Genomic DNA, 212,057 nt, shown 5'->3' with positions numbered 1-212,057 from the left:
GCTTGCAGCACTCCCCCTTTTGACTGCCGCTGTCTTTGTACTTTGGGATATGAACAAGAACATCTCCCAACTAAATATCCAAGTAGGGATCATCATTTCGGAAAGAGACTCAACAAAGGAAACCTTGAGGGATCTTGAGTTGAGAGTTAGGGAACTCGAAAAAACAATCTTTAAATCCAAGGAGGATAAATGAAAAAGATTATGTGTTTGATTGCGGTGTTCATGTTGGCGTTCACAATTGTAGTGCCAGTATTTTCAATGGCGCAAGATGCTCCTGTTGTTTCGGCGCCGGTAGTAGATGTACCAGCCCCCGAGATTCCTCAAATCTCAAACAATGACTTCTTTGAGTACCTGGTCAAGTCACTAGGTGGGGCGGCAGGTGCAACAACTATTGTGATCATTTCCATTTTGCTTCAGGTGTTTTTGAAGTTCCTTTCAACTCCTATGTTCGGCGAAGTCTTTAAAAAGGCGACTGGCAAAGTGAAGGTTTCAACGTTCTTGGTTCTGTCTGTTCTTGCGAACGTGGTTGGTCTAGTTGCAAATGCAGGACTCACTTGGCAAACAGCACTCCTTCATTCCACAACAATTTCATTGGTCATCGCGGCCGTTGTTGGCGTGTGGAAACAGTATCAAAAGGCTGAATAGTGGAAGTTTTCAAGGCATTGATTTGGAATAACCTTGTGAATCTTGCGCTGGCCCGATTGGTCGGCGCAATGCCTTTTTTGGCATGGGGACCATTAAATGCCTTTGTTCGTTGGTTAGCTTTTAAGGTTTCCGATGCGATCTTTGAGGAGCTTCACTTGCGGGTGGATCTTCATCAGATCGTTGTCAAAAATGAAAAACTCAAAAAGGAATATGATCGGGCATCGATCAAGCTTGGTTTGATTTCTAGAACCGAGGGGAGGGATTCAGATGAATTCAAAAAGGCAGAATCAGAATTTAAAAATTCTCTTGCTGATCTTGTTCGCTACAGCACTCCCTAGTTGTTCGAACATTTCAAAGCGTATAACTGTTCCTTCGACGGAAATGTGCGCTGTCAAAGGACGCATGCAAAATGGGGCCACTTGTGCGATGACTATTGGAACTCAACAAAGAGATATGTCATTCGATGAGTTTATTGATTTCTTAGAGCCTAATAGGGATCGCGGTGGGGCGATATGCCAATCTGCAAGCGATATGATCAAAATAAAAAATGCCCTTGAGCAATTGTGCCGACTTGCTGGGAAGTATTGCACCTATGAACAAAGGCAGATGATTTCTAATTTCAATAAATCTTTAGATATCTTGAACCATTAAGCCGCTTTTACTTTCTTTGGCTCGACGTTTTTAAAAGCTTTCATGATTTTGCATAGCGAGTCCAAACTAGGATTCTTTGATTTATCCATTGCCTCATAGATAACAGTTCTGGGGATCTTTACCTTCGCAGCTGTTCTGGTGATTGATCGAGCTTTAAGAAAGCCTTCGAGGATCTCTTGAAATGCCTCTTTGTCACCTTCCAAAAATGCTTCGGCTAAAGCAGCAGCAAAATCCTTGTTTGATGTTTTGGCTAGTTCTTCTGTTGCTGAAAAAGGAACAAAAGTTGTCCCGCCGATTTTAATCGGCGTGGATTTTTTGAGCGATTTTTTTTGCTTTGTTGATGTCTTTTTGTTGCCCATTTTTATTTCCTCCCAGAATCAGAAACATATCATTTTTTATAGTATAGTAAATTCTTCGACCATCGTTAAATTTGAGTTCCCAAAGTTGATCACCGAGGTTCTTGCAGTTTCCAAAGTACCCATCAGTTTCGATCTTTGAGATTCTTGAGTTAATCTGAGTTTTGCTCTTCAGAGTCTCTTTTTCGAACCACTCGATGTACTCTTTGGATTTTAACGTCTTCATATAGGCAATGTACGCTAAACCGCACTAGATTGCAAGCAAGGTTTAGCGTACATCTCAAAATAGGGCAGATTTTACATTTTTAATGGTGGGGTGCTGTTTATTTCGAATTGGCGGTCATTGATGGAGGGGTTTCAGAGTAGCCTTTGGAGATTAGGCAAAGTCTCATTGCTTCATTTCTTTTGGCCGCTATATTCGCGCCCTCCATGAATGTTCCAATGTATGCATAATCGGCGCGATCAATACTCATAGCTTTTAGTTGGCAATCGGCGTTGTCGCGCTGTATTTCATCGCTAGAGACATTTTTATAGAGCATCTTAGGTTTATTGGCACATCCGAAAATAAAGGAGCAAATAGTGATTAGAACAAAGTATTTCATTTTTACCTCCGGTTGGATTATCGGAGTAATTATTTATTTGTTTAGCATATTGAAAATTTCTTGAAACTATTTGAAGAGGTCTTTTTGAGGGATACCTAAAGCCGAAGAAATATCACGGATTGTCTCGGGGGATGGCCACTTGTCGCCTCGCTCGAGTGACTGCAAATATCTAGGTGAAATATTGGATTTATTCGCCAAATCCTCTTGTGTAAGGCCTTTGACAATCCTAAATGATTTTAGATTCTTACTGAATATTCGTTGAATTTGAATCACACCTGATTTTCATTTAGTTAAATTTACGATGCCACGATCTGATAGATCGTCTAGTTTTAGTTATTAGACGGATTCTTGTTTAATTTTTGATTACAAATATCGGAATAAATGAGTTACGCTTTAGTAATATGAACCAAAAAAGTAAGACTGATCTTGTCGAAAAGCTGATTGTTGGAATCGAAGAGACTTTGACTTGCGAGGAATTGGAACGTTGGGTTGCCTTTTTATCCGATCGAGTTTCTGACGCCGTTTGGGAATCAAAAAAAAGAGATACTAAAAAGGTGGAGTCATTTCCTTCGGGGCCGGCTAACAATTCGCCTAATCGTGCCGTGAAATAAAGCAAGTTCGGGGTCCGACATCATGTCCAACAAGTCAGGAGGGATGTTCCTTATTTTTGAAAGTAGAGGAACATATTGATTGAACTCAGACTCGTTCATTTTCAAAGACTCCCTCAATTTTGTTAGGACTATCGTCCAAGCCTCGATATCGTTTTTTCTATCGTAGAGCATTTGAAACTGAGCATTGAGTTCGTTCTTAATTGTATGGGAAATCATCTCGCTATTAAGCTCATAGCTCGAGGAGAGGTTTTCAATTTCTTCAATTGATAAGTTCTTGATGAGGTCTAAGTAGATCTCTTTGGTGACTTGCTGAGATCCAATTTCGATTTCAAACAATAGATCCTTAGATATCCCAAGCTTTTCTGCAAACTCTGAGTGGTTTAAATTTTGGCTTTTTCGAAGAACTTTCAGACGATTTGAGATCATACTCAAATTATAGCACACAAATTCTTATGCGCGTTTCTTAGTCTTAATTTGGGACAGGTCTTGTTCGGCTTTTTCGAGTTCCTTAATTGAGACTCCGACGATGCGAGGGATTGATCTTTTCAGAATCTTCCAGTCCTTGGCCATAGCCTCTAAAACTTCGACGGGAATCACATCGCCAACTGCGAGGATTCTTTTTTCACGATCAGTTAGGACGTGAGAATTCTCCGCAATCACTTCTTTAAGAGCATTTTTGATAGTGGATATTGATTCCGATTCATCTTGAATACCAAGCTCAGAGAAGTAGTTCTCATTGGTGTTCGTAAGGGCATAGATTTTTTGCCAGAATTCTGCCGAGGGCTTGTGGACTCCGGATTCCCAGCGACCGACCGTTGATGTGTCAGTATTTAACGCGATGGCAAAGTCGGCCTGTGTTTTAAAACCAGCCAACTTTCTAGCCTGTAAAATTTTTTTGCCAACGGCTTTCTTAATTAGTTTCAACGCTTTAGCCCTTTGCAATATTATAGCGTAATAAGGCGCGTAATAAAATTACGTGTTTGGCGCATTATTGTTGCATTTTATTACGCAATAACGTAATTTATTGCGTATGAGCTTTAAAAGATCGGCAAATACTGAGGTATTAGAAAAGGCACTAAAGAGCTTTCCAGGCAAAAGCATGGTTGAGAAAGCAGAAGCAATTGGAGTGAGTGACGGTTTACTCCGAGGGCTTTTAAAAAATAAATATCCTTTTCAAGTCAAAGATGAGTCTCGCAGAAAGATCTGCGCGAGCCTTGGACTTGATGAGGATGAAGTGTTTCCTTTGATTGCAGTCAAAGACAACGCTTCTTAAGTTTGACAGAGGGCTCTTTGCAGAGAGCTTTCGATCAAACTTGAGAGACATATATCAAACAAACACGAGTTTTCCGATGGGAAACCGTAGGCATTGTATTGTCTTCAGGGGGTGTCGAGAAGATCGACAGCTTGAATGAAGTAATCCATCCAATTTGGCAGGGCACGGACTGAAGCGCGCCATTCACCTAAGGTTGATCGCTTAGCTGAGTCTCATGTCCGACGGATTACTTCCTTGAGGTTTTACTGCCGCGATCTGACGTTTATAGCCTAAAGGTCCATTGGTTTTTTAAACGTCGGGGACAATAAGTAAACGACACACAAGTCGCGGGTAGGAAGGTCGGGTGCCAGGAGTGGCCCGTAATAATACTCAAGAGACGGCGTGGGTGGGGTCTCTTTAAACAACCTAGGCTCAAACCTCATTCAGGTTCGACAGAATGTGAGCTAGTGCATAGCTCAAAAATATAAGGCCCAGTGTCCCCGAGGTAACGGGGAGTTTGAATGAAGTGATCTGCGAACAGTTCCATCATTAGATATCCCAAGCTTTTCTGCAAACTCTGAGTGGTTTAAATTTTGGCTTTTTCGCAAAACTTTTAGACGATTTGAGATCATACTCAAATTATAGCACACAAATTCTTATGCGCGTTTCTTAGTCTTAATTTGGGACAGGTCTTGTTCGGCTTTTTCGAGTTCCTTAATTGAGACTCCGACGATTCGGGGAATTGACTTCTTAAGGATCTTCCAATCCTTAGCCATGGCCTCTAAAACTTCGACGGGAATCACATCGCCAACTGCGAGGATTCTTTTTTCACGATCAGTTAGGACGTGAGAATTCTCCGCAATCACTTCTTTTAGTGCGTTCTTGATTGTTGCTATTGAGTCTGTTTCTTTTTCAGATGGCTCAAAAAAATTAGGAATATCCAAAGATGCCGGTTCTATACCGAGGGCCGCTGCTACTTTTTTCCTGGTGGTGCTACTGCCAAAGGATGCGCCTGATTCAATATCCCGAAGGGTGGGATACGGAATATCCATCAATTCAGCAAAGGCAATACCTGACAAAGCCCTCATTTCCCGAGCAGCTTTGAGATTTTTACCGAAAACTGAAATTTTATTTTTCTTAGTCTTTTCCAACTCTTCCATTGTACTACACGTTTTGGCCGTATGGCGTTACGACTAATCCATATTTTTCTATTGCATTGATACGGTTAATCCGTATAATGGCCATAGATGAGTACAAAAATACGAAGTGTGAATTGTGACAAATTGAATGCCCTTGTTGATCAAGAACAAAAGGCAAAGAAACTATCAGTTGCTAAGTTAGCTAAAAAGATTGGCGTCTCTGAAGCTCTACTCGGGCAGCTGAAAAGCGGTAAGTATCATTCGGAAGTGAAGGAACGAAATCGTATGAAAATATGCTCTTATTTCGAACTTCCGGTGGATGATTTGTTTCCATTCATCAATGAAAGCATAGCATCCTAGTATTGACAGAATGGCTGTTGGCGCAGCCCTTCGATCAATCCTTGAATGCTTCAATATCAAATAAACACGAGTTTTCCGATGGGAAACCGTAGGCATTGTATTGTCTTCAGGGGGTGTCGAGAAGATCGACAGCTTGAATGAAGTAATCCATCCAATTTGGCAGGGCACGGACTGAAGAGCGCCATTCACCTAAGGTTGATCGCTTAGCTGAGTCTCATGTCCGACGGATTACTTCCTTGAGGTTTTACTGCCGCGATCTGACGTTTATAGCCTAAAGGTCCATTGGTTTTTTAAACGTCGGGGACAATAAGTAAACGACACACAAGTCGCGGGTAGGAAGGTCGGGTGCCAGGAGTGGCCCGTAATAATACTCAAGAGACGGCGTGGGTGGGGTCTCTTTAAACAACCTAGGCTCAAACCTCATTCAGGTTCGACAGAATGTGAGCTAGTGCATAGCTCAAAAATATAAGGCCCAGTGTCCCCGAGGTAACGGGGAGTTTGAATGAAGTGATCTGCGAACAGTTCCATCATTGCCGTGGGGTTCTGCTAAATGAGGATAAACTGGCATGAGCCCTCATAATAAGCACATAAATGTAAAAGCGCAGATATACAGATCACTTCCTTGAGGCGCTGAAACTAATATTTTTTTTGGTTTATTGAGAACACACAGCGTCTCAGCCTTCGGGGGGTGGTCCCCCGAGGGGTTTTGAAAGTTCCCCAGCCCCCTTCGGATAGGCCGTTGAGGGGCAAATTTGAGGATTCTATGAATAAAAAGAATGTCATTGCTGAGTATATTTCGACCGGAACTGCTGGAGCGGAGATCGGTTATACTGCCAAGACAATAGAAAGATGGATCAAGTCCGGCAAAGTCGAGGCAAAAAAAATTGGTCGGTACTACCGTATTCATCGGGCGTATTGGGAAAAATTCAAAGCCAAGCACTTGATAGATTTTGTAGCTTAAATTCGAAGGAGGGGCGAATGGGAGTTCAAAAGCTTAAGAAATGGAAGGATGCAAAAGGCAACTCGTACGTGGGTTTGTATCGCGATGAAGTGACTGAAGTATTCTACTACCGCAAAGAATCTCTCGGGAAAATCTCACTTGGAACAACGGATCCCAAAAAGGCGATTGCAAAACTAACGGAAGCTCATTTGACTTTGAAGCAGAGGGCTGAGAAGTCTTTGGTTAAGGATGGGCAAAACGTTCTTGTGTCAGACATCTATCAAAAGATGATCGAAATGAAGATTGAGGATGGAATTCGCCCCGCCACAAAGCGTCGGATTGAAACTATCTGGGAAAATCAAATCAAACCTTACTTCGAAAATAGAAAAATATCGAGCATCAATCAAGAAATGGTCGATGACTTCAAATCGTGGTTTGCAAAAAATCATAAGGGCAAGCAGCTTATCAATGTCTTTAAGTATCTCGGCAATATTTTGAGAATTGCTCAGGAGTATGGATATCTTTCTAAAGTTCCACGTTTGGAAATTCCCGAGCGGGAGCGTAAACATCACGCCACGAAAAAAGGTCGGGTTGTTTCTCGTGAGGAGTTTCAATCAATTATTAGTCAAATGTCTCCTCCATATTCGACGATCACAAAAATTGCTTATTATATGGGCATGAGAAAAATGGAAATTGGTTCATTGAAAACCTCACAGTTGTTGTCTGAAGGGGATCTATTATTTATAGATCTTTCAAGCGATGACACCAAAACAGGGATAGCTAGAACGATTCCGGTTCCAGCATTTTTGAAACAAGAAATCTTGGATTCCGTTACTGGTGCGCTTGTCTTTTCATCAAAGGGTAAAAAAGCACTTCCAGCACAATTGATTGATCGGGCTTGGCGTGTCGCGAAAGAGAAAGCCGGAATAGAGGGGCGTATTCGATTCCACGATTTACGAGGGACGTGTGCAACTAATATGGCACGAGCAAATATCAATCCTGTTCTTGCCGTGACTTACCTTGGAATGTCGCTTCGGACATATCAGACAACGTACTTAAAATTAGATCGCAACGATTTGTTGGACATCGCACGTCTTGCTGATAAGATACTTAAAGGCGAGGCGGCTTTATGATTGCCTTTCTTCGCACTCCTGTACTACTATCTGTACTACTCAATTTAGAGTTGGTATCTATCTTGTTGTTTTCCAAGGAGAAAAAAGAAAAATCCCAGTTGTCCAGTAGAGACCACCATCTTTCTAATATGTTAAGATTCAGCAAACTTTTCTTTGTTTTACGTAGATATGATCAAAATAAATTGATCATCAGAGTTCGATCTAAAAAATGTTCCGTTTGCTGCGTCATCGTCTGGATCAAGAAGACGAGTTCTTATAACATTCGCAATTGCCTGATAATTTGAAGATAGTCCAGACTCTGTCGAAACATAATGGAGTCTCAACTGTGAGTTATCGCGAAATTATTAGATCTGAATTTGAAAAAAGACGCAGTAAAAATCCTTCGTACTCGCTAAGAGCATTTGCTCGGGATCTTCATGTTCCGGTTTCTCGTTTAAGCGAAGTATTAAATGGGAAAGGTGGCGTATCTTTAAAGAGAGGCTGGGCACTTGCCGAGAAACTTAACTTGGATGAATCACAAAAAGATGTTTTCTTGAAGCAATTGAGCCAAGAGAAAAGTCTTCATCGACAGGGACGGCGAATAATTATCGATTCAGCCTACGAGAGCATACCAGTACCTAAAAATGCCGATGACGAGAGGGTAAAGGAACTAGATAGCTGGTTGCATTTCCTTGTGATGATTCTTTTGGATTCGAGTGAACAGGACTATTTAGGGAAAGACAATCTAATTGCGCTAACTGGAGCTTCAGAAGAGTTGATGGCTGAGTGTCTTACGAAGCTAGAGACTTTGAAGATGATTAAATCGGAAAACGGGCAATTTTGTCTTGAATCAAAGCTTGAATCCCGGTTGATATCAACTTCATCGAAGACTTATCAGGAGCTTTTAAAAAGCGGACTTCAATTTCAGCTAAAGAATTTTGACAAGATCACTGTTGAAAATTTAGGTCATATCCAGATACTCGGAGTCTCGACAGAGCAGTTGAGTTTCTTGAAGAAAGAATTAGCTTCGTTTAAAAGACGATTACGGTACTATTCTGAAAAAAGTGACAAAAAAGAGCATTATTTTTTGATAACTTCGGCGGCTCATTCTCTTGATTCAATCTCTCACCTTGATTTGTAAAGGGAGTGATATTAGTAAATTGGAATGGAAGCTCACTCATTTTTGATCGATATTTTTAAGTCTGAATATGCAAGACGCGAACGCAAAAATCCAAGGTATTCTTTAAGGGCATTTGCCAGGGATTTGGGTGTTCCGCCAAGTCGACTTAGTGAGTTTTTAAGTGGCAAGGCGGGAATTTCTAGCAGAAAATTAAACTCTATTTTTGAGTTATTAAATTTATCTCAATCCCAATTAGAGTTGGCTGAAATGGCTGCGGATGCAGCGTTTTCAAAGATATTAGATATTAAAGAAAGAGCCCAGGCAAGATTTGAAGCTAAACTTCGAATCGTACAGTCTATGGGATGGGACCAGTTTTTGTACATTTCGGATTGGCACCATACGCTGGTATTTCAGTCTTTGCTTATTGATAGATTTCAAAAAAAGCCGCATCTAATTCTGGAGACGATCCCTATTAGTGAAGATTTACTTTTTGAGTCCTTAAAACTCTTGGAAAGAGTCGGATTGATTGAAGTAAAAATTGTTGATGGTGAAGAAAATTTTTTGCCAATTCAAAAGACGCTGCTGGTTCATCATAGTGGTTATTCCGAAAGTATTCTGCGCTATCAAACGGCTTACTTTGATCTTTGGAAGTCCCGTACTTTGAATGAACACGGATTTAATTGGGCTGGAAGAACCCAGGTTGCTGCAACTTCTAAAATAGCGCTTAGTCATTTTTATAAAGAACTGAAGGCCTTTTTGGATGCGCAAATGATTAATATGGAAAAGGCCGAACCTAAAGAGGTGGTAATGGCATTTTCGGCCCAACTTAGCGAAGTGGTGAAAGCTTAAATGGCCCCTTCAGCCGGCGGCTTGGGGAGCTCTTTTAGAATTCAAGGCTTTCATGTGGGTTACGGTAAATCTGCCCGCTTTTAATCGCATCAATTCGGACTTGTTCCAGGCCTTTAAAGTTGAAATGAGTCTGGTCCATCATATGGCTTAGGTTAACATTCGATAGTGCTGTTTGTATTGAGGCAGCGATATCAGGAATTTCCTTTTCTAGTTCATTTAACATTTTTTTTATTTTTTGCCGTTTAAGTCCATCTTGGGAGCCGCAAAGGTTGCAAGGGATGATTGGAAATGCCCATATCCGAGCAAGTTCAATGAGGTCCTTTTCTGCGACATAACACATAGGCCGTAAAAGGATATTTCTTTTATCGTCTGATAAAAGTTTTGGAGGCATGCTCGCAGTTTTTCCTCCATAGAACAAATTCAGCATAGTCGTCGTTGTTAAGTCATCGCGGTGATGACCTAGGGCCATTTTTGAAAAACCATTATCAAAAGCAAAGTCATAAAGAATCGCGCGGCGTAGACGACTGCATAAAGAACAATAAGTTTTACCATCCTGAACTTTTTCGGTCACGATAGAGTACGTATCACGTTCGATAACGTGAAAAGGAACGTTCAACGAATGAACCCAATTTTTAAAAGCTTCAATTTGAAATCCTGGTTGTTTTTGATCTAAAATGGCAGCTTCAATTTTGAATTTTCTCTCAGAGCGCCGCTGGATTTCTGTCAGGAGTGCCAGTAGTATACTTGAGTCTTTACCGCCAGAAACGCAGACCATTATTTTGTCTCCGTCTTGAATCATATCAAAATCCACAAGGGCCTTGGTAATCTGTTTTCGAATCTTAACGGCCAATGGGTGATTAAAATCGATATTTAGGCTATTTAAAGAATCCATGCGCCCCCTCGGAACTTAGGGCACTATTTTTACCGCTATACATTTGTAAAAGTCGAGTCCTTTTTATCAATCTGTAGGATCTGTCGAGCTAGTGGAATTTGAGCGTCTTTCAGAGCGGAATAACCTCGTTTTAAGACTTTGTCTCCGATAGAGAACTGAGATCCAAAGTTATCTACAAAATATATTAATTTCATACCGACCCAGCTTTCCGTCACTTCATGCACATAGGCTAAGGGGGCAGGAATCCCCCGAATTTCGCCGATGCCCGCAGCCACTTGCTCTAGGATTTCTTTGGCATGTTCTACGTTTGCCCCATATTCTAAGCGAAAAAATTGACTACGAATGACTGGGTGGTCGGGGGGCGAATAGTTTGAGATCTGGGCTTGAGCCATCCATCTGTTGGGAAGAGTGATGACTTCATCGGAAAAACCCACCATTGTCGTGCATCGCCAGGTGATTTCTTTGACTTGGCCAGTGACTTTCTGAATTCCGCTTTGGCACTCAATCCAATCGCCAATTTCATAGGATTTATCAATTTGTAAGGAAATCCCCGCAAATAAATTTCCCAGGGTGTCTTGAAGAGCCAAACCCAGGATGATCGAGAAAGCCGCAGACGTTGCCAAAAGAGGTGCTAGATCGACGCCAAAGATGGTCGAGAGGCCCCAGAACATAAGCACAATACTTAGCAGTAAAGAGACCATATTGACGATCAATAAAGGAACGCCATGTTTCATGGAGCCTAGAAATAGATACTGCAAAACAATCAGACGAGTGACTTTTACTAAAACGATATTGCCCCAAATAAAGGCCAAAAGGGCCGCGTACGGAGAGAGTCTTTCGATGTTTGGAATTTGCCCCTCTGAGCTTTGGAAGAAGATAAACATCAAAAAAAGAAAACTAAGAAAGACATAGTGCTTAATTAAAACGCGATAGTGTTGGCGGATACTCTTATGTCTTTCAGAAGAAACTTCTTGCAGAAAAAATTTATAAAAGATCCAGGCAATAGATATTAGTGCACCCAACAGAATAAAGGGTTCCAATTCAATCAAACGATACAAGGCTTGTAGTTTTATAAATCTTTCCGACATAGGTCTAGAGTAGCCCGACTTAGGGGTGTGGTCGAGTCTAAATTTCGTCAAGGTCAATTTGGTTTTTCCCTTGATTGCCGAAAAGTGCAGCAAACTGGGGACACTATGCGAAACATAAAAATTCATTTTTTATTAAGTTCATTTCTATTTCTGGCCGGATGTGCGCAACAGGTCAACGAAAAGATTGCTCAAAGTTTAGAGCCAGTAACGGATGAGATCGCGTGTTCTCATTATCGTTATGATGTTTTTCAATCTTTGAAAGAGTATACAATTCAAGAACAGCGGATTCCGTCTTTCGAAGAGTTTTCAATCCAATTGAGTTTAAAAATCAAGCAGATGGAAGAAGATAGTAAGCTAAACTCTGAGCAGGCATCGCAGCTAGAGGCTGAAACCCAAGCATTACTTAAAGTGATTCTTGAGGAAAGTCAGACTCAAGTAAAAAGCAAAGATGAGTTTTTGGCTTTAATTTCTGCGATCGATGTTAAGGATAATAGTACAGCATTTCGAAAATATTTAAATTTAAAAGTAGATCATTATGTTTCACGTGTTCAGGCCTTGGCATCCGAGACTCAGTCGAAGTGCTCGACGCCGGCGCCGGCTGAACCTCCGCGTGATTCCTCAGATTTTTTACCGGTCGAAACGAAGTCGCCCCTAAATGCGGCTGTTATGGGAAGTCGACTGGCGATGGCTACGGCTTATCAAACTTGCAATACTTTGAAGCTTCCACCGATGTCGACTCAAAGCCCTGATGTAGATGGAATTGAAATTTTTGGAACTCATCCCGATGGTGTCGGTTCTAAAAGACGTATAGCGAGTTTGGCTAAGGTTCAGGCCTCACACTACTATATCAGGGATGAAAGAAGCTACCCGCAGAGTTGTTTCAATGTGCGGAATAATCCGTTGATTTACGATTATGGTGGAAAGCCTTATGCTACCACCGCAGCCAGTTCCCCTTTGGATTTCTTTAAAAATAATGGAGATGGCACGAGCGTTTTGGGCATCGACTGCTCTGGTTATGTATTTTCGGCATACGCTGCTGCAGGTTTAAAAATGTCTTCAAGCAGGCCGTTAAGGGCTTCGGATTCGTGGTCGTGGGGATCTAGTTCTTACGTTGAACCGCAGAATAACGGATTGTCTTGCTTGAAAAAAATCACGGTCATGCCATCGGAAAGTTTAAAGGCTGGCGATATTATAGCTGTCGTCGGGCATGTCTTTTTGGTTGATAGAGTCGGTGCTGATCCTTTTGGAATTTCTAAGGCAGCTACGGTCAACGATTGCTCCAAATTAGTGTCGGATAATTTTGACTTCGTTATTACGCAATCTTCAAACTCGAAAAATGGGATTGGTATCAACTCTTTTGAAGCCCGAGATTATTTAAAAACATCCACTAAGTTCAAATCAGGCTTAGAGAAATACGCCTATTACTCTTGTTTGGCTAAATTTAATCAAAAAACCTACACCCCTTCTTTAGGTAATCTGAGTGTGGTTAGACATAAGGGGACTTCGGAGTGTATGGCTCCTCGAGTAAAACTAGTTAAAGAAGAGTGTGTAGCGCAATGTCAGTTCGATGGAATTTAAAGAGTGTCTAAAAGATCGACATAAATTGAAATAAAACTTTAGGCGGGGTCTTTTCAGGACCCCGTTAAGTTTCTGTCTCAATTTCCGAAAAGGACCATATTGATATTAAAACCTTAGGGGTTCGCATGAAAAAATGGATTCAACAGTCAGCAGCAAGTTTAGCTTTGGCAACCATGGTTTTGTCTCCGGTAGCACAAGGTGCGGCGGCAAAAAGATCGCTTAACGATTATGTTAGCAATTATCTAAAGCAGACGGGATTAACTACGAAGCAAATGACCGTCGGGGAATTCTGGAAAATGGTGCGACATGTTTACCCGAAGGATCTTCAGGCAAAGATGGATATCTGGGTGAAAGCCAACGAGAAGATGCCGATGCCGAAAATTTCCGCGTCTTCATATAAAGATGGTGACAACAAACAATACGTTCGCATGCTTTTAACCCAAGGTAAAGAATCCCATACTTTGACCGTGAGTGAAAATGAGGCGAAAAAATTAAGCCTAGATGATGTTTCTTTTACAGAAAGTGAACTTCTGAAGCGGAAAAATATCTTAGAAAAAGCCGATTCAGTTATTTACAAGAAAAAGAGCTCTCAATTAGATAAACGTGTTCTTTCAACACGAGAGATTGCCCGTTTACCTTTGAAGAAACAGCTTGATTACATGCTTAAATTGCGACAGGCCTCTGAGGCGGCAGATGCCGTTTTAGCAAAGTCTGCCAATCGTAAAGGAGCCGCTATCGAGGCCGAGACTGGTGCTCTGTATGCTGGTGAGTTTTCGGGTTTGTTAAAAACTCTATTAGGAGAAGAAGCCTTCGCGAAAACTTGGGCGGATGGTAATTCTTGTATCGCAGCGGGTTGGGTTGCTACCTATAAAGATGGCTCGTGCGCAAGACCTCGAGAGGGACGTCAAAGCCTTATTTCTGCGATCGATGGATTGCCCTTTAACGATTCAATCAAGGGACAGGCGACAAAATGTGCGAGCGGTGGTGGCTTGCCTTGTAATCCTATCTTGTTTGGATTTGGTGAGGGCGCAAAGGTGCATTGCGTAGGCAAATCAAATGTGAAGTATGCGACTCGCGAATGTAATCAAAAGTTTCCTTTGAAAAACACTCAAGATAAAGAAAAAATCATCAATAGCATAGTGAAAGCCAACGGGGGTAAATCACTGTGTACTATTGAAAATGATGGGAAGACTGTTCCTCAAAACTGTATGAGTGATCTTGGCTCTTACATCACAGACTTGAAGGCGCACTACCGTAATGCCTCAGAATTCTGTACTGTAAAAGGATCGGCTTCAACAACAGCGGCCAGTTCTTGGGTAACACGTAGTGACCTGCGTGAGGATCAAATGGATGCCTGTGAAAACCTAAAAGATCGCTATTTTGATTTGATGGTTAAAGCTGGTGATATTCCAGGGCCGGTTCCAGGCGAGGGCGAATTGCCTGGTCCTAGTGTTGAAAACTGTGCAAAAGAAAATAAAAACTTCGACCCAGAAACGGAAACTTGTATCTGCCCAGACGGTCAAAAAGATCCGAAAGACCCGAACAAGTGTTTACCGACAAAAGACGATGATGGTGCCGCTGGAGTACCAGTGAAAAATGATGGTCCAAACTGGTGGGATCGTAATAAAGGCTGGGTCATTCCAGTGGGGATCGGCTTGATCGGTCTAGGTTTGTTCTGGTATCTATCGAAGAAAGAAAACGATGCGGTATCGACGACGTACACTCCTCCAACGCCGCCGCCATTGCCTCCAACGCCAGTATGCGATTCGGGTCAGGTTTTAAAAGACGGTGTTTGTACGAATCCAGTGGTGACACCTCCGGCGAACCCATGCCCAGCTCCAAACCAAATGGTTAATGGCGTGTGTGTACCTCCGGTTGTTGTCGATCCACCAGCCGTTCCAAGTGAAGGTGGATCGGGTACCACCAATGATGGTAGTGCGGGCGGAGTTCGCTAATCCTTGGTAGTCAGTCTAAAATTAGTCTAGTAATAAAAAAGGGGAGAGAGGTCTCCCCTTTTTTATTTTAAGATAAGATATGATCATCGAGCCAAATGACCGCAATCGGTCTTCAATAAATCCGCTGAATAAACCAATATCTGAAAATCCTCGGACGGAAATCCATCGTCGTAAGCCGTCAGTGGTTCCAGTAAAAAAAGAGTCTCGCGTTGATCAAATTTTTAAAAATAAACGTTCTTGGGATTTTGCTGAGTCGACAGGATTTCGAAGTGGCCCCTTGTCGAATAAGAAGAATTACAAATTAATCTTGTGGTCTTTTGTTGCGGCCTTTATTGATCTTTTAATTCTAACTAGTCTGAGTTCTTTTTTTATTTTAAGCTTTAAGTTAATTGTTAAGACCTCAGTTGCACCTCTTCTGCATGACCTATCCTTGGGTGGGCATATTCACATGGCTGGAATTGCATTTTTTTCTTTGGTTTTTCTGATGGCTTCTTGGTTCTATTTAACCTTAAGCAGAGTTTTCTTAGGAGCCACAATCGGTGAATGGAGCTGCGGTATTTGTCTTGGACATCCAGCTGCTCGGGGGAGTGCAGAGTATTTCTTTAAAGTCCTTGCGCGCTCGACAATTATTGTACTGACGGGACTTTTTGTTTTACCTATTGTGTCCCTTTTCTTCGGTAAAGATTTGGTCGGAGAGCTGGTAAATCTAAAATTAATGGAGCTCAAGTAAACAAAAGATTTCGTAATGTTTAGATTGTGGAAATTGATCTAATATAGATAGTTTTTTAACTGAAAAATTATGTTTCAATAGTTGAAGATCGGCAATCATTGTCTCTAAAAAACAGGACATGTAAATAATTCTATCAGGCTTCATTAGGTTTAAGGAGTGACTGAAATCTTTTAAACCAGAGCGTGGCGGATTGACGATGGCAAGATCTATATTCTCAAAAGTCTTTTCTTTGTTTTGAAAATCACCTTTTAAAAATTGAAAATCGTTTTCTATTTTTAGTTCCATGCATGTTTTTTTAAAGCAGTCCAATGCGGGGCCATCATATTCGCACGCTATCCAACGATGGTGCTCTTTTTTTGCAGCTAAGCTTAGATTGCCAATTCCTGCACCAAACTCTATGACTGTTTGTACATTTGGCAAGCTCGACCAATCTGCAATAAGTGTTGCCGTGCTTTTATTGGTTGTCATCGAGGGCTGAGTGAAACTTGAGATTAACGAATAGATTCCAACTTCCTGATTAAGATAGTTCGTAGAAAACCATTTTTGAGGGTTTGGATCAGTGAGTTTTAGAGTTTGGTTTAGCAGCGAAAGGCTTTTTCCTTTTTGACCTATTTCAATAAAAAAACCAGCGGTTAAAAGCTTTTTTAAGAAAACTCCCTCATCTAATAGTTTTTTTATATCGATATTGGCGGCATCGATCCAAAGACCTTTTATTCCTTCAAAACCTCGGCGAAGGCGAAATGAGGCCTTTTTCATTGGGAGTGATTCGGAGAGTAAAATACTGCGAAACTCGGTATAGATCTTTTGAAGATCGGGGTGAAGTTGCGCGCAGGCTGCGATATCAAGCAGTGACCGATTTTTGTCGGAGGTGTTTCTTTTTGAATAGAGACCGATCTTCCCTTCGGTGTAGGTAAAGTCTAGACGATCCCGGAGTGCGAAGTGGGTGTGGCTCTGAATAAAGTCAATTGGAGGGATTCGGGCCCCTAATACATCGAATGCCGCTTTTAGTTCGGCCATTTTCAATTCTTTTTGTTGCTGGTAAGGGATATGAAGATAATCACAACCTGAACAATTTTCTTGATATGGGCATAGGGCTGCGTTACTCATGGGGGCAGAATACCGATAAAAGGAGATCTTGTGAAATCATTCTTTTGTTTCGTCAGTCTTTTGGCCGCTATTTCTATTTCGTCAGTAGCGACGGCTCAGGTTCGAAATCCACTCATGAGAGTCTGTTTTCAACAACAGGGACAATTTTGGGTTTTCAATAATGGTGATGTTCGTTCAGAACTTGCGGTTTGTCGCTTTGATGCGACTTTTATCAGCGCTTTAGATCTTGTTCATATGAATCAAGGGAGTGCTCCGCTATCGGCTCAAGCTTTTTTAGGAAGCTATCGTGTCTTTGATGCTTGTTCAGAAATTCGGGCTCAGGACATCGTTTTGTCATCCGAGAACGTTCATATATGCCGCTTTAATGATGGCTCTTTTATCGATATCAAGGCTCTTCAGTGGGGACGCCTTTCGCCGCAGACACAAAAGCTAGAGCGAGCCCTTAAGAACCTTAAGGAGTCAGAGGCAACTGATAAACGCATTGACTAGCGTTTTTCACAATCCCATCAGAATCATGAAGGTCCCGCAGTGTAAATCCTAGGGTGATATGTGGATTCCAGCTAGACCTCGCAAAGGCCTCGCTTTGTATAGAGGCCTTTTTCTTTTTTAAAAGGTCATTGGCTGCCTGGCGATAATTTAACAACCCTTCTCCCTCTACGACGACAAACCAGGTACTTTCAATCTTACCATCGATTCTCTTTTCGGCTCTTCCGATACATAATTCTTTGAAGTTTTTCAGGCTCTCTTGTTGCGAGTCCCGGAGATTTTCTAGTTGTTGCAGATCAATAATTGGTTGAAATTGATTTTTAAACTCTGGGGGTGTGATTAGAGTGATATGAGCCTCGCCCCGATGCTTTAAAGTTAATCCCGTCTTTTGCTCGACAAAATGACGATATTTCTCGTATTGGCTGTAGTTTAAGTCTAAACCCACCCAATTACTCGCACTTCGCGCTGCGTGAGGCAGAGTTTGACATCCGATGACAATAAAAACCCCTAAAAGACTTAGCTGAAGCCCATTTTTTCGTTTCATACGCTTTAAATTTTTGTATATTTAGGCCTCTTTCGCAATAGGAAAACAAATGAAAAATATCAAATTCAAGTTTGCATTGCCTGTCTTTATCGTTTTAGTCACTTTTATAGGTGTAGGATGTCAGTCCGCCAAGTCGGACTCTTCCGTTGATTCATTAAGAAAAGAACACCAAGCGCTTTCCGACCAAGGCACTCAAGCTCGCTGGGAAACACCAACTCATTTAATCCAAGGTGAAAAGCAAATTACTTTTATTGGTAGTAAATCAGGAGAAGGCTATTTTTCACCTGACGGCTCGAAAATGATTTTTCAATCCGAACGTTACGATGGGAACCCATTCTATCAAATGTATGTCATGGATTTAAAAAGCGGTAAAACCCAGTTGGTTTCGCCGGGCCATGGGAAAACGACCTGCGGATGGATTCATCCTTCCTTAAAAAAAGTGATGTACTCTTCAACTCATTTGGATGCTGATTGGAAGAAAAAAGCTGCCGATGAAATTGAAAATCGCAAAAAGCCAGTCAAGGGACGCTATTCTTGGAGTTATGACGAAAATTACGAAATCTTTTCGTCGGATCTTAATGGAAAAAATTTAAAACGGCTCACTAATGCGAAAGGCTATGATGCTGAAGGAGCTTATTCTCCGGATGGTCAGTGGATTGTTTTTGCATCGAATCGAAATGGGTACACGCAGAATCTATCCGAGGAAGATCGAAAGTATTTTGAGCAAGATCCCTCTTACATGATGGATATTTTCATAATGAAAGAAGATGGTTCTGGCCTTCGGCAGTTAACGAACTCTAAAGGATACGACGGTGGACCTTTTTTCAGTGCTGATGGTAAAAAAATTACGTGGCGTCGATTTTCAGCCAATGGCTCGACAGCTGAAATTTACACGATGAATGTTGACGGCAGTGATCAAAAACAAATCACTCATCTGAAGTCAATGTCTTGGGCTCCCTTTTTTCATCCCTCTGGTGATTATATTATCTTCGGTAGTAGTGTCCTTGGTTATTCTAATTTTGAATTGTTTATCGTCGATGCTGAAGGAAAGAAAGATCCAGTTCGTGTGAGCTTTGCCGATGGCTTTGATGGTTTGCCGGTGTTTACTCCCGATGGTCATCAGTTATCGTGGACGCATCGCTCAGAAAAAGGAGACTCGCAGATTTTGATGGCGGCTTGGGACGATGTGATGGCTCGTAAATTACTAGATTTGCCTCCATGGAATCCATTAGATCAAAAAATGACCCCACAGATTGCAGCTGCTGATATAAAAACTTGGGTTGGCTATCTAGCCTCGGCGCAAATGAAGGGGCGGCGCACTGGCAGCGATGAGGAAAAGCTTTACACTGAAACTCTGGCGACTCAATTCAAGACCTGGGGCTTGAAACCTCTAAAAGGAGATAGTTTCTTTCATCAATTTGAGTACGTATCTGGTGTTGATTTAGGGGTTAAAAACTCTTTAGAGGCTGTCGGGTCCTTAGCAAAAAAATGGAAGGTTCAAGAAGACTATATCCCAATGTCTTACACGAAGGTAGGAGCCTTTAGTGCCTCGCCAGTAGTGTTTGCAGGATATGGTATCAAAGCTCCAGCAACAGATAAGTTGCCAGCTTATGACTCATATCGAGGCTTAGATGTTAAAGGGAAGTGGGTTTTGATATTGAATGATATTCCTCAGCAAGTAAGTACTGAGATGAGGCATCACTTAAATACATTTTCTCGCTTACAACACAAGGTAAGTTCGGCTAAAAACGAAGGTGCTCTTGGAGTGCTGGTTTTTTCCGGACCATTGAGTCCATGGCAAGAAAGTCTATCCAAATTAAAATTTGATGGCAGTCTTTCCGAGTCTAGTTTGGCGGTTTTACGAGTCAGTCCCTCGGCTGCGCAAGAACTTCTGATTAAAGCTAAGAAAGATGTTAAAATAATTCAAGCTGATTTGGATAAAGGTCTTTTCATAGAGGGCTTCGATATTCCTTCGGTTTATCTTAAATCAGAAATTGATTTGGTTTCAAAAAAGTCTGTGGGTCGAAACGTCCTGGCAATGTTACCTGCTTCAGGTGCTAGAAGCTCGATAATGATTGGAGCCCATGGCGATCATCTTGGGTTTGGCGAGGGAGGCTCGTCCCTTGCAAAAGTAAACGAGCGCGGAATGATTCACTACGGTGCTGACGATAATGCCTCTGGCGTTGCTGGGGTTATGGAACTTGCCCACTATTTTGCAAGCTTGAAAAAGCAAAGTCCCGGAGTGCTAAAGAAGAATATTATCTTTGCGGTTTGGTCTGGGGAAGAAACGGGAATTTTGGGATCTTCGGCTTTGGTCGCAGACTATGCAAAAATCACCGGAAAAAAATTAGAAACTGACGTGGAAGCATACTTGAATATGGATATGATCGGGCGATTGCGCGATAAATTGTTAATTCAAGGTGTGGGTTCAGCGAAATATTGGCATCAAATGATCGAAGAAACGGCCTTACAATCAGCGCTTCCAGTCAGTCTGCAAGAGGACCCATACTTGCCTACGGACTCGATGGCCTTTTATCTTGGAAAGGTTCCTGCGGTGACTTTTTTTACAGGGTCTCATGCTGAATATCACTCCCCCCGTGATACCTTTGAAACTTTAAATTACGAAGGAACAGAAAAAGTTGTTCAGCTTGTACAAAAGCTTACGCAAGTACTGGCTGATAACTCTCAACAATTCTTAAAGTATGAAAAAGTAGGGAGTGGTCAAAAAAACCTTGAGGGGAGAAGCTTTCGAATATTCTTAGGAACTATCCCGGATTATTCACAAGAAGGTGTTAAGGGGGTGCGCATCTCCGGCACTTCTAAAGAAAGTCCGGCCGAAATGGCAGGGCTTATTGAGAAAGATATTATCACTGAATTTGATGGGCGACGAATTGAAAATCTATACGATTATGTTTACGCTCTTCAATCTGTGAAGCCAAATCAAACAACAAAAATTAAGGTACTAAGAGCTGGTAAAGAAAAAGAATTTTCGATTACACCGAAATTAAAAGAATAAAAAAATCCCCACATAAGTGGGGATTTTTTTTTATAAGGCATTTATACTGAAGTCGTTCGATTGAATTGTTGGGTAGCTTGGAATCGTCACCCTAATAGTTCCAGTTCCCTGAGCCGGAATTTTAAATGGAATTTGTAAGAATGAAGAGCCTGCAGGAACCGAAGTTGAAAGACTTGCGGATGATGTTCCCGCGCAGCCAAAATCATTTGGCTGGTAAAAGTTGAAAGCGCTTCCTGATACGGTGTCAATTTGAACATTAAGCGCAGACATAACGGGAAATGCATTACCATTAGCATCTTCAAGTTCAATATTGATCAAACGAGTAGCACAAGTATTGTACTGAATTTGATTTCTATCACTCCAAACTCGGACTTTAGCTAAAGATCCAATACCAGATCCTTCTTGAAGATGAATGACTCCGTCGACGTTGCCGGACTCCCAAGCAGTAAAGCTTGGATTTGCTGCGGCAGAATCAATTGAAACCCAAACATCAGTGTATTTCGTAACGCCACCGTTCAGAGTTAAATGAGAGGGGATACCGTAAGAAACTTCACCAGTCGCTGACTGGCAAGCGCTAAGGCTTGGGTAAACCTTTGTTTGGGCGTTCGCATGATTTATACCTAGTGATGAAACCGTTGCACCAGCTCCGGCCCAATATCTTGAAATTAATTGGTAGCGATGACATGAGTTCGGTAAAATTCGACGAGGGCCTGCGATTTCAAAAGTAGTAGAACTTGGTAATTGAACATTGAAGCTCATATTTGATGTTGGATCAAAACCTGGGGGGCCACTGACGGGTGCCATATTAATAGCTAAGGGGCCAACCGTGGAATTGGTTGTGTAACTAAGACATTGTTCTCCAATTGTGCCTTGAGCGAAAAATACTTGTGACGTCAATCCGCCAGAGCAATCACAGCTATTGTGAATATTTAGAGGATTGGCCATTGAATCTTCAAATTGAATGGTTGCGGGCTCCGACAATTGTGCCCATTGGCCCTGGTTGTCTTGAAATTGAATGTAAAACTGATTGCATGAGTCCGTGTAAAAACCGTTTATTGGCCAGAAATTTTTAGCCAAGCGAGCTCGAGTTGCTATGGCCGGTCCGCCACCGCCGCTACCATTTCCATCGCCAAAATCAGGACCGACGCAGTCGTCGAACCAAGCTTGATTGTCCCAGGACATTGAGACCGGAACAGTCAGAGTTGCTCCTGGATTCATAACCAGGCCGCCGACTTCTCCAAGAATGTAGGGTTTTGAAAGATTTGAGTTGTCTTGATCGCTTTCAAGGCCGCTACAAGCTGATGCAGTTAGCGCGTGAAATCCAATGACCTTTATAGATCTATCCTTGCCGGATGGTACATCCATAGTGATCGACTGTCCTCCGGACACAGCTCCGGCTAATATACCAACTCCGAAGCGCGAGATAGATCCATCCTCGCGGCCACAAGAGTTGACATTAAATCCTGGTTCTGGGGCACTGACCATGACAGCATAGCAGTTTATAGGGTAGGCGCCTGAAAACCCAGTTGGTTCAATCGTGGAAAAATCTAACGGCGAGATTCCATCAACTTTTGATTCTTGAAGTAATGAAATATTTGTTTTAGGAAAGGAAATTTCAACCCGGGATTTTGTTGATTGAGCAATATTTCGCTCGCAACCTAAATGAAAAAGGGCAAAACTCAAGGATAAAGCATAAAAAATATTTTTATTCATATTCAGAGTTTGCCCGCGAATCAAAAACTTTTCTAGTCTGGAAAATAGGCTTTACTGGAAGTTCACCTTTTCGACGTTAGTCTAGAAGATGAATTTAAAGTAAGTAGCACTATTTAAGGGCTGGACATTTTTTATTTAAAAATTGGTAAAAGGCTTTATCGTCTGCAAACTTCCAAACGTTGTCGCCATCGGCTGTATAATTGTAAAGCTCTGTATTTCCAACAGTGCAGGATTGGTTTTTAGAGTTTCTGATAGTGCTTTTATTGTAGCGTTTTGAGGTTGGACTAGCGCCGACTTTAAAGCCCCCCTCGATCCATAAACCATTTTTAAAGGAATTAATTTCGATTCCGCCTTTTATGGTTGGATCAATAATTCTATTAAATGTGAATTGAGTGTTTGTGATTGAAATTGGCTCTAAAGTTTCAGCATCAAAGGTGAATTTATCGCCTGAAGTCTGCGTCACGATAACTTGATCATTAATGATCTCGAACTGAGGTCTTGGGAAAAGGTGAGGAATTTGAGTAAACTCTCTAGCAGCCGTTGTCTCATTTTCCGGACCTGGACCATAAGAGTCGAAAATCATAAAAAGCCCTTCATTTGAAAATAAGAAAGAGCGGTATATAAGTTTCGTATAGGCACTGATGGGCGATAGGGTTAAAAAGCAGCGGTTTGTGCCGGGATTTCCAATAACTTGAATTTGTGTATTTTTAAAGCGTACAACTTCATCTTCACATCCCGGCAGATCGCCTGGTGCTGATGATTGTTGGGCAAATGAGTTCAGTGAAAAGAGCAAAGAAGTAAGTACTAAAGCTGGGGTGATTTTTTTAAACATAGAAACCTCCTTTTTCATCACAACAAGACTGGCGTTTTGTGTCATCGATAAATTTCTTTTCTGGACTCGGTTTTATTGACCTTTTGTGGTGAACTGATTGTCACAGGGTATGAAAGTGGCTTGCACCGGGCCTTTCAGCTCTCCTTCAAGATCAGAGAAAAAAATAATGAATATTTTAAAAACGCAAAAACTTGAAAAATATTTATCCGCAGTTCAAGTCGCTGTCGCTGTGGCTGGCCCTGTTGTCATCACCTTTACCATGGATAAAGTACATTGGTTTTGGAAGTGTCATATGATTTTAGCTTTGATGGTTTTTGTGGTTTGGATAAACTACTTTAGAGGTAAACTTTCTCAAAAGCTTCGGTCTCATTTTAGCAATCTGCAAGCAGGGGCTGTTTTAGGCAGTCGCATCCCCAAAGAGACATCTCGATTTATAGTCACTCGCTGTAGTGGAACTCATTACCATTTAAAAGGGATTGAATCAGGAAAGCAGATATTGGTTCCGAAATCTCGTATTCAAGACGATTTTGAAATTTTGCTATAATATTGTTCTGCTCTGATGCGTAGGTGTATTGACCATCGTGGGCCTCTTTGCCAACATGAATGGATGAGATTTTTTGTTTGTAAGATAATTTTACTCGTATCTATCCTTACAGTTTTTTCTAATAAAACAAGAGCTAGCAGCAACCCATCATGTTGGACTTTTGAATCCGCCGCCTTCAGTAGCTGCTTTGAGGTCGGTGATAATTCAGAGGTATTGCTGTTCCTGCATGGTCTAGGAGGAAATGCTAGCTCGTTTTGGCAGTATCCCGGCGTTAAGACAGTGTCCTCCCACCTTCGTAAAGCGAAAAGACATCCATCAGTACTTTCGATTTCATTAGGTCCAGATTGGCTGTTGAATAACGTCGACATCAACGGTCGAAGCCTAGAAAAATTCAAAATAGATTATCTTCCTAAGGCGTTAAATCATTGGGGCCTTTCTGTAAATCAGGTCACCGCTTTAATGGGAGTATCAATGGGCGGATTTAACTCGACCCAAGTTTTGAGTGAGATCAATCTGCCGATTAAAAAATGGATTCTGCTTTGTCCTGCCATTTCAAGCATCAGTCCGCATTCACCAAAGTCTGAAGTTGATAGTTATATATTAAGAACTGGCGCAAATCGCAAACAAGTCCTTTTTATGCAGGATTGGGGGCGATTTGAATTTCCAAACGAGTCTGAGTGGTTAAAACACTCCCCTTTGACTTTAGCATCGGAAATAGCTCAAAAAAATCCTTACCTAAACGTGTTTATTTCTTGTGGGGATAAAGACGAATTTGGATTTTTTGAAGGATCTCGAATTTTAAGTACTAAGTTGTTAAAAGCGGGTCTTAAGAGTCAGATGGTCAATGTCAGTCAGGGAGGCCATTGTAGTTTCAGTTCTATGGAACTGGTTAAGTTTCTTGAAGCAAATAATTAGGGACAGTGTTCAAGTAACTCTCGGATCTCGCTTTCTTGCTTATTATTTGATTTGCGAACCCAAGACACTGCCAGCTGATTTTTTAATAAATCTGCAGGAATAAGACTGACAGTGACTTCCTCGGGGATTTTGGAAGTTTGGGGAGTCATCTGCAGTTCTTCGTTATATTTCGCAGCAAATTCGATGCGATAAATTGGATAACTAATACTGAGGGAAGTTTTTCGTAATTTAGCTTCGGACTTTTTTATCGAGTCCCGATTTATATTAATACAGAGGGGACGAAAACGAAGGATCCCTAAAATTCCTTGCGAAGTCTGTCTTTGTTGGTCGCTCGCAGATAGTTGTACTCGTTCTAAGGTCCAGCGATAAACTCGGCCCGATTTTAAATATAAATCTTCAAGTGTTTCTTTAAACGTTCGTTCAGCTTGCTGCTGCAATATTTTAATTGTCTGATCAACCGATGCATTTAGTTTTTCATTAAACTCTTTTTCCGAGACAGGCTTTCGACAGTCTGGTGACGGTTGTGTCGATAGACAGCTTACGTGAGTTCCGTAGGCAGCCTCATTGGGAACTGAAGGTAAGTAAGGAATCTTTGCTTTCAAATCGAGGTCTGTTCTTGCATTCAAAATTGCTACAACCTGATTTTGCTGATTTACAATCGGAGAACCTGAATTACCTGGCATCACTTGGCAAGGTAGGAAGCCTAAGGTAATCGATTCCGAGGTCTGAGCTAATGGATTGATATGACTATTTAAAACGTTTTTACACTCAATCACTTCAAGTTCGGCCTCTATTTTGGATGGACTCAAGGGATTCATTTTAAAAATCTTTACGGACTCTTGATGTTTAGGTCCAGTTGAGCTCAAGGTGAGGGGAGGGATGCCTTCTGTCTTTTCAATTTCCAGAAGTGCCCAGTCTGGAGTGATTTCATAATTTAGATCGGGTCCAATATCTTTTAAAGATTTACACGAGACTTTCAGTGGATCATTTTGTTTTGTTTTAGGGAAATAGATTTCTATTTCTTTGCAGTCAGCACCTACTGTCCATTTCTTTGATTGCTGGAGGCAATGCCTATTAGTTGCGATTATGGAATCAGATATTAAGAAACCAGTGCAAGCCTTTTTATTCGATACTAGATATGCGACACCGGCCGGGCAGTTTTCACTATCTTTGCAGCGGACAGAATCCGCAATGCCTGAAGCTGAAAAGAGAAAGGTTGAAAGGGCAAAAAAGAGTCTGTGCATATAAAAAAAGGTCGGAGGAATCCGACCTTTTCTTGATTAATTTTTTAAGGATTGTCTAAAAATCTAAAGCTTTGTAGGGGAGCAATTTCATAAATAGTTCCGTCTAGTCCAGTCTGTACCGGCGAAGATTGGGCTCCGTTAAGACTCACAAGAGATCCCTGTTCAGTCAAAGCAAAGGTCTGATTTTGAACCTTATAGCTCCTTACGATGTCATTTGGTACGGAGAGAGTGCTATTTTTAATAAATGGTGTCGTAGATCCCTCTGGGCAACCAAATTCAAATACCTGACCTGAAGATGTTCTTAGGAATTGAGACTTATCAACTCTAGAGTATCCCTTGAGGTAAAGAATATTTTCTGCATCGCCAGATGGAATTCGAACCTCGCTAGTCGAGCTAGATTTAGGATCGCAGGCAAATTTGATGCGATTTTTGTATACCTTTGCAGACCACTGCGCACCCAAATGTAAGTCTGAAAGATCTGCTTTTTGAGCCGGAGTCTGAGAGTTGTACTCAATAACAGCTTCTCCTGCGGATTGCACAATTTCCCCTTCATTATTCACAAACAAATATCGGGCATTTTTGTTTCTATCTGTCGGGAAAAGAATTCTATTTTGAGCACGCATAACGATTTTACCAAGTTCAGGCGTCTGCCCTAAAGCTTGAAGTTGTGCGTTCAAAGGATTGAAAGAATATAGATTTTTATCATTTGTCATCACTAAAAGCTTTTCTTCACGGTCTACTTTTACCGGTGTTTCAAATGCTTCATCTGCGTAAGTGACTGCCGAAGCCATCGCATAAGCCTTAAGTGCTGGGTGAAGGTCTGTTGCATACTTTGCCATTTGAGCATATGTCTCAACAGTTACTGCGTAAGAACCACCTGAGGAAATTCTTGTATCACAAGCTCCCTGCAATCCTTTTCGAGCTCCACGCGAACAAGTAGTATGAGGGAAACCATCGATATGCCGTGCCTCATGCATAAATACACTCGCACGATCCATTGCCGAGAAGGTTTCAGTCAACATCATCGGACAAACATACATTGTCGAGCCAAAACCATAAACATAGGCACCAACACCTTTAGGGCAGTTACTTTGAACCGAAATATCTGAAATACGACCGATAAAATAGTCATACCAGCTAGATGCAAATTTACCTGAAAACAACTCATCTTGGCTTTTCTTCATATCATTTGAAAATGCGGTCTTTCGCATAAACATGATTGCTTGAACAAGATTTGCTGTCTGAGAACCATCATAGCAGTAATCGGCTTTTGCTAAGCCCTTAAACTGTGAAAAATGAGAAGCGATTGTTTGCATTTCTGATTTTGAAACGCAGTCGGCGCCGAAAGAAAAAGCACCACTAAATAAAATAAACGCACTGATAATTATCTTCATGAAAGTCCCCTCTTTGAATGAAGCTAGTTAAAAGTCTAGCCATCGGTAGGGGAGTTTCATCAAAAAAATGCATATTTAATGCGATTGCTGCCTATTTTTTTCAGGAATCATTTAGAAACCTCCGCAAATCGAGAAAGGGCATAAGCACGAAGTCCCTGATCTGGAATTTTATTAAAGCTTTCTATCAATTCATTTTCAGAAATGCGGCCTATTTTAAAATCCTGAATCGAAGAATCAATTAACATGCGTCGAATTGCTTTCTCTTGCATCGAAAGAGTTTCCTCGGGGGAGTGAACGGGGCCTGATCTTATACTAAGCTCTTGAGATAAAACATAACTTATAGCTTCAAAATTATGTTCCGTTTCTAAACCAAGGATATAAGCCGATAAAATCTTCGAGTTTGCCGGCCCTTGAGAGCTTAAAATAGTCTTAACCAGATATATTTGTTCGCTTACCTCTAAAGAAGCGGATTTTTTTCGATAGGCGTCCTCATTGAAATCCTTGTTGGTTGAGATTTTATCAAAGCCAGATAATTGCTCGTTAAACCAATTCAAAAACTCTGTTGAGGGGAATCCTTTATCATCCACGGCCTGCGAATTTAAAATCCCAGAATTAAAATTCGAAGCAAGGGAGTTTATTGATGTAGGGTTTTTTTGATTGAAGGAGGAAGCTTTTGGTTGCAAGAATTCAGAATCGTTTATATCCAAACTTCTTTTATTAAGATAAATGGTCAAGCCGATGATAAAAATAGCAGTTAAAAGAAGTGTGATTTTGATCCTCATAAGAGCCTTTTAATTCTTCTGATAAGTTATATTATGTAACATATAGTGTTAGCCAGGAATCAATATATCGACCAAAGATCTGATTTCTGAGCCTCTTTGTATGATATTGAGCCATTCCTTAGGCCACACTTCAACACCATAGCGCGCACCTAATAAAGCCCCAGCAACCGCCGCACAAGTATCTGAATCATCTCCTCGATTTGCAACTTGAATTACAACTTCATGAGGTCTCAGTCGTCCATTTTCACATTGCTTTAAGGCCCAAAAACCGGCTCCTAACGTCCATACAGCATGACCCTCGGTCTTTAAATGATCCCAAGCAGCTTCCATATTTGTTTGTAGATCCTGGATGAATTCCGAAGAAATTTGATCAAATATAGAGCCTTTTTGAAGCTTATTTTTCATGGAAATTTGCATCCATAAATCGCTCTTATTTTCTTGCAAAAATTCCTTCAAAATATGTAGGTAAATACGATCAATTTCCACGCATATCTGATGTCCATGGGTCATTAAGCACTGAGTCTCTAAAACCGCATCAAAATCGGTTCCTAAATACATGGCCAAGGGAGCAGATCTCATAATGGATCCATTGCCATACATTGTAGGATGCTTGAATCCACATTGTTTTAAAGGCAAATTTAAACGCAAATTTTCGATGCCTTTTTTGGTGGTATTACCAATATCCAAGGGCTTTGAGTCCGCCCAAATGATAAGGTTCTGCTTTAGAAGTTCAAAGTCGAATTGATAGGATTTATTTCGTAAAGATTTAAGTACCAAAATCATTAAATCCGTATCATCGGTTGCGGCGCCGGCAGTCCAATTAAAGGGACCTTTACCAATTATAGAATTATGATACATAGGGTCAGGGCTAGGGGGGCCAAATTCTAACGTCGCACCTAATGAATCTCCGCAATGCAGGCCCAAAAGCATTCCTAGAACTTTATTTTTATATTGCAAAACATCGCTTGGATTCATACTTTCGCCCCATGATTTTAAACTTTCTATTAGCGACTTATCTTGTGACTCAATTACAAGGTCAAGAAGTGATTCAAAAGCAGATTTCAAAAGAAGGGGAGATTGTTCAAGTTTCCAGCACTCCCCTTTCTGACTCGTTAAAAAACAAAGCAACGTCGGGCTTTAAGGTCGCTATCGTTGGTGACACCGGCTGTCGCGTTCGCGGCAAAGAGGTTCAAAATTGTTTAGATGAAAAGTCGTGGCCACTAAAAAGAATTGCTGAATCCATTGCTAAAGAGTCTCCAGACCTCATTATTCATGTGGGGGATTATCATTATCGGGTTTCGTGTAAGGACTCGCCTCTTTGCCCGTCTTTGAATTCAACTTTAGGGTATACTTGGGAGTCCTGGGAGGCGGAATGGTTCGCTCCGACTCTGGCTATTTCACATATCCCCACTGTTTACGTCCGTGGTAATCATGAAAATTGTCGACGAGCATGGTTGCATTGGGAAAAGTATTTGGCTCCAGGTCCTGTAGATTTATCCGAGTGCGCCGTTATGGATGCTTTTCAGGTGACTGATTTAGGGGAAATTCTATTAGTCAATTTAGATGTCAATTGGGTTAGTGATGAGCCCCTGAACACTAAAGAGCCTTCAGCGGATAAAGAAAAGTTAAAAGCTTATTTGGAAAAAGTTAAATCCGAGATTATAGCCATCAAGAAGAACTCCTCGAAACAAGTCTGGGTTTTAATCCATAAGCCGCCTTACGGTGCCGTTCCTTACCTGAAAAAAACAGACAAAGAAGTTCCCGAAGAAAAATCTGAGAAAGTATCTAACAAAGAAATTTACTGGGATTTCGGTACGCCACGAATGACTAAAATTATTCAAGATATCAATTTTGATCAAGTTGTGGATTTGTATATTTCGGGACATATTCATAATGTTCAGATGGTCAGTGGAAATCATCCCTTGCAAATAGTTGCAGGAGAGTCTGGGACCTCATTAGACCCCGTTGGGGACTACGCGAAAGATCTCATTCCGATGATTAACGGAAGCACGGCCTTTATTCCGACGGCAGAAGATGATCGTTTTGGTTATTTAATAATGCAGAAAAAAGCAAAAGAGACCTCGATCTTCGTAAAAGATCCGGACGGTAAACTAGAGTTCCAGTGCACTACGGATTTGCAGACGTATGATTGTAAAGGAGCCCCTTTTTAGGGCTCCTATTTAGTTTTTAAAGAAATAACTTTTGGCAGACACGATTCTGATTTGACGTCGTTTCTGAAACATTTTTCATAAAGTCTAAGCCATCTTTGACGAATTTTTGATTTAGATTTAGATCTTCATCTTTCACGTTCATCCATGAGCTAAAGTCTTTACCTGTTTTTAGCTTCACAGTTTCGATTAGATTTTTGTAGCCATTGTTTTTTGGGGCCTGACCTTCTTCAAATGCAATTACTTCATCTGGAAAGATAATAAGAGGCGCTAGTAGCTCTATTTCAGATGTGTACGACGAAACAAGGTTCGGCACCATACGACGGCGATCGACCTGCACTGCAACAACACCACCTTTAATTTTCTCTACTGTCTTTCCGTCAACTGTTTCCATCACCCCACCACCAGAAAATCGATTTGCAACCGAGGGACTGTATGTAAACGATAAGAATGAAGAAGCTTTAGGGTCGCGGGAGTGAGCTTTAAACTGATCGTAAATTTTTGAGTGCACAATATTCAATGATGAAGCACCCTCTACCTTGGTTCCCGTCGCTTCAGTTGATTGAGAATCGCCGTTTTTAATACGGTTCGTGGATAAAGAGCGAAGACGACGAGTATAGCTTCCCTGATTTGCAGTGAGTACCGTTGAAAGCATACCAATTCGGCCATCTTGAGTTCTCTGCAGCTTATCAGTTTTGTAGTCAAGACCACGGAAAGCGATAACTGTGTCTTTGCTTGGATTTTCAATCGCATCTAACCAAGTTTTCCAAGCCTGGACCTCCATGGGTTCCATTACAGCCCACGGCAAGTAGGTCTCGATCATTTTTTTAACACCAGATCGATCATTCGCAAGAATTAGATCGTTCAATTTTGCATTCATAGCTTCATATTTTTCCAAGGCACCCGTTTCTTTTCTCCAACGAGCCAGCTCTTTTTCTTGATTACGTTGCATTTTTTGAGCGGCCGCAACTTGCTGAGGGAGTTGCTGCGATAGAGTCTCAATAGCTTGCTGACGGGCACTCTCTAGGCCGGATAAATTTCCAGACAGAGAGATTTCCTTTAATAATGTTATTTTGACTTCTGTCAGGCGAGCCTGAGCTGTCAAACTCCCCATTCTTGCGTTAGTTAGAAGCTCATTAAAGTTTGCAGGTCGGATGTTGCTTTCAACAAATCGACTAATCGTGTAGTTGTTAATCTTAACGTCGAAACTATTGTCGTACGTACCACGCACAATGGAATGCACTAGTAAAATATCGGTAATCGCCATCTCTGGATTTTTAGCAGCTGCTTCTGATAAAATTAAATTGATTTGAATATGAGTGGGCGTAAATTCAATTTGAATTCGTGATGCTTCCGCTTGAGTCTCAGAAATAGTAAGTGATGACTTTACATTTAGAATTTCACCACCAGGCGACGTTGGAGTTGTCTTTTCAACAATACTTCGAATACTTTTTAAAGTCTTACTTTCGCCTTCTTCCGCCGTCACTTTTGCAGAGGTATTAACATCTTCTGCAAGTGAATGATCGACCGTCATTGAAGAATATTGCTCATTGACGCTTTGCTTGGTTGTTTGAGTCTTAAATACTTTAGATTTTAACGACGTAAAGAAATCTGAAATAGAGGCAGCCTCGGCCGCTGAGGTCGATGTTGCAATAGAGAAGCAAAGAACTAAAGCAGGAAAATATTTTTTATTCATTGGATGTTTCATATCATTTACCTCATTTACTCTTATAAAAGGATCGCTTCACAGCGAAGCGCGGAACCCATACCCGGAATTTCTTTGGTACGGTACATCCCTTTGGCATCTAGCTCAAAAATAAAGCCATAACTTTTCATTACTTTTTCTTCGTATTTTTCGACGAAGCTTCCCTTGTTGCGGAAAAATTCACGATCAGCAATTAGCGCCTCAGGGGTTCCATCTGAAATCACCTGAATACTTAAATTCTTGGGAAGTTGCGCACTCAGGTTGTTCCATCGCTTTTCACCTATTTGTTTAATTGCTTGCTCGGCGGACATTCCCTCGATCACTAGTTTGATGCTTTCATTCATTTTGGGATTGAAAGTCCCGTCAAATAGAGTTTCCGAAACAAGACCAAGTCGCTTTGCTTGAGGAACTGATTTTTGCACCTCGTTCAAAATTGCATCTAAGGTATTCAAAGTTGTTGAAAGTTCATCACGTCCGAATGTTTTTTGCGACTTAAGTAAGACCTCTAAAGCTTCCTCGGTCACAATGCCCTTTTTAATAGCCAGATGCGCTACTTGCTTCTGCGAAAGAATATCTCGAGATGCTCTAAGCTTTTGCACCGCTTTAAAGGCTTTCGAGAAGGCTGCGTTATTCTTAATCATTTCAAAATTTGCTACGGGCGATACAATCCCACTTTCTTGAAATAGGCTTTCAAGAAGCTGAAGTTGTGCCTTTTTTCTTTTTCCAGAGTTCGTCGCTGCGTGAGCTAAAGTTTCTGTCTCTGAGCCAACCACATCCGAAATCAAAAAGTAAGCCTGGAGGTTGGCCTGAGGTCCTAAATGCTGACGCAGATAACCAGTTTCGACCTCGACGACATCAATGACATTTTTTTGTTTCTTCAGCCATGTGTCTGTTTCATCAAAGGGAGTATAAACTTGTCCAATTGTGAACTTATTCATTTTTGGATCAACTAGTTTTGCCGTGGAAAAATCAAGCATCTTTCCCTCGTGTGTCTGGACCTTTTGACCGCCTACAAGGTCCCCGACTTTCAGACCCTTATCAGCTAACGCTCCAGCGGTGCCGATATAAACTACATTGTGATCGTTTCCCGAACGTCGAAGAGCTTTAGCAATGGGAATGATTTCATCTCCCCATACGGCCGAAAAAACTCTCCAGCGTTGAATACGTCCTTCTTTGTCTTGTAAAAGATAATCTGAAAAATCATGACTAATTTGCTCAGAGTTAAACTGAGTATAGTTTCGCACAAAAGGATCATTCGTTAGTTTAACAGCCTCAGCTAAATCTACTGGACCTGGGGCAAAGACATCATCAAGGAAGGGGCCCATTTTTCCAATTTGTTCACTTAATTTTTTAAACTTGTTTTCTTTTGCTTGGGGAAGGTTCAGTTTTTCAAAAATTTTCGGCATTTCGGCCTGAACTACTTCCATCATACCCGCAGAACGAATGGCATCTTCAATAGCACCTTTTTGACCGATGATTATGCGATCTGCCTTCGGAAGTCGGCTAAAAACATCAACCAACTGCGCTTCAATTTTTGCGTGCAGCTGTTTAGAGCTTCCAAAAACTCTGACTTTATCGCTATTTGCAAAATATTTTTTACCATTAACTTGAATTAAGCGAAGCTGCGCTGCTAAGTGCTTAACTCGATCGTCTCCGGAAATTTGGTTGATCACATAAGTGTATTTTTGACGTTTAGAATCGAACGCCAAGTAGATTTTGTTATAATTTCTAGCCATTGGTAGAACTTCTTGCACTATCTGAAGTCCGGTCTTTTTGATACTTTCTTGGAAATCTTTTTCCGTGCCGATATGAAATTCAAAATCTCGATCGTTTAAGATGGCATCCCAAATGATAGCCCGACTGGTTTTCTCAGCAATATATCTTTCGTAATCTAACAGAATTTTTTGTCCCTTTATTTTAGGAACAGATCTTTGAGTTGGACTATCTTCGCCAACGAACTCTCCCCAGCTAAATCCACTGTCGGCGAAATCCCGAGTTTTATATCTTTCTAAGAGTTTATTTTTTAAGAAGTTATAATTCCAAATTAAAGAGTTCTGAATATTTTTATGATATTCACGCTGGGGATATTTTGCGATTAAAATCTCAGAAGTGATTTGGTTCCACTGCTCAATGCTGTTTAGTTTTTTGATATCAGGCTTAACTTTTAAATAGTCTTCTACAGTAAGACTGTAAAGATCGTTTACTAATTGTGGGTCCTGTTTACCCGACAGATTGTCAGCCAAAGCTTTATTGTAATAATCAAGGCGATCAATACTAAGAAGATAGCTAATGTTCCCTTGGGCCTCTGAGTGACCCCCTAAGGCATAAAGAGCTGACGGAGCCAAAAGGCTGGCCGTCAATGAGACCGAGATAATAAAGCGATGAATCTGTTTCTTCATAATTTCACCTCGCAAAAAGTAAGCAGAGATACTCAGGGATATGTAGAGCAAGTCTTTTGCCACACTCAAGATATTGATATTTCTATTTATTTCTGTATTTTTTTTCGTCTCATTTATAGAAAAGGCGCAAAAGTGGTACTTCCCGTAAATAAAGTAAACAATTTCTTCGCCTGCCCCTTTTAGGACTTAGCTCAGTGTGGCCTTTGCATTGCATATCGTTTTGAGACGATTTTACGGAGGCTAGATCAGTGAAAAATACACTCTTAGCAGGACTGCTTTGCATTTCTTTAGGCACCCTTTCAGCCTGTAGTGGATCTTATCTAGAGCTAAGAAAGCTTTCCGCCTCCGATTCGATTGTTGGCGGCACGACCTTAGAAAAAGCTGATGTTGACTCAAAAAAGGTCGTACTTGTTCGTGGTAGTAAAGAAAATTCGGAATATATTCAATACACCATTTGTACGGGTGCTTTTATAACTCCTGACATCGTACTTACAGCGGCACATTGTTTTGATGATGATTCTTTTACTTATGATATTGTCTACTCTACGAATCTATCTGGTATTAATGATAAATCAGATATTGCAAAGATCGACAAAGTTAAGATCCATCAAGACTATTTAAACAAAGAAAAGAAACCCCACCTGTTATCGGCAGACATCGCTCTGGTTAAAATTAAGGGGCAAATTCGTTATGATTATGTGGTTCAAAGTTTAGCAACTAGCGAAGAACTTAAATCATTACCTACGAAGCAAAATGCTTTAGCCATTGGTTATGGAATAACTCGAGGAGATCGCAATAATCGTGAAAATGATTCCGGCATCTTAAGAAAGACTTCAATTCGGCTAAACCTGAGCGACTCATCTGTCTATAACTATCACGTTGTAGATCAGTCAAACAGCCAGGGAATTTGCCAAGGAGACTCTGGAGGCCCCGGATTTGTGGTAGTTAACGGACAATTAAAGATATTTGGTATTGCAAAGGGTGTCTTTGTTCAAAATGGGAACGTAAAAAAGCTCGCCGAGTCCGACCCCAGTTTTGATATTTGCCGCCATCAGGCTTATTACCTGAGCACTTCTTTCTATCAGGACTGGATCCAGAAAACCATCGATGATCTTCGGCAATCTGATATTGTTATTCGTAAATCCATTCTTTAAAGCCCGCTTTTAAAGCCGAAGCCAACTGGGAACGATCAATTTCATAGACATTGCAGTTTCCAGTTGGTGCACCACAAACTTGAACTCTCATTTGGCCATCATTTTTGTTTGCAGATGAATGAACTTTTATACCAACAAGTTCTTTTTGCATTTCTATCAATGAAATGGCCTTTCCCATACCACACTGTAAGGAACCATCTGCTTTATAAACTTTAATCTTTTCAGGAGCGGGAGTGACCACTTTCACCTCAGAGTTTTCAGTCTTTTGATAATTTGCTTGAGTTCTGCAGTTACCAGCAGCGCAACCAGCCATTGAAAGTGCTGCCAGTGAAGATAAGAAAATTTTAAAAAGCATCTTGCCCCCTATCCCAAATTTACAAATTAAGAATCATTTTTAGACGTTTATTTTACGGCCAATCGGATTTTCTCTTCCAAGCCGCTTCTAGAGTCCACACATTAGATTCTCCGGAAATAAAATAGACCCGCGAACTTTGCTCATCGACCAAGGGGGGTGCTAGAACGCCTCTTCCAGGCGAGAACGAGCCGACCTCTTTACCCGTATTCATGTCTAAAAATCGTACAGAACCCTGAGATTCGCCAAAAACAACTAGGCCTTTATATAATTGCACCTGCGTGGGAATACCCGAGGCTAATTTGTAACTCCAGATACGCTGCCCGTCCGCTTTATTTAACGCCAACAGCTCTCCTTGAGATGTTGGGTAATAGATCATCTTATCACTCATCGTAACGCCGGAATACCCACCATAATCAAGTTTCCACAGCACAGCTCCAGTCGAAGGTGAAAGCACGTACAATTTATCATCAAAACCTGGCACATAGAGTTGGTCTTGATCAACAACTGGCTGAGCATCGATATCCCGGAAACGTTTATTTTTATTCAACCCCACTTGCCATTTAATAGCACCTGTTTTGGATTCAAAAGCTAGCAATGTGCCGTCAGCAAAACCTGCATACAGCATACCCTTATAGACCACGGGCTGACTCATACCTCGAATGGAAAAACTTGAAGCATCTTGATGCGAATAAACCCACAACTGGCGGCCTGTTGCCGCATCTAAAGCATATAAAACGCTGGCTCCACTGATAAAATACACGGTGCCCTCATTTAAAAATGGAGTCCCTAGATTTTCAGCCTTAGTATCAAAACTCCAAACCACATTTCCTGTACGCCCTTCAATGGAGTAAACTTTCCCATCGCTCGCTGCTACAAAAACACGATCGCGAATGCGCGCAAAAGACGGTTCAACTCCATTTTCGATTGGCATTTTCCAAATCTGACGTCCAGAGTTTTTATCATAGGCAACAATGCCATCGATTGAGTTGGCCTGAATTAGAAGATCATCGATTAAAATTGGTGAATTGCGATTGATCTTACGAAACTCTAAATTATCCTGACTGAGGCTACTACGAACCCAGACTTTATTTACCTGAAAGCTCTGAGGCATTTTAAAGGTGATATGAGAGCAGCCAGTAAGAGTTAAAAGGGCAAGAGCAAAAAATAACTTCATAGTATCAGCATCCAGCTTTAAAAAGGAAAAGAGACCCTAAGGTCTCTTATGTTCCCGAGCCAAAAAGATTCTTTTTGGCCTTTATCATGTTTAGGTATTTTTCAGCATCACGAGCAGCACCAAAATCCGCAGTCTCGTCTTGTTTTGTGCTTACTTCGGTAAACAGCTTTTCCGCTTTATCGTTTTGATTTAGAGATTCGTAACAAATACCCATTCTAAGTTTTGCTTCGTCATGCGCGAAAGCAAAGGCACTTTGAGTCGTGATTTTTTCCCAATATGAAATAGCCTTTTCACAATTTTTTTGATCCGCTAAAACTCCACCTAGCTTTAGGTATACTAATGCAGAAATAGTATCGGAATTGTTCAACCCAGCCGAAACTGATTCTAGAGTCATTAAGGCTTTATCCAATTGATTGTACTGAGCATAAATATCTGCAAGATTCAAAGCAGCCATTTGGGCGCCATGAGATTTAGGAGCCTGCTGTATATAGGCTTCAAATTTTGCTGGAATATCCGCATAATCCTTCGCCAGGTCTCCGGAAGACATTTTAGCTGTTTCTTTTTTCGCAGAGGCTTCATCAAAAGCCCGTTTTTTTTCTAGATATGTCTTCTCGATACTGTAGTAGTTTTCTTGCGCCGCCAGTTCTTTTTTTGTAGCGTAATGATTCGAGAATGCAATACCACCACCAACAACGGCAAATACCGCAATAGCTGCGATTACAGCTTTTGAATGATTTGTAGTCCAAACAAAACCTTTGCGTAGTTCTGCTTGAAGTTGATCAGGCTGCTTTAATTCTTCTTTAGTAAAATTCTTAGACAAGTTGATTCTCCAGGTTAGCTTCTCTGAATGTATAAAATGGACTTTAATATTCTTTAAAGAAGCCAGACATAAGTCAAGAGAGAGAATAAAAAAGGGGAGCTAACTCCCCTTTTTTTATCTGTTATTCACTTCTCGAAGAGTTGTGAACGAACGATTTGATTTTCCTGGGTGACGCTGTCTCAGCTTACCCACAGTCTTAATGCGTTCTTCAGCTAGACGATCCGCAGCAATATGCGTAGAAATATTATCGCGCTTCGCGATTTCAAATACTTTCAACATATTGTCGTAAATACGCTTCGTTTTATCAAAAGCACGCTCTGGAGTATAACCTTCAAGCTCTACGAATACGTTCATCAAGCCACCGGCATTGATCACGTAGTCTGGAGCATAAAGAATGCCCATTTCTTTCAATTGATCACCGTGGCGACCTTCTGCAAGCACATTATTAGCGCCACCAGCAATGACCTTGGTTTTAAACTTTGTAATTGTCTGATCGTTTACAATTGCACCCAAAGCACAAGGCGCAAGAATATCGCACTCGTGGAAAAGGATTTCGTCTGGGCTTACCATTTTAGAACCAAATTGATCTGCCACTTTTTTAGTACGAGCCTGGTCAATATCTGCAATGATAGTCTCGGCGCCTTCTTCTTTAAGATACTTTACTAGGTTAGACCCTACGTTCCCCATACCTTGAACTGCAACGCGAAGACCCTTCAACGAGTCTGTTCCAAATTTTTCTTTTGCAGAAGCCTTGATACCCATCAATACGCCGTGAGCGGTATAAGGAGAAGGATCACCGGATCCGCCGAAGTCTTTAGGAATACCAGTCACCCATGGTGTTTCCATGTAGATGTATTCCATGTCTTGTACTGAAGTACCAACGTCTTCAGCTGTGATGTATTTACCATTTAAAGAGTTTACAAATTGACCAAAGGCACGGAAAAGACCTTCTGATTTTTGAGTCTTAGGATCACCGATGATGACCGCTTTACCACCGCCCAAATTTAAACCTGCAGCTGAAGCTTTGTACGTCATACCTTTTGACAAACGAAGAACGTCAACAAGAGCCTCTTCTTCATTTTTATAATTCCACATACGCGTTCCACCAAGTGCTGGACCCAAAGCCGTATTGTGAATTGCGATAATCGCTTTTAATCCAACGTTTGCATCATGACAGAAGATAACTTCTTCGTGCTCTCCGTGTTTGGAGATGAGTTCAAAAGTAGCCACAGTAGAAACTCCTTAGTTAGTTAACAGGGGGATCATTGAGAGTTTTGAGTTAAAATACTAGTCATTATGCACAGCGTTCCTTAAAAGGCCTCGCCGACAATCACATAAACGCCCAACTTTTCAGCACCTAAACCAATATCAAAGCGAAATTTTGTTCGATTTTCAGGATCAATAATATAATGCACCCCGAAACCTCCAGAAGCAAATAAGCGAGAGTCAGAACCTTTGAAAATACTCTCAAACTTATCTGACAAGCGAGAGGCCCCTCCGAAGACGGCCGCCACCCAACGGTCTTTAAATTGCCAGCGCCCTTCTGTCTGATAAAGAAGCAAAGCCTTTTCGCGGTAACGCCCATTGTAGAAACCTCGCATACGATTAGCCCCACCAATGGAATTTAAATATTGAAAGGGCACGTATTGTTCCGAATGGACTTCTGAAGCCAAAAGTTGATGGGCCCAAACAAAATCATCCGCCAATGGTAAATACTCCCGTCCGTCAACTTCATACTTCTCAAACGAACTTAAGGAGGTATTTCCATTGTCCCTATCAAAAGGATTGATCCAAGAGGCCGAGAAACGATAAAGATGACCACGGGTTGGAGCCTGCGGAAGGTCACGTTTGTCATAATCGAGATTTAAAGTGTATATATAAGCCCCCAGATTTTTATATTGAACTTCCTGGTCGAGCTTCCCAGAGACTTCATATTTCTGAGAGCGGCGAGTTTCATAACTAAACGAGCCGCGAAGGTAGAAGTTTTCAATAAATTGGATTCCTCCGTTCAAATTTGAAATCAGAGTATTCTCAAGAAAACTTTCCGGCTCATCTAAGGTCCCGCGCAAGCCTTGGCCATAGTATTTTGATGGAAAATAAGAGTAAAAGAACAGTCCCCCTAATTCGTATTTGCCTTGTTCGAAATAAAAACGAGGAGCAATGTTGAAAATACTCTGTCCCAAGACTGTTAAACTGGCTGAACTCAGAACACTGGAAGTTTTGCCCGGGGCCTGAGTTCCGAAATTTTGAATAGCCAGAACACCAGCCGCAAGCTTAGTCTCGGGGGTGTAATACCCAAAAGGAATGATAATACGCTTCTTTGGGAGCTCACTCGAAACAGCTTCGTCTGCAACACCTTTGCTTGCACAACATAAAAATAGAGAAGCCACAAAATAGGAGATTCCCTTTTTAAATCTTTCAAAGTTCATGATCATTCCTTCTTTTTCCTATTTTTTAGATTCTAAGATTAAAGCCTAAAAGATTTTTGATTTTTACTAAATAAAAGATTCTAATGAGAATTATGCAACAAGACAAAAAAAACCTTCCTTTTTTATTTCATGTCCTTTTAAAAAAGCTATTGCAGTTCTTTGTTGTTGCATTGGTCGCATTTATCGCGGGCCGACTAGGTCTAGAGCTTGCTAGCATAAACAATAATGTCTCTCCAATATGGCCAGCCTCCGGTGTCGCATTTTTATCTTTTCTTTATTTTGGAAATATAAGTTTTATCCCCATTTTTATAGGTGCCTTTTTATACAACCTCGATGCTGGCTCGCCCACCGCTTTAGCGGCCTGTATCGCGATCGGCAATAGCCTTGAGGGCCTTTTATCGGCCATCGCCTATAAATTCATTCGGCGCCAATGGCTGCGAGTTGGTGAAAATCCCGAACTGATTTCAATTTTAAGTGCCATTTTTTTTGGCGTATGGATCAGCGCTTTGGTTGGCGTATACTCACTGATTAAATTTCAGGTCGTGAAAGAATCCGAGGCGGTTTACGAATCGCTTCTAACCTGGTGGATTGGCGACGCCCTGGGGATCCTCATTTTAGGACCTGTGTTTTATATTTTCAAAAAAGCTGATTTATTTCGCCGCCAAGGCTTTCTTCACAGAATTTTGTCATATTTATTGGTGATTATCGTAGCCCTAGGCGGAGCTGTTGCCCTTTTTAAATATCAGTCAGGCCCAAATATAATTTTTCTTATAAATGGGTTTTTATTAGTACTTCTTCTTTTGACCAATAATAAAAAATCTTACGTAGCGATGTTGACTATATATATCTATGCTATTTGGGTATTACACACCAAAGTAGACAATTTCTTTTTGCGTGGAGATGACAATTTTAATTTTTTAAATCTTCAACTAGTTTTCGCCGGAGTGTCAGTCACTTATATTTTACTTTCTAAAATGCCGACACGGATTTTAAGATCTTACGCGGCCTACGTGCTTGTAGCATCCTGGATTGCAAGCGGCTTTTTAGTTCAGTACACACACTATGTTGAAACAAAAAATAACTATGCTTCAATTCAGCAGACTATTGAAAAACTAGAGTATCGCTTTAATGAAAGAATTGAAGACAATACTTTTGCTTTAACTTTCGCATCGACCTTGCTTGCCGCAGAACGAGAAGTCAGTAACGAAAAATGGGCTGAAATGAGTTCTAAAATTAAAATTGAAGAACGATATCCTGGAATTCTGGGAATTGGCTTTATCTATTCAGTTTCTAGAAATTCAGTAGAGCGGTGGCTGCAAGGCTATAACCAAAGAAATAAAACTAATATATCCTACAAGTCTATAGCAGCAGATATTAATAAGGGCGCTATCAATCCGGACCAATCCTTTATTATTGCCGCTATCGAACCTTTAGCCACCAACTTTAGGGCCCTAGGACTAGATACTGCTACAGAGCAAAATCGCTATGCCGCCGCACTAAAATCAATATTTACTCAAAAACCCGCAATCACGAATCGAATACAAATCGTAAATAAGCCCAATCTTCCCTATGGCTTTCTATTCTACTACCCAACTTTTGATAAACTGACGAATGACTTTATTGGATGGTCGTACGCTGTATTTAGCTGGGATGATTTTTTGAGTTCGTTATTTAAAGAAAATACGAAGAACTCTGACGTTGTATATTCTATTTCTTTAAGCAACTTTAACGACGAAGAACAAATTGGTTCATCACCCAGCTATAATAAGAACGAAAAAAACATTCATCTGACTGAAATCCCATTTGCTGATAAAAAAATCAAGATTTCCTGGCAGCTAAGCTCGACCTACAAAAATCGTCTGCCGATTGTTGCTTGGATTAGTGCTTTTTTATCAATCATCTCGATTCTACTTTTTTCGCTTTTAAGCTCTTTGCTTAAAAACCAAGATAAAATTAAAAAATTAATAGACAAAAAGGAAGACGAACTCAAAGAAAGCCAATACCAACTTCTTCAGGCGTCGAAACTTTCCTCATTGGGGGAAATGGCAGGAGGGATCGCTCACGAGATTAACAACCCACTTGCTATTATCAGAGCCCGAACGGGACTCCTAAGAAAGCAACTAGACAAGGACCCATTTTCTAAAGAGAAAATATTAGAAAGTACCGATATCATCGATAAAACAATCCTGCGCATTTCAAGAATTATTGATGGGCTTCGCACTTTTTCTCGTGCACCAGCCGAACACGAACCATTACTTCCAATTACACTCACATCAGTCATAGAAGAGACTTTAATTTTTTGCGCGGAAAGATTCAAAAATCATGGCGTAGAACTAAAAACAAACATAGACCCTAAGCTTTTGATTTTGGGACGCGAAACCCAGTTAACTCAAGTTTTTCTGAACCTATTAAATAACTCTTTTGATGCCGTTCAAAGTCACGAAAATCCCTGGATAGAAATTCGAGCCTATGCTGAAGGAATTTTCGCTGTTATAGAGTTTTCGGATTCTGGAGATGGAATTCCTGATGGCGTTGCTGAAAAAATGATGCAGCCTTTTTTTACAACCAAAGAAGTTGGAAAAGGAACCGGTCTTGGGTTAAGCATCTCTAGCCGAATCATTAGCGAGCACGGCGGGAACTTGCTGTACCTAACCAAGGCCAAAAATACGACATTCTTAGTGAAATTACCCTTGCATTGATAACCACAAAAACAAACTTCCCAATGTTAGTGCTAAAAATATCGAAATAATTTTAAATAGCTTCAATTCAGCTTTTATCTTTTGAATCTCGTCTTGCATACCCAAGCGAAGATGTGAAATCTGCTCTTGATTTTTGAGTTCAAGACTTCTTGAACTTTCGCTTAAAAAATATTGGTTATTTAAACCTGGAATTTTCCCCTGCAGAGCCAAATACCACTGCAATGCCCTCCAAACTTGAGGAGGAGCTTCGTCTCCTTTTTTGGTCCAACGAGTCCAACTTGAAGGATCGACCATTAAAAGTTGAGCCATTTTTCTTTGAGATAGCCCTAAATTCCCACGAATTTGCTCTAAGTCGCCCAACTGTCTTTTAAGAACCTCAACTTGAGCTTCATAGGTCATTCGTAAGCTTGTCTTCGCCTTTACTTCTTCGTTTTTCGTATCAAAATCCAGGCTTTTTTCATCAAATTCCACATCTTTTAGTTGATCCATATTTGGACTCAATATGGGGGGATTTCCGTGTATTTCTTCGTTTAAAATGCTCTCGCGGATTGAGGCTTTAATTTTTTTTCGAATTTCTAATTCAATATCCTTACCCATATTCTTCCCGCTTCTTAATGTTGTTTTACGCAATATTGCGTTGCTATTAACAATGTCTATAGTTGTTATTTACCCCTTAATCCTATGTTAGTCATTTTAAAGGTCAAGCTAACTCTTTGATTCTCTTGGTTTTTATTAAAATGCATACCCCAACACCCCCTTTTTCAAATTAGACTAAAGCTTATGACTATTATCTTTAGTTGTAAACCATTGATATTACTCAGAAAAAACGCTCTGTAAAATATACCACAAATGGAGGGTTTTATAACGCGTTGTAGCTAAACAAGTATTTTTTACCCATCAGCAACTTAATCTTATTGCCTTTAACCCCCACCTTTGGCAAATAAAAAACACCACAGTAATTGAAATTTTGTTTTGTAAGAATTTTTAAGGACGAAAAATGAGCAAAAAAAAGGCACCAAAAAAGCGCCCAAATAAACCCGTTATTTTGGACGAAAATAAACCACAAGAATTTTTCCTTTTGCAAACCCACCAGCGCTTCGATGAGGTTGACTCGGTGCTTCTGGCGAAATGCTACCAAACAGAACAGGTAAAAAAAGCCAGGGAATTTTTAAGTCTCGCCCGGCATTACGCCGTTAAAGCTTTTTCGGAAGATGCTGTCCAAAAAAACTGGGTTCCGCAATAGTGGAAAATATAAACAAAAATGATGAATTTGACGTCGATAGCATGTTCGGCTCCATAGGATTTGCCGTTTATCTAAATTTTATAAATGAAATTGATCGGAAAAAATTGGTTTCCAATAAACGACGTTTAGCACTCCGCTCACTCTATAAAAAAATGAGGCATAATTATTCTTTTGTCTGTTTTAAGGTCATTTTGGAAAAAGTGATTTTTAATATTTTTAGAAATGAAGGAGAAAAATTTTGGGGTCAAATTTCATTTTATCATGATATTCAAGATCGAATTTTAGAAAATCATTTAATCTATTCTCGTCAAACTGCTTCTGAAAATTACATTAAAAAAGCAAAAAAAATAAATAGGATTTTAGGTCATCAACTTTTAAAAATTCAAAATAAATGCAAAAAATAACTTTTATTGAGAGGGGTCCAGGATGGAATCCAACAATGATTTTTCTACCGCCAATGGCGTGTCGGAAAATAGCGAAAATACGCAAAAAATCGAGTCTTTTAATGCGGCTTTGGCTGAAATTGAGATCGAAAAAAAACCAAATGACCAAAAAGTAGAATTTGGCGGGGGAAAAAGACCCCGCCCACTTACGCGAAAACCCGGCGAAAAAAGGGGCCGTCGCCCCAAAATTGAAGCCGAAAAACCTCAATTCGACCTACAAACTGGCGGCGTCGAGGGTCCCCCCTTAAATGCCTTCGCGCCGCCAAGTCCCCCAATGCCCGAAATGGATTTTAAGCCATTGATTAAAAATGGCTTAAAAATGCCGTTCAAAATGTGGTCTAAAAAAACCGGATGCCCTGATTTGGAATTAACGGATGCAGAGGCCGAGGCTCCGCTCGAATATGCAAATGTGATGATGAATTACTACGCCCCAAGGCTTGAATCAATGGACCCCGGTAAAACGGCACTCGTGATGTTCGGAATTTCAATGCTTATGATCTACGGCGAAAAACAGGCCGCGCTTGATAATTATTTAGAACAGAAAAGCAAAATTCACGGTACCACCTCTGTTGCGGTCAGTGAAAGTAAACCCATAGAGCCACAAAATCAAAATAGCTCCTCGGTTCCAGTAATTGACCGCAACATGATTTTACCAAGGGGAATAGCTTGAATTTGATTCAAAAAATCAAATTAGTGTTTTTATTTTTTATCACTTTTTTGGTTGTTTGGTTGATTCTAACCCTTCTTTTTTTGGCGGCGGTTGCATGAATTTTGGACCTACGGATTGTTTTACTGTTTTAGGAATGCGCGGCTCGGGAAAAAGCTACCTGGCCGCGCAAATTGCCGAAAAATTCCCTCGGCAAATTATTTTCGACCCTATGGCTGAATATTCCGGCGATGCCTACGCGCATGATTTAAAAGGTCTAGTTCAAATCTTTAAACAAATTATCGAAAAAAAAATGCGCTCTTATAAGGTTGTATTTCGACCATCGCCGCACATAAAGGCCACGGATGATTTGATAGATGGTTTTTTTCGACTTGTTTTTGAACTTGGCGACTGCACTCTTCTTTTAGAAGAGGCTCAATTAACATCGACGCCGCACAAATTGCCACATTATTTGAAAAATATATTAATGATCGGACGGCACCGAAAAATAAATGTGATTGCAATTACGCAGCGGCCAGGACAGCTAAATAAAGCCATTTTAGCACAATCGGCGCATATTTTTTGCGGGCAGCTTCACGAACGAAATGATATTGATTGCGTATCTGATTTTTTGCACGTCGATAAAAAGCTTTTGCAAAAATTAGGACGCCGTAAATTCATTTATTTTTCTCCTTTTGAGGACGAAATAAGACTTTTTTCGACCGAAAAATAGGATTTTTTCGTACAAAAAAACCGGGACAAAAAAGACAAAAATAAAAAAATATTCTGGACCTTGAGTTTTTAAATTATCACTCCGAGACTTTGTTAGACGGTAAATAAAAAACAATTTTCAGGAGGAAAATTCAAATGGATAAGAAAGCTCTTATGTATGGCGCAATTGCAGCGGTACTTGTATTGGTAGTTGTTGCTCGTGTTCCACAAGTTAAAAAATTGATCGAGGGTTAATCAATGCCAGTACCAAATTATATTGGCTCTAGAAGCTCTCGTATTCTTGCAACAGAACAGTTCTCAAACAACAAATTGATTACTGTTCCAATCCCAAAAGACTCATGTTATGTGGGCTTGATTATCCGCATATTCGGATCAGTCAGATCTACATGGGCATCAGGGACTCCACTAGGTCGCCCTGAAGGTCCGATGGACTCTTTGATTAACCGCCTTGATGTAACGGTAAATGGTGCCGATGCTATCAAATCGGTTCGTCCGGCGTTCCTTGCATTCCAGCAGTTCCTTGCTACCGGCGTTGAGAATGAGCGTTTTAGCTCTACAGGTGCAACAGCACTTTCGGATTTATATCCTACAACTCCAGGTATCTTTTCGTTCGGGACAACTACCCAAACGACAACATTCCGTGAAACGGTTTATTTGCCTTTTGAGCATTTATTTTGCGAGCCCGGTTTTGGCCGTGAGATGACTTGGTTCAATGCGAAAAACTATCAGTCAGCGGAGTTAAAAATCAACTGCGCGACACTTGCAAATCTTTTGCAAGAAGGAAACACAGCGCCGGTTGTATTTGATAACGCAGACATCAAGATTGAGGTTTCAACAATCGAAAATCCTGATGTTCCGGCGGGTCAGGCATTCCATATTTGGAAGCAGATTCAACAACCACGCGGCTTTAAAGCTGCGGGCCGCGATCAGGCAATTGAGATTCCAAAGGGTAACAATATTGGTGCCATCATGCTTTACACGCTAAATGGTGACACAAATACAAACCCAACAAACAACCTGATTGAAACTGTTGCTATTCGTAGAAATGGGATGACCGCAAAACAAAGAGCATCGTTCAAATCTCTTCAGGCGTTTAATCGCATGGAGTCCGGTGTAACGGCTCCAACCGTTGCCGGTGCTAACAGACTTGATGGAGTCTGCTATGTAAACTTGCTGAACGAGAGAAAAATCAATTCAGCGTTGCCAGCGGCGCAAACTGACGGCGTAAACTCGCTAGATTTGCTCGTGGATACTTCGAGCCTTGCGACTTACACCAAAGATGCAGTTGCACATATTATGTTTGACGAAATTATTTTCGCTATGGACGGCAAATAGTAGTTTCTTCGATCAAGTTTTTTCCGGCTTTCTTTAAAAAAGCCGGATCTTTTGAAAAACTAGGAAGGTTTTTAATGGGATTTGGTATCAAGCTACCAAAAATTAAAATTGGCGGCGATGTTGGCAAGGCGCTTGGCGCGGTAACCGCACCGATCAGGAACACGGTTAAAGCCGTTGAGTCCGTTGGTCGTGGTGATTTGCAAGGTGCTGCTGGTAATATAGCCTACGCAACAACTGGATCTAATTCCGTTGCTATCGCTTCAAACGCGAGTAGCACAGTGAACTCTGCACTCAGAACGGATGCCGCTAACACTCTTACTCTTGGTTTTTCAAAAGATATTACCGAATCGGCCTCGAAAGCAAATTCGGCCTCGTATGGCCGCAATATCGACGCCGCAGACTGGTCTTTGATGGGCCGAACGGCGGTTAGAAGCGCGGTTGTTGTTGGCGCTGTCGCGGCGGCTCCGATGATTGGAAGCTCCGTTGCTAGTATGTCAGCACCTAGCGCCACAACAGTAAGCAATACACTTGCAGGTGCGGGACTTTTGCAAAAAGCAGCAACAAATCCAAACGGTGCCCTCGCTGGTCTTGCTGAAAGCTACGCGCCAGGGAGCGGAGACATCGTTGCAGGGCTTTTGCCTGGCAATCAATCGCGGACTCCGGCCATGACCGGCGGATCTGCTATTGCGCCGACACAAACCAATTTTTCAAAAAGTAACACAGGCACTTATTTAGTAATCGGCTCGCTCTTATTCTTGGGTCTTGCCGTTGCATACAAGCTTAGAAAAGGAATTTAGACATGGGATGGGATGACGTTAAAAATCAACTTCAGGGAATGGTTCAAACTTCAGTAGTCGATTGGGCTAAAGCTTCAATCCCCCGCCCGCCTGGTGCCGCACAAGTTCCAGCTCAAGCAACAAACCAAACACCGGCGGTTGTTGAGATTGCTGGCACGTCGATTGAGCAAAAATATATTTATATTGGCGTCGCGGTTGTTGGATTGATCGGACTTTACTTAATCTTAGGCAAAAAAGGAAAGTAATAAAATGGACGGACTTTTCGACCTAAAAAAGCAGTCACAAAATTCAGAAATTCTATACTCTAAAGAAAAAAGACCGCGTGAATTTGTGCGCGTTGAATTTGACCTCGGCGAATCATACACAAAATACAATCCTTACGAGATTTCGCACCAGTTCAAGTCTTTACTCGTTGAAAGCGTTTCGGGATCAGATGCCCAGGTATTTTTTAAACCTAACTCAATGGACGAATCTCAAGATCACTTAATCCTGATGGAACGTGACTCTATTGTATTTGGTTCTATTGTCGGCGAAGGATTTTTTTACTGGCCGGTACAGCCTGGCAAAAAAATGACTATTGTATTTATGTTTTCGTCTGAATTTAGTTCTGGTTCATATACGCAGAGATCAAGCGGAGCTATTTCATTAACTAATGGAAATAGTTTTACAGTTAATAATTATACAATAGCCAACACGCCTGTAAAACTACTATCTGCCAGTTCCACGAGAAAAAATGCAATAATTAAAATTACAAAAGGAAGCAGACTGAATTTTGGCGACTCATTAGTTCAAAATTTCGGACCTTTTTTTAATCCTGATATTTTCGAATTTAAAAATTCTTCTGAGCTTTGGGTAAAAAATAATGACTATACAAACATAGACTCACAAGCACAAATAACAATATTCGAGGAATACTAAGATGGGCGCATTCTCAAGCAAAATAAAATCTCGCATCGTTTTTTCAAGCGTTGTAAACCTACCAAATCTCACATTGGTAAATGTTCCAATTGTGCCAAATGGCGCAAATGAGTTGTTTCGAGTTTACAAAATTGAGATTCACAACTTGGGTGGATCTGGAGTTATACCAAATTTAATACAGCTTGACCTCGGAAACGCGGTTTATGTGCTTTTAGAGCAATTTACAGTCCCTTCAAATGCTGGCGCTACTGCCCGCTTGTTGGAAAATATAAGTCAACTCTCGTACAATCATCAAAAAACTTTCTATTTTCCAAATGGATTAGTTTTTGATTCAGATATAAAACTTGCTTTAATTAGTAACGCAGCAACGAACAATTGCGGCATAAGGATTACTGGTCGTTATGAGTGATTTCGAAGCCGGCAATCAAGCGTTTAGATTTTTCTGGGAATACTCAAAAAACTTCGCGGGAGTACCTACGACGTTTGCAGATTTTAAAAAGTTCTACGGCATAAAGTACGACATTTATGCTGATGGATTAGGACTTGCAATCAATTCAAATAGACTAAGTCAAACGCAAGTAAGCGTTGCAATGAAGTCTTTAGCAGATCAAGCGCGTGGTCGCGTCCCAAAAGATCACAATTCGTATTTTGCGGCAATCCAGGGACAGGCATCAAAAATTAGTTATTTGGATTTAACTAAAACAGTTGTCGTTGATGTTGTTGAGGCGGGGCTCGACGGAGCTCAGTCGCTAGGAAATAATTTAATTGGAATTTTGAAAATCGCAAATTTTGTTTTGCCTTTCGCTGTAATTTATTTTGGTTATCTTTTTCTCAACCAAAAAGCGAAGGGATTTAAAAAATGAAAATTGCGATTGTTGCCATCGCTTTTTTAATTGTAATCACTATGGAGTCAGATTCAATCATGCCGAGTTTAAAAAATAAATTTACTTCAATCCCCGACTGGGATCACCTCTTTAAAAAAGAAGCTGTAAAGTTCGGTCTTGATTGGAAAATGCTAAAAGCAATTTGCATGGTCGAATCAAATTTAGGCCGCGCCCCAAGCGTTGCCAGGGGTTTAAAAAATCCAAAGGACTTAGAATCATCGAAGTCAACCGATGGTCTGTCATGGGGACTAATGCAAATCAGACCCACAACGGCAAAGCAATTTGATTTTCAGGCGACCGCTGAAAAATTAAATAACCCTGAATATGCCGTGAGAATCGCCGCGCAATATTTTGCATGGTCCTCAATTCAGTTAAAGAAGCTTGGAACGTCACAAGTTGAATACCTGGTGAAATCATACAACCAGGGTCTCCAGGGAACTATAAACGAGATTGCGAGCGGTAAAGGTTTCGCAGATGCCTATTTTGAAAAATTTAAAGCGGCGTATTCCGTAATAAAAAGTGAGGTCTAAATGAAAGAAGCATTCAAATCTTTTTTAAAATTGATCGTTGGTATTTTTATTTCGCAAAAAGCTGATGAGTTACAAAAAGGCGCTGAAAAAGAAATTGATAAAAGGATCGGTAATGACTGAAAATCAAGCGATTGCAGTTTTAATATTTCTTATTTCAAATTTTGGGGCCATTGTCGGTGCTTTTTGGAAACTCAACAATGAAGTTGTGGAACTAAAAACAATCGTAAAGCACAAGTTTGAAACTCAGGAAAAAGAGAATGTGCGGGTTGAGAAGGATCTTAATTCGCTCGGAAATTTGTATCGAAAAGCATTAAATAATAACAAAAATCAGGAGGATTTTATATGATGCTAGCTATCGCGGTTCACTATATGAACAAGTACCCAAACGGACAAGTTGACTACACAGAGGACAAGTTGGAAGTGAGATGTGCAAAAGGACTAAGACGCGTTTCATTGCGCTTAACCGGCGCAGGAACATTGAAAGATTTTTCTGCTGAAACTGGTTGCATTGACAAGCACGACATGAGCCCAATTCCAAAAACTGCACGTTTGTTCAAACTAAATTCTGCTGGAATTATTACCTTGGACGAAAAGCACGAGGAGCGAGCAGCAAGACTTGCAGACATCGTTGTAAACGATAAAGTTTTGGCGATCTCTGAATATGACAAGAGCAAATTTGAAGTTGATTTTCAAGCGCAAGATGTCGCTCTAAAAGCTGAATAGTTTTAAAACTATCAAAATGCAAAACGCCGGGGACATCCCCGGCGTTTCTATTTTAACCCCATCAACTCGCGCATGGTAAATTGCGAATAATAAAAATCTAAATAAACCATTGTGTTTGATACCTGGCGATGGCCAAGAATGGTCTGCAACAGTTTTAAGTCACGCGTCTTGGTGTACATATTCACCGCAAAGGTATGCCGTAGTGAGTGAATCTTTTTCTCTGGATTCGGGCTGTACTCTTGCCATATTGCGTAAAGTCGATCATAGGAGATCGGAAATATTTTTACCTCGGGCTGTACTTCGCGCAAATAGCGTGCATTATGGGTGTCCAGTATCCACCGGCGCACTTGTCTAGATAGATCGACCCGTAAAGGGATCTCGCGGGGCTTAGAGCCCTTTAAAGCGTAAATTGTTAATGAGTGGTTGTGTTCACTGTAATCAGCCCTACGAAGCCCTAAAAGCTCCGAAGCGCGAATGCCTGTTTCGAGTAGCAGCATGAACATGAGGCCGTCCCGAGGGGCCGTCCAGGCGTTAATAGCGCGAATGCAGACCCTTCTTAGGTGGTCCTCTTCCTCTTTGGTTAAAATCTTGGCGGTGGTAATGAGATACGGCTCTTTTTTTCTTTTGGGCTTCGTTTCCATGCGAGGACTATATCACACTTTGTTTACGCCTGGTGTTAATTTTTTTTTAATAGAATGGGGTTCCGGGTAGGGAGCCCCCCAGGTCGCAAGACGCGCCCTGTAATTCCTACACGGTACCCTCGATTTCACTCAAGGTCAGTTCTCAATCTCCCGGGCGTTTTCTGCAACCTACCACTCGAAAACATAAGCATTTAATGTGCCTAAAAGTTCAGCACTGCCTATGCGTTAGGCCCCCATCATCCTAACGCGACCGCATACAGTTTTTTGAGAATTTGAATCAATATCTTTCAGATTCAATGTTTAAGACCTAACCACGCGACAAAAAACCCTTTGGCTTTTTGGCCAAAAAGTCTTAAATCAATTTTCGGGGGCGTGGTCCTTTGATTTCGGTTGTCATCGCTCGGTTCCGGCTGAGTGATTGAACTCCATCCTAGAGTTCACTCAGGACATTAGATTTCGAGAATTCCTTATGAATTCGGGTCAGACAAATTTTGATTATTGTGGTAAATAGCGCAAAATTCGTCGTTTAAAAATCTACCAAAATTAAAGTGATCTCCCCCCTATTTGCTATTTTCTAGCACTCCGAACTAAGTTTTTTTTCGACTCTTTTTAGTCCAGATTCGAGTCGGCGTTTTCGTTAAAAATTCACTCGATTTCTGCAATTCCATCTCCGGTAACTTGCCCCAAACCAAATAAACAACCATTCCTTTAGAAAAATTACAGTGGTGCAATCTGACTATTTTCTTTAGTGCTAAATAGCTGTTTTATCTATATTTTTAGGTATTGTAAGTTGGGGTTGGATATCTTTTCGTACTGGTCTAGCTTGCGACGCGTTGAGTATAAACAAAAGAGCTTTACATATCACCATCTTAAATGCGCCGCATTAAACGGATGTCTTGTATTCGCCATTTTTTTGATCAAAATGGAATTAGATATGGCATCAAGTTTTAATCGCACTCAATTGAATAAAAATAAGTATCTTTTACCCCCGGAAAAGGAGCGTCTTTTAAAAATAATAAAAGATTATATCCTTTCAGACACGCGAGATTGTCTCATATTATGGATCGCCATTCGAACCGGCGCCCGTGCGACTGAAATTTTAAATCTTCAAAAGTCGGATCTTAACTCTTATGATGAAAGCATTTTTATTCGCGGAATTAAGAATTCAAATGACCGAGAAATTCCAGTTCCCAGTGAGTTGTTCAAATTATTATTACGTTACAGCGAGGGGGTTAAAGGTAGTCGCCTCTTTCCCATCACCTACGATCGCCTTTACCAGATTTGGGCCTTCTACCGGCCGGTAGAGAAGAAATTCCACTCTTTAAGACATACTTTCGCTATCGAACTTTATCAAAAAACCAAGGACTTAAGATTGGTGCAGGTTGCCCTTGGTCACCGCAATATCACAAACACCATGATTTACGCAGATTACGTTTACTCCCAAACAGAACTCCGAAAACTAATACTTTAGAGATTCTTAATCTCGCCGAAAATGTTCTCTATTTTGCTTAATTCTGGATGTTTATTTGGCAAAAGGCAGTGCGCATTTAAACATTTTTCTTTTCCAATTTTTCAGCAAGCAAATGCACATCTAACATCGATAAACCTAAAACTTTGGCAATATCGGAGAGTTCGTTCAAACCAAGATCGCCGTCCCCTAGCCATCTTTTTATGGTGGGAAGAGAAACATTAAGCTCATCAGCTAACATCTCGTATGTAAGTCCTTTTTTCTTTAGTTGAAGCTTTAAAACAGTTTTAATTTTTTGAACTACAGTATCCATTTAGAGCCTCCATGCCGAAAAACCGGCACCATATTCCTTTTCTAAAGCAAAATGTCCTTCACCTAGAGAGTAGCCCGTCGAGAATAACCTAATAAAAAGTGCTTTCATTTCAAACCTCCGCCTTTGCGTAAGATCGAACTTAATCAAAAGCCATTACCTTGAAAACGCCGAAACCCGAGGGATCAAAAAATGATACCATGTATGTATTTAAGGATAAAACACCCGCAAAAGGATCTGTAAAAGATACCAAAAAAAAGAAAAGACGCCTTCCTGGGGGGAGTGGAAAGCGTCTTAGGGGGCGTATTCAATTTTTGAGCTTCGATCTTAGAACTCTGATTCGTTAAACTCAGAGGCTAGACGATCCATTTGTTTTTTCTCGGAAGCTCTGTAGTAGGTCTTCTCTTTTTCGTGAACCAACATACCTTTTTTAGTAGGAACATTGATCTCTTTAGCGTCAGCTACGATTGTATTGTCTTCAGATTGAACGCGAGCAGCAATTCTGGCAGCCTCAACTTGAGTCTGAACAGTTTCATGTAACTGCTTCTGAGCTTTCATATTATCTTCGATCATATTGTGGAAATCGGAAACTTTCGCAAAGCTGAATGAAGGAGCTAGTACAAGTAAAAGAGCCATCATTTTAAAGATTTGTTTTTCCATATTTCCCTCCGGGTTACAGTTCGTTCTTGCCTTAGTACTAGAGCAAGCTCGATGCCAAAAAGTCCTGCCTCAAATAGGGAATTTTGAATCATTTCGACTCATTAACTGTCTCGATAGCATGCTTTTTACGCAAAAAGGCCGCTTCACGCGGACCCTGTCTAGAGCTTAGACAGACCTGAAGTTCCTGCTCTTTGTTTTACATCTGAATCTGAAACACTTAGCCTTTTAAGGTTTATCTGCTATAAAGGCGGTTCCGATCGAGGTAAAAGCTATGAAGTCTCAAATTTGGATATTAACTCTTGTTCTTGCGAGCTCTACACTTCTGTCCGCATGTAATTATGCTTTAGACGAGCTAGGCGCACTGCCTCGATCTGGAACTCAACGTCTTTTAGATGAGGTTGGGAAAAACCAAGAAAAGATTGTAGATCTAGATACAGCTCCGTTGAGTTTTACAGTTCTTCGCGCCGAGATCCTAGATAAGAAATGTATGAGTTGCCACTCGGTTGAAAAAGCAAAAGACACAGTCCTAGAAACTCTTGAAGACATGAAGCTTTCCGACCTTATCGCTGAAAAAGCAGAGGACTCGATTCTTTACCAAGTCTGCGTACCGGGAATGGCCAAGAGATTTATGCCTCCTAAAAAATCGAATATTCCTGCATTGGACGAAAAAGAATTATCTTATTTAAAACGTTGGATAGATGCCGGAACGCCAGAGTAAGGCTATAAATAAATATGATTAAAACCTTATTTCCGAGTCAAATATACTACGCAAAGAATATCTCGAAAAACGCCAAACAGTTGAATAAAGACCTTTTGAGCGAATGCGAAAAGTTCGCTCAGATTGATGACAAAGGGCTTGAATGGTCGAAAAAAAACTATATCGGAGGCTATACGTCCTATGGCTCTTTAGCCCAGATGTGGACTCTTTCAAGCACGTTTAACGACTTAAAAAAAGAGCTGGATAAACACACCAAAAAATATATTAAAGCGCTGTCCTGGGACGTCGACCCTAAAAGCATTCAAATGACAAGTCTATGGATCAATATTATGCCTACAACTGTCACACACTCCTGGCATATCCATCCGCATTCGGCAATATCTGGAACTTATTACGTCAAGACACCAAAAAACTGTTCAGCCATTAAATTTGAAGATCCAAGAATTCGCAACTTTATGAATACGCCCACTCGCTGCTCAGACGCCGCAAAAGAACACCAATGGCACTATCAAGTCAAACCTGAAGCGGGCCATATTGTTCTTTTTGAATCATGGATGAGCCACGAAGTCCCTCCGAATCAAGCCAAAGACGAGCGCGTTTCGATCAGTTTCAACTACGACTGGATTCGTAATTAAGCTTAAGAATTGAGTTTGTGTCAGACAGAGACAAATTCAAGAGTTGCCTTGTTTTTTCCGATAAATAAATCGGTATAAAACAGGAGGACATATGTATTGCAACATGGGAATGACGGACAGATATTTTAGAATTTTCATTGGCCTTGCGTTGTTTAGCCAAGCATTCATCGGTTTCCAACAGCCTATTTTCCTCTTTGGATTCTTTCCCTTATTAATGGGGTTGAGTGGGTGGTGCCCAGCCTTCAGTCTTATTAATTGGTCCACGATGACCGAAAAGGAAATGGAGGAGCAAATCCAGCAATTCAAAAAAGAAGAGCAAGAATTTGCTAGTGGATCCGAAAAATCCAAGGCAGCTTAAGACGCTCCAACTCGATAAAAAAAAGAGAGCCTAAGGCTCTCTCTTTTTTTTATTCTCCATAAAGAAGCTCGTAATGAACTAAATTGCATTTTTGGTCTAAAACAAAAGCTTCCCTAAACCAGCCGCTATAGTACGATCCTGTATTTGTATAAATAACCGTATCTTCAGGGTAAGGTCCTAATTTTTCCTCAAATTCAGCACCCGCTTTTAGCACGCCCTCGTACTCTGGGCTGGCCGGTTGATCGCTTGGATTACCGCGCTCTTCTATAATGCTACCGATGTCTGAAGAGCAAAGAGGTGTTTGTGCGTTTGAACTCGCTCCAATCAAAAGAGACATTGTTACCAAGAAAATACCGAAAGATCTCATATTAACTCCGATAGGTTGGGATGTTATTTGTGCGCAATATAGCTTAAACCGGATTTTTTTTAAATTCAGGATACTGTTAAGCCTCATTTCGGGCTGCCTTTGAGGTCTTTTTTCAAAGACCTCAGTCTGCCATGGAGGCTTCTTGACTCTTAGTTTAAAAAGTCTTAGAACCTGATTCTTTCGTTCGGACCCCTAAGTCTCCCAAGGAGAATGTTATGATCACTTCGCTTATTAAACTGACTGAAATTCCAGAAGAAGGCATGTCTTTTTCGTGGAATCGCCGTACGGGTGAGGCTACAAAAGCTTTGGTTGATCTTATCCAGGATTCTGATTTTAATGCTGAATTCTTTATTAAACCACTTAATCAGCATGACTATTCTTTAACTGGAAACATTAAAACAGAACTTGCTGATGTCTGCTCTCGTTGTGGTGTTGATTTTAAAGTTAAGATCAATACTCGATTCAATGAAGTCCTCATTCCGAAGCAGTCTGAAGATCGAACAGGGAAATACTCGAAGGTAAATCATATTTCAGAAAAGGAATTAGATGGGCCCGAGGTGTGCGAATACATTAATAACCTTTTTGATATGGGCGAATACCTTCATGAAGCGGTGGCACTTGCTGCACCTTTTAATCCCGTAGCCCCCATAGATGAAGAAGGAAATCACAAAACTTGTAATAATCCTGAAAAAGATCAGGTAGTTATCTACGATGAAGTGATGCCGCACGAAGACAAGAAGAATCCCTTTGCAGCATTGAAGAATTTAAAACTGAATTAAACGCTTGATTTTTAAAAGACTTTGGTTAGATTACCAGTCTTTGTTAATAGACTTTTGGATATTAAAAGAGGTTAGAAATGCCAACTCCTAAGAAAAAGACTTCTCGCTCTAGACGTGATATGCGCCGTTCTCATGACGGACTTGAAACTCCAGCTTTGGCTGTAGATAAGAAAACTGGTGACCTTGTACGTCCTCACCGTGCATCTAAAGGTGCAGACGGTGCTATGTACTACAAGGGCAAGCAGATCTCTGCGGCTAAGAACTAATCTAGGTTTCTAGGATATACTATCCATGGCAGGACAGTTTCGATCCCGGATAGCAGGGACAGGCTCATATTTACCTGAGAAGATTTTAAACAATCAGGATATCGAGAAACTGGTCGACACAACCGACCAGTGGATCCGTGAACGCACTGGGATCGAACGCCGCCATATTGCGGCCGAGAACGAGGCCACATCGGACTTGTCACTCAAAGCAAGCCTTCGCGCTCTTGAGGACGCTCAACTTTCTCCAGAAGACATTGATATGATTTTGGTCGCAACTGTTTCTGGCGATCAGGTCATGCCGTCGACCGCTTGTGTACTTCAGGCAAAGCTTGGATGCAAAGACGTCATGGCTTTTGATCTATCGGCAGCGTGTTCTGGATTCGTCTACGGCCTATCTGTAGCCGACCAATTCATTCGCTCGGGAATGTACAAAAACATTTTAGTTGTTGGAGCAGAAGTTCTTCATCGCTTTGTTAATTACAAAGATCGTGATACCTGCATATTATTTGGGGACGGTGCTGGCGCTTGGATTGTCCAGCGGGCTCCGGAACAATCAGAAAATATCATATTCTCATCACACCTTCATGCGGATGGAAGCCTAGGCGAGCTATTTCAATTGGCTGCCGGTGGATCTAAAATACCAATCACTCATACTGTTTTAGAAAATGATCAACAATACATGACAATGAAGGGACGCGAAATTTTTAAAAACGCTGTCCGTACTATGTCCCAATGCTGCTCTGAAGTTTTAGAGCACAACAAAGTTTCTGCAGATAAAGTTGATTGGGTTATTCCTCATCAAGCTAATAAACGCATCATCGAGGCTGTTGCAGATCACTTCAAAATTCCAATTGAAAAAGTCATTATTCGACTTGCAGAAACAGGAAACACCTCTGCTGCGTCGATTCCTATCGCCTTTGAAATGGCTAAAAAAGATGGTCACATTAAACGTGGTCAGACTATTTTATTAACCGCCTTTGGAGCCGGCCTGACATCAGGCAGTTTGCTCTTAAAATATTAAAATCTTAAACACCGAGGTCGATTCTATGATGAATTTGATTTTCCCAGGACAAGGCAGTCAGCAACCTGGAATGGGTCTGTATTTATTCGAAAACTTTAAAGCGGCGAAAGACGTTTTTGAAGAGGCTTCCGATGCGATTAATTTCGATGTAAAAAAGCTTTGCTTCCATGGTTCTGAATCGGAGTTAGCGCTTACAGAAAATACTCAGCCGGCGCTTCTAACTGTCTCCACGGCAACTCAAAAAGTTTTACGCTCTGAGTTCGGCGTTAAAGTAGATTCTGCAGCCGGACACTCTATCGGTGAATACGCAGCACTGGTTGCCGCAGACGCACTACGTTTTTCAGATGCCGTGAAAGCTGTTCGTATTCGCGGACAAGCGATGCAGTCCGCTGTGCCTGTCGGCCAGGGCGGCATGGTAGCCCTACTAGGACTTGAAGCCGAACAAGCTGCTGAACTTTGCGCTTATGCCGTTAAAGGAGCCGGATTAGGACCACTATCCCCTGCCAACTTCAATTGCCCCGGTCAAATCGTTATTTCGGGTAATCAAAAAACAATTGATTGGCTTAAAGACAACTTTAAACCCGAAAATATTTGGGGAGAGAACGCTCCTCGACGAGCTAAAATGATTCCTTTGACGGTTTCAGCCCCTTTCCACTGTGAAATGATGAGGCCGGCGGAAGAAAAGATGAGATCCGTCTTAAGCCAAATGGAATTTAAGAATGCCACATTCCCTATCTTACAAAACTTCAATGCTAGCTTTGTAACCGAAGCTGCTGATTTACGAGAAAATTTAATTCGTCAGGTCTCTGCTCCGGTGTTGTGGACTCAATCGATGATGTTAATGAAGACTCAAAATAAAAAGAACTTCATCGAGTGTGGCGTGGGAAAAGTTCTTAACGGCCTACTAAAAAAAATAGAGCCAGAGTTCAATGTTCTAAACACAAACTCAATGGAAGATCTTAAAATTATTGAAGATTTTCTGAAAGCATCTAGTCATTGATTTTTCTTGAGTTTCCCTCAGACCTCGGACACAGTGTGTACCAGAAAAAACGATGGAGCATTTGAATGAACAGCCTGGTTGGTAAAAAAATCGTTGTTACAGGTGGCAGCCGTGGTATTGGCGCTGCAATTGTTCGCCTTCTTGCTGAAGAAGGTGCTCAGGTTGCATTTACATATTCTTCTCGGGAAGAATCAGCTCAGCAAGTAGCACAGACTCTTAAAGGGGAAGGTCATTTTTATGTAAAAATGGACATCTCTTCTGAAGAGTCAGTTAATCAAGCTTCTGATCAGATTTTTGCAAAATGGCCAGAAGTTGACGGCCTGGTTAATAATGCTGGAATCACGAAAGATGCTCTGCTTATGAGAATGAAGACAGAAGACTTCGACAGCGTAATGAATACGAATTTACGCGGGACTTTCCTGACGACAAAGATATTCTCTAAAGTGATGATGAAGGCGCGTAAGGGCTCTATCGTTAATATCACTTCTGTTATTGGTCAAACTGGAAACCCAGGACAAGCTAACTATGCGGCTTCAAAAGCAGGAACTGTTGGTTTTACAAAATCGGTCGCGGCAGAACTTGCTTCGCGCAATCTTCGATTGAACTGCGTAGCTCCGGGCTTTATTGCAACTGAAATGACTGATATTTTAACTGAAGATCAAAAAAATAAGATTATGGAACAAATCCCACTAGGAAAAATCGGCGATGCTGTGGATGTTGCTCAAGCCGTTCGTTTCCTTCTGAGTGATGAGTCAAAATACATCACCGGACACACAATCAGTGTGAACGGTGGGATGTTCATGGAATAAATTAATAACGTTTATATAAATAAACAACTAAGGAGGACAAATGTCTCTTAATCCTAAAATCAAAGATATCATCGTTGAACAATTGGGCGTTGATCCTGAGAAAGTTAAATTGGAAGCTTCTTTCATTGACGATCTTGGCGCTGACTCATTGGATATCGTTGAGCTAGTTATGGCCATGGAAGAGGAATTCGATCTTGAAATTCCAGACGAAGATGCTGAAAAACTTAAAACAGTTCAAAACGTAGTTGATTACATTACCTCTAAAGGTAAAGCGTAATTTTTACGGCGGACAATTAGTATGAGCACCCAGTACATGCGCCCAGCAAAAACACAAAGAAGAGTTGTCGTCACTGGCGTTGGAGCCGTGACTCCCCTAGGAAATACAATCCAAGATTCTTGGAGTAATGCCCTTCAAGGGAAGTCTGGTATTGCAACGATCACAAGATTCGATCATACCAATTTCGATGTGCATTTTGCAGGCGAAGTAAAGGGCTTCAATCCTGATCTCTACATAGAGAAAAAGGAACAAAAGAAGATGGGAACCTTTATCCATTACTCGATAGCCTCTACCAAAATGGCTCTTGAGATGGCGGGGTACCCAATGATGCTTCCCGAAGCAATTCGTGCTCGTACTGGTGTTCTGATTGGAGTTGGCATGGGTGGCCTTGAGGATATCGAGGAACAACATGCCAAACTAAAAGATCGCGGTCCAGGCCGTATCAGTCCCTTCTTTATTCCAGGGGTAATCACCAACCTGGCTGCCGGACAAGTCAGTATTTACACTGGCGCCCAAGGACCTAACTATTCTGTCACTTCAGCTTGTGCCTCTGGTGCTCACGCAATCGGAGAAGCCGTTCGTTATATCCGTGATGGACTCATGGATATGATGATTGCTGGCGGATCTGAAAGTACAGTTTGTGGTCTTGGTATCGGTGGATTTGCTGCGATGAAGGCTTTATCGACCCGCAATGATGCTCCAGAATTAGCAAGTCGTCCGTGGGATAAAGATCGTGATGGCTTTGTTTTAGCTGAAGGTGCCGCCACTCTTATTCTTGAGGATCTTGAGACGGCTCTAAAGCGCGGAGCTAATATTCTTTGTGAAGTAACTGGTTACGGTGCTTCTGCGGACGCTTATCATATGACAACCCCAGCCCCTGAAGGTGCTGGTGGAGCTAAAGCTATGATTATGGCGCTTAACGACGCAAACCTTAAACCTTCAGATATCAACTACATCAATGCTCATGGCACCTCCACTCCTGTTGGTGATGGTCTTGAAACAGCCGGTGTTAAATCTGTATTTGGCGATCATGCGAAAAAACTTTGGGTTTCTTCGACAAAATCAATGACAGGACATGCTCTTGGAGCTGCTGGCGCTATTGAAGCTGCCTTCTGTGTCATGACGATTAAAGATCAGATCGTGGCTCCTACAATCAATCTAGTGAATCCAAGCGATGATTGCGATTTGGATTATGTTCCACTCAAAGCTCGAGATGGAAAAATCGAGCATGTTTTAAATAACAGCTTTGGTTTCGGTGGAACCAATGCGTGCTTAGCACTCTCGAAATTTAAACTTTAAAAAAAGGACTCTGCGGAGTCCTTTTTTTTGGTTTTCTTTCCCTGTCGACAGGAATAAACTCTGACGTATGAAAATTTTTATTGGATCAGACCATGCTGGCTTTACCAGAAAAGAAGAAATTAAAAATGAGTTCCCAACCATCGAATGGGTTGATTTAGGAACTCGGTCTTTGGATTCTGTCGACTATCCAGACTACGCCAAACTTGTTGGTTTGGAAATTCAAAGAATAGAGAAGATCAATAAAGAGCAGCAAATTGAAGATGCTCTTAACGGTCAGGCTTTAGGTCTTCTTATCTGCGGATCCGGACAGGGCATGGCAATTTCTGCTAACAAGTTATCAGGAGTTCGAGCAGCGCTATGCTACAATGTAGAGCTCAGTAAACTTTCGCGCGAACATAACAATGCTAATATTTTATGTCTTGGGTCTCGTTTCAATACCCCCCAAGAAAGCTTTCAAATCTTAAGAACATTTCTTGCCACTCCATTTGCTGGCGGCAGACACCAACTTAGAACCAACAAAATAGGATAATTTATGTTTTCTCATCTTTCTAAAATAGACCCAGAATTAACAGCCGCAATGAACCTAGAGGCAGATCGCCAAGAGTACGGTCTTGAAATGATCGCCTCAGAGAACTACACCTCAAAGGCTGTTATGGAAGCTCAAGGAAGCGTACTTACAAACAAGTATGCGGAAGGCTATCCAGGAAAACGTTATTATGGCGGCTGTGCCAACGTTGATACGGTGGAATCACTTGCCATCGAACGCGCTAAAAAACTATTTGGTATGAGCTATGCCAATGTTCAACCTCACTCGGGATCGCAGGCCAATATGGCGGTTTACCTTTCGGCCTGCAAAGCTGGCGATACCATCTTAGGGATGGATTTATCCCATGGTGGACACTTAACTCATGGCTCTCCGGTGAATTTTTCAGGAATTCTTTTTAAGGCGACTTCTTACAAATTGGATCCAGATTCTGGACTTTTGAATTATCAAACCATCCGCAATACTGCATTAGAGGTAAAGCCTAAATTAATTATCGCCGGTTATTCTGCCTATCCGCGAACTTTGGATTTTGCAAAATTTAAAGAAATTGCGGATGAAGTTGGCGCAGAACTATTAGTAGATATGGCGCACTTTGCAGGTCTGGTTGCAGGTGGCCAACATCCTTCACCCGCAGCTTTTGCGGACTACGTTACAACAACAACTCATAAAACTTTACGCGGCCCTAGAGGAGGCATGATTTTAACAAACTCGGAAGAGAAGGCTAAATTCATGAACTCAAAAATCTTTCCAGGAATTCAAGGCGGCCCCTTAGAACATGTCATCGCGGGCAAGGCAGTTGCATTTAAAGAAGCACTTGAACCTAGCTTCAGAATTTACACGCAGAAAGTTGTAGAAAATGCTAAAATTCTTGCGGAATCGATGCTCTCTGAAGGTTTTAATTTAGTTACAGGCGGAACAGATAACCATCTAATTTTGGTTGATTTATCGAACAAGGAAATCACTGGTAAACAGGCTGAAATTGCTCTTGATGAAGCAGGCATTACAGTAAACAAAAATACGGTTCCCAACGAAAAGCGCTCTCCATTTGTGACGAGTGGCATTCGAATTGGGACCCCTGCTTTAACAACTCGAGGCATGGGCCGCGACGAAATGAAGCAAATTGCTAAATGGATTTCCATCGTTCTTAAAAATGCTGATAATTCAGAATTAAAAAACGACATCCATCAAAAAGTTAAAGAACTTTGCAAACAATTCCCTATTTATAAGTAGTCCTTCTAGTGAGTGAAATTTAAGCAAAACCATAAACCCAGACTTTTCTCTGGTTTTATGGTTTTTTTTTGGTTTTTTTACTGGGCCCTTTTGCTTTTTTTAGCTATATTAAAAGCAATGATTCCTTATTCTTTACGACAACTTGCACTTATAGGATCTGCACTTACTTTAGGCTCTTGCGCGAGTTTTCACACTCCGACATCAAGAAGCCTCGATAAGGCCTATTCTGAATATAACAAGTTAACTCATCCGGATGAAAAAAGAATTCTGGCGTCTGCTGCAGGCATTGCAGAGCCCGACTCCAGCAAAGGAATGTTGTTTGATTGGCCAGTGGATGATGCGCGACTTACTCGCGGCTGGCTCCCGAATAAGCGCCGACCTCATCTTGGGTTAGATCTAGCTGCCCCAAGAGGTACACCGATTCTTGCCTCAAAATCTGGAACCGTCATCTACACTGGCCGTGAATTTCGTGGCTTTGGTAAAATGATTATGATTGAGTCCGGCGATGGCTGGGCCACCCTTTATGCTCATTTAGATAATATCTTTGTCTCAGAAGGACAGGTCGTCACAATGGGTGAAGTTCTTGGAGCTATGGGCCGCACTGGACGTGCGACAGGCGTTCACCTGCATTTTGAGATTAGAAAAGTCAGTGGTCCTGTGGACCCACTTCCACTTCTTCCTAACGGCGAGGAAATCGCACGCAAAATTTCCCAGAACCCCAAACAAGAACAACCCATCTCTCGCCTCTAAATGGGGTCAGGTGTTTTTTCCTAACTGGGGCGCAGCAACCACCTTATTAGTATGACTCTGACACATGCCGGTTAGAAAAAAACACCTGACCCCATTTGGGGGAAATAAAAAAAGCCTCTGCTTGTTCGGCAGAGGCTTTTTGCTTTTTGAGGCTTGCTCTAGATTAGAACAAGTTCAAGTTCGCTGACAAACCTACGTTTGTAAGTTCTGGGCGGATGTCCAAAGGCAAGAATTGTACGTTAGGGTACAAGTAGATATCACGAGTCAAAGCCATTCCGATGCCCATTGATTGGTACGGACGAGCAGCTGTTACCGCAGATCCATCACCTTTGTAGTGAATCATCTGGAAGTAACCGAACACTGTACGGAAAGAGTATTTATCATTGAAAGAGTACTCAGCAAAAGGGAAGATTCCGTAGCCGAAATCGTCTTGTACGTTACCGTCGTCTTTCATAGCTTGAGACAACTCACCTTTGTAAAGAGTTGTATCAAAAGACAAAGCAACCCCACCTGACCAGTTAGACTCGCCAAGGTCAGCAAGAATAGTTTGGTCAAAAGATACGTTACCGAACGCATTTGAACCAACTTCAGCATCAGTTGCATCCTGAGTTGTAAAGTGAGAGTAAGTAGCTCCAGAGATCATCTGCATGCCACCAACTTTGTAAGCACGGCTGTACTCAATATACGGAGTCGCAACTTCATAACGTTTTACATCGTTAGTTCTGTTTTTACGAGGATCTTTAAATTTAGCAGAAGTAACATCACCATGGAATGGGTTCATGATAGTGATACCAGTTCCTACAGAGATAGACTCACGCTCATTAAGACGGTAGTTCATACCAACTGAACCACCCATAGCAGTCAATGTATCGCTTGATTTACCTGAACGGTAGTTTGGACGAATTTTATCCATTGGCTTCTTAACAGATCCACCTGAGTAGCTCAAAGCAGATTTGAAAGAGAACTTAGACTTAGAACCCAACTGAGAACGCATACGAGCGTTTGTGATCTCTTCGTCGATGTCCTTTTTTGTTTCGTCTTTCTTTTGAACTTCTTCAGTTTTTACTGTTGAAGTCGTTGCGTTTTGTGTTGTTGCTTCAGCCGCAAATGCGTTTACTGAACCAGCAAGAATCAGTGACAAAAGGATATTTGCTTTCACTGTTTTCCCTTTCCGTTAATTGTTTAGTTAAATCTAAACTTTGTTACACACCCAATTTGCTTTGAAAGGAAAATGAGAATCCCCATATTTCATCCCCCAAAGTATTTCCCCTACTAACCATTTAAAGGCTTTTTAAACCCCTAAACCCTGGTCCCATTTTGGAGCCAAGTTCGGTAAGAGCAACAAAGGTGCCACGCCTTTAGTCCTATTTCAACACCAAATCTTGACATTAATTCATTTTAAAGGGGCTTTAAGAAACAGATTTTTTGTCCAATAGGGGCTTTTAAGTTCGATATAAGCTGATTAATCACAACATGCTGCGACAAAAATTTCGGGGTGGTGTAATTTGTACACCACCCCGCTTGTGAAACCTTAGAGTTGGAGGCTCTAGCTTTCTTACTTAGAATTTAAGTATCCGATCATACCTGAAGGATCAGAATAGCTACCCGACCAGAACTTCATGAAGGAACCTGGTTGGAACCATTGATAGCGGTCATATGAAGAATTATTAAAGGACTTCTTCACACCTTCTTGAATAACCTCACGAGAACCATTGAAAGCCGATACTGATAAATAGTAGGGCTCACAGTTTGAATCCGCACATGTTGCCTCGATCACTAAAGTTAACCCATTTAAAGTGATCTGACCTTTAACCACTTGCCCATTCGTTGAGTGAACGGTGTAAATGTTTTGAACCTGATCATTGACCATAATTTTTGAAGTGATTTTAAGTTTACCATCAGAGTATCTCTCTCCGGTAATACCCACGACATCTAATTGATAACCTTGAGCATCCGCCTGCTCAGCCGCTATTTGATTTCGAGCTGGATCAATTGCCTGAGCTCCGAAAGCATTTCTTGTATAGCGAGCTTTGAAGCTGCTGTCCTTTTTAGCACACGCTGCTAAAGAAAGTACCGCCACCATCATTGTTATTTTAAAAAAGTTATTCAATTTCATAAAAGCCTCCATGCCATTTGATTAAGCAAGAGACCTGCCAACTGAAATCACACCTAGACCTTCGTAATGATTCGCTATTCTCACTCTGAGAAAGCGTTTCACTCTGAGAAAGCGACAAAATGGGCTTTCTTTTCCACTGGCATGTACATGAAATACACACTTCCCGAAGTTGCAAAGATTGATATTTAGCTGGAATGAGTATTAAATTGAATCAACACATGAGGTGACCATGCAGACATTAGGTCTGGTACTTTCCGGCGGAGGCGCACGAGGCGCTTATCAAGTGGGTGTTCTTTCAGCAATTGCTCACGTCGCTCAGGAGTTAGAAATCGAACGCCCATTTAAAATCTACACAGGCGTCAGTGCCGGTGCAATTAATGCCGCTTATTTAGCTGCCGGACTTGATGACTTTGCAACGACAACAAAAAGCCTCGTAGAACTTTGGTCGAAACTCACAGCAGATCAAATTTTTTATACCAGCACTTTGAATATAGGTAAAATTGGCTTAGGCTGGATCGAAGAACTCTCTTTTGGCGCTCTACTAGGAACAACCCCAGGTCGTTCGTTACTCAATACAACCCCGCTAAAAGAACTTCTTCAAAAAAATGTTAATTTTCAAAATATTCAAACCAATATCGACCAAGGGCATCTGAATGCTTTAGCTCTTACCGCCATGGACTATCGAAGTTCTCGAGGTGTTGTTTTCGTTCAAGGAGCTCCAAATACACACTCATGGAATAAGGCCCGTCATAGCAGCGAAAAAACGATTATCTCGGCAGACCATGTTCTTGCATCTTCAGCAATTCCACTTTTATTTCCACCAGCGCTTGTTGAAAATAGATGGTTTGGAGACGGTTGTGTACGCAATCAGTCGCCTTGTGGGCCGGCTCTGTATTTAGGAGCTGAAAAAATCATGGTCATCGGCGTTCGCCGCAATTCTCAGGTATTATTAAACCAAACAGAGCAAATCGAAAAGAACGCTGCCCCCTCGGTGGCTCGCGTTCTTAACGTTTTATTAAACTCGGTCATGCTTGATGGAGTAGAAACAGATTTAGAGCGCATTCGTCAGATCAACGACTTTGTTGATCGCCTTCCAAAGGACCAAGCTAAATCATTTCGAAAAGTGAATTTTAGTTTCGTGTCCCCGTCTGGAGATATTGGACAGATGGCTTTTCAAAAAGCTTCAAAACTTCCCCGAATTATACGTTACCTACTTAAAGGTCTAGGTTCCATGGAAGATGCTTCCGAGATCATTAGTTACTTGTTATTTGAGCCTTCGTTTTGTACTCAATTGATCGAATTAGGCTTTGCCGATGGAATGAAAAAGCGGGATGATATTGAAAGATTCCTGACGGAATAATAAGAACGGAAATTAGAAAATGCTCGATAACTTAGTTGGACTTAGTAAAGACTTTGGCGAAGACACCATCACCAGCCCCGTGGTGTACATAACGATTATAGCCTGCATTCTAATATGGCTAGTCTATAAACTTATCGCTCCTTATATTTTTGGAACGAATAAAAAAAACCCACTTCATACAAAATCGCACAAATTCAATTTTAACTGCCCTGTTTGTTCTACAAACCTACGGCCAACCTTTGAACGTAATGTTGCTTCAAGGGGGGGCAAACCTGATATCGCAAATATTATTTGCCCCACCTGCGGGACTGCCTCTAGATGGGACGTACTTCAAGAGAATCACCCTGTACTTGAGACTTACAAAAAGAGAGGCTAAAACCTCTCTTTTTTTTAAATTTCAACTTGAATTCCAACTTCGATCACTTGGTTCGGAGGAATTCTAAAGAAGGCTGTTGGTCTGGCCGCATTTTTAGACATAATTGCAAAAAGCTTCTCACGCCACAGCGCCATACCAGGCTCATTACTTGGAAGAATCGTCTCTCGACCTAAAACGAAAGTGGTCTCATCAATCTTAAAATGTATTCCCTGGTTGCGGCACGCATCTAAGATGTGTTTCATCTTCGGAGTTTCCATATAACCATAATTACAAATGATGCGGTAAAAATTCGGAATGATTTCCTGAATCTGAACCCGCTCTCCTTTTGTGATAGTTGGAAATTCCTTCGTTTGAATCGTTAAAATCGCCACCCGAGAATGAAGAACTTTATTATGCTTTAAATTATGAAGCAATGGTACTGGAACACCCCATGGATCCCCGGCCATATATAAAGCCGTTCCCGGAACCCGGACCGGAGGCTCTCGTAAAAGTTTTTGGCAAAAATCCTCTACGCGCATCGAGCGTTCTTTCAATTTTGAGTACAGCAGTCGACGACCTAGCTGCCATGTTGTCATTAGCAAATAAATCACAGCACCAATAACCAAAGGCACCCAGCCTCCATGCGTGATCTTCAAGGCGTTGGCCGCAAAGAAAGCAATATCCATAATTAAAAATGCGCCGAATATGATACCCGCCCGAGCGACACTCCAACCCCATTGAATACGTGCCACTTCAAAAGCTAGAATCGTTGTTATAACCATCGTCCCAGTCACAGCAATACCGTAGGCTGCCGCAAGATTTGAAGACGTTTTAAAAGTTAACACAAGCCAAATTACCCCAGCAAATAAAGACCAGTTAATGAATGGAATGTAAATTTGTCCAATTTCCTGAGACGATGTATGGACAATGTTTAGGCGTGGACATAATCCCAATTGAATTGCCTGTCGTGTGATAGAGAAAACACCAGAAATAAGGGCCTGAGAGGCAATCACCGTCGCTAGAGTAGACAATATTACCAAAGGAACCAAGGCCCACTGCGGAGCCATCAAATAAAAAGGGTTACTAATAGCATCGGGATTCGTAATTAAAAGAGCCCCTTGTCCTAAGTAGTTTAAAATCAATGCCGGCATGGCAACAAAAAACCAAGCAAGGCGAATGGGCTCACGCCCAAAGTGTCCCATATCAGCGTAAAGAGCCTCGCCCCCGGTCACAACTAGAAACACGGAGCCCAAAACAAATCCGGCAATCAGACCGTTATCGAAGAAAAACTGCACTGCATATTTAGGATTGACCGCAATTAGAATGTCCGGATTTTTGGTGATTCCGTAAATACCTAGAGAGGCCAAGACTCCAAACCAAATCAATAGAACAGGACCAAATATAACGCCAATTCGGCCTGTTCCGTATCGCTGCATTAAGAATAAAGCATTCAGAATAAAAATTGTTACAGGTAAAACATAAGGAGATAGATGAGGTGTTGCATACTGAATCCCCTCAACTGCTGAAAGTACAGAAATCGCCGGAGTAATAACTCCGTCTCCATAAAGAAGAGCAGCTCCAAATACCCCCATTACCGTCAACCAAAACTTTAACTTTCCACCATCACCATCTCGCCCCTTGGAAGCTCGCACCGCCAGCGCCATGAGTGAAAGAATACCACCCTCACCTTTATTATCCGCGCGCATAACAAAGGCCATATACTTCACGCATATAACCAACAAGATAGTCCAAAGAATTAAAGATAAAATGCCAACGACATTCTGGGGAGTGAAAGGCAAACCATACTCGTGACCAAAACATTCGCGTAGGGCATAAAGTGGGCTCGTTCCAATATCCCCAAAGACAATTCCTAAGGCACCTAGAGCCAAGAACCAAATAGAGTTTTTTTGAGCATGAGAATGTTCGATAAGAACCTCCAACAATCGAAAACTTAAAGTATTTATTTAACGGGCTGGCGCTTTATGTGTGAGTTTGCATCTAATTCCGATTGCTTAAGAGCCGCACAGAACTTCGTGAAACCTTTAGCCTGCTTAACTAGAAGATCTTGCACAACCGAGTCGGAAATCTGATCGTCTTTTAAAATTTTCCACACATTCATCATAAAAACGCGCTCTGGAAAAATAAATGCATTCCGATAACCAAAAACCTGTTGTAAATGCTCGACGGGTCTTAATCCACCAAACATTCCTCCTAATCCAACAAAACATACAGGTCGATACTCGAAGGATTCAGGAAATTTTAAATGATCGATGAAATACTTCAAAACTCCAGGCATAGATCCATTATATTCAGGAGTCACAACGATCAAACCATCGCTAGATAATATTTTATTAGTAAAGTTGGCTAATACCTCGGGATGAGCAACTCCGTAGTGTGGCCCCGAAAACAAGCCTTCTTTCACTTCACACAGATCCAAGATTTCAACCTGCTCACCTAACTGACTGTAGATAGCTTGAATAATTTTAGAGATTTTTAGAGTATTAGAACCACTGCGATCAGTTCCAGAGATGATGTACTTCATTGAATATTCCTTGATGATGAGTCCCGTGGGCTCAGCTTAAACCCGATTCTGTTATTTTTCTACTAGACAATTAGATACCGCCGAAGCTCTAATAAGTAAAGAAGAGGATAACTCATGAAGATATGGTTTGTTCTACATAACGGGCAAGTGACAGGCCCCAATACTCCCGGGGAAATTGAATCTCTGCTTCCAAATTTAGCAGAGCCCTTGATTTGGGGTAAAGGAAGCTCTGAATGGTTGCCGCCCGACAAATGGCGCAAACAAGTCAAAGAAGTCGAATCCTCAAGACCGGGCACATCCGCCACCGCTCCTCAAGACTTGATCCAATGGAGATATCGAATTGAAGGGAAAGAATATGCCCCTTGCTCGTTCAGTGAACTTTTAAATGTTCTTCGAGGCATGAAGGACTATTCTATTATCGATGTCAGATCGGACAAGCATAGATCTTGGAGAGAAGTTTACACAGTGACATCCATCGTTGAAGCCCTAGGCATAAGCAGACGCAGTGCTCCTCGCGTTCCAATCATGGGAACACTCGATTGCGAAACTGAAAATGGACCTCGAAAACTCCGGGTATTATCCATCTCTGAAGGAGGTCTTGGCGTCGGCGACGCTCACAATCTTCAAATTGGAGAAAAACTTCGCATTCAACTTCAAAGTCCCAACCTCTATCAACCAATTTTAGCAACTTGTGAGGTTGTCTACGTTGGTAAAGAAGGCTATGCGGGTCTGAAATTCACGGTCTTACCGATGGAGTCACAAACTCTGATAATTGAATATGTGAAAAAATTCGATACCGAAGACTAAACCGAACTCTAAGTTCAATAGTTATACCCTCAAGCTAAATTCTTAAAGCCCGCGTAGAGCCTCGCTTGCTCTTAAAACCGTCTCTTTTTTGAAGTTCAAAACCAAGAAATTTAAGCGCTCTTTTAAGATTGCCCTTGGCCGAATAGGTCGCAAATAAGCATTTTTCCTCGGCCCCTTTATCTATAAACCTTACTAAAAATTCTTCTTCCCATAAATGGGGAGACGTCTTCGAACTAAAAGCATCGTACAAAATGCAATGGCTGCGCTTTAGCGGAAGAGTCTCTGATTTAATATCTTTCTGAATATCCTCAACGGTTTTAAAATAATTTTTTAAAACCGACTTAACATCTGAAAGACTTAATTCTAGCGGCAACTGCTTTTGGATGGACATCCAAACTTCATCGTAGGTCATTTGGATCTCGGCAGACAGGGGGCGGTCATAAAGCCAATCAATAAAAGCCTCGCGAAGCTCTGAAACGCTTTCGTAAGATAAAATATGGCCGATTTTTGCGCCTGAAATCAATGAATAGGCAGCTATATTCAGCTCGATATAACCCAAACCAAGACCCACCACGGTAAAACCAACGGGCCCTTTTATTTGCTGAAAAGCAAGATGAATCAACTCTCCGTAAATAAGCTGCGTCTCGCTGGCGGCCCCTCCAGAGTGGTGCATAGCCTCCCCGTGCTGGTAAGCCGGATTTAAAGAACTTAAAAGACGTAAGGACGGGCTCCCGTCTGCAGTCCATTCAATTGTAAAGCCGATATCCTGCCAGTTCTTCATTTGTTTTATTTGCCCCTTTGCGCTATACAAACAAGCCTATGAATCCATTGAGCCCTTCTTCTTCACAAAATATCTTGCAAGAGTCACCTAAAGACGTGCTGTTTCCTGAGTGGAACGGGGCTCCCTACTATCCGATTAAACAATATTACCGCAAGATATTCGGAGAAAAGGTTCATAAGATCCCCGTGTCGGTCGTTGATGACTGCCCAAACCGTCGCGGCCTCAAGGGTATGCAGACCTGTGTTTTTTGTGATGTTTGGGGATCTGCGGCCAATGCCGAGTCACTAACAATGCCGCTTCGAAATCAAATCGAAAAATACAAAGAAAATTTAGCAAAAAAGCACAAAGTAAGCTCTTTTTTAGTTTATTTTCAGGCCTATACCAATACTTTCACAAAAGTTTCGGCCTTAAGGGCGAACTTCGAAACGGCTCTTTCTTACGATTTTGTTAAAGGCTTGACGATTGGAACGCGCCCGGACTGTCTGAGTCCCGCCGTTATGGATCTTTGGCAAGAGATGCACGACCGATCTTTTGTCTTTGTTGAACTCGGCGTTCAATCCTTTAACGAAGATCAATTGCTTTTTATGAGACGAGGACACACTGCGGACGCCAGCATCAAAGCAATCCATAAAATCAGTCAAAATACCAAGGTGGATCTAGGTATTCATCTTATTTTTGGAAACCCCGGAGAAACTGATGAGCAGATTATTGAAACTGCCAAAATCTGCAACGATTTACCGATCACAAATGTAAAGCTTCACAACCTTCACGTTTTAAAACAAACTCCCCTGGAAGAAATGTATGCCAAAGGGGAGTTTACCCCGATCGAGTTTGATCAATACGCTCATCGTGTGGCTCTATTTCTTCAACATCTGGATCCGCGCCTAGCCGTGCATCGTTTAGCGGCCTACTCGTCTCGCCGAGACGAGCTGATTGCACCAGCATGGACGGGAAATAAGATGAAAACCCATCAAGAAATCATCGATCACATGATGAATCAGGGCTTCTTCCAAGGTCAGTTATTCAGATAGATCCCGTCACGGAAACTCCAGATAACAAGTTCGCAATTTTTTAAGGTTTGATGCTGGGGTGTCTTACGAAGAAAAGAGTCCATCGTTCGAATCCAGAAACCATGACCACACACAATACCGGTCTGTTCTGAGCTTGCTAGGAAATCATTTAAAAACAAGAGCCCGCGCTGCAAAAGTTCGTTTTTAGATTCTCCGTTAGGAACTTTAAAATCCCAGTGTTCAAAAGAGAAATCGTACCAGCGCCCCCAGTAGTCCTCCCCGTACTCGGCCAGAATTTCAGGGTGAGTTCTTCCCTCGAAATCACCTAAAAAGACTTCTCTGAGTCGAGAATCTATCTTCAGTGGTAACTTTTGACCTGTTGCTATCAATGCGGTCTCTTGAGAGCGCTTTAGATCGCTGACATAAATGTACTGACACTGTTTGATAGGAAGTATTTCTGCTTGATAAAGCTGTTCTGCTTGGAGCCTTCCAGAAGTATTTAAGTTAATGTCAGAATGACCTTGAAGACGTCGTTCGGCGTTCCATTCTGTCTCACCATGGCGAAAAACATAAAGAGTCTTGGTTTTGTTCATAGGGGCAATTTAAACATTATCCACAGCAATTCACAGCTCAAATGTGCATAAGTACAAATAGGCTTTTAAGTTTCTGTAAGAAGAAGACAGTTAAAAAGCCAAAAAGAACAAAAAAATCAGCCATTAACCGTCTAGACTTAGGTCTTTAGAGCGAAAAATAGGCAACCATGCCCCTTAAAAAGGCAATACACCCAAGTCAATGCTTTCTAATTTTGTGCTTAAATGTTGTGCAACGTCAGAAAAAAAAGATCTAATTTTTGCAAAAAGTTCTTGAATCATTTGAGAAATAAATTCAAAGTTGGAGTTGAGATCACAACCCGCTCTATTGATGGAGCACCCAAAGCGAACCACTAGATATAGTGGTTACCACCGGAGGACGCGATGAATTGCGCCAGGATTCTCAAGCGGCAGTTAAGGATTTAATTCCAACGACGGCCATCGTTTTTTCACTAAATTTTATAAATGCAGTTATGGATTACGATCCTAAGCTGAAGTCTAGGTTTACCGCGAGGGGCGGTAAGCTAAGGCATTTTTTTCGCCCGATGGAACGGGCCCGAGGGGACAACAATGATGCAACATGAGCAGTACGGCGGACATGTAATGAGAGTTAAAAAGAGAGATGGCACTCTTGAACCGGTTGACGTCACAAAAATCGTCGAACGAGTTACTCGATGCTGCCAAGGCCTTTCTACGGTAGACCCGCTTCGCGTGGCAACCAAGGCTATCTCTGGTCTCTATGATGGTGCTTCAACCAAAGAATTGGATAATCTTTGTATCCAAACAGCTTCTCTATTGATTGGTGAAGATCCCGAATATTCAAAGTTGGCGGCCCGCCTTCTTTCGACTTTTGTTGATGAAGAAGTGCGTTCACAAAAAATTCAATCTTTTGCAGACTCTGTTGCTTTTGGCTTTAACAACGGCCTTCTTGCTGAAGCGACCTATAAATTTGTTGAAGCAAACAAAGCAGCTCTTTGTGCTGCCATCGAACCTTATCGCACGGATCGTTTTGAATACTTCGGATTGCGTACAGTTTATGATCGCTATCTTTTGAAAAACCCTATCTCACGCCAAGTTTTCGAAACCCCTCAGTATTTCTTTATGCGTGTTGCCTGCGGTTTAGCTCAGACTGTTGATGAAGCTATTGAATTCTATAGACTCATTTCGTCTCATGATTACCTTGCTTCGACACCTACCCTATTCAATTCAGGAACTCTACGCCCTCAAATGAGCTCTTGTTACCTTTTGGACTCTCCAGATGATGACTTGAAATCAATTTATGAAAAGTACGCTGATGTAGCGATGCTTTCTAAATTTGCCGGTGGAATTGGGGTTTCTTACAGCCGCGTACGGGCTCGTGGTTCTTTAATTAAAGGAACTAATGGCCATTCAAATGGTATTATTCCTTGGCTTAAGACTTTGGACTCGTCTGTTGCTGCTGTTAACCAAGGCGGAAAACGTAAGGGCGCAGCCTGTGTTTATCTTGAAACATGGCACGCAGATATCGAAGAGTTCCTAGAGTTGCGTGACAACACAGGTGACGATCAGAAAAGAACGCACAACTTGAACCTGGCAAACTGGACTCCTGATCTATTCATGAAACGCGTTGAAGAAGACGGTATGTGGTCCCTGTTTGACCCTAAAGTTGTTCCGCACTTCGTGGATATTTACGGGCCCGAGTTCGAACAAGAGTACATCAAAGCAGAAGCCGAGAAAAAGTACACTAAACAGCTAAAGGCTCGTGATCTTTACACTCGTATGATGAAGACATTGGCACAAACTGGAAATGGCTGGATGACATTCAAAGATGCATCCAACATGAAAGCCAACCAAACTGGCGAAGCTGGCAATGTTATCCATCTTTCAAATCTATGCACAGAGATTTTGGAAGTCACAAGCAATAAAGAAACAGCGGTCTGCAACCTTGGTTCAGTCAACCTTGGTCGCCACGTTGTGAACGGAGCTTTTGACTACGATAAACTGGCTCGCACAGTAAAAACTGCAGTTAAATACTTGGACCGCGTTGTTGATATCAACTTCTATCCAATTGGAACGGCAATGGACTCTAACCACAAATGGCGTCCAGTGGGATTGGGAGTCATGGGTCTTCAGGATGTTTTCTTCCAATTGAAGCTTCCTTTTGATTCTGCACAAGCCCGAGAAATCTCTAAAAAAATCCAAGAGGTGATCTACTTTAACGCGTTGTCAACTTCTTGTGATCTTGCTGAAAAGCAAGGGCCTCACACTGCCTTTGAACAAACCAAAGCAGCTAAGGGTCTTCTACAATTCGATCTATGGGGAGTAAAACCTGAAGACACTCAAAAATGGAATGACCTAAAAGCTCGTATCCAGAAGCACGGTCTTCGCAACTCTCTTTTGATTGCAATTGCGCCGACAGCAACAATTGCATCTATCGTTGGTTGCTACGAGGCTATCGAACCTCAAGTTTCAAACTTGTTTAAACGCGAAACTCTTTCTGGAGAGTTCTTACAGATCAATCGTTACCTTGTGACAGAGCTTAAAGCATTGAACCTTTGGAACGATGATGTGCGCACTGAAATCAAGTTGAATGAAGGTTCCATCCAAGATATCGCGGCTATTCCAGCTCGTCTGAAAGAGATCTTCAGAACAGTATGGGAAATTCCAATGAAATCTTTGATTGATATGGCAGCTGATCGCGGCGCTTACATCGATCAAGCTCAAAGCTTGAATCTTTTCCAAGAAGCACCAACTATTGGAAAACTTTCTTCGATGTACATGTATGCGTGGAAGCAAGGTATTAAGACAACTTATTACCTACGCTCTAGACCGGCGACAAAAATCGCAAAAACAACTATCAAAACCAACTTGGGCGAGATCGCAAACGCAAACGGTAAAGCAGAATCAATGGATGCAGCACCAGCAGCTCCTAAAAAAGTTTACTCGGATGCTGAGGTTATCGCTTGCTCACTCGAAAACCCTGAGGCCTGCGAAGCTTGCCAATAAAGGTAGGCTCCCGCTAGTTAGTAACAAGCCGATATAGGCTAGAAATTTTGGAGATTAAAATGTTATTAGATCCTGGTTTTAATTTAACTCTTCGACCAATGAAGTACCCAGTTTTTTACGAAATGTATAAAAACGGTATCAAAAACACCTGGACCGTTGACGAAATCGACTGGTCAACAGACCTATCAGATCTTCACAGCAAGTTAAATACTTCCGAGAAGCATTTGATCAACCGTCTAGTTGCTTTTTTCGCAACAGGAGACAGCATCGTTGGAAACAACTTAGTTCTAAATCTTTACAAACATATCAATGCTCCAGAAGCACGTTTGTATTTGTCTCGTCAGTTGTTTGAAGAAGCTTTGCACGTTCAGTTCTACTTAACTCTTTTGGATAATTATATTCCTCACCCTGATGAAAGAGCGAAGGCCTTTGCAGCCGTTGATAATATTCCATCAGTTAAGAAAAAAGCAGACTTTGCTTTTAAATGGATGGACTCAATCAACGAACTTGAGACTCTTCACACGAAAGAAGATCGTCGTAAGTTTTTGATGAATATGATCTGCTTCGCGGCTTGCGTTGAAGGCCTCTTCTTCTTTGCATCTTTTGCATATGTTTACTTCTTGCGCTCAAAGGGACTTCTTCAAGGTCTTGCGTCGGGAACTAACTGGGTATTCCGTGACGAATCTATGCATATGGCTTTTGCCTTTGAAGTGATTAAAACTGTTCGCCAAGAAGAACCAGATCTTTTCAATGAACAAATGGAAGAAATGGTTGTTCAAATGTTGGAAGACGCTATTGAGTGCGAAATGATGTTTGCAAAAGACATCCTTCAATTTGGTGTTGCTGGACTTTCAGAAAAAGACATGCGTCAATACCTTGAGTATTGTGCGGATCAACGTCTTGAAACACTTCACATCGCACCTCGCTACAATGCGAAGAATCCATTCGATTTCATGGAACTGCAAGACGTTCAAGAACTTGCAAACTTCTTTGAAAGAAGAGTTTCAGCTTACCAAACTGGTATCTCTGGGTCTGTGGCATTTGACGAAAGCTTCTAATGCGCATTAAAGAGAACCTCTTTTGGGGCTTGATCTTAGTTTTGTTTTTCTTAGGAGGCTACCTGCACGGTAGCCTTCCTTTTTCTAAAATCAAACGTCTTCTGAATCCCGACAAGCAATTGAGGATCTTAATTCACTCTCCAAGTCTTTTACCTGAAGAGCTTTTACAGAAATTGCAAAAAAAATCCTACACTCTACGTATTGATCCAGTTCAGTACTATGACGACCTCAAAGTAGAGCTTCTGAAATCACCAGGCCCAGATTTGATCTTAATCCCGCATAGCTGGGTTGCTCCTCTTCAAAAGGAAAATCTATTACTAAGAACATCAAATAGTCTTTTTAATGAATTTGCCGTCGACTTTCAAAACCACAAAAATCTTTTCTATCCTTGGTTTTGGTTTGTAACTAAAAGCTTCAGTATCGCAGAAAAAAATAGTGATGTAATATCAGCTGATTCTGACTCTACCTACTGGATAGAGACCTTAATTAACGATGGACCGGCCTTAATAAAGCATGAATCCAAAAACGTTTTTCTTCCTCATGTTATGAAAATTGAAAACACCCATTCGTCTTTTGTTCCTGGAAAATCAAAGCTTTGGGTGTTTGGCTGGAGCCTCCCAAAAACAGCAGAGTCGGCGGAGGACTCATTAAATCTTTTAAAAGATCTTTACGAATATCCCATTTACGAAAGCGCCTTATTAACCGTTCCTGCCGCTTCAGTACTAAAGAGAACAGACAGTGAGCCATGGGAGCATTGGAAAAAGCCACAATCACTTCGAGATCTTCCCTTTGATCAAATAACGATAAAAGAATAAAAAAAGGCGGCCGAAGACCGCCTTTTTATTTAATTATTCATATCAATTATTGAGTCACCGTAAACTGAACATACGATGTTCCGCCCGAAGCTGGATTATCGATAGCCTGACCATTTTCAGAACCACGAATCATCGCAGTCAAATAATAGCCGGCAGGCGCAGTTAGGCTTCCTAAACGAACACTTGCCGAGAATCGACCATTCACACAAGAGACAACATTGGCCGTTCCCACATTTAAATCAAAATAATCTGTCGTTTTAATATTCCCCGTCGAAGCAGGAATTCCGGTACTAATTTGAAGATAAATTCCAGATGAAGCGTAGGGACTATAGCAAGTTCCCGTGATATCTAATCGATTGTCGGCTCCCACTTTTAGCGTATAAGCACCACTATCGATCTGCACCATCAATTGCTCTGGCTTCGCCGTGATAGTCGAAGCACACCCCGGAGGACACTCTGCCTTTTTTGCAGAGTCGGAAAGTAAATCATTTTGATTGAAAGAGCCGCAGGCCGAAAGACCTACCGCAATCATAGAGATAGAAAGAAGTCGGATTGACCTTAGAAACATAGCTTCCCCCTGCTATCTATCTTATCGGCAAAAGAAGCTAAAACCCGACCTTTTTCTTGAGTTGTTCCCAATTTGAGACGAAGTATTTTTGATATTCCAGATCGGACAGGAAAAGTAAATAGGTCGAGGTCATTACCAGAGAGAACACCATCAATCCCATTGTAATTCCAATCCCAAGGTGAAACAAAACTCCTAATCCTAGCCAAATATTTTTTGTTTTACGAGAGTTAACGGCTACCGGCCAAAATATCTCGTAGATCACCGTAAAAAACGTCATGAACGCTATAAAAAAAGGAAAGTGTTTTATAAAAGTAAAATCTGCCACCGTTTGTTGAGGGTTGGCTAAAACATTCCAAAGAGCCGTCCCTTCCCACCAACTAGAACCTTTTAATTTTTCAAGTCCCGTATAGCAATAAATCGTGCACATCTGAATTTGTAAAAGACGAACGCCCACGGAACCTAAAATATCCGTATGACTTTGAATTCGAAATTTAAAGAACCCAGGCCACTTCTTTACTAAAAAGCTTTTTACTGTCCAAGACTCAAAACAATTAGTTAAGGAAAGTAAAAACAACAGTATAGTTCCGATATGATCGGCGCCAAAAACAATCGAATAATTTCTTTGTATAAAGGCAATTTGTAAAATCCAGGCGATTAAAACCAGAAGCCTATTTCCTACTCCGATAAAAATCAATCCCAAGCAAAGAACTAAAAGATAATGGAAAAAAGGCCCCCACGAATCGCTCCAGAAAAACCACGAAAAAGGGGGGCGAAGCATTTCCGGCATAACAAAAAACCGTAAAGAACGGGGCATCCATGAAGCATCTGTATAATAATCCAAATGAAAGCTTCTCATCAATGCCATGTAAAACAGTGTGCCCGTTAATAGTAAACGAAAAAGCCCCAGCACTGATGTCGAACGCGGTCTAAACCACCAATGATCCCACTTGCCCCAAACGAAACTGAAGAGCCGATAAATAAGATTTTTCACTTCTGTTAACATCTTGTGATTCATAACCAAACTTTATCCTGCTCACCAGTGCAATTGTGATCGACCTTAATAAACTGAAGTTCTTGACTCAACTCCTGAACGTCACGATTCATTGATGTCTGAGCCGCATCAATTGGAGGTACAGTTTCCATTACGTATTCCATATAAACATTCTCGGCTCCGGGATATTGGCGACAAATCCACGGCCCCATAAGAACACCAAGTCGCTTATGATCTAACAGCATAAAGCGCATGACCGTCCAATCACGTTTTCCTCGAATATCCGTTGCTGAGTGATTTTTCTCTTTCGGAAAAAAACCTTCGACGGATTCTTTGTCTGAATCCTGAAAATAAACCACATAACGTAGATACAAAACATGAGCCGGGTCTGGAGAGAAAAAACTCCAACCAACATTCAACCCCATTGCATTGGCGTAGGGATATATCAAAGGCAGCTGCCGTCCTAAAAAACTAAAGGCATTTGGCATCACAATCATAGAAAGCACATGAACGACAATCCAAATTGAAAGTGAAATTTTAAAAACAAAAATCAGGAATCTTTTATTCATCATGTATATTTGAACATCACTTAATGGCCTATTCAAATGAAAAGCTCCCTCTCGGGAGCTTCTTTCTTTACTTTATTTGAATCAATCCTGTTTTATTATACACATCATCTAAAGTCTTCGCTGCAACAACACGTGCGCGTTCAGCACCTTTTCTCATTTCAGCCTCAAGATAATCTCGGTTTTTCATCAAGTCATCGTACTTTGCTTTAACCGGAGAAAGCGTATTCACAACGATCTCTGCCAAATCCACCTTTAAATGCCCGTACATCTTGCCTTCATAAATTTTCTCGATTTCGTCGTAAGACTTACCAGAAAGGACAGAATAAATAGTCATCAAATTAGCAAGGCCTGCTTTATTTTCTAAGTCAAACTTTACAACTGTGTCCGAATCCGTAACCGCGGATTTGATCTTCTTTTCAATTTTTTTCGCATCATCGATAATAGATACAAAGTTTTTTTCATTCTCGTCAGACTTAGACATCTTTTTGGACGCATCCTGAAGAGCCATAATGCGAGCCCCTGTTTTGCCAATATATGGTTCAGGCATTTTAAAAGTCCCTTGCCCGTATCTATTCTGCCAGAAACCGACAAGATCACGGCAAAGCTCTAAATGCTGTTTCTGATCTTCACCAACAGGTACAAGATCCGCTTGATAAAGCAAAATATCCGCAGCCATTAAGGTTGGATAAGTGAATAGACCTGCGTTGATGTTTTTCACATGCTTTTCGGCTTTTTCCTTAAACTGAGTCATCCGATTTAGATAACCCATCGGGGTTAAACAAGTCAGAATCCACATCAATTGGGTATGCTCTGGAACATGAGACTGTACAAAAATAGTATTTTCGGAGGGATCCAAACCCAAAGCTAAGTATTGAGCATAGAAACTAAACGTACGATCACGCAAAACAGCAGGGTCTTGTTCTACAGTTAAGGCATGCAAGTCAGCTAGGAAATAAAAGCAATTGTACTCTTCTTGTAGCTTGGTCCAATTATTAATCGCACCAATGTAGTTACCAAGAGTTAAATTACCCGTGACAGTGCTTGCACTTAAAATCGTTTTTTTCATTTATTGCTCGACCTCGTCTGCCTCATCAATAAAAGGTAACTCATCATCTTCGTTCTCTTCATTATCTTCAGAATCAAAAAGAGCTTCTTGCTCTTCTAGCTCATCGCTGCTGGCTTTATCTAGGTCTTTATCTGACTCAAAATCAGCAATCGCGGCCTGAAGTTCTTCAGAAAAATTTTCATCAGAAGCCTCAGTTACTGCCTGCTCACTTTCAGTGGAATCTGCCTGAACTGCTTCTAGAGAGTCTTCACTCTTTTTCTTTTTAGAGCCCAAAGAGGCCATTTTTTCTGCTTTTTGCTTCTCTTCAAACTCCACTAAAGTCATCCCGGAAGCTAAAGCTTCATCATATTTCTTAAGCCAATTTTGGTCTCGAGTAGATACTGGTTCACCCATAGTTAAGGCTTCACGAATATTTTGAGCTCGCTCTTGATTGCGCTTCTCGGCCTGGCGCTTTTTCTCTTCTTCAAAGAAGTTCGAACTCGTAGAAATCTCGCCTAATTGCTCTTCGATTTTCATTAATTCGTCTTCACCGGCAGAGTAACTCATAATAGTCACTTGCTCTGACAAAGAATCCGTGATCGATGAAAGGGTTGGCTTTTGTTCTGGTTCCTCGCCAATCCCCTCAGGAAGGATTTCATCGATTTGTGATAAAGTCGGCAATTCCTTAAGATTTCTAAGACCAAAAATCTCTAGGAACTTACGAGTAGTCCCATATTGCATTGGTCTTCCTGGCAACTCAGACTTTCCTTGAAAATTAACTAAGTTCTTTTCCATCAACGCGCGAAGCAAGTGACCAGACTCGACGCCGCGAATTTCATCAACCTCTGCTTTTACAATAGGCTGTTTGTAAGCAACAATTGCTAACGTCTCTAAAGCCGGGCCAGACAACTTAAACTGACGAGTCTTTAAAGAGCGACGCAACCACTCTAAATTATCTACTTTAGTGCGTAACTGATAGCCGCCTGGAACTTCTTCCAAAGTAACTCCGCGACGACCACCCGCGTACTCGACCATCAACTGATCTAAAGTGCGCTTGATCTTTCTGGTATCAATATTTGTACCTTTAAATACTTCTTTAATTTGCCCTAAAGAAACGGGACGATCACTTGCAAAAAGTATAGACTCCATGATCGACTCAAGGCGCTCTTCTTCTACGAATTCAACTTCTTCAATTTCCGCAGCCTCAAATGAATCTAGCTCGGTCCCTTCAAGATCTAGACTTTCCTCAGACTCTTCATTTCCATCTTCATCAGAAGCCTCAGGTAAAAAACCTTCCGTTTCCTCTTCTTCTTGAAGGAAGACAGACGCCTCGGTGGTCACATACTCATCACCAAACTCAGCCTTCATTGCTTCTTCAAGTTCATTTTCATTGAAATCTTTTACATCTGACATGGAACTATCCCCTCTTATACTTCTTGCTCAGAATCTTGATCATTTAAAGTCACTTGTTCAGAGCCCAACACATCTGTTGAATCTCCAAAAAGCTCTTTCTCGGCAGCGAAGATCTCGTCGTCGCTTGCTAAATCAGCAACTTCCATGTCATTTTCAATAATTGAATCAAGATCATCCCCATCCTTAAGGACAAAATCATTTCCTAAAATTTCATCAGCGCTTGCCACCTCACCAACATCCTCTAGACCAACCAGTGGCTCTAGAGAAAGCTGAGCTTGTGACTCGTTTTCTTTTAACAGAGATTGTAATTCTTCTTCTGCTGCGGCCTCTTTTTTAGCCTTGGTAATCATCGCTTCAGCCGAGGCTTCTGCGCCCATCGAATCGTATTCTTCAACCCGAGAGATAGCATCACCTTCGATAGGCTTCTTTGTATCAATCCAGATGTCTCCGTAAACTTCACTTTGATATAAGGAAACAAAACCCATTTTCCCAAGTTCAAGAGCTGACAGGAAAGTGATTAGCAACTGTTTACCCTTGTTTTCTGCCGCACCCACAAGATCCATTAAGATCACTCGCTGACCAGGAATAAGACGATCTTTGATCTCCAAAATTCGTCCAGCGATGGATTGTGTTTTTTGTGCAACTTGGTGAATCTTCTTTTTTGCAGCTTTAATGATACGGCGATAACTCCCGATCAAAGAAAACAGAGCGTTTTCTTCTAAGATGATTTCATCTTCCTTGGGCTGAAGCGTTTCGCGCATTCCACGAATCCATAAATCACGCCCTAAAAGGGGACGTTCATACAAGGCTTTAGCCGCTTCTTGATATTTTTGGTATTCAATCAGCTTCTGAACTAGTTCTTTACGTGGATCCTCAGTTTCTACGATTTCGCCATTTTCATCATACTGTGGAAGTAACATTCTAGACTTAATCTGAATTAAAGTGGCAGCCATAGCTACAAATTCGCCAGCTACTTCCAAATCCAATTCCTTCATTAGTTTGATGTACTCTAAATACTGATGAGTGATTTCATGGATTTTAATATCCATAATATCCATCTCTTCTTTACGGATAAGATAAAGAAGCAGTCCAAGAGGTCCTTCAAATTTAGGAAGTTGAACGTTAATACTCATTTACACACCTTTATTAAATAAAAAAATAAATCTAAAGAGCACCACTCAAGGCCCAGTTAATCAACAGACTATGAGTCCACATCACTGGAACTGCCAAAACTCGCAAAACGCCAGTTAAAACCAATGCCATCAAAATCAAGCTGGTCACATGCTCATTTTGCTCGAGCTTGTAATTCAAACTTGCTGGTAAAAAGCGCGCCAACACCTTACCCCCATCCAGCGGGTGCAAGGGTATTATGTTAAATATCGCAAGAAACAGATTTGTTCCGATAAAAACATTCAATAAATTGATCAAAGCCTTAGCAAAACTCAGAACTGCTCCATAACGAACGATCAACGCAATACCTAATGCGCCGACCAACGCCAGGAATACGTTCGATAAAGGACCCGCCAGAGCAATCCAAAACATATCGGTTCTGACATTTCTTAAATTACGTGAATTCACAGGGACCGGCTTCGCCCAACCAAAAAATATAGGAGAAGAAAAAGCAATGGCCATCAAAGGCAAAACAAAGGTTCCCAACACATCAGCATGAGCCATCGGATTCAATGTTAAGCGCCCCATCACTTCTGCGGTATTGTCACCTCGCAATTTCGCAACAAAGCCATGCGCAAACTCGTGAAAGCAAAGCGCAAACAAAAATGGAATGAAATAAATACCGATTTTCGCACCAATCTCTAATAAATCCATAACTTAACGCTAAACAACCCCTAGACTCTTGTCTAGCTTATGTCGGAGTTTGCTGAAACTTCATGCAGTAATTATGTTGCAGTGCTTAACGAGAAAAGCTGACGCACATCGATCAAGCTCGGGTAGCCTTTGACAAGACTTGAATTTATTCAGCTGAAACGCTAGCTTAACTAGGCTTTCAATACAACATTTTTAAGGAGTAGCTGATGTCTCACATGCCTGCATTAACAATGCTTTCCGAAGACGAAGTGGCATTTCGCGACGCCGTTCGTGCGTTCGCTGAATCTGAAATTAAACCTCTAGTAACTCATATGGACGAAAAAGCTGAAATGGACCCGGCTTTAGTTAAAAAGCTTTTTGAAATGGGTTTAATGGCGATCGAAACGCCCGAGCAGTATGGCGGCGCGGGCTCTTCATTTTTCATGGCCTGTCTAGCTGTTGAAGAGCTTGGCCGTGTTGATGGGTCGGTTTCTGTTCTTTGCGACGTCCAAAATACTCTGGTTACCAATGCGTTTTTACGCTGGGGAACTCCCGCTCAAAAAGAAAAATACCTAAAAAAGATGGCATCCGGCAGCGTTGGCGCCTATGCCTTGTCCGAGTCTGTCTCTGGATCAGATGCTTTCGCCTTGAAGCTTCGCGCCGAGCAAAAAGATGGAAAATACATCCTAAACGGCTCTAAGCTTTGGATCACTAATGGCAAAGAAGCTGAAGTTTTCATTTGCTTTGCAAACTTAGATCCATCTAAAGGCTATAAAGGTATTACAGCTTTCATCGTTGAAAAAGGATTTAAAGGATTCACCGTTGGTAAAAAAGAAGACAAGCTTGGTATCCGCGCTTCTTCAACTTGCGAGTTACTATTCGACAATTGTGAAGTTCCAATGGAAAACGTTCTTGGTGAGGTAGGAAAAGGCTACAAAATTGCTATTGAAACTTTAAATGAAGGCCGCATTGGTATTGGCGCTCAAATGGTTGGTATCGCTCAAGGTGCCTATGAGGCGACCTTGAATTATGTTAAAGGACGTGAACAATTTGGAAAACCGATTGCTCATTTCCAGGGCGTTCAGTTTCAACTAGCTCAAATGCGCACTGAACTAGAAGCTGCTAGATTGATGGTCTACAATGCCGCTCGCTTGAAGGATGCTGGCCAGGATTTCATCGAGTCAGCAGCTATGGCAAAACTTTACTCTTCAAAAGCTGCTGAAAAGATCACTTCATTGGCAGTCGATCTTTTCGGAGGCAATGGCTTCACTAAAGAGTATCCAGTGGAAAAATTCTGGAGGGATGCAAAAATTGGTCAAATCTACGAAGGAACGACCAATATGCAACTTCAAACGATTGCAAAAATTGAACTAGACAAATAAGACGCGAACCCCTCAGAATTCTCTGAGGGGTTTTTTGTAGGAGGTCTTTAGGATGTCTGTTTCGGTAATTTTATCCTTCTTCATTTTCGTTTTTTCGGCGACTTTTTTCACTTCAACCTCTTCGGCTCAAACCCAAGAAAGTTTTTTTAAACTAAGTCTTGCCACCGACCCCACCCAACTTGATCCACAACTACAAAAAAATCCAAACAGTTCCTTTCTTTTACAGCAGCTTCACCGAGGCTTATTTAGATATGACAACAATAAAGGACTCATTCCGGATCTGGCCAAGGAATGTAAAAGAAAATCTTTAAAACTTATCTGTGAAATTTCAAACAACGCGAAATGGAGTGATGGCTCTGCGATCGAATCTAAGCACTTTTTAAATACTCTTATTTTCTTGCTCAATCCGGAAAATAAAGCCGCAAAATCAGACCTGCTTTTTTCTATCAAAAACGCAAAGAAGATCTACCTTGGAAAAGAAGACACTAAAAACATAGGTTTTAAGATCCTATCGCCGGCAAAGTTTGAAATCGAATTCGAACGAAACGATTTTGATTTTGAGTACAAAACCACATCAATTATTTTAAGCCCTCGCTATGATCTGGATGCTGCAAAAAATAAAAGCAAATTTAGTGGCCCCTATATTCTTTCGAAAAGCCTCTCTGGTCAGTGGCTGGAATTGGTAAGCAATCCATTTTACCTTCGAGGTAAAGATACCAGACCGCCCCTACGATTTTATATCATTGAAGAAGACTCCGTAGCTTTGAAGCTTTATCAGAATAAAGAGTTGGATTTTTTACGTCGGCTTCCCACGTTATTTATTCCTCAGTACCTAAAAGCGAAGGACTTTCATTGGATACCTCTGGAAAGAATGGACTTCTTTGGCTTTGGAGCTTCTATTATAAATAAGCCTCTACTACGCAAGGAACTCACTGAATCCTTAAACTACACGGAACTTCAGAAATTATTCCACAGCGAAGGTGTTCCTGGATGCGTTGGCCTCTCTCAAGAACTCTACGACCAGAACTCTGAATTCAACGGCTGCCATCAATTCAAAATCGATTCACCGACAAAAAGCAAGATCGCTACGACGAAATCCGAAGCGAACTCGGTCTATGAATTACGTTATTCGGCCCTTGGCGGAGACGATCACAAAAGAGCCACTGATTGGATTCAAAGCCAGTGGAAAAAGAATCTGAATCTAAATATTAGAACAAAAGCCGTAGAAAACAAAGTTTTCGCAGAATCCTTACTGCAAAACGCCCCTGACATCTATCGAAAAGGCGTCCCCTTAGAGCGCCCCACTTGCCTAGCAGCTCTGGAAAGTTTTGAAGATGTTGTCGAGAACGAAAGTCCGTTAAAAATTAAAGACAAAGTTTTTAGCTCAATCATAAACGAACTTCGCAACACGTCGTCTTCTGAAAAACTAAAGAAATTCTGCACTCAGGGCCTATCCTATCTTATGAAAAATTCTTATCTCATTCCAACTGGGCCGATGCACTTTTCTATTCTGGTAAATCCTCAATATGAGGGTTGGTCTTACAATCGCATCAACCAGCTAGACCTTGCAGAACTAAAGAAAACTGTTTCAAAATAAGACATCAGCCCCCAAAAAAATTTAGGCATTGTTTTGGCATCTTTAAAGGTTATGAACAAGTCTTTACCACAGCACAATCGTAAGCAGCTTCCTCATTTGCGCCTAGGCATTTTAGCCATTGCATTGTTGGGACATTCTTGGGCTTCTGCAAATTCGCTTAACAGATGCGAAAGTATCTTCGAGAATCCTTCGGCTTACACTGAAAAGACAGCTTCCTTGGAGCAAATTTGGCTCTGGAGGGAAGAACTGCGCGTGCTTTTAAAGGCCGATGTCATGTCCGCTAAAGATTTTGATCAAATTGCTTCTCATGTTGAAAAGCTTAATTCAGTTGAAAAAGAAGCTCTTCTAAGGAAAGTGTCGGAAATATATCGAGATGTTACTTTTGCAAAATATAAAGACGTTAAAATTAAAAACTTTAAACGCGTGCTAGATCTTTTAGTATCCAGATCAATCAATCCCTATCAAATATTCTTAGAAGCAAAAAACCAAGGTAAAAACGCTTACGAAGCCTACGAAATCTATTTAGATAGAAGTTTTCAAGCAACTGGAATATTAACCAAGTATAGTGTCCATGATATTAAAAGCTTAGCTCAATTTGTACAATCAAGCTTGAAGGACGAAGCTAAAACAAACTTAGATGCCGAGCACTGGAATATCACAATCTACGGCAGCGTATTTAACGGTCGTGCGATTAAAAATATTTCGGATGTTGACAGCATCGGCGAGTATAAATCCCAGAATCGCTTTATCGAAAGATTAGGCGAAAAATATATCTTTAAAAAATACGAGTTAGATCATTTCTCTGCTAACTCAATGGATAAATTTAGCCAATTAAATGCGGCCCAGATAAATCCCGTACTTTTGATCGTCAACCGCGACAAAGTTGAGATCCGAGTCTATCCCGAAGTTACGGTAGAGGAAATTAAAGCTAAAAAACTTAATACCGGAAAATCCTATTTAAGTTTTACCCTCTAAAAACTGCCCCCCGAGCCTGCGGCCCGGGTTGGTCCTATCAAAGTTCTGATCGCAAATCAGTTCAGCGCAGTTTTGACATTGTCTCGATATGAGAATCTTTAAAGCATTTGTTATGTTTTTATATTTTTAGACAGACCTTCGTTAAGTTCTATTTATAGATCCCGATAAAGATTCTAGACATAGGAAGAGATAAAGTACGCTTTTCCATCTTTGGAGGTCATCAATGTCTGATAAAAAGAACTTCGAAAAACAAATTCCTAACAACGTCGTTGCAATCGGATCTGCAAAGTGCACAGCAGAAGGTTGCAAGAAGAAACCAGATAAAGCAGGCTTCTGCTCTGAGCACTTCGACTGGTTTAAAGCTGGCCTTATCACGAAAGAAGGGGTTAAAGCCCTGGATTTTGATAAGAAGTACTATCAGTACTACAAAAAAGTGGCTTAGGCAGGCTTAAAGAAAAACCCCGAATATTTCGGGGTTTTTTTATTTTGCGCCATTTGTAGATGTTCTTACGCCCGAAGTGTTTGAAGTATTTTCTTTCGCTGATGATATTTTTGAACTCCACCTCATCCCAGAGATTTGCTGGGTGACCGACTCGCCCCATTTACGTGAATCAGCAGGTCCATAATGAATTCCATCGGACTTTCCAGAAGGATATGACGTGATCTTTGAGGAATCGATATAACGACAGGAATACTTTTCAACTTGAGATTTTATTTTTTCAATACCGTATTTTAAATTATCCTTAAACGGCGATTTTGCTAAGTCCGGCGGCCCGATCCAAATGCAATCTGCCCCGGTCTTCTTAACCTGCTCCATCATAAGATCAATAGACTTCAACTCGCTTTCTACATTTGAACGACTGGCTAATATATTTGTGCCCAACGAAAGCACCACTAAATCGGGCTTTACCTGATCTAGGTGGGTTGAGAATGACTCCAACTTTTGACTCTTAACACGTACTTCACCTTCAGATCGCTCTTTGCGCCAATACCCACAATTTGTTGTTTTAAAATTCGCCTTCACCGAGGTCCAAGTCGAAGGTGATGATCCACAACTGGCAATGGAGACCACTTTAGAGGCCGTCTTTCTGAAATACCCATCGATGACGGTTCCATAGACCCCATAAGAGTGAGAGTCCCCTAAGAACAAAACTCGTTCATGCGCCCTGGCAAGCTCCAGTCCCTCGAGATTAATAAAAACGACTAAGGTAAATATCCATTTTTTCATATTTTTATCTTCGCATTGTTTATGTACAGACCAAAAGTGTTTTGCTAGTCTCTAAAAGCGAAACTAGACAGGGGGCAATTATGACTCAGATTAAAAAAGCCGCTATTATCACGGGAGCTGGATCGGGCATAGGTCGAGCTATCGCCATCGAATTTGCTAAGCACGGATATTTTGTTTTTTTGATGGGAAGAAATAAAGAAAATTTGGAAGAAACGGCCCTCCGCTGCCGAGCTGGCGCCAGCCTTTTAAGTTGTGACATAAACGATGAGTCGGCCGTCAAAAAGCGCATCCAAGAAGCCTTCAGCAATCCTTTAGTACAAACCGAAGTGTTGATCAATAATGCGGGTATTTATAGAAATGAAAGTTCCCAAAATTTTCAAACCGAAACCTGGATAGAGCAACTTCAAACGAACTTGATCGCTCCTGTTCGCCTGACCAGTCTAGTAATCCCCCATTTTATCAAAGCTAAAAAAGGCAGCATCGTAAACATTTCTTCGACTCTAGGGTTAAAGCCCGCCCCCATGACTGGAGCCTATTCTGCATCCAAAGCCGCACTTAATAATTGGACGCTTTGTCTAGCCCAAGAGCTCGGTTCTCATGGCATTAGAGCTAACGCCGTCTGCCCGGGTATCGTAGACACCCCTATCCACAGTTTTCACCATAAAGATGAGTCTACAAAAAAACAAATCGTCGATTCCATGGGCAAACTTCAACCACTTCAAAGAATTGGAACACCCGAGGAGATAGCCAAAGCAGCTTATTTTTTAGGTTCAGACGACTCGAGCTGGACGACAGGATCTTTGTTGTCGGTCGACGGTGGGATTAACATACAATGAGAATCACTCTAGAACGTCGGTTTTATGCAGCTCATCTTTACGAACAGAAGGCCTGGTCAACTCAGAAGAACCAAGAGGTCTTCGGGCTCTGTTATTCAAAATATGGACATGGTCATAACTACCGTTGGCAAGCGGAAGTCGAGTGCACTCAGGCGGATTTATGCCGATCTTCATTAGCAGAAGAAATGAATCGTATATGCGCCTTACTGGATCACAAACACCTGAACTTTGACTTACCGGAAGTTTTCACTGAAAGGATTCCAACGACGGAAAATATTGCTTTGTTTTTATTTGAATCTCTGGCAAAAGTAGGGGTTCCGTTCAAAGTAAAACGAATCCGGCTATATGAAGACAATGACTTATGGTCAGAAATTGTGAATTAAGAGGCTTTTATGAGTGAAGATGATAACAAAATTCGGCTTTCAAAGCTGATGGCTCAAAAAGGAATCTGTTCTCGTCGAGAAGCTGATGATTATATATCTCGTGGCCTTGTCATGGTGAATGGTGTTCGAGTCGATCAACTGGGCACCAAAGTCGATCCTAATTCTTCGGTCACACTTGAAGCCGCAGCTCTGAAGCAACAAAAAAAACTTGCGACTATAATTTTAAATAAACCCGTAGGTTATGTTTCAGCACAACCAGAGCCCCAATACACGCCAGCGATTCGTTTAATCACTCCAGAAAATCAGTGGAAAGAGCAAAAGCGCAGATTAAATCCTGATGTCTTTGAAGGTTTGGCGGTTGCAGGAAGATTGGATATCGACTCTCAGGGTTTGCTGTTATTCACTCAGGATGGACGAATTGCTAAAAAAATTATCGGTGAAGACACTCACCTTGAAAAAGAGTACATCGTGCGCGTCCAAGGCCACTTGTCAGAGTCTGACCTAAAACTTCTTAACTATGGCTTAGAACTTGATGGGAAGAAACTAAAGCCTGCTAAAGTTGAATGGTTAAATGAAGACCAGCTTAAGTTTGTTTTAAAAGAGGGAAAGAAAAGACAGATCAGACGAATGTGCGAACTTGTTGGACTTCGAGTTACTGGCTTAAAAAGAGTTCGAATTGGCAAGCTAAAACTAGGACACCTTCCCGAGGGCCAATGGCGATTTCTTGAGGATGATGAATCACTCGATTAATTTTTTCGAAAAAACTGTTCTAAATTTGGATGTGTCTCTGCCCGCTCGTGCTTCGGAATTAGAAACCAGCGGCGGAGTTCTTCCAAAGCTGCAATTTCATCTTCAGAGAACCCGGCTTTTTTTCGAAGCTCATGATTTAGATTCTCAACTCGCTTAGGAATCTTATCCAACAAACGAATCATGCGATGGTGAAATTCAAATCCAGGATCCAGTTTTTGATTTTTACAAATCTCGAAAAACCACCGACTCCCAAACTCCACATGCCCGACTTCATCCTGATTGATTGTTTTAACAGCCGACTTCACCAGGGGCGCCTGCACGCTTTCAAGACGTCTTAAAAACGTATCTCCCGCATCCAAGCCGGAACCTTCTAAGTATCGATGAACTATCAATATACGGTCTAATAACGAATCCTCGATTGAAGTCGCATTCCAAAGATGGGTGTGGACAGGAAAGTCTCCCCATTTAAATCCAAGGGCATCTATATTTTCTAAACACATCTGCAAATGCTCGGATTCATTAATCGTCACCGCAGCCAATTGCTCTCGAAATCCCGGAGGGGCTTCAGGAAACTCAGCAAGCGTTCGAACCCCAAGCTCCATCGCTTGCAATTCAATACTAGCCAAATCATGAAGCAAACGGGCTTGCCCTTCAGCGGATGCCAAACCTTTTTTAGGAGGATGAAGTTTTGCTTCCAATAAAACAATGTCTCGAGCTGGAAACTCAGGCCCGCGGTATACTGCCTGATTATTCAGCAAAACGCGGCAATCTTCATGGATATTATTAATTTTATCCCACACATTGGGCCGATCAAAGCAAAACATGGGGTGTAAATACCATTTCAATCATTGCCTATCAAGCCTCCGATGTGATTGAATATCTCCTATGGGAAAAGGTTGGAAAACAGCAGGCAAAATGGAGAAGTCGGCCCAAAAGGGTCTAATATTCACTAAACTCGCGCGGGAAATCGCCGTTGCAGCGAAAGCTGGAGGCCCTGACCCGGCAGCTAACTCTCGTTTACGAATGGCTATTGATGCTGCCAAAAAAGTCTCTTGCCCCAACGACACGATTGAGCGCGCGATCAAAAAAGGCGCCGGCTTGTTGGATGATGGTAAAATTATCGAAGAAGTGACTTATGAAGGTTACGGCCCCCATGGCGTGGGCGTCATTGTAGAATGCCAAACGGACAACCGTCACAGAACCGCCCCTGAAGTACGTAACTGCTTCAAAAAACACGATGGCAATATGGGCGAGTCTGGCTCTGTGCAATGGATGTTCTCGCATGTAGGACACATTGAAGGTACTAAAGCAGGAAGTTTCGATCCAGAAGAAGAAGCTATTGAAGCCGGAGCAAACGAAGTTCACGAAGGTGAAGATAAGCACTATGAGTTCTACTGCAACAAAGAAGATCTTGATGCTGTCAGAACGGCCCTGACCGGCAGAGGCTGGACGGTCACAAAGGCTGAGTTTGCATATGTTCCAAATACACCGGCAGATATTTCTGAAGAACAAAAGAAAGAAGTCTTAGAGTTTCTTGAAGCCTTAGATGATTTAGATGATTCACACCGTGTCTACGCAACGATTCAAAACTAATAAAAAAAGCCCACTTTAGGTGGGCTTTTTTTTTACCAAACTTTAGTTAATGTAAATTTAGCGGCACCTTTATTATTTGAGGATGCTGAAAAACTTCCTCTTGTTTCGAACCCTTTACCAAATTTTTTTACAAAGCTACCTTCGATATCAACTTCGTCAGTTTGCTGAAAAATCTTTTTACCAACTTCAAGGCGATACCGCCCAGTTTCGTTTAGTTCATTTTCAGCTAATTTAATACGAATTCGATCATCAACATGAAGATCCACTTTTGTTTCTTGTGTTCTTAAAACATCATTGTCTTTAGACGAGCCCATCGCCTGGGATGAGCTTTTGCTATTATCCACCGTACTAAATCCGATTCTTTTAATAAATTCTCCATTAGTTCCGAACTGATCTTTAGCAATTCCCGCCAACCAGGGATCCACGACGGCCTTAATATATCCAATCTCAGAACGATCATTATCAGCAAGTCGCCGAGCCACATTAAGCTTCATTTCTTCGACTTCTTTTTCAGATCTATTTAAATCAGTACCAAGTTCTGGAATATTGTTATCAAGATAAAAAGGTGATGAGTGTGAACTTTGACAAGTTATACAAATGCCCGCCTCTGTAGAAGTATTTCCAGAATTCGACCAACTATTTAAAGAATCCAAAGTCATTCCTGCAAAAACAACATTGGTTTTATCAAAGGCCAATTGTTTAACCCGCAATCGACCTTTCATATTCTTCGTTTTTATTTGTTCGCTACTATTTTTTGGATCGTGAAGACAGTTCTCACCCAACTCTGCAACAACCAACAGTTTGCCATCTCGATTAATTGATTTTAAATCAAGCTTTGAGCATGATTCTAAGACCTTCAATTCAACTTCAAATTCTAGTGGACCACTTTGATACACCTTCGGAATCTCTCCGTACTGTTTGGTATATTCACTAGCGGATAAGCTCAAATATGAGGAACTTTTTGGCAGTGACACTTGCCCATGGACAGTGATCGAGCTTAAAACACATAAAATCGAGATAAGTTGGTTTAATGTTTTCATACCAACTTAAAGAGCAAGAAAAGATCCACCTTGATTGACAAGATGGACCTAGGTAATTGTCTCAAAATGAATCTTTTATTTTAAAACTTGAATTCGATCTTAATGTTTAAATTTGCGCGACCACAAGCATCTCCGTACATTATTGGAGGCAAATTTTCACAGCTATTTTGTTTTAAATAGATCGTCGTTTTTGAAGTTCTAATAACCCGACCGCCTAAGAGTTCATTAATCTGGTTAGAAATAGCTCCTGCAGGATTTAGAACCACCATCAGCACAGATCCTAATTTTTTAGAACCCATCACTTCACCATTTTGCTGTTCAATATGCTGGCTCAACTGAAAGAAAACTTCACCTAAAATAGAACCCAATACTGGTGTACTCCAAAGATCTTGAATCGAAGGCTTTTCCATGATGGCTTCAACACCATACTCCCAGAAAAAGGTCGACATTAAAACAGAGTAACCGAAGGATTCCATTCTTGAGAAACCTAGATTTCTAGCCACCTGATAATAAGCAGCGCCGGAGATTGGGTGACCAATGTAATTGACCGCCCAGCCATCTTTGTCTCGCACTGGCGGAGAAGAAACATGGTCCTTATATTGTTGAACTAATCCTCCAGAGTTTTTGGACTTATCCCATTTTGAAAAACTTTCGGGAAGTACATAAAGCAAACCAGCAACGCCTGCAGCAACAAGACCTAGATTTCGTGTTTCATTAAATAGGTTATGATCCGTATTGGTTAGTTTCGACAGATTTAACTCATAACCAATTGCATTTGCGTCCACTTTTTCATATATCGTCACCGAATTATAGGGGCTGCCCCCTTGACTACGCTCGCAAAGACTCCCTTGCGATTGTCTTGCTTCTGAAATACCGGAATTTCTAATTTGCCTTTCAATCTCTGAACATCGCTCTTGATCACGGGTATCAACAACAATCAACTTTGCTTTGATGACTTCTGAGCCAACGGGTCCATATTGAGAAGTCTTTTTAAAAGGATGCAGATACTTATAGAGGGGATCCGCAGCTTCCATTGCTTGTTCAACATCCTTTTTCTGTCTCTGTTGCCGCTGCCATTCGGTCTCTTCTTCACGGTTTGTCTGTGCAAATCCCAATGAACTTGCCATAAGAACAAAAGATAAGAACCAATATGAAATGCGTTTTAAAGGAACTGCTTTAAGAAATGCACGGTTTTCCAAAACTCCTCCGAGTCCTCAAATTTAAATATAAATTTCAACAGGAATTCCTCTTTGCTATTTAGAGGCCAACAGGAAATGCATTAATAATGAATAGATCTCGAATATATAAATATTTCATCGACAAGATGACAAATTTTGGCAAAAAAGATGAGGGGGCTGGTGAGGCCCCCTCGGTGTCAGAACAACAACTCACAGCGAAGAACAGTCTTCCCTATTTGTTTAAATAATCCGTTACAAAGTTAATATTTGTTACATCTTCGCCTCGGCATCCAGTGTCCGGGCAATAGTTCGAACGATAACATTTGTTAGTGCGGTCGTAGGCAAAATCTTGAGCTCCTCGCACCAAAATCCCTACTACTTCATTCGTCTTTGCAGAGAAAACCGCCGAACCTGAGTTACCACCGTATGTATCTAAGTTAGCCACGAAATAGCCCTGCGCTTGAGAGCGGACTTGAGCACCGCCTGCAATTTTAGTTGGAAGACCTGATGGGTGACCAACGACAAAAACATCATCTCCAACTTCTGCGTTATTTTTAGCTAACACCAATGGACGATGCCCTCGCACTCGACGGTCTAGCTTCACAATCGCATAGTCTTGTTTGTTAGTAAGCTCTCGAGCAACAACCGACTGGCAAGAATACACATCATCTGCTGATAAGTTCACGTTAGCACTTGTTGCAGAATTCATTTTAAAATTAAAAGCGAAATAATAAGAACCGCAAGAAGATGAATCAACGCAATGACCTGCAGTCATCACTAAATCTTCACCAATTAAAGAGCCCGAACAATTTGCTGCCGCTGGCTGGTTAGCAAAAGGCTCGTCGCTACATAATCCCATTTGTTTAGCAAAGCTTTGACTATTAACTTTAAAGCCCGAACCCGAAGCCGTCATATCTTTTTTCGCGATTAATGCCACTGTTGAGTCTGCAACATCTAACAATCTTGAATCAGTAACCTGATAAACATCAGCACGATGATCATCTCCATAAATTACTTTAGGAGTCATTTGAGAGGCGAAGCCTACCGATACGGTAGCTGTTAATGCAATTGTCATTGCGGCCATCATTGAGTTATTCGACACGGTGGTTCTCCTTTTTAACTTGGTCCTTTTAAGCAGAATGCCAGCCGTTAAATATCTTTGTCTGCTAGGCCATCTAAGAATCAAGACTTGATCAGACCTAGGAAGGATAGGCGTCTGGGCAAATTTTCCCCAGACCAATCACCTCTGGCAAGACCTTTGCTAAGCAGAGCTCTGATAGCAATCAAGCAAGTGACTCTTTGATATCGAGCTGATAAATCGAATTTAAGAGTCGCTTGTAACAAATTTTGGCGTTTTTCCAGGAGAATGTATGAAAGTTGGACTATTTATATCCGCAATGTCTTTAAGTCTTTTAGCATTGACAGCAAAAGCGGCTGACCAAGTTATGATTTCGGACATAGACGACACTATTAAGCTTTCGCATATTCCATCAAAAGCAGGCTCATTTAATCGGATGTTCGATGAACAAAGTCGGTTCCTTGGGATGGCCGAGCTATACCAAACGCTAGCTTTAGATAACCCAGGACTACAGGTATACTATGTATCGAAGGCACCTAAGTTTTTAATGCAAGAGAGGCACATTCAATTTCTAGTAAATGGAAGTTTCCCCCGTGGCTTCTACGTGGGATATCAAGGAAAGACTTTACCTAGTAACCACAAAGTAGAATCCATTAAAGCCATCATTAAAGCTGAAAATCCAAAGCGTATTCTTTTGATTGGCGACAATGGAGAGCAAGACTCGGAAGTCTATGAAAAAATTCAAAAAGAGTTTCCGCAGATTAAAATGACAATTCTTATTCGTCAGCTCTACGCAACAAAAGCAAAGGATTCCGACCAGCAGGGCAATAAAATTGCAGCAAATCAGAACCCTTTCATAACGACAGCCGACGCGACTATGATTGCCGTAAAGAATGGGTTTCTAAAAAACAAATCCGCAGAAGAACTAGTGCAATTCCTCACCCCACTCATTGTGGACGAGGCTCCATTCCAAAAAGAGGGTATCCTTTCCTTTCCCGAATTTATTGACTGTTCAGAGTATCAATGGAAGATTTCGAATCAAAACTTAAACCTAGAAAAAGAGCTTTCGCAAATTCAAGCAAAGGTCGAGGAAACTTGTAAACTGAGTCATAAATGAAATTAAAACATCAACTTCCTAGTTTTTACGAAAACATCCTGCCACGATCCCTGCTGCAGTTTGAGCCCGTCGAAAAAAAGGCCACCTGTGACAACTGCGCGATGTCTACGGAAAATCACCGCGGCCCCAAGTTTTACAGGCCGGACCTTAAGTGCTGCACTTTTCAGCCTTTTATCCCAAACTTTCTTGTTGGAGGGGTTTTCAACGATCCAAGCTCGAGCAAAGCGCAAGAGACACTTCGCTATCAAATAGAAAATCGGCTTTACTCTTTACCTGTCGGAATGACGGCCTCTGTGCGCTACCAATTAGAATTTAAGAAAAATAAAGATGAGGGCTTCGGCCAAAACGAGAACTGGCTATGCAGTTACTATAATAAGGAAAATGGATTATGTAACATGTGGCGAAATCGCGGCGTTGTTTGCACCACCTTTTACTGTAAATCCAGCTATGGTAAGTCTGGAATGATTTTTTGGAACCAATTAAGTGACTATTTAGCTTTGATTGAAATGGCTTTAATGGAAGAGGCCTTAGTTATGCTGGATTTTTCTCCACGTCAGGTTTCCAAGTTAATCACTTACCTAGATCGCAATGAAGGCACAAAAGCAGAACAAAAGGCACATAGACTACCCGAACCCTTGGCAAAAGAGCTTTGGAATGGCTATTACCACGAACAAGAAGAGTTTTTTAAAAAATCCTACCAGATCGCTGCAAATTTAGATAAGAAGGCTTTAAAAGAAATTGTAGGCCAACATGGGGCCGAGCTCGAACAGAGACTGTTGCAACAAATGGATCTGCTGTTGAAAAAAAAGTAGGTTAGATATGACTCCAAAGGAACGCCAAGAAATACTCATCACCGAGTTCTCGAAACTTGCCGATTGGGAAGACCGTTATAAAAAAATTATCGAGCTTGGCAAAACCCTACCCGAAATGCCCGAGCATTTAAAAACAGAGCAAAACAAAGTGAAGGGCTGTCAAAGCCAAGTCTGGCTGCATGCAAGCCTCACTGCTGATAAAAAAGTGATCTTTACCGGAGATAGTGACGCGGTTCTGGTTAAAGGATTGGTCGCCCTTTTGTTGCGGGTTTATTCTGATTCAAACCCCAAAGACATTCTAATGACGCCACCAGAATTTCTAAAAAAACTGGGCTTTGACGGCAATCTTTCGCCAAGCAGGGCAAACGGCCTCAACTCGATGCTAAAGCAAATTCAGCTGATTGCGACGGCCTACTCGATGATTTAACTTAAGTCTTCCTAGCAAAGAAAGACTTATCTCACACCATCCTCTTTCCAGAAAATATAAAAATCACCTGGTTTTGCTGAAATTGCCAAGTTGGACTCGACCGATTCGAAGTAAAACTTCTTATTTCCATCCAAATGCAATTGGTTCGATATGAGATCAGCTTCAGCCCCAGTTAGACGATAGAGTATACGGTCTTTACGCAACGAACTGTTACGGCTTTTATTTATGAAAATACTGCATCTATGGCCTTCGTTAGGGCGATTTGCACAGATAAAATTTAAAGAATTGTCCGCCTGTTTAATCACTTTGCCTGGGCCAAATATAGCAGAATCTTGCTCTGGGACATTCATGCTTTCAAATAGAACCTGCGCATCCGTATCATAAGAGCCCGTCATATCCTTAGAGACGATATTGATCATTCCTGTACTTCCCGTAAGGTTTCCACGAGTGATAGCAAAGGCTTCTAAGAAAAGAAAATTCAATACAATGATAAAAAACAATAATTTTGGCGTGCTCATTTGACTCACTTCCTTGCTTATCAAACCTATACAATTATCAGAACGCGAACACCTTACCAATTCAAGTCTTTTTTGTTTCAAAGAAACTACAGAGTTGTGAATTTTTTGTTAATAACAAGTCTTTAAAGAAAAGTTGAAATCATTACGAGCATACTAAGTCTATGCAAACGATTCTGAACAAAAAAAACTCTGTAAAAGCTCCTCGCATTGCTGTTTACGTCATCGTCATTGCATTTATTTTTATCCCCCATAACACTCACGCTAACGATCTATCCGACACAGAGGCTCCCAATTCTCGCATCCACCTCGGATTCTTAGGACTAACAATTCACGGCGTGATACCCGACTCGACAGCCCGCCAATATATGCCCCGAAAAATCGACAGCGCAGGAATAATGGTTCAGCACCCAGAGTTATCATTAACTTACTTTGCTGAAAACTCACAGCAATTCAATGTAACGTATTTGCGAGATTGCATGGATAAACCCGCTGTCAACCTGGGGTGGGGGAAATATTCCCGTTATGAAAATTGGCGAGCAGGTTTCCTGTTATCTCTTTACGCCCGAGAACGCTTCCATAAAACAGCGGTCATCGAATACGAGGATGGAACACGAGTCCAAAAAGATGTTCGCGCGCAACAGTTTCTATTTTCAACAACCATCAACAACTGGGAATATATATTCCTTCCAATGCTAACACTCTCGTACGAAATCCCAGTCTACAAGGAAGTCTCTATGGTTGTTACCGGAGGAAGTAATTTTGCTCTGACTCACATTACCTTAGGTATTGGCTTTTAAGCCCTGTTCGCCGTAGATGGGCAACTGTCTAAAAAGCTTTCGTATTGTTTTGATTATCTCAATTTGAAATATTAATTCACCAAATATTTCAATATCTTACGACTCAATAGCAAACCCTTACCATACCGACACTTGGTCCCGCCCTTGCTCTTTGTATAGGGCATACAAGGAGTCGAAAATGAAAAGCTCTAAATCAATCTTGCGAATTTCTTTAGCCGCACTTACTTCTGCCTTCTTTTTAAGCAGCACATCTTTTGGATGGACGGCGACCTCCCCTTCAACCAAAGAATACACCTTTAAGTATCAGATGAAGGGTAAGAGTCTTGAGTTGAAGAAAGTTGCGAACTCCTACGAAGACGCCTTTGAATCTGCCGCACAGCAATGCTTTAACTTTTACAAGGGCTCTGAAAAAGTATCAGAGGATAAAGGACTTGATATTATCGACACTTGCGCGAATCCCCGCTCGTAATTGACAAGGCCTAAAAGCTTTGATTAGATCATTGTCTGAGGTGCAATTATGGGAATTCTAAAAGCTGTAGGAAATTTCCTTTTCGGGAAAGATCCAGATATTTTTGATGAAAAAGGCAATGTCAGCCACAAACTTCCAAAACGTAAATGGGATGCTTGGAATAACAGAATTAAAAATGATCCTCAGTACAACTGGCGCAATCACACAGGTGTCAGCCAAGCTAAAAAGAAGTAAAAAAAAGCCTCTCTAAGAGGCTTTTTTATTTAGCGTCCTTCATCTCGATTTTTTAACTGCAAGCTCGTCTGCAACTTCTCTAAGATCTCTTGAGGATCTTTTCCCGGCACCAACGTGAATACATCGTCTACCTGGCGCCCCCATGTATGTACATTCGCTCCCCTAATATTCAATCCCAAATCTGTCAAAGCACTCACTGTATGAGCTAAAAGTCCTGCCTGATCGACAGCTTTAAAGCTAATAATCCATTGTGAGTCATTCACCTCAACCCATTGGATCGATTGATAGGTGATCGAATCCAAGGCTGGCTTTTTATCTGATTTTGCATGGAAGAGCTGTTTACGAAGAGTCTCTTTATCCTTTTGTGTCGTGATCATAAACCAATCCCAGACGCCCAAAGAATCAAAAGTATGAATCGAGGCGTGCCTAATCGGTAAGCCCAATCCATAAAGCTTTAAAACAAACTCTTGCAACAAACCTTTGCGATCGTCCTCATCGAAAAAACGAATCCAATAATTACCATTATGATCTAAAAAAACATCAGCAGCGGTTTTAGTTGAAGATTTATGTTTCATTAAATCCTTTAATAAAAACCGCGCACCAAAAGCGGAAACCAACAAGGGATCAATTTGCTGTGACCACTGAGTTGGAAAATCCAAGCGCATTTTTTTTGCTATAAAATCCAGCTCGTAGAAAGCCTGTGCAGATTCAGATTCCAAATTCTTGACCAGATCCCTTAAAAGTCTGGACTTCCAATCATTCCAGGCTTCGGGGTTCGTTGCTCGAATATCGACAACAGTAAACAGAGCCAATCGATATAGACGAGCCCCAGATATCCCCAAATCCTTTAAATTTTTCCAAACATCAGGAGAATGAGGGTTGCGTCGAAATGCTGCCGATGACACCTCCAAATGATTTAACACCATCCATGAAACTTCTTTGATTGTTTCATCAGAAATCCCTAAAGATTTTAAATCTCGCTCGACCAAGGCAACACCCTTTTTAGAGTGATCCCCCTCTAAGCCCTTTGCGAGATCATGATATAGACAGGTCCAACCTAAAATTTCCCAGTCTTTCGCAGAAATCTTTTTATGTAAAAACTCTAGCACTCCTAATAAACGTGGTTTCTTCTGCACCCGCCTTAACTCGCGTCGAGCTTGCATAATATGCGTATCAGCAGGAAAACGGTGATACTGATCATGTTGAACCCACCCCACAAGTCTTTTGATTTCGGGCACTAGCTTATCGATCATTCTCGAATGAAAGACCGCTGTGATTATCTCATCAGATACTGCAGGGGAAACAAATTCTTTCAAAATGCGCGCACGCTCTGCCAGGGCTTTTTTAGAGTTTTCGGGTTTAGAAAAGCAATCTTCCAAGGAGTCTCGTACCAATTTTTGATTTAAGATATTCGGGTCCTTTTTTAAAGCACTCCAAAGATCTTTTTCATTTTTGAAAACTCGATTTTTATAGCCAAGCAATTTCTTATCTGACGAGGTAACCGTAGCAATAATCCATTCAGTATAAAAATGGGTTCGAGCCATTCCTCGCTGCAAAGATTTCATAAATTCTTTTTGCGACGAGAATCCACACCACTCTGCCAGTTCAAACTGAGCGGCCCCTACTAAAACATCGCCGTAGGATTCAAGATGCAATTTTTGTCTGATGGTTAAAAAATACTTTTTATAAAAATTAAGCACTCTTAGGGCGTAATCTGCTTTTTCAATACGACTACCAAAAAGTTCATACATCTGCAGCGCCTGATCAATATCGCGAAGTCCACCAGGCCCATACTTAAGATTGGGCTCTAAAAAGTTTGCGATTGAATCAAAACGGATAGATCTTTGCTTACGATCCTTAACCAGATCTTCCAGTAGCTTTTTCTGAAAGTTCTTTGCACGCTTAAAAATGGATTGTTGTTGTTCGAACAACAATCTCGCCGCCCGAGGAGTCCAAGGGCGGGCCCTAAGTAGCGCAAGTATATCAAAGCTTTGAACCCCTTCAGTCCAATCATTTAAGTTTTGCGGAACTCGATAGCGCAATTTAAAGGATTGAAGCTCTAGATCTTTCACTAATTGCGTTACGATCTGTTCAGAACCACAGAAGATAACATCAATATCGGACTTAGGACAAAGCTCACCGCGCGCCCAGCTTCCCAATAAAATAGGATCGGCTTGTTCCCATAATGGGTGACTCGTGATTTTTTCTTCCAGATTCTGAGACAACCAAAAAGAAAATCGAGACGAAGAAAAAAGAGTCTCCTGCAAGTCATTTCCCGTTGGTGCTAACAACGGAGGTTGAATCATAATGCGGGCTCGCTCTAAAAAATCGGTCGTCTCTAAACCCTTCACTCTATATTCCTACTGTAAGTTGATATTGCCAGCTTTTTCTTGAACTTTCGCAAGCTGGTTTAAAGCCTCTATCGGTGTCATTTGCATGACCGCAAGACGCTGGACCTCTTGAATAAAATCAACAACTTCGGGATTTAAAATGGGCTCTACTTTTTCCGGAACATCAAATTCTACTTCAGCCAGATCCATCAAGGACATTTGACTGCTCGCCTGAACCTTACGACTCTCAATCTCTCGGAGCAAGTTTTTAGCCCGTTTCGTGACCGAGCTTGGTAATCCAGCCAATTCTGCCACCTGGATACCATAAGACTTTAAAGCCGGCCCTTTTACCAGCGAGTGTAAAAACTTAATCTCTCCGTTTTTTTCTACCACTGACATATGCGAATTTTGAATTAATGGAAAACTTTGATCTAAAGTTGTCAGCTCATGATAATGGGTCGCAAAGAAGGTATGACACTTCACTTCACTTAGAAGATGTTCTAAGATCGACTGAGCCAAACACATACCATCAAAGGTCGAAGTACCGCGACCAACTTCGTCTAAAATAACTAAGCTTTGCGCGGTCGCATTTTTTAACATCGTCGAGGTTTCAGTCATCTCGACCATAAATGTCGACAAACCTTCAGACAGTTGATCGCTTGCTCCAATACGAGTGAATATTGCATCGTAAATTGGGATAATCGCCTCATCTGCCGGAACAAAAGAACCCATCTGAGCCATGATAGCCGTTAAAGCTACTTGCCTCATCAATGTCGACTTACCCGCCATGTTAGGGCCCGTCAAAAGCATACATCCTTGATTGCGCAGTTCTATATCATTAGCGACAAAATTATTTTTTACCGTTTGCTCAACCACGCCATGCCGAGAGGCTTTTAACTTTAATTGGCCAAACTCTGCAAATTGGGGACGCACGTATTTTTCTTCTAGCGAAAGCCAAGCAAGGCTGCTGACAACATCCAAGTGACTTGCGATATGCGCAAGGTTTAACAAATCCGATGAGGTACTTAAAATGTCTTTTCTCAAAGACTCGAAAAATTCGAATTCCAAATCTGCACGCTTGGTCTGAGCAGAAAGCACTTTTCTTTCAAGTTCCACTAACTCTTCTGTGCAGTATCGTTCAGCATTCGCTAAGGTTTGCTTTCTTTGATAGTGGGCCGGTGCCTTATCTTTATGGGTATTCGTTATTTCGATATAGTAACCAAAAACATTATTATAGCGAATCTTCAAACTTGAAATTCCAGTTGCTTCTTTTTCAGCCGCTTCCATCCTCGCTACTAGATTCTGAGAATGCGTAGAAAGTTCAATCAATTCATCAAGCTCGGGATTCACACCATTCCGAATCAGATAACCCTGCTTCGTTGATAAAGGTGGCTCTTCAACCAGCGTCTGCTCAATTTTATATGCTAAATTACGAAGTTTATCTTTGGCCAAACCTTGAACCTCGGCCAATTGGAACTGCTGAACGACATCTAAGGCACTTAACCCTGCGTGCACACTAGAGGCTAAAGCAAGCAAATCACGGCCATTACAAGTTGGCTGAGAGATTTTACCAAGACGTCTTTCGATATCACCCATTTGCCCCAAAATCTGCCGTAAACGCTTCAGCTCTAAAGCATGATCTCGCCAGAATTGGACCTGATCCAATCTTTGCTCAATCTTTGTTTTTTCACGTAAAGGAAAACTCAACCACTGTCTAAAAAGCCGGCTTCCCGCCGATGTTTGGGTTCTATTCATTGAATGAAACAATGAACCCAGTCCTTCACCGCGATAAGTTGCGAAAATTTCTAGATGGCGAAGGACCGTCCCTGAAAGCTCAAGGCGATGCTCCAAATCTTTTTCCGAAAATGGCGATAAGGTTTTAAGAGCTTCCTCGCTATTCATCTCCTGAACATATTTAACTAAGCGAGCCGCTGTTTGTGGAGCTTTGTTTTTTAACAACTCATGGCTTGAGTCGACAAACTCTTCAAACAAAGTCACAACAAATTGCGACTTTTTATCTTTGAGTAGACTTACATCTTTTTCAGAAACGACAACCTCAGCAACTGGCAATAGATCTAAAAAACGCAACAATTCTGTCCCAACGCCCTTGAAGAAGAACGCCTCTCCCGTCGTACTATCCAAGAAAGAGATACTTTCCGAGTCTATTGAAACCAAATAATGCGGAAGCGTTCCATCTAAAGTATCTGAGTCGTAAACCATCCCCGGTGTTAAAATTCGCGTAACGCCTCTTTTTACTAAACCTTTTGCAAATTTCGGATCTTCAAGTTGATCACAAATAGCAACCTTAAGTCCGGCCGAAAGAAGCTTATTAATTGGACCCGCAACCGAGTGATGAGGAACTCCACACATCGGAGTTTCATCTGCTGATTTTTTATTTCTTTGAGTTAAAGCTATACCAACGATCGGAGCCGCTTTGACGGCATCATCATGGAACATTTCGAAAAAATCACCCATTCGAAATAACAGAACTTTGTCTTGGTGAAGACTTTTAATATCCCAATATTGCTTCATTAACGGCGTTAAATTTGACATCCTAATGTCGTAACAAACACCTAGAAAAGTTTCATGAGTAAACTTAAATTACGCGCTGCATTTACCACAGAGATTCATGCTTTTCCGCGACTCCAAAAAGATGGCGAACGGCATACCTTTCGTTATCATCGGTCAGGACAAACCCATCAAAAAATCCCAATGGCTGTTCATAAAAAGTTTTAACCAAAAAAAGATTCTGATTTTGATAACGAGACGCCTCTGGTTTAAACACCAAGTCAAAGCGTTGTTCAGGTGAAGAAACTCGCCAAGAGCCTGAAGAATCTGTCGTCGTATCAAAAATAGCCGGTCCCAAAGAATGCCATCGTCCGTTAAACCAGAGCCTATTTTCCTTATCTCCAAAATAACCTTGCTGAAGATTAAATCCAGCATCCTTATTAAACGCTGAAGCCCAGAACCAATCAACCCTTCTTGGCAGAACACCATTAGAATAATCCATCGTAATCAAAGCACCCTTCAAAGGAATACGCCCTAGTGGACCAATCATTTCACCTTCGCTAGCAAGACAGGCCGAAGTCTTTACGGTTGAATGAAAATAATCTTGTTCTAGAAAGCTATACACCGGGCCTTCGGCATAAAAAGCTCCATTTTGCCAAACGTCAGCATTCCATAAGACTTTCAATAAAAGATCCCCTTGAATCAAAAGACTCATCTGCTGCCGATTTTGCCCATCAAAACGCCAGTATTTTTGCCCCGCCGAGTATAATGAAAACCCGTCTTCTCCAAAGGCTTGATCACCAACACTCATCGCCTCCCAAGGGCGCTTTAAAAAAGAACGATCCATGACAATTTTTTTAGATTTCTTATCGTAGAGATAATAAAATATTAAGCCACTGTACTGAACGTCCACCATGGCCGTCGCAAAAAATAAATCTGTCGTTTGCACGGTAAAGTACCGCCATCTTTTATGTCTAATAATCCGACGAAAAAATGGAAATTCAAGCTGCTTTTCAAACATAAAATCATTCTGCAGTATTTTGTTTAAATATTTTACATAATTTAAAAAACTATTTAAAAAAGCTTCGCCCGCAAGAGTTTTAAATCCAGATTCTTTACTTTATACTAAGAAACAAAGATGAAGGAGAACGGATGCTCTTACATAAACATTTCAATCAAGCATGGAAAATCGCTCTACTACTTTTTGTAATACACTTGGTCAGTTTTAAAGCGAACGCTGAATCGAGCGTGGGGTTCATCCTTGGAGATCCTACGGGGATATCAACTCGTTTCTTTCATGAAAAAGAATATTCGATCAGTTTAACCTTTGCCAATCATGGTGGCGACAACGAGGGACTCGATATTCAGGCTTCGATCCTCAAAAACAAAGCCCGGCTGTTTGCAATCGAAAAGCAGGCTGCAGAATTATATTATGGGGCAGGCATTCGTTTAATAGACATCAGCGAGGGAAAACATAAAAATGAACTAGCTCTGGCTTTACGAACTCCGATTGGAGTGAGCGTTGACATTTCCAACCCAGACTTACAATTCTTTGCAGAATTAGCACCCAATCTTAATCTGTCACCATTTAGTGAAATCGATTTTGATCTTGGAATTGGGTGCCGTTTTAGATTTTAACCTCTTAGCGATAATCCAGACAGAAGCTTTTGATAAATACCGTCAAAGCCTCCATTAGACATTATAAGAACTACATCACCTTTTTTCGCCTGAGAGGTGATGTAGCTCACGATAGAATCTGTCCCATCGAAGCAGTGGGCTTTTTTGCCTTCTCCAACAAGATCCTGCACCAACTCTTCCGAACTAAAGCGATTCGCCTCATCAATCTTGGTCTGATCAAAGGCTCGCGCAATGATGACCTCATCAGATCCTTTGAACGCTTCAACATAAGCTTTTTGAAAGACTTTACGACGAGACGTCGCACTTCGAGGTTCAAAAACTGAAAACACTTTTCTTTGCGGATATTTATTATGAATACCTTTGACGGTTTCTTTAACTGCCGTTGGATGGTGCGCAAAATCCTCGATAACCAAAACACCACCTGGTTCTCCAAGGATCTCTTGCCGACGCTTGACTCCGCCAAATTCTTTAAAGGCGACTCGCACTTGTTCCATATCCCAGCCTAACTGATGAGCCATCCCCACCACGGCAGTGGCATTTTGGATATTGTAATCTCCAGTCATGGTTACCCAGAAAGTCTGACTCCACTTTTGCTTGGCAGAAGTTACAGAAAATTCTATACCATGTTGATCCTGATTTAAAATCTGACAGCGATAATCTGCAGATTCTGAAAAACCATAGGTCTTTATATTTTGAGCTTTACACTGCGGAACCAAAGAGACGACATTTGCATCATCAGCGCAGGCTAACAAAGTTCCCTGAGCAGGGATCAAGGTCATCAATTTACTAAAAGACGCCTTAACATCATCCAGATCTTTATAAATATCCGCATGATCAAACTCAACAGAAGTCAAAACCACATGACGAGGTTTATAGTGAATAAACTTAGGAACTTTATCAAAAAACGCCGTATCGTACTCGTCACCTTCGATAACAAAATATTTACCAGTTGGATTCTTAAAAGACTGGCTAAAATTTTTAGGGATACCACCAACCATATAACCAGGCTTTTGACCGCATAATTCAGCCACCCAAGTCATCAATGAGGTCGTGGTTGTTTTTCCGTGAGTTCCACTAATAACGATAGACTCACAGTCACCGATCACCCACTCTCCCATTGCTTTAGGTAAAGAGGTATAAGGAATTTGAAGGCGCATTAACTCTTGAGCTTCTTCGTTACTTGCTGAAATCACGTTTCCAACAATTACAAAATCAGGACGAGGATCTAAATTTTTTGCCGAATAACCTTTATACAAGGGAATTCCTAACGATTCGATTTGAGTCGACATCGGAGGATAAGGATTGGCATCACTTCCTGTAACCTTAAATCCTTTGTCCTTTAGTAGTCCGGCCAAAGAGGCCATTGCCGTTCCACAAATGCCCATTAAATGAATATGACTTCCAGCTGCTATCATCCTTGATTCCTTTTTTTTTACTACAAAGCTTCTTACTAAACAGCGCTTCTTCTAAATCCTTCAATCACCCAGTTATGAATCTCTGGGCGAAGCTGCGCAAATCCCTTTAAATTTCGACCGTAAAGTACTCGATTGGATAAAATCAGAATACTTAAATCTGTTTGAGGATCATACCAACAAGACGTTCCCGTAAAGCCCGTATGACCAATAGATTCACTACTAAAATACTTACCGCTACTGGAGGCTCCTAGCGAAGGCATCATATACCCTAGAGCCCAATCACCGGCCTCATTCGGAATCGCCCGTTTAGCAAAAAGCTGCGCTGTTTTTTGTTTTACAAAATACCGAGCAATCCCTTGAAGTTGACTACGCAAATGCAATGCATACCAACCAAGATCATCGATACTGCCAAACAGACCTGCGTGAGTCGATACACCACCCAATGCCCAAGCGTTTTCATCGTGAACTTCACCTTGAACAAGTTTAGCTCTCCAAGGACACTCTTCAGTCGGAGCAAATAGCGATAATTTTAATTCAGTCTTGTTATGAGGATGAAAATCTAAAGTAGTACCTTGGTAGAATTTCTCCTTAATATCCATCCAAACCGAAAACAGATCCTTATCGAAAAAACTCTCTAACAAAAACCCTAAAGTTAAAAAACCTAGATCCGAGTAAACAGCTTTACCGGTTGGAGCACAAGGAGCTTTGATTAACATCTCTTGCAACTTCTTGCGACGATCTGCTTCGGAAAGATTAAGATCTAAATCCTTATAAAAAGGCATCCACCACTCAAGCCCGGCCATGTGAGTCAATAAGTCCCTCACTTTTGTTTGAGGATGAGGATACCAAGATAAAATACTTTGCACCGTGGTGTCTAAATTCCACTTTTTTAGTTCAAAGGCGTACATCATAGCCTGAACCGTGAAAATTATTTTCGTTAATGACGCAAAATCGTAGTACGGATAGGTCTGCCCCACCCCAACATCGCAAATGACTTTACCACCATGGTAAGCACGAACTAAAACCCCAGGCGCAACATCTTTCAATGCTGTCTCTAGATTTTGAATTAGATTTTTCTCTAAAACGCTATACTTTATCATTTCACACCTATGTTTTTGATCTCTAGATCGAAAGTCGGTCTACGCCCATTTTTTGATTTTGCAGACAACACAGCCTTGGTTCCAAAAGGAACGGGACGCTGAACAACTCCGTGTCCGGCTTCAAATCCTGTAAAGACAGGAATGCTTAAATCTTCAGCCCATCTTTTAAACACCAAATCAAAATTATTCTTGCCAGTTTTAGGCTCTTCACCGCCAAGAAAATCTCCCAATAAGATTCCGTGACACTTTTTAAAAACACCTGCTTGTCTAAACTGTTCAAATATACGATCGATCCGATATCCTCGTTCGCCGATATCTTCAACAAATAGCAGTTTTTTATCACAATTAAACTGATAAGGAGTCCCTAACGAACTCTGCACAACTGTCAGATTACCACCCACAACAGATGAAACCAAGCGATCTACTTGAGATGCAGCCTTGTTCAGCGGCTTAAGTTTATTAAAAAGGATGCTCTCCTGTTGTCCATAAAGCATCTGATGAAGCTCTTTTTCAATCTCGGCAGGAACTTGTTTTTTACCCAGACGATCCAATAAAGGAGCATGAAGCGTCTGCCAACCCCACTCTTGCAAAAAGAAATGATGCAAAGAAGTAATATCACTGATCCCGATTAACAGTTTTTGCTTTTTGGGCTTTTTCATTTTAGCCAAATAAGGAAGCAGTCGATTACTTCCGTAGCCACCGCGCAAACACCAAATGATATGTGAATCTTCTGATAAAAGTGCAGCTTCTAAAAAAGCAAAACGCTTTTCATCTTCATGAGAGTGAATAAAATGTTTTCCAATAATATTTTTGGGAATCCGCGGAATCAAGCCCCAGCTTTTCAAAAATTGAGCGGCCCCCTGCACTTCTTCAGGAAGACAAGGGTACCCAGGGGCAATAACATCAACAATTTGACCTTCAGACAAGTAGCGCATCCCAAAATTCTAGACTGAGATACCAAGCCTGTACAAGTGCCTTTTACGATAAGGCTTTGCTTCTTTTACGCTAAAGCTCTGTTGACCAAGGCTTTAATAACTCGCTTCTGCCGTCGTCCTGAAAAGATGTCTTCCAACTCACCAGGGGCCAATTCTTTACCAATCTCAGGATCTTTCTGAATCTGAGTTTTTAAATGATCTCCGCCCCCTAAAGAGTGGCATATCCGCTGAACATGAGCATAGGCCTCTTCTCGGGAGAATCCCTTTTTAACCAGCGCCAAAAGCACCTGACTACTGTAAAGCTGGCCTTGGCTCAACTCGATATTTTCTTCCATTTTCTTCTTATTAACTATCAAGCCATCCAATAAAACACCCATCCGGTGCAAAGCATAATCACAAACAATGAATGCATCGGGAAAAACAACTCTTTCAACAGAAGAGTGACTGATGTCTCGTTCGTGCCATAAAGCCACATTTTCCAGGGAACTTAAGGCATAACCCCTTAGAAGCCGAGCAAGTCCCGTGATGTTCTCGGCACTAATTGGGTTTTTCTTATGAGGCATCGCTGAAGAACCTTTTTGCCCTTTACTAAATCCTTCTACGACTTCTCCAACTTCACTCCGCTGCAAGTGACGCAGTTCGATTGCAAGACGCTCTAAAAAAGCCCCAACCATAGAAAGTGCCAAGATCACTTCAGCATGCCGATCTCTAGGAATAACTTGAGTTGCAACCGGTTCAGGTTTTAGTTTAAGTTTTTTAGCAACTAATTTCTCTAAATTAATAGATTGACTACTAAAAGTCCCGACCGCGCCGGAAAGTTTACAGATCTCCATTTGTTTAAGTGCTACTTTAAGTCTTTCTTTATTGCGTCGAAGCTCCATCAAAAAACCGGCCATTTTAAAACCAAAACTAGTAGGTTCCGCAAACATCCCATGGGTACGTCCCGCACATAAAGTATCCGCATGTTTTCTTGATAGACTTCGCAAAGACTTTTCAACTCGGCCGACGCTTTGTAGTAAAACCTCACCCGCTTCTTTCACTTGTAAGCTAAATGCAGTGTCCAAAACATCACTGGATGTTAAGCCATAATGAATGAACTTCCCCTGCTCTCCCACATTTTCAGCAAGGTTTGTCACAAAAGCGATCACATCGTGCTTAGTTACTTTTTCAATCTCGTGAATTCTTTTGGTTGAAAACTTAGCCTTAGCTTTGATCGCTTTAGCGGCAGCTTTAGGAATAACCCCCTGCTGAGCCTGAACTTCAGCCACAGCAATTTCAACTTTCATCATCCATCCAAATCTGTGTTCTAAATCCCAAACTAGACCCATTTCTGGACGAGTATAACGTTCAATCATGATTTCACATCACCTTCGATTTGATTTTTCTTTTTTTGCTCTGCCAATTGTTTTTGTTGCCACCACTTTGTAATACCTGACGAAAGCTCTTTTTCAGCCATACTCATAAAATGAGCCCCATAATGACGCCAAGTCTCGGGACTCAAAAAGTGCAAATTTGTCATCTTAACTCCGCCGCCAATAAACGAATCGAACAATGGAAAGCGAGGAGCTCCTAACTGCGCGTAGGTATAATAATATTCTTGAGGATAAGTCTGAATTTTGATTTCAGCGCTAGCTTCAGAACTAGTTAGACGCCCCCTCATTGTTCGTACTATTTCTCCGCCTCGTTGAGTTAAGTAATCTTTATTGAAGCGCTGAACTGTAGGAAGGCGCAGCCAGATATCAAACTGCTCCGGTAAAACGGTGCGCTGAAGAATCATCATATTTTCGTGTGTCCAAGGGGCCATTTCGTCTTCAAGTAAAACTGAACTTAAAGGCAAAAGGTCTCTTTCGATGCAGGGGCCAATATGAATACGGTAACGCAACCAACACCAGACGGACTCATTTTGTTGTGTAAATATCTGCTTAGCTACTTTTTCATTTAAAAAATATGTTTCTTCGCTTGTTAAACCCCAAACAAGTTGTTCAAAACGATAAACCCCTTGCTGCTCACCCCGAAGCTCTGCCCCCGCTAAGGATTTCTTGTTCAAGTGAGCCAAATCAACCAATTCAGACTGCGAAAGAACTCTCACCCCCATCGAGCTTAGCCAATGCAGACTTTTTTCGTGACCTTGCCGAGTCGAGTATCTAACGCTGTAGTTCGCTCCAACCCCGGGAATCTCTGAATTTTTACTTAAAGCCTGGATCGATGGTAAATAATACGTCGACGAAAGCTGCGTCAAAAGAGCCGGAAGCCATTGTTTTTGAAACTCCAAACTCTGCATCGCCTTAGAGGTTTGACCGGCTAGCAAAGCCTCTTGCATTTCCGAGCTCAAGCCCATTTTTTCGAGCTTAAAACGTATAAGCGGCCCCTTAAAATCAAAAACTTCTTTTTGAGTCCAAAGAGAAAAACCCTCGGGCAATTCCTGCCACAAATCACCGGAGTTTAGCGAAGCCAGCATCAACTCATCTAGTTGATCGGATTTCAAAAGACCAAACGGACCTTCGCAAATCTCGGCTGGCCACTGCCCCAACTGGGCACTGACATCCAACAAAGTCGTCTCAATACCCTGCTTTTGAAGATGCGCTGCCAACCAATGCCCACGCCCGAAAGCAGATACAATAAATGCTGTGCTTGATTGAGTCATATACACCTCGCCAACCTGTTTAATCTAATGGACAAGCTCGAAAAAATCATCAAGAATAGAAATGCAACCACAAGGAGATCTTATGTTTCGCAAAATCACTTTGGCAACAATCATCTCTTTATTTAGTTTGACTGTTTTTTCAGCAGACTCGCAAAGTTTTTTTGATCTTTCAGCTAAAGACATTCAGGGGAAAACTATTCACTTTTCTCAGTACAGAGGTAAAGTTGTCTTGGTAGTCAATACAGCCAGCCAATGCGGCTTCACGCCGCAATTGAAGGATTTAGAGGCTCTTCAGCAAAAATACAAAGATCAAGGATTTACTGTACTAGCTTTCCCTTCCAATGATTTCAAACAAGACCCCGAAGAGAACACAAAAGTTTTGGATTTCGCCAAAAAAGAATATGGAGTCTCTTTTCCATTCTTCGATAAAGCTCCGGTTCGAGGTCCAAATAAACAACCTGTCTACGATTTTCTTGTAAAGGCCAAACCAGGCATTTTACTTTCTGAAGTAAGCTGGAATTTTGAAAAATTCTTGGTTAACCGTAAAGGAGAGGTCGTAGAGCGCTGGACATCGATCACGTCGCCTTCAAACTCTTCTATCACCAAAAAAATCGAGAAAGCCCTAGCCGAGCCCATGTAACGGGTCAAATTGAGACGCTTTCTGGACCCTAATGAGATTCTCTTTTCAAGCCCCTGAATGCACGACATAATTGTTCTCAGGGGGATACCGTGAAACCAGTATTATCTATTTTACTGTTGGGCATGCTTTCGACATCGACAGCTCTTGCTCAATCAGACTTTCAGCCTTATCAATACAAGCCCCAATCCTCATACTTGGTCGCGCAAGTAGACCCTGACGAGGCTTACGATCCGTTTGCGGATTACTCTGAGTTCGACGAAGATTCTGAAGAAGAAGCCGATATTAATTTTTTTAGAAACGGCCGTTTCTTAACAGCAGCCCTCATGACCGGTTATCGAGGCTTCACTGGCGGCATGGCCACAAACCAATCGGCGGGTGCCACGTACGGACTTCAACTTTCTTACTTTTTCGATTTACGCCTAGCCATGTCTTTGGGATTCCAAACGGGAGATCACGCGGTTAGCTTTAAGACCAGCGGCGGAAATAAATTAGGAAATGTTTCGATCACCCATATTAATTTCTCGTTGAAATACTACATGAACACCCAAAATGTTACCAAGGGACTTGCCGACCTGAACCCTTACATTATTGGCGGTTTCGGGCAAAACTACCGAACTTTTACATTTGAAGAAACGGGCTCAGCTTTCAGCAAAGATTCCACCATGGGTTTTGATGGCGGCGTGGGGTTAGAAATTCCGATGATGAGACGAAAAGCTTACCTTGGAGTCCAAGGCACTTATCACTTTGTTAGCTTCAATGATGAAAATAAATCTTACTTCCAGGGAACAGATTTACTTTCAACAAAAAATGCCGGTGATTTTTTTGATTTAATGTTTTTACTGGGTATGAATTTTTAAATTAAGATCCACTCCAATAAAAAAAACCGCTCTGTGGCGGTTTTTTTATTTCAAAAGACTCAACAGCAAGCCTGCTGTCTGCAGCAACATACCAATAATAATCACTGAAGGCACCATCCACTTAAGGACAAATATCCAATAAGGATACATCGAGGTGCTAGCAATGTTATCTTTAGAAACAAAAGCTTCTTCTTTTTCCCTTTTTGTAAAACCCAACAAAAATACACGAGAAATCAACAAGGCAACAATCGGAAGAATCCAGTTAATCAACAACGAATCAACGGACTCCATTAACGATTTATGTCCGATGCGAACATCTCGAAAAACCGAGCTGGAAAGCGACGGAACAATAGCAAGCCCTAAACATAAAGCACCAGCTATCCATGTGGCCGTGGAACGCTCCATATTACCTTTCCCGTAGGAATCTTTCAAATTAGACAATACGGCCTCTAACAAACCAATACTGGCATTTAAGGCTGCCAAATAAAGACAAACGAAGAAAGCCAAACCAAACCATGTTCCACCTCGAATATCAGCTAAAAAGCGTGGAATAGCCTGAAACAATAAAACAGGATCCGTCAGTGGCACATCGGAAACCTGAAAAGCGATTGGAAAAATCATGACGGCTGCAACTAACGAAATCAAAGTATCCACCGTCGCAACCCGAAATCCTGCTGTAGGCACGTGATCTTGATCTCGCATATAGGAACCAAAAGTCACCATCGTCCCAAAACCAACACTGAGAGTGAAAAAGACGTGTCCCAAGGCATGCATCAACGAACTTAAGGTCAACTTAGAAAAATCAGGATAAAACAAAAATCGCAGCGCATCTGCGGAACTAGTCAAAGAAAATGACTTGTAAAGAAGCACACACACCAAGGCTGCAAAGAAGGGCATGATCAAGCCAATCCAGCGCTCCAACCCCTCTTGAACACCTTTCACAACAACCACCAAGACAATCAAGATATGAGCACTGGCTAGCATCAACTGCAACCAACCATTTTCCATCAAATAACTTAAAGTAGAATCGCCGCTAGAACCCTGCTGAAAAAGCGCTAAAAAAAACTGGGTCATAAAATGAAGAACCCAGCCACTAATCACAGAATAATATGCTAACACTACTAAGCTTACCAAAACTGGTAACTGACCTAACCAAGAGCCTCGCTGCCCGCTTTTAGCGCATAACTGCGCAACCGCGGAAATGACAGAGCGCTTGGTGGTCTTACCAATCAAAAGCTCTGCAATTAATAACGAAGCCCCTATCGTGAACGAAAGAAATACGTACAACAAAACAAAGGCACCGCCGCCGTTTTCACCAACAACGTAGGGAAAACGCCAAAGATTCCCCAGGCTGCAGGCAGAGCCAATTGCAACCATGTAGAAACCAAATTGTGTCCGCCACGAGCCTCGTTTAGCCGCCACGACTATCTCTCCTCAGCGTTCTTTGCCTTCATACAGAAGATACGAATAGGAATACCAAAAAGATCCCATCGCTCTTTAATATGCTTAGTCAAGAAACGACGATAAGCTGGCGTCACACCTTCTGGCTTATTTGCAAATGCAATAAAACTTGGCGGAGTCTGGAATGTCTGAGTTAAGTAGTAAAACTTAACGTTTGTATTACCTGCAACAGGCGCTGGAGCTTTACGAATAGTTTCAAAAAAGAAGTCGTTTAGCTCGCTGGTTGAAATTTTGATTTTCATTTTACTGCTAACTTCTTCGATCTCTTGAAAAAGTTCATCTATTCCATAACCTGTTTTAGCCGAGGTAAACACAACTCTGACATCAGTAAAAAAGTGAAATACTCGTTGCACTTGATCACGGAAAGTCTGACGGTATTCAGGCACTTCTTTACCTGCAACATCCGATTTATTTGCAACAAGAATAACACCTTTATGTCCTTCTAAAATTGCTTCCATAATCTTTGTGTCTTGATCAGTCGGTCCAATTAAACCGTCCACCATTAACAGAACAACATCGGCCTTTCGAATAGCCTCATGCGATTTAAAGGCAGCAATAATTTCGACATCTTCTTCACGCCGAGAACTTTTCCGTAAACCCGCCGTATCCACAATTGTGTACTGTTTGCCATTATAGTAAAATGGAGAATCAACAGCATCTACCGTCGTCCCAGCAATATCAGAAACAAGCATCCGATTGCTACCAAGCAGATGGTTGCAAATAGAACTTTTACCAACGTTCGGCTTACCGACGATTGCTATAGTCGTACCACGATCTACATTCATACGATTTTCAGGAAGATTTTTATGCAACCATTCCAAAAGATCTGCCAGACCTCGACGCTGCTCGAAGCTTGTCGTGACCATATCAATTCCAAACTCATAAAAATCAATTTTAGCACTTTCGTCATCCGCAACAGAGTCCACTTTATTGATGACCAATAGAAATGGCTTCCCCGTTTGCTTCGCAATACGAATAATATCTCTATCTTCCGGCATTAACCCTGCGCGCCCGTCCATAACGGCGATGATATAATCCACCGTATGTAGAAACTCTCCAACCTGCTCCCGAATCATCTTAGAGAAAATATCCGTGGCTTCAGTTATACCGCCGGTGTCCAAAAGATCAAATTCCTTACCCCATAATTCTACGGGTTCGATTTGAATATCTCGGGTCACACCTGGCTGATTTTTAACAACAGCTTTTCTAGACTCGGTAAGAATATTAAATAACGTGGATTTACCAACGTTAGGACGACCAATAATGGCTACTTTCGGAGCCCAACCGCTACTCATTGTTTCGTTTGTCTGTGACATAGCGAAGCTCCTTCATCATTCTGTTATTATCAAACCAATCTTCACGTACAACGACTTGCAGATCCAAGAATACTTTTTCTTGCACCAGTTTTTCTATTTCTTTGCGTGATTCCATGCCTAGCTTTTTGATCATCTTAGCTTCTTTACCCACAACAATAGGTTTGTGACCATCTTTAGCTACTATGATCTCGGCATAAATTTTAGGACACGGTTTAGCATTTTCTTCGTACTTCACAATACGCACCGCTGTTTCAAAAGGGATCTCGTGATGCAGGCTTTCGAATATTTTTTCACGAATGATCTCTGCAACCATGTCTCGTGTGTTTTCATTTGTAAACAAATCAACTTCAAACAAAGGCTCAGGAGACTCTGGCATAAGTTCAAGAAACTCGATCAACAGTGCTTCCCGTTCTTCAACATCATCTTTATACTTTTCCGCCGAAACAGAAAGGGCCTTCCCTTTCTTTTCTTCGATCATTTGTTTAAGAATCAAAATACGATGCGCTTTTTCTTCGATATCTGTCTTAGTAATCAAACCAATCCATGGTTTTCCTGATGCCGCCACCATATCGATAACTTTTTGCGCGTCCTCGGGTGATGATTCATCAACAGAAACCACAGCAATTAGTGCGTCAGACGACTTAATCACATCTTGCGCTTCTTTGGCTAAAAATCCATTTAATCCTTTTTCCGCATTAATAACACCAGGAGCATCCACAAATACAATTTGTCCAGCATCTGTAGACCAAATACCTAAAATACGACGACGAGTCGTCTGAGGCTTTGCCGTTACAATGGATACTTTTTCAGCCACGAGCCAATTCATTAAGGTGCTCTTCCCCGCATTTGGCTGGCCAATTAAACCTAAAAATCCTGCTTTAAATCCCATCTTCAATTCCTTTATATCTTAAATCCAAGGCTGCCTTCGCAGCCATTTGTTCGGCAATTTTTTTACTTTTACCCGAACCCTCTGCCACTTTTGTATCGCCGATAACAACGACACAATAGAATAGTCGATCGTGCGGCGGCCCTTCTTCTTTAATCAATTCGTACTTCGGAGTGGCTTTGTCCTTTTTCTGCACAATCTCTTGAAGCCTTGTTTTATAATCTCGCTCAAAGTCCCCTTGCTCACGTAGGCTATCCACTAGAACTTCGAACTCTCGACGGATAAAAACTCGTGCAACCTCGAATCCACCATCTAAGTAGACAGCCCCCACTAAAGCCTCAAAGGCCGAAGCCAGAAGCCGGGGTTTTTGTGCGCCCCCCGTTAGAAGTTCGCCCTTTCCAAGCTGCAAGTCCTCATTAAGTTTCATACGTTGAGCAATTTCCGAAAGAACCTCTTCGTTCACAATACTGGCACGTTTTTTTGACAAACCGCCCTCAGTATCCTTCGGAAATTTCTCAAACAATACTTCTCCGACAACAAGATCTAAAACCGCATCCCCTAGGAACTCTAATTTTTCGTTATGTTCATAGTTAGACTTGTTCTCGTTCGCGAAACTCTTGTGGGTCAAAGCTCGAACTAGGTTTTCGATTTTTTTAAATCGATAACCAATGCGCTTTTCCACATCATTCACTGATAACCTCCCCGACCAAATGGCCTTCCATATGTTGTTTATTTGAGTGATCATAGCCGGTGATTCGAACTGGGATTTCTTGCCCCGCCCAGGCTTCTAAGAATGACTCGGCACCCATAATATCCACAGGCCAATAGTCTTCCGATAATCCCTGACCACCTTTTGCCACGCCTTTTAATACTAGAACCTTTTTGGTCTTTCCAACTTGCTCCTGCGCTAAAAGACTATAGCGATTTAAACTGAGTTCGCGCAGCCGAGAGGCCCGTCGTGCACGCTCTTCTTTCGGAACACTCACATCCATCACAGCAGCCCGTGTTCCTTGACGTTCTGAATATGGAAAGACGTGAATTTTAGACCATGGCAGTTCAGCCAAAGTCAGATAAGTATCTTCAAACTGCTCGTGAGTCTCTGTTGGAAAACCCACAATAACATCCATTCCGATAAATGCGCCAGGGACTCTTTCCGCAATTCGATTAAGAGCGTGAATCACCTCGGCCTGACCGTATTGGCGCTTCATGTTTTTTAATACATCGGTGTTTGCAGATTGAATGCTCATATGAAAATGAGGACACATTCGAGGATCTTGATACAAATCCAGTAAACGTTCACTGACTTCTACCGGCTCCAAAGAGGCCAATCTAAATCGAGGCATCTTTGTTTTTAGCAACAACTGCTCGATTAAATCCTCCATCCCCATTTTTTTTCCTAAGTATTCGTCTTCGTAGTCGCCGATATGAACACCCGTTAAAACAACTTCCCGACTACCTTGAGCGTAAATCTCGTTTACTCGACGAATAAGCTCGACAATTGGAATAGAACGACTCTTTCCGCGAGCATAAGGAATTATACAATAAGTGCAAAACGAATTGCAGCCATCTTGAATTTTCAAAAAAGAGCGCGTGTGATTTTTTTCTTCTCCACCGCCCATTTCTAAATCATCTTTTCGGAATATATTCGACTTCCAAGTTTTTTGTTCAAGATCTCCACGATAAAATTTTGCCAAAAGTTCAGGAAGCATACCTTTATGGGAATTAGCTACAACGAGATCCGCTCCTGGAAGATTTTCAAACGAACCAGTATCAACCTGTGCTGCACACCCAGTAACGACTACCGTACAAAAAGGATCTTTTGCCTTAAGACGTCGAATATAACGAACAGCTTCTTTCGTCGCCTCGGCCGTCACAGCACAAGTATTCAAAACATGAATCTTTGTTTCAGGATCCATTTTAACAAATTCGTAACCAGCTCCCGTTAAATTTTTCTGAAGAAGTCCCGAATCGTAGGTATTTACTTTACAACCAAATGTATGAACTTGATATTTTAGACGACGATCCATCCGCCCCCCAAAAGTTGTTTATCCCGATAAAGTACGGCTGCTTGCCCTGGAGTAACCGCTCGCTGAGGAGTCTCGAATTGTAATTTAAAGCCTCGATCGGTTTTAAAGACCTTGGCTGGATTTCCTTTTGCCGAGTATCTAATCTTGGCGTTAACGATTTCACCATCCTGAATGTCATTCGTTAACCAGTGCGGTTCGATCACCTCGACCTCGCTATAAAACAAGTGCTCTTCATCACCAACCCAAACGGTATTAGTTTGCGCATCGATTTTTAAAACAAAAAGCTTTTCGTGATAGGTCATACCCAGACCTTTACTTTGCCCTATCGTATAAAGATGGATTCCATCGTGCGGAGACATTTTTTCTCCGGATGGATAACGTCGAATCCAGCCGGCCTTGGTGCTTAAGATCTCTTTAGAAACATGACTTTCCATAAAACTTTGGTAGCCCTGGTTTCCAACAAAACAAATTCCTTGCGAGTCTTTTTTCTTAGCCACGACTAAATTCAAACGCTCAGCATGAGCTCGAACCTCTGGTTTTTTCAAATGACCAATAGGAAATAGCAACTTTGGAATCAACTCGGGATCTATAGTAAAAAGGAAGTAAGTTTGATCCTTCCAATCATCCGTAGACGTATGAATCGACGAACGACCTTTTTCATCAGTCACGATCTGCGCATAGTGTCCAGTTGCTAAATAATCGCATTCTAGTTCTTTCATTTTTCTTACCAAGTGGTCGAACTTCAAATAGGTATTGCAGTTCACACATGGAAGTGGAGTTTGACCCTCTAAATAAGATTTTAAGAAGGGATCAATAACACTAGCTTTAAATTTTGCTTCACAGTTGATGACGTAAAATGGAATACCCAACCGGTCGGCAACCGAGCGGGCATCATCCACATCTAGACTCGAACAGCAGGTGCCATTCCCTTCTTCAATATCGCAGCTTGTATAGTCCCAAACTTGCATGGTAGCACCGATGACTTCATAACCTTGTTCAACTAATAAGGCCGCCGCGACCGAACTATCTACCCCGCCACTCATCGCCACTAAAACACGTCCCTTAGACATTCTGCACCTCTGTACCAATATTACGAAGACGTTCGACCACTGATTTCAATACATCCACAAAAGTATCCACTTCTTCTAATGTGGTTCCCCAACCAATACTGACTCTCAACGAGTTCTGAGCCTCGGCCCGAGTTAATCCCATATTTAACAACACCGGACTGGGCTCGGGATTTCCACTACTGCAAGCAGCTCCGGTGCTTACAGCGTAACCTTTAATATCAAGTCCCATTAAAAGAGTCTCGCCATCACAACCTTTAAGAACTAAGGAACTTGTATTTGGCAATCGTGGGCTTTCACCTGCAGTTACTGAAACATCACCGATTTCTTTTAGCACTCGAAGTTCAAAATGATCACGAATCGCGGCCATCTGTTCCGCTTTACTAGACACGTCTTTAAAACGATGAACCGCGATTCCTAAAGCTGCAATACCCAATACATTTTCGGTACCACCGCGACGATGTCGTTCCTGTCCCCCGCCCAATATCATTGGTAAGTAAGGAGCACCCTTTTTAACAAAACTGACACCGGTGCCCTTAAGAGCGTTTACTTTATGAGCCGAAAAGCTCGCGTAATCGACTTTTAGATCGTAAACTCGCACAGGTATTTTTCCAAAGGCCTGAACGCAATCTGAATGAAAAAGAGCACCAAATGAATGAACTAAATCTGCAATTTCAGAGATTGGAAAAAGAGTGCCAGTTTCATTATTCGCAGCCATCACAGAAACTAAAGCGGTCTTTTTGCTTAAATGGCTTTTTAGAAAATCAAGATCCAACTTTCCATCGCGACCGACTGGGATAATATCAACTTTGGCGCCCAGCTCAGATAAATGAAGCATTGTTTTCATCACCGCTGGATGCTCGACTGCTGAGCACATATAATGATCGCGAACTGAATCTTCAGTTAAAGATTCCTCTTTTGCTTTTGCATGCCAATAATCAAAAACGCCGCGGATAATAGTATTGTTTGATTCCGTGCCCCCAGAGGTGAATATCAACTCCAAAACAGAGGCTCCGATCGATTCTGCAATCATCTTTCGAGCATCTCGAAGAATATTTTTGGGAGCTCGACCTCCCCAATGAATCGAACTTGGATTACCCCAAATCTTAATCAGCTCGGGCAACTCGGATACGACCTCCGCACAAATCGGCGTTGTCGCATTGTTATCAAAATAGAACTGAGGGGCCCGTTGACTGGGCAACTGATATAGACTCATAAGGTGCCGCACCCTATCACATTCTTAAGTACCTGAAAAGACTGAATGCTTTTCATAGTGATTCCTTATTTGCCGGGTCGAACCCCTAGGGATTGTACCTCCCCCGGAAAGTCGCCCCAAAAGACATTATGTTACATCGGCGTGTTTTTTTACCACCCTAAGTCCATACAGTTTTACCAAGCCTGATCCGATAAGAAAAACATGGCAAAACCTCTTTGGATTCAACACTTTGAAGAACAATTACAGGGACTTGAAGCTTTCTACAACGAAGTTGAAAGATCCGAGTCACTCTTATCTTTTGCCCTGGCTAAGGAACTCCTAAAAGAAGAAGACTATCTTTTGTGGGCTCAAAAGCATTTTGAGATCGCTAAAATTAAAGGTTCCTACTTTGTCGATTTAGCTCCGTCAGAAAGCCTTTGGAACAAATATCGTGAAAATTTCACATGGTCGCAGGACTGTATTCCTGTCGGTATATGGGAACAACACCTTTTGATCGCTACGATTGATCCGGAAAAATTCAATTCATCCGTTGTTTCCATACCTGCAACGCCGACTATCTTTTTTTTAGCAGATACAAGCTCAATCAAAAGATGGTACGAAAAATACCAATCCTTTCAGACAAATTCGATCTCCTCGACCGTCGCGCCTGAAGCTGCAGTTGCAGACAATCCAAGTTCAGATCTTTTAGAACTTCAGGATGAAGTGGTTGATGTTGTTTCTGAAAATGAACTATTAGAAATTGAAGAAGGATCTCCAGAAGGTTTTGATGGGCATTTGAATCTTGAAGCTCTGAATGAGCCCGAAGGAATTGAAAACTCTGCAAGTAAAGCACCACCTTTGGATTTGGATTTTACCGCGCTTCGCTCGAATACCGTTACTAAAGCGGAGGTCGCAAGCGAACCCACAAATTCAGGAATACAAACAGAATTTACCAATACGGCGGTTGCAATTGCAAAAGCACCACCGCCTCCACCACCACCTCCAGTTGGAAGCACTGGCTCTATTCGCCCAATTCCTCATGTCTCGGCGGCAACTCTGGGTGCAAATCCGACCTCAGGATTTTCAATGGATCCCTGGAAAGCGGACTTTTTAAAAACAGAATCGCAAAAAGCTTTTTCTCAAATGAAAAGTCATTTTGAAAAGTCTTTGATCCTGGCAATCAGTGATGACGAATCAAAACTTAAAGTGCAATTTTGGGATGACGGATTTAAAAAACCTCAAAACGAAAAAGTTATTCCACTGAAGACGCCTAGCATTTTCAATATCGTTGCCCAAACTGTAAAGCCGTTTCACGGCCCCATCAGTCTGAATGAAATCAACGAACAGTTTTTCGAAATCTGGAATCAAGCACAGATCCCAAGTCACGTCACAATCACTCCGATAGTAGTACAAGACAAACTTGTCGGAATGCTGATGGGCATTGCGGGCAGTCAGGCCTTCAATAAAGCAACTTTGAATTTCGCCGAAAAACTATCTACTGAGATATCAAAAGATTTAACGTTAGCAACGGCCGCATAACCTCACCCGAGCTACAATAAGCTCGGGAGCTAGGTTTAGAATCCTAGATCCGTAACGTCAATGCGACGATCCGTCGGACCTAAAATTGAAATTTCAACCTGTACTTTGCGCCAATTCATCGGCAGCTCTTCAAAATTTAAGCGCTGCGGCCATTCGATAATAATCAAAGATTTTTTCTGAGCGAATAAATCCCAAAAACCAGTGGACTCTAGGTCATCCTCATTTTTTAAACGAAAAAGATCTAAATGGTCTAACACAAATCCATTCTGACCTTCGTAACGATGATGAATTGCAAACGACGGTGACGCGACATCTTTCAGTCCTTGCAACTGAGCAATCGCCAGAACAGAGTGAGTCTTCCCGGCGCCCACATCCCCTTTTAAAAGTAGGACACATCGATCGGGAAATGAAGGAAGCAGTTCTTTCCAAAACTGCTCCAACTCGATTAGACTATGGACTTCCACCGAACGATTCATGATTATCTACTTTACTTAAGAATTTGTCGCATTTTTCGAACAGATTTTTCCAAACCATCCTCAAGAGCGTAACAAACCAAAGAATGTCCGATATTAACTTCTTGAAGAAATGGAAGTTTATTGATGATTTTTGAATGAGCATAATCCAAGCCGTGTCCAGCATGAACATTCATATCTAAACTATGCGCAAGCTCGGCTGCTCGACAAAGTTTATTCCACTCGCGCTCTTTAGCGGCACCCTTTAATAGCACCCATTTTCCCGTGTGAAGTTCAATAGCATCAGCCCCAATTCTGTAGGCTGCATTTACTTGTTCTTCCGACGGCTCAATAAAAAGACTGATTTCAATTCCGATGCGCTGAAGTTTCTCGATCATTGGGGCTAATTTCGAGTATTGACCAATGACATCCAAACCGCCTTCGGTCGTTAATTCTTCCCTTTTTTCCGGCACCAAACAAACCCAATCAGGCTTGTATTTTTTTGCAAATGAAACCATCTGTGGCGTTGCACCCATCTCTAAATTCAGGGGAACGGGGCATTCTTTAGACAATAATTTAAGATCGGACAACTGAATATGTCGACGGTCTTCACGCAAGTGAATGGTGATCTGACCCGCCCCACCTTTGACTGCTAAGCGTACCATTTTTAAAATATCTGGATAGGAAGTTGTTCCACCTCGAACCTGCCGCAATGTCGCCACGTGATCAACGTTAACTCCAAGACGGATCATATTCTTTTTTCTCTTTTGGGCCATACTACGACAGCTCCTTCTCTAGAAAACCAGCAATTTCTTCAGCAATCACCTGAATTTTTGCTTTATCAGGCCCCTCAACTAAAATACGTATCAAAGGTTCTGTGCCTGAAAAACGAACAAAGACACGTCCACTATCACCAAGTTCCTGTTCCTTGGCTTTGATAAGAGCATCGTAACCCTTAATTTCAGAAGTTTCTTTTCTATTTTTAACTCGGCAGTTAATCAAAACTTGCGGCACGTCTTCAAAAACGCGGTTCAACTCGCTCATTTTTTTTCCAGATTCTTTCATGACGGCAAGTACACTCAATGCTGCAATACATGCATCACCAGTTGTTGTATGATCCAAGAAAATAATATGACCAGATTGTTCGCCACCCAAGTTGTAGCCATTTTTGCGCATTTCCTCGACGACATATTTATCACCGACGCCGGTTTTTACTAGTTTAATTCCTTGCTCGCGCATTTTCTTTTCCAACCCGAAATTAGACATCTGGGTGGCAACCAAAGTGTCTTTCTTTAAAAGACCTTTACTCTTCATATGTAATGCACAGATAGCTAAAATATGGTCTCCATTGATGATATGGCCTTTTTCATCAACCATAATGACCCGATCCGCATCCCCATCTAATGAAATACCAACGTCCGCACGGTACTGAATCACAGCATCCGCTAATCGTGCCGGATGTAATGCCCCCACCTTGTCATTAATGTTGATTCCATTAGGTTCATCACCAACAACGACGACTTCGGCACCTAACTCTTCAAAGATATTTGGCGCCACCTTATAAGCCGCACCGTTTGCCGTATCCAGCACAATACGCATCCCCTCTAAAGTTTCCTCTAAAGGAAATGTAGACTTCACATAGACAATATAACGCCCTTGAGAGTCTTCAATACGACGAGTGCGCCCCACTTCAGGCCCTGTCACCAAGTATTGGCTTAGATCTTCTTCTAGAACTAAACGTTCGATCTCTTTTTCAATATCATCAGCAATTTTAAAACCATCCGGTCCAAAAATTTTAATACCGTTATCTTGATAGGCATTATGAGACGCTGAAATTACAATTCCAGCGGCTGCTCTCATGGTTCTAGTTAAATACCCAATACCAGGAGTCGGCAAAGGTCCCACAAGCTGCACGAAAATGCCCATCGAATTTAAGCCCGATGCTAAGGCTTGCTCAATCATATAACCCGATAGTCGAGTATCCTTACCAATAACGACACGACGAACACCGTTCATGATATTGTCATCACGCTGCCTCAAGATATAACCCAAGGCTTGACCTACTTTGACAACCATTTCTGGTGTCATTGGCCACTGATTAGCTGTTCCGCGAATTCCATCAGTACCAAATAATCTTTTTTTCTTCTCTGCCATAAAATACCTACACTATTGTTTCACATCTGAGGCTGATTTAATTTCTGCTCGAATCACCATAGGCTTCACGCCAATAATTTTAACTCCTAAAGGAATATCAATTTTTTCTAAAGGAATTGTCACATCCACAACTCCTAATCCACGTTGAGAAACATCAATCGCTAACGAGTGACTAAGAGCTGAGTCCATAAACTTCTTTAAAGCTGTACGGGAGCCCGAGACCTTTACGCGTACCGAATCATTACTCTGAGCGATGACGACATGGCCAGGTGCTGTTAAAAGATCAATTTCTATTGTTTTACTCATCACAAAATCTCGTCGACCCAATATCGTTAACCACAAGATCGCGGTAATGAAAAAGGCTACAACCTTATATGTCCAATTTTCTGTGAAGAATTCGACCAAATCAAACTTCATACAAGTTCTCCTTGGTGAAAGGCTTTGTACTTTAAACCATAGAATTCATAGAGAGCTTTTCGCACATCACCCAATTCAACTTGGGGCTGCATATGCCCCCCTTTAACTATACTGATGCTACGATTTTCCTCACTGACCACCAACACCATTGCGTCCGTTTCTTCTGTTAAACCAATAGCTGCCCGGTGTCTCGTTCCTAAATTTTTATCTAAGGCGGGATTTTTACTTAAAGGTAAAAAACAACCGGCTGAGTGAATTTTGCCATTTCGAATTAACACTGCACCATCATGCATCGGAGCTGCCGGATGAAAGATCGAAGTCAAAAGTTCTGACGACACCTTTGATTCCATCTCAGTTCCCATCTCAACATGATAGTCCACCAGAATTTCACTCTCTAAAACAATCAAAGCGCCGTAACCTCTTTGAGAAGCGGCAATGACCCCTTTTGCGATTTCTTCCACCATTTGAGTTTCATAGGCCGCAGAAACATCAGTAAAGAAAGGATTCGATCCGATATGAGCAAGTGCTCGACGAATTTCCCCTTGGAATAAAACAACGACGATAACAAATAAATTTGAAAAGAATTTTTCAAGCAACCAGTTGAACGTGAAAAGTTCGAACCAAATGGAAAGAATATAAAGAATCGCCAAGACACCGAGACCAGATAACATTTGGATGGTGCCCGTTCGCCGTATCAAAATTAATACGCGATAAACTACCATCCAAACAAGGGCCATGTCTAAAAAATCCTGAGCACGCAAATTGGACAAAATAAATGATAAATTGTCTACAAACTGCTGCCAGATCAAGATGAAGCCCCTTTTAAAATACTCAGAACAATTAGATCGTCACTGGACCTGTATTTCCAACAGGATCAGATCCATCCTTCTTTTCGGAAAGAACTGAATCTACTGAACCAAATCCACCGCCATCAGCTTTATTTTTTCTGATTTTAGCAACTTCAGAGACCTCTGCACCATTGACTAGCATTGCGACTTCCGCCCCATCAATCGTCTCAAACTCCAAAAGCGCCTGCGTAATTCTTTCGAGAGCATCACGCTTCTCTTTCAAGATTTTCACTGCCACTTCATAGCCGGTATTGATAATACGAGAAACCTCTTTATCAATCTCTTCGGCTTTAGCTTCTGAATAATCCTTTTGAGTGTGACCATGCTGAAGACCCAAGAATACCGGACCTTCACGTTTTTCAAAGGCCAAAGGTCCAAGCGGACTCATGCCCCATTCACAGACCATTCGTCTAGCTAGACTTGTCGCACGTTCAATATCATTTGCCGCACCAGCTGTGTAATCATCATAAACAATCGCCTCGGCAGCTCGACCGCCAAAAGCAAAAGCAATCCAATTTTCCGCCTGTTTTTTCGAGAACGACAATTGATCTTTCTCTGGTAATGTCTGAGTAAGCCCTAATGCCATTCCTCGTGGAATAATCGTTACTTTGTGAATTGGATCCAATCCCGGAAGAACAAAACCCACCAAGGTGTGTCCCGCTTCGTGATAAGCTGTCATTTTCTTATCTTCTTCAGAAATGACCATCGACCGACGCTCTGAACCCATGATAACTTTGTCTTTAGCGTGTTCAAAGTCGACCATCTCTAGATATTTCTTATCCGTACGGGCCGCATTCAAAGCCGCTTCATTCACTAGATTCTCAAGGTCAGCACCACTGAATCCCGGAGTGCCTCGAGCGATTTTTTCAACATCGACATCTGGTCCTACTGGCGTTTTCTTAACATGCACGCCTAAGATTTGCTCTCGACCTTTAAGATCCGGCTTATTTACCACAACACGACGATCGAAACGACCTGGTCTTAACAAGGCAGGATCTAATACGTCAGGACGGTTCGTTGCTGCGATCAGAATAACACCTTCAGTAGACTCAAAACCGTCCATCTCTACAAGAAGCTGGTTCAGTGTCTGTTCACGCTCATCATGTCCACCACCCATGCCTGCGCCACGATGACGACCGACCGCATCGATCTCGTCGATAAAGATCAAGCAAGGAGCTGACTTTTTACCTTGTTCAAAAAGATCACGTACACGACTAGCCCCGACCCCGACAAACATTTCAACGAAGTCTGAACCCGAAATAGTAAAGAACGGAACACCCGCTTCTCCGGCGACAGCACGAGCCAGAAGAGTCTTTCCAGTACCTGGTGAACCAACAAGTAGAACACCTTTAGGAATACGACCACCCAATCGAGTGAATTTTTTCGGGTCCTTCAAGAATTGAACGATTTCTTGCAAATCTTCCTTCGCCTCGTCGACCCCTGCAACATCCTTGAATGTCACTTTGTTCTTATTTTCAACTAAGCGAGCACGCGATTTACCGAAACTCATCGCTTTACCGCCACCCGATTGAATTTGACGCATGATAAAGAAAATCATTCCGGCAATTAAAATAAGAGGCAGCCAGTTCATCAAAAAGCTTTGTAGGAAACCATCCCCTTCGCTCTTTTCGTAGTTAGGAGTAATACCGTTGGTAACAAGGAATTTATATCCTTCATCGCCCGTATTTCCAATAATCGAGAACTGAGTCCCGCTATATTTCTTCTCGAAATCTGGCTTTATTTTACCAAGAATTTCCCCAGAGTCTGCGCGGAAGGTGACGCTATCAACCTCGCCGTTTTTTACAGCCTCTGTAAATTTTGAATAACTAAAATCCGTGATCATTTTATGATTGCGATTTTCATAGGCTTGAAAAAGAAATACCGCCATAATGATCAGGAAGAACCACAACGCGAGGGTTTTCTGAGTAGATCTCATCAAAAAATTCCTTTCCTTTGAACGAGGCTAACTAGTGTAGGCTAACATGAATCAGTGGCAAAACACAGCCTCAATCCAAGACCTTGACCCGCCCTGCGTTAACACTCCAAACAAGACTGGCTACCTTAAATGTGTGTACTTTTTGGGAACTGTCCAGTCGTTTTAAAATTTCTTCTATTTGAGAAAGCGAAAAGTCTCGCTTTTTGAGATTTAACAAGTATCCAGCCAGCAATGCCTGCCGAGCTTTCGGATTTAGTGTCGCTAAAAAAATCAAACTGAGACCCTGCTCTGAAGCGCTCCCACAGGTCCTGTTGTGAATTTGCAATACATCATCACGCCCCTGAAGCTCTTCGGCTAGGTGATTCAAACTACGTCCTAAAACCTCGACCCCTTTGGGTAGCTTCGCTTCTAATGCAGGCAACCACTCATTTCTCAACCAATTGCGCAGAGGCTCAGAATCCTTATTCGTTGGATCCTCAAGATAAGAAATGCCTTCTTTTTCAGCATATTCCAAAATTTGAGCCTTGGATGTCTCAAGCAAAGGACGCCAGAACTCCAAACTCTTCTCTTGAAAAGAGACAAATCCTTGTTTTCCAGCGCCTCGCAATAATTTTAACAATCGCGTTTCAAGAAGATCATCAAGGTGGTGTCCTGTGACAATGACATCGGCTCCAACCAGAGTCTTCCACTTCTGTAAGTGCTGATGACGAGCCTCCCGAAGAGACTCTTCACTTTGATCAACTCCCTTTAGCTGCGTTTCGTACAGCTCAATTGAATATTTTTTTGCTGCTTCAATTGTTAACTCGCGAACTCGATCTCGATAATCCGCATTGGACTCCTGGCCATGGTGAACATGCCCTAAGACAATTTCGAACTGAGACCATTTACTTAAAATATGCAAAAGGACTGATGAATCCACTCCACCAGAAAACGCCAACAGCACCTTTCGAAATTGAAAAGGCTGGGCTTTGTATTTACTGTAAATCTGATGATCTAGATTCTGCACGGGGCAAGTATGCCCCACCTTCGATCATAATTTCAAGTAACGAACCCCCACGCTGCGAGTCGCAAGAAACTCTTGAAGGCCTTCTGGCCCCAACTCCCGGCCGTAACCCGAGTTTTTAACTCCACCAAAGGGAATTCCAGCTTCTGATTTGACAAAATCATTGATGACCACAAACCCTGCTTCTAACTTCAGCGCCAGCTCTTTGGCCTTATTCAAATCTCTTGAAAAAACGCCTCCGCCAAGACCATAAACCGACGCATTCGCAAAATGAACAGCTTCAGATTCGTGACTAAATTGAAACATCAAAGCCACTGGTCCAAATACTTCTTCATCAACCAGGGACTTCCATTGCTCTTTAGTATGCTTTAACAAATCTTGAAATTCGATCAAGGTCGGAGGATAAAAAGCAGAGTCCCCAACGGGAAGCTCCCCCCCGATTAAAAGTTTTCCGCCAGCTTGAACAAGATCTTGAACCTGTTCATGAATACAAACTTGGAATTTTCGATGAGCCAACGGAGCCAACTTAAGTTTTGAAATTTTATCTAAGACAATCTCTTTGAATTTCAAGGCGACAGACTCATGCACTAACCATCGTTTTGCAGCAACACAGCTTTGCCCACAGTTCACAAAGCGCCCACGCACCAATGCATCTGCACTTTGCTCGATATCGGCATCCTCCAGTACAATGTACGCATCCATTCCGCCCAGCTCTAAAACGCACTTTTTCAAATTCTGCCCAGCAACAGCAGCCACTTGACGTCCGCCTCGCTCACTTCCTGTAAAGGTCACTCCCCGTATAAATGGATTTGCTATTAAACTTGCAACATCAGCATGAGTTAAAAAGGCATTCCTAAAAACATTTTTTTCAAATTCAAAGTTTGCCGCACGCTGAAAACACTCCTCTAAAAGTAGGGCTACACCAGCGGTAATTTCCGAGTGTTTCAACAAAACCGAATTACCAGCCAAAAGCGCAGGAACTGCAAAACGCAGAACCTGCCAAACCGGAAAATTCCAAGGCATGATTGTTAAAATCACACCCATCGGCTCTTTAAGAACATAGGATTCATCGTAATTTGAGACAATTTGCCGGGAACCTAAAAACTCTTCGGCAATTCCAAAATAATAAGGAAAAACGGATAAAGCTTTATCAACCTCAGCATTGGCCTCGGGATGAGTTTTACCCATCTCTAAGTTCATCAACCGCGTCAGTTCCTCTTTATGGGTCCTTATTTGATAAGCGACTCGATCTAAAAATTGAATGCGCCCATGCAAAGCAATCTTCGACCATTCCTGAAAAGAAGAATTCAAAGAGCCCACCAAGGCCTCAGCTTCACAAAACGGCAAATAAGAATATTCTTTAATTAGCATTCCCGTTGCGGGATTGATTGTTTGAAACTTCATGCCGCATTATACGGCTGTTAGATCTGCGTGTAAACCTGATAAAAAGAAGCTAGAAGTCCCGCAAAAAAAACACCCGTCATCGTCCCCCACGAAGCCACTGTATAGATCTTTTTTAACTTCATTGCTGCAAGGGCGTAAGGACGTTCCATCCGTAAAACCGGAATTGGTGTCACTAAAGATTTAATAAACTGCGAACAGCAGATACAAAAAAATAGAACTGATAAAATGCTTAGTATTTCATTTACCATAGTTCCCTTTCTATCGGAGCTTTCTTGTCTCAACTTGAGACGACCTTAGTCGGGTTTTTCCGCAACCGCTGGCACAACTCGTGCTTTTCAAACATACAACACGATTGAGTGGCCTAAATCAAAGCTGAACTGCGCTGAGCGAACCTCTGAAGCATTTTAGCGACCAGATTTTCGACACGTCTGTGACAATAAAAGGAGCTACCTGTGAAAGCGAAGAGTCTATTAGTTCTTGGATTAACAGCCCCCTTCTTTATGCTCGGATGTAAACAAAGTAGCTCAAAAATGAGTTTAAAGCCTCGCGCCGTAGGCACTGCAAAATTGACTGGCAAACCTTCTGAAACACCATCCTCAAATCCCCTGACTCCAAAAATATCCCCCTCTGCCGACCCAGAGAGTACAAAGCCCGAAACTGGCACCCCCAATAGTTTAGCGCAGAATTGTTTCTACGAAATATGTGGATCCGAACATATGCTCGACATCCCAGCCCTTATGAAAAAGGCCGAACAGGGCTCATCCGAGCAAGTTCAATATTTTGAAAAAAACCTTAATGAAAACATCTCGGAAGCACTTCGTGAAAAATTAGAGGCCGAAAAAATACTTGCCGAAAAAAGAATTGAAAGCCGAAAGAATCTGAATTCCATCGAACTGACTACTTTTCAGCTAGATCTTATCAAATCGGTCGCCGTCGTACTAGGTAACGACAAACTAGTTCCACAAGAGGTCTTAATTCGAAGTGCTGTGATATTTTCATCAAACAAGACTCTTAAGCTTTTTAATAAATACAAAAATAAAAACTTAGAAAACTTTTTTAAAGAAGAATTTAATGAGATTGATTCGAATAAAGCCCTCGCCATGGCAGCAAAATGGATTAAAGAAAAATCTTCCGAAATCAACGAGCGGGCTAACGGAGACATGATCCACATCGGTAGTTCTGCAATAGAAAATATTGAATCTGGCCAAGCTCTAAATAGCGAGGAAATGAACAGCCTCGCTGGCGAAGTTATGCTTTTACGACTTATCGAAGATCTTCAAAACCCCAAAAATGCCGAAACAATGGCAAAGATTGATCTTAATAAAGAAAACATTGCAAAGTTTTTAAAAGAAAAAGAAATCCGCTCTGTTGATGGCGAATCGCTAGATAAAGCGATCCAACAATGTAAAACTTCGTATTTTGCCGGCTACAACCTATCTCCAACTAAAGAAGAACTTGAGAAAGTAAAAACTGTGATCAACGAGGTTAAGAAGTTGGCAATTGCTTCTTTGCCACAAATCACCTCAGAACAAAAATCAAAAATTGAAGACATCAATTTTGTTTTGCCAAAGTCAAATGTCGATATTCATAATGTTTTTACTAATAACATTAAACTAAACAAAAAACGAAATCTTGAATTCAAGCAAAGTCTAGACAAAATGAACTTAACAACGGCCCTTACCTATGACCTGATTTATTCAATCATCGAAACCAAGGACAGCTCTTTGTGTAAAAATTTTGTTGATTTAAATATTTCAGACCGGGCTTACTTGAACTCAAACGACATCGTTCTTAGCTGGTATAGCGCAAAATATCTAGATAAAGGCGTTAATATCATTGCTCATGAAATTGGACACATTATTGAAACGATGGGCCTCGTAGAACCTTCAGTGAAATCTTGCCTCATCAAGAAGCAGAGTCAAGACACTCGCTTCTTTAGCGAAGATTTCGCGGATCGATTTTCTGCTAAAATTATGAATGAACTTGAAAAACAGGGACAGATCAAACCTAAAAATGCCGGCTGTGATTTCCGCTCCTTGGAAAACAAAGAACTTGCTTTAAATCAAATTGACAACAAAGACCCGCATTCAAGCGCTTTCTACAGAGCCTTAAACATCCATATAGAAAGTGGTAAAAAGCTGGGAGAAGCCTGCGTTCAGGCATTACAACAAAGAACCGATCTTCAAAACTCTTGTCAGTGATTTAACATTAAATAAAAAAAACGGAGGCGCTGGCCTCCGTTTTTTTTATTCTGATTTATTCTTTTTCTTTATATCAATTTCCATCGATATCTTAAAGGTGTGATCCTCGGCAAATTTTGAAAGTTCCTTAGTCCAATCGATCTTTTGAATCATCGCTATCGCCTCTTTAGAAACCTTTTGCGTGATTTCATCTTTTGACTTCGAGGCACCTTGAATTAGCAAATTCAAAACATCCTTAGGCAACTTCAATTCGCCAAGATACGAGCGAATGCTCTCTTCGGTCATAAAGGCCGCCGAGACTCCTGCCGTAAGGACTTTCTTCAAAGCCTCCCCTAACGGTGGAACCTTCGCATCCGCAGTCTCATCTTTGCTTTTCTTTGATTCATCAGACGCCATAAACCTGCTTCACTCGCTTATGATAAGCACTCATCATATTCGGAAGATTAACACTCACTAAGGCGTTTGCAATTGGCCCGGGTACGAAAACACCAAACGTAGCCTCCACTGAATACGTCGCCTTGGTTTTACCCGCTTGATCTTCAAGCTTCCAAGAGCCCACCGAAGTTTTAAAAATATCGCCGGAAGCAAATTCCCACGAGATGGCGTTAGGCGCGGTCTCGGTCATCCAAAGTTGATATTTAAAATTCTTCACGACTTGAACGTTGTATTCAACGAGCTTGCGTGATCCTTCCTTTTTAACAACTGTGCATTTTTTTACTTCAGCCAAAAATTCATGATACTTTTCGTAATCCGAAATGAGGGCAAAAAATTGTTCGGTCGTGCAATTAAATACTTCTGTGTGTGTTGCTTTAGCCATGTAGATACTCTACCGGCTTCACTAAAAAAATCAACACTTCGTCGAAGTATTATGTTTCATCAATCTTTTTAATTTACAATTCCTGCCTTAAGTCCGCTTCAAAGGTAAGTGAATGAAAAGGCCCTTGCTGCTTCAAACGCCCCTCTTTTAGCTCTATAACCAAATCAGCATCTTCAATAGTCGATAAGCGATGGGCGACAATTAACATTGTAATACCACGGAAGGACTCCCGCACCACCTTCTGAATCAATTCATCGTTTACGACATCGACACTGGCTGTCGCTTCGTCCATGATTATGACCTTGGCCTTCATCAGTAAGGCACGAGCCATACAAATCAATTGCCGCTGTCCCTGACTTAAATTAGCCCCACCTTCGGCAATAGCATAAGCGAGCTGCCCGGAAAGACCCTGAACAGTCTCTTTAAGTCCCACATGCTCCAGGGCTTGCCAGACTTCTGCATCAGAGAACTCGTTGTAACGATCTAAATTACTTCGAACAGAACCGATAAATAAGGTTGGATCCTGCGGAATAATCGCCATCAACCGACGCAGTCGTTCTAACGGAATCGATGCTATATCGATACCATCAAGCAGTATCCAACCAGACTCAAGTTCGACAAATCGAAACAGTGCTTGCAACAAAGTGCTTTTGCCTGATCCCGTACGACCTATTAACCCCACCCTTTGCCCCGCACCGACTTCAAAACTAAGATCTTTCAAAATCAACGGGAATTGAGGAGCATAACGAAGATGAACATTTTCAAACTTAATATGACCTTTGAAATCAATCAGATCCAGTTCAGCTTGGATTGAGGGGCTAGATAAACGAACAGGTGCCTCTTGGGGAAGATTCATAAAGAAATGCAGACGTTCAATTGATGTCATTCTTGATTCAACATCCGAGAACATACGAATACCCCAATTCAAAAAGGTCCAAAATGTCATCGCATATGTCATCAATAGCCCTGCAGTAGCCTGATCTAAGCGGCCTTGCTTCACTGCAAAAACCACAAAAAAACCACTACACATCGCAACCATCCCACCCACGATAGGGACCCTCGCCGAGAACCAGCGATTAAGCATATAGTGATTAAATAAAGCCTTTTGACTGCGCGCCAATCTTTTGTAAAATTCTTCGAAATACCATTGTTGCCGGTGAAAAGCACGGATCACCGAAACCCCTTGAAGAGTCTCTTTAAAATGTGCATAACGAGGCGATCTAGCAATAGAGTCAAGCCGCTTCACTTCCCTGGCAGCCCCTCGATAGTCTTTTTGAATTCGATAATAAACCAGACCAATTGGAAAAATCACCAATAACATTACTGGCATCAAAGCCAAGATTAAAACTAGCGAAGTTACAATTTCGAAAAAACAATGAACATTAGACTCAAAACTTCTTTGTAAGTGAATATCAACAGTCTCGATATCTCTAGAGAAGCGTTGAAGAATACGTCCAACTGGCGTCGAATCAAAAAAAGAAATTGGAGCGTGCAATACCGATTTAAGCATTTCATCATGCATTCTTTTACCAGCAATCAAGCCCCGATTGAGCCAAAATAAATGAGACAAAGTGCCAAGTACAAGAACTAAGCCGCCTAACAGACCGTAAATACCAACGCCGGCAATCACTGACCAATCAAATGTTCGGCCATTATTTGATGTGAAATATCCCAACCACCATTTCTGAAGCAAAGGGGCCGCCGTCGTAGCAATGGCTATCAAAAATAAACTTAATACGATCCAATACTGCAATACACCAGAACCGCCTAAGGACTTTATATAATCCCAATAAAGACTGCCCTTAACTGTTCCGACCTCTCGGTCCTCATCAACAACAAGCTTTGCCGCCTTCACATCCGTCGGATTTTCAAGAGGCTCTGAGGATTCTTTGACCGCGACCGCCTTTTCACTATCAGAAGGCAATGAAGTTGCATGATCTTTAACAAAACTTCTAAAGGCTACAGATGATTGCAATTCATCGTAAGTCCCAACAAGCTCTATACGCCCTTGATTCAAGAAAATAATTCGATCAAACTGCTGAAGTGTCTTCAAACGATGAGTCACTACAATTCGTGTTCTATTTTTCCACTCACCAAAAATCAAGCGCTCGCAAAGCATGGCTTCTGTCTCAACGTCGACAGCCGACAATGGATCATCCAAAAGAATTAAATCGGCCTCATTAATTATGGCTCTAGCCAAGGCCACTCTCTGTTTTTGACCTCCAGAAAGATTAACGCCTTTTTCCCCAATTTCTGTCCGCAAACCAGATTCGAACATTCGAACATCTTTATCTAAACAACTTAAATGAAGAGCACGCCGAACAGCTTGATTGGTTGTTTTGGCTCCGAACAAAATGTTTTCCAATAAGGAACCACTCAAGATATAAGACTCCTGAGGAACAAATGAAATTTTTGGTAGTTTACCGGATTGATCATTAAACAAAGTCTCGCCTTGAAAACTTGGGATCTCGCCGAGAAGTCCAAGTAAAAAAGTACTTTTCCCGCTTCCCACCGGTCCAATGACGGCTATTGATTCCCCCGCTTTAATATCGAGATTCACACCTTGAAGTACCGGCGAATTGTAACCCCAAGACTGATTCACGATCTTCAAACTTTTAAATACTTCACTTTCAATAACTTGGTATTCCGGAACTTTTTGAGTTTGAAGATATTCAATGATACGACCAGCCCCCACTCGAGCTGCAGTCCATCTTGAAATCAGTCCCGAAAGACTGCCAAATGGTTCTTCCATCAAAGCAAATATCGAGAAACAAGTGAACACCAAGGGTACGTTGAGCTCCTGGCCACGCAACGAGTGAACCAGTAGGACCACAAATAACACCAAAGAAGAAACTAACATAAAGGACATGGTCGCTAATACTTCGGACCTCGCTAGCTTGGTGCGTGACTTAATTTCATGATTTCGCAGATTCTGAATCTCGGCCGAAACGGATTTTTCCCACACAAAATACTTCACAATTCGAATGGCATTCAAAGACTGCCCCAAAAGGGAAACACGTTTATCGCGCCAATTCATCATGTCTTCATCTAAATGAAAAAAATTAGAGGCTAGTGTTCGCGTTAAAGGAATGAGCAACAACATTAAGAAAAGAGCCACCCAAGCAGAAGACCCTAAAAAATAAAATAACATTCCCAGTCCCGCAACAACCGATATAATCGCCCAAACGATATCAGCAGCGATCAAAGGAAAATCCGCAACGCTCTCGGAGTCTGAGCTCATGTGATTCACAACATCACCGAGCTGTACTTTTTGACGGGCCCCCAGACTCAATTGCAAGCTGTGTTTAAAAATCTTTTTATTTAGCAAGTTTACCAGAATTTGATAACTAGCCAGCGTATTCCTAAAATACTGCTGATAAGAAAATCCAGTCACAAGTCCGCAAAACCCCAAACCAACCCCTAAGAGTAAGGCCCAGTTTAAATTTGCAGTCGACTCGGAGGCCACTTTGATTTGTTTCAAAAAAAGATTCATTATCAATGGCGAAATCAAACTGGCACTTAAACCCAAAGCATACCACGAATAGGCCGGTATTAAGCGCCTTTTCAGTAAAGGGAAAATACCGAATAAAAAATCATTTACGTTAGTCCATTTAATCGAACTTTCCACGAAAGGAAGCTGTTCGGGATTTAAATCAGATTCTAGCTTAATAAAATCAGATTCCTCTAAGGGCCGAGATCGACCAATCCGAATTAACGGGGAAACTTCAGAAAAAAATAAGCGTCTTAACACCGAGATGATCATTTCCACTCCTAGGAAATCAAAAAGGCTCCCCTTTAGGGGAGCCTTTGGCACCAGCCAGTCTGTAGGCTAGCACAAGTCACTCTGCATCTAGCAAGTGTTTTATATCCGCTAACTAAAAGCAAACACCCTCGTTAAGTGTTTCTTTATAGTCAAAGCGATTATTGTAGGAAAATACAGCCAGGACCTGAGTGCGACTAGGATTCATTATCTGAACTTGAACCTTTCGATATCCTTGCTTCACAAGTAAGGTCACTTTTCGACGCTGAAGAGGTTGATTTTCGACGGGCTCACAGTCTTCAACAACATTTTGAGTGAATGATGCAAAAGGCTCGAAACGACTTTCGCCTTTTAAAGAAACCATTTGGTTATGGATACCCGATTCAAAATCCCCCTCTAATGGAAATACTCTAAAGCCTTCGATATCAAATTTAGCGAGCCCCACGTGTTCTGCATTTGCGTGATTGTAAAATCGTGCATAGAAATCAGAACCAAAAATTGAGTAAGGAGTTACATAAACTTGATACTTATTTCCGGCTTGAAGCTTAATCTCGTCGCCTGAATCAGATTTCAGAGTGAAATCCTGATAAACTACCATTTCTCCATCGTCAGAATTACAGCCAGACAATAGAATCGTGCTCGTAAGCAAAAAAACGCCTAAAATAATATTTTTCATATTTTTCTCCGGACGAACTTCTTACGCCGGAATAGGCTCTCGGCCAAGTCCCGATAAAATAAATGTAAAAAGGAAATAGCCGGACTTGAGCAAGCCCTATTTCTTTTTGAATAGAGCTTCAGCAGCCGCCCTTAACTGAGCGGCCTTATCAACGCCACCACTTGCGCCTGTTCGCGGATTAAAATACTCGCACCGATTGGCTCGGTCCTTCTCTCGCACAACCTCCGCAGAGGTTTCTTTGCATTCGTTGTAAACTTTGGGGTCGTGGAACTGACAGTTTTTACAAACATGGGCATCAGCACGGCAGTGTGGGCACTCTTCCCGAATACCCAACACTCCCGTAAATCCAATCTCTTTACCACATTGAAAACAACTCAAAGTTCCCAAAATAAACGTCCTCTTACAACTTTGGGTTCATATTAAAATTATGGAAGGCCTCGACGTTACGGATTGTTCCAGTTTTACTTCTCATAACCACCGAGTGGGTCTTTCCTTTTTGACCAGGTAAAAACTTAACCCCTTTTAGTAAAGGCCCGTCGGTAACTCCGGTAGCCACAAACATGACCGACCCCGATGCCAGCTCATCAATTTTATACTTTTTATCCAGGTCTTTGATACCCATCTTAAGAGCTCTTTGCTTTTCCTCATCGTTGCGGAATTTTAGACGTCCCTGAAAATCGCCGCCTAGGCACTGCATCGCCGCCGCCGAGATTACGCCCTCAGGAGCGCCCCCGATTCCCATTAATAGGTCAATCCCTGTATCTGGCCACGCAGCCGCGATCGCCGCAGACACATCCCCGTCCCCAATCAAGTGAATACGAGCACCGGTCTTGCGAACTTCGGCAATAAGATCTTGATGACGAGGGCGATCTAAAATAACCACAGTCACTTCCGAAACATTTTTAGCTAAGGCTTTTGCAACATTATTAATATTTTCGGTAGGGGTCTTATCAAGATCAATAACTCCCTTAGCCTCTGGCCCGCAGGCGATCTTGTCCATATAGGTATCAGGCGCATGCAAAAAGTTGCCTTTTTCGGCCACGGCTATTACCGAAATACTGCCGACACCACCCGTAGCACAAATTGTAGTTCCTTCTAATGGATCAAGTGCGATATCAATTTTCGGAGCATCCTCAGAGCGATAACCCACTTTTTCACCGATATAAAGCATTGGAGCTTCATCGCGCTCACCCTCTCCAATGACGACTGTTCCATCAATACGAACCGTATCAAATGCTTTTCTCATGGCATCGACAGCGGCTGCATCCGCAGACTTTTCATCACCTCGTCCCATCCATTTTGCAGAGGCCAACGCCGCCGCCTCAGTGATTCTTACAAATTCTAAAGCCAGGTTTCTGTCCATAATTCACTCCCCCAAGCAGCTACGAAGTTTGCCGGCAACCGCTGTAATTTTAAATTAGAATCCAAAGCCACATGTTCAGTTTTAGCCACCGAACAAATTTGATCTTGCACCTTCATTCGATACTGAAAGATCACTCGCACTTTCTCGACACGTGCTTGAATTTCAATATCGACTTCGTCACCAAATTTCAAGGGTCTTAAGTGGCGTACCTGAGTCTCCCAAACAGCAAACTGCGCTGCGGACTCAGGGCGCTGATAGTCAATCAATCCCTTGTGATGCGCAAAGGCAACACGAGCCTCTTCGTAAAAACGAAGATAATTGGAATGATGAACAATTCCCATCAAATCCGTTTCGTAAAATTGCACTTTATGACGATAAATAAACATGATGCTCAGTCTTAACCACTTTAATGTTGCGAGTCCAGAGAAAGCCGCTTTAAACTAAATCCATGCAAGTCGCTGAGTGGCAAAAAAAATTACCGATGCAAATCACATTAACCCGAATTTGGCTGATGCCTATTATTGTGGCAGCTATGATTCCAAATACGCTTCCGTGGAACTTCCTTGCGGCGGTTCTATTTGGCCTCGCCTCAGCCACTGATTATTTTGATGGCCACTATGCTCGCAAATGGAACGTGGTTTCCAACGAGGGAAAGTTCATGGACCCCATTGCGGATAAGATCCTAGTGACGGGAATCTTAGTGATGCTTTTGGCGCTTCAGAAAATTGATGCCTACATGGTCATTCTAATACTTGTGCGGGATACCTATATTGGGGGCATTCGCTCGGTGGCGGCGGCTGATCAAATTATTATCGCGGCCAAACCTGCGGGCAAATGGAAAACGGCCCTCCAAATGTCGGCCATCCCTGCCGTCATTATTGGCTCCTTGGAACCATGGCTAAATTACACTTGGGCAGGCTATCTTGGCAAAATTGGCTACGTGGTCTTGTGGATGAGTGTTATTTTAAGTATAAGTAGCGGCATCGAATACTATTTGGGATACCAAAAGGAAAAAAGGAAGCCCTAATGCTTTTACACTTCACGCCCGGCAATTGGTTCTTTATCTTTTTAGCCCTTGCTGTAACGGCTTGGTTAAAAGTTGCCGGAGTGAAACACCAGAATCCCAATTTTATCATACCCACCTCAGCGGCTGCTTCGTTGAGTATACTCAAAAAGTGATTCTTTTTCCTGATATTGTGAATAAAAATAGCCTGTTAAATAGGCAAGACATCCTAACACCACTAAAATGGACCATTTGATCAGGGATTTTTTTAATTTTTTCTGCATTTTTTTATTTTAAGTATTGACTGTACGAACAAGCAACTATAAAACCATAGACCTCATCGACGCGGGAGTAGCTCAGTTGATAGAGCGATGCCTTGCCAAGGCATAGGTCGCGGGTTTGAGTCCCGTCTCCCGCTCCAAATTTCAAAATAAAAGTCGATAGACTTAAAACCCCGACAGACCTTCGGGGTTTTTTATTTTTTAAGTCCACCTAATTTTTAAATCTTTTACAAGAGTTTCCCTCCGTTAGAAAAAAATCTGAAACAGTGATATTTAAGAGCCGGTTAAAAATAAACAAACAAAGGATCGGACTCGATATGCGCAATATTTTTGTGACTCTAATTTGCCTTTTCGCCATTCAGGCAGGTGCTAACTGTTTAGGACAAGCTAGCTTCACCGCAAAAATCCATCAGACTGAAAAACAAGGAAATACTTGTGCACTTTTCATCAACGCAAGCACCTTGGAATATTTCTCTTCCGACTCCAATTGCCCACTTTCTGCCCGTGAAATTCTTGACACACCATTAACGGTTCAAACAGCGAAAGAATATTATTGCTCATTAGAGCAGAACGATGAGGTATCAGGACAAGTCTATCGCTTAAGCTCTGGGGAGTTAGTCATTCGTTAATAAATTTTCCTCTTGTATATAGTTAGTAGTAAAAGAAAAGGGATCGTCGAGATCTCTTTTCCTTTACTTACCTATAAGTTTATAACCTAGGCTCTGCGCGATCGAGAGATCTGAAAAATAGACCCTCTGACTCCATAAAATTTCTGGCTGCACCCCGGAAGGAAAAATGATTTTATTGGACAAGTCACCAACCCAATTTCGTCCATTTTGATTTTTAACTTGAAGACGAAAATTATAAGGTACTGTCAACATTCCCGAGTAGATTTCCTTATAAAAGCCCCGGCGCTCTTGCTCGGCCGTACCAGCGGCCTGTGAATATTCTGATAGAAGTCTTTTATCCGAGGGATCAATAAAATACAAAACACCGAGTCCTTCACTTAGCAGCACCTTGTTCACATCAATACCATCCGAGCTGATAATTCGCCCCAAAATCCGGCCGTGTTTATCCATACTCACAACATCTAAACGAACAAATTGACCGACGACTGCGAACTCTGAAAGCCGTAGCCGAGCCCTTTCTGACCAAACTCCTTGCGAATGCCCTTCAAAATCAACTTCCGGAGTATCGACGCCCAATAAACGAACCTTCGCCTTTTGCTTGGTTGAATCCAAGACCGTTATAGTGTCCCCGTCATGAACACCCAATACTCGGACCTGAATAATCTCGGCCAAAGACGTCCATGAAAATAGACTCAATGAAATGAATAGGACAAATTTAGATAAAGTTATAACTTTTTGCATTCAACAAACTTACCCGATTACATTTCAAAATTCATGAATTACAAAAGCCCGTGAATAAAAGAAAATAGAAATGAAAAATCGTCTGTTTTTTATACACCTTATTCAATTTTACAATGAAAAATCGGTCTCTTTCAAAATCTCGGACTATTTATCTTCTCTATGCTATACCCCTGAAAACCAAAACTCTTTACGAAGGGGATCCTGTGTTTTATAAAAAACAGCATTTCAAAAAATCAGTTCTTTCTATAGCCGTATTACTAACGACTAGCGCCGCTAATGCTACTGATATCGTTATTTTTGATGGAATGCTAAATCCCTTGGCAGGCGTCTCGGGACCCGGAGTTCGCGTACTAAATAACGGCAACAAAGTTGGAAGCGTTCTTAAAAGACTTTTCGTTTCTGATGATGCCTACGCAGCTGACCGAAATTTAAGAGCCACTCATGATTTCTATCTTAGAAACTTCAATCGAAATTCATTCGATGGATACGGCGCGAGAATAGAAGCTACGGTTAGAATCGGTAAACTTCCAATTGATCTTTTTGGATTTCAACAAAATGCCGCCTGGAATGGCAAAAGATTTTTATTCGGAGATGGTAGCTCTATGGGAATTAAAAATCTTACAGATGCCCTAGATGTTACAGCTCACGAGTACACTCACGCCGTAGTCCAATACACAAGCCGACTAGAATATCAGGGACAATCCGGCGCTCTTAACGAACACTTCGCTGATCTTTTCGGCGAAATGGCACAACAAGAAATTGCCCCATCTATAAACAAAGAAAAAGTCTTCCTTATTGGGGAAAGTATTTTATCAGAAACGCTAAAACAAAAGGCCTCTGAAAAACGCGGACAGCCTGTCGTAGCGCTGAGGGATATGATGGTACCATCTCGAGGACTCACGCCGCAGCCGGGCCATATGAGTCAAATTAAACCAGAATATGGCCCTGGCTGTTCGCCGTCGAATTCGAACGACCTTTGCGGAGTCCACGAGCTGAGTGGTATCCCAAATCGCGCATCTGCCTTGATAGTCCGTGAATTAGGTTGGGCACGCACTAAGGCGGTCTTTTACAACGTTATGACGTTAAGACTAAAGTCGAATTCGCAATTCCAAGACTATGCTCGTGAGCTTATGGGCGAATGCTACCGACAATTAAGCCCGAACGAATGTGCAGTCATGAACAATTCTTTAAAAGAAGTTGGTTTATAATTGAATAGATTTTGATAAGCTATCAAAGATCCAGGAGGGATCTTATGAAATTTAAATCAACGTTTATATTCAAGCGAACGCTAACTTGGTCCTTAGCTTTTTTACCAGTTGTCGCCTCGGCAGCAGACTTGTTCGATCCCGCCAAAGTTGGCTCTATTCACCAAGTTGCTTCTAATTTAATCCAGTGTAATGACGAAATGGGAAATGCATTTATTCATACGACTGAGGATGTTGCTGGTCTTCGATTGCTGGTCACTGCCAATAAAGTAAATTGCCAAAGCATTATGAAAAGCATTAAGGAACGCGGTTATCTTGAAGTAAAACTTGAGAAAATCGGCGAGGTCCAAAATTCTCCTTGCACAAAGCCTGCAAAAAAATTCCAAGAGATCAAAGCATCAACGACTCTCAATGGAAAAAACTATTCGTTCACTACAATTTCTGCCGAGTCAGGTTATACGACAAGCTGCTCAACCCCTTAAAAAAAACGTCCCTTCAAATAAAAAAAGCCTTCAGTCACCTGAAGGCTTTTTTATTAAATCGGCTTAGTAGCCCGCTTTGCTTGGAGCGTACCAACAACGAGGACGAAGCCCCACTGTGTCTCGGCCAGCATAACAAGCGCCTTGTCTAACATCAGTATCACTCATCGCTTCATCGATCGGTGTTGGACATAAAGCCCCTTGGAAGTATGTATCCAAACGACACTGAGTATCTGGGTGTTGATCATCTGTTCTAGATACAACTTTCGTGTCGGGAGTATTGTAGCGAGGACGAGTCGGCTGCTTTCTTAAAGCCTGGAAAAGCTCGGCGACCGATTGCCCTGCAATAGAATTGCGAAGACACAACAAACGGTCCTGCATATTCGGATGCTGACTTGTACAAGAATCTAAAGCCGTCTCATCTAGATCGACACTTTGAAGAATTGCAGCATTGTCATCTTCGGCAAAGAAACGACGCAAACACTTCAATGTAGCAAAATAATCAGAAGCTCCTTCATTCGAAGCCCAGTTATTACCCCAGCCTGAAACTTTCGGAGCGCCACCAATATGATGTCCCATCTCGTGACAGATAACCAAAGCAAAACCTTCGACATTAATCGCAGGGTGACGAGCTAAACCGCCATACATATTTAAAATAAAATCTTTACCCGAACGTTGAGCCGACGCATTCACCGTGGCATCTGTCCATAAACGATTCACCTTCAAACGATTGCCTTGCGCCGCAATCTCTGGGCCGTAAATTTTGATAAGACGATCAATAACTTGGTTGAACTGCTGTTCTGAAATGCCCCCAGCAGCGAATAGCCCTACCGGGATCTTCATATTGTTCTCGGGAACAAAACCCTTACAAAGAGTCACCTCGGAACTGTAGATTGTTGTGGATATAAGCGAAACAGACAATACAGCGGCCGCAGCCGCAATAAACTTGCGAGTCACAGAGAACCCCTCCTCTTCCTTGACGGGTAAGTCAGTCCTCATGACCGACTCTTAAAATGGTACCAAGCAAGTTTTTAAATAATCAAAGACTTTTTTCTAAAATCCCCAAAAATGAAGAGTTTGATAAACAACAACGGCCAAGAAATAGGCCAGTAAATTGAAGCTCACCAACTGAGCCACCGCAAATTTTAATGATGACATCTCTTTCATAGCAACAGCGACGGTCGACATACACTGCAAAGCAATCATAAAGAAGATAAGCAATGCCGAAACACTGGCCACGGTAAACAACGGAAGACCATCACTTCGTGTTGCCTGTTCCATTTTCTGCAATAAACCAGACTCTTGAGCCGCCTCATCATCACCTGTGATATTAAACACGATCGCTAAAGAAGAAACAAATACTTCACGGGCCGCAAAAGCTGAAACCAACCCGATGCCGACTCTCCAGTCACTTCCCATAGGCTTCATAATCGGTTCTAAAACTTGCCCGACTTGACCTAAGTAACTTTGCTCAAGACGAACTTGCGGGTTCTCTTCTTGGTAGTTAGGGAATGTCGAAGTTGCCCAAACTAATACGGCAAAGATAAAGATCGCAGGACCTGCCCGTTTCACATAAGACATTGTTCTATCAAAAGACTGTCGCAACAGAACATTCCAACGAGGTTTCCGGTACAGAGGCAATTCCATCATAAAAAAACTATTGTCTCTTTTAGGAAGAAATTTATTGAGAACACCCGCAACGACGCCGCCAATAAAAATAGCCAGAAGATACAAGGCCGCTAATGCCAAACCGGGTTTCCAACTCTGTTCACCACGAAATACAAAGGCTAATAGCAACGCATAAACTGGCAAACGAGCCGAACAAGTCATCAAAGGAACAATAAAAGTTGTTATCCAACGATCTCGAGACGACGAAATATTTCTAGTCGAAATCATAGCAGGAACTGCGCATGCAAATCCTGATAAAACTGGAACAAACGAACGTCCACTCATTCCGATCAAAGAAAATGGTTTATCGATCACCGTCGCCGCACGTGCCAGATATCCTGATCCTTCAAGTAGACCAATACCAAGAAACAAAATAAAAATCTGCGGAACGAAGACCAATGCAGCCCCAAAACTTGCAACAACACCGTTACCAAGAAAATCGGCCCACAAAGCACCGCCTCCCCACTGGGCTACACTTTCAGCTGAGCTTGCAAAGAATCCATCGACCAAATCCATAAATGGAGCGGCCACCCAGAAAATACTTGAAAAAAGACCGCCCATTATTAGCACAAAGAAAATAAAACCAAAAATTGGATGCAATAGCCAACGATCTAACTTCAAAGTCCAATCAGAAATATGTTCAAGCTTTTCGCTAACTGAAACTCCACTTTCATTCGAACTTCCCACTAGAGCCTGAGAAAACAATTCGATTTCTTTGATTTTCTCTTCGCGTTCTTCAAAACTCCAAATCATGGGTTTGCTTGGACAGTTCTGCATATCAAGTCCACGAATGGCCGAGCCAACCTCAAGAAGACCACCGCCTAATAGACCGTCGAAGGCCAATACCTGGCAGTTATATCGTTTCTGCAAAAGATCAAAATTTAAATGCAATCCTTGCTTTCGTAGCAGGTCGACCATTGTAACAACAAGAATCATAGGGAAGCCTGTTTCTTTGACCTGTTCAGCAAGTAAAAGATGACGACTCAATTGAGTGCCATCAACGACCACCACGATTCCGCCAACTGTTCCCAATTGGGGATTTTGATAAAGAGCCTTTAAAGTTACAATCTCATCAGCACTTTTGGGATGAAGAGAATAGGTTCCTGGAGTGTCCATCACCAAGGGACCAGACCCTAGATGCTCGGCAAGGCTCCCTAAAGAATACTCAACAGTGGCTCCGGGATAATTGACTGTTTTAAATTTAGAGCCAGTCAGCCAGTTATAAAGAGTCGTTTTACCAGAGTTAGGAGCCCCGACTAATGCGATACCGCGCTGTTTTATAGAACCTTCACCAGAGTGCATTGAGCTTCTTCTTTCCGCAAAGCCAAAAGAGTGGATTTATAACGAACCAGAATAGGCCCTCTGAATGGCGCCCACCCTAAAACCGTCAGCTCGGTTCCTTGCCGAAGGCCCATTTCATGAAGTCTTTCGATAACAATATCTGTACCTGAAAAGGATTCGATAGAGACCTTATTTCCAATCTTTAGCTTTGAATCAAATAAATTCATAGGCGCCAAAATAGGGGTTTAAGGGGCCGTTGACCAGTCCTGGCCCTCTGCTGGCTGTAATTGAAAATCAATTGCAAATAAAACCCAACCAATAGTCTAGTTTACAGACCTCTGTATTAAGGTTTTAGTCTGGGTTCCGATCTAAAGTCCATGAGCAAGCATATTAAGCACCTTGATATTGCACAAAGAACGATTACAAAGCCTCTACGTTTATTAGGACTTTTGAGCCTAACTCTGATCCAGTTGTCATTTTTAAATCCCTCAAAAGCCTCGACATGGCCCCTCCCCATTCCTTGCCCCGTTGAAGATATTAATGTCGAGGTTAAGAACTTAAATCCTGGCAAAGAAGAGGTGTTGCTGAATTTTAAAATGCCGCCTTATGAAAATCAGGACCAAGTTATCGAACTCAACAAAGGACGATCGCTAATTCAAATGGGTAAATACACGGATCGCATTGAACAAATTAATCTTAAAACTGAAAATGAAAATGGATGGGATTTTACTGTTCGCTGCAAAAAGACGAACGCTATTTTTCCATTAAAGGCCTTCCAGGATCGCGTTTATCAATTCAATTTAAACTTAAGTTCGAACCTCACATTAAGCTTAATGGATCTTGGTGATAACTATCAAAGTGTCGAGCTTATTTGGAAATCAAAATTAGATGCCATCATCAAAAAGGAAACTTACGAAATTGCAGACCGTCGTCGCATGAAGCAAATAAAACTCACCCCACCCGCTCAAGCCTACCTACTCGAGGTTCGAGGCGAGCAGCGCCTAGCAGCTTGGTTACATAATTTAATGGGACAAAATATCGATTCTAAAGCGGTCATAGAAAAAGCCTCAATCGACTCTAATAAAGTCTATTTTTTAGTGGGCCCCAAAAACGCAAACAATGAGCTTGATGGCGAAGCTTTCACCATCGCCCTTGAAGACATGGACCTGATCAATCAAGCGCGCCAAATTTTAAGTAATCCTTCTCAAGAAAAAATTATTCTAGCAGGGATCAAGAAAGGTACTCAGACCTACAACCGCGCTTGGCACCAAAAATCGAAGGCTCCTTACTCGTGGTTCGTTCACAGAGTGGATGGCTTTACCGACTTTGCCCACATCAGCTGCGATGGATCCCCTGAAATTATCGAAGACAACTTAGAACTCAAAATAGAGCAAGGATCGCGAATCTGCTTTTGGCGCTATCGCCTCATTAAAGAACTTAAACCCGACGAAATAACTGAAGGGCAGTTAAAATCAAAATAACGACCTAAAGATCGTTAATCGATAAAGAATAAGAGGCACCCTGCCCGCGGGTTTCCTCGACATAAACGCGGATTTTTTGAACTTGATATTTTTTAAACTCATTCAACATCGCTTCAGCCAAAATTCGTGAAAGCTCTTCAACGCTGGTATTGTGAGTGGGCAACAGACACACTTCATCCTCGGGAAAAGCATAAAATCGCTCTCGAAACCGCACTTCCATGATTTTATCGGAAACGGCAAACTTCATTTCTGGGTTCAGCTTTGGTAGCAGAACGTGCTCGTCCCATTGGTCTAACTGGGCTTTAATCCGAGACTTAAAAATATTAAAATCTACAAAGTATCCCTTTGTCTCATCTTGGGATTTGGGAACTTCGATATCAACTTTCACCTGATAGTTATGGCCATGAAGCTTTTCCGCATTCTTTTGGTCAAAAATGAGAAAATGAGCCGAAGAGAATTTGAAATTCTGTTTGGACAGATGAAGTACTGATTTTTTCATAAGTAATCTCGTTTTTTATCATTCAATAGGAGCCGTTGTCACGAACTCAAGACCTGGAATTAAGCCAAGTTTATTATATTTCAGTATTCTTATTAAATTACAAATCAAAATGCCGATAAAGTGCTCAGACTATAGCACCGGAGGCATACTCGTGGCATTTTTTAAGTTCAAGTCATGGTTTACTGGAATTAAGGGGCGTCTTCTTTTGTCAGGAATCATACCCGTTTTAACCTTTGCTTTCTCCTCATTCTTAACCGCACAAAGCATGGGCAAGCTAGGGAATATGCTAAGTGAGGCCTATATGACCCTTACTCCAAATTTAACTGCAATTGGCAAAATCAATGAGGGCCGCGGGTCACTATCCGATGGTTTTCATAGAGCCCTAGCGCATACTGGCTCTGCTGATTTACGTCTTACCGATTTAAAATATGCCGAAGAAAACTACGGTCACCTTGAGGCCTATTTCACTAATTTTGAAAACTCTTCGCGTCTTCCAGGTGAAGAGGAGCTTTACGAGCCGGCTCGTAAAGTGAAAGACTCTTATTTAAGTCTATCAAAGGAAATTTTGGCTCTTTTAAAAGAGAGCAAGCCCGAATCAGATTCTAAGGCCAAAGAACTGATGAATGGTGAATGGCTCAAGCATTCTTCGACTATCGATGCATCTATGGATGCATTAGGTGCCTTCTATGACGAAGCTGCGACAATGCGCCTGGTAGAACAAGATGAGCAAAGATCCAAGGCTTTCAATTTATTAATGCTTATTGGTTTAACTTCTATTTTCTTAATTCTCGCTTCATTAGCTTGGACTGCTTTTTCAGTCACTCGCAGCGTTCAAAAGATTTCTTCTTCATTAGAAGATGCTGGATCCCAAGTGGCAGACGCGATTACCGAGCTTTCAAGTACCGGACAAAGTCTTTCGCAATCATCTACTGCAGCCGCAGCGTCTTTAGAGGAAACAGTGGCTTCGTTAGAAGAAATGACTTCGATGGTACAGATGAACTCAGATAATGCAAAGCAGGCTGCAGCACTTTCACACTCATCTCGCGAAGCTGCAGAACGCGGAGAAAAAGAAATTCGAGAACTTGTTGGCTCGATGCAAGACATTGCTCAATCGTCTAAAAAAATCGAAGAGATTATCCATGTTATTGACGATATTGCCTTCCAAACCAATCTTCTGGCTCTTAACGCCTCGGTCGAAGCTGCTCGCGCCGGTGAACACGGAAAAGGGTTTGCTGTTGTTGCAGATGCAGTTAGAACACTGGCTCAAAGATCAGCAACCGCAGCTAAAGATATAAATGGACTTATTAAGGATTCAGTTTCAAAGATCGATCGAGGAACTTTAACTGCTGACAAATCCGGTGTTGTAATGAATGACATTGTGATCTCGGTTAAAAAAGTGTCCGACCTTGCGAACGAAATTGCTGCAGCCTCTGCGGAGCAAACAACTGGTATTCAACAAGTATCTAAAGCCATGAACCAACTAGATCAAGGTGCTCAGACAAATGCCGCATCCTCAGAGCAAGTTGCAGCGACAGCAGAAGAAATATCTACTCAGGCCCGCCATATGAAAGAACTTGTCACTGACCTAAATGTAGTTGTGACAGGTATGAGCAGTAGCGAATACTCTACGGTCAAACCTTCTTCTAAAAAAGAGCTTGCAGTCAAAGGCCCTGGTTTCTTTAGCCGCTTTAACTTCTTCGCGAAAAAAGATACACCAAGCTCTGAAACACCAAAAGTACATCCCGTCGCAAAAACAGAACCCAAAAAGCCAACTCTGGCAGCAAAGGCCCCTGTCTCTGCAAAGAAGGAATCAAAAGTCATTCCATTAGCTAAAAAATCCATTCCAAAAACTGCGCCAGTTAAGTCAGTACCAGCGGCTCAGGCAAAAAAAGTTGCTTCCTCGGACATCATTCCATTTGATGACGATGACCGCGGTGGAATTGGTGATACCTCCGGCTTTTAAACTATGCTAAAAGCTATGTTATGAAGTACGAATTAAAACAACATTTTCAGATTGAATCGGCTCGATGGTTACCTCATTTACCGTCGAGCCATCCTTGTTCTAGAATGCACGGGCATTCATTTAAGATTGTTCTTCGCATCGTCGGCGACTTACATCCCCAAATTGGATGGGTCATTGATTACAATGATATTCAGGCGATCATGAGGCCCATTCTAGAGCAGATTGACCATAGAGTCCTCAACGAGGTCGCAGGTCTTGAAAATCCCACTTCTGAATTACTTGCAAAGTGGATTTTTGAAAAAGCCCAGCCTTTATTGCCCGGTCTGCGCCTAGTAACAGTGGCTGAAACTGCTGCAACCGAGTGCTCTTATCCGATTCAGGATTAAAAAAGAGCCCCTCAGGGCTCTTAATTTTTAACAAAATTTGCATTCACCTTTACTTGAGGGCCCAAATTTAGATTCCCCTCGTATCGATTAGCAAACTCCGGAGGATATAGCATCACAATGGTGGATCCCATGCGAAAAAGGCCCAATTCAGCTCCGCGATGAATATTTATTTCTGGTTCATACCTTTTGTGCTTAAATACATGAGGTCCCGCTTGATTGCCTTTGATTTCTTGGTCAAAGAAAAGCTCGATAAAACCAACATTGGTGGCTCCGACAAACACAACGCCCACCGGACCAAATTCTGTTTCAATCTCGACAAGCACCCGTTCATTTAACGGAAAGAGATCTAGAATATTATTTGTCGACCATTCATTCACTGGCCACAAATCGCCGGGAATGTAGCGAACATTTGTGATTTGTCCATCCACCGGGCTATGTACACGGTGATAGTCCGTTGGACACAAATAATAAGTCGCAAAAAGCCCCCCTTCCCACTTCTTAAGGGCGCCCGCATCCTGGGTAAACTCTCCGAGGCTGTAAGTGAACCCCTTGGCCTGGATCAATTTGCCGTTACGAATTCGAGCACATTGCGTGATCACCGAGTCTGCGGGGTGCAGTGCCAGGGCATCGCCAATCGGACGCACGCCCGCTTTTAAGCGACGAACAAAGAAATCCCCAATCGAAGGGTACTGCTCTATTGGCATTTCCGCCTCTTGAACATTGATTTTGTAAATTTTAGCAAAAAGACGAACCGAAATTCTGGCCCAGAATGCCGGCCCCTTCCAATGCATAAATCGCCCGACAATGCGGGACAAACTTCTTCGAGGTAATACGCGAGTAATGAAAGACATACAGGCTCACCATGCCCCAAAAGAGGCCCTTTGTCATCCCCCCGTTTTTTTGGTATTGGTAGTCGAATGTCTAAGATAATTCAGAATTTAGAAATCCCCATAGACCAAGACCTCGAAGAGAAATTAGCTTGGATGATGCCCGAACATGGGCCTTATCGAATCATTCGCCAGAGTGTGGATGCGCGTCGCGCCCATAGCCCTCACTTCGTTTACACGCTCGAGGTCGCTGATAAAGGTGAAACTTTAAGCAATCCTCAGTTCGACCTAGAAATGGTGAGTAAACCTAAAGACAAAATCACCGAAAAACCAATCATCGTCGGCACAGGCCCCGCAGGTCTTTTTGCAGCCCTTCGTTTTGTCGAGCGCGGAGTTCCCTGCTTACTATTTGAACGAGGCAGCGAATCTGGCGAGCGTATCAAAGGAATCAATCAATATTGGCGGTATGGAAAACTCGATCCTCGCAACAATGTGTGTTACGGCGAAGGCGGTGCCGGGCTTTATTCCGACGGCAAACTAATAACACGTATTAAATCCCCCCATATTCCATATGTGATGAATCGCTTGGTAAAATTTGGTGCTCCGGAAGAAATACAGTGGCTTTCAAATCCCCATGTAGGATCTGATCGAATCCGCCGAGTGATCCCAAAGTTAAGAGATTTTTTAAAAGCCAATGGCTGTGAAATTCATTTTGACACCCAAGTCACCGAGATACTGACTGAAGGAAAACAAGTCGTCGGCATCAAAACCGAACGTGGCCAAGAATTTAAGTCTCCGCATGTTGTTCTAGCGACCGGCCATTCGGCCGAAGATATGATTCGCCACTTACATAATATCGGTGTGTTTATGGAGGGTAAGTCCTTCGCTATGGGACTTCGAGTTGAGCATTCACAGGCGGCTATCAACCGCATCCAATGGCGAGAGTTTGCAGAGCATCCTAAACTCGGAGCTGCCAACTATAAGCTCGTTCATCATGACAAGAAAACAGATATTGGTGTTTACTCTTTTTGTATGTGTCCTGGGGGCTTTGTTTTGTCCAGCGGAACTGAGGCCGATGGCCTTGTTTGCAACGGCATGAGTAACTACCGACGGAATTCTCCATTTGCAAACTCTGCAATTGTGGTGACCGTTAGCCACGAAAAACTTTTTGGAAAGAACAATCTTTTCGGCGGAATGAACTTACGTCGAGACTTAGAAACTCGTGCTTTCCGCTCGGTACAAGAGGCCGGCGGCAGTAAAGAACTTCCAGCCCAAAATCTTTTAGACTTTATGCATGCTGGGAAAAAACCAAGATCCCTTTTCCAGGGTTCTTCCCCTTCAGGGGCACTACCTATTCGTTTGGATCAACTTCTTCCACAAGATATGACAAACCAACTTAGGAGTGGTTTTGAAAACTTCAATCGTAATATGAAGGGTTTTTTAACCGAAGACTCTCAGGTTTACGGTATAGAATCTCGCACCAGCTGCCCGGTCCGGGTGACTCGCGATGGAGATACCTTGCAAAGTCTCTCCCACAAAGGGCTTTATCCGGCCGGAGAAGGTGCAGGATACGCCGGAGGAATCACCTCCGCAGCCTGCGATGGAATTCGTATCGCCGATAAGATTTGTGAGCTCATTTAGTTTTTTTTCGTTAGAAGTTGAGACGGGATTATTGCCAATAAGCAGAGTCCCCAACAAATCTATTGCTATCGTTACTTGCCCAACCGATGCTTAAGGTTATGAAAAAGCAATTATTGATAAGTCTTAGTTTTTTAAGTCTTGCAATCGGCGGCCTCTATTCAAGTGGCTCATTTGCCGAACTTTCGCAAAACAAGGGCAAGGTGAAATCGATGACAAAATACGATCCCGTAAAATGTGAACTTCCAAAAAATGACGATGAGCTTCGAAAGCTTTTATCCCCCGAACAGTACGAAGTGACGAAAAAAAATGGAACTGAACGTCCATTTGCCAATGCTTATTGGGATAATAAGCATCCAGGCATCTACGTCGACGTTATTTCCAAGGAACCTCTTTTTTCTTCAAAAGAAAAATTTGATTCCGGCACTGGTTGGCCCAGTTTCCATAAACCCTTAGAAAAGTCCTCCATCGTCGAGAAGGTCGACAAAGCATACGGGATGCTTCGCACTGAAGTCCGCTCAAAAAAAGCAGATTCACATCTGGGACACGTATTTGATGATGGCCCCAGTGCCGAGGGTTTACGTTACTGTATAAACTCTGCCTCGTTAGAATTTATTCCCCTAGAGCAAATGGAAGCTAAAGGCTACCAAGCTTGGCTAACACTCTTCAGCAAAGAAGAATTAGCTGCAGCCCAGAAAAAGCCTTACAAATCCAAATAAATCTCGCGTCATTTTACTATTTGAATGACAACCGCCGATGAACGAATACGCTTTTAGCCTTCAAAGCAAGGAGCGATTATGTTACATCGGCGTTTTTTTACATTCATTCTATGTGCCTTGACCCTAGGTCTTCCTTGGGCACAGGCCTTAACAAACTCGAAGCCAGCAACATCTTCGGACTTTAACTTTCAAGTTTTTTACTCTGCCGCAGGCGTCGAAGGCCCTAATAACGATATAGTTCAAGGCTTCTGCAACGGAACTTTACTGTCTAACCGAGTGATGATCACAGCGGCTCACTGCGTGCTTCAGGCCGCTCTTTTACCTCAAGAGGCGTTAGACTTACAAATTGGTGATGATCTAACGATCACTCGTCCCGACGGTGAAAAACGCCATATAGGATGGGTTCCTAAGTTCCGACAAAAAGCATACGCTGATTACTACTTTTCAAGCTCCCTCAGTCAAACTTTGTCCACAAGAAAATTTAAAACACAAGCTGGCCCCGCTGATGATATCGCCATCGTTGTATTTAAATCTGCACTCCAACTTCCAGAGAATCAAAACTTTGCACAAATCGTATCCCAAAAAGATGTCAGTGCTTTTGTAAACAATCTACAGCGCTACCAACCAACTATTCTCAGCATTAATCTGTTTGCTGAAATAGCGACTAGTGACACTCGCCGATATGCCGCATTGAATGACCTTTCAAAAACTTGGTCTGGCTATTTGGAATCCAAGTCCACATCTCGAGTCGAAGAGGGGGACAGCGGCGCGCCCATTTTTGTACAATCGGGCGAACAAAAATTCGTTATTGCCATCACAAAAGGTCGCGCCGAAAACTTTTTTTCTAATTGGGACGTATATGGACTTCTGGACAATAAAATATGCGACATCGCCAAACGAATCCCAGAGGGGGCCGTGCAGACTATGATCTGTCGTTAGTCAAAGTCCGGGGTTAGAGTGTTTATCGAAACACTCTAACTTAAAAAGAAAGCTCCCCCAGCTGCTAGGTTTTTTAACAAAGCCTTAGAATCTTTCGTTAAACTTAATTCTTTGATAAGCTTTGAATCTACCGAATTTCCCGAGTTTATTTTTTTTAAGAAAAACAAAAGATCTCGATCCATCGGAAGTTCGCTAACCTGACCAGCAAAGCCTACAAAAATCTTTTTAGATTTGCTTTCCTTTATCCAAAGCACTGGCAACTCTAAGTTGGCCAACCGAAGCCCCGCCTTCATATTCCAATCAAGACCTTCTTTAGGTAAGGATTTAAATCCACCCGCAGATATATGTCCCATCCAAGAAATCAGTAAACTTTTTTGAATCTGTTCTTCTGATATCTGTCTAATTTTTTTGGAAGCCTGCCGGTACGCCTCGGGCATCTCTGCGACTTGGCCATCTGGTAGATAAAGATTGCAATACGAAGTTGTCGGTTTGGAGTCCACAGAATCTAACTGTTCGCTCACAAGTTTTTGAAAAACTTCAGAGACCACTTGCTTTTGTTCTTTATCCACCCAAACACCAAGACTCCATGTGGCGCTAAAACTACCGTCAGATTCCGCAATATGCCAAGCAGAGGACGGCCAATAGGACATATCGCCCGCTTGTAGCTTTATTAAACTAGAGCCTTTTTTAAACTGAGCATAGCGCTGAGCGCGAACCAACTTAGGGTTTTTACGAACGTATTCAGGACTCCAAATCCGGAAAATTTTTTGCCCAACGACGGGGAAACTAAAAACTCCACAAGCATCGACGTGGACTCCGAAAGGTGTCTTTTTATAGTTCCCAAGGTAAAGACCGATTTCTGTAAACCGATTCGGAAAACCCACAAATTTGTAAAGCTGCTTACTAAATGCAAGCAGCTCTGATTGATGTTTCTGACTGACATGAAGCAAGTCATCACAAACTAAACAGTAATCCTTAAAAAGCAGACTCATCCTTTGGTGATAGCCCTGCAAAGACTTATCGCGACTGACTGGAAGTATTTGTAAAACATCGTAATCACTGGCTCTAAATCCATGGATAAAGAACTTAAACCCAGTAACATCTTTCTTCTTCCGGCAGCGGTTTGCAAACTGGACCAACATTTTGAAAATGTCGGCCTCGGTAATTTTCGACAATGCCGAATCTGAATTCCGCACGCAAAGAACTTTCTTTTCCCAATAATTCCGCGCAAATTCCTTCCAGAAGATATCCGTCACAGCAGCCTACAAGTTGCGGCGATATTGACCGCCGACTTCGTAAAGAGCCTGAGTCATCTGATAAAGGCTGCAATAACGAGCAGCTTCCATCAAAGCTTCAAAAATATTTCCATTCGAAAGAGCTGTCTCTTTAAGGGATTTCAAACTTCGCTCGGCGTCCGTTAGATGATCTTGTTGGTATTTGCGAACATTGGTTAACTGGGCATTTTTTTCTTCGTAAGAAGCCCGAGCCAATTCAATCTTCGGAGGCACGTAATCTGCTGCCAAAGTCTTCGGATCGATAAAAGTATTAACTCCAATAATTGGAAGCTCACCGCTGTGTTTTAGATGCTCATAATACAAAGATTCCTCTTGAATCTTTGATCTTTGATATTGGGTCTCCATAGCGCCAAGAACACCACCGCGTTCATTGATCTTCATGAACTCTTTCATCACGGCTTCTTCAACTAAATCCGTGAGCTCGTCCATAAAATATGAACCCTGCATTGGATTTTCGTTCTTCGTCATTCCGAACTCACGGTTAATGATCAACTGAATCGCCATCGCACGGCGGACCGACTCTTCGGTTGGTGTTGTAATGGCTTCGTCGTAAGCATTTGTATGTAAGCTGTTACAGTTATCATAAAGCGCAATCAACGCCTGCAAGGTCGTTCGGATATCGTTAAAATCAATTTCTTGAGCATGTAACGAGCGCCCTGAAGTCTGGATATGATATTTTAATTTTTGCGAACGGTCATTTCCCTTATAAAGATCTCGCATTGCGATCGCCCATATACGGCGGGCAACGCGACCAAGTACAGAATACTCTGGATCCAATCCATTACTAAAGAAGAAACTTAAGTTGGGCGCAAAATCATCGATTTTCATACCGCGGCTTAAATAATACTCAACAAAGGTAAAACCGTTCGAAAGAGTAAATGCTAGCTGGGAAATCGGATTCGCACCAGCCTCTGCAATATGATAACCAGAAATAGAAACTGAGTAAAAATTGCGGATATTCTTTTTAACAAAGAAGGATTGAATATCTCCCATCATCTTCAATGCAAAATTAATAGAGAAGATACAGGTGTTTTGACCTTGATCTTCTTTTAGAATATCAGCCTGCACCGTGCCTCGCACTTGCTGAAGAGTCCATTCTTTTAACTGAGTATACTCTTCAGGGCTTAGCTTACGTCCAAGTTCTTTTTCTTTTCTTTCTACCTGCTGATCAATCGCTGCATTAAAATAGAAAGCTAAAATCATCGGCGCTGGTCCGTTGATAGTCATAGACACGGAAGTGCTAGGCGCACATAAATCGAACCCCGCATAGAGTTTTTTCATGTCTTCCAATGTACAGATAGAAACACCCGATTCTCCGACTTTACCGAAAATATCTGGTCGAGGATCTGGATCTTGACCGTATAATGTGACCGAATCAAATGCCGTTGACAATCGGTGAGCCGTCTCACCTTCAGTTAAATACTTAAATCGACGATTTGTTCTTTCTGGCGTTCCTTCCCCGGCAAACATTCGCTTCGGATCTTCATCGGCGCGCTTTAGAGGAAATACACCACCCGTGAATGGAAACTCACCTGGCACATTTTCAAGTTTTAAATATTTAAACCGATCGCCCCAATCTAACATTTTTGGAACAACCACCCGGCGGATTTTAGTACCACTGAGTGAGGTCCGAACTAGGGGTTGGCGAATTTCTTTGTCTCGGACCTTAAAGATCAACTCATCACCCGAATAGCATTTCACTAATTCATCATAGTTTTGTAATTGCGAAAGCTCTTCAGATGTAAACTCTGATGCTAATTCTTTTTTTACTAACTCGACTTTTTCAGCCGAAGCGCCTAGAAGGGACGCTACTTTGTCCATAGCTCCCAACTGAGAGGCCTTCTCGGCCAAACGATACGTGCGCTCTTTGTACTTACGGATCGTAGTTGAAATTTCAGCTAGATAGTTTTGACGCTCCGGTGGAATGATCGCATGTTCTTCCGCCGAAAGAATTCTTTGCTTATAATTTTCATCCAAAGTCCAGCGGCGATTCGCATCTTTAGATTGCAGAACCTCAGCTAAGGCAAAGAAGAGCTTATTGACACCACCATCATTAAACTGTGAAGCCTGAGTCAAAAATACTGGAACGGGAACGTCATCGCTCCAAATTTTTCGAGAGCGTTTATACTGTTTGGTAACATCACGAAGAGCATCCAAAGCACCTCGGCGATCCGCCTTATTCACAGCAATAAGATCAGCAAAATCGATCATGTCGATTTTTTCTAACTGCGATTGAGCTCCAAAATCCGATGTCATCACATACATTGAAATGTCACTGACTTCCGTGATGGCCATATTTCCTTGACCGATACCTGAAGTTTCAGCAATCACAAAATCAAAATCTAACTGACGAACAAATTCTAAAATTTGTGGAAGACTGGTCGCAATTTCCCGTCCCGATCCACGAGAGGCCACTGAACGCATATAGACGCGTTCCCGAGATAGAGAATTCATACGAATACGATCCCCTAATAGTGAGCCGCCAGTTTTCTTTTTAGATGGATCGACACAGACAACAGCAATTTTTTTATCTGGATAAGCGTTCAAAAAACGCTGTACAACTTCATCAATAAGAGAAGACTTACCCGCCCCGCCGGTCCCGGTAATTCCCAAAACCAAAGGAGACTTTTGGGCCTTAAAATGATCCAGACCTGAATCCGAGATCGTAATTTTCTGGCCATTTTCAATGGCCGTTAAAGCCGCGCCAATTTGCGTGGATGGTATCGAATCTTTTTTAAATGGATTCTCGACCTCTTTTGTTATTTTACTCTTCCAATTTTTCCGGGCTTCTTGAACATCGAAGTCACATCCTTCGATAATCATAGAAATCATACCTTCAAGACCTAAGCGACGCCCATCATCCGGATGGAAGATCTGAGAGATCCCGTAAGCTTCAAGCTCTTTCTTTTCATCGTATACAATAACACCGCCGCCGCCGCCGTAGATTTTTACGTAACCAGCACCATTCGCATCCAATAGATCACGGGTGTACTTAAAGTACTCCATATGCCCGCCCTGATAGGAACTCAGACATATACCCTGAGCGCCTTCTTGTAAGGCGGCTTTTACAACATCGCTGACTGAACGATTGTGCCCAAGATGAATAACCTCGGCACCACCGTCTTGTAAAATTCGACGAATGATATTGATCGTTGCATCATGGCCATCAAACAACGAAGCCGCAGTTACAATTCTAATTGGATGCTTAGGTTGATGCATTTATTCTCCCTTAAACTCTGCTTTACGCTTTTCAATAAAAGCTTTTGTTCCTTCACGAACATCAGAAGTATTAAACAATTCCGCAAATAAACGAGCTTCATTTGCTTGTGCAGCCTCAACATCAAGATCCCAGCCTTGATTCATTGAAAGCTTCGCAACCCCAACTGCTACAGGAGCTTTAGCTAAAATGGTCTCGATGGTTTTCATAACTGCTGGCAAAAGTTCGGCCTGTGGCACCACTTTATTTACCAACCCCATTGCCAAAGCATCAGCCGCAGTGATCACCTGCCCCGTGTAGGTAAGCTCTCGCGCTTTACGTAAACCCACAGCCCGAGACATACGAACCGTTCCACCAAAACCCGGAATCAAACCTAAAGAAACTTCGGGTAATCCAAATTTTGCATTATCACTGGCATAAATAAAATCACAACCCAAAGCCAATTCGCATCCACCACCTAAGGCAAAACCATTTACGGCCGCAATCACAGGTATCTTTAACAACGAAAGTTCATGAAAAATACTTTGTCCGCGTTGAGCAAAAACCATCCCCTGCTCTTCATTTAAATCAGCAAGCTCTTTAATATCCGCTCCGGCAACAAAAGCCTTTTCTCCCGAGCCAGTAATAACCAATGCGCGGGCATCTACATAGCTCATCTCTCCGATTTGACGAAGAGCATCTGCCATTTCGTTTAGTACAGTCGAATTTAAAGCGTTCAAAGCCTCGGGGCGATTGATTGTCAAAATCCAAACGCCATTGGGTTGGTTTTGTAAACGAATTGAAGAATAGTCAAAAGTTGACATAAAAATCCTTTTTTATTTCTGAGAGTAATCGTAGAAACCGCGACCTGATTTACGGCCCAGCCATCCCGCTTCGACATACTTCACAAGAAGTGGACATGGACGGTATTTTGAATCACCTAAGCCGTCATGAAGAACGTTCATGATCGCAAGGCAAGTATCTAATCCAATGAAGTCCGCCAAAGTCAAAGGCCCCATCGGCTGATTGGTCCCCAGCTTCATTGCATTGTCGATGGCCTCAACCGAAGCAATTCCTTCGTGTAGAGTATAAACAGCTTCGTTAATCATCGGCATAAGAATTCTGTTCACGATAAAACCTGGCATATCCTTGACTGACTCAACCCAAACCTTGTCCATTTTTTCTGCCATGGCTTTTGTCGCATTGAAAGTCTCGTCCGAGGTTTGAAGCCCACGAATCCCTTCTACAAGCTTCATCAAAGGTACAGGATTCATAAAGTGCATACCAACTACTTGAGTCGGGCGCTTGGTCACAGCCGCCATTTTTGTGATTGAAATCGAAGATGTATTCGAAGCTAAAATGGCAGTTGGCTTAACAACGGCATCTAAATCTTTAAAGATTTTCAATTTCAAATCGATATTTTCAGTCGCGGCCTCAATCACGATATCACAGTCTTTCAAATCCTGAGTCGAAAGAGTGCCTTTAATTTTACTTAAAATTTGTATCTTCTGCTCTTCAGTCAAAGTCGCCTTTTTAATCAAACGATCCAATGAGCCTGCAATTGTCGAAAGACCTTTATCAAGCGCTGCTTGATTCACATCCATCATCACAACATCAAAACCAAAAGTGGCCGCCACTTGAGCAATTCCATTCCCCATTTGACCAGCACCAACAACACCCACTGATTTAATTTCCATTTTAAAACTCCCAAATAAATACAAAGCCTTAGAGCTTGTGCGTTATAAAGTCTTTATTCAACCCCTAAGACTTATCCTACCAAAGTCCATTGGTCAAAAACTCTGGGCCAGTTCTCTGAGATGAGGGGGGCATATTGCTTGTTTTCAGAGCATAAAAGCCTCAAAATTGTAACAATGCAGCACACGTTCTTAATCTCAATGCTAAGTTTTCTGCTTTTGTTGCCTCTTTTTCCGCATATCAGTCAGGCTGCACTTCCCACCGAAGCGCCCTCAAGTATTTCTTTTTACAGAACTCGCACCAGCACGTTTCCTTCAGGTCAGCTTTCCCGCCAAGAACTTGAAGAAAAAATTTTAAGAATGGAAAAAGAAAATCATATTGAAATTGAGTGGAACCAAAAAAAATATGCCCTCAAAGAAGACCAGCTCATCGAGGAAATAGACGTGTGCTCTACCGCAGAAGTCCGCGTCGCCGCCCAGTCTTTCAAGTTCCCCGACCTGCAAGCCGAGAGTACTTTTTCACTTTCTCCGAATGCTAAAGTAAAAATTAAAAACAGTCTTGGTGCTTGGATGCAAATTGAAAACACGCAAAAGCAAACTGGCTGGGTTTTGAAAAAACATTTAAAATCGGTCAATGCCGACCAAGGTGTTTTTTTGACTTTAATACCGACCGCATTAAGAGAATCTCCCTCACAAACTTCTGTGGAAAAGGCTGCCATCAACGCCTCGGAAAGACTTAAGCCCTTAGAATACCAGAGCGGATTTATAAAAGTAGAGTACGGCGACCAATCTGGCTGGGTTGATATGTGGCATCTTGTCGGCAGAATGGATTTTGCAAAATTTGCCTACGAACCCAAACATAAATGGATCGAAGTCTCGCATCGACTCAACGATCAGGTAATCACAAAAATTGGATCAAGCATTCCCGTCTCAAAAGTGATTGGTTGGTATGCAGATGAAAACCGCGCGCTTATCAGATACGTCAGTGAGACCACCCCGCCATTAAGGGCTCATCTGCGCATTCTTTCGAAGTCCCAAGATGAATGGGTGCTTAGTAAAGTTGAAAAGCATGGCGAAGTTTGGTGGAAAAGAAATGATTCTACAAACAAATCTAAACTGGCAAGCAACAAAATCCTTACCACAGATTTGCTAAAAAAAGATTTGTACTCTATCGCTTTTCGTTCGAAAGACAGTCTTGCCGGCCTAGTTAGCTCTGATGGCGTCTGGAGATCACTGGATGGCGAAAGCTGGGAGCCCATCGCCCGCTTCGAAAAAAGCAATCTGCCAGTCGCAATTTGGCCAGGCGGAGCTTGGTACGTGGGCTCTTACCGCAGTTTAGATCAAGGCAAAACTTTTGAACCATTTATCCGCTGGGAAAAACTGACTGAAGTGTTGGAAGCAGCCATTGGACGTCCTCCAAAGCAAATCAAGATCACACAACTAAATCCAACCTCGGCCAACAACATCGAAATCACTGTTGATACGGGTTATCATACCCTAAAACTAAGTGCAGATGTGCAGTCCAACAACTGGCGTAAACTACGTTAGAAATAGCTATTCATCTGATTAAAAACTTTTTCTTGAAGTATAGGACGTTCCTTTAATTCAAACTCCGCTGTAGAAACCGGTGGAAGTATAATCATTTGAACGGGATTCCTAAACCGATGCGGTGAAGGCCACCAAGCACCTTTAGGCATGATATCTAATGCTCCCTTTATCACAACAGGAACCACTGGAACTTCAGATTGAATAGCAAATACGAAGGGGCCCGATTTAAACCTACCTAGTTTTTCTTCACTCTGCCGAGTCCCCTCTGGCGCCAAAGCAATTTGATCCCCCATTGCGAATCTAGAACGCGCCTCTTCATAGACTTTAAATACAGCCTCTCGCCGATTACGTTCGATGGGTAAAATCCCGGACCGGCGCATCGCCGCTCCAAAAAATGGAATACGAAAGAGTTCTATCTTGGCCCCAAAGCGAAGTCCTTTTAAATTAGCTGCCATGACAAAAATATCAAAAAAGCTGGTGTGATTAAAAAGAAAAACACAGCCCGTACCAGGACGGTTCTCGATGCCTTGTAAATCCACCTTAACTCCAAATAGCCAGCAAGCAATCTGCCCCCATTTTTGAATTAAAATATCCGAAAGACTTCGCACCCAAGGCGTGAATGAACTAAGAACGACAAGTATGGAAATTACAAATGTCGCGATAAAAAGCCCTAACATCCCCAGCAGAGACCTTAACATAAATAAAATCACCATGAAGCACTCTATTCTAAATCTGGAAAAACCCGCTTACGAGCCGCCAATTTTTGACGATCTTTGTAGGCATCATGTTCGCTAGGACCTGAAAGAATCTTGCTGTGAGCTTCTTGATCCATAATTTGAACTTCGTAAGGATAAAAAAATGTGAACGGATCCCGACCTGCAATTTCAATACGAATAAGCTTTCGATTAATAAATTTAATAAATCGGTGATCTTGGCCTGAAAAACTATTTTCTTTGCGTAGAATCTTATATCCAGCCCCTTCGGACTCCATGTGTTTTTCAAAGTATTCCGAAAGCCCTGCACTATCGACTATCTTACGATCTTCTAAATTTCTGCAGACATCTAAAAAGGCTTCTACTGGATACAAATTATTCGACGACTGATCGGGCATGATATGCGGAAAACTTATCACGTTTTCTTTTGCTAAGAATCTAAGAACCTGAAAAGAATCAAACAAAGATTTAGTAACAAACCGAACGCCAACCTTATCAAAGATCTTCATGGCTAACGCATCTGGCTTAGCTAGGAGCTTGATAACCGTGCTTGAAGAAGTCTTAAATGGCTTCACTTCGAAGGCAACCAACTCGACACTCTGGTCCTCACTGCTGGTACGTAGCCAAGGACTATGCGTGGCCCCATCATTGATGATGCTTTTTTGAAAAGGCGAAAGAATCTGACTTTGAATCTCTTCCGAAAAACTACTAAAAAGATCATTTTCAGAGTGCACGAAGACATGCATACAGCGTAAAATTGCACAAGACCACTTCTGAAGAGATGAATTTTCACTACTACGGTCCGAAGCAAAAACCAATAGCCTGCGAATATCCACTAACTCTTTTCGATCCGTTAACAAAGTCGGTATTTCACCAAGAGAAAAACCCAACTTTTCAGTCAATAAAACCAAAGATCGGCGGTGGTAATACCACATTTTTTCGATCTCCTGGGGATTTTCGGTATTAAAACCATAACATTGTACGAACGCATCAGCAGCATCCAAAGTGGGTACATTCAAACGTTGAATGTCGATGGCCGAACGACCGCCAGCCAGCGTTTGCAATATATCAGAATCGAACTGAAACTTACTTAACATGATAGGGATATCTTAATAGATGAAACCACAACTGTAAATATAGAAGGACCCGAGAGTTCCAGACTTGGCAGAACCACCCGAAAATTCAGTCTTATTTATGAATTTTACCTCTGCAGAAGTCGAAGTTTTCGAAATGACACCGCGAAGCACAACTTCTCCAAATTTATCTTCAAATGCAACTTCGAACTGACCTGTGCTGCGATTCCACTGACCCGACTTTAAAGTATTCAAATAAACCGGAATGGACTTAATAATCGAACCTGTCGCTGATATTTTTCCAACCTGGTCATCAAAAATTTCTATTTGCAGTCGTGAGTTTTTCGCAAGAGCTTGTCCATTTTTATCAAAATAGATCGCTCCTTCAATTTCAATTCCCGTTGAAGATGTTGGCGACCCGCTAACATTTCCAATCTTATTTGTATCCATAAAAGAGGACGCAAAGTCTTTCACAACCTGAGTAAATTTAATATCAGCATTAGATGTGTTATAGGCAGGATCAATCAACCGGCCGACACTTGCATCCTGGCTAGCGCATCCTAAGAAGGTCTTTGTATCCATTGTTTGAGCACTACCATTAGTCGCTCCGACGGTTGCCTTGGAACTCAATGAACTTTGCGGGGCTTTAGCACAAGCCATATGCAATAAAGGAAGCACCAGCATAAGAATAAGCTTTATTTTTTTATTCATGGACTTCCTCCTACTTAAGAACACTTCAAATAAGAAGCCAAGACATTGTCTCGTTTCGATTCGTCCATTCCAAATACGAGACGAAAAACTGACTCAGATCGAGTCTTTTTATTAGCGATCTCCAAATGCAAAAAAAAAAGCGCCCTAAAAGGGCGCCGAGCGATTGAAGCGTTGACAATAAATAATGTGGACTACTTTAAGCCCTGAACCGACTTTAATGACTGAATCTGCAACTTAAGATACTGAGAAAGCTCTTCCGGCAGAGACATTTGAGCTTCAATATCAGCAAGTTGTTGAGCATACGCCGCGGCTGATTTATCAGCAATTGGAGTCGCTCCCAATTCCGTGAAATTTAAATCCAAATTTTTAACAAAGACTGCTTCCAAAGAGCTCTTAGCTTGATTCGACGCAGACGTTCCAACTAACAAACTATCGGCAAAGGCCAAAGCCTTTTGTTGCATATCAACAGGTAGTTCGCCGATTGATAACGAATAAACTTTGCCGTCAATTTCGATATCAAACTTTTCATTAGAAACAGCAAACCAAGATTCAAAAAATGACGCAGACATCGAGCTTGCAGCCTGAAGCGATGACTTCAGAGCTAAACTATAAACCTGTCCTTTATCGGTAGTTAAATCCTTTTGAGGAAACAAAAAGTTCGCCGCATAAGCTTGAGCAACATAGGTATTACTTTCAACGGCATTTTGATAGTACTTACGGATCATTTCGATATCTTGATCAGATAGTTTATAATCTCGCCCGCTTAAGTTTTTACCTTCTTTGTAAAATCCAGCTTTCTCAAGATCCTGCAGTTGGCGATCGAACCATGTAGTATCTAGCTTTCCTGAGACATCAAAAGTTAAATCTTTGATCATTCTCTCAAGACCGCCAGCCTCTGCCACATGATTTTTAAGAACGGCATCAAGATAGGTATCTTCGCCTTCAGCTTGACCACCTTCAGGCGATTCTAAGTGCTTTTGCAAAGACACAAATCGAGTCATTGATTTTTTGCCGACCTTAATATCAAAAAGCGCTTCGCTGGTAAGCTTTAAAGCCTGTAAATTCGCCTGAGACCAAGCCTTAGACTCATTAATGACTTGAGACAAATCGCGCACAACGCTTGGTTGATCTCCAGGATAACGGCGCCCCACAATACTTGTGAATAGAACCTTGACCAGGTTTTCTTTTTCGTCCCGAGCATCCAAGTAAGCGCGATATAGCGGATTATTGCCAGCATCAAAGCGCGCACAACCGTAAATCTGTACACCATTTTGGGCTGCTAACGAAATATCTTCGTCAGTACAGAAGAAAGACGTCTTTTGACTGGTTGGAGTTCCTTTATAAACATAATCCATCGCCATTTTGTCATAACTTAAAGGCGCTGTTTTTAAACGTGCTGACATCAAAATATCATCGATCCCTGTCACGTAGTCCATGATCGACGTTGTCGTCTCGAGACCTTGATGGGATGGGTCTTTAAAGTAATTTTTGATCGATTCATATATTTCTTTTGCCGAAACTTTGGCACTGAATGAACCTGCAAAGTTATGTCTCATCCCCAAGGCATGCCCAAGCTCGTGAGCAACAGTGCTACGAACCGAGTCCTGCGCTAACTTCAAACGTTTGCTATCGTCAGCTTCCCGAGCCAACGCGTTGATCTTAACCAATCGCTGAGTCAAATCACAACGAACTGCCAATTTTGCCATCAAAGTTGGCGCGCCTCCGTTAGAAGCAACAAGGTCTGCGGAACCAACTCGGGTGAAGATCGTCGGCAAAAATACCTGACCTCGCAAGATTTCGCCGGTTAAGGGATCTGCTTGTGCGATGGCATAAGCAGCACCAGCATCCAACCAAGGAACCCATCGAACGATAATTGTACGCTCCATTGGAGCTGAGGAAGGATCAATACCTGGCTGAACCTTAATCACTTCTTTGCCAAACACTTTATTCCAGTAAAGAGCGCCTTCTGTTATTGCGCTAACGTACTGATCTGGCACTGACTTACTTATTGCGACCGTGATGGGCTTTTCAAGGTCCCAATGGTTGATCAAAGAAGTCTGACTTTTCGAGTAACCTTTTTTAGTAACCTTAGTTACAAAGAAACCAACATGGCGACGAGGGTCCGCTTCTTTCTTTTCGAAGTTGGCCGGCGGATCATATGGAATCAGCTGGAAATTCATATTCAGCGATTCATCGATGTTGCCTTTTTTATCATCTTGATAACGGATTTTGATGATTTGATTAATTTGAAGCTTCCCGTCGATAACACCCACATTCTGAGTATAGGCATCCACAACTGGATAGTACTGACGATTCGCAGTCGCTAAATCCCCCTCTTCTTCTTGGGGGTCACGATCTGGACCAGCGACATCATAGGGGCTTTCAAAAACCAAAGTTTTAGGCCCATGACCCCAGTTAAAGGTCACAGATTCTTCATCTTCAGCAACGATTTCGAAAGACTGAACTAACTCCCGAGCAGAGATTTCCTCGTAAACGCTTTGATAGTTTTCTTCCAGCAGGGCCACCTGATCACCCGAACGTTCGAAGCTCACCAACTGAGGCTTTAAATCAGTCCACTGCGGCGTCGAACCTGTCGAACGGCCACTCGACATCAGCAAGAAAATCTTCCCTAAAGAGGCTTTCTTCATGCGTAGGCAATTCGTCTTTTCACAAAGTTTCTCGACATTGAAAGATTCCCGAATGTCTGTTGGAGCCTGACGCTCGATAATACGCTCTTTCACACACGCTGAAAGAAGAAGCGCACTGGAAATGACTAAAGCTTTGATGATTCTCATAGGAAGCCCCCGATCAAATAATGCCCGCCCAATAAACCAATTAGAATTGGATGTGACCGCGAGGATTTAGCACGGATAGAGACTAAAAAACACTCTTTTTAAGGGCGTACTTTTTGGTAAGCTTCCTTGAAGATGACACAGATGTAAAATATACCAAAAAAACAAGGGGAGTTAATTCTCCCCTTGTTTAAATAGATTTGACGTATTTTTAAGTGAACTACTTTTTGTAAAATTTCTCGTTGGCCTTCGCCAGTTTATTCAAGGCCTCTGCAGGCTTCAATCGAGATGCTTTACGCTCCATAGCATAGTGCGATAGCTGATCTGCTATATACTGCGTTCCCACAGAATCCGCATATTTCAATAGCCCACCACGGAACGGAGGAAAGCCCGTACCCATGATCATCGCCAAATCGACCTCTTCAGGAAGCTCAACAATCTTGTCGTCATAGAACGCCCGTGAGCACTCATTCACCATAGCGAATACTCCGCGCTCAATGCACTCCTTCGAGTTGTATGGATTTGAAGGTTGTCCCAACCCCAACGCCGAGTAAATTCCAGAATCCACCGGACCCCGTTTACCTTCCGCATCGTAAGTATAAAAACCTTTACCGTTCTTTTTACCTAAACGACCGGTTTTTTCCAGAGCGTCCATACAAGGAGCCATCTCGATGCGTTCACCAAATGACTTTTTAAAGATTTTTAAAACCTTAATACAAACATCAAGACCGACCTCATCCATCAAAGCAAAGGGTCCCATCGGCATCCCAAACTCGTTGACGTAAGCTTTATCAACGACTTCGATATCCATTCCCTCTTGCGCCAAGAATGCAGCCTCAGCCATATATGGAAGCAATAGACGGTTCACTAAAAAGCCAGGACCATCTTTAACTACGACAGGCATTTTACCCATTTTTTTGGTAAGCTCAAAAATCGTCGCAATGGTCTCGTCGGAAGTTTTCTCTCCACGAATTACTTCCACCAGAGGCATTTTATTTACCGGGTTGAAAAAGTGCATACCCGCAAAATACTCTGGACGAGGATGACCTTTAGACATCTCGGTCACAGACAAGGAAGATGTATTAGTTGCGATAATAGCATCCGGACGCATTTGACCTGCGCATTCGCCGATGACTTTTTGTTTGATCCCCATATCCTCAACGATTGCTTCAACCACAACATCTAAATTTTTGAATCCCGAATAATCTGTGGTTACAGTCACGCGATCCATTTTTTGCTGGAACTGATATTTATCAATCGATTTTCTTTTTAACAACTTCGCCCACAAATCACGAGCGTGCTTGAGTCCTTTACCCAATGCCTCAGGATTTAAATCCTTCATACGAACATCGACACCTTTATCAGCAGCAACATAGGCAATTCCGCCACCCATGGTACCGGCGCCAAGAATTCCTAAACCACGCACATCTTTAGGCTTCACATCCACACCCGGAACACCAGACTGTTTTTTAACCATCTCGGTCAAATAAAAGACGTGAATCAAATTTTTAGATACCGGAGTGATAGCACACTCACAGAATCCTTCGCGTTCAATTCGAAGAGCTTCGTCGCGATTACTCATGCCATAAGTCTTCTGAATGATTTCAAGAGCCTTTAATGGAGCTGGGTAGTGCCCACGAGTCAACTTCATCACGCCTTCGCGCGCCTTCTTAAAAACAATACCTTTTAATGGTCCCTCAATAAGTACATTCATCGCCCCCTGGGCTTTAAATGTTTTACGTCGTTTTTTAGCGCCACTCGCGATGATTTCCTGCGCCCATTTCACGGCCTGCTCAACCAATAAGTTTGGATGAACTACTTTATCCACAAGGCCGCTTTTTTGAGCCTTTTTAGAGTTAACCGCTTTACCCGCCAAAATTATATCAAGCGATGCCTGCAAACCAATAATTCTTGGCATTCGAACGCAGCCCCCAAAACCGGGAACGATTCCCAGTTGAGTCTCTGGAAGCCCAATTTTTGTTGAAGAATCATCCGAAGCAATACGGTAATCACAAGCCATGATGAATTCGGTACCACCGCCCATGCAGGCTCCATTCACAGCTGCGATCGTCGGCATTTTCAAATCTTCAAGTAAGTTGAAAACGTCCTGCCCACCTTTAACCGCAGCCTCGTACTGGTCTTTAGTGGTCATCGCCTGAATTTCTTCAATGTCCGCACCAGCTATAAAAATTTTAGGTTTATTCGATTTAAAAATAACTGCTTTGAACGAAGACTTATTTAATTCCTCAATAACTTCTTTAAGTCTCATCATCACCGGTGTTGAAAATTTATTTACTTTCTCTCCGGGAAGATCAAACTCGACGATCGCGATGTCACCTTGAGGAACGATTTTTAAACTGTCTTTGATGCTCATAATATTTGTCCTTTATCGTATCTAAATTTGCTCAAGTTGATTCTATTCAAGTTCCAAAATCATTGATCCGCCTTGCCCACCACCAATACAAAGTGTGGCCAAACCGAACTGAACTTGACGACGTTTCATTTCTTTCATCAGAGTCAACACCAAGCGAGTCCCTGTAGCACCCACCGGGTGACCAAGAGCGATTGCTCCGCCATTCACGTTTAAAATGTCATCACGAATTTCACCCGTCTTAGCAGATTGCCCTAATTTTTCCTGCCCAAATTTATCCGAATCAAATGCCCGCTGACATGCCATTACCTGAGCCGCAAAGGCCTCATTCAACTCAACTAGACCGATATCCTTCATCGTTAAACCGGCGCGCTTTAAGGCAACTGGAGTCGAATACGCGGGACCTAACCCCATGCGCTCGGGCTCTAGGCCTGCAAATCCGTAAGAGCGAATACGAGCAATCGGCTTATAACCCAAAGCCTCTGCTTTTTCTCGCGACATTAACAATACCATGGCAGCACCATCCGTGATTGGACATGCATTTCCCGCAGTGATCGAACCCGTTGCTTTATCGAAAAAGGGTTTTAGTTTTCCTAATTGCTCGACACTTTGCCCGTCTCTGGGACCAATATCTTCACTGATGACTTCTTTATAGTCAGGCGCAAGATACACTGGAGTCACTTCTTCTTTAAGACGTCCTTCTTTCCATGCTTTCACCGCCTTAAGATGCGAATTTGTTGCAAATTGATCTTGCATCAGTCGAGACAAGCCCCACTCTTTTGCCAAGATCTCTGCAGTTTGCCCCATGTTAATACCAACAAATGGATCGGTCAGTCCCTGCATCACTGAAATAACAGGAAAATATTCATCCTTCATATTTCCTTGCAGAAGCGCGCGAATCTGTTTCACGTCCGCCTTAAATAATTGCCACAACAACGGAAGCGCCTGACTTGGCCCTTTCGCCGTAAATAGCTTATCGAAAATGCCTTGAATTTTCGTAGGCAACAGAGTTGGCATTTGCGACATGTTTTCAGTACCACCGGCCAAGATAACATCCATCGTTCCAGATTTAATTTTCTCGTAGCCGTTAGAAATCGACTCTAGAGCCGAAGCGCAGTTACGGTGGACTGTATAAGCAGAAGTTTTCATTGGAACGCCGGCATTCAAAGCGACAACTCGCGAAATATTCACGGCATCGACCGGATTTCCCGTATTACCAATGATTACTTCATCAACAAGATTCACATCTAAATTTGCCTGAGCAATCAGCTGCTTTAAAGCCACTTTCCCCAGCTCTCCTGGATGAACGGATTTAAGTTTGGTTCCTGATTTTGCAAAGGGCGTACGAACACCTTCTACGATGACGACATCACGTGGTGATTTCATGGAGATCTCCTTTTAATAGACTTCTTATAGCCGAAAGTCTTTTCGGAATAACATATTAAAAGGATAGGGTTTTTTAGAAAATAGTGGCAAGCTAATGAGACTTTAGTCACATATTTAATGCAGTGCGCTTCTTAAGGGCGAGCTACATTTACTTTAACTTCAGCCGCTAAACTCCTTGTCTAGCGGCTCTTTGATAGATTTTTTTGATTTGAAACTCTAGTTCCGAGTCTCAGTATGATTCAACCGCGATATTATGTCTTAATGCATATCGGGAATTTCAAAAACCTTCGTTTTTATCGCCGCAGGACGTTTCATAAGCCTTTCCATATAGGCTTTCATTGCTGGGTAAGGCTCGATAATGAAATCCCAAGCACCAGGTAAAACGGCCGCAAGCATGATATCCGCCGCTGAAAACCCAGATTTTAAGATGTAATCTTGTTTTTCTAAAATAGGCAGTAAAGCTTTAATATAGTTCTCGCATTGACTTTTCACGAAGGCATGAGTTGCGGCCTTTTCTTCCTCTGTTCTTACGTGAGTGAACATTCGCGCAATGGCGCTTTCTAATGATGCTGTCGACCAGACCATCCACTGTAAATACTCGGCTCGCAATGGGGATGATAATTCAGGAGCTAACTGAATCTTTTGAGAGTACTTGTCGGCTAAGTAAATACAAATCGCTGCTGACTCAAAAACCACTGTTCCGCTATCTACGATCGTTGGCACCCGTCCCATTGGGTTCAACTTAAGGTACTCCGGAGAAGTCATTTCTCCTTTTTTCTTGTTTAAATAATGATCTTCGTAAGGAACTTGCAGCTCTTCGAGAAGCCAACGAACGCGATCACTTCGATCTTGATTTGCCATGCAGTAAATTTTTATTGGAGCCATATCAACCTTCCGTAAAGAATATTTGAGACATGGTTTCACGAAGATTTTGCTTCGGCAATTGCTTAAAAACACAGCGCATTAGTTCATGCCACCACACACAATATTTTTGAAAACTCGGTCAAAATCGCCGTGTTAAGTTGACCCTTTTTCCGTCACCTACTAGAGTTTCTTATCCATAGGAGTTCAGTTTGGAAAATAAAGAAAATAACTCGAATTATCAGGAAGCTCTTGAATATCACGCAAAACCGAAACCTGGTAAAATCGAAGTCATCTCTAGCAAAGCCTGTGTTACGGAAAAAGATTTAGCCTTGGCATATTCACCTGGAGTCGCGGCTCCTTGCAAAGCCATCGCCAAAGATCCTTCGACTGTTTATGATTACACTTCCAAGGGCAACCTTGTTGCCGTTATTTCAAATGGAACTGCCGTTCTTGGACTTGGCGACATTGGTGCTTTAGCCGGTAAACCAGTGATGGAAGGTAAAGGTATTCTGTTTAAACAATTCGCTGGTATCGATGTGTTCGACATCGAAGTGGATACCAAAGACGTCGACACTTTCTGCAACGCAGTCCGCGTTTTAGAGCCTACATTTGGCGGAATCAACCTTGAAGACATTAAAGCTCCAGAGTGCTTTGAAATTGAAGAGCGCCTAAAGGCTGAAATGAAGATCCCTGTCTTCCACGACGATCAACACGGAACAGCCATCGTCAGTGGCGCTGCTCTTTTAAATGCATGTTTGATCACCAATCGTAAAATGGAAGATTTGAAAATCGTCGTCAACGGAGCCGGTGCCTCTGCAAACTCTTGCTCAAATATTTTTATTTCTTTAGGCGTTCGCCGCGAAAACTTGATTATGTGTGATTCCCAAGGGGTCATCTATAAAGGCCGCACTAAGGGCATGAACAAATACAAAGAAAAATTTGCTTCTGAAACCGAAGCGCGTACTTTATCCGAGGCCCTCAAAGGCGCAGACTGCTTTGTTGGGCTTTCCGTCGCAGGAGCCTTAACTCCTGAAATGCTTAAAGATATGGCTCCAAATCCTATCATTTTCGCCATGGCCAATCCGGATCCAGAAATTACACCACCAAAAGCACGTGAGGCCCGCCCAGATGCCATCATTGCCACTGGTCGCTCGGATTATCCAAACCAAGTAAATAACGTTCTCGGCTTCCCATCAATTTTCCGTGGAGCCCTAGACACTCGATCCACGCAGATCAATGAAGAAATGAAGCTTGCAGCAGTACATGCCTTGGCAACACTGGCTCGTGAAGATGTCCCCGACTATGTCTCGGCAACTTACGGTGGTAAATCCTTCAAGTTTGGACGCGAGTACTTAATTCCCAAACCATTCGATTCACGAGTTTTGATGTGGGTAGCTCCGGCGGTTGCTAAAGCCGCTATCAAATCCGGCGTTGCGACTAAAAAAATTGAAGACTGGAATGCTTATCGCGAAAGCCTTGAGGCTCTGCAAGGCCCATCGAAGATCTTCATTCGCTCTGCAATCAACCGAGTTCGGGCGAACACAGAAGCAAATTCGGGCAAAAAGCCGCGCATGATCTTCCCTGAAGGAACAAGCTCTCGGGTATTAAAAGCATTAACAACGTTGGTTGAAGAAGGTATTTGTGAACCTATTCTTTTGGGTTACCCAGATCGCGTCGCTGCCAAAATTAAAGAACTTGATTTAAAGGGACTTGAAAATATTCAAGTCATTCACCCAAGCTCTCATCCAAAGTTTAAAGACTACGCTCGAGAGCTATACAAACGCCGTCAAAGAAAAGGTGTCAACCTTGATGAGGCCGAACGTATCATGGCAGATCCAAACTACTTTGCTTCGATGATGATAGAGCAAGGGGATGCAGATTGCCTAGTTACAGGTTCCCAACAACATTACGGAGATGCTGTTCGTCCAATTTTAAAAACAATTGGCATGCATACAGACGGAGTCCCGGCGGGTCTTAACTTCATACTTCTTGAAGATAAAATGATCTTATTGTCTGATACGGCCGTTAACATCAATCCTTCGGCAGAAGAGTGCGCAAAAATTGCGATTCAGGCCGTGCGGGTTGCTGAGTTCTTTGGACTTGAGCCTTCCGTTGCCATGCTGTCATACAGCAGCTTTACGGGAACCGGCGAAACTCCAGCTAAGATGAAAAAAGCGGCTGAATTGGTTAAAAAAGTGCGCCCTGATATATCGGTAGATGGCGACATTCAGGCTGATACAGCGGTAAATCCTGTCTTGGTTGAAAAACTTTTCCCATTCTGCGATTTAAAATCTGGTGCCAATATCTTAATTTTCCCTAATTTAGAATCAGCCAATATCACATATAAATTGATTCAACAGTTAGGCAAGGTTGAGGTTATTGGGCCCTTCCTGATGGGTATTCGCCGTTCTGCAAACGTATTACAGCGAACTGCAACGGTTGATCAAATCGTCAACTCAGCAGTCCTCACGGCACTTGAGGCTCAGTACATTGCGGACTTCCGCAAAAAGAATGCGAATTAATATTATTTTCCAATAGACATCTCCCCTCGACTTGTTATCCTAAATACAACCAAAGTCGAGGGGATTTCATTGTCACAGAATTTTGGAATAAAAAACGGAAGCGGAAATGCCATTCAAGCCAACGACCGAGTGATCGTTATCGGCGTCGGACTTAAAACAGAACCCATCGGTGAAATCAAAGAAAATCTGTTAGAACTGGAAGAGCTGGTCGGCGCAGCCGGGGGCGAAGTCGTCGGTTCAATCATTCAAACTTTACCGCAATGGAACCCAGCAACCTTGATTGGTTCAGGCAAAGTTGAAGAGGTTGCCGAAATGGTCCGGGATTCCCATGCAAGCCTCGTCGTCATGGACCATCAACTATCCGGAGTTCAACAACGAAACCTTCAAGAAATCGTTAAAGTTCGAGTGATCGATCGCAATCAATTAATCTTAGATATTTTTGCTCAGCGAGCACAGACCTTCGAGGGAAAACTTCAAGTAGAACTTGCACAGCTCTTAGATCAAATGCCTCGGATGGTTGATGCATGGCTTGGCTCGCTTTCACGTCAAGGTGGAGGTATCGGAACTCGAGGTCCAGGTGAAACGGCCCTCGAGAACGACCGCCGACGTATTCGCGAACGCGTGGCTTTAATTAGGAAGAAACTTGAAGGTGTGCGAAAAAATCGGGCTCAGCATCGCAATTCGCGCCGACGTCACGAAATCCCAAGCTTTGCATTGATCGGTTATACCAACTCGGGCAAAAGTTCGCTTCTCAATCGACTTACGGGATCTCAAGTCTTAGCGAAGAACCAAGTTTTTGCCACACTTGATCCCACAACACGGAAGGTCTTCCTTCCCGAAGGCCCACCGGCCGTCGTCACAGATACAGTTGGATTCATTCGAAAGCTGCCTACTCAGTTAATCGAAGCCTTTAAAGCAACACTTGAAGAATCAGCGGAAGCCGACGTCCTTCTTCACATCGTCGATTTATCTTCGCCGAATATGGAAAGGCAAATTGAAGTTGTGGATCAACTAATTCAAGAATTTAATTGGCAGGATAAAAAAATCATCCACGTCTTTAATAAAGTAGATGTGGCCCCGATCGAAAGACAATTCCGGGTCAAAAAACATCCGCGGATTTTTGTAAGTGCGATGACCGGCCAAGGGATCGAGCAACTTAAGCAAATGATGATAGATGCCATCCGAGAAATGCAAACCGAGGTTCAACTTTACTTCCCTCGCGCCGAGGAATTTAAGATATTTGACCTAGGACGGGAAACACAAATTCTTCGCAAAGAGACCGCGACCGAAGGAACTGTTTGCTACACCACCCTGACGCCCGCTCTGATCACTCGCTGGAAAGACTATATTATAAAATGAAGATCTTAGCTATTACACTTCAGGTATTACTTGCAGTAAACACATCTCATGCCGCCTTTTCTAATCCCAATGCACTAGCCCTGGGGGATCGCGCTTCGGGAATGGGCGGAGCGGCGACGGCACTAACAGGCGATGTCTCTTCGGCAGCATTTTACAATCCGGCGGTTCTGGCTCGATCTCCGGGGCAAAGTTTTTCAGCCTCGGCCTCTGTTTATAAAAAATTTGATACCATTTACGGTGGCGATGCCGATTACACCAAAACACCGCTTAGAATTAACACGGGTTATTTCCGCTCCATTCCCGCGTCAACCGGAAATATTTTAAGTTTCGGAGACTACAAAGTGGGTTTAAGCATAGTGGTTCCCGACTACGACGCTTTTAAAGGAGATCTTAGAAATACCACAACTGGCACCTCGACACTTTCTTATACTGATGAGTCTCTGTGGGTTGGCGGAGCCGTCTCTAAAAATATCGATGCGGACTCGTCCGTGGGGGCGACTTTATACTACACAGCCCGAAACTTTCAGCGTTCGATTCAAGATAAGACTTATTCAGGCAATACTTTAACAGAGCTGTTTACATCCGAGGAAACGCTTCAACAAAACTCAATCGTGGCGGTGTTTGGGTATTATCGAAAGATCAATCCTAGTTTAGCCATTGGCTTATCCTTACGACCAGGTGGTTTTAGCTTTCACAGCACAGGCACCTACTTCGAGGACCATGTCACCGGAGGCACCTCACAATCCAGAATTAACGAAAACAGTTTAAGCGCAAAAAACTTTATCCCGGGAAAGTTAGGACTTGGTCTTGCTTGGGGGAATAACGATGGCTGGACTATCACATCGGATCTGACCCTACATGAAGGTTACACCTATAAAAGTATAGACTACGATGATCGCGGGACTCTTTTATCCTACAAGGCCACTTGGAATGCTGCCTTCGGAGTCGAAAAAAAGTTTATGGATTGGTTCCGCCTTCGTACGGGTTTTTTCAGCAATTTCTCGGCACATCCAAATCCAGAACCCAGCCTTGCAAAACTTCAAGGCGAACGCGTAGACCAAGCTGGGTTTGCGGCAAACCTGAATTTTATTTCTGCCAAAAAAGTAAGCTATACTTTCGGTGGGTACTGGACTGGCGGCCGAGGACGCGCCATCACCAGAACAGAACAGCAGTTTCAAGTCAGTACAAAAGTTCAAAACATATTTACAATGCTTGTCGGCACGTCGTTTTATTTTTAGAGCCACAGAACAAGTTTATGTTTTCATTACATATTCCGATAGGGGGATATGCTTAAAAACCTTGGGTTGATCACTTTAACGGGCCTCCTCTTTTCCTGCCCTAATTTATACGCAGCCACTTCGGCTCCCCGTTGCCATAACATGACTGCGGGCAAAGGTGATATTAGCAAAAACAATATCCTAAACGAGCAGCTTTTTTCATCAAAGGATCCACTCATACTTTCTTGGCGAGCTCAAAATACTCCTTCATCGATAATCAACAAAGCTTGCCCTCCGATTAAATCAAATTGGAGTAAAATTAAGGAGCTAGCACCCTTAGCTAAAGTTCAAGCAGCAGCGGTTCGCCCCAAAAAAATTCGTAGCGAGTGCATTCAATCTTCCCTCCAAAGAGAAGTCGACAATGAAGGCTTCATCTGTAAAGGAAACACCCCAGTTAAATTTGAAAACCAAAGTTCAAAAACTCCATGCATTACCTCTGATATCGTTAACTACATGCAGTTTGCCGTGAACGAGGCACTGGACTGTGTTTCACCTGCAGGCAACCCCATCGACGCACGTTTTATAATGAAGAAGTACAACAATGAAACCGGATTCAATTTCTTTCTAGGATACTCAGGGGGCGTCGGCCTAGGGCAACTCACCTCTGATCCGGTCAAAGAAATCGCAGGCTGGAGTGAAAAATCTGGAAAAAAAACCATCTTTAACGAAGGACAAGCTAAACCAATACTTGAAGAACTCATGAATTCTGCAAAGCCCTCGTGTCAGGCCTTCAAAAAAGTTTTACAGGCAGATCTGCAAAAACCGCCTCCCCTCCCAAACAAAAAAGCAAATTACTGTCATTGGCTAAGTATCGGAAATGGCCTAACTCGGAATCTTTTTTATAGCATGGCCTATTATCGTTGGGTCCGAGACGCCATCGTACTGCCAAAAATATCAGAGAGGGCTCCGAACATGGCAAAAGATCCCGACATCGTAAATGCTTTTACTTTGGTTGCCTATGGCCCTGGCGGATTGACCCAGGCAAAATCACTTATCCAGCGCCTGAGATTAAACAAATCCAGCAATAAAGCAGAGGTCCTGAAAAAACTTAAACAGGCCTCTGAATACTATCAACAGACTGAAGAAAAAATGACCGAGCTTTCACCGAGTGGTTTAACGGGGGATGCATGCGTTCAATAACAAGTAAATTAGCTCTTTTTTTTCTGATAATCTTCTGCCTTCAGAAGGTATTTGCGGCCGAACCAAAACCCTTTTCTGAACAAGGTCTTTTAGCGATCTCTACAGAAAAATTAGACTCTTTAAAGCCAGAAAATAACTTAAATAAAAAACTGAAAGCTTTAAATGAAGTTTTAGCCGCAGCTAAAAAATTCCTAAGTGAACAAGAAAAAATAAACAGCGAAATAGGACACCCAAGCGAAGATGCATTGAATAGATTTATTCTGCAAATAGAAGAAATCACAAAAATTAAAAATGAAAGCCTTGAAAAAAACTGCGCCCGACAAAAATTCAATATCGAGCGCGATAAGACTAATTCCTGGGATTACAGCGAAAGTAAAAAATGGCTTAAAGCCATCTGCCCTTAAGGCCGCGGACGACGTTCTTGCAAGCGCAACTGACGACGTGCCTGAGCTTGTGAAAAACGTCGGCGATCCTCGTCATTTTCCAAAATCAACTCGGGAATACTGGATGGTTTTCCATTAGAACCTAAAGCGACAAAAGTAAGATAGGCGCTCGCAGTATGAAAGGTCTCTCCGGTTTTTGGATTTTCAGCATCCACCCGCACTCCGACCTCCATAGAGGTTCTTGATACAAAATTCAAACTGGCTTTTAAATTAACAACCCATCCTTTATAAACCGGAGCCACAAAATCCAACTTATCAATAGAGGCAGTCACAACCTCTTTGTTCGAATGGCGTTGAGCACAGATCGCAGCCGCAATATCTATCCACGACATTACTGTTCCCCCAAACACAGAACCTAAAGAGTTCGTATGTGATGGAAGAACCAATTGAGTCATTATCACTTGCGATGCTGATACCGGTTTTGCCTGAGATGAGTTCACAAAAAATCCTTTATAATTTATTTGGCCCTATCATAACAAAAAAGGCCCCCTAACGGGAGCCTTTTACTTAAAACTGAGTCTTAATTAAATACCAAGATCAGAATTTCCAGTGCGGTTCATACCACCAGTTGGAAGAGTCGTAGCAGCAACTGTAGCGTTTCCAGCAGGAATCGTTTGAGTTGCATTCATGCCATAGTTGCTTGCAGTTGCAGCAGCGGCATTAGCGTTGTTCTCAACACGAGCTTCATTTTCAACAAAGCCCAAGTGAGGAAGACACCATACGATCAACTGAGCGCGAGACTTCACGTTCATTTTTTTGTAGATGTTTGTTAAATGGAACTTAACTGTTTTTTCAGTTACAAAAAGCTGGTTCGCAACTTCCTTGTTGGACAAGCCTTTTGATACAAGTTCAGCCACTTCGGCTTCTCTATTTGAAAGACCTTTTTGAATCAGGACATCTCTGAGCATCCTTGCTCCTCCCGCTGATTGTTTATCGTTTTGACACTTTTTTATTATTTTTCGTGCATCTTAGGACTCATGTCCAAATTTGCAACACCACCTGACTCAAAGTCTTACAAGGATTTATTGATTTCGCAATAGGTTTGGACTCGAGTTTTAAAAAACTGGACCGATAGGTGTGTAGTAAATACAAAAATCAACTAAGTACAACTAAGTGGGGTTTTATTATGTTTCCTAGCGATACCAAGTTCCTGGTGGTGGATGACTTCGCAACTATGCGAAAAATCATCAAAAAAGTGCTTAACGAGCTCGGCTACACCAACGTAGAAGAAGCTGACGATGGAAAAACAGCACTGCCTTTAATCCAGCAGGCTCACGACAAAGGTCAGCCATATGGCTTCATTATTTCCGATTGGAACATGCCTGGGATGCAGGGCATCGATCTTTTGAAGGCCTGCAAAGCGGATCCACGCTTTAAATCCACTCCTTTTATGCTAGTAACAGCTGAATCTGAACAAAAACATATCTTAGAAGCCGCAAAAGCTGGAGTCTCTGATTATGTTGTTAAGCCGTTCAACTCAGCAACGCTGAAAGCAAAAATGGAACGGGTTTGGGCTAAACACAATTCAACATCTCAACCAAAAGCGTCTTAATTTGACGACAGGAGTATGCAATGTCTGCAGCACCTAAAGAAAACGTCAATCCGCTTTTTGATAAACGCCTTATTGCTGCGTTTGTTGATGGTGTATTGAAAGTTGTAAAAACTATGGCGTCAACGGACGCAACACCAGGTAAACCCTTTATCGAGCCCAACTTTACTATGAAGGGCGATATCGCGGGAATGGTCGGAATGGTTGCTCCTCCACTTAAGGGCACCCTATTGATTACCTTTCCTAAAGATGGCATTTTACATGTTTGCGAAAATATGGTCGGAGAGAAATATCCAGATATCAACAAAGATGTCTCTGATGCCGTTGGTGAACTTACAAATATGATTTACGGTCAAGCCAAAGCTACGCTTAATCAAATGGGCTACAACTTTGAGATGGCTATCCCTTCAGTTATTCGTGGTGACTTTATTATCGCGAAGGCTTCAAAGGGCGCTACTTTGGTGATCCCCTTTAACTTGACCAACAATACCACTTTCTACGTGGAGATTACGGTACAACAGTAATGTCAAACTCGACTGAAACTAAAACAGTCGACGTACTTATCGGCAGCCCTCGATATGAATTCTGGAGGACTGTCGAAGCCATTTTAAAGGACTACTATCCGTATCGCTTAAAATGGGTCAAATCCGCTGAAGAGTTGGCCGAAATCACCTCTTCAGCCGAATTCTCTCCGCTTTTAGCTCTTATAGATGGCTTCGAAGGCACCGACAAAACAAACGAGTGGACTCAGACCGCAAAAATGAATTTTGATCGCTGCCCAATCATCATCCTTCATGCAGGCCAACACCCCATGGATTTTGAAAAGCTGAAAAAAAATGGGGCCACCGAGATCATGCATATCAACTATGACCGAGAGTTTATCTCGGACATGATTTTAGCACTTGCTCCGGTAGATATGGAAGGCTCGATTCCCAAATCAGCCCTACTCGCGGTCGACACCCGAGACTTCATGGAAGACAGTGATTTAAATTTTGATCTTTACGTGCACTTACCTTCAAACAACAAAACTCTGAAGTATCGTAAAGAGGGCGCCAAGGTTGAAAAAAAGGATCTTGAAAAGTTTCAGACGTCCGAACAGCACATGTATGTGAAAAAAACGCAAACAAAAGCGTTTTTTGAATACGCCCGGACGATGGCCTCCATGAAAGATGTCGATGCCCCGGTCAGCATTACTGAAAAATTGAATAAATCAAAAAAGAATATTTACGACATCATGAATCGCTTCATGAATGGCCAAGCCACGGACTATGAATCCGGTCGCGCAATCTACGAGCGCTGCAAAGAAATCATCGAAGAATTCGATTTCACAAAAGACTTCGCCACCGGAAAAGATCTTTTTAACGAAATTTGCCGTTTCACCGGTGCGACTCGTTCTTGTTATAACGATGCCATCAATATGGCTGCATTTGCTGCCTATTTCGCACAGGGTTTAGGCTGGGATAAAGCAAAACGAGAAGCTGCCGCTCTTGCAGGATTGCTTCACAATGTCGGCATAGCCCAATTACCAAGCTCGGCAATAAATAAAACACCTGAGTCAATGACCGACGATGAACTTGCAGAATTTAAACTTTATCCCGAACGTTCTGTGATCATGGTTAAAGGTAAAAAAGTACCCTTACCTCCGGAGGTCTCTCAGGGGATAGCACAGCACCGCGAGCGCTCGGACGGTCGAGGCTTTCCACATGGAATAAAAAACGATCGCATGGATGAGATGGGCAAGCTTTTAATTATTGCTTGGCAGTTTCTTGATATGACCGGCCTGAAAGACGAGCGAGCCGAAGGCTTCAAGCCCGGCGCAGCACTTCAGTTCCTAAAAGAGGATGCTATCAAAGGTAACGAGGCTGCGGATCTAGTTATGATCTCAACTCTGGCTAAAAAACTTGTACATAATTAATCAGCAAGCAGCTTTAGATATCTCTGAGGCGACGAAGAGCATATTCTCGAGCCTCTTCTGAATTTTTCAATTGATCTTCCAGCTGCAATAAATAGGTCTCTTGCAAGACCGAACCTAATTTCTTTCCATCCCACTCTTTTTCCAACATCAGATCTTTTCCGGTAACAAGTGCCGCCGGCAGAGCCTCGCCCATCTTAAGCCATTTCTGATGAAGATTCGATAAAAAGTCCTGCATATCTGGAAATTCGAAAGCGAAAACTTGGAATGCGAATAAAACCCCTGGGTCAGAATAGGCCTGCAATAAGGCCCCCATTCGAATTTCCGATATTTTTTCCCTCGTTAATACAGTTTTTTTAAATGCATCAAAAAACTTCCGATCACGGGCACTGATCTTTAATATCCGTAGATAACTTTCAAGCTGAGGATTTTCAAGGTCTTCATAAAAATAAAGACAAAGACCTTGAGCAAAATGGCTCACCGGCACGTCAACCCAAGTTTTTCGACGCAGCTGTGGAAACAAGGCTTGCTCTAAACCTGACGCCTTTAATAACGACAAATGCGTAAACTTAAAAGGAGCTAAGAATATTTTTTCCAACTCATCGCGAATTCTTTCGCCGCTCACATTGACGATACGAAAGGCATGTTGCCGAATCGCAGCCAAGGTTTGATCTTCAATTTCAAACCCCAGTTGAGCCGCAAAGCGCACAGCTCTTAACATACGTAACTGATCTTCATCAAAGCGCGCTGAAGCGTCTCCAACTGCCCGAAGAACACCCGCATGAAGATCTTCGACCCCCGAAACAAAATCCAAAACTTCATTTGTATCTGGATTTAAGAATAAAGCATTGATCGTAAAGTCTCGTCTTTTAGCATCTTCACGAGCATCCGAAAACTCGATAGTCTCGGGACGGCGACCATCTTTGTAGGCCCCGTCTTTTCGAAAAGTTGCCACCTCGACATCGCACCCGTCCATTAGTACCCGAATAACACCGAAAGCTTTGCCAACTCCTAGGGTCTTTGCAAAGAGTCTTTCGACCTCCTCGGGTTTAGCATCAGTTGCTACGTCCAAATCATGAGGCCGACGTCCTAAAATTGCATCCCGCACGCAGCCCCCAGCTAAAAAAGCCTGAAATCCTGCGGACTTTAGAATGTCCATGATAGACTGGACCGTTGACCACTGATAATGTCTTAGAAGCACGCCTTTGTGCAAAATCATATGACGATAGTAAATGCGAAGACCGACAAACTCAAAGAACTTCTCGAGGATTTAGCAAAGCAGCTAGGTCTATCTCATTTTGGCTGGACGGCTTTGGGCTCGCCTTTAACCATGGAGATTTATCAACAATGGATTGATGAGGGCTTGCATGGTTCGATGGTTTACTTAAAAGATCACTTGCCAATAAAAGAAGATGCCACCAAACAATGGCCCGCAGCCCGCAGCGCCTTTGTATTTGCTGTTCCCTATTTTCCACACCCTGAACCCACCGATCTTCCAATCAAAGCGGCACGCCTGAGTCTGTACTCGAAAGGCTATGACTATCACTACTGGTTTAAAAATCGCTTACAACAAATCATCAAGGCGTTACAAGCCTCCCACCCAGAAGAGTTTTTCATTGCCTTTACGGATTCAAGCCCCGTCCTTGAAAGAGACCTTGCCTATCGAGCAGGGCTGGGCTGGGTCGGAAAAAACACCTGCTTAATTCACCCCAAAAAGGGCAGCCTTTTTTTCCTGGGCGAGATCTACACTTCGTTAGAACTACAAAGCCCCCTTGAGCTTGTTCATGATTTTTGCGGCACCTGCACTCGCTGCATGGATCAATGCCCCACTGGCGCACTTGTTTCCCCAAAAAAAATGGACGCTAGAAAATGCATTGCTTATTTAACCATTGAGTCTAGAGACATTCCCGAAGAGTCACTAAGAAGTAAGATTGGCGATTGGCTTTTTGGCTGCGACATATGCCAAACTGTTTGCCCTTGGAATCAAAAAGTCTTTAAGAACCAATTAGAAACAATGCCCTTGTTAAGTTTAAATCCTAATGAATCAGCTCAACTCGAGGCTGATTTAAGATATCTTTTAAACTCTTCAGGAAAGCGCCTTGAGAAAGACTTTTTTGGCACAGCCTACGCCCGAGCTGGCGCCTTTGGCTTAAAACGAAATGCTCTTATAGTGGCTGCGAATAAAAAAATGATAAACTTACGCCCAGAAATTCAGGCCCTCTGCGAACACGCAAAGTTAGGCCCATTAGCAAAATGGGCCCTTCAACAACTAGAGTCCTAATCGGCGAAGCATTTCGTCGATCTCGTCCTGAGCCATCTTTCCACCCGTCCCAGCATCAACACTGGAATTCAAATCATCTGAAAGCTGATCAGAAACCCAACGCACTCTTTCTAAAAAAGTATTCGAAATACTTTTTTTAAGCTCCGTAGCGCTGACATTTAGCCGGCTCATCATCCCATCCAAGGTCTCGGTGGCATCTAACAACAGCGCAACAATAATATCATAAAGCTGCTTGTTATTCTGAACCTGACTGGCCTTATATCCTACTGCTTTGCATAAACCAGTATAATCCGCAATCATATGAACTGCGTGATCATCAGGCAAAAGCAAGGCAATACTCTTTGCACCGCCCATAATGCGGTCAATTTTATTGCCGTAATCTGCTAAGCGATTTACCTGGGAGTAATCCCCTTCGATCTCTTCTAGCAGCTCGACTAGTTCATGAATAAGGCCCTTTGACTCATCGACAAAATCTTTTACAATCTCATTATTATCTTCAGACATGAAGTAAGTCTAACAATGCAAGGAAGCTGAAGCAATGGATTATGTATCGATTCGGGTAAGTACTTTACGTGGAGATCAAAAAATAGACTTTGATGCCTACGTACGCATTAATGATAAAATGGTTCTTTATTTACGAAAAGGCGACAGCTTCGATGGCGACCGTCTAGAACGCCTTAAAGCAAAGAAAATGCGTAAGATGTATATCGAAGTTAAAGATGAAACTGCCTATCGAGATTACCTCCGTGTAAATATCGAGATGGCCTACGATAATAATTCAAAAAAGGACATTAAAACTCGATCTGAAATCATCCAAGGAGCGCAGCAAGCCAATACTGAAGAGGTTTTCGAAAATCCTGAAAACGTGGCTTCGTACAACTCGGCCAAAGATGCCGCAGGAAAATACGTCGAATTCCTTATGACAAATACCGAAGCCATGAAATCCATCATGGGAATCCAAAACGTGGATCAAAGCTTAGCCCATCATGGGGTCACAGTTGCCACCTTGTCGGTCGCATTGGCTGAAAAGCTGGGCATTAAAGATCCAAAACAGACTCAATTGATGACGTTGGGCGCTCTATTACATGACTACGGCCACTTTGAATCGACACTGAATCTGGCACGCCCCCTGGCTAGCTTTAGCAAGGAAGAGTTGGCTATCTACAAAGAGCACCCATCCGTAGGCGCTAAAAAAGTCCAAGACAAAAAGCACTTTGACCAAACAGTTATTAACATCATTAATCAACACGAAGAACGTATCAACGGCACGGGACCTTTAGGACTCAGTGAAAAGCAACAAGATCCGCTAGCAATCATCGTGGCAACTGCAAACTCTTTGGATCGACTAATGACCTATGAGGGAGTCCCAAGAGCCGAGGCAGCTAAAAAGTTGATGATAGATCACATGGGACTGCATCCATTAAACCAAATGCAACTTTTAGGCGAAATCCTAAAGAACACCTAAGAAACTGCCCCCCGAGCCTGCGGCTCGGGTTTGTCCTGTTAAATCTTTCGTTTATTTAAAAGAACTAGGCTCAACAATTGCGCCTAGTTCTTTTTATGAAATTACATTGCCCATATTGCCAAATCACTAAATTCAAAAACCGAAAATCGTCAGAACTTCGGATCAAAAAAGATGGAAAATACTATCGAAGTTCTGATCGTAAATCAGTGCAGCGCTATTTTTGCCTTGTTTGCAACAAGCACTTCTCTCGAGCTACTTTGGGGAAATGCTATCGACAAAAGAAAAGACAAATCAATTCACAGGTTGCTCGCCAGCTTGTAAGTGGAGTCTCTATGCGGGAAACTGCGCGGGTTCTTAAAGTGAATCGCAAGACCGTTCACAGGAAACTGATTTTTACCGGAGCCAGGGCGAAAGAGCTTTTGGAGACTCAAAATAGGCAGCTAGGCCCCGTCACGGCGATGCAATTTGATGACATGGAAACCTTTGAACATACAAAGTGTAAACCCATTTCGATTGCCTTAGCGGTTGAAGAGGGAACTCGGCGGATTCTTGGTTTTGAAATTGCTCGAATGCCGGCCAAAGGACTTCTCGCAAAAGTCTCTGTCAAAAAATACGGAAAACGAAAGGACGAAAGGCCCGCAGCTCGGATGCGGCTTTTTAATCGGATTCGTCCGTTCGTGATGCCAGGGAGTTTGATTAAGACGGATATGAGTACCTTTTACCCGCATGATATAAAGAGGGTTTTCAAAGACTGTAAACACCAAGAGTATAAAGGAAGAAAGTCCGCCGTCGTGGGCCAGGGAGAGCTTAAAAAAATTGGCTTTGATCCACTATTTTCATTGAACCATACAGCAGCCATGGCCAGATACAAAATCAGTCGCTTGATTCGAAGAACTTGGAATACGACAAAAAAGCCTGAATTCTTAGACTTGCATTTTGCTTTGATGGCCGTTCATCACAATCAAAATCTTAGAATCCTGCCTCCGCCAGCCGCAGGCTGAGGGGGCAGTTTTGTTTAGTTAAAATCAATTTTTTGCACTAACACGCTATCGCGAACAAGTCTTTCCAAGAACTTAAGCACCTCTGAAGGACTCAGATCTTTAAATTCGGATTCGGTTTGCATCCAATCCGTCAACTGCCCCAAAGTAAATTTACGTTCCTCAGCCATAACATCAAGCACCTGCGCCACTTGAGTATTCAATTTCATCTCTAAGACCTCAGCCTCGTCACTTTGTCGATAAACAATCCACAAACCTGGAGACTTCCCTAAAGTTGATGCCGCAGCCTCAATTTTTATTAATTGCAAAGTGGGATTGACATAAAGCTGCCCCGGATCTGCCTTACGATAAATAGGAAAATCAATAAAATCCAACTTGCCCAACGCCCACTCGTATTGAGCAGCCTCGGCAATTTCCTTTTGCGAAAATCGCTCTTTAACGTACATAGGCCACCAAGAAAGATGATCCTCGATCAGCCAATTGGACCTTTCAAAATCTGCGAAGTAATCAGCAATAAGCTTTTCACTATAGTCGCCAATCAACTGCATGGTTTTGGGAAAAATAATCCCCAAACGGAAGATAAATTCATCTTCATAATGACCATCGGCGGGAGTTACAACTGTCCTAGGAAATTGCTTTAGAAAAAGCTTCAAAGATTGCTCATAACTTGCTTTCATAAGCCCCGGCACCCAGTGCTCGAAACTAGACAAATGAAATACGTTGTCACGACTTAGTTTAATCAAGCGCCGAAGCCGTGGCCCCTGGGCTCCAATCACATCAAAATCTGCTAAACGCAAAATGTGCTCTGAGCTTGAAAAGGACAGACGATATGGAAAATCAAATGGACGAAGGCTGTCATTTTGTTGCATCATCAAATCCTCTCTTTTTAATTCTGATCCCAAGGAGTCTGAAATGTCCATGAATCTTCATGAAAAAACTTGGCCCCAAGTTGAAGCTTACTTAAAAAACTGTAAAAAAATCATTTTACCCGTGGGATCAACAGAACAACATGGTCCAACGGGTCTGATCGGTATCGACTGGCTAACAGCCTACGAAATTTCTCAGGAAGTGGGTCGCCGCACTCAAACCATGGTAGCCCCCCCACTTTGCGTCGGCATGGCTTTGCACCATATGAACTTTCCAGGAACAATTTCATTCCAACCAACGACTTATATTTTAGTACTGACCGAGATCATTCAATCCTTAGCTAAACATGGATTTGAAGAGTTCGTTATCGTGAATGGACATGGCGGAAATATTGCTCCCATCACCTCTGCCATGAGTCAAATTTTGAATGCCAATCAAAATTATAAAATTAAACTCTTAAACTGGTGGCATCTTCCCGAAGTCACTGAATATGAAAAAGTCGCCTTTGGAGACGAAAATGGATTCCACGCCACCTGCGGCGAAATTGCAGTGACCATGTTCACACACCCCGACGCCCAAAAGGAAATTCCAAAAACAAACTTCAAAGTCGAAAAAGATCAGCGCTCCCACTGGCCAATGAGTCCCCAACAGTTCCGCGAAAACTATCCAGATGGACGCATGGGGTCAAACCCAGGTCTTTCTACGCCAGAACATGGAGCAAAAATATTCGAACTAGCTGTACAGAGCATTTCTCACAAACTAGGGTTCTAACTCTAGGAGTCAATTTAGCGTTTTAATTTTGACCCGAGATTAAGACCATGTCAGAAAACTCCTTATGAAATTTCTGACATGGTCTATCAACCTCTTATTGTGCTCTTTCTTTTTTAGTGTGGCGGCTTGGTCTGCCTCCATTGAAGGCACAGTGGTGCGCGATCCAAAAGGCGTCTTTTTAAAGGTTGAGCAATCTCCAGGAGACCCCTCTTCGTCTGTCATTTTCACTCTCAACTCGCCTTCAACCTCAACCCTTATACAAATCGGGCGACTTGAAGACGGTGACCTGGTATCAGCAGGTGGTATTTTAGACTATACCAGCCGAGTAGCCTTGATTAACTCCATCGAGTATGTGGGCCTGAAAAAGCTTTTAGGTCGCTGGTACACAACAAATCGTATTTTTGAATTCCGTTCTTTCACGGACTTACAACTCTACAAACCCAATCCGCCCAATGTCACAAACTTTAGATATTCGACGGCGCCTTCAAGTGGCAACGATTGGACTCTTTTTCTTTCTGACACAAATAATAAAAGAACAGTTTTGGCGACAATTCGCTTTTCAAAAACTGCAGCGACTCTTAAGCTCATTGATTCAGAAACAGGTGGAATAGCAGAGACTTTCCGCCTGACTCGACGTGGAGCTAAAGATGTCAAATTCGATCCATTTACATCCAACGAATAAAGATCTTTTCTTTACAAAGAACGATCCCGACGATCTTCGCCTTGGGGATTGCGTTCGATCCGAACTTACAGACTCCTCTGTGCTACCCGATTTGATTGTTTGGGGCTACCCAGATGATGATGGTATTAAGCTTAATGGTGGCCGCCCAGGAGCGCGCCAGGCCCCAGATAAAATTCGTGAATACTTTTACAAAATGACGCCACACCTTTTGGGGCACAAAAACCCACAGATTGTAGATCTGGGTAACGTCTCGATGCAGATTCCTTTAGCCGAACGACATGAGTTAGGTCGACACCTCGGTATTAAATATTTTCCCAATCACCGCATTCTAGCCCTGGGGGGCGGTCACGATTATGGCTATTGTGAATCCACAGCATTTGCAGCAACCTACTTACAAGATGCCATCATCATTAATTTTGATGCCCATCTTGATGTTCGCCCCACAAACAAAGGACTCAATTCAGGCACCCCCTTTCGGCGACTCTTAGAGGAGTTTTCTCAGAAAATTCTTTTTATCGAAGCTGGGCTCCAACCCCAATGCAATTCAAGACATCATCTTGCTTGGGCCCAGGCCCAGGGGGCCCATTGCTTTATGGCCGACGACCTTCACGATCATTGGCAAAATCTAAAGTCTTTTTTAGCGCAGCAAAAAAATCGTAAAAAATTATTTATAAGTTTGGACATCGATTGTTTCAACTCGATGGAAGCTCCGGGCTGTTCGCAAAGTTGGACGACAGGGCTAAACTCTAAGGATTTTTTAGATTTCTTAAAATGGGCTCACCAAAATTTTGAACTCAAGGGTCTGGGCATTTACGAAGTGTCTCCAGAACTTGACAGTGATCACCGCACATCAAAACTGGCTGCCTTAATTGCACATCAATTTTTAAACCTCAGTCAAGGAGTCCTCTAGAAATGTCTGTTCAGCGAGGTTTTGGAAGTGATAATCATGCAACAGTACACCCCGAAATTATGCAGGCCTTAATTGACTGTAATCACGGTCACGCGCCCTCGTATGGAACAGACCCTATCTCCTTAGGACTTGAGAAAACGATTCAAAAACTCTTTGGCCCTCAGGTGCAGTCATTTATTGTTTTCAATGGCACTGCTGCCAACGTGACAGCACTAAAGGCCATGACTCAACCTTGGCACTCCGTTTTTTGCACGGATGTTGCCCATGTCAATATCGACGAGTGTGCGGCACCCGAAAAAATTGCCGGCGTAAAGCTTATCCCCATTCCCTCAGTGAACGGTAAGTTTGATCTTGAAACTTTAAAGAAAATGTTGATCCGCAAAGGAGACCAACACTATTCGCAAACTAAAGTGATCACCATCACGCAACCGACTGAACTTGGAACGCTCTATTCTATGGGCGAGCTTAAAGAAATTATTGATTGGGCTAAAAGCCATCATCTTCTTGTTCATATGGACGGAGCTCGCTTTGTGAACGCTTGCGCCTATCTAGGTTGCTCATTCCAAGAATTAAGCACCAATATCGGCGTCGACGTCCTTTCATTTGGCGGCACAAAGAATGGCCTGATGATGGGGGAACTTGTCATCTTTATGAACGATGCCTTAGCCAAAGACTTCAAGTATATTCGCAAGCAGGCAGCGCAGCTTCCAAGTAAAACTCGTTTTATAGCGGCTCAGTTCGAGGCTTTTTTCAAAAATGATTTATGGAAAAAAATTTCCACGCAAAGCTTAAAAAAAGCGCAAGAACTATATCTGGCCACCAAAGATATTCCAGGCGTTGAAATAAAAAATGCTCCCGAGTCCAATGCGGTTTTTGCCAAGATTCCCAAAGAATGGGTCAAAGAACTGCGCGAGGTTAGCTTTTTTTATGTGTGGGACGAGAACACTTTTGAATGTCGCTGGATGACTAGCTGGGACACGGAAAGCTCGGAAATAGAAATCTTTAAAAATAAACTTATTGAACTTTCAAAATCAAAGATCGGATAAAAAAAATGAAATATCCTCCGGTGCACTATCACCATTACTTACAGCTGGATAAACTTTTAGATGCTCAACAGTTGAAATCTGAGGAGTATGGCAGACCAGCTCATGATGAACTGCTTTTCATTACTGTCCATCAAGCTTACGAACTTTGGTTTAAACAAATCCTCTTTGAGTTGGACTCAATTCTAGAAGTCATGAGCCAAGATAAAGTGGACGATAAAAAAATGGGCCTAGTCCAACATCGCTTGCATCGAATTATTTCAATCATTCGTTTAGTCCTTGGACAGATCGATGTTTTGGAAACAATGACGCCTTTGGATTTTTTAGACTTCCGTGAATTCTTATACCCCGCCTCGGGCTTTCAAAGTTCTCAGTTCCGGCTGATAGAAACTAAGTTAGGTCTTCGTGACGAAGATCGCTTAAACTACAACCAAGGACCCTTTTACAAACATTTAGAAGGAAAAGCCCAAGAGGAAGTCAAAAAAGCTCTTCAAAATAAAAACCTTTTCACCGCAATTGAAGCCTGGCTTGAAAGAACTCCTGTTTTAAAAACAAAAGATTTTGATTTTTGGACGACATATAAGGCCGCCGTCGATAAAATGTTGAACGATGACATTAGCGTCATAAAATCCATCGATCGCCTTACCACCGAAGAAAAAGAAAAAAATATCAAGATGCTTGAAGCCAGTCGCTTGAATTTCGCGGCCCTTTTTGAAGAGAACTCGTACAAAGAGCTTCAAAAAGCACACAATGTGCGCCTTAGCTTTAAGGCCCTACAAGCAGCACTCATGATTTCGGTCTACCGGGACGAACCGCTATTTCAGATCCCTTACAGTATCATCCAGTCTTTACTTGATATTGACGAGCTCTTAACTCAGTGGAGATATCGTCATGCTTTGATGGCCCATCGAATGTTAGGCAAAAAGATTGGAACAGGCGGAAGTAGTGGCCACGACTACCTAAAGTCAGCCACCGAAAAACACAAGATCTTCAGCGATTTTTTCAATTTAGCTACGTTCTTAATCCCAAGATCCCAGGTTCCAGAACTTCCAAAAGAATTGCGGGCTCATACCCAATTTAATTACGAATAAGCTTACTAGTGCGCCGTGATGGTCGGTTTGATACTTCCCGCGGCGCCATAAAGTAATTTGCTCAGCTCGCCCAAATCATAGGGCTTATCTACAAACATGATACTTTCGACTCCATCCAGCTTAAAATCCAAAGTGTGATTACCGCTACTTAAAACCACAGGGACTTTCAACCCCATCCCACGGATCTTGATAACAAAATCGTAGCCCGTCATACCCGGCATATGATGATCAACTAGAGCCACCGAAAAACGGTGTGGGTTGTTCTCTAGGCCCTTTAAGGCCTCTAAAGGATTCGGATAAGACTCGACTTGATGCCCTAAACTTAACAAATACTCATTAAGCACATCAAGGACCTCAATATCATCTTCGACCAGTAAAACAGTGAGTGAATTCATGAAGCAAAGAATGCCGTAATTTACAGCCTTCGAATAGACCAGTCTTGGCTTATTGCCCTCTTTTAATCGTTTTTTAACAATTTTCATTAAACTCTACAAAGAGCCCAATATTGACACCTTGCCCAATTACAAAATGGTCCCATATTGAAGAGGTCAAAAATAGGAGTCATAAAATGGCAAAGCAAACACAAAGCTTTAATGCAGAAATTAAACAGTTACTTGATATCGTCATCCATAGTCTTTACTCACACAAAGAAATCTTCCTTCGTGAACTGATCAGCAATGCCTCGGATGCTATCGATAAATTGAAGTTTGAAAGCCTCACCAATCCACAACTGGTCTCGAACGATCATGCATTTGAAATCAGATTGATTCCGGATAGCCAAAACAACACTCTGAAAATTGTCGACACTGGTATTGGCATGAGCCCCGACGAAGTGACTCAATTTATAGGAACCATCGCGCGCTCGGGCACTAAAGCCTTTAGCCAAATGAAAGAAATCCAAAATAAACCAGAACTTATCGGTCAGTTCGGAGTGGGCTTTTATTCAGCCTTTATGGTTGCCGACAAAGTGACTTTGCACACGCAAAAAGCTGGAAGCAATGACGGAACATTGTGGGAATCTACTGGCGATGGCACTTATAGCATCGAATCTGTTCCCCGTCCGGAAGGAACGGGTACAACTATTTTGCTTCATCTAAAAAAAGTGGATAATCAAAATGAAGCCTCGGACGTGAACGAGCGCTCTGCCCCCCAAAACTTCACAGATGTTTGGACATTAAAATCTTTGATCAAAAAGTATAGCGACTTTATCGCATGGCCGATCAAAATGAAAACCCCTGCTGAAAAAGATGGCGAATTTAATGATGAAACACTAAATTCAATGAAAGCCCTATGGCTTCGTTCCCCTCAAGAGATCACATCCGAAGAATATAACGAATTCTACCAGCATTTAACTCATGACTGGAACACACCAGCAAGACATGTTCATTATAAAGCTGAAGGAACGATGGAGTTCTCGAGTCTTTTCTATATTCCATCAAAGCGTCCTTGGAACTATCAAATGAAAGATTATGAATATGGTCTTAATTTATACATCAAGCGCGTCTTTATCATGGACCACTGTAAAGACTTGCTGCCAGCTTGGTTGCGCTTCGTGAAAGGCCTTGTTGACTCTTCGGACTTATCTTTGAACGTTTCCCGAGAGATCCTACAACAAGATCGTCAGGTAGCTCAAATTCGTAAAAATATTGTAAATAAGGTTTTAAGCACCCTTAAAGACTTCATGACGAAGGATCGTACCGAGTACGAAAAATTCTTTGCTGAATTTGGCACTACCTTAAAAGAAGGCGTCCCGATGGAGCCAACTTCGCGGGAAAAAATCTCTGAGCTGCTTTTGTTTAAAACAAGCGCGGGGGATCATTTCTCAAGCCTAGATCAATACATCGAAAGAATGAAACCCGACCAGAAAGAGATTTACTACATCACGGGCGAGCGATTGGAAGCGGTTAAAAACTCTCCTTACCTTGAAAAACTTCAAGAAAAAGGCTTCGAAGTACTTTTCCTGATCGACCCTGTAGATGAGTGGGTTGTTCAAGATTTGCGCGACTACAAAGGAAAAAAACTTCAGTCGATTACTCGTGAAGGGCTGGACTTAGACAGCGAAGAAGAGAAAAAACAAAAACTCGAAGAAAAGAAATCCCTTCAAGAGCGATTCCAACCACTGGTTGAAAACATGAAAACCTGGTTGGGTCATGAGGTAAAAGATGTTGTTTTTTCAGATCGTCTAACTAAAACACCGGTTTGCCTAGTTGCAGAAGGCGGAGCTATGAGTGCTCACATGGAAAAACTGTTATCCCAAATGGGCGAATCGGCACCAAAATCAAAACGCATTTTGGAAATCAACGCCAAACACCCCTTGTTTGATGCCATGATAAAGGCTCAACCAGAGCAGCAAAAAAATTGGGCGGAAATTCTATATAACCAAGCTTTACTAACAGAAGGTAGCCCCATTCCGGACCCTGTGAAGTTTAGTAACATGATAGCCGATCTGATGATTAAAAATTAATTTAACGACCAAAGAAAAAGGGGCTTAAAGCCCCTTTTTCTTTATATACTCCAATATTAATTTTGCATTGCCTTCGGCCTTCACCTTTCGAAAACCCGCAGAGATCACACCTTTATCAGAAACAATAAATGCACTTCGTTCAATACCCATGACTTTTTTGCCATACATATTTTTTTCTTGTATAACATCAAATATCTTACACAAGACCTCTTCGTTGTCCGACAAAAGAGGCATTTGATAGTCTTGTTTACAAATAAATTTTTGATGGGATTTTAATGAGTCCCGCGAAACACCCAACACCTGATATCCAAGTTTTTTAAACTGAGGCAACAAGGCCGAATACTCATTCCCTTGAGTTGTACAACCTGGGGTGCTGTCTTTGGGGTAAAAATAAAGGACCGTCTTCTTACCGATAAAATCTTTTTCCGAATAAACCTGAACCGAGTCCTCGTCAGCGCCCGTTCCGTGGATCTTGAATGGGGGCAGCTTCTTCCCCTCCAGACGATCTGGAGCTGTCTCCTTGGGTTCCGAAGTTGGCTTCACCTTGGTCTCCTTCTTGATACTTGATTTCTTCATGATTTACTTGCTCCTCGCCCTGTGACTCTTGTGTGGGTTCGTGTGTTGCCTCTTGTGCCGGATCTGGCATGACCTCTTGCTCGGCATCTGGCTCTGATGGCGCTCCCCGAGCTCCTCGCCCACCCAAGGCTCCCTGAGGTATCGACGGTATCTGACGTCGAATATGATCCGCATCCTGAGCCGTACCGGGACGAACCACCTCACCAGCACGTGCAGGTACCGGTGCTACCTTAGGGGAAGCTGGTTCTTCCTGGGCTGGAAACAACTCGGTCTCAGTAAAAAGACCCCGCCCCGTTTGCGGAAGTTTAAACTCGAACTTTCGAGTCTCCGCTAAATTTACTAGGATTTTGCCGGACAGATAGATCATCTGAGCACCCGCGCTTGAATATTCGAAACTATCAAAGCGAAGAACCTCGGTATCACTTTTATCTTTGGCAAACTTCCCGCACTTTAAAGACGTCAGTTTTTTTTCGGCAACCTCAAGTTCACATAGAACTTTTCGCGTTATAAAAGAGCTCTGCAGTCCCAGAACATCCTTCATAGGCTCTGCGGCGAAATTAATGATCATTCTTTGACCATCTTGCTTAAGCGATCCCAACCAATCCTTATCCGTGGCTCCACAATCATTATATATTTCCCATAAAGGAGTGGCTGCATCTCCAGATTTTTCGATTCGATAACGATCACAGACCAAGCCAGTTGCCGAACCCAACTTAACAGAAAGTTCCTTTACAATCGGACGATACAGCCGAGCAAAGGGGCTTTTTCCAATACCCGTCTCTACCCCTGAAGCCAAGCGCCACGATTCCCGAAATATTGCATCGGCCTGCGCCAACTGAGAGGCCCAATTTTCAATCACAGGATCTTTTTTAACAATCGGAGCTTTTACCACGACCGTTTTCGAAATAACTCCTGATACGGCAGAGCCCTTGGAGTCGTCACTGCTGTCTTTAAAGAATGAGCACCCAGATAGAAAAATCAAAATGACTGTCAACATGCCAGTTTCTAGTCCGACAAGAGCACTTCTTTGCAAAAAAGAGAACTTAAGATTTTTATTCACCGCTTAAGTCTGACAGCGAAAATCAATAAAAACAAGAATATGCTTTATTCGCTGAAGCAATCGCTCTAGAATGTGCAGGAACATACTTTGGACACCTCAGATTTCAGCATAAGGAGTCGCGACCATGGAAGCCATTTGGTTAAAAAAATACCCTCGAAATATCTCTCCAGAGATTGATATGACGCAATATCAATCCATCATGGACGTCTTTGACGAATCCATAAAGAAGTATGGCTCTTTAAAAGCTTTCACCAATATGGGCGTCAGCTTAAGCTTCCTAGAGCTTAATGCAGAAGTAAATAAGATGGCGGCCTTTTTACAGCAAGAGCTTCGCTTAAAACACGGGGATCGCATCGCTATACAGATGCCTAATTTACTTCAATTCCCAATTATTGCTTTTGCGGCCTTGCGAATTGGCCTCACTATTGTAAATACCAATCCCCTGTACACAGCTAAAGAAATGCATCACCAATTTAAAGACTCGGGAGCAAAAGCCGTCTTTATTTTAGCCAACTATGCTCATCTTTTAGAACAAATCATAAAAGACACCGCTGTTGAATCCGTCGTTATTACAGAAATTGCAGATCTTTTTCCGCAACCAAAAAGATTCATCGTTAACGCCGTTGTTAAGCATGTAAAAAAAATGGTGCCCAGTTATAATCTACCTCAAGCTTACGCCTTCCGGGAAGCTCTAGAAATTGGTTCTACAAAAACCTTCACCCCACATCGTGGAAACTTATCGGAAATCGCTTTCTTGCAATACACTGGAGGAACGACTGGGGTTGCAAAAGGGGCCATCTTGACTCACGGAAATGTGATTGCCAATATGTTGCAAATTTGCGCTTGGATGACTCCGCAACTTAAAGAGGGCAAAGAAATCGCAATCACGGCTCTGCCACTGTATCATATTTTCTCTTTGACCGTAAATTGCCTTTCGTTCATGCGCTATGGAGCTGAAAACATTCTAATTACCAACCCGCGTGACATTCCGGCCTTCATTAAGGAAATGAATAAAGTTCCGTTCACAATCATGACCGGAGTGAACACACTGTTTAATGCCTTAATGAACCATCCCGAGTTCACATCAATTAACTTTAAAAGCTTAAAAGTCAGCGTCGCCGGAGCTATGGCTTTACAAAGGTCTGTGGCCGAACGTTGGCACCAAATGACCAAAACTTTGATTGTCGAAGGCTACGGCCTTACCGAGGCCTCACCAGTGGTTTGCTGCAATCCAATCGATGGGCAGGATAAAGTTGGAACTATTGGGTTGCCATTGCCAAGCACACAGGTTCGTCTTTTAAACGACGAAGACCAAGAAGTTGGAATTGGCGAAGTGGGTGAGCTGGTCTGCAAAGGTCCACAAGTTATGCAAGGCTACTGGCAACGACCGGATGAAACTGAAAAAGTTTTAAAGGACGGCTGGCTTCGCACTGGCGATATTGCGACTGTTGATGCCGATGGATATTTCAAAATTGTAGATCGCAAAAAAGATATGATTATTGTATCAGGTTTTAACGTTTACCCGAATGAAGTCGAAGATGCAATTGCATCACACCCTGGCGTCCTAGAGGTAGCGGCTATCGGTGTTCACGACGAGCATTCAGGCGAAATTGTCAAAGTCGTTGTGGTCAAAAAAGACCCTTCATTGACACCAGAGCAAGTGATTGCCCACGCAAAAAAATCACTGACAAACTATAAAGTACCTAAACTTGTAGAATTCAGAACCGAACTACCAAAAACAAATGTCGGAAAAATTCTACGCCGAGCCCTTCGAGACTAGCAAAAATAGGAATTTTCTTGGACATGAGCAACACCCAAAACGGCGTGTTGCTCATGTCCACGATCTAGATATCGCCTTTGTGCGTATTACCTAACGCCTTCACTGATTACTCTACATGATTTTTCGATTTCAACAGAGGACAAGCTTCCGCACTGTTTTCGTAATTTAATCAGTTTCGCAACGACTTTACTTTGTTTTTTACTTTGAGGAATCAGATTGCTAAATTCACTAGCCAAATTTGCAATCAAAAACGGGGCCTTCGCCGATAAATAAATTTTTTCAGATTCCGACAATTCACTTTTTTTATCAATAACTGGCTCAAATTGCTCCATCACTTTTTCAACAGCAATCATAATGTCCGCAAAAGAGTTTGCAGTTTCAAAGGCCAACCGAAACTCAGGGTCCTCGAATGCACGTGATCCCTCACGCTCCAGAAACGAATTAAAATGATCCCAAAGCTCAACATTCTCTTCACGGTTTTGCCACGTACTTTCTGAACACAAAATATCACACAATGGACTAGCAGATTCGAAGCGAGAGTCTTCGCGAAGAACCGCAATTTCCTTCATAAATTTGTACTGTTGCTTGAATCTTCGTTCGCGATCTAGTTTTTGCCTAGATAAATTTAACTCTGGCTTTTCATTGGAGTCACTTGGGCCCATGGTTTCGTATATCTTGTGTTCCATTACACCTATGGATCTAGGACTTTGAGAAACACCTCTGTCATTTGTAAGATTATTTTTCCCGGAGGAACTTAGGAGCGAATAAACCGCAATTACGACGATAAAAAAAATCCCAACTGATAATATAGCGGTGACAGAAATCACAATTTTTATTGCCCTAACTAAACGACGATTAAGTTTAAAATTGCGAAATTTCGAATCCATAACTAAAGATCTCAACAGACACTCATTTAAAGAACAAGGTATCTCTTATAAATAAGAAAGATTGTAATAATAGCCGTCTAAATTAAGCACATTTACTCACCATAAAAAAAAGACCTACATCGGTAGGTCTTTTTTTTATTTTATAGATCTTGATTAAAAAAACTATGCTTTTTTATTCCAAGAAGCACACCAAGCATTTGCAAGAACATGCTTACCAGCGAAGATCGTGCAAGTTCCAACCTCTTTACCGCCTTCTACGCCTATTTTTTTATAAAAGCCGCAATTACCGCAAAGGTTGCCTTTGGCTTCAGCAACTTTAGTGTGATCAGCAGCGTACTTAACCGCTTTTGCTACAGAGTCATTTGGATCAACCAACGGCACAGAACCACCAGCAGCTGCACCGCCACCACGAGCTGGACGTTTTTGTTCTGCTTTTGCTTCTGAAGTCATCAAAGACTTGATTGCTACCGGAGAAATTACTGCCAAACCGATCACTTTACCCGCAGTTGCGAAAAAACCGCGACGATTCATTTGTGTCATAGAGACCTCCTCATTTGATGATCTCTACTATAAAATCTTTCATTTGGTTTTCAATAAACTTTTATTTGATTCTCAAAAACTATGCTTTATGTCAGACAAAGCGCAACAAATTGCGACAACTAAATTCACTCAAAAAAATGTTATGTTTAACAAGAGCAGTTAGTGCTTATGGCAGCTGCAGGCTTGATGAATCTTTTTTCGATTCAACCAATGGGCCGAAATCAAAAACGCACTCCCCAAAAGAGTCCACTGAGTGTGGCCTAAAAGATGAATGTACTGATGAGGAAGAATTGCTGCCGCGGTGACCGTCAGCAAGCCGACCAAGCCTAACACTATGACAAGCCAATTATGATGCTGGCGGTAGCCTCGATAAAAAGCCCACAGCCCCACGGGCACCACCAAAACCGCAATGCCCAAGTGGAACAGCGGATGGTGAAAACTATAGGCAAGATAAGGCAAGCTGTAGACAACAAAAGGTGTCGCAACACAATGTATGGCACAAAGGATACTGATTACCATCCCCACCACGTCTGCTTTGTCTTCCTCTACCGATTTTATAGGCTCATTCATGGGTCCTTTGTCGGTTAAATGCAAGTTATTGTCAATAAGGGCCTTGCTTTTAACACTCTTTCATATGAACTTTTCATTATGATAAAGCCCCCTATTACTTCGCTTGGCCCCGATTTTTATGACCCCGTTCGTGCCGCCCACTTTCCAGAGGCTAAACTGCGCTACCGCAACCAGGACGCGGCCAAAAGTATCGGATTAAATCATCTCAGCCCTGAACAATGGCAACAGCACTTTCATGCCTTTAAACCATTACCAGGTAATCTTAGTGAGGCGCTAGCCCTGCGTTATCACGGCCATCAGTTTTTAAACTACAACCCCGAACTCGGGGACGGCCGTGGATTTTTATTTGCTCAGCTAAAAGATCACACCGGACGTTGGCTTGATCTGGGAACTAAAGGATCGGGCACAACTCCTTATTCTCGGAGTGGAGACGGTCGCCTGACCCTTAAAGGTGCCTATCGTGAAATCTTAGCCACCGAGTTACTGGAAAGCCTCGGTGTTTGTGTTAGTAAAACACTCAGCGTCTTTGAAACGGGGGAAAGCTTAGTTCGCAACGACGAACCAAGCCCGACCCGCTCTGCAGTTCTGGTTCGGCTCACCCACTCACATATTCGATTCGGAAGCTTTCAAAGGCTGGCCTATCTTCAACAGAAAGAAAATCTTCAACGCCTGATACAATACACGATTGAGAACTACCAAGCCGAACTTGCGGAACTACAACCGCCAGCAACCGCAGCGACTTTACTTTATAAATCCGTCATTCAAAAAAGCGCCCATTTGGTTGCCCAGTGGATGATGGCAGGCTTTGTTCATGGAGTGATGAACACTGATAATATGAACATCAATGGCGAAGCATTTGACTTTGGGCCCTATCGATTTCTACCTCGCTACGATGTGCGCTTTACGGCCGCCTACTTTGACCACCAAGGACTTTACAGCTTTGGCCGGCAACCCATCACCATGTTATGGAACCTAGAGCGACTCGGAGAATGCTTCGAATACGCCTATCCCGGCATGCCCTATAAAGAACTATTAGAGGATTTTGCTGATGAGTTTAACGAAGCAACTCAAAATCATTTTTTTAAAAGACTAAACATCCAACGCCCCCAAAATCCAACGGCTGAAGAACTCGAATCAGTTCAAAAATTAATACATTATTTCTTTGTGTTTTTAGAAAAATCAAAAGCGAATTACGAGCAGTGTTTTTTCGATCTTCACTCAGCTCAAGAACGCTGGCAAACGTCGCCGCAAAAAGAACTCTATGAAAAATCAGATGATTTTCAAATGCTTTGGTCATTGCTAAAGCAATTCAAAATAGAGGATGAAGAACTGGTTCAGCACACTTATTTTAAAAATTCAAAACCCTGCACCCTTTTGATCGACGAAATAGAAAACATCTGGGCTCCAATTGCCAGCCAGGATGACTGGAGTCTGTTTGAAAAGAAACTGGAAGAAATTCGCTCTTTCCGTGGAGTCTACTAGTGATGCCAATGAGTGAAGACACCAATATCAGCGTCTCCCATAGCTTCAATAAGAACACTTTCCAGTTGGTCAACATCCAACGTCTCGCCCGCTGATAAAACAATATCAACTCCTGAGGTCGGACTCGTCACCCACAACTTTCCCTGCACGCAGGAAATCTTTTCGCACTCAGGATTCAGCTTCAACAGTGGGTCTTCAGAATTCAAATGCATTTGAATCCATTTTTTTGAAAACGCTGAATTTTTCTTAAAAAAATTAAACTCCATAATTTCCTCGATGAACTTCATTTTCTGTTATTGAAGAAAATGACTCGGCGGTAATCTACCAATAGACACCGTCACGAGCAAGCTCCCAAGGGAATACACCTAAAATGAAAACGTAAAAAATACAAAACCCCGCTAGCTTAAAACTAACGGGGTTTAATTAAACCTATTCTCACTTTTTTAACGGTTTTAGTGCTTTTCGTAGCCCGTCAACTTGACCACTTTAGCTTGCAACCATTGTCTGAAGTCATCGATATAACCGAAGGCCGCAGGAACAACAACTAACGTAAGCAATGTCGAACTAACAAGACCACCGATAATACCAACCCCCATCGAGGTTCTCATTTTTGAAGCTTCGTTCAAACCAATCGCGATTGGAATCATACCCGCGATCAAAGCCAATGAAGTCATCAAAATTGGTCGCAATCTTGTGCGAGCCGCTTTCAATAAAGCCGCATTTCGCTCCATTCCCTCGTGAATCAATTGGTTTGTATAATCCACCAATAGGATAGAGTTCTTCGCAACCACACCCAAGAGCAGAATAATACCAATCAACGAGAAGATATCGATCGTCTTACCGAAGACGAGCAACGCCACGAAGGCCCCTGTCATCGCCAATGGCAAAGCCAATAGAATCGTTAATGGCGTGATAAAGCTTTCGTACAGTGAAGCCAACACCAGATAGATAAAGATCACACCTAAAGTGATCGCCAACAACATGTTCTCGATCAACTCTTTAAAGTCCTCTGCTTGACCCTGGAAGGCATAAGTGATTCCCGCAGGCGGAGGAAGTTCATTCTTCAACACCTTTTCAATTTCTTGAGAGATATCACCCAAGCTGCCACCGGCATCTAAGTTTCCAGAGATATTGATAAAACGTCCTTTGTTTTGACGATTGATCTGAGAATATCCCTTAGACTCTACGCCATCAGCAATTTTCGAAAGAGGAATCATGTTAAAGTTAGCATTTGGAACAAATGTTGTTGCGAACTCATTTCTTAAGTCCCGATTTTGTTCTTCAAACCGAACTCGAACTTTATACTCGATACCGTTTTCGCGATAGATCGCAGCCTCTGCGCCCTCGGTACGGTTACGCAATTCAGCCCCCGCGGTCGTCGTAGATACGCCTAGCTTTTCAGATTTTGCGCGATCAAAAACGACCTGGAATTCAGGTTTACCCGAGCGGAAGTTCGTATCAACGTCCACTAGGCCTTTGATTTTCTTAAAGCGCTCTACAAGTTTTAATACATACTCGTTCACCGCTTCAAGGTCATCGCCCACGATATTTAAGTTCACCGGCGCTTGCCCAGAGTTTGCGATATCAATATCACCAACTTGAATAATCGCGCGATCACGATAAGGAGCTAATACCTTACGTACCTCTTCCTTATAATGAGTTGTAGCAAATGGACGATCCTTACGATCAACTAAGTGTATGTAAATTGATCCCTTTGATGATTCATTATTAGATGTACCAACTTGCGCCAGCACCACGTTAAAAACTTTGTCTTTCGATAGCACCGCCTCAAGTTCTTTAATAAAGGCATCCGTTGCCGCCAAACTCGAACCCACCGGTAATTCCACGCGAACCTGGAATTCTCCGTTGTCGTTGGCAGGCAAGAAGGTCTTTGGAATAAAGGCAATCAAACCCATCGAAGCCACAAAAAGAACTGCGGCACCAACTAATACGGTCTTCTTAAACTTTAAAGTCCAATGCATCAGCTTTTCGTACTGGTTTTCAAGACCCGTTTGAAAACGGTCAAACGCGTTCAAAAGTCTATCAATAGGCCCTGTTCCACGTTTATGCTCTGCCGCTGAAGCCATGTATGCCGAAAGCATTGGCGCAACAGTGAAAGCATCAAAAATAGAAATCATCATTGTAAAGACGACCGTTAAACCGAACTGTTTAAAGAACTGCCCAACAGTACCTTGAAGGAATGAAATCGAACCAAACACGGCCATGACGACCGCCGTTGTTGCAACTACGGCCATGGCAACTTCTTTAGTTCCATCCAATGCCGCATCTTTAGGTTTTTTACCCATTTCTAAGTGACGGAAAATATTTTCTCGCACCACAATCGCGTCATCAATCAACAATCCGACAGCTAGCGACAGCGCTAAAAGTGTCATCAAATTGATTGAAAATCCCATCGCGTACATCAAGACAAATCCACCCAACAAAGAGTTCGGTAACGCCATTCCCGTAATGAACGTAGAGCGTGCCGATCCAAGGAAGAAAAACACCACGATCATACAAAGTACGATACCGATGATGATTGATTCTTTAACGTCATAAACGTTGGCATTGATTGGCTTTGAAGTATCCCGAACAAGCTTAATTTCGCCCTGAATGTTTTTTTCTTTCAGGTAGACATTCACTTTTTCAATATTCTTCTTAACAGCATTCGCAACAGCAATTGTATTGGCACCGCGCTGTTTGTAAATCTGAAGCAATAAAGTCTTCTGACCATTCACACGACCAATGGTTTTTTGATCTTCTAATGAGCGAACAACACGTCCGATGTCTTTGATTTGAACCGCTTTATCCGAACCAATAAAATTAACGTTTACTTGCTCGATTTGTTCAATACCCTTGAACTCACCAGTTGCGCGCAAAATAGTTTCTTTTACAGAAGTGTCTACTTTACCAATCGGAATATCTTTTGAAGTCTCTTCAATGCGCTTTGCAACCTGCAACATTGAAATCTGACGATCTTGAAGTCTTTGCTTATTGATCAAGACGTGGACTTCTTGTTTGCGTCCACCCAAAATTTCAACCTGACCAACATCTGAAATTCGCTCGAACTGAGGCTTCAAAGTTTCGTTAGCGATATCGAAGGCTTTACCGTCTTCAATATCCGTCGCGAAAGCTAAAGTGATAATTGGCTGATCGGCAGGGTCAAATCGTTTGATCACTGGCTCATAAATGTCAGCCGGAAGATCTCGGCGAATATTCCCGATACGATTGCGTACCTCTTGCTCTAACTCTTTGATGTCAGAACCCAATCGGAACTCCAGGACAATCAAACCAACGGAATCCAAATTGTTTGATGTGATTGTCTTCAAACCCTGAAGACTTCCAAGCTCATCTTCGATAGGCTTAGAAACTTGTTTTTCGATGTCCGTTGGTGAAGCCCCCGGATAAGTGACCTGAACAAATAGAACCGGAAAGGTCACATCTGGAAAAAGATCCACAGGCATCTTTTTCAACGAGAACATCCCCATTAGCATCATGAAAGCAACGATACATGTTAAAAATATCGGTCTGCGTATAGATAGACTTGGTAAGTTCATATAATTTCCTTATTTAGTTTCTTCTGCAATAAAGAGTCGACTTTGAGCTTCTAGTTTTCTTTGCTCAACTTTCAACATAGTTAATGTATGTTCTGCGTCAGCCGCATCTTGCTCGGAGTTGATCACGTTCGACGTCACCGAGCGACCTTTGTTAAACTTGTCGGCCTCTGCTTTTGCACGTGCCGTTTGAATTTCTGAAATTCTTGTCGCAGCATCAATCTTACGAGTTAGCTCCATATAACGGCGATTCAGTTCACTCCAAAGAGTATCTGATTCGATTTGCTTTCGATTCGCCTGAAGTTCCGCAGCTAGAGCCTCTTTACGAGCAGCATTTTTTTGAGCGCTCTTTACATCTGTGTCAAACATATAAACGAAACTGACTCCCACCGAGGTGGTTGGAGTTTTAGTTTGTCCCCAATTTTTTGTCGCCTCATTTAATTTATCTTCATAGGAATTTGTATTATAAGCTGCCTTTAAGGTCAGATCCGGACGATATGCATTTTCTACTTCTTCAGCACCAATTCTGCTGGCTTTCGCACTTAAAGCAGTGAACTTCGCCTCTAATGAAACTACTTTTCCTTTGCCACCCACAAGGTCGGTCAACGCACGCTTTTTATTCAGATCCCCAGTTAGCTCTGGCAAAGCATCTGATTCTTTCAATTCTAAGGTTTTACGAAGTTCTTTTTCTTTGGCAACGATTTCATCCTTGGCATTTATCACAGCCAATTCACGAGCCGCAACCAGGGCTTGAATATTCAATAAATCTGCACGATCGCTAATACCATCAGAGACTCGATTACGAATCCAGCCTTCGATACGCTTAGCACGCGCCAACGCCGCTTCTGATGTTTTTACTGTTTCTAATGAATACATATAATCCCAATACAAAGCTTCAGCCTGAGTCAGAATTAAACGCTGTTGGAGGCTGTATCCACCCTTACTTGCTTCGGCAACTTTTTCTTCACGATCCTGACGAAGGCGAGTCCCGCTACCGAAACTGTCTTTGATAAGTGACTGTTGAACCGCAACCCCTAGGGATCCTGTCGCATATTTTTCAAATGAACGGAAGCTTGCACTAACCCCAGGGTTGTCAAAATCCGTACCTTTTGCTGTTAAAGACACCGCGGTACCACTAGAAAATCTTTTTGCCAATCCGACTGAAAACGATGTGATCTCGGACTTGTCTGCACCCATCTGTTGAATAAACGAGTTGTTACCCGCTTTATCGATCACCTTGCCCGCGTCGATTGTTAATATGGGATTTAACTCGAGGTCGCCAGAAACCTTTTTCGAGTCTGCAGCTTCTTTCGAAAATTCATAGGCTTTGAACGATTGGTTTTGCTGCTCTACTTGGCGTAGATACTCGTCTAAACTCAGCGCATTTGCGACAGAGCTTGCGAGCACCAGTCCTAACATCAAACTCATGTTTTTCATTTGAATATTCCTTTTAAAAAGATAATTGAAATTTGTTTTTTAAATTCAGAGCGATCTTCTTTCAAACCGCTGACCTCTTCGACGAAATGTTGGCAGCAGTCATAGCTCATAAAATAACCGATAATAGAATCAACCAAAGGACCCAAAAAGTATTGCACTTTTAGGTCTGGGTCGATAATTCCCTTCTTCTGGGCACGCTTCAAAAACAACTGCATTTTTTCAGAGATGCTCTTGAAGATTTCTTGATTCGTTTCCTTAATGACCGGCATTCCAGCCATCATTTCCCGTTCGAAAATAATAAACACATAACGGTTCGAGGAACGCATTTCAAAAAAGGCATCAATAAAAGCGTGAATTGCTGTTTCGAAACTTTGGCGGGTCAGCTCTTCGGTATCAAACTCTTCAATAATACGGTCGATCCCGACTTTAAAGGCGCTCATTGTTTCAAAGAGCACGGATTTATAAAGCCCCTCTTTTCCACCAAAGTAATAAGAGATCAGACTAAGATTGACCCCGGCCTCTTTCGAGATATCACGGGTACTCGTCCCATCGAAACCTTGCTCTGCAAAAAGCTTCGATCCGGCTAAGATAATTTTTCTTCTGGCATCTAATTCTTGGACTGTCATATAGCCAATAATCTAATTCAATCGTTTGATTAAAACAAGTGATTTAATCAAACGATTAATTTTGACACAAAAAAAGGGAGGCCACGCCCCCCTATAAAGAAACAAAATCCTGTGTTTTTAACTACTTAGATTCTGGCTTCTTGTGGCAATCACCTTCACAAGGCTTGCCATCTTTATCCATTGAACACTCTGTCTTAGAGCCACAATCTGAACACCCGCCACATTTTCCGCCCTTATGCATATGACCGCAACCAGACAAAAATGCAACCCCAAGAACTGCCGCTACAAAAAGTTTAAAAGACATAATTCCTCCCTCTTTCCGATCATAATTCTGCGCCGAAAACGCGCCGAACACAACTAGCATCCATTAGATGCCCAGACGTTAGGCAAAAATAGATCAGGCAAAGAATGACAAGAAAAAAACAGATAAAAAAATACGATTGCGCGTCGAGTCCTTTTGGACGCATCCAGTCCAGACAGAAAACTAAAACTAAATCTCTTGAATGACCCACCACATTTCATGTTCAATGGTCTTAAGTCCAGAGGGGGACCTGTGAATATATCTTCTAAACTCCTAAATGCAGGAGTTAGCTTCTTCATCCTTACTACATCTAGTGCTGGCTTCGCGTCGCAATTGGATAATTACGCCTCTCAAGGAGCCGCTACCGATTACTATCGGATTCAAGACTCAGCTCAAGACTCCAGCGTTTCTGACAGCCTTTTTTCAGTAGAAAAAGACTTTCTAAAAGTCGCTAAGACAGCAGCTCTAAGCCTACTCAATTTAGTTCACTATACAGAGGCTTTTCCCGCACCAGCGGAAAAGTATGAACGCCGC

Annotated in this window: 216 protein-coding genes and 1 tRNA gene (1 of these 217 running past the window's edge); 105 read left to right on the top strand and 112 right to left on the bottom strand. The window is 42.1% G+C overall.

What is annotated here, in order from left to right; genetic code table 11:
- The 4 genes from AC04MN_RS13875 to AC04MN_RS13860 all read left to right on the top strand — a co-directional run.
- Positions 1–193, top strand: a 193-nt coding sequence (locus AC04MN_RS13875; protein WP_475383806.1) for a hypothetical protein, incomplete at its 5' end; no start/stop codon positions are given.
- Entirely contained in the window at positions 190–645 is a 456-nt protein-coding gene (locus AC04MN_RS13870; RefSeq protein WP_475383805.1) for a hypothetical protein, read from the top strand. The genes AC04MN_RS13875 and AC04MN_RS13870, both read left to right, overlap by 4 nt.
- Positions 645–983, top strand: coding sequence for a hypothetical protein (locus AC04MN_RS13865; protein WP_475383804.1), 339 nt, complete (start codon positions 645–647; stop codon positions 981–983). Before AC04MN_RS13870 ends, AC04MN_RS13865 begins: the two co-directional genes overlap by 1 nt.
- Before the next feature lie 43 nt (positions 984–1,026).
- Positions 1,027–1,296 carry a hypothetical protein gene (locus AC04MN_RS13860; RefSeq protein WP_475383803.1) on the top strand — a complete coding sequence of 90 codons (270 nt, stop codon included), beginning with the start codon at positions 1,027–1,029 and terminating at the stop codon, positions 1,294–1,296.
- Here AC04MN_RS13860 and AC04MN_RS13855 read toward each other — a convergent pair.
- The 6 genes from AC04MN_RS13855 to AC04MN_RS13830 all read right to left on the bottom strand — a co-directional run bounded on the left by AC04MN_RS13855 (position 1,293) and on the right by AC04MN_RS13830 (position 3,789).
- Positions 1,293–1,655, bottom strand: a complete 363-nt coding sequence (locus tag AC04MN_RS13855) for a hypothetical protein (RefSeq protein ID WP_475383802.1) — start codon at positions 1,653–1,655, stop codon at positions 1,293–1,295. The two genes, AC04MN_RS13860 and AC04MN_RS13855, sit on opposite strands and share 4 nt — an antisense overlap.
- Complete coding sequence (locus AC04MN_RS13850; protein WP_475383801.1) at positions 1,594–1,878, bottom strand: type II toxin-antitoxin system RelE/ParE family toxin; 285 nt, start codon at positions 1,876–1,878, stop codon at positions 1,594–1,596. The genes AC04MN_RS13855 and AC04MN_RS13850 overlap by 62 nt, the downstream gene beginning before the upstream one ends.
- 97 nt (positions 1,879–1,975) lie before the next feature.
- Positions 1,976–2,254, bottom strand: a complete 279-nt coding sequence (locus AC04MN_RS13845; protein ID WP_475383800.1) for a hypothetical protein — start codon at positions 2,252–2,254, stop codon at positions 1,976–1,978.
- Positions 2,255–2,320: 66 nt separating this feature from the next.
- Positions 2,321–2,527, bottom strand: a complete 207-nt coding sequence (locus AC04MN_RS13840) for a helix-turn-helix domain-containing protein (RefSeq protein ID WP_475383799.1) — start codon at positions 2,525–2,527, stop codon at positions 2,321–2,323.
- Between the two features lie 287 nt (positions 2,528–2,814).
- Entirely contained in the window at positions 2,815–3,291 is a 477-nt protein-coding gene (locus AC04MN_RS13835) for a helix-turn-helix domain-containing protein (protein WP_475383798.1), read from the bottom strand.
- A gap of 24 nt (positions 3,292–3,315) precedes the next feature.
- Positions 3,316–3,789, bottom strand: a complete 474-nt coding sequence (locus AC04MN_RS13830) for a helix-turn-helix domain-containing protein (RefSeq protein ID WP_475383797.1) — start codon at positions 3,787–3,789, stop codon at positions 3,316–3,318.
- A 106-nt stretch (positions 3,790–3,895) separates the two neighbouring features.
- Between AC04MN_RS13830 and AC04MN_RS13825 the strand changes: the two genes are divergently transcribed.
- Positions 3,896–4,138, top strand: coding sequence for a hypothetical protein (locus AC04MN_RS13825; protein WP_475383796.1), 243 nt, complete (start codon positions 3,896–3,898; stop codon positions 4,136–4,138).
- A 635-nt stretch (positions 4,139–4,773) separates the two neighbouring features.
- Here the strand turns inward: AC04MN_RS13825 and AC04MN_RS13820 are convergent.
- Positions 4,774–5,277, bottom strand: a complete 504-nt coding sequence (locus tag AC04MN_RS13820; RefSeq protein WP_475383795.1) for a helix-turn-helix domain-containing protein — start codon at positions 5,275–5,277, stop codon at positions 4,774–4,776.
- An 87-nt stretch (positions 5,278–5,364) separates the two neighbouring features.
- Between AC04MN_RS13820 and AC04MN_RS13815 the strand changes: the two genes are divergently transcribed.
- From AC04MN_RS13815 to AC04MN_RS13795, 5 genes are all read left to right on the top strand, one after another.
- Positions 5,365–5,616 (top strand): helix-turn-helix transcriptional regulator, encoded by a 252-nt coding sequence (locus tag AC04MN_RS13815; RefSeq protein WP_475383794.1) that lies wholly within the window; start codon positions 5,365–5,367, stop codon positions 5,614–5,616.
- 763 nt (positions 5,617–6,379) lie between these two features.
- Positions 6,380–6,577: a MerR family transcriptional regulator gene (locus AC04MN_RS13810; RefSeq protein WP_475383793.1), complete on the top strand. Its 198-nt coding sequence runs from the start codon at positions 6,380–6,382 to the stop codon at positions 6,575–6,577.
- 17 nt (positions 6,578–6,594) lie between these two features.
- Positions 6,595–7,689, top strand: coding sequence for a tyrosine-type recombinase/integrase (locus AC04MN_RS13805; protein WP_475383792.1), 1,095 nt, complete (start codon positions 6,595–6,597; stop codon positions 7,687–7,689).
- Positions 7,690–8,014: 325 nt separating this feature from the next.
- Entirely contained in the window at positions 8,015–8,809 is a 795-nt protein-coding gene (locus tag AC04MN_RS13800) for a DUF4423 domain-containing protein (RefSeq protein WP_475383791.1), read from the top strand.
- 24 nt (positions 8,810–8,833) lie between these two features.
- Positions 8,834–9,637: a DUF4423 domain-containing protein gene (locus AC04MN_RS13795; protein WP_475383790.1), complete on the top strand. Its 804-nt coding sequence runs from the start codon at positions 8,834–8,836 to the stop codon at positions 9,635–9,637.
- Between the two features lie 34 nt (positions 9,638–9,671).
- Here the strand turns inward: AC04MN_RS13795 and ttcA are convergent, their stop codons facing one another.
- Complete coding sequence (gene ttcA, locus AC04MN_RS13790; protein ID WP_475383789.1) at positions 9,672–10,529, bottom strand: tRNA 2-thiocytidine(32) synthetase TtcA; 858 nt, start codon at positions 10,527–10,529, stop codon at positions 9,672–9,674.
- A 35-nt stretch (positions 10,530–10,564) separates the two neighbouring features.
- Positions 10,565–11,617 carry a mechanosensitive ion channel family protein gene (locus tag AC04MN_RS13785; protein ID WP_475383788.1) on the bottom strand — a complete coding sequence of 351 codons (1,053 nt, stop codon included), beginning with the start codon at positions 11,615–11,617 and terminating at the stop codon, positions 10,565–10,567.
- Between the two features lie 105 nt (positions 11,618–11,722).
- Here AC04MN_RS13785 and AC04MN_RS13780 point away from each other — a divergent pair, with 105 nt between their 5' ends.
- The 3 genes from AC04MN_RS13780 to AC04MN_RS13770 all read left to right on the top strand — a co-directional run bounded on the left by AC04MN_RS13780 (position 11,723) and on the right by AC04MN_RS13770 (position 15,880).
- Positions 11,723–13,195, top strand: a complete 1,473-nt coding sequence (locus AC04MN_RS13780; protein ID WP_475383787.1) for a hypothetical protein — start codon at positions 11,723–11,725, stop codon at positions 13,193–13,195.
- 125 nt (positions 13,196–13,320) lie between these two features.
- Positions 13,321–15,150 carry a hypothetical protein gene (locus AC04MN_RS13775; RefSeq protein ID WP_475383786.1) on the top strand — a complete coding sequence of 610 codons (1,830 nt, stop codon included), beginning with the start codon at positions 13,321–13,323 and terminating at the stop codon, positions 15,148–15,150.
- 79 nt (positions 15,151–15,229) lie between these two features.
- Complete coding sequence (locus tag AC04MN_RS13770; RefSeq protein WP_475383785.1) at positions 15,230–15,880, top strand: RDD family protein; 651 nt, start codon at positions 15,230–15,232, stop codon at positions 15,878–15,880.
- Here the strand turns inward: AC04MN_RS13770 and AC04MN_RS13765 are convergent.
- A complete protein-coding gene (locus AC04MN_RS13765) occupies positions 15,863–16,987 on the bottom strand; it encodes a methyltransferase (protein ID WP_475383784.1) in 1,125 nt (374 codons plus the stop codon). The two genes, AC04MN_RS13770 and AC04MN_RS13765, sit on opposite strands and share 18 nt — an antisense overlap.
- A gap of 30 nt (positions 16,988–17,017) precedes the next feature.
- Between AC04MN_RS13765 and AC04MN_RS13760 the strand changes: the two genes are divergently transcribed.
- A complete protein-coding gene (locus AC04MN_RS13760) occupies positions 17,018–17,476 on the top strand; it encodes a hypothetical protein (RefSeq protein ID WP_475383783.1) in 459 nt (152 codons plus the stop codon).
- On the opposite strand, the gene AC04MN_RS13755 is transcribed toward AC04MN_RS13760, so the two are convergent.
- A complete protein-coding gene (locus AC04MN_RS13755) occupies positions 17,439–18,017 on the bottom strand; it encodes an adenine nucleotide alpha hydrolase family protein (RefSeq protein ID WP_475383782.1) in 579 nt (192 codons plus the stop codon). The two genes, AC04MN_RS13760 and AC04MN_RS13755, sit on opposite strands and share 38 nt — an antisense overlap.
- A gap of 49 nt (positions 18,018–18,066) precedes the next feature.
- On the opposite strand from AC04MN_RS13755, the gene AC04MN_RS13750 reads away from it, so the two are divergent.
- A complete protein-coding gene (locus AC04MN_RS13750; protein WP_475383781.1) occupies positions 18,067–21,033 on the top strand; it encodes a M28 family peptidase in 2,967 nt (988 codons plus the stop codon).
- Between the two features lie 30 nt (positions 21,034–21,063).
- Here AC04MN_RS13750 and AC04MN_RS13745 read toward each other — a convergent pair whose 3' ends face one another.
- Positions 21,064–22,746 (bottom strand): hypothetical protein, encoded by a 1,683-nt coding sequence (locus tag AC04MN_RS13745; protein ID WP_475383780.1) that lies wholly within the window; start codon positions 22,744–22,746, stop codon positions 21,064–21,066.
- A 109-nt stretch (positions 22,747–22,855) separates the two neighbouring features.
- Complete coding sequence (locus AC04MN_RS13740) at positions 22,856–23,578, bottom strand: hypothetical protein (protein WP_475383779.1); 723 nt, start codon at positions 23,576–23,578, stop codon at positions 22,856–22,858.
- A gap of 166 nt (positions 23,579–23,744) precedes the next feature.
- On the opposite strand from AC04MN_RS13740, the gene AC04MN_RS13735 reads away from it, so the two are divergent.
- A complete protein-coding gene (locus AC04MN_RS13735) occupies positions 23,745–24,122 on the top strand; it encodes a hypothetical protein (protein ID WP_475383778.1) in 378 nt (125 codons plus the stop codon).
- A gap of 63 nt (positions 24,123–24,185) precedes the next feature.
- Positions 24,186–25,037, top strand: coding sequence for an alpha/beta hydrolase family protein (locus AC04MN_RS13730; RefSeq protein WP_475383777.1), 852 nt, complete (start codon positions 24,186–24,188; stop codon positions 25,035–25,037).
- On the opposite strand, the gene AC04MN_RS13725 is transcribed toward AC04MN_RS13730, so the two are convergent.
- From AC04MN_RS13725 to AC04MN_RS13710, 4 genes are all read right to left on the bottom strand, one after another.
- On the bottom strand, positions 25,034–26,281 hold the full coding sequence (locus tag AC04MN_RS13725) for a S1 family peptidase (protein WP_475383776.1): 1,248 nt from the start codon (positions 26,279–26,281) through the stop codon (positions 25,034–25,036). The genes AC04MN_RS13730 and AC04MN_RS13725 overlap by 4 nt on opposite strands.
- A gap of 44 nt (positions 26,282–26,325) precedes the next feature.
- The gene (locus tag AC04MN_RS13720) at positions 26,326–27,675 is read right to left on the bottom strand and encodes a hypothetical protein (RefSeq protein WP_475383775.1); all 1,350 of its coding nucleotides are present in this window, start codon (positions 27,673–27,675) and stop codon (positions 26,326–26,328) included.
- A 107-nt stretch (positions 27,676–27,782) separates the two neighbouring features.
- Positions 27,783–28,457: a hypothetical protein gene (locus AC04MN_RS13715; protein ID WP_475383774.1), complete on the bottom strand. Its 675-nt coding sequence runs from the start codon at positions 28,455–28,457 to the stop codon at positions 27,783–27,785.
- A 48-nt stretch (positions 28,458–28,505) separates the two neighbouring features.
- Entirely contained in the window at positions 28,506–29,432 is a 927-nt protein-coding gene (locus tag AC04MN_RS13710; RefSeq protein ID WP_475383773.1) for an ADP-ribosylglycohydrolase family protein, read from the bottom strand.
- Between the two features lie 11 nt (positions 29,433–29,443).
- On the opposite strand from AC04MN_RS13710, the gene AC04MN_RS13705 reads away from it, so the two are divergent.
- The gene (locus AC04MN_RS13705) at positions 29,444–30,628 is read left to right on the top strand and encodes a metallophosphoesterase family protein (protein ID WP_475383772.1); all 1,185 of its coding nucleotides are present in this window, start codon (positions 29,444–29,446) and stop codon (positions 30,626–30,628) included.
- Between the two features lie 16 nt (positions 30,629–30,644).
- On the opposite strand, the gene AC04MN_RS13700 is transcribed toward AC04MN_RS13705, so the two are convergent.
- Both AC04MN_RS13700 and AC04MN_RS13695 read right to left on the bottom strand, forming a co-directional pair.
- A complete protein-coding gene (locus tag AC04MN_RS13700) occupies positions 30,645–32,333 on the bottom strand; it encodes a hypothetical protein (protein ID WP_475383771.1) in 1,689 nt (562 codons plus the stop codon).
- A gap of 20 nt (positions 32,334–32,353) precedes the next feature.
- Positions 32,354–34,729: a hypothetical protein gene (locus AC04MN_RS13695; protein ID WP_475383770.1), complete on the bottom strand. Its 2,376-nt coding sequence runs from the start codon at positions 34,727–34,729 to the stop codon at positions 32,354–32,356.
- Positions 34,730–34,977: 248 nt separating this feature from the next.
- Here AC04MN_RS13695 and AC04MN_RS13690 point away from each other — a divergent pair, with 248 nt between their 5' ends.
- Positions 34,978–35,883 (top strand): S1 family peptidase, encoded by a 906-nt coding sequence (locus AC04MN_RS13690; protein ID WP_475383769.1) that lies wholly within the window; start codon positions 34,978–34,980, stop codon positions 35,881–35,883.
- On the opposite strand, the gene AC04MN_RS13685 is transcribed toward AC04MN_RS13690, so the two are convergent.
- The 5 genes from AC04MN_RS13685 to AC04MN_RS13665 form a co-directional block, all read right to left on the bottom strand.
- The gene (locus AC04MN_RS13685) at positions 35,861–36,238 is read right to left on the bottom strand and encodes a hypothetical protein (protein ID WP_475383768.1); all 378 of its coding nucleotides are present in this window, start codon (positions 36,236–36,238) and stop codon (positions 35,861–35,863) included. The two genes, AC04MN_RS13690 and AC04MN_RS13685, sit on opposite strands and share 23 nt — an antisense overlap.
- A gap of 52 nt (positions 36,239–36,290) precedes the next feature.
- On the bottom strand, positions 36,291–37,412 hold the full coding sequence (locus AC04MN_RS13680; RefSeq protein WP_475383767.1) for an outer membrane protein assembly factor BamB family protein: 1,122 nt from the start codon (positions 37,410–37,412) through the stop codon (positions 36,291–36,293).
- A gap of 46 nt (positions 37,413–37,458) precedes the next feature.
- Positions 37,459–38,232: a tetratricopeptide repeat protein gene (locus AC04MN_RS13675; protein ID WP_475383766.1), complete on the bottom strand. Its 774-nt coding sequence runs from the start codon at positions 38,230–38,232 to the stop codon at positions 37,459–37,461.
- A gap of 114 nt (positions 38,233–38,346) precedes the next feature.
- Positions 38,347–39,462 carry a Glu/Leu/Phe/Val family dehydrogenase gene (locus AC04MN_RS13670; RefSeq protein ID WP_475383765.1) on the bottom strand — a complete coding sequence of 372 codons (1,116 nt, stop codon included), beginning with the start codon at positions 39,460–39,462 and terminating at the stop codon, positions 38,347–38,349.
- 80 nt (positions 39,463–39,542) lie between these two features.
- Complete coding sequence (locus AC04MN_RS13665; RefSeq protein ID WP_475383764.1) at positions 39,543–40,661, bottom strand: BamA/TamA family outer membrane protein; 1,119 nt, start codon at positions 40,659–40,661, stop codon at positions 39,543–39,545.
- Positions 40,662–40,744: 83 nt separating this feature from the next.
- Between AC04MN_RS13665 and AC04MN_RS13660 the strand changes: the two genes are divergently transcribed.
- Positions 40,745–43,360: a CHASE domain-containing protein gene (locus AC04MN_RS13660; RefSeq protein ID WP_475383763.1), complete on the top strand. Its 2,616-nt coding sequence runs from the start codon at positions 40,745–40,747 to the stop codon at positions 43,358–43,360.
- On the opposite strand, the gene AC04MN_RS13655 is transcribed toward AC04MN_RS13660, so the two are convergent.
- Complete coding sequence (locus AC04MN_RS13655) at positions 43,346–43,957, bottom strand: hypothetical protein (protein ID WP_475383762.1); 612 nt, start codon at positions 43,955–43,957, stop codon at positions 43,346–43,348. The genes AC04MN_RS13660 and AC04MN_RS13655 overlap by 15 nt on opposite strands.
- Before the next feature lie 400 nt (positions 43,958–44,357).
- Here AC04MN_RS13655 and AC04MN_RS13650 point away from each other — a divergent pair, with 400 nt between their 5' ends.
- The 13 genes from AC04MN_RS13650 (at position 44,358) to AC04MN_RS13590 (ending at position 51,611) form a co-directional block, all read left to right on the top strand.
- Complete coding sequence (locus AC04MN_RS13650) at positions 44,358–44,603, top strand: hypothetical protein (protein WP_475383761.1); 246 nt, start codon at positions 44,358–44,360, stop codon at positions 44,601–44,603.
- Positions 44,603–45,007, top strand: a complete 405-nt coding sequence (locus tag AC04MN_RS13645) for a hypothetical protein (protein ID WP_475383760.1) — start codon at positions 44,603–44,605, stop codon at positions 45,005–45,007. Before AC04MN_RS13650 ends, AC04MN_RS13645 begins: the two co-directional genes overlap by 1 nt.
- A 22-nt stretch (positions 45,008–45,029) precedes the next feature.
- Positions 45,030–45,716 carry a hypothetical protein gene (locus AC04MN_RS13640; protein WP_475383759.1) on the top strand — a complete coding sequence of 229 codons (687 nt, stop codon included), beginning with the start codon at positions 45,030–45,032 and terminating at the stop codon, positions 45,714–45,716.
- A 94-nt stretch (positions 45,717–45,810) separates the two neighbouring features.
- Positions 45,811–46,425, top strand: coding sequence for an ATP-binding protein (locus tag AC04MN_RS13635; RefSeq protein WP_475383758.1), 615 nt, complete (start codon positions 45,811–45,813; stop codon positions 46,423–46,425).
- Between the two features lie 236 nt (positions 46,426–46,661).
- Positions 46,662–47,759: a hypothetical protein gene (locus tag AC04MN_RS13630; protein ID WP_475383757.1), complete on the top strand. Its 1,098-nt coding sequence runs from the start codon at positions 46,662–46,664 to the stop codon at positions 47,757–47,759.
- A gap of 74 nt (positions 47,760–47,833) precedes the next feature.
- Positions 47,834–48,556 (top strand): hypothetical protein, encoded by a 723-nt coding sequence (locus AC04MN_RS13625; RefSeq protein WP_475383756.1) that lies wholly within the window; start codon positions 47,834–47,836, stop codon positions 48,554–48,556.
- Positions 48,557–48,558: 2 nt separating this feature from the next.
- Complete coding sequence (locus AC04MN_RS13620) at positions 48,559–48,801, top strand: hypothetical protein (protein ID WP_475383755.1); 243 nt, start codon at positions 48,559–48,561, stop codon at positions 48,799–48,801.
- 4 nt (positions 48,802–48,805) lie between these two features.
- The gene (locus AC04MN_RS13615) at positions 48,806–49,474 is read left to right on the top strand and encodes a hypothetical protein (protein ID WP_475383754.1); all 669 of its coding nucleotides are present in this window, start codon (positions 48,806–48,808) and stop codon (positions 49,472–49,474) included.
- Position 49,475: 1 nt separating this feature from the next.
- Positions 49,476–49,883, top strand: coding sequence for a hypothetical protein (locus tag AC04MN_RS13610; RefSeq protein ID WP_475383753.1), 408 nt, complete (start codon positions 49,476–49,478; stop codon positions 49,881–49,883).
- A complete protein-coding gene (locus AC04MN_RS13605; RefSeq protein WP_475383752.1) occupies positions 49,876–50,337 on the top strand; it encodes a hypothetical protein in 462 nt (153 codons plus the stop codon). The genes AC04MN_RS13610 and AC04MN_RS13605 overlap by 8 nt, the downstream gene beginning before the upstream one ends.
- The gene (locus tag AC04MN_RS13600; RefSeq protein WP_475383751.1) at positions 50,334–50,888 is read left to right on the top strand and encodes a transglycosylase SLT domain-containing protein; all 555 of its coding nucleotides are present in this window, start codon (positions 50,334–50,336) and stop codon (positions 50,886–50,888) included. The genes AC04MN_RS13605 and AC04MN_RS13600 overlap by 4 nt, the downstream gene beginning before the upstream one ends.
- Positions 50,889–51,000: 112 nt before the next feature.
- A complete protein-coding gene (locus AC04MN_RS13595) occupies positions 51,001–51,234 on the top strand; it encodes a hypothetical protein (RefSeq protein WP_475383750.1) in 234 nt (77 codons plus the stop codon).
- Positions 51,231–51,611, top strand: a complete 381-nt coding sequence (locus tag AC04MN_RS13590) for a hypothetical protein (protein WP_475383749.1) — start codon at positions 51,231–51,233, stop codon at positions 51,609–51,611. The genes AC04MN_RS13595 and AC04MN_RS13590 overlap by 4 nt, the downstream gene beginning before the upstream one ends.
- 47 nt (positions 51,612–51,658) lie before the next feature.
- On the opposite strand, the gene AC04MN_RS13585 is transcribed toward AC04MN_RS13590, so the two are convergent.
- Positions 51,659–52,252, bottom strand: a complete 594-nt coding sequence (locus AC04MN_RS13585) for a tyrosine-type recombinase/integrase (RefSeq protein WP_475383748.1) — start codon at positions 52,250–52,252, stop codon at positions 51,659–51,661.
- A 934-nt stretch (positions 52,253–53,186) separates the two neighbouring features.
- Here AC04MN_RS13585 and AC04MN_RS13580 point away from each other — a divergent pair.
- Positions 53,187–53,723 (top strand): tyrosine-type recombinase/integrase, encoded by a 537-nt coding sequence (locus AC04MN_RS13580; RefSeq protein WP_475383747.1) that lies wholly within the window; start codon positions 53,187–53,189, stop codon positions 53,721–53,723.
- Positions 53,724–53,799: 76 nt separating this feature from the next.
- Here the strand turns inward: AC04MN_RS13580 and AC04MN_RS13575 are convergent, their stop codons facing one another.
- On the bottom strand, positions 53,800–54,033 hold the full coding sequence (locus AC04MN_RS13575; protein WP_475383746.1) for a helix-turn-helix domain-containing protein: 234 nt from the start codon (positions 54,031–54,033) through the stop codon (positions 53,800–53,802).
- A gap of 324 nt (positions 54,034–54,357) precedes the next feature.
- Positions 54,358–54,690 (bottom strand): hypothetical protein, encoded by a 333-nt coding sequence (locus tag AC04MN_RS13570; protein ID WP_475383745.1) that lies wholly within the window; start codon positions 54,688–54,690, stop codon positions 54,358–54,360.
- 271 nt (positions 54,691–54,961) lie between these two features.
- Between AC04MN_RS13570 and AC04MN_RS13565 the strand changes: the two genes are divergently transcribed.
- The 3 genes from AC04MN_RS13565 (at position 54,962) to AC04MN_RS13555 (ending at position 56,401) form a co-directional block, all read left to right on the top strand.
- Complete coding sequence (locus tag AC04MN_RS13565) at positions 54,962–55,408, top strand: hypothetical protein (protein WP_475383744.1); 447 nt, start codon at positions 54,962–54,964, stop codon at positions 55,406–55,408.
- Between the two features lie 14 nt (positions 55,409–55,422).
- The gene (locus AC04MN_RS13560) at positions 55,423–56,043 is read left to right on the top strand and encodes a TIGR02466 family protein (RefSeq protein ID WP_475383743.1); all 621 of its coding nucleotides are present in this window, start codon (positions 55,423–55,425) and stop codon (positions 56,041–56,043) included.
- 91 nt (positions 56,044–56,134) lie between these two features.
- On the top strand, positions 56,135–56,401 hold the full coding sequence (locus tag AC04MN_RS13555; protein ID WP_475383742.1) for a YgaP family membrane protein: 267 nt from the start codon (positions 56,135–56,137) through the stop codon (positions 56,399–56,401).
- A gap of 49 nt (positions 56,402–56,450) precedes the next feature.
- Here AC04MN_RS13555 and AC04MN_RS13550 read toward each other — a convergent pair whose 3' ends face one another.
- On the bottom strand, positions 56,451–56,768 hold the full coding sequence (locus AC04MN_RS13550; RefSeq protein ID WP_475383741.1) for a hypothetical protein: 318 nt from the start codon (positions 56,766–56,768) through the stop codon (positions 56,451–56,453).
- Positions 56,769–56,983: 215 nt separating this feature from the next.
- Here AC04MN_RS13550 and AC04MN_RS13545 point away from each other — a divergent pair, with 215 nt between their 5' ends.
- From AC04MN_RS13545 to AC04MN_RS13500, 10 genes are all read left to right on the top strand, one after another.
- A complete protein-coding gene (locus AC04MN_RS13545) occupies positions 56,984–57,547 on the top strand; it encodes a YceD family protein (RefSeq protein WP_475383740.1) in 564 nt (187 codons plus the stop codon).
- Between the two features lie 77 nt (positions 57,548–57,624).
- Positions 57,625–57,813 (top strand): 50S ribosomal protein L32, encoded by a 189-nt coding sequence (rpmF, locus tag AC04MN_RS13540; RefSeq protein ID WP_475383739.1) that lies wholly within the window; start codon positions 57,625–57,627, stop codon positions 57,811–57,813.
- 25 nt (positions 57,814–57,838) lie between these two features.
- Positions 57,839–58,834 carry a beta-ketoacyl-ACP synthase III gene (locus AC04MN_RS13535; protein ID WP_475383738.1) on the top strand — a complete coding sequence of 332 codons (996 nt, stop codon included), beginning with the start codon at positions 57,839–57,841 and terminating at the stop codon, positions 58,832–58,834.
- Positions 58,835–58,859: 25 nt separating this feature from the next.
- The gene (gene fabD / locus AC04MN_RS13530; protein ID WP_475383737.1) at positions 58,860–59,834 is read left to right on the top strand and encodes an ACP S-malonyltransferase; all 975 of its coding nucleotides are present in this window, start codon (positions 58,860–58,862) and stop codon (positions 59,832–59,834) included.
- A 65-nt stretch (positions 59,835–59,899) separates the two neighbouring features.
- Positions 59,900–60,643, top strand: a complete 744-nt coding sequence (fabG, locus tag AC04MN_RS13525; RefSeq protein WP_475383736.1) for a 3-oxoacyl-[acyl-carrier-protein] reductase — start codon at positions 59,900–59,902, stop codon at positions 60,641–60,643.
- A 40-nt stretch (positions 60,644–60,683) separates the two neighbouring features.
- Complete coding sequence (acpP, locus tag AC04MN_RS13520) at positions 60,684–60,920, top strand: acyl carrier protein (protein ID WP_475383735.1); 237 nt, start codon at positions 60,684–60,686, stop codon at positions 60,918–60,920.
- 21 nt (positions 60,921–60,941) lie between these two features.
- Positions 60,942–62,219 carry a beta-ketoacyl-ACP synthase II gene (gene fabF, locus AC04MN_RS13515; protein WP_475383734.1) on the top strand — a complete coding sequence of 426 codons (1,278 nt, stop codon included), beginning with the start codon at positions 60,942–60,944 and terminating at the stop codon, positions 62,217–62,219.
- Between the two features lie 67 nt (positions 62,220–62,286).
- Positions 62,287–62,748, top strand: coding sequence for an RpiB/LacA/LacB family sugar-phosphate isomerase (locus tag AC04MN_RS13510; RefSeq protein WP_475383733.1), 462 nt, complete (start codon positions 62,287–62,289; stop codon positions 62,746–62,748).
- Between the two features lie 3 nt (positions 62,749–62,751).
- Positions 62,752–63,993 carry a serine hydroxymethyltransferase gene (glyA, locus tag AC04MN_RS13505; RefSeq protein WP_475383732.1) on the top strand — a complete coding sequence of 414 codons (1,242 nt, stop codon included), beginning with the start codon at positions 62,752–62,754 and terminating at the stop codon, positions 63,991–63,993.
- A 117-nt stretch (positions 63,994–64,110) separates the two neighbouring features.
- Positions 64,111–64,743 carry a M23 family metallopeptidase gene (locus tag AC04MN_RS13500; RefSeq protein WP_475383731.1) on the top strand — a complete coding sequence of 211 codons (633 nt, stop codon included), beginning with the start codon at positions 64,111–64,113 and terminating at the stop codon, positions 64,741–64,743.
- A 163-nt stretch (positions 64,744–64,906) separates the two neighbouring features.
- Here the strand turns inward: AC04MN_RS13500 and AC04MN_RS13495 are convergent, their stop codons facing one another.
- Together AC04MN_RS13495 and AC04MN_RS13490 are read right to left on the bottom strand one after the other, a co-directional pair.
- The gene (locus tag AC04MN_RS13495; protein ID WP_475383730.1) at positions 64,907–65,902 is read right to left on the bottom strand and encodes a hypothetical protein; all 996 of its coding nucleotides are present in this window, start codon (positions 65,900–65,902) and stop codon (positions 64,907–64,909) included.
- A 396-nt stretch (positions 65,903–66,298) separates the two neighbouring features.
- Positions 66,299–66,859, bottom strand: a complete 561-nt coding sequence (locus tag AC04MN_RS13490) for a hypothetical protein (protein WP_475383729.1) — start codon at positions 66,857–66,859, stop codon at positions 66,299–66,301.
- A 229-nt stretch (positions 66,860–67,088) separates the two neighbouring features.
- Here AC04MN_RS13490 and AC04MN_RS13485 point away from each other — a divergent pair, with 229 nt between their 5' ends.
- Positions 67,089–68,219 (top strand): patatin-like phospholipase family protein, encoded by a 1,131-nt coding sequence (locus AC04MN_RS13485; protein ID WP_475383728.1) that lies wholly within the window; start codon positions 67,089–67,091, stop codon positions 68,217–68,219.
- Positions 68,220–68,609: 390 nt separating this feature from the next.
- Here the strand turns inward: AC04MN_RS13485 and AC04MN_RS13480 are convergent, their stop codons facing one another.
- Together AC04MN_RS13480 and AC04MN_RS13475 are read right to left on the bottom strand one after the other, a co-directional pair.
- Positions 68,610–70,517 carry a potassium transporter Kup gene (locus AC04MN_RS13480; RefSeq protein WP_475383727.1) on the bottom strand — a complete coding sequence of 636 codons (1,908 nt, stop codon included), beginning with the start codon at positions 70,515–70,517 and terminating at the stop codon, positions 68,610–68,612.
- 17 nt (positions 70,518–70,534) lie between these two features.
- Entirely contained in the window at positions 70,535–71,116 is a 582-nt protein-coding gene (locus AC04MN_RS13475) for an NADPH-dependent FMN reductase (protein WP_475383726.1), read from the bottom strand.
- 114 nt (positions 71,117–71,230) lie between these two features.
- Here AC04MN_RS13475 and AC04MN_RS13470 point away from each other — a divergent pair, with 114 nt between their 5' ends.
- On the top strand, positions 71,231–71,923 hold the full coding sequence (locus AC04MN_RS13470) for a PilZ domain-containing protein (RefSeq protein ID WP_475383725.1): 693 nt from the start codon (positions 71,231–71,233) through the stop codon (positions 71,921–71,923).
- A 34-nt stretch (positions 71,924–71,957) separates the two neighbouring features.
- On the opposite strand, the gene AC04MN_RS13465 is transcribed toward AC04MN_RS13470, so the two are convergent.
- A complete protein-coding gene (locus AC04MN_RS13465; RefSeq protein WP_475383724.1) occupies positions 71,958–72,704 on the bottom strand; it encodes an MnmC family methyltransferase in 747 nt (248 codons plus the stop codon).
- 38 nt (positions 72,705–72,742) lie between these two features.
- On the opposite strand from AC04MN_RS13465, the gene mnmL reads away from it, so the two are divergent.
- On the top strand, positions 72,743–73,735 hold the full coding sequence (mnmL, locus tag AC04MN_RS13460; protein WP_475383723.1) for a tRNA modification radical SAM protein MnmL/YtqA: 993 nt from the start codon (positions 72,743–72,745) through the stop codon (positions 73,733–73,735).
- On the opposite strand, the gene AC04MN_RS13455 is transcribed toward mnmL, so the two are convergent.
- On the bottom strand, positions 73,720–74,307 hold the full coding sequence (locus AC04MN_RS13455; protein ID WP_475383722.1) for a histidine phosphatase family protein: 588 nt from the start codon (positions 74,305–74,307) through the stop codon (positions 73,720–73,722). The genes mnmL and AC04MN_RS13455 overlap by 16 nt on opposite strands.
- 567 nt (positions 74,308–74,874) lie before the next feature.
- On the opposite strand from AC04MN_RS13455, the gene AC04MN_RS13450 reads away from it, so the two are divergent.
- From AC04MN_RS13450 to AC04MN_RS13440, 3 genes are read left to right on the top strand one after another with little or no spacing between them, the layout of a single operon-like run.
- The gene (locus AC04MN_RS13450) at positions 74,875–77,289 is read left to right on the top strand and encodes a ribonucleoside-diphosphate reductase subunit alpha (protein ID WP_475383721.1); all 2,415 of its coding nucleotides are present in this window, start codon (positions 74,875–74,877) and stop codon (positions 77,287–77,289) included.
- 59 nt (positions 77,290–77,348) lie between these two features.
- Positions 77,349–78,347 (top strand): ribonucleotide-diphosphate reductase subunit beta, encoded by a 999-nt coding sequence (locus tag AC04MN_RS13445; protein ID WP_475383720.1) that lies wholly within the window; start codon positions 77,349–77,351, stop codon positions 78,345–78,347.
- Positions 78,347–79,162, top strand: a complete 816-nt coding sequence (locus AC04MN_RS13440; RefSeq protein WP_475383719.1) for a hypothetical protein — start codon at positions 78,347–78,349, stop codon at positions 79,160–79,162. Before AC04MN_RS13445 ends, AC04MN_RS13440 begins: the two co-directional genes overlap by 1 nt.
- Before the next feature lie 46 nt (positions 79,163–79,208).
- Here AC04MN_RS13440 and AC04MN_RS13435 read toward each other — a convergent pair whose 3' ends face one another.
- The 7 genes from AC04MN_RS13435 to AC04MN_RS13405 are packed head-to-tail and all read right to left on the bottom strand — an operon-like array spanning position 79,209 to position 85,572.
- On the bottom strand, positions 79,209–79,730 hold the full coding sequence (locus AC04MN_RS13435; protein WP_475383718.1) for a hypothetical protein: 522 nt from the start codon (positions 79,728–79,730) through the stop codon (positions 79,209–79,211).
- A gap of 37 nt (positions 79,731–79,767) precedes the next feature.
- Entirely contained in the window at positions 79,768–80,745 is a 978-nt protein-coding gene (locus AC04MN_RS13430; protein WP_475383717.1) for an HTTM domain-containing protein, read from the bottom strand.
- Positions 80,742–81,326 carry a hypothetical protein gene (locus AC04MN_RS13425; RefSeq protein WP_475383716.1) on the bottom strand — a complete coding sequence of 195 codons (585 nt, stop codon included), beginning with the start codon at positions 81,324–81,326 and terminating at the stop codon, positions 80,742–80,744. Before AC04MN_RS13425 ends, AC04MN_RS13430 begins: the two co-directional genes overlap by 4 nt.
- A 31-nt stretch (positions 81,327–81,357) precedes the next feature.
- Entirely contained in the window at positions 81,358–82,356 is a 999-nt protein-coding gene (trpS, locus tag AC04MN_RS13420) for a tryptophan--tRNA ligase (RefSeq protein ID WP_475383715.1), read from the bottom strand.
- Positions 82,357–83,748: an SMC-Scp complex subunit ScpB gene (scpB, locus tag AC04MN_RS13415; RefSeq protein WP_475383714.1), complete on the bottom strand. Its 1,392-nt coding sequence runs from the start codon at positions 83,746–83,748 to the stop codon at positions 82,357–82,359.
- A 14-nt stretch (positions 83,749–83,762) separates the two neighbouring features.
- The gene (locus AC04MN_RS13410) at positions 83,763–84,881 is read right to left on the bottom strand and encodes a segregation and condensation protein A (protein WP_475383713.1); all 1,119 of its coding nucleotides are present in this window, start codon (positions 84,879–84,881) and stop codon (positions 83,763–83,765) included.
- 31 nt (positions 84,882–84,912) lie between these two features.
- On the bottom strand, positions 84,913–85,572 hold the full coding sequence (locus tag AC04MN_RS13405) for a site-2 protease family protein (RefSeq protein WP_475383712.1): 660 nt from the start codon (positions 85,570–85,572) through the stop codon (positions 84,913–84,915).
- Between the two features lie 206 nt (positions 85,573–85,778).
- Between AC04MN_RS13405 and AC04MN_RS13400 the strand changes: the two genes are divergently transcribed.
- From AC04MN_RS13400 to AC04MN_RS13385, 4 genes are all read left to right on the top strand, one after another.
- The gene (locus tag AC04MN_RS13400) at positions 85,779–86,933 is read left to right on the top strand and encodes an acyl-CoA dehydrogenase (RefSeq protein WP_475383711.1); all 1,155 of its coding nucleotides are present in this window, start codon (positions 85,779–85,781) and stop codon (positions 86,931–86,933) included.
- Between the two features lie 52 nt (positions 86,934–86,985).
- Positions 86,986–88,530: an ABC transporter substrate-binding protein gene (locus AC04MN_RS13395; RefSeq protein ID WP_475383710.1), complete on the top strand. Its 1,545-nt coding sequence runs from the start codon at positions 86,986–86,988 to the stop codon at positions 88,528–88,530.
- A gap of 33 nt (positions 88,531–88,563) precedes the next feature.
- Complete coding sequence (locus tag AC04MN_RS13390) at positions 88,564–89,505, top strand: hypothetical protein (RefSeq protein ID WP_475383709.1); 942 nt, start codon at positions 88,564–88,566, stop codon at positions 89,503–89,505.
- A gap of 223 nt (positions 89,506–89,728) precedes the next feature.
- A complete protein-coding gene (locus AC04MN_RS13385) occupies positions 89,729–89,947 on the top strand; it encodes a hypothetical protein (RefSeq protein ID WP_475383708.1) in 219 nt (72 codons plus the stop codon).
- Positions 89,948–89,986: 39 nt separating this feature from the next.
- On the opposite strand, the gene AC04MN_RS13380 is transcribed toward AC04MN_RS13385, so the two are convergent.
- A complete protein-coding gene (locus AC04MN_RS13380) occupies positions 89,987–90,733 on the bottom strand; it encodes an SGNH/GDSL hydrolase family protein (RefSeq protein ID WP_475383707.1) in 747 nt (248 codons plus the stop codon).
- Between the two features lie 80 nt (positions 90,734–90,813).
- Here AC04MN_RS13380 and AC04MN_RS13375 point away from each other — a divergent pair, with 80 nt between their 5' ends.
- The 3 genes from AC04MN_RS13375 to AC04MN_RS13365 are packed head-to-tail and all read left to right on the top strand — an operon-like array spanning position 90,814 to position 92,702.
- Positions 90,814–91,569, top strand: a complete 756-nt coding sequence (locus AC04MN_RS13375) for an SDR family NAD(P)-dependent oxidoreductase (RefSeq protein WP_475383706.1) — start codon at positions 90,814–90,816, stop codon at positions 91,567–91,569.
- A complete protein-coding gene (locus AC04MN_RS13370; RefSeq protein ID WP_475383705.1) occupies positions 91,566–91,952 on the top strand; it encodes a 6-carboxytetrahydropterin synthase in 387 nt (128 codons plus the stop codon). The genes AC04MN_RS13375 and AC04MN_RS13370 overlap by 4 nt, the downstream gene beginning before the upstream one ends.
- 9 nt (positions 91,953–91,961) lie before the next feature.
- Entirely contained in the window at positions 91,962–92,702 is a 741-nt protein-coding gene (locus tag AC04MN_RS13365; RefSeq protein ID WP_475383704.1) for a pseudouridine synthase, read from the top strand.
- Here the strand turns inward: AC04MN_RS13365 and AC04MN_RS13360 are convergent.
- Positions 92,699–93,526, bottom strand: a complete 828-nt coding sequence (locus tag AC04MN_RS13360; RefSeq protein WP_475383703.1) for a DUF455 family protein — start codon at positions 93,524–93,526, stop codon at positions 92,699–92,701. The two genes, AC04MN_RS13365 and AC04MN_RS13360, sit on opposite strands and share 4 nt — an antisense overlap.
- A 61-nt stretch (positions 93,527–93,587) precedes the next feature.
- Between AC04MN_RS13360 and AC04MN_RS13355 the strand changes: the two genes are divergently transcribed.
- Positions 93,588–94,295 (top strand): YebC/PmpR family DNA-binding transcriptional regulator, encoded by a 708-nt coding sequence (locus AC04MN_RS13355; protein ID WP_475383702.1) that lies wholly within the window; start codon positions 93,588–93,590, stop codon positions 94,293–94,295.
- A 32-nt stretch (positions 94,296–94,327) separates the two neighbouring features.
- Here AC04MN_RS13355 and AC04MN_RS13350 read toward each other — a convergent pair whose 3' ends face one another.
- The 3 genes from AC04MN_RS13350 to AC04MN_RS13340 form a co-directional block, all read right to left on the bottom strand.
- On the bottom strand, positions 94,328–95,335 hold the full coding sequence (locus AC04MN_RS13350; protein WP_475383701.1) for a hypothetical protein: 1,008 nt from the start codon (positions 95,333–95,335) through the stop codon (positions 94,328–94,330).
- 80 nt (positions 95,336–95,415) lie between these two features.
- Positions 95,416–96,534, bottom strand: a complete 1,119-nt coding sequence (locus AC04MN_RS13345) for a DUF3943 domain-containing protein (RefSeq protein ID WP_475383700.1) — start codon at positions 96,532–96,534, stop codon at positions 95,416–95,418.
- A gap of 211 nt (positions 96,535–96,745) precedes the next feature.
- Positions 96,746–97,615: a trypsin-like serine peptidase gene (locus AC04MN_RS13340; RefSeq protein ID WP_475383699.1), complete on the bottom strand. Its 870-nt coding sequence runs from the start codon at positions 97,613–97,615 to the stop codon at positions 96,746–96,748.
- Positions 97,616–97,883: 268 nt separating this feature from the next.
- On the opposite strand from AC04MN_RS13340, the gene AC04MN_RS13335 reads away from it, so the two are divergent.
- The 3 genes from AC04MN_RS13335 to AC04MN_RS13325 are packed head-to-tail and all read left to right on the top strand — an operon-like array spanning position 97,884 to position 99,947.
- Entirely contained in the window at positions 97,884–98,708 is an 825-nt protein-coding gene (locus AC04MN_RS13335) for a phosphatase domain-containing protein (protein WP_475383698.1), read from the top strand.
- Positions 98,705–99,520 carry a hypothetical protein gene (locus tag AC04MN_RS13330; protein WP_475383697.1) on the top strand — a complete coding sequence of 272 codons (816 nt, stop codon included), beginning with the start codon at positions 98,705–98,707 and terminating at the stop codon, positions 99,518–99,520. The genes AC04MN_RS13335 and AC04MN_RS13330 overlap by 4 nt, the downstream gene beginning before the upstream one ends.
- A gap of 7 nt (positions 99,521–99,527) precedes the next feature.
- The gene (locus tag AC04MN_RS13325) at positions 99,528–99,947 is read left to right on the top strand and encodes a SufE family protein (RefSeq protein ID WP_475383696.1); all 420 of its coding nucleotides are present in this window, start codon (positions 99,528–99,530) and stop codon (positions 99,945–99,947) included.
- Between the two features lie 26 nt (positions 99,948–99,973).
- On the opposite strand, the gene AC04MN_RS13320 is transcribed toward AC04MN_RS13325, so the two are convergent.
- Entirely contained in the window at positions 99,974–100,465 is a 492-nt protein-coding gene (locus tag AC04MN_RS13320; protein WP_475383695.1) for a hypothetical protein, read from the bottom strand.
- Positions 100,466–100,626: 161 nt separating this feature from the next.
- On the opposite strand from AC04MN_RS13320, the gene AC04MN_RS13315 reads away from it, so the two are divergent.
- The 3 genes from AC04MN_RS13315 to AC04MN_RS13305 all read left to right on the top strand — a co-directional run bounded on the left by AC04MN_RS13315 (position 100,627) and on the right by AC04MN_RS13305 (position 101,965).
- A complete protein-coding gene (locus tag AC04MN_RS13315) occupies positions 100,627–101,262 on the top strand; it encodes a hypothetical protein (RefSeq protein ID WP_475383694.1) in 636 nt (211 codons plus the stop codon).
- A gap of 178 nt (positions 101,263–101,440) precedes the next feature.
- A complete protein-coding gene (locus AC04MN_RS13310) occupies positions 101,441–101,731 on the top strand; it encodes a hypothetical protein (protein WP_475383693.1) in 291 nt (96 codons plus the stop codon).
- A gap of 48 nt (positions 101,732–101,779) precedes the next feature.
- Complete coding sequence (locus AC04MN_RS13305) at positions 101,780–101,965, top strand: hypothetical protein (protein WP_475383692.1); 186 nt, start codon at positions 101,780–101,782, stop codon at positions 101,963–101,965.
- Positions 101,966–101,994: 29 nt separating this feature from the next.
- On the opposite strand, the gene AC04MN_RS13300 is transcribed toward AC04MN_RS13305, so the two are convergent.
- From AC04MN_RS13300 to AC04MN_RS13290, 3 genes are all read right to left on the bottom strand, one after another.
- On the bottom strand, positions 101,995–104,316 hold the full coding sequence (locus tag AC04MN_RS13300) for a [protein-PII] uridylyltransferase family protein (RefSeq protein WP_475383691.1): 2,322 nt from the start codon (positions 104,314–104,316) through the stop codon (positions 101,995–101,997).
- A gap of 9 nt (positions 104,317–104,325) precedes the next feature.
- Positions 104,326–106,827: a DNA mismatch repair protein MutS gene (gene mutS / locus AC04MN_RS13295; RefSeq protein ID WP_475383690.1), complete on the bottom strand. Its 2,502-nt coding sequence runs from the start codon at positions 106,825–106,827 to the stop codon at positions 104,326–104,328.
- 82 nt (positions 106,828–106,909) lie between these two features.
- Positions 106,910–107,824: a DUF2804 family protein gene (locus AC04MN_RS13290; protein WP_475383689.1), complete on the bottom strand. Its 915-nt coding sequence runs from the start codon at positions 107,822–107,824 to the stop codon at positions 106,910–106,912.
- Positions 107,825–107,955: 131 nt separating this feature from the next.
- Here AC04MN_RS13290 and AC04MN_RS13285 point away from each other — a divergent pair, with 131 nt between their 5' ends.
- Entirely contained in the window at positions 107,956–108,441 is a 486-nt protein-coding gene (locus tag AC04MN_RS13285; RefSeq protein ID WP_475383688.1) for a hypothetical protein, read from the top strand.
- Here AC04MN_RS13285 and mpl read toward each other — a convergent pair.
- From mpl to AC04MN_RS13260, 5 genes are all read right to left on the bottom strand, one after another.
- Complete coding sequence (gene mpl / locus AC04MN_RS13280) at positions 108,438–109,856, bottom strand: UDP-N-acetylmuramate:L-alanyl-gamma-D-glutamyl-meso-diaminopimelate ligase (RefSeq protein ID WP_475383687.1); 1,419 nt, start codon at positions 109,854–109,856, stop codon at positions 108,438–108,440. The genes AC04MN_RS13285 and mpl overlap by 4 nt on opposite strands.
- Before the next feature lie 35 nt (positions 109,857–109,891).
- A complete protein-coding gene (locus AC04MN_RS13275; protein ID WP_475383686.1) occupies positions 109,892–110,956 on the bottom strand; it encodes a serine hydrolase domain-containing protein in 1,065 nt (354 codons plus the stop codon).
- Entirely contained in the window at positions 110,953–111,891 is a 939-nt protein-coding gene (locus AC04MN_RS13270; protein ID WP_475383685.1) for an LD-carboxypeptidase, read from the bottom strand. The genes AC04MN_RS13275 and AC04MN_RS13270 overlap by 4 nt, the downstream gene beginning before the upstream one ends.
- 65 nt (positions 111,892–111,956) lie before the next feature.
- Positions 111,957–113,246 carry an adenylosuccinate lyase gene (gene purB, locus AC04MN_RS13265; RefSeq protein WP_475383684.1) on the bottom strand — a complete coding sequence of 430 codons (1,290 nt, stop codon included), beginning with the start codon at positions 113,244–113,246 and terminating at the stop codon, positions 111,957–111,959.
- Entirely contained in the window at positions 113,243–114,535 is a 1,293-nt protein-coding gene (locus AC04MN_RS13260; RefSeq protein WP_475383683.1) for a hypothetical protein, read from the bottom strand. Before AC04MN_RS13260 ends, purB begins: the two co-directional genes overlap by 4 nt.
- Positions 114,536–114,617: 82 nt before the next feature.
- Here AC04MN_RS13260 and AC04MN_RS13255 point away from each other — a divergent pair, with 82 nt between their 5' ends.
- Together AC04MN_RS13255 and AC04MN_RS13250 are read left to right on the top strand one after the other, a co-directional pair.
- A complete protein-coding gene (locus tag AC04MN_RS13255; RefSeq protein WP_475383682.1) occupies positions 114,618–115,175 on the top strand; it encodes a glutathione peroxidase in 558 nt (185 codons plus the stop codon).
- A gap of 89 nt (positions 115,176–115,264) precedes the next feature.
- Positions 115,265–116,032, top strand: a complete 768-nt coding sequence (locus AC04MN_RS13250; protein ID WP_475383681.1) for an outer membrane beta-barrel protein — start codon at positions 115,265–115,267, stop codon at positions 116,030–116,032.
- Positions 116,033–116,077: 45 nt separating this feature from the next.
- On the opposite strand, the gene AC04MN_RS13245 is transcribed toward AC04MN_RS13250, so the two are convergent.
- Genes AC04MN_RS13245 through AC04MN_RS13215 form a run of 7 tightly spaced genes read right to left on the bottom strand, consistent with a single transcriptional unit; the run spans position 116,078 to position 124,005 of the window.
- The gene (locus AC04MN_RS13245) at positions 116,078–117,454 is read right to left on the bottom strand and encodes a sodium-dependent transporter (protein ID WP_475383680.1); all 1,377 of its coding nucleotides are present in this window, start codon (positions 117,452–117,454) and stop codon (positions 116,078–116,080) included.
- Between the two features lie 2 nt (positions 117,455–117,456).
- Positions 117,457–118,809, bottom strand: coding sequence for a ribosome biogenesis GTPase Der (gene der, locus AC04MN_RS13240; RefSeq protein WP_475383679.1), 1,353 nt, complete (start codon positions 118,807–118,809; stop codon positions 117,457–117,459).
- Positions 118,781–119,698, bottom strand: a complete 918-nt coding sequence (gene era, locus AC04MN_RS13235) for a GTPase Era (RefSeq protein WP_475383678.1) — start codon at positions 119,696–119,698, stop codon at positions 118,781–118,783. Before era ends, der begins: the two co-directional genes overlap by 29 nt.
- Entirely contained in the window at positions 119,688–120,386 is a 699-nt protein-coding gene (rnc, locus tag AC04MN_RS13230; RefSeq protein WP_475383677.1) for a ribonuclease III, read from the bottom strand. The genes era and rnc overlap by 11 nt, the downstream gene beginning before the upstream one ends.
- The gene (gene mtaB, locus AC04MN_RS13225) at positions 120,379–121,722 is read right to left on the bottom strand and encodes a tRNA (N(6)-L-threonylcarbamoyladenosine(37)-C(2))-methylthiotransferase MtaB (protein WP_475383676.1); all 1,344 of its coding nucleotides are present in this window, start codon (positions 121,720–121,722) and stop codon (positions 120,379–120,381) included. The genes rnc and mtaB overlap by 8 nt, the downstream gene beginning before the upstream one ends.
- Positions 121,707–122,792, bottom strand: a complete 1,086-nt coding sequence (mnmA, locus tag AC04MN_RS13220) for a tRNA 2-thiouridine(34) synthase MnmA (protein WP_475383675.1) — start codon at positions 122,790–122,792, stop codon at positions 121,707–121,709. The genes mtaB and mnmA overlap by 16 nt, the downstream gene beginning before the upstream one ends.
- Positions 122,785–124,005, bottom strand: coding sequence for a cysteine desulfurase family protein (locus AC04MN_RS13215; RefSeq protein WP_475383674.1), 1,221 nt, complete (start codon positions 124,003–124,005; stop codon positions 122,785–122,787). Before AC04MN_RS13215 ends, mnmA begins: the two co-directional genes overlap by 8 nt.
- A 201-nt stretch (positions 124,006–124,206) precedes the next feature.
- Here AC04MN_RS13215 and AC04MN_RS13210 point away from each other — a divergent pair, with 201 nt between their 5' ends.
- The gene (locus AC04MN_RS13210) at positions 124,207–125,523 is read left to right on the top strand and encodes a hypothetical protein (RefSeq protein ID WP_475383673.1); all 1,317 of its coding nucleotides are present in this window, start codon (positions 124,207–124,209) and stop codon (positions 125,521–125,523) included.
- A gap of 35 nt (positions 125,524–125,558) precedes the next feature.
- Here the strand turns inward: AC04MN_RS13210 and tsaE are convergent, their stop codons facing one another.
- The 9 genes from tsaE to AC04MN_RS13165 form a co-directional block, all read right to left on the bottom strand.
- Positions 125,559–125,999 (bottom strand): tRNA (adenosine(37)-N6)-threonylcarbamoyltransferase complex ATPase subunit type 1 TsaE, encoded by a 441-nt coding sequence (gene tsaE / locus AC04MN_RS13205; RefSeq protein ID WP_475383672.1) that lies wholly within the window; start codon positions 125,997–125,999, stop codon positions 125,559–125,561.
- An 11-nt stretch (positions 126,000–126,010) separates the two neighbouring features.
- Positions 126,011–126,751, bottom strand: a complete 741-nt coding sequence (locus AC04MN_RS13200; protein WP_475383671.1) for a pyridoxine 5'-phosphate synthase — start codon at positions 126,749–126,751, stop codon at positions 126,011–126,013.
- A 1-nt stretch (position 126,752) separates the two neighbouring features.
- A complete protein-coding gene (glmM, locus tag AC04MN_RS13195; RefSeq protein ID WP_475383670.1) occupies positions 126,753–128,129 on the bottom strand; it encodes a phosphoglucosamine mutase in 1,377 nt (458 codons plus the stop codon).
- Positions 128,130–128,141: 12 nt separating this feature from the next.
- Positions 128,142–128,546 (bottom strand): CdaR family protein, encoded by a 405-nt coding sequence (locus AC04MN_RS13190; RefSeq protein WP_475383669.1) that lies wholly within the window; start codon positions 128,544–128,546, stop codon positions 128,142–128,144.
- A complete protein-coding gene (gene cdaA / locus AC04MN_RS13185) occupies positions 128,543–129,355 on the bottom strand; it encodes a diadenylate cyclase CdaA (protein ID WP_475383668.1) in 813 nt (270 codons plus the stop codon). The genes AC04MN_RS13190 and cdaA overlap by 4 nt, the downstream gene beginning before the upstream one ends.
- Before the next feature lie 31 nt (positions 129,356–129,386).
- Complete coding sequence (gene ftsH, locus AC04MN_RS13180; protein ID WP_475383667.1) at positions 129,387–131,330, bottom strand: ATP-dependent zinc metalloprotease FtsH; 1,944 nt, start codon at positions 131,328–131,330, stop codon at positions 129,387–129,389.
- Positions 131,331–131,400: 70 nt separating this feature from the next.
- Positions 131,401–132,336 carry a tRNA lysidine(34) synthetase TilS gene (gene tilS, locus AC04MN_RS13175; RefSeq protein ID WP_475383666.1) on the bottom strand — a complete coding sequence of 312 codons (936 nt, stop codon included), beginning with the start codon at positions 132,334–132,336 and terminating at the stop codon, positions 131,401–131,403.
- A 24-nt stretch (positions 132,337–132,360) separates the two neighbouring features.
- Positions 132,361–133,737 carry an aldehyde dehydrogenase family protein gene (locus AC04MN_RS13170; protein ID WP_475383665.1) on the bottom strand — a complete coding sequence of 459 codons (1,377 nt, stop codon included), beginning with the start codon at positions 133,735–133,737 and terminating at the stop codon, positions 132,361–132,363.
- A gap of 17 nt (positions 133,738–133,754) precedes the next feature.
- A complete protein-coding gene (locus tag AC04MN_RS13165) occupies positions 133,755–133,985 on the bottom strand; it encodes a hypothetical protein (protein WP_475383664.1) in 231 nt (76 codons plus the stop codon).
- A 204-nt stretch (positions 133,986–134,189) separates the two neighbouring features.
- On the opposite strand from AC04MN_RS13165, the gene AC04MN_RS13160 reads away from it, so the two are divergent.
- Complete coding sequence (locus tag AC04MN_RS13160; RefSeq protein ID WP_475383663.1) at positions 134,190–135,938, top strand: hypothetical protein; 1,749 nt, start codon at positions 134,190–134,192, stop codon at positions 135,936–135,938.
- Between the two features lie 45 nt (positions 135,939–135,983).
- On the opposite strand, the gene AC04MN_RS13155 is transcribed toward AC04MN_RS13160, so the two are convergent.
- The 7 genes from AC04MN_RS13155 to AC04MN_RS13125 form a co-directional block, all read right to left on the bottom strand.
- Entirely contained in the window at positions 135,984–136,334 is a 351-nt protein-coding gene (locus tag AC04MN_RS13155; protein ID WP_475383662.1) for a hypothetical protein, read from the bottom strand.
- Complete coding sequence (locus tag AC04MN_RS13150) at positions 136,324–136,755, bottom strand: type II toxin-antitoxin system RatA family toxin (protein ID WP_475383661.1); 432 nt, start codon at positions 136,753–136,755, stop codon at positions 136,324–136,326. The genes AC04MN_RS13155 and AC04MN_RS13150 overlap by 11 nt, the downstream gene beginning before the upstream one ends.
- A gap of 73 nt (positions 136,756–136,828) precedes the next feature.
- Positions 136,829–140,518: an ABC transporter transmembrane domain-containing protein gene (locus AC04MN_RS13145; protein ID WP_475383660.1), complete on the bottom strand. Its 3,690-nt coding sequence runs from the start codon at positions 140,516–140,518 to the stop codon at positions 136,829–136,831.
- Between the two features lie 112 nt (positions 140,519–140,630).
- A complete protein-coding gene (locus tag AC04MN_RS13140) occupies positions 140,631–141,191 on the bottom strand; it encodes a hypothetical protein (RefSeq protein WP_475383659.1) in 561 nt (186 codons plus the stop codon).
- Positions 141,192–141,287: 96 nt separating this feature from the next.
- A complete protein-coding gene (locus AC04MN_RS13135; protein ID WP_475383658.1) occupies positions 141,288–141,578 on the bottom strand; it encodes a hypothetical protein in 291 nt (96 codons plus the stop codon).
- Between the two features lie 13 nt (positions 141,579–141,591).
- Positions 141,592–142,554 carry a class II fructose-bisphosphatase gene (glpX, locus tag AC04MN_RS13130; RefSeq protein WP_475383657.1) on the bottom strand — a complete coding sequence of 321 codons (963 nt, stop codon included), beginning with the start codon at positions 142,552–142,554 and terminating at the stop codon, positions 141,592–141,594.
- On the bottom strand, positions 142,533–142,940 hold the full coding sequence (locus tag AC04MN_RS13125) for an acyl-CoA thioesterase (protein WP_475383656.1): 408 nt from the start codon (positions 142,938–142,940) through the stop codon (positions 142,533–142,535). The genes glpX and AC04MN_RS13125 overlap by 22 nt, the downstream gene beginning before the upstream one ends.
- Before the next feature lie 62 nt (positions 142,941–143,002).
- Between AC04MN_RS13125 and pgsA the strand changes: the two genes are divergently transcribed.
- From pgsA to AC04MN_RS13105, 4 genes are all read left to right on the top strand, one after another.
- Positions 143,003–143,581: a CDP-diacylglycerol--glycerol-3-phosphate 3-phosphatidyltransferase gene (gene pgsA, locus AC04MN_RS13120; protein WP_475383655.1), complete on the top strand. Its 579-nt coding sequence runs from the start codon at positions 143,003–143,005 to the stop codon at positions 143,579–143,581.
- A complete protein-coding gene (locus AC04MN_RS13115; protein ID WP_475383654.1) occupies positions 143,581–143,733 on the top strand; it encodes a hypothetical protein in 153 nt (50 codons plus the stop codon). Before pgsA ends, AC04MN_RS13115 begins: the two co-directional genes overlap by 1 nt.
- A gap of 169 nt (positions 143,734–143,902) precedes the next feature.
- A tRNA-Gly gene (locus AC04MN_RS13110) sits at positions 143,903–143,978 on the top strand.
- A gap of 177 nt (positions 143,979–144,155) precedes the next feature.
- Positions 144,156–144,467: a hypothetical protein gene (locus AC04MN_RS13105; protein WP_475383653.1), complete on the top strand. Its 312-nt coding sequence runs from the start codon at positions 144,156–144,158 to the stop codon at positions 144,465–144,467.
- A 63-nt stretch (positions 144,468–144,530) separates the two neighbouring features.
- Here the strand turns inward: AC04MN_RS13105 and AC04MN_RS13100 are convergent, their stop codons facing one another.
- Complete coding sequence (locus AC04MN_RS13100; RefSeq protein ID WP_475383652.1) at positions 144,531–145,208, bottom strand: thermonuclease family protein; 678 nt, start codon at positions 145,206–145,208, stop codon at positions 144,531–144,533.
- A gap of 203 nt (positions 145,209–145,411) precedes the next feature.
- Between AC04MN_RS13100 and AC04MN_RS13095 the strand changes: the two genes are divergently transcribed.
- Positions 145,412–146,416, top strand: coding sequence for a M4 family metallopeptidase (locus tag AC04MN_RS13095; RefSeq protein WP_475383651.1), 1,005 nt, complete (start codon positions 145,412–145,414; stop codon positions 146,414–146,416).
- 44 nt (positions 146,417–146,460) lie between these two features.
- Positions 146,461–146,895, top strand: a complete 435-nt coding sequence (locus tag AC04MN_RS13090; protein ID WP_475383650.1) for a hypothetical protein — start codon at positions 146,461–146,463, stop codon at positions 146,893–146,895.
- Positions 146,896–146,958: 63 nt separating this feature from the next.
- On the opposite strand, the gene AC04MN_RS13085 is transcribed toward AC04MN_RS13090, so the two are convergent.
- The 3 genes from AC04MN_RS13085 to AC04MN_RS13075 all read right to left on the bottom strand — a co-directional run bounded on the left by AC04MN_RS13085 (position 146,959) and on the right by AC04MN_RS13075 (position 150,068).
- Complete coding sequence (locus AC04MN_RS13085) at positions 146,959–147,849, bottom strand: hypothetical protein (RefSeq protein ID WP_475383649.1); 891 nt, start codon at positions 147,847–147,849, stop codon at positions 146,959–146,961.
- Between the two features lie 96 nt (positions 147,850–147,945).
- On the bottom strand, positions 147,946–149,862 hold the full coding sequence (gene feoB / locus AC04MN_RS13080) for a ferrous iron transporter B (RefSeq protein WP_475383648.1): 1,917 nt from the start codon (positions 149,860–149,862) through the stop codon (positions 147,946–147,948).
- Positions 149,838–150,068 (bottom strand): FeoA family protein, encoded by a 231-nt coding sequence (locus tag AC04MN_RS13075; RefSeq protein ID WP_475383647.1) that lies wholly within the window; start codon positions 150,066–150,068, stop codon positions 149,838–149,840. The genes feoB and AC04MN_RS13075 overlap by 25 nt, the downstream gene beginning before the upstream one ends.
- A gap of 150 nt (positions 150,069–150,218) precedes the next feature.
- On the opposite strand from AC04MN_RS13075, the gene AC04MN_RS13070 reads away from it, so the two are divergent.
- Positions 150,219–151,322 (top strand): BP74-related protein, encoded by a 1,104-nt coding sequence (locus tag AC04MN_RS13070; protein ID WP_475383646.1) that lies wholly within the window; start codon positions 150,219–150,221, stop codon positions 151,320–151,322.
- Between the two features lie 4 nt (positions 151,323–151,326).
- On the opposite strand, the gene AC04MN_RS13065 is transcribed toward AC04MN_RS13070, so the two are convergent.
- The gene (locus AC04MN_RS13065) at positions 151,327–151,821 is read right to left on the bottom strand and encodes a 6-pyruvoyl trahydropterin synthase family protein (protein WP_475383645.1); all 495 of its coding nucleotides are present in this window, start codon (positions 151,819–151,821) and stop codon (positions 151,327–151,329) included.
- 151 nt (positions 151,822–151,972) lie between these two features.
- Here AC04MN_RS13065 and AC04MN_RS13060 point away from each other — a divergent pair, with 151 nt between their 5' ends.
- Both AC04MN_RS13060 and queD read left to right on the top strand, forming a co-directional pair.
- On the top strand, positions 151,973–153,784 hold the full coding sequence (locus AC04MN_RS13060; protein WP_475383644.1) for a methyl-accepting chemotaxis protein: 1,812 nt from the start codon (positions 151,973–151,975) through the stop codon (positions 153,782–153,784).
- A gap of 20 nt (positions 153,785–153,804) precedes the next feature.
- A complete protein-coding gene (gene queD / locus AC04MN_RS13055; protein WP_475383643.1) occupies positions 153,805–154,170 on the top strand; it encodes a 6-carboxytetrahydropterin synthase QueD in 366 nt (121 codons plus the stop codon).
- Between the two features lie 20 nt (positions 154,171–154,190).
- Here queD and asd read toward each other — a convergent pair whose 3' ends face one another.
- Positions 154,191–155,021, bottom strand: a complete 831-nt coding sequence (gene asd / locus AC04MN_RS13050; protein ID WP_475383642.1) for an archaetidylserine decarboxylase — start codon at positions 155,019–155,021, stop codon at positions 154,191–154,193.
- Between the two features lie 66 nt (positions 155,022–155,087).
- On the opposite strand from asd, the gene AC04MN_RS13045 reads away from it, so the two are divergent.
- From AC04MN_RS13045 to AC04MN_RS13035, 3 genes are all read left to right on the top strand, one after another.
- Positions 155,088–156,638, top strand: a complete 1,551-nt coding sequence (locus AC04MN_RS13045; RefSeq protein ID WP_475383641.1) for an NAD(P)/FAD-dependent oxidoreductase — start codon at positions 155,088–155,090, stop codon at positions 156,636–156,638.
- Between the two features lie 98 nt (positions 156,639–156,736).
- Positions 156,737–157,354 (top strand): peptide-methionine (R)-S-oxide reductase MsrB, encoded by a 618-nt coding sequence (msrB, locus tag AC04MN_RS13040; protein WP_475383640.1) that lies wholly within the window; start codon positions 156,737–156,739, stop codon positions 157,352–157,354.
- 78 nt (positions 157,355–157,432) lie between these two features.
- The gene (locus AC04MN_RS13035) at positions 157,433–158,293 is read left to right on the top strand and encodes a trypsin-like serine protease (protein WP_475383639.1); all 861 of its coding nucleotides are present in this window, start codon (positions 157,433–157,435) and stop codon (positions 158,291–158,293) included.
- 35 nt (positions 158,294–158,328) lie between these two features.
- On the opposite strand, the gene AC04MN_RS13030 is transcribed toward AC04MN_RS13035, so the two are convergent.
- The 4 genes from AC04MN_RS13030 to AC04MN_RS13015 all read right to left on the bottom strand — a co-directional run bounded on the left by AC04MN_RS13030 (position 158,329) and on the right by AC04MN_RS13015 (position 164,481).
- Positions 158,329–159,489: a JmjC domain-containing protein gene (locus tag AC04MN_RS13030; RefSeq protein ID WP_475383638.1), complete on the bottom strand. Its 1,161-nt coding sequence runs from the start codon at positions 159,487–159,489 to the stop codon at positions 158,329–158,331.
- A gap of 66 nt (positions 159,490–159,555) precedes the next feature.
- The gene (gene icmF, locus AC04MN_RS13025) at positions 159,556–162,807 is read right to left on the bottom strand and encodes a fused isobutyryl-CoA mutase/GTPase IcmF (RefSeq protein ID WP_475383637.1); all 3,252 of its coding nucleotides are present in this window, start codon (positions 162,805–162,807) and stop codon (positions 159,556–159,558) included.
- A complete protein-coding gene (locus tag AC04MN_RS13020) occupies positions 162,808–163,608 on the bottom strand; it encodes an enoyl-CoA hydratase/isomerase family protein (RefSeq protein ID WP_475383636.1) in 801 nt (266 codons plus the stop codon). It lies immediately after the preceding gene.
- Between the two features lie 12 nt (positions 163,609–163,620).
- The gene (locus AC04MN_RS13015) at positions 163,621–164,481 is read right to left on the bottom strand and encodes a 3-hydroxybutyryl-CoA dehydrogenase (RefSeq protein WP_475383635.1); all 861 of its coding nucleotides are present in this window, start codon (positions 164,479–164,481) and stop codon (positions 163,621–163,623) included.
- Positions 164,482–164,655: 174 nt separating this feature from the next.
- Here AC04MN_RS13015 and AC04MN_RS13010 point away from each other — a divergent pair, with 174 nt between their 5' ends.
- Positions 164,656–166,026: a hypothetical protein gene (locus AC04MN_RS13010; RefSeq protein WP_475383634.1), complete on the top strand. Its 1,371-nt coding sequence runs from the start codon at positions 164,656–164,658 to the stop codon at positions 166,024–166,026.
- On the opposite strand, the gene AC04MN_RS13005 is transcribed toward AC04MN_RS13010, so the two are convergent.
- From AC04MN_RS13005 to AC04MN_RS12975, 7 genes are all read right to left on the bottom strand, one after another.
- Positions 166,023–166,739, bottom strand: coding sequence for a lysophospholipid acyltransferase family protein (locus AC04MN_RS13005; protein ID WP_475383633.1), 717 nt, complete (start codon positions 166,737–166,739; stop codon positions 166,023–166,025). The genes AC04MN_RS13010 and AC04MN_RS13005 overlap by 4 nt on opposite strands.
- 8 nt (positions 166,740–166,747) lie before the next feature.
- Entirely contained in the window at positions 166,748–167,836 is a 1,089-nt protein-coding gene (locus AC04MN_RS13000; RefSeq protein WP_475383632.1) for a TIGR04552 family protein, read from the bottom strand.
- A 12-nt stretch (positions 167,837–167,848) separates the two neighbouring features.
- A complete protein-coding gene (locus AC04MN_RS12995) occupies positions 167,849–168,523 on the bottom strand; it encodes a hypothetical protein (protein ID WP_475383631.1) in 675 nt (224 codons plus the stop codon).
- Between the two features lie 191 nt (positions 168,524–168,714).
- Complete coding sequence (locus tag AC04MN_RS12990; protein ID WP_475383630.1) at positions 168,715–171,318, bottom strand: zinc-dependent metalloprotease; 2,604 nt, start codon at positions 171,316–171,318, stop codon at positions 168,715–168,717.
- A gap of 217 nt (positions 171,319–171,535) precedes the next feature.
- A complete protein-coding gene (locus AC04MN_RS12985; protein WP_475383629.1) occupies positions 171,536–173,689 on the bottom strand; it encodes a 3-hydroxyacyl-CoA dehydrogenase NAD-binding domain-containing protein in 2,154 nt (717 codons plus the stop codon).
- Between the two features lie 42 nt (positions 173,690–173,731).
- Positions 173,732–175,072 carry a thiolase family protein gene (locus AC04MN_RS12980; protein WP_475383628.1) on the bottom strand — a complete coding sequence of 447 codons (1,341 nt, stop codon included), beginning with the start codon at positions 175,070–175,072 and terminating at the stop codon, positions 173,732–173,734.
- 258 nt (positions 175,073–175,330) lie between these two features.
- Positions 175,331–175,957 (bottom strand): glutathione S-transferase family protein, encoded by a 627-nt coding sequence (locus AC04MN_RS12975; protein ID WP_475383627.1) that lies wholly within the window; start codon positions 175,955–175,957, stop codon positions 175,331–175,333.
- Between the two features lie 188 nt (positions 175,958–176,145).
- Between AC04MN_RS12975 and AC04MN_RS12970 the strand changes: the two genes are divergently transcribed.
- The 5 genes from AC04MN_RS12970 (at position 176,146) to AC04MN_RS12950 (ending at position 182,638) form a co-directional block, all read left to right on the top strand.
- Entirely contained in the window at positions 176,146–178,458 is a 2,313-nt protein-coding gene (locus AC04MN_RS12970) for an NADP-dependent malic enzyme (RefSeq protein ID WP_475383626.1), read from the top strand.
- Positions 178,459–178,527: 69 nt separating this feature from the next.
- Positions 178,528–179,817, top strand: a complete 1,290-nt coding sequence (hflX, locus tag AC04MN_RS12965; RefSeq protein WP_475383625.1) for a GTPase HflX — start codon at positions 178,528–178,530, stop codon at positions 179,815–179,817.
- Complete coding sequence (locus tag AC04MN_RS12960) at positions 179,814–181,055, top strand: OmpP1/FadL family transporter (RefSeq protein WP_475383624.1); 1,242 nt, start codon at positions 179,814–179,816, stop codon at positions 181,053–181,055. Before hflX ends, AC04MN_RS12960 begins: the two co-directional genes overlap by 4 nt.
- Before the next feature lie 48 nt (positions 181,056–181,103).
- Positions 181,104–182,234 carry a hypothetical protein gene (locus AC04MN_RS12955; protein ID WP_475383623.1) on the top strand — a complete coding sequence of 377 codons (1,131 nt, stop codon included), beginning with the start codon at positions 181,104–181,106 and terminating at the stop codon, positions 182,232–182,234.
- Entirely contained in the window at positions 182,222–182,638 is a 417-nt protein-coding gene (locus tag AC04MN_RS12950) for a hypothetical protein (RefSeq protein WP_475383622.1), read from the top strand. The genes AC04MN_RS12955 and AC04MN_RS12950 overlap by 13 nt, the downstream gene beginning before the upstream one ends.
- Here the strand turns inward: AC04MN_RS12950 and AC04MN_RS12945 are convergent.
- Together AC04MN_RS12945 and AC04MN_RS12940 are read right to left on the bottom strand one after the other, a co-directional pair.
- Entirely contained in the window at positions 182,635–183,072 is a 438-nt protein-coding gene (locus AC04MN_RS12945; RefSeq protein ID WP_475383814.1) for an acyl-CoA thioesterase, read from the bottom strand. The two genes, AC04MN_RS12950 and AC04MN_RS12945, sit on opposite strands and share 4 nt — an antisense overlap.
- A 129-nt stretch (positions 183,073–183,201) precedes the next feature.
- On the bottom strand, positions 183,202–183,585 hold the full coding sequence (locus AC04MN_RS12940) for a helix-turn-helix domain-containing protein (RefSeq protein WP_475383621.1): 384 nt from the start codon (positions 183,583–183,585) through the stop codon (positions 183,202–183,204).
- A gap of 218 nt (positions 183,586–183,803) precedes the next feature.
- Between AC04MN_RS12940 and AC04MN_RS12935 the strand changes: the two genes are divergently transcribed.
- Genes AC04MN_RS12935 through AC04MN_RS12925 form a run of 3 tightly spaced genes read left to right on the top strand, consistent with a single transcriptional unit; the run spans position 183,804 to position 186,141 of the window.
- Positions 183,804–184,229 (top strand): response regulator, encoded by a 426-nt coding sequence (locus tag AC04MN_RS12935; protein WP_475383620.1) that lies wholly within the window; start codon positions 183,804–183,806, stop codon positions 184,227–184,229.
- A gap of 20 nt (positions 184,230–184,249) precedes the next feature.
- Complete coding sequence (locus tag AC04MN_RS12930; protein WP_475383619.1) at positions 184,250–184,750, top strand: chemotaxis protein CheX; 501 nt, start codon at positions 184,250–184,252, stop codon at positions 184,748–184,750.
- A complete protein-coding gene (locus AC04MN_RS12925) occupies positions 184,750–186,141 on the top strand; it encodes an HD-GYP domain-containing protein (RefSeq protein WP_475383617.1) in 1,392 nt (463 codons plus the stop codon). The genes AC04MN_RS12930 and AC04MN_RS12925 overlap by 1 nt, the downstream gene beginning before the upstream one ends.
- 13 nt (positions 186,142–186,154) lie before the next feature.
- On the opposite strand, the gene AC04MN_RS12920 is transcribed toward AC04MN_RS12925, so the two are convergent.
- Positions 186,155–187,357, bottom strand: a complete 1,203-nt coding sequence (locus AC04MN_RS12920) for a CCA tRNA nucleotidyltransferase (RefSeq protein ID WP_475383616.1) — start codon at positions 187,355–187,357, stop codon at positions 186,155–186,157.
- Here AC04MN_RS12920 and queG point away from each other — a divergent pair, their 5' ends adjacent.
- A complete protein-coding gene (gene queG / locus AC04MN_RS12915) occupies positions 187,358–188,419 on the top strand; it encodes a tRNA epoxyqueuosine(34) reductase QueG (protein WP_475383615.1) in 1,062 nt (353 codons plus the stop codon).
- Here the strand turns inward: queG and AC04MN_RS12910 are convergent.
- Positions 188,408–188,923: a hypothetical protein gene (locus AC04MN_RS12910; RefSeq protein WP_475383614.1), complete on the bottom strand. Its 516-nt coding sequence runs from the start codon at positions 188,921–188,923 to the stop codon at positions 188,408–188,410. The genes queG and AC04MN_RS12910 overlap by 12 nt on opposite strands.
- A gap of 34 nt (positions 188,924–188,957) precedes the next feature.
- Here AC04MN_RS12910 and AC04MN_RS12905 point away from each other — a divergent pair, with 34 nt between their 5' ends.
- Positions 188,958–189,884: an HD-GYP domain-containing protein gene (locus tag AC04MN_RS12905; protein WP_475383613.1), complete on the top strand. Its 927-nt coding sequence runs from the start codon at positions 188,958–188,960 to the stop codon at positions 189,882–189,884.
- Between the two features lie 95 nt (positions 189,885–189,979).
- On the top strand, positions 189,980–190,885 hold the full coding sequence (locus tag AC04MN_RS12900; protein WP_475383612.1) for a transposase: 906 nt from the start codon (positions 189,980–189,982) through the stop codon (positions 190,883–190,885).
- A 14-nt stretch (positions 190,886–190,899) separates the two neighbouring features.
- Here the strand turns inward: AC04MN_RS12900 and AC04MN_RS12895 are convergent, their stop codons facing one another.
- Positions 190,900–191,754 carry a hypothetical protein gene (locus AC04MN_RS12895; protein ID WP_475383611.1) on the bottom strand — a complete coding sequence of 285 codons (855 nt, stop codon included), beginning with the start codon at positions 191,752–191,754 and terminating at the stop codon, positions 190,900–190,902.
- A gap of 40 nt (positions 191,755–191,794) precedes the next feature.
- On the opposite strand from AC04MN_RS12895, the gene AC04MN_RS12890 reads away from it, so the two are divergent.
- The 5 genes from AC04MN_RS12890 (at position 191,795) to AC04MN_RS12870 (ending at position 196,246) form a co-directional block, all read left to right on the top strand.
- On the top strand, positions 191,795–192,520 hold the full coding sequence (locus AC04MN_RS12890) for a creatininase family protein (protein ID WP_475383610.1): 726 nt from the start codon (positions 191,795–191,797) through the stop codon (positions 192,518–192,520).
- A gap of 64 nt (positions 192,521–192,584) precedes the next feature.
- Positions 192,585–193,202, top strand: coding sequence for a hypothetical protein (locus tag AC04MN_RS12885; protein WP_475383609.1), 618 nt, complete (start codon positions 192,585–192,587; stop codon positions 193,200–193,202).
- Positions 193,168–194,112 (top strand): formimidoylglutamase, encoded by a 945-nt coding sequence (locus tag AC04MN_RS12880; protein WP_475383608.1) that lies wholly within the window; start codon positions 193,168–193,170, stop codon positions 194,110–194,112. The genes AC04MN_RS12885 and AC04MN_RS12880 overlap by 35 nt, the downstream gene beginning before the upstream one ends.
- 2 nt (positions 194,113–194,114) lie before the next feature.
- Positions 194,115–195,158 (top strand): threonine aldolase family protein, encoded by a 1,044-nt coding sequence (locus tag AC04MN_RS12875; RefSeq protein WP_475383607.1) that lies wholly within the window; start codon positions 194,115–194,117, stop codon positions 195,156–195,158.
- 5 nt (positions 195,159–195,163) lie between these two features.
- Positions 195,164–196,246, top strand: coding sequence for a tryptophan 2,3-dioxygenase family protein (locus AC04MN_RS12870; RefSeq protein ID WP_475383606.1), 1,083 nt, complete (start codon positions 195,164–195,166; stop codon positions 196,244–196,246).
- Positions 196,247–196,251: 5 nt separating this feature from the next.
- On the opposite strand, the gene AC04MN_RS12865 is transcribed toward AC04MN_RS12870, so the two are convergent.
- Positions 196,252–196,728, bottom strand: a complete 477-nt coding sequence (locus AC04MN_RS12865; protein ID WP_475383605.1) for a response regulator — start codon at positions 196,726–196,728, stop codon at positions 196,252–196,254.
- 86 nt (positions 196,729–196,814) lie between these two features.
- Here AC04MN_RS12865 and htpG point away from each other — a divergent pair, with 86 nt between their 5' ends.
- Positions 196,815–198,710, top strand: coding sequence for a molecular chaperone HtpG (gene htpG / locus AC04MN_RS12860; RefSeq protein ID WP_475383604.1), 1,896 nt, complete (start codon positions 196,815–196,817; stop codon positions 198,708–198,710).
- 24 nt (positions 198,711–198,734) lie between these two features.
- Here the strand turns inward: htpG and AC04MN_RS12855 are convergent, their stop codons facing one another.
- On the bottom strand, positions 198,735–199,181 hold the full coding sequence (locus AC04MN_RS12855) for a peroxiredoxin (RefSeq protein ID WP_475383813.1): 447 nt from the start codon (positions 199,179–199,181) through the stop codon (positions 198,735–198,737).
- On the bottom strand, positions 199,162–200,346 hold the full coding sequence (locus AC04MN_RS12850; protein WP_475383603.1) for a hypothetical protein: 1,185 nt from the start codon (positions 200,344–200,346) through the stop codon (positions 199,162–199,164). Before AC04MN_RS12850 ends, AC04MN_RS12855 begins: the two co-directional genes overlap by 20 nt.
- 124 nt (positions 200,347–200,470) lie before the next feature.
- Between AC04MN_RS12850 and AC04MN_RS12845 the strand changes: the two genes are divergently transcribed.
- Complete coding sequence (locus tag AC04MN_RS12845) at positions 200,471–202,126, top strand: AMP-binding protein (protein ID WP_475383602.1); 1,656 nt, start codon at positions 200,471–200,473, stop codon at positions 202,124–202,126.
- Positions 202,127–202,212: 86 nt separating this feature from the next.
- Here the strand turns inward: AC04MN_RS12845 and AC04MN_RS12840 are convergent, their stop codons facing one another.
- The 3 genes from AC04MN_RS12840 to AC04MN_RS12830 all read right to left on the bottom strand — a co-directional run bounded on the left by AC04MN_RS12840 (position 202,213) and on the right by AC04MN_RS12830 (position 204,123).
- Positions 202,213–202,812: a hypothetical protein gene (locus AC04MN_RS12840; RefSeq protein ID WP_475383601.1), complete on the bottom strand. Its 600-nt coding sequence runs from the start codon at positions 202,810–202,812 to the stop codon at positions 202,213–202,215.
- 363 nt (positions 202,813–203,175) lie between these two features.
- Complete coding sequence (locus AC04MN_RS12835; RefSeq protein ID WP_475383600.1) at positions 203,176–203,553, bottom strand: high-potential iron-sulfur protein; 378 nt, start codon at positions 203,551–203,553, stop codon at positions 203,176–203,178.
- A 159-nt stretch (positions 203,554–203,712) separates the two neighbouring features.
- The gene (locus AC04MN_RS12830; RefSeq protein WP_475383599.1) at positions 203,713–204,123 is read right to left on the bottom strand and encodes a MerC domain-containing protein; all 411 of its coding nucleotides are present in this window, start codon (positions 204,121–204,123) and stop codon (positions 203,713–203,715) included.
- A gap of 78 nt (positions 204,124–204,201) precedes the next feature.
- Here AC04MN_RS12830 and AC04MN_RS12825 point away from each other — a divergent pair, with 78 nt between their 5' ends.
- On the top strand, positions 204,202–205,605 hold the full coding sequence (locus tag AC04MN_RS12825) for a protein adenylyltransferase SelO family protein (RefSeq protein ID WP_475383598.1): 1,404 nt from the start codon (positions 204,202–204,204) through the stop codon (positions 205,603–205,605).
- On the opposite strand, the gene AC04MN_RS12820 is transcribed toward AC04MN_RS12825, so the two are convergent.
- The 5 genes from AC04MN_RS12820 to AC04MN_RS12800 form a co-directional block, all read right to left on the bottom strand.
- Complete coding sequence (locus tag AC04MN_RS12820; protein ID WP_475383597.1) at positions 205,602–205,892, bottom strand: DUF2917 domain-containing protein; 291 nt, start codon at positions 205,890–205,892, stop codon at positions 205,602–205,604. The genes AC04MN_RS12825 and AC04MN_RS12820 overlap by 4 nt on opposite strands.
- Positions 205,893–206,057: 165 nt before the next feature.
- Positions 206,058–209,162 carry an efflux RND transporter permease subunit gene (locus AC04MN_RS12815; protein ID WP_475383596.1) on the bottom strand — a complete coding sequence of 1,035 codons (3,105 nt, stop codon included), beginning with the start codon at positions 209,160–209,162 and terminating at the stop codon, positions 206,058–206,060.
- A gap of 9 nt (positions 209,163–209,171) precedes the next feature.
- The gene (locus AC04MN_RS12810; protein ID WP_475383595.1) at positions 209,172–210,596 is read right to left on the bottom strand and encodes a TolC family protein; all 1,425 of its coding nucleotides are present in this window, start codon (positions 210,594–210,596) and stop codon (positions 209,172–209,174) included.
- Entirely contained in the window at positions 210,593–211,222 is a 630-nt protein-coding gene (locus AC04MN_RS12805; protein ID WP_475383594.1) for a TetR/AcrR family transcriptional regulator, read from the bottom strand. Before AC04MN_RS12805 ends, AC04MN_RS12810 begins: the two co-directional genes overlap by 4 nt.
- 121 nt (positions 211,223–211,343) lie before the next feature.
- Complete coding sequence (locus tag AC04MN_RS12800; RefSeq protein ID WP_475383593.1) at positions 211,344–211,526, bottom strand: hypothetical protein; 183 nt, start codon at positions 211,524–211,526, stop codon at positions 211,344–211,346.
- 249 nt (positions 211,527–211,775) lie between these two features.
- Here AC04MN_RS12800 and AC04MN_RS12795 point away from each other — a divergent pair, with 249 nt between their 5' ends.
- Positions 211,776–212,057 carry the start of an HNH endonuclease family protein gene (locus AC04MN_RS12795; protein ID WP_475383592.1) on the top strand. Its footprint extends 579 nt past the window's final position, so the window shows 282 of its 861 coding nt (coding positions 1–282); it begins with the start codon at positions 211,776–211,778; its stop codon lies off the right edge, out of view.

The organism is Bdellovibrio sp. ZFWA1, from assembly GCF_056175665.1.
This window is presented reverse-complemented; position numbering and strand designations above follow the sequence as displayed.

Coding starts and splice junctions, on each gene's coding strand:
- AC04MN_RS13870 (WP_475383805.1), top strand. CDS start 190: ATGAAAAAGATTATGTGTTTGATTGCGGTGTTCATGTTGGCGTTCACA.
- AC04MN_RS13860 (WP_475383803.1), top strand. CDS start 1,027: ATGTGCGCTGTCAAAGGACGCATGCAAAATGGGGCCACTTGTGCGATG.
- AC04MN_RS13855 (WP_475383802.1), bottom strand. CDS start 1,655: ATGGGCAACAAAAAGACATCAACAAAGCAAAAAAAATCGCTCAAAAAA.
- AC04MN_RS13850 (WP_475383801.1), bottom strand. CDS start 1,878: ATGAAGACGTTAAAATCCAAAGAGTACATCGAGTGGTTCGAAAAAGAG.
- AC04MN_RS13845 (WP_475383800.1), bottom strand. CDS start 2,254: ATGAAATACTTTGTTCTAATCACTATTTGCTCCTTTATTTTCGGATGT.
- AC04MN_RS13835 (WP_475383798.1), bottom strand. CDS start 3,291: ATGATCTCAAATCGTCTGAAAGTTCTTCGAAAAAGCCAAAATTTAAAC.
- AC04MN_RS13825 (WP_475383796.1), top strand. CDS start 3,896: ATGAGCTTTAAAAGATCGGCAAATACTGAGGTATTAGAAAAGGCACTA.
- AC04MN_RS13820 (WP_475383795.1), bottom strand. CDS start 5,277: ATGGAAGAGTTGGAAAAGACTAAGAAAAATAAAATTTCAGTTTTCGGT.
- AC04MN_RS13815 (WP_475383794.1), top strand. CDS start 5,365: ATGAGTACAAAAATACGAAGTGTGAATTGTGACAAATTGAATGCCCTT.
- AC04MN_RS13810 (WP_475383793.1), top strand. CDS start 6,380: ATGAATAAAAAGAATGTCATTGCTGAGTATATTTCGACCGGAACTGCT.
- AC04MN_RS13805 (WP_475383792.1), top strand. CDS start 6,595: ATGGGAGTTCAAAAGCTTAAGAAATGGAAGGATGCAAAAGGCAACTCG.
- AC04MN_RS13795 (WP_475383790.1), top strand. CDS start 8,834: ATGGAAGCTCACTCATTTTTGATCGATATTTTTAAGTCTGAATATGCA.
- ttcA (WP_475383789.1), bottom strand. CDS start 10,529: ATGGATTCTTTAAATAGCCTAAATATCGATTTTAATCACCCATTGGCC.
- AC04MN_RS13785 (WP_475383788.1), bottom strand. CDS start 11,617: ATGTCGGAAAGATTTATAAAACTACAAGCCTTGTATCGTTTGATTGAA.
- AC04MN_RS13780 (WP_475383787.1), top strand. CDS start 11,723: ATGCGAAACATAAAAATTCATTTTTTATTAAGTTCATTTCTATTTCTG.
- AC04MN_RS13775 (WP_475383786.1), top strand. CDS start 13,321: ATGAAAAAATGGATTCAACAGTCAGCAGCAAGTTTAGCTTTGGCAACC.
- AC04MN_RS13770 (WP_475383785.1), top strand. CDS start 15,230: ATGATCATCGAGCCAAATGACCGCAATCGGTCTTCAATAAATCCGCTG.
- AC04MN_RS13765 (WP_475383784.1), bottom strand. CDS start 16,987: ATGAGTAACGCAGCCCTATGCCCATATCAAGAAAATTGTTCAGGTTGT.
- AC04MN_RS13755 (WP_475383782.1), bottom strand. CDS start 18,017: ATGAAACGAAAAAATGGGCTTCAGCTAAGTCTTTTAGGGGTTTTTATT.
- AC04MN_RS13750 (WP_475383781.1), top strand. CDS start 18,067: ATGAAAAATATCAAATTCAAGTTTGCATTGCCTGTCTTTATCGTTTTA.
- AC04MN_RS13745 (WP_475383780.1), bottom strand. CDS start 22,746: ATGAATAAAAATATTTTTTATGCTTTATCCTTGAGTTTTGCCCTTTTT.
- AC04MN_RS13740 (WP_475383779.1), bottom strand. CDS start 23,578: ATGTTTAAAAAAATCACCCCAGCTTTAGTACTTACTTCTTTGCTCTTT.
- AC04MN_RS13735 (WP_475383778.1), top strand. CDS start 23,745: ATGAATATTTTAAAAACGCAAAAACTTGAAAAATATTTATCCGCAGTT.
- AC04MN_RS13730 (WP_475383777.1), top strand. CDS start 24,186: ATGAGATTTTTTGTTTGTAAGATAATTTTACTCGTATCTATCCTTACA.
- AC04MN_RS13725 (WP_475383776.1), bottom strand. CDS start 26,281: ATGCACAGACTCTTTTTTGCCCTTTCAACCTTTCTCTTTTCAGCTTCA.
- AC04MN_RS13720 (WP_475383775.1), bottom strand. CDS start 27,675: ATGAAGATAATTATCAGTGCGTTTATTTTATTTAGTGGTGCTTTTTCT.
- AC04MN_RS13715 (WP_475383774.1), bottom strand. CDS start 28,457: ATGAGGATCAAAATCACACTTCTTTTAACTGCTATTTTTATCATCGGC.
- AC04MN_RS13710 (WP_475383773.1), bottom strand. CDS start 29,432: ATGAATCCAAGCGATGTTTTGCAATATAAAAATAAAGTTCTAGGAATG.
- AC04MN_RS13705 (WP_475383772.1), top strand. CDS start 29,444: ATGATTTTAAACTTTCTATTAGCGACTTATCTTGTGACTCAATTACAA.
- AC04MN_RS13700 (WP_475383771.1), bottom strand. CDS start 32,333: ATGAAACATCCAATGAATAAAAAATATTTTCCTGCTTTAGTTCTTTGC.
- AC04MN_RS13695 (WP_475383770.1), bottom strand. CDS start 34,729: ATGAAGAAACAGATTCATCGCTTTATTATCTCGGTCTCATTGACGGCC.
- AC04MN_RS13685 (WP_475383768.1), bottom strand. CDS start 36,238: ATGCTTTTTAAAATTTTCTTATCTTCACTGGCAGCACTTTCAATGGCT.
- AC04MN_RS13680 (WP_475383767.1), bottom strand. CDS start 37,412: ATGAAGTTATTTTTTGCTCTTGCCCTTTTAACTCTTACTGGCTGCTCT.
- AC04MN_RS13665 (WP_475383764.1), bottom strand. CDS start 40,661: ATGAACTTTGAAAGATTTAAAAAGGGAATCTCCTATTTTGTGGCTTCT.
- AC04MN_RS13660 (WP_475383763.1), top strand. CDS start 40,745: ATGAGAATTATGCAACAAGACAAAAAAAACCTTCCTTTTTTATTTCAT.
- AC04MN_RS13655 (WP_475383762.1), bottom strand. CDS start 43,957: ATGGGTAAGGATATTGAATTAGAAATTCGAAAAAAAATTAAAGCCTCA.
- AC04MN_RS13650 (WP_475383761.1), top strand. CDS start 44,358: ATGAGCAAAAAAAAGGCACCAAAAAAGCGCCCAAATAAACCCGTTATT.
- AC04MN_RS13640 (WP_475383759.1), top strand. CDS start 45,030: ATGGAATCCAACAATGATTTTTCTACCGCCAATGGCGTGTCGGAAAAT.
- AC04MN_RS13635 (WP_475383758.1), top strand. CDS start 45,811: ATGAATTTTGGACCTACGGATTGTTTTACTGTTTTAGGAATGCGCGGC.
- AC04MN_RS13630 (WP_475383757.1), top strand. CDS start 46,662: ATGCCAGTACCAAATTATATTGGCTCTAGAAGCTCTCGTATTCTTGCA.
- AC04MN_RS13625 (WP_475383756.1), top strand. CDS start 47,834: ATGGGATTTGGTATCAAGCTACCAAAAATTAAAATTGGCGGCGATGTT.
- AC04MN_RS13620 (WP_475383755.1), top strand. CDS start 48,559: ATGGGATGGGATGACGTTAAAAATCAACTTCAGGGAATGGTTCAAACT.
- AC04MN_RS13615 (WP_475383754.1), top strand. CDS start 48,806: ATGGACGGACTTTTCGACCTAAAAAAGCAGTCACAAAATTCAGAAATT.
- AC04MN_RS13610 (WP_475383753.1), top strand. CDS start 49,476: ATGGGCGCATTCTCAAGCAAAATAAAATCTCGCATCGTTTTTTCAAGC.
- AC04MN_RS13605 (WP_475383752.1), top strand. CDS start 49,876: ATGAGTGATTTCGAAGCCGGCAATCAAGCGTTTAGATTTTTCTGGGAA.
- AC04MN_RS13600 (WP_475383751.1), top strand. CDS start 50,334: ATGAAAATTGCGATTGTTGCCATCGCTTTTTTAATTGTAATCACTATG.
- AC04MN_RS13595 (WP_475383750.1), top strand. CDS start 51,001: ATGACTGAAAATCAAGCGATTGCAGTTTTAATATTTCTTATTTCAAAT.
- AC04MN_RS13590 (WP_475383749.1), top strand. CDS start 51,231: ATGATGCTAGCTATCGCGGTTCACTATATGAACAAGTACCCAAACGGA.
- AC04MN_RS13585 (WP_475383748.1), bottom strand. CDS start 52,252: ATGGAAACGAAGCCCAAAAGAAAAAAAGAGCCGTATCTCATTACCACC.
- AC04MN_RS13580 (WP_475383747.1), top strand. CDS start 53,187: ATGGCATCAAGTTTTAATCGCACTCAATTGAATAAAAATAAGTATCTT.
- AC04MN_RS13575 (WP_475383746.1), bottom strand. CDS start 54,033: ATGGATACTGTAGTTCAAAAAATTAAAACTGTTTTAAAGCTTCAACTA.
- AC04MN_RS13570 (WP_475383745.1), bottom strand. CDS start 54,690: ATGGAAAAACAAATCTTTAAAATGATGGCTCTTTTACTTGTACTAGCT.
- AC04MN_RS13565 (WP_475383744.1), top strand. CDS start 54,962: ATGAAGTCTCAAATTTGGATATTAACTCTTGTTCTTGCGAGCTCTACA.
- AC04MN_RS13560 (WP_475383743.1), top strand. CDS start 55,423: ATGATTAAAACCTTATTTCCGAGTCAAATATACTACGCAAAGAATATC.
- AC04MN_RS13555 (WP_475383742.1), top strand. CDS start 56,135: ATGTATTGCAACATGGGAATGACGGACAGATATTTTAGAATTTTCATT.
- AC04MN_RS13550 (WP_475383741.1), bottom strand. CDS start 56,768: ATGAGATCTTTCGGTATTTTCTTGGTAACAATGTCTCTTTTGATTGGA.
- AC04MN_RS13545 (WP_475383740.1), top strand. CDS start 56,984: ATGATCACTTCGCTTATTAAACTGACTGAAATTCCAGAAGAAGGCATG.
- rpmF (WP_475383739.1), top strand. CDS start 57,625: ATGCCAACTCCTAAGAAAAAGACTTCTCGCTCTAGACGTGATATGCGC.
- AC04MN_RS13535 (WP_475383738.1), top strand. CDS start 57,839: ATGGCAGGACAGTTTCGATCCCGGATAGCAGGGACAGGCTCATATTTA.
- fabD (WP_475383737.1), top strand. CDS start 58,860: ATGATGAATTTGATTTTCCCAGGACAAGGCAGTCAGCAACCTGGAATG.
- fabG (WP_475383736.1), top strand. CDS start 59,900: ATGAACAGCCTGGTTGGTAAAAAAATCGTTGTTACAGGTGGCAGCCGT.
- acpP (WP_475383735.1), top strand. CDS start 60,684: ATGTCTCTTAATCCTAAAATCAAAGATATCATCGTTGAACAATTGGGC.
- fabF (WP_475383734.1), top strand. CDS start 60,942: ATGAGCACCCAGTACATGCGCCCAGCAAAAACACAAAGAAGAGTTGTC.
- AC04MN_RS13510 (WP_475383733.1), top strand. CDS start 62,287: ATGAAAATTTTTATTGGATCAGACCATGCTGGCTTTACCAGAAAAGAA.
- glyA (WP_475383732.1), top strand. CDS start 62,752: ATGTTTTCTCATCTTTCTAAAATAGACCCAGAATTAACAGCCGCAATG.
- AC04MN_RS13500 (WP_475383731.1), top strand. CDS start 64,111: ATGATTCCTTATTCTTTACGACAACTTGCACTTATAGGATCTGCACTT.
- AC04MN_RS13490 (WP_475383729.1), bottom strand. CDS start 66,859: ATGAAATTGAATAACTTTTTTAAAATAACAATGATGGTGGCGGTACTT.
- AC04MN_RS13485 (WP_475383728.1), top strand. CDS start 67,089: ATGCAGACATTAGGTCTGGTACTTTCCGGCGGAGGCGCACGAGGCGCT.
- AC04MN_RS13475 (WP_475383726.1), bottom strand. CDS start 71,116: ATGAAGTACATCATCTCTGGAACTGATCGCAGTGGTTCTAATACTCTA.
- AC04MN_RS13470 (WP_475383725.1), top strand. CDS start 71,231: ATGAAGATATGGTTTGTTCTACATAACGGGCAAGTGACAGGCCCCAAT.
- AC04MN_RS13465 (WP_475383724.1), bottom strand. CDS start 72,704: ATGAAGAACTGGCAGGATATCGGCTTTACAATTGAATGGACTGCAGAC.
- mnmL (WP_475383723.1), top strand. CDS start 72,743: ATGAATCCATTGAGCCCTTCTTCTTCACAAAATATCTTGCAAGAGTCA.
- AC04MN_RS13455 (WP_475383722.1), bottom strand. CDS start 74,307: ATGAACAAAACCAAGACTCTTTATGTTTTTCGCCATGGTGAGACAGAA.
- AC04MN_RS13450 (WP_475383721.1), top strand. CDS start 74,875: ATGATGCAACATGAGCAGTACGGCGGACATGTAATGAGAGTTAAAAAG.
- AC04MN_RS13445 (WP_475383720.1), top strand. CDS start 77,349: ATGTTATTAGATCCTGGTTTTAATTTAACTCTTCGACCAATGAAGTAC.
- AC04MN_RS13440 (WP_475383719.1), top strand. CDS start 78,347: ATGCGCATTAAAGAGAACCTCTTTTGGGGCTTGATCTTAGTTTTGTTT.
- AC04MN_RS13435 (WP_475383718.1), bottom strand. CDS start 79,730: ATGTTTCTAAGGTCAATCCGACTTCTTTCTATCTCTATGATTGCGGTA.
- AC04MN_RS13430 (WP_475383717.1), bottom strand. CDS start 80,745: ATGAATCACAAGATGTTAACAGAAGTGAAAAATCTTATTTATCGGCTC.
- trpS (WP_475383715.1), bottom strand. CDS start 82,356: ATGAAAAAAACGATTTTAAGTGCAAGCACTGTCACGGGTAATTTAACT.
- scpB (WP_475383714.1), bottom strand. CDS start 83,748: ATGTCAGATGTAAAAGATTTCAATGAAAATGAACTTGAAGAAGCAATG.
- AC04MN_RS13410 (WP_475383713.1), bottom strand. CDS start 84,881: ATGAGTATTAACGTTCAACTTCCTAAATTTGAAGGACCTCTTGGACTG.
- AC04MN_RS13405 (WP_475383712.1), bottom strand. CDS start 85,572: ATGGATTTATTAGAGATTGGTGCGAAAATCGGTATTTATTTCATTCCA.
- AC04MN_RS13400 (WP_475383711.1), top strand. CDS start 85,779: ATGTCTCACATGCCTGCATTAACAATGCTTTCCGAAGACGAAGTGGCA.
- AC04MN_RS13395 (WP_475383710.1), top strand. CDS start 86,986: ATGTCTGTTTCGGTAATTTTATCCTTCTTCATTTTCGTTTTTTCGGCG.
- AC04MN_RS13385 (WP_475383708.1), top strand. CDS start 89,729: ATGTCTGATAAAAAGAACTTCGAAAAACAAATTCCTAACAACGTCGTT.
- AC04MN_RS13380 (WP_475383707.1), bottom strand. CDS start 90,733: ATGAAAAAATGGATATTTACCTTAGTCGTTTTTATTAATCTCGAGGGA.
- AC04MN_RS13375 (WP_475383706.1), top strand. CDS start 90,814: ATGACTCAGATTAAAAAAGCCGCTATTATCACGGGAGCTGGATCGGGC.
- AC04MN_RS13370 (WP_475383705.1), top strand. CDS start 91,566: ATGAGAATCACTCTAGAACGTCGGTTTTATGCAGCTCATCTTTACGAA.
- AC04MN_RS13365 (WP_475383704.1), top strand. CDS start 91,962: ATGAGTGAAGATGATAACAAAATTCGGCTTTCAAAGCTGATGGCTCAA.
- AC04MN_RS13360 (WP_475383703.1), bottom strand. CDS start 93,526: ATGTTTTGCTTTGATCGGCCCAATGTGTGGGATAAAATTAATAATATC.
- AC04MN_RS13355 (WP_475383702.1), top strand. CDS start 93,588: ATGGGAAAAGGTTGGAAAACAGCAGGCAAAATGGAGAAGTCGGCCCAA.
- AC04MN_RS13350 (WP_475383701.1), bottom strand. CDS start 95,335: ATGAAAACATTAAACCAACTTATCTCGATTTTATGTGTTTTAAGCTCG.
- AC04MN_RS13335 (WP_475383698.1), top strand. CDS start 97,884: ATGAAAGTTGGACTATTTATATCCGCAATGTCTTTAAGTCTTTTAGCA.
- AC04MN_RS13330 (WP_475383697.1), top strand. CDS start 98,705: ATGAAATTAAAACATCAACTTCCTAGTTTTTACGAAAACATCCTGCCA.
- AC04MN_RS13325 (WP_475383696.1), top strand. CDS start 99,528: ATGACTCCAAAGGAACGCCAAGAAATACTCATCACCGAGTTCTCGAAA.
- AC04MN_RS13320 (WP_475383695.1), bottom strand. CDS start 100,465: ATGAGCACGCCAAAATTATTGTTTTTTATCATTGTATTGAATTTTCTT.
- AC04MN_RS13315 (WP_475383694.1), top strand. CDS start 100,627: ATGCAAACGATTCTGAACAAAAAAAACTCTGTAAAAGCTCCTCGCATT.
- AC04MN_RS13310 (WP_475383693.1), top strand. CDS start 101,441: ATGAAAAGCTCTAAATCAATCTTGCGAATTTCTTTAGCCGCACTTACT.
- AC04MN_RS13305 (WP_475383692.1), top strand. CDS start 101,780: ATGGGAATTCTAAAAGCTGTAGGAAATTTCCTTTTCGGGAAAGATCCA.
- mutS (WP_475383690.1), bottom strand. CDS start 106,827: ATGAAGCAATATTGGGATATTAAAAGTCTTCACCAAGACAAAGTTCTG.
- AC04MN_RS13290 (WP_475383689.1), bottom strand. CDS start 107,824: ATGTTTGAAAAGCAGCTTGAATTTCCATTTTTTCGTCGGATTATTAGA.
- AC04MN_RS13285 (WP_475383688.1), top strand. CDS start 107,956: ATGCTCTTACATAAACATTTCAATCAAGCATGGAAAATCGCTCTACTA.
- mpl (WP_475383687.1), bottom strand. CDS start 109,856: ATGATAGCAGCTGGAAGTCATATTCATTTAATGGGCATTTGTGGAACG.
- AC04MN_RS13275 (WP_475383686.1), bottom strand. CDS start 110,956: ATGATAAAGTATAGCGTTTTAGAGAAAAATCTAATTCAAAATCTAGAG.
- AC04MN_RS13270 (WP_475383685.1), bottom strand. CDS start 111,891: ATGCGCTACTTGTCTGAAGGTCAAATTGTTGATGTTATTGCCCCTGGG.
- purB (WP_475383684.1), bottom strand. CDS start 113,246: ATGATTGAACGTTATACTCGTCCAGAAATGGGTCTAGTTTGGGATTTA.
- AC04MN_RS13260 (WP_475383683.1), bottom strand. CDS start 114,535: ATGACTCAATCAAGCACAGCATTTATTGTATCTGCTTTCGGGCGTGGG.
- AC04MN_RS13255 (WP_475383682.1), top strand. CDS start 114,618: ATGTTTCGCAAAATCACTTTGGCAACAATCATCTCTTTATTTAGTTTG.
- der (WP_475383679.1), bottom strand. CDS start 118,809: ATGTCACAGACAAACGAAACAATGAGTAGCGGTTGGGCTCCGAAAGTA.
- era (WP_475383678.1), bottom strand. CDS start 119,698: ATGGGATTTAAAGCAGGATTTTTAGGTTTAATTGGCCAGCCAAATGCG.
- mtaB (WP_475383676.1), bottom strand. CDS start 121,722: ATGGATCGTCGTCTAAAATATCAAGTTCATACATTTGGTTGTAAAGTA.
- mnmA (WP_475383675.1), bottom strand. CDS start 122,792: ATGTCTAAGGGACGTGTTTTAGTGGCGATGAGTGGCGGGGTAGATAGT.
- AC04MN_RS13215 (WP_475383674.1), bottom strand. CDS start 124,005: ATGAGTCTATATCAGTTGCCCAGTCAACGGGCCCCTCAGTTCTATTTT.
- AC04MN_RS13210 (WP_475383673.1), top strand. CDS start 124,207: ATGGCAAAACCTCTTTGGATTCAACACTTTGAAGAACAATTACAGGGA.
- tsaE (WP_475383672.1), bottom strand. CDS start 125,999: ATGAATCGTTCGGTGGAAGTCCATAGTCTAATCGAGTTGGAGCAGTTT.
- AC04MN_RS13200 (WP_475383671.1), bottom strand. CDS start 126,751: ATGGCCCAAAAGAGAAAAAAGAATATGATCCGTCTTGGAGTTAACGTT.
- glmM (WP_475383670.1), bottom strand. CDS start 128,129: ATGGCAGAGAAGAAAAAAAGATTATTTGGTACTGATGGAATTCGCGGA.
- AC04MN_RS13190 (WP_475383669.1), bottom strand. CDS start 128,546: ATGAAGTTTGATTTGGTCGAATTCTTCACAGAAAATTGGACATATAAG.
- ftsH (WP_475383667.1), bottom strand. CDS start 131,330: ATGAGATCTACTCAGAAAACCCTCGCGTTGTGGTTCTTCCTGATCATT.
- AC04MN_RS13170 (WP_475383665.1), bottom strand. CDS start 133,737: ATGAAGTTTCAAACAATCAATCCCGCAACGGGAATGCTAATTAAAGAA.
- AC04MN_RS13165 (WP_475383664.1), bottom strand. CDS start 133,985: ATGGTAAATGAAATACTAAGCATTTTATCAGTTCTATTTTTTTGTATC.
- AC04MN_RS13155 (WP_475383662.1), bottom strand. CDS start 136,334: ATGGCGTCTGATGAATCAAAGAAAAGCAAAGATGAGACTGCGGATGCG.
- AC04MN_RS13150 (WP_475383661.1), bottom strand. CDS start 136,755: ATGGCTAAAGCAACACACACAGAAGTATTTAATTGCACGACCGAACAA.
- AC04MN_RS13145 (WP_475383660.1), bottom strand. CDS start 140,518: ATGATCATCTCGGTGTTAAGACGCTTATTTTTTTCTGAAGTTTCCCCG.
- AC04MN_RS13140 (WP_475383659.1), bottom strand. CDS start 141,191: ATGAAAAATATTATTTTAGGCGTTTTTTTGCTTACGAGCACGATTCTA.
- glpX (WP_475383657.1), bottom strand. CDS start 142,554: ATGGACAGAAACCTGGCTTTAGAATTTGTAAGAATCACTGAGGCGGCG.
- AC04MN_RS13125 (WP_475383656.1), bottom strand. CDS start 142,940: ATGTTTATTTATCGTCATAAAGTGCAATTTTACGAAACGGATTTGATG.
- pgsA (WP_475383655.1), top strand. CDS start 143,003: ATGCAAGTCGCTGAGTGGCAAAAAAAATTACCGATGCAAATCACATTA.
- AC04MN_RS13115 (WP_475383654.1), top strand. CDS start 143,581: ATGCTTTTACACTTCACGCCCGGCAATTGGTTCTTTATCTTTTTAGCC.
- AC04MN_RS13105 (WP_475383653.1), top strand. CDS start 144,156: ATGCGCAATATTTTTGTGACTCTAATTTGCCTTTTCGCCATTCAGGCA.
- AC04MN_RS13100 (WP_475383652.1), bottom strand. CDS start 145,208: ATGCAAAAAGTTATAACTTTATCTAAATTTGTCCTATTCATTTCATTG.
- AC04MN_RS13090 (WP_475383650.1), top strand. CDS start 146,461: ATGAAATTTAAATCAACGTTTATATTCAAGCGAACGCTAACTTGGTCC.
- feoB (WP_475383648.1), bottom strand. CDS start 149,862: ATGCACTCTGGTGAAGGTTCTATAAAACAGCGCGGTATCGCATTAGTC.
- AC04MN_RS13075 (WP_475383647.1), bottom strand. CDS start 150,068: ATGAATTTATTTGATTCAAAGCTAAAGATTGGAAATAAGGTCTCTATC.
- AC04MN_RS13070 (WP_475383646.1), top strand. CDS start 150,219: ATGAGCAAGCATATTAAGCACCTTGATATTGCACAAAGAACGATTACA.
- AC04MN_RS13065 (WP_475383645.1), bottom strand. CDS start 151,821: ATGAAAAAATCAGTACTTCATCTGTCCAAACAGAATTTCAAATTCTCT.
- queD (WP_475383643.1), top strand. CDS start 153,805: ATGAAGTACGAATTAAAACAACATTTTCAGATTGAATCGGCTCGATGG.
- asd (WP_475383642.1), bottom strand. CDS start 155,021: ATGTCTTTCATTACTCGCGTATTACCTCGAAGAAGTTTGTCCCGCATT.
- AC04MN_RS13045 (WP_475383641.1), top strand. CDS start 155,088: ATGTCTAAGATAATTCAGAATTTAGAAATCCCCATAGACCAAGACCTC.
- msrB (WP_475383640.1), top strand. CDS start 156,737: ATGAAAAAGCAATTATTGATAAGTCTTAGTTTTTTAAGTCTTGCAATC.
- AC04MN_RS13035 (WP_475383639.1), top strand. CDS start 157,433: ATGTTACATCGGCGTTTTTTTACATTCATTCTATGTGCCTTGACCCTA.
- icmF (WP_475383637.1), bottom strand. CDS start 162,807: ATGCATCAACCTAAGCATCCAATTAGAATTGTAACTGCGGCTTCGTTG.
- AC04MN_RS13020 (WP_475383636.1), bottom strand. CDS start 163,608: ATGTCAACTTTTGACTATTCTTCAATTCGTTTACAAAACCAACCCAAT.
- AC04MN_RS13015 (WP_475383635.1), bottom strand. CDS start 164,481: ATGGAAATTAAATCAGTGGGTGTTGTTGGTGCTGGTCAAATGGGGAAT.
- AC04MN_RS13010 (WP_475383634.1), top strand. CDS start 164,656: ATGCAGCACACGTTCTTAATCTCAATGCTAAGTTTTCTGCTTTTGTTG.
- AC04MN_RS13005 (WP_475383633.1), bottom strand. CDS start 166,739: ATGGTGATTTTATTTATGTTAAGGTCTCTGCTGGGGATGTTAGGGCTT.
- AC04MN_RS13000 (WP_475383632.1), bottom strand. CDS start 167,836: ATGTTAAGTAAGTTTCAGTTCGATTCTGATATATTGCAAACGCTGGCT.
- AC04MN_RS12995 (WP_475383631.1), bottom strand. CDS start 168,523: ATGAATAAAAAAATAAAGCTTATTCTTATGCTGGTGCTTCCTTTATTG.
- AC04MN_RS12990 (WP_475383630.1), bottom strand. CDS start 171,318: ATGAGAATCATCAAAGCTTTAGTCATTTCCAGTGCGCTTCTTCTTTCA.
- AC04MN_RS12985 (WP_475383629.1), bottom strand. CDS start 173,689: ATGAGCATCAAAGACAGTTTAAAAATCGTTCCTCAAGGTGACATCGCG.
- AC04MN_RS12980 (WP_475383628.1), bottom strand. CDS start 175,072: ATGAAATCACCACGTGATGTCGTCATCGTAGAAGGTGTTCGTACGCCC.
- AC04MN_RS12975 (WP_475383627.1), bottom strand. CDS start 175,957: ATGGCTCCAATAAAAATTTACTGCATGGCAAATCAAGATCGAAGTGAT.
- AC04MN_RS12960 (WP_475383624.1), top strand. CDS start 179,814: ATGAAGATCTTAGCTATTACACTTCAGGTATTACTTGCAGTAAACACA.
- AC04MN_RS12955 (WP_475383623.1), top strand. CDS start 181,104: ATGCTTAAAAACCTTGGGTTGATCACTTTAACGGGCCTCCTCTTTTCC.
- AC04MN_RS12950 (WP_475383622.1), top strand. CDS start 182,222: ATGCGTTCAATAACAAGTAAATTAGCTCTTTTTTTTCTGATAATCTTC.
- AC04MN_RS12945 (WP_475383814.1), bottom strand. CDS start 183,072: ATGACTCAATTGGTTCTTCCATCACATACGAACTCTTTAGGTTCTGTG.
- AC04MN_RS12940 (WP_475383621.1), bottom strand. CDS start 183,585: ATGCTCAGAGATGTCCTGATTCAAAAAGGTCTTTCAAATAGAGAAGCC.
- AC04MN_RS12935 (WP_475383620.1), top strand. CDS start 183,804: ATGTTTCCTAGCGATACCAAGTTCCTGGTGGTGGATGACTTCGCAACT.
- AC04MN_RS12930 (WP_475383619.1), top strand. CDS start 184,250: ATGTCTGCAGCACCTAAAGAAAACGTCAATCCGCTTTTTGATAAACGC.
- AC04MN_RS12925 (WP_475383617.1), top strand. CDS start 184,750: ATGTCAAACTCGACTGAAACTAAAACAGTCGACGTACTTATCGGCAGC.
- AC04MN_RS12920 (WP_475383616.1), bottom strand. CDS start 187,357: ATGATTTTGCACAAAGGCGTGCTTCTAAGACATTATCAGTGGTCAACG.
- queG (WP_475383615.1), top strand. CDS start 187,358: ATGACGATAGTAAATGCGAAGACCGACAAACTCAAAGAACTTCTCGAG.
- AC04MN_RS12910 (WP_475383614.1), bottom strand. CDS start 188,923: ATGTCTGAAGATAATAATGAGATTGTAAAAGATTTTGTCGATGAGTCA.
- AC04MN_RS12905 (WP_475383613.1), top strand. CDS start 188,958: ATGGATTATGTATCGATTCGGGTAAGTACTTTACGTGGAGATCAAAAA.
- AC04MN_RS12900 (WP_475383612.1), top strand. CDS start 189,980: ATGAAATTACATTGCCCATATTGCCAAATCACTAAATTCAAAAACCGA.
- AC04MN_RS12895 (WP_475383611.1), bottom strand. CDS start 191,754: ATGATGCAACAAAATGACAGCCTTCGTCCATTTGATTTTCCATATCGT.
- AC04MN_RS12890 (WP_475383610.1), top strand. CDS start 191,795: ATGTCCATGAATCTTCATGAAAAAACTTGGCCCCAAGTTGAAGCTTAC.
- AC04MN_RS12885 (WP_475383609.1), top strand. CDS start 192,585: ATGAAATTTCTGACATGGTCTATCAACCTCTTATTGTGCTCTTTCTTT.
- AC04MN_RS12880 (WP_475383608.1), top strand. CDS start 193,168: ATGTCAAATTCGATCCATTTACATCCAACGAATAAAGATCTTTTCTTT.
- AC04MN_RS12875 (WP_475383607.1), top strand. CDS start 194,115: ATGTCTGTTCAGCGAGGTTTTGGAAGTGATAATCATGCAACAGTACAC.
- AC04MN_RS12870 (WP_475383606.1), top strand. CDS start 195,164: ATGAAATATCCTCCGGTGCACTATCACCATTACTTACAGCTGGATAAA.
- AC04MN_RS12865 (WP_475383605.1), bottom strand. CDS start 196,728: ATGAAAATTGTTAAAAAACGATTAAAAGAGGGCAATAAGCCAAGACTG.
- htpG (WP_475383604.1), top strand. CDS start 196,815: ATGGCAAAGCAAACACAAAGCTTTAATGCAGAAATTAAACAGTTACTT.
- AC04MN_RS12845 (WP_475383602.1), top strand. CDS start 200,471: ATGGAAGCCATTTGGTTAAAAAAATACCCTCGAAATATCTCTCCAGAG.
- AC04MN_RS12840 (WP_475383601.1), bottom strand. CDS start 202,812: ATGGAACACAAGATATACGAAACCATGGGCCCAAGTGACTCCAATGAA.
- AC04MN_RS12835 (WP_475383600.1), bottom strand. CDS start 203,553: ATGACACAAATGAATCGTCGCGGTTTTTTCGCAACTGCGGGTAAAGTG.
- AC04MN_RS12830 (WP_475383599.1), bottom strand. CDS start 204,123: ATGAATGAGCCTATAAAATCGGTAGAGGAAGACAAAGCAGACGTGGTG.
- AC04MN_RS12825 (WP_475383598.1), top strand. CDS start 204,202: ATGATAAAGCCCCCTATTACTTCGCTTGGCCCCGATTTTTATGACCCC.
- AC04MN_RS12820 (WP_475383597.1), bottom strand. CDS start 205,892: ATGAAGTTCATCGAGGAAATTATGGAGTTTAATTTTTTTAAGAAAAAT.
- AC04MN_RS12815 (WP_475383596.1), bottom strand. CDS start 209,162: ATGAACTTACCAAGTCTATCTATACGCAGACCGATATTTTTAACATGT.
- AC04MN_RS12810 (WP_475383595.1), bottom strand. CDS start 210,596: ATGAAAAACATGAGTTTGATGTTAGGACTGGTGCTCGCAAGCTCTGTC.
- AC04MN_RS12805 (WP_475383594.1), bottom strand. CDS start 211,222: ATGACAGTCCAAGAATTAGATGCCAGAAGAAAAATTATCTTAGCCGGA.
- AC04MN_RS12800 (WP_475383593.1), bottom strand. CDS start 211,526: ATGTCTTTTAAACTTTTTGTAGCGGCAGTTCTTGGGGTTGCATTTTTG.